General features: G+C 69.7%; 200 protein-coding genes, 2 rRNA genes and 2 pseudogenes (2 of these 204 only partly in view). 119 read left to right on the plus strand and 85 right to left on the minus strand.

The annotated features are described in order from the left end of the window. Positions 1-466: ribosomal RNA gene (locus AC1PK7_RS00735) — 23S ribosomal RNA — on the plus strand (it extends 2414 nt beyond the left edge of the window). A gap of 154 nt (positions 467-620) precedes the next feature. Beyond that, positions 621-735 (plus strand): 5S ribosomal RNA (gene rrf / locus AC1PK7_RS00740). Between the two features lie 189 nt (positions 736-924). Here the strand turns inward: rrf and AC1PK7_RS00745 are convergent. The 9 genes from AC1PK7_RS00745 to AC1PK7_RS00785 all read right to left on the minus strand — a co-directional run bounded on the left by AC1PK7_RS00745 (position 925) and on the right by AC1PK7_RS00785 (position 15592). Then, a complete protein-coding gene (locus tag AC1PK7_RS00745; RefSeq protein WP_481099533.1) occupies positions 925-2025 on the minus strand; it encodes an alginate lyase family protein in 1101 nt (366 codons plus the stop codon). A 368-nt stretch (positions 2026-2393) separates the two neighbouring features. Continuing rightward, positions 2394-3749, minus strand: coding sequence for a substrate-binding domain-containing protein (locus AC1PK7_RS00750; RefSeq protein ID WP_481099534.1), 1356 nt, complete (start codon positions 3747-3749; stop codon positions 2394-2396). Between the two features lie 153 nt (positions 3750-3902). Then, complete coding sequence (locus AC1PK7_RS00755; protein ID WP_420008503.1) at positions 3903-4778, minus strand: methylglyoxal synthase; 876 nt, start codon at positions 4776-4778, stop codon at positions 3903-3905. Between the two features lie 104 nt (positions 4779-4882). Further along, positions 4883-5938, minus strand: a complete 1056-nt coding sequence (locus AC1PK7_RS00760) for a glycoside hydrolase family 5 protein (protein WP_481099535.1) — start codon at positions 5936-5938, stop codon at positions 4883-4885. A 185-nt stretch (positions 5939-6123) separates the two neighbouring features. Then, on the minus strand, positions 6124-7176 hold the full coding sequence (locus AC1PK7_RS00765) for a glycoside hydrolase family 5 protein (RefSeq protein ID WP_481099536.1): 1053 nt from the start codon (positions 7174-7176) through the stop codon (positions 6124-6126). A gap of 273 nt (positions 7177-7449) precedes the next feature. After that, entirely contained in the window at positions 7450-8508 is a 1059-nt protein-coding gene (locus AC1PK7_RS00770) for a glycoside hydrolase family 5 protein (RefSeq protein WP_481099537.1), read from the minus strand. Between the two features lie 417 nt (positions 8509-8925). Continuing rightward, a complete protein-coding gene (locus tag AC1PK7_RS00775; RefSeq protein ID WP_371184000.1) occupies positions 8926-10416 on the minus strand; it encodes an FAD-dependent oxidoreductase in 1491 nt (496 codons plus the stop codon). 130 nt (positions 10417-10546) lie between these two features. After that, entirely contained in the window at positions 10547-15004 is a 4458-nt protein-coding gene (gene gltB, locus AC1PK7_RS00780) for a glutamate synthase large subunit (protein WP_481099538.1), read from the minus strand. Between the two features lie 192 nt (positions 15005-15196). After that, complete coding sequence (locus AC1PK7_RS00785; RefSeq protein WP_010342269.1) at positions 15197-15592, minus strand: I78 family peptidase inhibitor; 396 nt, start codon at positions 15590-15592, stop codon at positions 15197-15199. 220 nt (positions 15593-15812) lie between these two features. On the opposite strand from AC1PK7_RS00785, the gene AC1PK7_RS00790 reads away from it, so the two are divergent. Then, positions 15813-17111: a DNA topoisomerase IB gene (locus tag AC1PK7_RS00790; protein ID WP_481099539.1), complete on the plus strand. Its 1299-nt coding sequence runs from the start codon at positions 15813-15815 to the stop codon at positions 17109-17111. A gap of 45 nt (positions 17112-17156) precedes the next feature. Here AC1PK7_RS00790 and AC1PK7_RS00795 read toward each other — a convergent pair whose 3' ends face one another. Continuing rightward, positions 17157-17513, minus strand: a complete 357-nt coding sequence (locus AC1PK7_RS00795) for a hypothetical protein (RefSeq protein ID WP_010342267.1) — start codon at positions 17511-17513, stop codon at positions 17157-17159. Positions 17514-17652: 139 nt separating this feature from the next. Here AC1PK7_RS00795 and AC1PK7_RS00800 point away from each other — a divergent pair, with 139 nt between their 5' ends. Further along, positions 17653-17886, plus strand: coding sequence for a hypothetical protein (locus AC1PK7_RS00800; RefSeq protein WP_481099540.1), 234 nt, complete (start codon positions 17653-17655; stop codon positions 17884-17886). A 71-nt stretch (positions 17887-17957) separates the two neighbouring features. Next, the gene (locus AC1PK7_RS00805) at positions 17958-18992 is read left to right on the plus strand and encodes an SDR family oxidoreductase (RefSeq protein ID WP_481099541.1); all 1035 of its coding nucleotides are present in this window, start codon (positions 17958-17960) and stop codon (positions 18990-18992) included. 370 nt (positions 18993-19362) lie between these two features. Here AC1PK7_RS00805 and ligD read toward each other — a convergent pair whose 3' ends face one another. The 3 genes from ligD to AC1PK7_RS00820 all read right to left on the minus strand — a co-directional run bounded on the left by ligD (position 19363) and on the right by AC1PK7_RS00820 (position 24696). Then, positions 19363-22005: a DNA ligase D gene (ligD, locus tag AC1PK7_RS00810; protein ID WP_481099542.1), complete on the minus strand. Its 2643-nt coding sequence runs from the start codon at positions 22003-22005 to the stop codon at positions 19363-19365. Between the two features lie 19 nt (positions 22006-22024). After that, a complete protein-coding gene (locus AC1PK7_RS00815; protein ID WP_420008511.1) occupies positions 22025-22201 on the minus strand; it encodes a DUF3606 domain-containing protein in 177 nt (58 codons plus the stop codon). 167 nt (positions 22202-22368) lie between these two features. Beyond that, positions 22369-24696 (minus strand): TonB-dependent receptor, encoded by a 2328-nt coding sequence (locus AC1PK7_RS00820; protein WP_481100817.1) that lies wholly within the window; start codon positions 24694-24696, stop codon positions 22369-22371. Between the two features lie 614 nt (positions 24697-25310). On the opposite strand from AC1PK7_RS00820, the gene AC1PK7_RS00825 reads away from it, so the two are divergent. Together AC1PK7_RS00825 and AC1PK7_RS00830 are read left to right on the plus strand one after the other, a co-directional pair. After that, entirely contained in the window at positions 25311-25697 is a 387-nt protein-coding gene (locus tag AC1PK7_RS00825; RefSeq protein ID WP_481099543.1) for a BlaI/MecI/CopY family transcriptional regulator, read from the plus strand. 3 nt (positions 25698-25700) lie between these two features. Then, positions 25701-26633: pseudogene (locus AC1PK7_RS00830) on the plus strand (M56 family metallopeptidase); the annotation flags it as partial. A 1221-nt stretch (positions 26634-27854) separates the two neighbouring features. Here the strand turns inward: AC1PK7_RS00830 and AC1PK7_RS00835 are convergent. Both AC1PK7_RS00835 and AC1PK7_RS00840 read right to left on the minus strand, forming a co-directional pair. Further along, positions 27855-28961, minus strand: coding sequence for a ribonuclease H-like domain-containing protein (locus AC1PK7_RS00835; protein ID WP_481099544.1), 1107 nt, complete (start codon positions 28959-28961; stop codon positions 27855-27857). Further along, entirely contained in the window at positions 28958-31471 is a 2514-nt protein-coding gene (locus AC1PK7_RS00840) for a DEAD/DEAH box helicase (protein ID WP_481099545.1), read from the minus strand. Before AC1PK7_RS00840 ends, AC1PK7_RS00835 begins: the two co-directional genes overlap by 4 nt. A gap of 234 nt (positions 31472-31705) precedes the next feature. Here AC1PK7_RS00840 and trhA point away from each other — a divergent pair, with 234 nt between their 5' ends. Further along, entirely contained in the window at positions 31706-32368 is a 663-nt protein-coding gene (gene trhA, locus AC1PK7_RS00845) for a PAQR family membrane homeostasis protein TrhA (protein WP_481100818.1), read from the plus strand. A 64-nt stretch (positions 32369-32432) separates the two neighbouring features. After that, complete coding sequence (locus AC1PK7_RS00850) at positions 32433-32945, plus strand: hypothetical protein (RefSeq protein WP_481099546.1); 513 nt, start codon at positions 32433-32435, stop codon at positions 32943-32945. 184 nt (positions 32946-33129) lie between these two features. On the opposite strand, the gene AC1PK7_RS00855 is transcribed toward AC1PK7_RS00850, so the two are convergent. Continuing rightward, positions 33130-33687, minus strand: coding sequence for a lysozyme inhibitor LprI family protein (locus tag AC1PK7_RS00855; protein ID WP_481099547.1), 558 nt, complete (start codon positions 33685-33687; stop codon positions 33130-33132). Positions 33688-33784: 97 nt separating this feature from the next. Beyond that, on the minus strand, positions 33785-35608 hold the full coding sequence (locus AC1PK7_RS00860) for a family 43 glycosylhydrolase (protein WP_481099548.1): 1824 nt from the start codon (positions 35606-35608) through the stop codon (positions 33785-33787). A 157-nt stretch (positions 35609-35765) separates the two neighbouring features. Here AC1PK7_RS00860 and AC1PK7_RS00865 point away from each other — a divergent pair, with 157 nt between their 5' ends. From AC1PK7_RS00865 to AC1PK7_RS00890, 6 genes are all read left to right on the plus strand, one after another. Then, positions 35766-36674 (plus strand): DUF4424 family protein, encoded by a 909-nt coding sequence (locus tag AC1PK7_RS00865; protein ID WP_481099549.1) that lies wholly within the window; start codon positions 35766-35768, stop codon positions 36672-36674. 159 nt (positions 36675-36833) lie between these two features. Further along, complete coding sequence (locus AC1PK7_RS00870) at positions 36834-38228, plus strand: MFS transporter (protein ID WP_481099550.1); 1395 nt, start codon at positions 36834-36836, stop codon at positions 38226-38228. Positions 38229-38349: 121 nt separating this feature from the next. After that, entirely contained in the window at positions 38350-39165 is an 816-nt protein-coding gene (locus AC1PK7_RS00875) for an EcsC family protein (protein WP_481099551.1), read from the plus strand. Positions 39166-39269: 104 nt separating this feature from the next. Then, entirely contained in the window at positions 39270-40094 is an 825-nt protein-coding gene (locus AC1PK7_RS00880) for an NYN domain-containing protein (protein WP_481099552.1), read from the plus strand. A 73-nt stretch (positions 40095-40167) separates the two neighbouring features. Continuing rightward, positions 40168-40770, plus strand: coding sequence for a DUF938 domain-containing protein (locus AC1PK7_RS00885; RefSeq protein WP_481099553.1), 603 nt, complete (start codon positions 40168-40170; stop codon positions 40768-40770). A gap of 215 nt (positions 40771-40985) precedes the next feature. Next, positions 40986-41768, plus strand: coding sequence for a hypothetical protein (locus AC1PK7_RS00890; protein ID WP_420008521.1), 783 nt, complete (start codon positions 40986-40988; stop codon positions 41766-41768). Between the two features lie 300 nt (positions 41769-42068). On the opposite strand, the gene AC1PK7_RS00895 is transcribed toward AC1PK7_RS00890, so the two are convergent. Together AC1PK7_RS00895 and AC1PK7_RS00900 are read right to left on the minus strand one after the other, a co-directional pair. Then, the gene (locus AC1PK7_RS00895; protein WP_481099554.1) at positions 42069-42665 is read right to left on the minus strand and encodes a hypothetical protein; all 597 of its coding nucleotides are present in this window, start codon (positions 42663-42665) and stop codon (positions 42069-42071) included. 271 nt (positions 42666-42936) lie between these two features. Then, entirely contained in the window at positions 42937-46659 is a 3723-nt protein-coding gene (locus tag AC1PK7_RS00900; protein WP_481099555.1) for an indolepyruvate ferredoxin oxidoreductase family protein, read from the minus strand. Positions 46660-46849: 190 nt separating this feature from the next. Between AC1PK7_RS00900 and AC1PK7_RS00905 the strand changes: the two genes are divergently transcribed. Both AC1PK7_RS00905 and AC1PK7_RS00910 read left to right on the plus strand, forming a co-directional pair. Continuing rightward, the gene (locus AC1PK7_RS00905) at positions 46850-47461 is read left to right on the plus strand and encodes a tetratricopeptide repeat protein (RefSeq protein WP_481100819.1); all 612 of its coding nucleotides are present in this window, start codon (positions 46850-46852) and stop codon (positions 47459-47461) included. A 315-nt stretch (positions 47462-47776) separates the two neighbouring features. Continuing rightward, positions 47777-48691 carry an AEC family transporter gene (locus AC1PK7_RS00910; protein WP_481099556.1) on the plus strand — a complete coding sequence of 305 codons (915 nt, stop codon included), beginning with the start codon at positions 47777-47779 and terminating at the stop codon, positions 48689-48691. Between the two features lie 219 nt (positions 48692-48910). On the opposite strand, the gene AC1PK7_RS00915 is transcribed toward AC1PK7_RS00910, so the two are convergent. Then, positions 48911-50404 (minus strand): AAA family ATPase, encoded by a 1494-nt coding sequence (locus AC1PK7_RS00915; RefSeq protein ID WP_420008524.1) that lies wholly within the window; start codon positions 50402-50404, stop codon positions 48911-48913. Between the two features lie 142 nt (positions 50405-50546). On the opposite strand from AC1PK7_RS00915, the gene AC1PK7_RS00920 reads away from it, so the two are divergent. The 9 genes from AC1PK7_RS00920 (at position 50547) to AC1PK7_RS00960 (ending at position 59882) form a co-directional block, all read left to right on the plus strand. Then, positions 50547-51179, plus strand: coding sequence for a ParA family protein (locus AC1PK7_RS00920; protein WP_010340933.1), 633 nt, complete (start codon positions 50547-50549; stop codon positions 51177-51179). Between the two features lie 15 nt (positions 51180-51194). After that, positions 51195-51671, plus strand: coding sequence for a SixA phosphatase family protein (locus AC1PK7_RS00925; protein WP_010340932.1), 477 nt, complete (start codon positions 51195-51197; stop codon positions 51669-51671). Continuing rightward, on the plus strand, positions 51662-52282 hold the full coding sequence (locus AC1PK7_RS00930) for a YceI family protein (RefSeq protein WP_481099557.1): 621 nt from the start codon (positions 51662-51664) through the stop codon (positions 52280-52282). The genes AC1PK7_RS00925 and AC1PK7_RS00930 overlap by 10 nt, the downstream gene beginning before the upstream one ends. 11 nt (positions 52283-52293) lie before the next feature. After that, the gene (locus AC1PK7_RS00935; protein ID WP_481100820.1) at positions 52294-54288 is read left to right on the plus strand and encodes a phospholipase D family protein; all 1995 of its coding nucleotides are present in this window, start codon (positions 52294-52296) and stop codon (positions 54286-54288) included. 144 nt (positions 54289-54432) lie between these two features. Beyond that, entirely contained in the window at positions 54433-54852 is a 420-nt protein-coding gene (locus AC1PK7_RS00940) for a hotdog fold thioesterase (protein WP_481099558.1), read from the plus strand. 113 nt (positions 54853-54965) lie between these two features. Beyond that, entirely contained in the window at positions 54966-55760 is a 795-nt protein-coding gene (locus tag AC1PK7_RS00945; protein WP_019801786.1) for a lysophospholipid acyltransferase family protein, read from the plus strand. 67 nt (positions 55761-55827) lie between these two features. Then, complete coding sequence (locus tag AC1PK7_RS00950) at positions 55828-56820, plus strand: YheT family hydrolase (RefSeq protein ID WP_010340927.1); 993 nt, start codon at positions 55828-55830, stop codon at positions 56818-56820. 354 nt (positions 56821-57174) lie between these two features. Next, entirely contained in the window at positions 57175-59250 is a 2076-nt protein-coding gene (locus AC1PK7_RS00955; protein ID WP_481099559.1) for a tetratricopeptide repeat protein, read from the plus strand. A 20-nt stretch (positions 59251-59270) separates the two neighbouring features. Continuing rightward, positions 59271-59882 (plus strand): YbhB/YbcL family Raf kinase inhibitor-like protein, encoded by a 612-nt coding sequence (locus AC1PK7_RS00960; protein ID WP_481099560.1) that lies wholly within the window; start codon positions 59271-59273, stop codon positions 59880-59882. A 381-nt stretch (positions 59883-60263) separates the two neighbouring features. On the opposite strand, the gene AC1PK7_RS00965 is transcribed toward AC1PK7_RS00960, so the two are convergent. After that, positions 60264-61055, minus strand: a complete 792-nt coding sequence (locus AC1PK7_RS00965; RefSeq protein ID WP_010341074.1) for an undecaprenyl-diphosphate phosphatase — start codon at positions 61053-61055, stop codon at positions 60264-60266. A 226-nt stretch (positions 61056-61281) separates the two neighbouring features. On the opposite strand from AC1PK7_RS00965, the gene glnA reads away from it, so the two are divergent. From glnA to AC1PK7_RS01000, 7 genes are all read left to right on the plus strand, one after another. After that, positions 61282-62691 (plus strand): type I glutamate--ammonia ligase, encoded by a 1410-nt coding sequence (gene glnA / locus AC1PK7_RS00970; RefSeq protein ID WP_017908900.1) that lies wholly within the window; start codon positions 61282-61284, stop codon positions 62689-62691. Between the two features lie 325 nt (positions 62692-63016). Next, positions 63017-63355, plus strand: a complete 339-nt coding sequence (locus tag AC1PK7_RS00975) for a P-II family nitrogen regulator (RefSeq protein ID WP_010341076.1) — start codon at positions 63017-63019, stop codon at positions 63353-63355. Between the two features lie 19 nt (positions 63356-63374). Then, on the plus strand, positions 63375-64814 hold the full coding sequence (gene amt, locus AC1PK7_RS00980; RefSeq protein WP_481099561.1) for an ammonium transporter: 1440 nt from the start codon (positions 63375-63377) through the stop codon (positions 64812-64814). Positions 64815-65142: 328 nt separating this feature from the next. Beyond that, the gene (locus AC1PK7_RS00985) at positions 65143-66180 is read left to right on the plus strand and encodes a two-component system sensor histidine kinase NtrB (RefSeq protein WP_481099562.1); all 1038 of its coding nucleotides are present in this window, start codon (positions 65143-65145) and stop codon (positions 66178-66180) included. 10 nt (positions 66181-66190) lie between these two features. Next, positions 66191-67621, plus strand: coding sequence for a nitrogen regulation protein NR(I) (gene ntrC / locus AC1PK7_RS00990; RefSeq protein WP_481099563.1), 1431 nt, complete (start codon positions 66191-66193; stop codon positions 67619-67621). Between the two features lie 241 nt (positions 67622-67862). Beyond that, positions 67863-68444: a superoxide dismutase family protein gene (locus AC1PK7_RS00995; RefSeq protein WP_481099564.1), complete on the plus strand. Its 582-nt coding sequence runs from the start codon at positions 67863-67865 to the stop codon at positions 68442-68444. Between the two features lie 78 nt (positions 68445-68522). Continuing rightward, positions 68523-69149, plus strand: a complete 627-nt coding sequence (locus tag AC1PK7_RS01000) for a superoxide dismutase family protein (RefSeq protein ID WP_481099565.1) — start codon at positions 68523-68525, stop codon at positions 69147-69149. A gap of 161 nt (positions 69150-69310) precedes the next feature. On the opposite strand, the gene AC1PK7_RS01005 is transcribed toward AC1PK7_RS01000, so the two are convergent. Next, positions 69311-69877, minus strand: a complete 567-nt coding sequence (locus tag AC1PK7_RS01005) for an NADAR family protein (protein WP_481099566.1) — start codon at positions 69875-69877, stop codon at positions 69311-69313. A gap of 211 nt (positions 69878-70088) precedes the next feature. Then, on the minus strand, positions 70089-70976 hold the full coding sequence (locus tag AC1PK7_RS01010; RefSeq protein ID WP_481099567.1) for a hypothetical protein: 888 nt from the start codon (positions 70974-70976) through the stop codon (positions 70089-70091). A 105-nt stretch (positions 70977-71081) separates the two neighbouring features. Here AC1PK7_RS01010 and AC1PK7_RS01015 point away from each other — a divergent pair, with 105 nt between their 5' ends. Both AC1PK7_RS01015 and AC1PK7_RS01020 read left to right on the plus strand, forming a co-directional pair. After that, positions 71082-72362: an acetyl-CoA C-acetyltransferase gene (locus AC1PK7_RS01015; protein ID WP_026143786.1), complete on the plus strand. Its 1281-nt coding sequence runs from the start codon at positions 71082-71084 to the stop codon at positions 72360-72362. A gap of 157 nt (positions 72363-72519) precedes the next feature. Then, positions 72520-73089, plus strand: coding sequence for a hypothetical protein (locus AC1PK7_RS01020; protein ID WP_481099568.1), 570 nt, complete (start codon positions 72520-72522; stop codon positions 73087-73089). 317 nt (positions 73090-73406) lie between these two features. Here the strand turns inward: AC1PK7_RS01020 and AC1PK7_RS01025 are convergent, their stop codons facing one another. The 3 genes from AC1PK7_RS01025 to AC1PK7_RS01035 all read right to left on the minus strand — a co-directional run bounded on the left by AC1PK7_RS01025 (position 73407) and on the right by AC1PK7_RS01035 (position 76538). Then, a complete protein-coding gene (locus tag AC1PK7_RS01025) occupies positions 73407-74675 on the minus strand; it encodes a heme biosynthesis HemY N-terminal domain-containing protein (protein ID WP_481099569.1) in 1269 nt (422 codons plus the stop codon). Next, positions 74672-75652 carry a uroporphyrinogen-III C-methyltransferase gene (locus AC1PK7_RS01030; RefSeq protein ID WP_481099570.1) on the minus strand — a complete coding sequence of 327 codons (981 nt, stop codon included), beginning with the start codon at positions 75650-75652 and terminating at the stop codon, positions 74672-74674. The genes AC1PK7_RS01025 and AC1PK7_RS01030 overlap by 4 nt, the downstream gene beginning before the upstream one ends. A 112-nt stretch (positions 75653-75764) precedes the next feature. Next, positions 75765-76538, minus strand: coding sequence for a uroporphyrinogen-III synthase (locus tag AC1PK7_RS01035; RefSeq protein ID WP_481099571.1), 774 nt, complete (start codon positions 76536-76538; stop codon positions 75765-75767). Between the two features lie 42 nt (positions 76539-76580). Here AC1PK7_RS01035 and AC1PK7_RS01040 point away from each other — a divergent pair, with 42 nt between their 5' ends. The 5 genes from AC1PK7_RS01040 (at position 76581) to AC1PK7_RS01060 (ending at position 79655) form a co-directional block, all read left to right on the plus strand. Then, positions 76581-77051 (plus strand): YiiD C-terminal domain-containing protein, encoded by a 471-nt coding sequence (locus AC1PK7_RS01040; RefSeq protein WP_481099572.1) that lies wholly within the window; start codon positions 76581-76583, stop codon positions 77049-77051. Positions 77052-77096: 45 nt separating this feature from the next. Next, positions 77097-77516, plus strand: a complete 420-nt coding sequence (locus AC1PK7_RS01045; protein ID WP_481099573.1) for a hypothetical protein — start codon at positions 77097-77099, stop codon at positions 77514-77516. Positions 77517-77569: 53 nt separating this feature from the next. Further along, entirely contained in the window at positions 77570-78004 is a 435-nt protein-coding gene (locus AC1PK7_RS01050; RefSeq protein WP_420008541.1) for a rhodanese-like domain-containing protein, read from the plus strand. 88 nt (positions 78005-78092) lie between these two features. Further along, positions 78093-78611, plus strand: a complete 519-nt coding sequence (gene secB, locus AC1PK7_RS01055; protein WP_010340061.1) for a protein-export chaperone SecB — start codon at positions 78093-78095, stop codon at positions 78609-78611. An 18-nt stretch (positions 78612-78629) separates the two neighbouring features. Beyond that, on the plus strand, positions 78630-79655 hold the full coding sequence (locus tag AC1PK7_RS01060; RefSeq protein ID WP_017912148.1) for an NAD(P)H-dependent glycerol-3-phosphate dehydrogenase: 1026 nt from the start codon (positions 78630-78632) through the stop codon (positions 79653-79655). Between the two features lie 176 nt (positions 79656-79831). On the opposite strand, the gene AC1PK7_RS01065 is transcribed toward AC1PK7_RS01060, so the two are convergent. Continuing rightward, the gene (locus AC1PK7_RS01065) at positions 79832-80404 is read right to left on the minus strand and encodes an OmpO family porin (protein WP_010340063.1); all 573 of its coding nucleotides are present in this window, start codon (positions 80402-80404) and stop codon (positions 79832-79834) included. A 242-nt stretch (positions 80405-80646) separates the two neighbouring features. Next, positions 80647-81123: a TetR/AcrR family transcriptional regulator gene (locus tag AC1PK7_RS01070; RefSeq protein WP_481099574.1), complete on the minus strand. Its 477-nt coding sequence runs from the start codon at positions 81121-81123 to the stop codon at positions 80647-80649. Positions 81124-81337: 214 nt separating this feature from the next. Here AC1PK7_RS01070 and AC1PK7_RS01075 point away from each other — a divergent pair, with 214 nt between their 5' ends. Then, a complete protein-coding gene (locus tag AC1PK7_RS01075) occupies positions 81338-82027 on the plus strand; it encodes a DUF1349 domain-containing protein (RefSeq protein WP_481099575.1) in 690 nt (229 codons plus the stop codon). An 84-nt stretch (positions 82028-82111) separates the two neighbouring features. On the opposite strand, the gene trmL is transcribed toward AC1PK7_RS01075, so the two are convergent. Beyond that, on the minus strand, positions 82112-82591 hold the full coding sequence (trmL, locus tag AC1PK7_RS01080; protein WP_481099576.1) for a tRNA (uridine(34)/cytosine(34)/5-carboxymethylaminomethyluridine(34)-2'-O)-methyltransferase TrmL: 480 nt from the start codon (positions 82589-82591) through the stop codon (positions 82112-82114). A gap of 41 nt (positions 82592-82632) precedes the next feature. Then, positions 82633-83109 (minus strand): hypothetical protein, encoded by a 477-nt coding sequence (locus AC1PK7_RS01085; protein ID WP_481099577.1) that lies wholly within the window; start codon positions 83107-83109, stop codon positions 82633-82635. A gap of 411 nt (positions 83110-83520) precedes the next feature. Between AC1PK7_RS01085 and AC1PK7_RS01090 the strand changes: the two genes are divergently transcribed. From AC1PK7_RS01090 to AC1PK7_RS01115, 6 genes are all read left to right on the plus strand, one after another. After that, positions 83521-86394: a M16 family metallopeptidase gene (locus AC1PK7_RS01090; protein WP_481099578.1), complete on the plus strand. Its 2874-nt coding sequence runs from the start codon at positions 83521-83523 to the stop codon at positions 86392-86394. Between the two features lie 125 nt (positions 86395-86519). Continuing rightward, positions 86520-86837: a DUF4156 domain-containing protein gene (locus AC1PK7_RS01095; protein WP_019800624.1), complete on the plus strand. Its 318-nt coding sequence runs from the start codon at positions 86520-86522 to the stop codon at positions 86835-86837. 102 nt (positions 86838-86939) lie between these two features. After that, positions 86940-87956: a 3-oxoacyl-ACP synthase III gene (locus AC1PK7_RS01100; RefSeq protein WP_010340070.1), complete on the plus strand. Its 1017-nt coding sequence runs from the start codon at positions 86940-86942 to the stop codon at positions 87954-87956. A gap of 116 nt (positions 87957-88072) precedes the next feature. Next, complete coding sequence (locus tag AC1PK7_RS01105; protein WP_481099579.1) at positions 88073-89245, plus strand: Fic family protein; 1173 nt, start codon at positions 88073-88075, stop codon at positions 89243-89245. 88 nt (positions 89246-89333) lie between these two features. Then, positions 89334-90239 carry an alpha/beta fold hydrolase gene (locus tag AC1PK7_RS01110; RefSeq protein ID WP_481099580.1) on the plus strand — a complete coding sequence of 302 codons (906 nt, stop codon included), beginning with the start codon at positions 89334-89336 and terminating at the stop codon, positions 90237-90239. Positions 90240-90491: 252 nt separating this feature from the next. Further along, positions 90492-90971 (plus strand): hypothetical protein, encoded by a 480-nt coding sequence (locus AC1PK7_RS01115; RefSeq protein ID WP_481100821.1) that lies wholly within the window; start codon positions 90492-90494, stop codon positions 90969-90971. Positions 90972-91186: 215 nt separating this feature from the next. Here AC1PK7_RS01115 and AC1PK7_RS01120 read toward each other — a convergent pair whose 3' ends face one another. Next, complete coding sequence (locus AC1PK7_RS01120) at positions 91187-91561, minus strand: YkgJ family cysteine cluster protein (protein ID WP_010340074.1); 375 nt, start codon at positions 91559-91561, stop codon at positions 91187-91189. 149 nt (positions 91562-91710) lie between these two features. Between AC1PK7_RS01120 and oleC the strand changes: the two genes are divergently transcribed. From oleC to AC1PK7_RS01160, 8 genes are all read left to right on the plus strand, one after another. Continuing rightward, positions 91711-93372 carry an olefin beta-lactone synthetase gene (gene oleC / locus AC1PK7_RS01125; RefSeq protein ID WP_481099581.1) on the plus strand — a complete coding sequence of 554 codons (1662 nt, stop codon included), beginning with the start codon at positions 91711-91713 and terminating at the stop codon, positions 93370-93372. A 100-nt stretch (positions 93373-93472) separates the two neighbouring features. After that, a complete protein-coding gene (gene oleD, locus AC1PK7_RS01130) occupies positions 93473-94483 on the plus strand; it encodes a 2-alkyl-3-oxoalkanoate reductase (protein WP_481099582.1) in 1011 nt (336 codons plus the stop codon). A gap of 63 nt (positions 94484-94546) precedes the next feature. Next, a complete protein-coding gene (locus AC1PK7_RS01135; protein ID WP_003468167.1) occupies positions 94547-94705 on the plus strand; it encodes a DUF1328 domain-containing protein in 159 nt (52 codons plus the stop codon). Positions 94706-94881: 176 nt separating this feature from the next. Continuing rightward, positions 94882-96837 (plus strand): alpha/beta hydrolase family protein, encoded by a 1956-nt coding sequence (locus AC1PK7_RS01140; RefSeq protein ID WP_481099583.1) that lies wholly within the window; start codon positions 94882-94884, stop codon positions 96835-96837. Positions 96838-96916: 79 nt separating this feature from the next. Continuing rightward, the gene (locus AC1PK7_RS01145) at positions 96917-97558 is read left to right on the plus strand and encodes a ubiquinone biosynthesis accessory factor UbiJ (RefSeq protein WP_209245318.1); all 642 of its coding nucleotides are present in this window, start codon (positions 96917-96919) and stop codon (positions 97556-97558) included. Continuing rightward, positions 97555-99213 (plus strand): ubiquinone biosynthesis regulatory protein kinase UbiB, encoded by a 1659-nt coding sequence (ubiB, locus tag AC1PK7_RS01150; RefSeq protein WP_010340081.1) that lies wholly within the window; start codon positions 97555-97557, stop codon positions 99211-99213. The genes AC1PK7_RS01145 and ubiB overlap by 4 nt, the downstream gene beginning before the upstream one ends. Beyond that, positions 99198-99815 carry an O-methyltransferase gene (locus AC1PK7_RS01155; RefSeq protein ID WP_481099584.1) on the plus strand — a complete coding sequence of 206 codons (618 nt, stop codon included), beginning with the start codon at positions 99198-99200 and terminating at the stop codon, positions 99813-99815. The genes ubiB and AC1PK7_RS01155 overlap by 16 nt, the downstream gene beginning before the upstream one ends. 155 nt (positions 99816-99970) lie before the next feature. Continuing rightward, positions 99971-100756, plus strand: a complete 786-nt coding sequence (locus tag AC1PK7_RS01160; protein WP_481100822.1) for a pseudouridine synthase — start codon at positions 99971-99973, stop codon at positions 100754-100756. A gap of 94 nt (positions 100757-100850) precedes the next feature. Here AC1PK7_RS01160 and AC1PK7_RS01165 read toward each other — a convergent pair whose 3' ends face one another. Together AC1PK7_RS01165 and AC1PK7_RS01170 are read right to left on the minus strand one after the other, a co-directional pair. Further along, entirely contained in the window at positions 100851-101822 is a 972-nt protein-coding gene (locus tag AC1PK7_RS01165) for an IS110 family RNA-guided transposase (protein ID WP_481099585.1), read from the minus strand. Between the two features lie 328 nt (positions 101823-102150). Further along, entirely contained in the window at positions 102151-102675 is a 525-nt protein-coding gene (locus AC1PK7_RS01170; RefSeq protein WP_371184104.1) for a DUF2059 domain-containing protein, read from the minus strand. 161 nt (positions 102676-102836) lie between these two features. On the opposite strand from AC1PK7_RS01170, the gene arfB reads away from it, so the two are divergent. Both arfB and AC1PK7_RS01180 read left to right on the plus strand, forming a co-directional pair. After that, entirely contained in the window at positions 102837-103268 is a 432-nt protein-coding gene (gene arfB, locus AC1PK7_RS01175) for an alternative ribosome rescue aminoacyl-tRNA hydrolase ArfB (RefSeq protein ID WP_010340085.1), read from the plus strand. Positions 103269-103319: 51 nt separating this feature from the next. Further along, the gene (locus AC1PK7_RS01180) at positions 103320-103874 is read left to right on the plus strand and encodes a lysophospholipid acyltransferase family protein (RefSeq protein WP_160961425.1); all 555 of its coding nucleotides are present in this window, start codon (positions 103320-103322) and stop codon (positions 103872-103874) included. 370 nt (positions 103875-104244) lie between these two features. On the opposite strand, the gene AC1PK7_RS01185 is transcribed toward AC1PK7_RS01180, so the two are convergent. From AC1PK7_RS01185 to AC1PK7_RS01195, 3 genes are all read right to left on the minus strand, one after another. After that, positions 104245-107280, minus strand: a complete 3036-nt coding sequence (locus AC1PK7_RS01185; protein ID WP_481099586.1) for a TonB-dependent receptor domain-containing protein — start codon at positions 107278-107280, stop codon at positions 104245-104247. Between the two features lie 114 nt (positions 107281-107394). Beyond that, entirely contained in the window at positions 107395-108441 is a 1047-nt protein-coding gene (locus AC1PK7_RS01190) for a FecR family protein (RefSeq protein WP_481099587.1), read from the minus strand. Then, positions 108422-108994 carry an RNA polymerase sigma factor gene (locus AC1PK7_RS01195; protein WP_209030423.1) on the minus strand — a complete coding sequence of 191 codons (573 nt, stop codon included), beginning with the start codon at positions 108992-108994 and terminating at the stop codon, positions 108422-108424. Before AC1PK7_RS01195 ends, AC1PK7_RS01190 begins: the two co-directional genes overlap by 20 nt. A 351-nt stretch (positions 108995-109345) precedes the next feature. Between AC1PK7_RS01195 and AC1PK7_RS01200 the strand changes: the two are divergent. The 6 genes and pseudogenes from AC1PK7_RS01200 to lepB form a co-directional block, all read left to right on the plus strand. Continuing rightward, positions 109346-109867 (plus strand): annotated as a pseudogene (locus AC1PK7_RS01200) (cyanophycinase); the annotation flags it as partial. A 264-nt stretch (positions 109868-110131) separates the two neighbouring features. Next, a complete protein-coding gene (locus AC1PK7_RS01205; RefSeq protein WP_420010299.1) occupies positions 110132-111097 on the plus strand; it encodes an isoaspartyl peptidase/L-asparaginase family protein in 966 nt (321 codons plus the stop codon). A gap of 217 nt (positions 111098-111314) precedes the next feature. Then, positions 111315-113474: a peptidyl-dipeptidase Dcp gene (dcp, locus tag AC1PK7_RS01210; RefSeq protein WP_481099588.1), complete on the plus strand. Its 2160-nt coding sequence runs from the start codon at positions 111315-111317 to the stop codon at positions 113472-113474. A gap of 80 nt (positions 113475-113554) precedes the next feature. After that, positions 113555-114064 carry a hypothetical protein gene (locus AC1PK7_RS01215; RefSeq protein WP_481099589.1) on the plus strand — a complete coding sequence of 170 codons (510 nt, stop codon included), beginning with the start codon at positions 113555-113557 and terminating at the stop codon, positions 114062-114064. A 152-nt stretch (positions 114065-114216) separates the two neighbouring features. After that, positions 114217-114609 carry a hypothetical protein gene (locus AC1PK7_RS01220; protein WP_481099590.1) on the plus strand — a complete coding sequence of 131 codons (393 nt, stop codon included), beginning with the start codon at positions 114217-114219 and terminating at the stop codon, positions 114607-114609. A gap of 133 nt (positions 114610-114742) precedes the next feature. Further along, positions 114743-115372, plus strand: a complete 630-nt coding sequence (gene lepB, locus AC1PK7_RS01225; protein WP_481099591.1) for a signal peptidase I — start codon at positions 114743-114745, stop codon at positions 115370-115372. 125 nt (positions 115373-115497) lie between these two features. On the opposite strand, the gene AC1PK7_RS01230 is transcribed toward lepB, so the two are convergent. Together AC1PK7_RS01230 and AC1PK7_RS01235 are read right to left on the minus strand one after the other, a co-directional pair. Next, positions 115498-116427 (minus strand): oxidoreductase, encoded by a 930-nt coding sequence (locus AC1PK7_RS01230; RefSeq protein WP_481099592.1) that lies wholly within the window; start codon positions 116425-116427, stop codon positions 115498-115500. Next, on the minus strand, positions 116424-117476 hold the full coding sequence (locus AC1PK7_RS01235) for an MBL fold metallo-hydrolase (protein ID WP_481099593.1): 1053 nt from the start codon (positions 117474-117476) through the stop codon (positions 116424-116426). Before AC1PK7_RS01235 ends, AC1PK7_RS01230 begins: the two co-directional genes overlap by 4 nt. Before the next feature lie 92 nt (positions 117477-117568). Between AC1PK7_RS01235 and AC1PK7_RS01240 the strand changes: the two genes are divergently transcribed. Continuing rightward, positions 117569-118201, plus strand: a complete 633-nt coding sequence (locus tag AC1PK7_RS01240; protein ID WP_481099594.1) for a TetR/AcrR family transcriptional regulator — start codon at positions 117569-117571, stop codon at positions 118199-118201. Positions 118202-118234: 33 nt separating this feature from the next. On the opposite strand, the gene AC1PK7_RS01245 is transcribed toward AC1PK7_RS01240, so the two are convergent. The 4 genes from AC1PK7_RS01245 to AC1PK7_RS01260 form a co-directional block, all read right to left on the minus strand. Continuing rightward, complete coding sequence (locus AC1PK7_RS01245) at positions 118235-118585, minus strand: VOC family protein (RefSeq protein WP_481099595.1); 351 nt, start codon at positions 118583-118585, stop codon at positions 118235-118237. A 70-nt stretch (positions 118586-118655) separates the two neighbouring features. Next, a complete protein-coding gene (locus AC1PK7_RS01250; RefSeq protein ID WP_481099596.1) occupies positions 118656-119387 on the minus strand; it encodes a DUF6597 domain-containing transcriptional factor in 732 nt (243 codons plus the stop codon). A gap of 128 nt (positions 119388-119515) precedes the next feature. Then, entirely contained in the window at positions 119516-120778 is a 1263-nt protein-coding gene (locus AC1PK7_RS01255; protein ID WP_481099597.1) for a cation:proton antiporter, read from the minus strand. A gap of 192 nt (positions 120779-120970) precedes the next feature. Continuing rightward, positions 120971-121939 carry a LysR family transcriptional regulator gene (locus AC1PK7_RS01260; protein WP_481099598.1) on the minus strand — a complete coding sequence of 323 codons (969 nt, stop codon included), beginning with the start codon at positions 121937-121939 and terminating at the stop codon, positions 120971-120973. Between the two features lie 108 nt (positions 121940-122047). Between AC1PK7_RS01260 and aceB the strand changes: the two genes are divergently transcribed. The 4 genes from aceB to AC1PK7_RS01280 all read left to right on the plus strand — a co-directional run bounded on the left by aceB (position 122048) and on the right by AC1PK7_RS01280 (position 129070). Continuing rightward, on the plus strand, positions 122048-123688 hold the full coding sequence (gene aceB, locus AC1PK7_RS01265; protein ID WP_481099599.1) for a malate synthase A: 1641 nt from the start codon (positions 122048-122050) through the stop codon (positions 123686-123688). 139 nt (positions 123689-123827) lie between these two features. Next, positions 123828-125123, plus strand: coding sequence for an isocitrate lyase (aceA, locus tag AC1PK7_RS01270; RefSeq protein WP_010343745.1), 1296 nt, complete (start codon positions 123828-123830; stop codon positions 125121-125123). Positions 125124-125359: 236 nt separating this feature from the next. Then, the gene (locus AC1PK7_RS01275) at positions 125360-126403 is read left to right on the plus strand and encodes a GGDEF domain-containing protein (RefSeq protein ID WP_481099600.1); all 1044 of its coding nucleotides are present in this window, start codon (positions 125360-125362) and stop codon (positions 126401-126403) included. Positions 126404-126430: 27 nt separating this feature from the next. Then, positions 126431-129070, plus strand: a complete 2640-nt coding sequence (locus tag AC1PK7_RS01280; RefSeq protein WP_481099601.1) for a putative peptide modification system cyclase — start codon at positions 126431-126433, stop codon at positions 129068-129070. Here AC1PK7_RS01280 and AC1PK7_RS01285 read toward each other — a convergent pair. Beyond that, positions 129010-129351, minus strand: coding sequence for an NHLP-related RiPP peptide (locus AC1PK7_RS01285; protein WP_420008576.1), 342 nt, complete (start codon positions 129349-129351; stop codon positions 129010-129012). The genes AC1PK7_RS01280 and AC1PK7_RS01285 overlap by 61 nt on opposite strands. A gap of 104 nt (positions 129352-129455) precedes the next feature. On the opposite strand from AC1PK7_RS01285, the gene AC1PK7_RS01290 reads away from it, so the two are divergent. Next, positions 129456-130622 carry a putative peptide maturation dehydrogenase gene (locus AC1PK7_RS01290; protein ID WP_481099602.1) on the plus strand — a complete coding sequence of 389 codons (1167 nt, stop codon included), beginning with the start codon at positions 129456-129458 and terminating at the stop codon, positions 130620-130622. Between the two features lie 68 nt (positions 130623-130690). On the opposite strand, the gene AC1PK7_RS01295 is transcribed toward AC1PK7_RS01290, so the two are convergent. Both AC1PK7_RS01295 and AC1PK7_RS01300 read right to left on the minus strand, forming a co-directional pair. Continuing rightward, positions 130691-131185 (minus strand): cupin, encoded by a 495-nt coding sequence (locus AC1PK7_RS01295; RefSeq protein WP_481099603.1) that lies wholly within the window; start codon positions 131183-131185, stop codon positions 130691-130693. Positions 131186-131316: 131 nt separating this feature from the next. Further along, positions 131317-132939: a SulP family inorganic anion transporter gene (locus tag AC1PK7_RS01300; protein ID WP_481099604.1), complete on the minus strand. Its 1623-nt coding sequence runs from the start codon at positions 132937-132939 to the stop codon at positions 131317-131319. Between the two features lie 312 nt (positions 132940-133251). On the opposite strand from AC1PK7_RS01300, the gene AC1PK7_RS01305 reads away from it, so the two are divergent. The 4 genes from AC1PK7_RS01305 (at position 133252) to AC1PK7_RS01320 (ending at position 136174) form a co-directional block, all read left to right on the plus strand. After that, positions 133252-133683 carry a hypothetical protein gene (locus tag AC1PK7_RS01305; protein ID WP_010343738.1) on the plus strand — a complete coding sequence of 144 codons (432 nt, stop codon included), beginning with the start codon at positions 133252-133254 and terminating at the stop codon, positions 133681-133683. Between the two features lie 241 nt (positions 133684-133924). Continuing rightward, on the plus strand, positions 133925-134128 hold the full coding sequence (locus tag AC1PK7_RS01310) for a hypothetical protein (RefSeq protein ID WP_420008580.1): 204 nt from the start codon (positions 133925-133927) through the stop codon (positions 134126-134128). Positions 134129-134165: 37 nt separating this feature from the next. Then, positions 134166-135281 (plus strand): DUF3182 family protein, encoded by a 1116-nt coding sequence (locus AC1PK7_RS01315; protein ID WP_481099605.1) that lies wholly within the window; start codon positions 134166-134168, stop codon positions 135279-135281. Between the two features lie 2 nt (positions 135282-135283). Beyond that, on the plus strand, positions 135284-136174 hold the full coding sequence (locus tag AC1PK7_RS01320; protein ID WP_481099606.1) for an alpha/beta hydrolase family protein: 891 nt from the start codon (positions 135284-135286) through the stop codon (positions 136172-136174). Between the two features lie 253 nt (positions 136175-136427). Here the strand turns inward: AC1PK7_RS01320 and AC1PK7_RS01325 are convergent, their stop codons facing one another. Beyond that, positions 136428-136745: a hypothetical protein gene (locus tag AC1PK7_RS01325; protein ID WP_481099607.1), complete on the minus strand. Its 318-nt coding sequence runs from the start codon at positions 136743-136745 to the stop codon at positions 136428-136430. A gap of 324 nt (positions 136746-137069) precedes the next feature. Between AC1PK7_RS01325 and AC1PK7_RS01330 the strand changes: the two genes are divergently transcribed. The 8 genes from AC1PK7_RS01330 (at position 137070) to AC1PK7_RS01365 (ending at position 146785) form a co-directional block, all read left to right on the plus strand. Continuing rightward, positions 137070-137900, plus strand: coding sequence for a p-hydroxycinnamoyl CoA hydratase/lyase (locus tag AC1PK7_RS01330; RefSeq protein WP_010343733.1), 831 nt, complete (start codon positions 137070-137072; stop codon positions 137898-137900). An 81-nt stretch (positions 137901-137981) separates the two neighbouring features. After that, a complete protein-coding gene (locus tag AC1PK7_RS01335) occupies positions 137982-139847 on the plus strand; it encodes a feruloyl-CoA synthase (protein WP_481099608.1) in 1866 nt (621 codons plus the stop codon). A gap of 78 nt (positions 139848-139925) precedes the next feature. Next, entirely contained in the window at positions 139926-141332 is a 1407-nt protein-coding gene (locus tag AC1PK7_RS01340) for an alginate export family protein (protein ID WP_481099609.1), read from the plus strand. Positions 141333-141346: 14 nt separating this feature from the next. After that, complete coding sequence (locus AC1PK7_RS01345) at positions 141347-142669, plus strand: spinster family MFS transporter (RefSeq protein ID WP_481099610.1); 1323 nt, start codon at positions 141347-141349, stop codon at positions 142667-142669. A gap of 138 nt (positions 142670-142807) precedes the next feature. Continuing rightward, a complete protein-coding gene (locus tag AC1PK7_RS01350; protein WP_481100823.1) occupies positions 142808-143284 on the plus strand; it encodes a MarR family winged helix-turn-helix transcriptional regulator in 477 nt (158 codons plus the stop codon). Between the two features lie 178 nt (positions 143285-143462). Next, positions 143463-144482, plus strand: a complete 1020-nt coding sequence (locus tag AC1PK7_RS01355) for a SphA family protein (RefSeq protein ID WP_481099611.1) — start codon at positions 143463-143465, stop codon at positions 144480-144482. Between the two features lie 27 nt (positions 144483-144509). Then, the gene (locus tag AC1PK7_RS01360; RefSeq protein ID WP_481099612.1) at positions 144510-145277 is read left to right on the plus strand and encodes a coniferyl-alcohol dehydrogenase; all 768 of its coding nucleotides are present in this window, start codon (positions 144510-144512) and stop codon (positions 145275-145277) included. A 38-nt stretch (positions 145278-145315) separates the two neighbouring features. Continuing rightward, positions 145316-146785 carry a benzaldehyde dehydrogenase gene (locus AC1PK7_RS01365; protein ID WP_481099613.1) on the plus strand — a complete coding sequence of 490 codons (1470 nt, stop codon included), beginning with the start codon at positions 145316-145318 and terminating at the stop codon, positions 146783-146785. A gap of 291 nt (positions 146786-147076) precedes the next feature. On the opposite strand, the gene AC1PK7_RS01370 is transcribed toward AC1PK7_RS01365, so the two are convergent. Then, entirely contained in the window at positions 147077-147976 is a 900-nt protein-coding gene (locus tag AC1PK7_RS01370) for a helix-turn-helix domain-containing protein (RefSeq protein ID WP_420008589.1), read from the minus strand. Positions 147977-148069: 93 nt separating this feature from the next. Here AC1PK7_RS01370 and pobA point away from each other — a divergent pair, with 93 nt between their 5' ends. Both pobA and AC1PK7_RS01380 read left to right on the plus strand, forming a co-directional pair. Further along, entirely contained in the window at positions 148070-149248 is a 1179-nt protein-coding gene (gene pobA, locus AC1PK7_RS01375; protein ID WP_481099614.1) for a 4-hydroxybenzoate 3-monooxygenase, read from the plus strand. 447 nt (positions 149249-149695) lie between these two features. Then, entirely contained in the window at positions 149696-150184 is a 489-nt protein-coding gene (locus AC1PK7_RS01380) for a nuclear transport factor 2 family protein (RefSeq protein WP_420008592.1), read from the plus strand. 87 nt (positions 150185-150271) lie between these two features. Here the strand turns inward: AC1PK7_RS01380 and AC1PK7_RS01385 are convergent, their stop codons facing one another. Genes AC1PK7_RS01385 through AC1PK7_RS01395 form a run of 3 tightly spaced genes read right to left on the minus strand, consistent with a single transcriptional unit; the run spans position 150272 to position 153163 of the window. Next, a complete protein-coding gene (locus tag AC1PK7_RS01385) occupies positions 150272-151255 on the minus strand; it encodes a PDR/VanB family oxidoreductase (RefSeq protein WP_481099615.1) in 984 nt (327 codons plus the stop codon). A 52-nt stretch (positions 151256-151307) separates the two neighbouring features. After that, the gene (locus tag AC1PK7_RS01390; protein ID WP_481099616.1) at positions 151308-152057 is read right to left on the minus strand and encodes a GntR family transcriptional regulator; all 750 of its coding nucleotides are present in this window, start codon (positions 152055-152057) and stop codon (positions 151308-151310) included. A gap of 29 nt (positions 152058-152086) precedes the next feature. After that, positions 152087-153163: an aromatic ring-hydroxylating dioxygenase subunit alpha gene (locus tag AC1PK7_RS01395; RefSeq protein ID WP_209245259.1), complete on the minus strand. Its 1077-nt coding sequence runs from the start codon at positions 153161-153163 to the stop codon at positions 152087-152089. A 327-nt stretch (positions 153164-153490) separates the two neighbouring features. Between AC1PK7_RS01395 and AC1PK7_RS01400 the strand changes: the two genes are divergently transcribed. From AC1PK7_RS01400 to pcaC, 8 genes are all read left to right on the plus strand, one after another. Then, complete coding sequence (locus AC1PK7_RS01400; RefSeq protein ID WP_481099617.1) at positions 153491-154180, plus strand: 3-oxoacid CoA-transferase subunit A; 690 nt, start codon at positions 153491-153493, stop codon at positions 154178-154180. After that, positions 154168-154839 (plus strand): 3-oxoacid CoA-transferase subunit B, encoded by a 672-nt coding sequence (locus tag AC1PK7_RS01405; protein WP_481099618.1) that lies wholly within the window; start codon positions 154168-154170, stop codon positions 154837-154839. Before AC1PK7_RS01400 ends, AC1PK7_RS01405 begins: the two co-directional genes overlap by 13 nt. Further along, positions 154836-156044 carry a 3-oxoadipyl-CoA thiolase gene (gene pcaF, locus AC1PK7_RS01410; RefSeq protein WP_481099619.1) on the plus strand — a complete coding sequence of 403 codons (1209 nt, stop codon included), beginning with the start codon at positions 154836-154838 and terminating at the stop codon, positions 156042-156044. Before AC1PK7_RS01405 ends, pcaF begins: the two co-directional genes overlap by 4 nt. Before the next feature lie 86 nt (positions 156045-156130). Next, entirely contained in the window at positions 156131-156850 is a 720-nt protein-coding gene (pcaH, locus tag AC1PK7_RS01415) for a protocatechuate 3,4-dioxygenase subunit beta (protein WP_017908147.1), read from the plus strand. 4 nt (positions 156851-156854) lie between these two features. Further along, on the plus strand, positions 156855-157412 hold the full coding sequence (gene pcaG / locus AC1PK7_RS01420; RefSeq protein WP_481099620.1) for a protocatechuate 3,4-dioxygenase subunit alpha: 558 nt from the start codon (positions 156855-156857) through the stop codon (positions 157410-157412). 66 nt (positions 157413-157478) lie between these two features. Then, positions 157479-158831 (plus strand): 3-carboxy-cis,cis-muconate cycloisomerase, encoded by a 1353-nt coding sequence (locus AC1PK7_RS01425; RefSeq protein WP_481099621.1) that lies wholly within the window; start codon positions 157479-157481, stop codon positions 158829-158831. Positions 158832-158943: 112 nt separating this feature from the next. After that, complete coding sequence (gene pcaD / locus AC1PK7_RS01430) at positions 158944-159723, plus strand: 3-oxoadipate enol-lactonase (RefSeq protein WP_481099622.1); 780 nt, start codon at positions 158944-158946, stop codon at positions 159721-159723. A gap of 39 nt (positions 159724-159762) precedes the next feature. Beyond that, positions 159763-160155 (plus strand): 4-carboxymuconolactone decarboxylase, encoded by a 393-nt coding sequence (gene pcaC, locus AC1PK7_RS01435; RefSeq protein ID WP_019799518.1) that lies wholly within the window; start codon positions 159763-159765, stop codon positions 160153-160155. 16 nt (positions 160156-160171) lie between these two features. On the opposite strand, the gene AC1PK7_RS01440 is transcribed toward pcaC, so the two are convergent. Beyond that, positions 160172-160618: a winged helix-turn-helix transcriptional regulator gene (locus AC1PK7_RS01440; RefSeq protein ID WP_010343711.1), complete on the minus strand. Its 447-nt coding sequence runs from the start codon at positions 160616-160618 to the stop codon at positions 160172-160174. Positions 160619-160723: 105 nt separating this feature from the next. On the opposite strand from AC1PK7_RS01440, the gene AC1PK7_RS01445 reads away from it, so the two are divergent. After that, the gene (locus tag AC1PK7_RS01445) at positions 160724-162028 is read left to right on the plus strand and encodes an MFS transporter (RefSeq protein WP_481099623.1); all 1305 of its coding nucleotides are present in this window, start codon (positions 160724-160726) and stop codon (positions 162026-162028) included. Here the strand turns inward: AC1PK7_RS01445 and AC1PK7_RS01450 are convergent. The 3 genes from AC1PK7_RS01450 to AC1PK7_RS01460 form a co-directional block, all read right to left on the minus strand. After that, on the minus strand, positions 161922-162791 hold the full coding sequence (locus AC1PK7_RS01450; protein WP_209245249.1) for an IclR family transcriptional regulator domain-containing protein: 870 nt from the start codon (positions 162789-162791) through the stop codon (positions 161922-161924). The genes AC1PK7_RS01445 and AC1PK7_RS01450 overlap by 107 nt on opposite strands. Before the next feature lie 208 nt (positions 162792-162999). Continuing rightward, positions 163000-164037, minus strand: coding sequence for an NADP-dependent oxidoreductase (locus tag AC1PK7_RS01455; protein WP_481099624.1), 1038 nt, complete (start codon positions 164035-164037; stop codon positions 163000-163002). Then, positions 164034-164993: an aldo/keto reductase gene (locus AC1PK7_RS01460; protein WP_481099625.1), complete on the minus strand. Its 960-nt coding sequence runs from the start codon at positions 164991-164993 to the stop codon at positions 164034-164036. The genes AC1PK7_RS01455 and AC1PK7_RS01460 overlap by 4 nt, the downstream gene beginning before the upstream one ends. A gap of 174 nt (positions 164994-165167) precedes the next feature. Between AC1PK7_RS01460 and AC1PK7_RS01465 the strand changes: the two genes are divergently transcribed. Together AC1PK7_RS01465 and AC1PK7_RS01470 are read left to right on the plus strand one after the other, a co-directional pair. Then, the gene (locus tag AC1PK7_RS01465; protein WP_481099626.1) at positions 165168-166025 is read left to right on the plus strand and encodes a class I SAM-dependent methyltransferase; all 858 of its coding nucleotides are present in this window, start codon (positions 165168-165170) and stop codon (positions 166023-166025) included. 85 nt (positions 166026-166110) lie between these two features. Continuing rightward, complete coding sequence (locus AC1PK7_RS01470; protein WP_019800809.1) at positions 166111-166647, plus strand: pseudouridine synthase; 537 nt, start codon at positions 166111-166113, stop codon at positions 166645-166647. A 192-nt stretch (positions 166648-166839) separates the two neighbouring features. On the opposite strand, the gene AC1PK7_RS01475 is transcribed toward AC1PK7_RS01470, so the two are convergent. Beyond that, positions 166840-167250: a hypothetical protein gene (locus AC1PK7_RS01475; RefSeq protein WP_019800810.1), complete on the minus strand. Its 411-nt coding sequence runs from the start codon at positions 167248-167250 to the stop codon at positions 166840-166842. A 115-nt stretch (positions 167251-167365) separates the two neighbouring features. Next, a complete protein-coding gene (hrpB, locus tag AC1PK7_RS01480) occupies positions 167366-169996 on the minus strand; it encodes an ATP-dependent helicase HrpB (RefSeq protein WP_481099627.1) in 2631 nt (876 codons plus the stop codon). Between the two features lie 97 nt (positions 169997-170093). Between hrpB and AC1PK7_RS01485 the strand changes: the two genes are divergently transcribed. Beyond that, entirely contained in the window at positions 170094-170891 is a 798-nt protein-coding gene (locus AC1PK7_RS01485) for a TatD family hydrolase (protein WP_209245246.1), read from the plus strand. A 343-nt stretch (positions 170892-171234) separates the two neighbouring features. Here the strand turns inward: AC1PK7_RS01485 and AC1PK7_RS01490 are convergent, their stop codons facing one another. The 19 genes from AC1PK7_RS01490 to AC1PK7_RS01580 all read right to left on the minus strand — a co-directional run bounded on the left by AC1PK7_RS01490 (position 171235) and on the right by AC1PK7_RS01580 (position 188835). Continuing rightward, positions 171235-171738: a hypothetical protein gene (locus AC1PK7_RS01490; protein ID WP_010340560.1), complete on the minus strand. Its 504-nt coding sequence runs from the start codon at positions 171736-171738 to the stop codon at positions 171235-171237. Between the two features lie 182 nt (positions 171739-171920). After that, a complete protein-coding gene (panE, locus tag AC1PK7_RS01495; protein ID WP_481099628.1) occupies positions 171921-172865 on the minus strand; it encodes a 2-dehydropantoate 2-reductase in 945 nt (314 codons plus the stop codon). Positions 172866-173033: 168 nt separating this feature from the next. Continuing rightward, positions 173034-174065, minus strand: coding sequence for an OmpA family protein (locus tag AC1PK7_RS01500; protein ID WP_481099629.1), 1032 nt, complete (start codon positions 174063-174065; stop codon positions 173034-173036). Between the two features lie 129 nt (positions 174066-174194). Beyond that, complete coding sequence (locus AC1PK7_RS01505) at positions 174195-174713, minus strand: hypothetical protein (RefSeq protein WP_481099630.1); 519 nt, start codon at positions 174711-174713, stop codon at positions 174195-174197. A gap of 89 nt (positions 174714-174802) precedes the next feature. After that, positions 174803-175471 (minus strand): TadE family protein, encoded by a 669-nt coding sequence (locus AC1PK7_RS01510; protein WP_481099631.1) that lies wholly within the window; start codon positions 175469-175471, stop codon positions 174803-174805. Continuing rightward, on the minus strand, positions 175468-175854 hold the full coding sequence (locus tag AC1PK7_RS01515; protein WP_481099632.1) for a DUF192 domain-containing protein: 387 nt from the start codon (positions 175852-175854) through the stop codon (positions 175468-175470). The genes AC1PK7_RS01510 and AC1PK7_RS01515 overlap by 4 nt, the downstream gene beginning before the upstream one ends. Then, positions 175851-176741: a type II secretion system F family protein gene (locus AC1PK7_RS01520; protein ID WP_420008615.1), complete on the minus strand. Its 891-nt coding sequence runs from the start codon at positions 176739-176741 to the stop codon at positions 175851-175853. The genes AC1PK7_RS01515 and AC1PK7_RS01520 overlap by 4 nt, the downstream gene beginning before the upstream one ends. Beyond that, positions 176738-177586, minus strand: coding sequence for a type II secretion system F family protein (locus AC1PK7_RS01525; RefSeq protein ID WP_010340553.1), 849 nt, complete (start codon positions 177584-177586; stop codon positions 176738-176740). The genes AC1PK7_RS01520 and AC1PK7_RS01525 overlap by 4 nt, the downstream gene beginning before the upstream one ends. Beyond that, positions 177586-179310 carry a TadA family conjugal transfer-associated ATPase gene (locus tag AC1PK7_RS01530; RefSeq protein ID WP_481099633.1) on the minus strand — a complete coding sequence of 575 codons (1725 nt, stop codon included), beginning with the start codon at positions 179308-179310 and terminating at the stop codon, positions 177586-177588. The genes AC1PK7_RS01525 and AC1PK7_RS01530 overlap by 1 nt, the downstream gene beginning before the upstream one ends. 30 nt (positions 179311-179340) lie before the next feature. After that, complete coding sequence (locus AC1PK7_RS01535; protein ID WP_481099634.1) at positions 179341-180720, minus strand: type II and III secretion system protein family protein; 1380 nt, start codon at positions 180718-180720, stop codon at positions 179341-179343. 227 nt (positions 180721-180947) lie between these two features. Further along, positions 180948-181787, minus strand: coding sequence for a Flp pilus assembly protein CpaB (gene cpaB / locus AC1PK7_RS01540; protein WP_010340550.1), 840 nt, complete (start codon positions 181785-181787; stop codon positions 180948-180950). 42 nt (positions 181788-181829) lie between these two features. Next, the gene (locus tag AC1PK7_RS01545; RefSeq protein ID WP_010340549.1) at positions 181830-182024 is read right to left on the minus strand and encodes a hypothetical protein; all 195 of its coding nucleotides are present in this window, start codon (positions 182022-182024) and stop codon (positions 181830-181832) included. Next, a complete protein-coding gene (locus AC1PK7_RS01550) occupies positions 182021-182713 on the minus strand; it encodes a hypothetical protein (protein ID WP_481099635.1) in 693 nt (230 codons plus the stop codon). Before AC1PK7_RS01550 ends, AC1PK7_RS01545 begins: the two co-directional genes overlap by 4 nt. Next, entirely contained in the window at positions 182710-183540 is an 831-nt protein-coding gene (locus AC1PK7_RS01555) for a TadE family protein (protein ID WP_481099636.1), read from the minus strand. Before AC1PK7_RS01555 ends, AC1PK7_RS01550 begins: the two co-directional genes overlap by 4 nt. Positions 183541-183551: 11 nt before the next feature. Continuing rightward, entirely contained in the window at positions 183552-184346 is a 795-nt protein-coding gene (locus AC1PK7_RS01560; RefSeq protein WP_420008620.1) for a hypothetical protein, read from the minus strand. After that, positions 184343-185854, minus strand: coding sequence for a pilus assembly protein TadG-related protein (locus AC1PK7_RS01565; protein WP_481099637.1), 1512 nt, complete (start codon positions 185852-185854; stop codon positions 184343-184345). Before AC1PK7_RS01565 ends, AC1PK7_RS01560 begins: the two co-directional genes overlap by 4 nt. A 170-nt stretch (positions 185855-186024) precedes the next feature. Then, positions 186025-186303 (minus strand): hypothetical protein, encoded by a 279-nt coding sequence (locus AC1PK7_RS01570; protein ID WP_010340544.1) that lies wholly within the window; start codon positions 186301-186303, stop codon positions 186025-186027. A 695-nt stretch (positions 186304-186998) separates the two neighbouring features. Continuing rightward, positions 186999-187814, minus strand: coding sequence for an ABC transporter permease (locus AC1PK7_RS01575; protein ID WP_019799148.1), 816 nt, complete (start codon positions 187812-187814; stop codon positions 186999-187001). 19 nt (positions 187815-187833) lie between these two features. Then, on the minus strand, positions 187834-188835 hold the full coding sequence (locus tag AC1PK7_RS01580) for an ABC transporter ATP-binding protein (RefSeq protein WP_481099638.1): 1002 nt from the start codon (positions 188833-188835) through the stop codon (positions 187834-187836). 137 nt (positions 188836-188972) lie between these two features. Between AC1PK7_RS01580 and AC1PK7_RS01585 the strand changes: the two genes are divergently transcribed. From AC1PK7_RS01585 to AC1PK7_RS01615, 7 genes are all read left to right on the plus strand, one after another. Further along, positions 188973-189683 carry an FAD-binding oxidoreductase gene (locus tag AC1PK7_RS01585; RefSeq protein WP_481100824.1) on the plus strand — a complete coding sequence of 237 codons (711 nt, stop codon included), beginning with the start codon at positions 188973-188975 and terminating at the stop codon, positions 189681-189683. A gap of 738 nt (positions 189684-190421) precedes the next feature. Continuing rightward, positions 190422-191000, plus strand: a complete 579-nt coding sequence (locus tag AC1PK7_RS01590; RefSeq protein ID WP_481099639.1) for a hypothetical protein — start codon at positions 190422-190424, stop codon at positions 190998-191000. Continuing rightward, positions 190997-191197 carry a helix-turn-helix transcriptional regulator gene (locus AC1PK7_RS01595; protein ID WP_010340539.1) on the plus strand — a complete coding sequence of 67 codons (201 nt, stop codon included), beginning with the start codon at positions 190997-190999 and terminating at the stop codon, positions 191195-191197. Before AC1PK7_RS01590 ends, AC1PK7_RS01595 begins: the two co-directional genes overlap by 4 nt. Positions 191198-191287: 90 nt before the next feature. Then, positions 191288-192802 carry an alpha/beta hydrolase gene (locus AC1PK7_RS01600; RefSeq protein WP_420008624.1) on the plus strand — a complete coding sequence of 505 codons (1515 nt, stop codon included), beginning with the start codon at positions 191288-191290 and terminating at the stop codon, positions 192800-192802. Positions 192803-192833: 31 nt separating this feature from the next. Next, positions 192834-193580 carry an ABC transporter ATP-binding protein gene (locus AC1PK7_RS01605; RefSeq protein WP_010340635.1) on the plus strand — a complete coding sequence of 249 codons (747 nt, stop codon included), beginning with the start codon at positions 192834-192836 and terminating at the stop codon, positions 193578-193580. Continuing rightward, on the plus strand, positions 193577-194758 hold the full coding sequence (locus tag AC1PK7_RS01610; RefSeq protein ID WP_160946797.1) for an ABC transporter permease: 1182 nt from the start codon (positions 193577-193579) through the stop codon (positions 194756-194758). The genes AC1PK7_RS01605 and AC1PK7_RS01610 overlap by 4 nt, the downstream gene beginning before the upstream one ends. Before the next feature lie 143 nt (positions 194759-194901). Next, positions 194902-195843: a CPBP family intramembrane glutamic endopeptidase gene (locus tag AC1PK7_RS01615; RefSeq protein ID WP_481099640.1), complete on the plus strand. Its 942-nt coding sequence runs from the start codon at positions 194902-194904 to the stop codon at positions 195841-195843. A 74-nt stretch (positions 195844-195917) separates the two neighbouring features. Here AC1PK7_RS01615 and AC1PK7_RS01620 read toward each other — a convergent pair whose 3' ends face one another. Both AC1PK7_RS01620 and AC1PK7_RS01625 read right to left on the minus strand, forming a co-directional pair. Then, entirely contained in the window at positions 195918-196928 is a 1011-nt protein-coding gene (locus AC1PK7_RS01620; protein ID WP_371184247.1) for an energy transducer TonB, read from the minus strand. Between the two features lie 171 nt (positions 196929-197099). Continuing rightward, positions 197100-197708, minus strand: a complete 609-nt coding sequence (locus AC1PK7_RS01625; RefSeq protein WP_010340631.1) for a TIGR00645 family protein — start codon at positions 197706-197708, stop codon at positions 197100-197102. Positions 197709-197821: 113 nt separating this feature from the next. Between AC1PK7_RS01625 and AC1PK7_RS01630 the strand changes: the two genes are divergently transcribed. The 4 genes from AC1PK7_RS01630 (at position 197822) to AC1PK7_RS01645 (ending at position 203504) form a co-directional block, all read left to right on the plus strand. Next, entirely contained in the window at positions 197822-198511 is a 690-nt protein-coding gene (locus tag AC1PK7_RS01630; protein WP_153751779.1) for a glutathione binding-like protein, read from the plus strand. Between the two features lie 70 nt (positions 198512-198581). Beyond that, entirely contained in the window at positions 198582-200813 is a 2232-nt protein-coding gene (locus AC1PK7_RS01635; RefSeq protein ID WP_481099641.1) for a S9 family peptidase, read from the plus strand. A 52-nt stretch (positions 200814-200865) separates the two neighbouring features. Continuing rightward, on the plus strand, positions 200866-201450 hold the full coding sequence (locus AC1PK7_RS01640) for a cytochrome c oxidase assembly factor Coa1 family protein (protein ID WP_420008629.1): 585 nt from the start codon (positions 200866-200868) through the stop codon (positions 201448-201450). Between the two features lie 248 nt (positions 201451-201698). Next, positions 201699-203504: a DUF885 domain-containing protein gene (locus AC1PK7_RS01645; protein WP_481099642.1), complete on the plus strand. Its 1806-nt coding sequence runs from the start codon at positions 201699-201701 to the stop codon at positions 203502-203504. A 45-nt stretch (positions 203505-203549) separates the two neighbouring features. Here the strand turns inward: AC1PK7_RS01645 and AC1PK7_RS01650 are convergent, their stop codons facing one another. Further along, the gene (locus AC1PK7_RS01650; RefSeq protein WP_420008631.1) at positions 203550-203903 is read right to left on the minus strand and encodes a hypothetical protein; all 354 of its coding nucleotides are present in this window, start codon (positions 203901-203903) and stop codon (positions 203550-203552) included. A gap of 274 nt (positions 203904-204177) precedes the next feature. Then, on the minus strand, positions 204178-204636 hold the full coding sequence (locus tag AC1PK7_RS01655; RefSeq protein WP_481099643.1) for a hypothetical protein: 459 nt from the start codon (positions 204634-204636) through the stop codon (positions 204178-204180). Between the two features lie 172 nt (positions 204637-204808). Here AC1PK7_RS01655 and AC1PK7_RS01660 point away from each other — a divergent pair, with 172 nt between their 5' ends. After that, positions 204809-205057, plus strand: a complete 249-nt coding sequence (locus AC1PK7_RS01660; RefSeq protein WP_371184258.1) for a hypothetical protein — start codon at positions 204809-204811, stop codon at positions 205055-205057. A gap of 207 nt (positions 205058-205264) precedes the next feature. Further along, a complete protein-coding gene (gene hemB, locus AC1PK7_RS01665) occupies positions 205265-206257 on the plus strand; it encodes a porphobilinogen synthase (protein WP_481099644.1) in 993 nt (330 codons plus the stop codon). A gap of 132 nt (positions 206258-206389) precedes the next feature. On the opposite strand, the gene AC1PK7_RS01670 is transcribed toward hemB, so the two are convergent. Next, positions 206390-207382 (minus strand): NAD-dependent epimerase/dehydratase family protein, encoded by a 993-nt coding sequence (locus AC1PK7_RS01670; RefSeq protein ID WP_481099645.1) that lies wholly within the window; start codon positions 207380-207382, stop codon positions 206390-206392. 91 nt (positions 207383-207473) lie between these two features. Between AC1PK7_RS01670 and AC1PK7_RS01675 the strand changes: the two genes are divergently transcribed. Further along, positions 207474-208361 (plus strand): LysR family transcriptional regulator, encoded by an 888-nt coding sequence (locus AC1PK7_RS01675; RefSeq protein ID WP_481099646.1) that lies wholly within the window; start codon positions 207474-207476, stop codon positions 208359-208361. A gap of 113 nt (positions 208362-208474) precedes the next feature. Here AC1PK7_RS01675 and AC1PK7_RS01680 read toward each other — a convergent pair whose 3' ends face one another. Beyond that, complete coding sequence (locus tag AC1PK7_RS01680) at positions 208475-209230, minus strand: DNA/RNA non-specific endonuclease (RefSeq protein WP_481099647.1); 756 nt, start codon at positions 209228-209230, stop codon at positions 208475-208477. 204 nt (positions 209231-209434) lie between these two features. Here AC1PK7_RS01680 and AC1PK7_RS01685 point away from each other — a divergent pair, with 204 nt between their 5' ends. Next, the gene (locus AC1PK7_RS01685; protein WP_481099648.1) at positions 209435-211942 is read left to right on the plus strand and encodes a PepSY domain-containing protein; all 2508 of its coding nucleotides are present in this window, start codon (positions 209435-209437) and stop codon (positions 211940-211942) included. A 396-nt stretch (positions 211943-212338) separates the two neighbouring features. Here AC1PK7_RS01685 and AC1PK7_RS01690 read toward each other — a convergent pair whose 3' ends face one another. Continuing rightward, positions 212339-213229: a TolB family protein gene (locus tag AC1PK7_RS01690; RefSeq protein WP_481099649.1), complete on the minus strand. Its 891-nt coding sequence runs from the start codon at positions 213227-213229 to the stop codon at positions 212339-212341. A 52-nt stretch (positions 213230-213281) separates the two neighbouring features. On the opposite strand from AC1PK7_RS01690, the gene aroE reads away from it, so the two are divergent. The 8 genes from aroE to AC1PK7_RS01730 all read left to right on the plus strand — a co-directional run bounded on the left by aroE (position 213282) and on the right by AC1PK7_RS01730 (position 221987). Further along, complete coding sequence (gene aroE, locus AC1PK7_RS01695) at positions 213282-214130, plus strand: shikimate dehydrogenase (RefSeq protein WP_481099650.1); 849 nt, start codon at positions 213282-213284, stop codon at positions 214128-214130. Between the two features lie 49 nt (positions 214131-214179). After that, a complete protein-coding gene (locus AC1PK7_RS01700) occupies positions 214180-214506 on the plus strand; it encodes a hypothetical protein (protein WP_209245212.1) in 327 nt (108 codons plus the stop codon). Between the two features lie 63 nt (positions 214507-214569). After that, positions 214570-214902, plus strand: coding sequence for a hypothetical protein (locus AC1PK7_RS01705; protein WP_481099651.1), 333 nt, complete (start codon positions 214570-214572; stop codon positions 214900-214902). Positions 214903-214969: 67 nt separating this feature from the next. Beyond that, positions 214970-217099 (plus strand): ATP-dependent DNA helicase DinG, encoded by a 2130-nt coding sequence (dinG, locus tag AC1PK7_RS01710; protein WP_481099652.1) that lies wholly within the window; start codon positions 214970-214972, stop codon positions 217097-217099. Positions 217100-217233: 134 nt separating this feature from the next. Further along, positions 217234-217731: a hypothetical protein gene (locus AC1PK7_RS01715; RefSeq protein ID WP_481099653.1), complete on the plus strand. Its 498-nt coding sequence runs from the start codon at positions 217234-217236 to the stop codon at positions 217729-217731. 305 nt (positions 217732-218036) lie between these two features. After that, entirely contained in the window at positions 218037-219560 is a 1524-nt protein-coding gene (gene katB, locus AC1PK7_RS01720; RefSeq protein WP_481099654.1) for a catalase KatB, read from the plus strand. Between the two features lie 64 nt (positions 219561-219624). Then, on the plus strand, positions 219625-220182 hold the full coding sequence (locus AC1PK7_RS01725; RefSeq protein WP_481099655.1) for an ankyrin repeat domain-containing protein: 558 nt from the start codon (positions 219625-219627) through the stop codon (positions 220180-220182). Between the two features lie 233 nt (positions 220183-220415). After that, positions 220416-221987: an SDR family NAD(P)-dependent oxidoreductase gene (locus tag AC1PK7_RS01730; RefSeq protein ID WP_481099656.1), complete on the plus strand. Its 1572-nt coding sequence runs from the start codon at positions 220416-220418 to the stop codon at positions 221985-221987. Between the two features lie 55 nt (positions 221988-222042). Here the strand turns inward: AC1PK7_RS01730 and AC1PK7_RS01735 are convergent, their stop codons facing one another. Then, entirely contained in the window at positions 222043-222468 is a 426-nt protein-coding gene (locus AC1PK7_RS01735; protein ID WP_481099657.1) for a hypothetical protein, read from the minus strand. Between the two features lie 138 nt (positions 222469-222606). Beyond that, positions 222607-223074, minus strand: coding sequence for a metallophosphoesterase family protein (locus tag AC1PK7_RS01740; RefSeq protein ID WP_481099658.1), 468 nt, complete (start codon positions 223072-223074; stop codon positions 222607-222609). Positions 223075-223446: 372 nt separating this feature from the next. Between AC1PK7_RS01740 and tcuC the strand changes: the two genes are divergently transcribed. Further along, positions 223447-224754: a tricarballylate/proton symporter TcuC gene (gene tcuC, locus AC1PK7_RS01745; RefSeq protein WP_481099659.1), complete on the plus strand. Its 1308-nt coding sequence runs from the start codon at positions 223447-223449 to the stop codon at positions 224752-224754. A 68-nt stretch (positions 224755-224822) separates the two neighbouring features. Here the strand turns inward: tcuC and acpA are convergent, their stop codons facing one another. Continuing rightward, positions 224823-225624, minus strand: the 3' end of a protein-coding gene (acpA, locus tag AC1PK7_RS01750; protein WP_481099660.1) for an acid phosphatase. 911 nt of this gene lie beyond the right edge of the window; the window shows 802 of its 1713 coding nt (coding positions 912-1713); the start codon falls outside the window, past its right edge; the stop codon is at positions 224823-224825.

The raw sequence follows: 225624 nt of genomic DNA on the forward strand, positions 1-225624 counted from the left end.
GTACTCCGGGGATAACAGGCTGATACCGCCCAAGAGTTCATATCGACGGCGGTGTTTGGCACCTCGATGTCGGCTCATCACATCCTGGGGCTGTAGTCGGTCCCAAGGGTATGGCTGTTCGCCATTTAAAGTGGTACGCGAGCTGGGTTCAGAACGTCGTGAGACAGTTCGGTCCCTATCTGCCATGGGCGTTGGAGATTTGAGAGGGGCTGCTCCTAGTACGAGAGGACCGGAGTGGACGAACCTCTGGTGTTCCGGTTGTCACGCCAGTGGCATTGCCGGGTAGCTATGTTCGGAAGCGATAACCGCTGAAAGCATCTAAGCGGGAAGCGCGCCTCAAGATGAGATCTCCCGGGACACAAGTCCCCTAAAGGAACCATGTAGACTACGTGGTTGATAGGTCAGGTGTGTAAGTGCAGCAATGCATTGAGCTAACTGATACTAATGATCCGTGCGGCTTGACCATATAACCTCAAGATGCTTCCTCGAAGCATCCCTTAGCGCGACACACGTCGATCGCTCTCACTCGCTCGCTACATCACACCCCATGAGAGGCTGGCGCCCTGCCGTCCTCGGTCCAACAACCGAGAACACGCACGCGGCGACACTCCAACCGTCTCCCTGGTGAAATTAGCGCTGTGGAACCACCCGATCCCATCCCGAACTCGGAAGTGAAACGCAGCTGCGCCGATGGTAGTGTGGCTCAAGCCATGCGAGAGTAGGTCATCGCCAGGGGCTTTACCCCAAATCCCCGTCCGAAAGGACGGGGATTTTTTATTGCGCCTGGAAAAAACGACCCGACCCCGCGGCGACATGACACACGGGTGTTGCGCGCCTTACCCTCACCCCAACCCCTCTCCCGGGGGGAGAGGGGCTTGGTTCCCTGCCCCGCGGAAGAAGGGGCTAGGCAGGGCGGATACGGGGCTAGCGCTTCGAATCCGGCAAGGTGCTGATCGCCAGGCGCCAGGACGGCGTGCCGTGGCCGAGGTGTTGGGCCAGGCCGGCACAAGCAGGATCGTAGGCCGCCGCAAGCACCAGCAGCGGCACCGCGCTCTCGGCCGCGTATGGCGCGCCGATCACGTGGCCCGCTTCCCCGTTGGCAGAGCGGGCTTTGTCGAACGGCACCTGGCTGCCGACGAACTCGGCGTGGCTGCGGTCGCCGCGCACATACGGCAGCAGCCAGTCGACGCTGCGTGCCAGCGATGCGCCGTTCGGTGCGCGCCAGTGGTACAGATCCTCGCCGCGTTCGGAGAACAGCAGTGCCAGCGTCACCAGCGGACGCAGGTCGTAGACGTGATAGGACAGCGCATCGCGTTCGACGAAGTCGATGCTGCGGCCGTCGGGCAGCAGGTTGTCGGCGATCTGCTGGCGAAAGCCGGTGCGGGCGTAGTCCAGTAGCCGGGTATCGTCGAGCGCGGCGCCGATCATGCCCACGGTCTTCAGCCGGTGGCTGTGCCAGTTATTGGTGGCGGTCTTGCGCTTGAGGTCGCGCGAGCCGATTTCGGCATCGGCGATCTTGCGCATCCACGCGTCGATGGCGTGGCGTCGTGCGTCCGGCAGCGCCGGGCGCACGATGCGGTAAGCGAAGATCGCCGGTTCCAGCCCGGTCTCGTCGATCGGATTGCCGTTGGGCACATTGTGCGCGGCCCATTGCGCGAGCTGGTCGCCGGCGACCAGGGCGTCGGCGCGCTCGCCGTCCAGGGCGTAGCGCAGCGCCAGCGCCTGGATGCGCGGCATGTCGCCCAGGCTGGTCTCGGTCGCCGCCTTCACTGGATCGCCGCGCAGGCGGCCGCCGGTGCTCAGGGTGTCGAGCGGGTGCGCACCTTGTGTCCGCGCCGCATCGGCCAGCCGGGCCTGCGCCGCCTCGATCTCGCGCCAGGCTGCATCGGTTGAAGCCGATGCGTGCAACTGTTGCCATTGCGCTGCGGTCGGCCACAGCCGCTGCACCGCGGCGGCGGGCGTGCTGTGCGTCAACGCGAATCCGGCAAGCACTACGCCGAGAACGGCGTGCGATGGACGAGGCATGGCGATCTCCGGAAGCGCTGGCGAGGGTGTCGGGCGACTGTAGGCGCGAAGCGGTGAACGCCGGATGGCCTGAGTCCGGAGCATGGTCGCCAGCATGCGCTCGCCGGTGCGCGGATGACGACGGGTCGTATCGGCGCCAGCGCGGCGTCACGTGTGCGCGGCTGCCAATGCCTGACACGCTAACCTCCCATCTTCCGCCGGCGAGGGCGCTCCGTACCCTCACCCCAACCCCTCTCCCGACGGGAGAGGGGCTTTGGCCTTTCCTTCTCCTCTCGGGACCATGGCTTGCTTTTCGGGGAAAGGTTCCGAAGGGGATGAGCGGTCGAGCGACGTCGTACCTAACCGGCCGCAACCACGCTCGGACTGTCCTATCGCGCCCGATCCAGCAACCACACTTCGACGCGTTCGTTGCGTGCCTTGGCCGCCGCGTCCTCACCGCCGATCAGCGGACGCAGTGCGCCGAGACCGCGTACCCGTTCCACCGCGACACCGCGTTGCACCAGGTAGGCGGCGACCACGTCGGCGCGGTCGTTGCTGGCGATGGTCGGGTACAGCCGGTTGGCGCTGTCCGGTGTGGCGAAGCCGATCACCGCCAGGGCGCGGCCGTGCATCGCTGGCTGTTGCATGAAGGCGACCAGCCGGTCGAGATCCTGTGCGCTGCGCGCTTCGTACATGCCATTGAGCGACTGCAGGCTGAAACGCAACGTGGTGGTCAGGCGCCGGGCGCCGACGCTGGCCTGGACATAGGCGCCGTCCGTGCGGCCAGCGGCGGTGGCGCCATGCGGCGTGGCCGGATCGACGTCGATCGTCATGGCGATCGGGCCGAGTCGGCGCACCACCCGTTGCGCCTGCGGGCCGATCGCGTACAGCGCCAGGCTGCGGCCAAGCGCCGACATCATCTGGCCGCCGTACAGGCTGTAGCGCTGGACCAGCGGATAGTCCTCGCCGCGCACGGCGGCGTCGGTCGGGAGTACGGCGATACCGCCGTCGGCGATGGCCAGCGCGCGCGCCCCGGCCGGCACCGGCGTGGTCAGGCCGACGACCGCCAAGGCGTCGGGATGGCCGGCGACGGCGCGTGCCGCCTCGGCCAGGTCCGCGTGCAGGACGTTCCCCGGCGTGCGCAGCGCCGTCAGCGTCAGGCGTTCGCGCAGGAAGTCGTCGAGACCGCCGGGAATGGCACTGCGGTGCAATGCGATCGGCAGGTCCGTGCCGCCGAGTTGCGACCAGCGCGTCGTCCGGCCGCTGAGGATGTCGCGCAGTTGCGCGACACTCAGCGTGGCGATGGGGTTGTCTGCGGCGACCAGCACCCGTGCGCCATCCAGGGCGACGACGAACTGCTGGTCCGGCGATCCCAGGTCGCCGAGCTGCCAGGCGGCCTCGCGTTCGTGCGCATCGGGCTGGCGCGCCAGCATCGCCAGTTCGGCGTCGCCATGCACCAGGTCGGCGAAGCCGGCGGCCGCGCCGGTGCCCGTGATCTCCACCACCAGCGGCGCCTCGTCGCGGACCGCGGCGATCTCCAGCGTCGTCGCATCGACGCGATGCCGTTGCAGTTGTCGGTAGCCCATGCTCTGCAGCCAGGATTCCACCAGCGCCGGCATCAGGCGCGCGCCGAGGCTGTTGGAGCCGTGCACGCGCAGGCGTTCGGCCGGTTGTGCGGACGCGGCCGGTAACGCGCACAGCATCGCCGCGCCGAGCAGCAGCAGGCGCAGGGTGAAACGCAACATGGGATCCCCCCTGGGATCTGGACAGGCGCGGCAGTGTTGGCGATCGGCGTGACATCGCAGTGACTGTGCGCATGGTCACGCACGACACTGCCGCGTCGCGGCGTGTCCTGCAGACGGTCAACGCGCGACGCGATCGCGCGGGACCGTCGAACCTCAGGCCGATCCGAGCCGGCGTTCGGCGGCCTGCGCCCAGCGCGCGGCGATCGCCGGCGAGGTGATGCACACGGCGCTGTCGGTGACCGTGGTGACCGCGCGTTCCAGCAACTGGATGTCGGCCTCGTGCTGACGCGCGACGTGTGGATCCTCGAAGAAGATCGCGCGGTGGCAGCGCCGTTCCAGGACGCGATCGGCGATCTGCGCGTCGCCGCCCATCGGACCGCTCTGGTAGCGGTGCACCCAGTCCTGGCCCTGCGGCCAGCCGCGGCTCCAGGCCAGTTCGTTGAGCCGCTGCCCGGTGGTGCCGGTGGCCACGCGCTCGGCGAAGCGCGACAGCAGGTCGAAATGTTCGCTGGCGAAGGCCAGCATCTGCGGCTTCATCGCATCATGGGCGATCAGCGCCAGGGTCTGCCGCGGCAGCGCGTAGAGATCGTCGGCGCCGGGATCCGGTGGCAACGCGGCGTGGATGCGCTCCATCTCGACCCAGTCGCGGGCGCTGGCCACGGTGGAAATGAACGGCTTGCCGTGGATCACGCACTGGCGCTTGAGCGCGATCGCCTCGGGGAAGATCGAGGACGGGTCGACCGGATCGATCAGGTAGATGGCACCGTCCAGGGTCCGCTCGGCGCCTTCCAGGCCCACGACCTCGGCCACCAGCTTCATCAGTCCGCCCTCGCGGCCGAACGGGTAGCGCCTGAGGCCGGCATGGCCGGCCAGCAGGCCGGCACGAACGATCGCCTCGTGGGTACGGCCGACCGCGTGCAGGCCGAGCTGCAATTCGCGGATACCGGCTTCGCTGGCGCGCAGCCAGCGGAACAGCGCGGCATCCTTGCCCTGGTGGTGCAGTCGGTTGGCGGCCAGGCCCAGGCGCATGCGTCGATCCGTGCGGGAAAGGTGCGACAGTCTGCGCCCGATGGCGGTGTCGACTCAATCGCCGCGAGCGCCGGGCCGCCACTGCGGACCCGGCGTTGCCGCGGTCACTGCGTCACTTGCTGCGCACGCACCGCCAGTACGTCCATCTGCGGCTTGTCGGCGCCGCTCTTGTCCGGCTGCAGGTTGAACGCGTAGTCGCTGCGCCACCACGCGCCGCCGGCCCAGGCGGTCCAGCCCAGCCAGACGTCGCCGTTGTCGTGGACGTAGCCGAGCATGGTGTCCAGCGCGGCCAGGCAGGTGGGGTCGCTGCTGCCGCCGAACTCGCCGAGGAAGCCGCGATAGCCGTTGGCGCGCAGCCATTGGGTGAACGCTTGCAGGCGTTCCGCGCCGATGCTGGTGCTGACGCAGGCGGCGCTGGTGCCGGAGGAGTCGGCGTCCAGGTACTGGTGCACCTCGAACGCCAGGTTGCCGGCCGGGTCGTGGACCGTGAGCAACCCCTGTGCGTTGGACACGCCGTACCAGGTGCTGTTCCAGCTGTGCGCGCCGCTGAAGGCGGTGCCGGGCACCAGGATCAGGTTGCCGGCGCCGGTGCCGCGGATCGCGTCGATGGCCGCCTGCGCGATGGCGGCCCAGTCGCCGGAGGCGAGGCCGTTGGGCTCGTTCATCAGCCCGAACACCACGCTGCTGTCTTTGCCGAACACCAGCGCCAGGCGCCGCCACAGATCGGCCAGTGCCGCCGCCGGCACCGCGTCGCCGCCGATGCGCACGCCGTCGTACTTGGCGTAGTTGTGCACGTCGAGGATCAGTTGCAGGTCGTAGCGCTTGGCGCGTTCGACGGCGGTGCGCAGGGCGTCGAGTTGTGCCGCATCGAGCGGCCCGCCGGCCTGCGGCTGCAGCCGCTCCCACAGGAACGGCAGGCGCACGATGTTCATGCCCTGCACTGCGGTGTACGCATAGTCGGCGTCGGTGGGATACACATAGTCCTTGAACAGCACGCCCGGCTTTTTCGCCGAGTTGAATTCGGCGCCGGCAAGATTGATGCCGGCGTAGCGCAGCGTCTGTTGTGCGTGGGCGAACGGCGCGCAGGCGGCCAGGAGCAGGCACAGCGCGGCGCGCTGCCGCCACTGCGGGGAACGGGAAACACGGGTCATGCGTGGCATGGCGGATCCTTTCGTGGGGAAGAGCGGCAGGCGCCGCCGCGATGCGGCGTGCGCGGCCGTGCACAACGCTGCAACCGCCATGCCAGAGCGATCGTCGTCGTGGGAAATGTGCGACGCATTGCACGTCGCACGTCATGCGTTCGCGCGCGGCGCTGTGCGCGTTCGTCGCTCTGGCGGTGCCGCGCTCAGCGCGTGATGCGCTGCGCCCAGGGCGCGAGGATCGCCATCTGCGGACGGTCGTGGCCGTCGGCGTCGGGCTCCACATTGAACGGATAGTCGGCGCGCCACCAGGCGCCGCCTGCCCAATAGCTCCAGCCCAGCCACAGCGTCTGGTGCTGGGCGATGTCGGAGAGCATGCCATCGAGCGCGCGCCGGCACACCGGATTGTCGGCGGCGGCGAATTCGCCGAGGAAGCCGAGGTGGCCGGTCTCCTGCAACCATCCGGTGAACGCACGCAGGCGTTCGACGCCGATGTCGTCGCTGACGCAGACCGGGCTGGTGCCGCTGGAGTCGGCATCGAGGTATTGGTGCACTTCGATCGCCATGCGCTGCAGCGGGTCGTGCAGCGCGGCCAGCGCGCTGGCGTTCGAGGTGCCGCCCACCGGCGTGTACCAGCTATGCGCGCCGGTCCACAGCGCGCCCGGCACCAGGATCAGGTTGCTGGCGCCGGTGGCGCGGATCGCATCGACCGCGGCCTGCGCAGCGGCGGCCCACGCGGCCGGCGTGATGCCGTTGGGCTCGTTCATCAGCCCGAACACCACCGCATTGTCGCTGCCGTAGGCGCGCGCCAGACGCTGCCACAGGTCGACGAAGGCAGCGACCGGCAGGCCGGTGCTGCCGACGAGGCGGCCGTCGTAGCGCGCGTAGTTGTGGATGTCCACGATCACGTACATGCCCTGCGCCTTGGCCTGCTGCACGGCGTCGTCGAGCAACGCCAGTTGCGCGGCGTCCAGTGGCCCTTGCGGCTGCGGCTGCAGGCGTTCCCAGCGCACCGGCAGGCGCAGCAGGTTCATGCCCTTGCCGGCGAAATAGGTGTAGTCGCTGCTGCGCGGATAGGTGTAGTCGACACCGACGACACCGGGAATCTTCGACGGCGCGATCTCGGCGCCGGAGAGGTTGACGCCGGCAAGACGCAGCGCTTGCTGCGCGTGCAACGGGACGAGCGGAACGGACAGGTACAGCAGCAGCGCGGCACGCCAGGCGTGCCGCGACCGCCGCCGCAAGGTGCGCGCGATCATGCTGGATCTCCTTCGGCATCAGAGGGGGAACCCGGCCGATGGAAACAGGGCAGACCGGGCTGATGACAACGGTGTGCGGACACCGTAGTGCATTGGCCAGGTCAGGGCGATACGTCGCAGGCGCGCATGCATGGATCTGTGCGGCGATTGGCAGCGCGATCCGGTACTGGATCGCGCTGCATGCGCTGTGCCTGGCGCGCCGTCGCCGACGCTGCACGCCGAGGTGCGGGGATGCGCAAGGTGTTGCCGGCATGCGGCGCCGGCAACGGCGGCTCACTTCTTGCCGGTGATCTGGCGCGCGTACTTGGACAGGATCGGCATCTGCGGCTTCTCGCTGCCGTCCTTGCCGGGCTGCACGTTGAACGGATAGTCGGGCTTCCACCATGCGCCGGCCGCCCACCAGGTCCAGCCCAGGATCACGTCGTCGTTCTTCTGCATGTAGCTGAGCATGTTCTCCAGCGCCTCATTGCAGGTGGGCGTATTCGCGGTGGCGAACTCGCCGATGAAGCCGACCTTCTTGTTCTCGCGCAACCAGCTGACGAATCCGGCCAGCTTCTCGGCGCCGGCGGTGGCGCTGACGCACTCGCCCTTGGTGCCGCTGTTGTCGCGGTCCAGGTACTGGTGCGCTTCGAACGCCATGTGGTTGCGCGGATCCTTCAGCGGCTGCAGCGCGACCGCGTTGGGCGTGCCGTAGGCGGTGCTGCGCCAGCTGTGCGCGCCGGTGTAGGCGGTGCCCGGCACCAGAATCAGATTGTTGGCGCCGGCCTTGCGGATGGCGTCGATCGCCGCCTGCGCCGCGCTGGCCCAGTCGGTCGAGGACACCGCGTTGGGCTCGTTCATCAGCCCGAAGATGACGTTGTCGTCGCCCTTGAACTCTTTCGCCAGGCGCCGCCACAGATCGGCGAACACGTCGTCGGGGGCACCCTCGCTGCCGACCAGCGCGCCGTTGTACTTGGCGTAGTTGTGCGGATCCAGGATCAGGTACATGCGGTTGGCCTTGGCCTGCTCCACCGCCTTCTTCAACAGCGCCAGTTGCGCCGGGTCGAACTCGCCCTTGGCGGTGGGCTGCAGGCGTTCCCACAGGAACGGCAGGCGGATGGTGTTCATGCCCTTGCTGGCGAAGTAGCTGTAGTCGCTGGCGGTGGGGTAGGTGTAGTCCTTGTACAGCACGCCGGGCTTCTTGCCGGAGTTGAACTCGGCGCCGGACAGGTTGACGCCGGCGTACTTGAGCACGCTGCGGCCTTCGGCGGCAGCGTTGCAGGCGACGGTGGCGAGCAGCAGCGCCAGCGGCAGGGAACGCCAGCGCGGGGAACACGACGAGGAAAGCGACATGGGGGAGCTTCCTGGAGTGAAGGGGGAGCGCCGCCCGCTCGGGGGAGTGCGGGACGGCAGGCGCAAGCGTGCAAGGATCGCCCCCATGATCGCCAGCCTGGACGCACCCGTGTTAGCCGGGCATTCACCTGGAACAGACAGGCCGTGCGCGGACGCCAGCCGGCATCACTGCGCGCGCGTGGTGCAACTGGCAGTGGCGGCGTGATCGCGGTCGCGATGCCCGCCTGCCCGGGCGTGCAGCGATGGCAGAGCGGGGGTGTTCGTCACGACCAGCGACCCTGCGCGCAGCATGTTCCCGGCACGTGCTGGCGGAGTGGGGCCGAGGATGCCGCCTTCGGCCGCTTCCGCCGATCCCGCAAGGTTTGCCGTCGCCGTCGTCCCGAACGCCCGACTTCTGTCGAAGTCCGGGCGGGGAGCTCAGGCGGCTGCCTGGGTCGTCACCGGCAGGCGGTTGCCGATCCATTCGGCGATGCTGGCCGCGGCATCGCGGCCTTCGGCCACGGCGGTCACCACCAGGTCGGCGCCGCGCACGGCGTCGCCCCCGGCGAACAGCTTCGGGTTGGTGGTCTGGTACGGCAGGCGGCCGCTGCCGTCGGACTCGCCGCCGCCGGCGAGGATGCGGCCGTTGGCGGTGCCTTCCACGCCCTGCGCCGCCAGCCACTCCGGCACGCTCGGCGAGAAGCCGAAGGCGATGATCACCACGTCCGCGTCCAGCAGCGATTCGCTGCCTTCCACCGGCACCGCGGCCTGGCGCCCGCGCGCATCCGGCTCGCCCAGACGGGTCTGCACCACGCGCACGCCGACCAGGTTGCCGGCGGCATCGGCTTCCACCGCCAGCGGCTGGCGGTTGAACAGGAAGCGCACGCCTTCCTCGCGCGCATTGGCCACTTCGCGCGCCGAGCCGGGCATGTTGGCCTCGTCGCGGCGGTAGGCGCAGGTGACCTTGGCCGCACCGAGGCGGATCGCGCTGCGCACGCAATCCATGCCGGTGTCGCCGCCGCCGAGCACGACCACGCGCTTGCCGCTCAGGTCGGGCAGCGCGATCTTGTCTTCCCAGCCGGCGATCGGTCGGCCCCAGGGATCGTTGCCGCCGACGATGCGGCTGTTCTGCACCAGGAACGGCAGCGCCGGCAGCACGCCGGGCAGGTCCTGGCCGGGCAGGCCGCCGTCGGTGTAGCGGTAGGCGCCGGTGCCCAGGAACACCGCGTCGTACTCGCCGAGCAGCTGTTCCAGGCTCACGTCGCGGCCGATCTCCACGCCCAGGCGGAACTGCACGCCCATGCCTTCGAGCACCTCGCGGCGCTTGCCGATCACGCTCTTGTCCAGCTTGAAGCTGGGGATGCCGAACTGCAGCAGGCCGCCGATCTGCTCGTAGCGGTCGTACACCACCGCCTGGATGCCGGCGCGGGCCAGGCGGTCGGCGCAGCTGAGCCCGGCCGGACCGGCGCCGATCACCGCCACGCGCTTGCCGGTGGGTTCGACCTGGCTCAGGTCCGGGCGCCAGCCGTTGTTGAGCGCGGTATCGACGATGTACTTCTCGACCGCGCCGATGGTGACCGCGCCGAACTCCTCCAGCGTGCAGCTGCCTTCGCACAGGCGGTCCTGCGGGCACACCCGCCCGCACACTTCCGGCAGCGGATTGGTGCTGTGGCACAGCGCCGCGGCTTCCTCGATGCGGTTCTCCTGCACCAGTTGCAACCACTGCGGGATGGCGTTGTGCACCGGGCACTTCCAGCTGCAGTACGGGTTGCCGCAATCCAGGCAGCGCCCGGCCTGGTACTGCGCATCGGCCTTGTCGAACTTGCCGTACAGCTCGTTCCAGTCGCCGGAGGTACGCAGTTCCACCGGGATACGCTGCGGCATCTGCCGCGGCAGGTCGAGGAACTGGAAGGCGTGTTTGCGGCTCATAGGGGCGGGGATTCGGGATTGGGGATTGGGGATTCGAGAAAGCGGAGGACTGGCGTCGGATCCGATGCGGGATTGCTTTTACCAATCCCGAATCCCGACTCCCCAATCCCGTCGCTGCGGCGTGCCGCCATCAGGCGGCTCGGCGCAGCGACTCGGTCAACGACTCGATGCTCGCCGCCTTCGGTTTGACCAGCCAGAACTTGCCGACGTAGTCGCGGAACTCGTCGAGGATCTGCTGCGCCCAGATGCTGCCGGTCAGTTCGCGGTGGCGGCTGATCAGCTTGTGCAGGTGCTGGCGGTGGCTCTCGAAGCCTTCGGCGGAGATGCGGTGGATGTCGATCAGTTCGTGGTTGTAGCGGTCGACGAAGTCGCGGTCCACGTCGAGCACGTAGGCCAGGCCGCCGGTGAAGCCGGCGCCGAAGTTCAGGCCGACCTTGCCCAGCACCAGCACGATGCCGTCGGTCATGTACTCGCAGCAGTGGTCACCGGCGCCCTCGATCACCGCCAGCGCGCCGGAGTTGCGCACCGCGAAGCGCTCGCCGGCGCGGCCGGCGGCGTACAGCTCGCCGCCGGTGGCGCCGTACAGGCAGGTGTTGCCGATGATCGCGGTGCTGCGCGCCTCGAAGCGCGCGCCGCGCGGCGGGCGCACCACCAGGCGGCCGCCGGCCATGCCCTTGCCGACGTAGTCGTTGGCCTCGCCTTCCAGTTCCAGGTGCAGGCCGCCGGCGTTGAACGCGCCGAAACTCTGTCCGGCCGAGCCGCGGAAGCGCAGGGTCAGCGGCGCATCGGCCATGCCGTGGTTGCCGTGGACGCGGGCGATGGCGCCGGACAGGCGCGCGCCGATCGACCGGTCGGTGTTGTGGATCAGGAAGCGATGGTCGCCGCCGCGCTTGTGCGCGATGGCGTCGGCGAGCAGGCCGTCCATCTGCGTGGCCAGGCTGTCCGGCGATTCGTACAGGCGCTGCGCGGCGCAGTGGCCGCCGTCGTGGCGCACGTCCTTGAGCAGCCGCGACAGGTCCACGCGCACGCCTTCGCGCGGCGAGATGTCCAGTTGCTGCAGCAGTTCGGTACGGCCGACGATCTCGTCCAGCGAGCGCACGCCCAGGTACGACAGCCACTGCCGCACTTCCTCGGCCAGCAGCCGGAAGAAGTTCTCCACGCGCTCGGGCAGGCCGACGAAGTGGTTGGCGCGCAGGCGCTCGTCCTGGGTGGCCACGCCGGTGGCGCAGTTGTTGAGGTGGCAGATGCGCAGGTACTTGCAGCCGAGCACGATCATCGGCCCGGTGCCGAAGCCGAAGCTGTCCGCGCCCAGGATCGCCGCCTTGACCACGTCCAGGCCGGTCTTCAGGCCACCGTCGGTCTGCAGGATGGTGCGCGCGCGCAGGTCGTTGGCGACCAGCGCCTGGTGCGATTCGGCCACGCCCAGCTCCCACGGCACGCCGGCGTAGCGGATCGAACTGACCGGGCTGGCGCCGGTGCCGCCGTCGTGGCCGGACACGGTGATCAGGTCGGCGCCGGCCTTGACCACGCCGGCGGCGATGGTGCCCACGCCGGCATGGCTGACCAGCTTCACCGACACCAGCGCGCTCGGATTGACCTGCTTGAGGTCGTAGATCAGCTGCGCCAGGTCTTCGATCGAGTAGATGTCGTGGTGCGGCGGCGGCGAGATCAGGCCGATGCCCGGCTTGGCGTAGCGCAGCCGCGCGATCAGTTCGTTGACCTTGTGCCCGGGCAACTGGCCGCCTTCGCCGGGCTTGGCGCCCTGTGCGACCTTGATCTGCAGCACCTCGGCGTTGACCAGGTATTCGGGGGTGACGCCGAAGCGGCCGGACGCCACCTGCTTGATCTTGGAGCGCTTCTCGGTGCCGTAGCGCGCCGGGTCTTCGCCGCCTTCGCCGGAGTTGCTGCGCCCGCCGAGGCGGTTCATCGCGATCGCCAGCGCCTCGTGCGCCTCCGGCGACAGCGCGCCGAGGCTGATCGCGGCGGTGTCGAAGCGGCGCAGCAGGTCCTCGGCCGGGGCGACCTCGTCCAGCGGCGTCGGCGTGGCCGCGCGCTTGAGCTGCAGAAGGTCGCGCAGGGCGGAGGCCGGGCGCCCGTGCACCGCGGCGGCGTAGGCGTCCCAGTCGGCCTGCAGGCCGCTGCGGGTGGCGCGCTGCAGGGTCAGCACCACGTCCGGGTTGTACATGTGGTACTCGCCGCCGTGCACGTACTTGAGCAGGCCGCCCACTTCCGGCTTGAGCAGGTCGTTCCAGGCGCGCGCGGCGAGCTGCCGCGCCTCGGTGTCCAGCCGCGCCAGGCCGACGCCGCCGATGCGCGCGGCGGTGTCCGGGAAGCACAGCGCCACCACGTCCGGATCCAGCCCGACGATCTCGAACAGCTGCGCGCCGCGGTAGCTGGCGATGGTGCAGATGCCCATCTTGGAGATGATCTTGGACAGGCCCTTGTAGATGCCCTTGCGGTACTTGCGGCCGATCTGGGTCTGCTCGCCGCCGCTCTTGAGCAGCAGGATGCCGCGCCGGCCCAGGTCGAACAGGGTTTGGTAGGCCAGGTACGGATACACCGCGGTGGCGCCGAAGCCGAGCAGGCAGGCCATGTGGTGCGGATCGCGCGCGGTGCCGGTCTCGATGATCAGGTTGACGTCGCAGCGCAGGCCGGCCCGCGAGAGGTGGTGGTGCACCGCGCCGGTGGCCAGCAGCGCATGCGCCATCGGCCGTTCCGGCACCGGGTAGCGGTCGGTCAGCAGCAGCATGACCTTGCCGTCGCGCGCGGCCTGTTCGGCCTCGGCGCAGATGCGCTTGAGGCCGGCCTCCAGGCCTTCCTCGACGCTGTAGGACAGGTCGATCTGCGCGTTGCGGGTCTGGTACTGCGGCATCTTCAGCAACTGCCGCAGCTTGCGCTGGCTGAGCACCGGCGAGTTGAGAATGACGTGGTTCACCGTCTCCGGGCCGGCATGGAAGATGTTGGTCTCCTTGCCGAGCTGGGTGGTCAGCGACATCACGCAGTCTTCCCGCAGCGGGTCGATCGGCGGGTTGGTGACCTGCGCGAAGGCCTGGCGGAAGTAGTCGTACAGCGGCCGGGTGTGGCGGCTGAGCACCGCCATCGGGGTGTCGTCTCCCATCGAGCCGGTGGCTTCCTGCTCGGTCTCGGCCAGCGGCCGCAGCACCTGCTCCACTTCCTCGGTGCTGAGCTGGAACAGCTTGTGGTAACTGCGCAGGGTGCGCTCGTCGAACGGCTCCTCGACCAGCGAGGGGTCGATCAGTTCGGTCTGCAGGTAGGTCACGCCCTGCTGCAGCCACTGCTTGTACGGGGCGCGGCCGCGGTTGATGCGGTCGATGGCATCGGAATCGAGCAGGTCGCCGCGCTTGAGGTCGATGGCCATCATCTCGCCGGGGCCGAGCTTGCCCTTGCGGGTGACGCGCTCGGCAGGCAGTTCCCACACGCCGGCTTCGGAGGCCACCAGGAAGTGCCGATCGGAGGTTAGCATCCAACGCGCCGGGCGCAGGCCGTTGCGGTCGAGCATGCAGGCGGCGTAGCGGCCGTCGCAGGCGACGATGCCGGCCGGGCCGTCCCACGGCTCGGTGTTGAGGCCGTAGAACTCGTAGAACGCGGCCAGGTCGGCGTCCTTGAACTCCAGCGACTGCGTGGCCGGCGGCACCAGGATGCGCAGCGCCTGCAGCAGGTCCATGCCGCCGGCGACCAGCAGCTCGAGCATGTTGTCCAGGCTCTGCGAATCGGAGCCGTGCATGGAGATCACCGGGTCGAACTCGGCGATGTCGAAGCGCGGGGTCTTCCACACCTTGCTGCGCGCCTGCGCCCAGTGCCGGTTGCCCTCGATGGTGTTGATCTCGCCGTTGTGCGCGAGCAGGCGGAACGGATGCGCCAGCGGCCAGCGCGGCAGCGTGTTGGTGGAGAAGCGCTGGTGGAACACGATGGCGCTGGAGGCCAGGTCGTTGCGCTGCAGGTCCGGGTAGAAGGTGCTGAGCTTGTCCGGCAGCACCATGCCCTTGTAGCTGATGCCGTTGGGCGAGAGCGTGGTGACGTAGAAATCGGCGACCTCGCGCAGGCGCTGCTCGGCGCGGCGGCGCGCCAGGAACAGGGCCAGGGCGAAGGCGTCCTCGCCCTGCTCGGCGCCGGCGTCGACGAACACCTGCTCGATGCGCGGCAGGGTGTCCTTGGCCAGTTGCCCGCACACCGCATCGTCGGTGGGGGTAAGGCGCCAGCCGCATGGCTGCGCGCCGACCCGACGCAGTTCCTCTTCCAGCACCTGGCGGCAGCGCGTGGCGGCATCGGCATCGTCGCGCGGCAGGAACACGTTGCCGGCGGCGAAGCGCGCGCCGACGCTCAGGCCGGCCTCGCGCGCCAGCGCGCGCAGGAACGGCTCGGGTTTGCGGATCAGCAGGCCGCAGCCGTCGCCGGTGAGGCCGTCGGCGGCGACGCCGCCGCGGTGGGTCATGCGCGACAGCGCGGCGATGGCGGTATCCACCAGCGCCCGCGAAGGTTGGTCGTCGAGTTGCGCGACCATGCCGAAACCACAGGCATCGCGCTCGTCTTGGGGGTCGTAGAGCCCGTGGCGGTTGCGGGGGGCCATGTCTGCCTCTGAAAGCGATCCGAAGGAACGCGGCGACACTCGCCCCCGCTCTGTCCTGGAGCGCTTCTTGAGGTCACCGGAATCCCGACTAAAACATAGTTGGTGCGGTGCCGCAATACACCGTTACACCTGCAACTTCAGGGCTGGCGGCGGCGTTGCCGCCGCCGCCGCACCAGGGCCGCTGGCGGCGCCTCAGCCGCAGCGAACGCCGGTGATCTGGTTCTTTTCGTCGACCTCGATGTTCAGCCGTTCGCCGTTGAACTCCATGGTCACCGCCTGGTTCGGCTTGAGCACGCGGGCGGTCTTGGCGCCGGTATCGCTGCGCGCCTGGTCCAGCAGCGCCGGGGCGAAGGTCTGGCCGACCAGGCCCTGCGCCTGCGAGGCATCGCAGCTGCCCACCGGCGGCGCGTCCGGCGCGTTGGCCGGGTCCGGCGCGGCGGCCTGCTGCGCGGCGGCCTGGGCCTTGGCGCTCACCTGTTCCTGCTCGTCCGGCGGCGGCGCGCCGCAGGCGGCCAGGGCCAGCGCCAGGCAGGCCGTGCCGAGCAGGCCGGCACGCGTGGACGCACGGGAGGAAAGGAGGTTGCTCATCGGGGCTCCTATGGATGGAGGGAAGGACGCGTGAAGCATAGAACGTGCGTCGCGCTTTGAGGCCACCCAGGGCCACCGGCGGCGAACGGCGCCCCCGGCGCGCCGGCCACGGGGATCCGGCCTTGCGGCGCGACGCACGTTCCAACGCCGGCAGCATCGGCCATGGCGCGTTCGCCACTCGTTAAGCGCTGCAGCCGGCCGGCATCACGTGCCGTAGCCGTTGCGCTGCCGACAATCGAGGCTCGTGGAACCGGCGGCGCGGGCCGCGGTTCCGGCTTCCGGAGGTCCGATGTCCATCCAGTCCCGTTCCACCGCCGCCGCCGAGGCCGCGCGTGCCCGGCAGTCCCGCCAGGCCGCCAGCAGCGCCGGCCTGGTCTATGTCAGCGACCAGGAGCCGGGCATCGTCCGCCGCCGTGCCGGCAAGGGGTTCGGCTACCGCCTGCCCGACGGCAGCGCGGTGCGCGACGCCGCCACCCTGCAGCGCATCCGCCAACTGGCGATCCCGCCGGCCTATACCGAGGTGTGGATCTGCACGCGCGACAACGGCCATCTGCAGGCCACCGGCCGCGACGCGCGCCGGCGCAAGCAGTACCGCTACCACGCCGACTGGGCGCAGGTGCGCGGCGACGGCAAGTTCGAGCGCATCGTCGCATTCGGCCAGGCGCTGCCGCGGTTGCGCCGGCGCCTGCGCCGCGACATGGCGCTGCCCGGCTACCCGCGCGACAAGGTGCTGGCGATGGTGGTGGCGCTGATGGCCGAGACCCTGGTGCGCGTGGGCAACGCCGAATACGCGCGCAGCAACCGCTCCTACGGCCTGACCACGCTGCGCAACCGCCACCTGGCCTTCGTGAAGGGGGGCCGCGCGCGGCTGCAGTTCCGCGGCAAGGGCGGCCAGGAGCACGACATCGAGGTCGACGACGTGCACCTGGTCAAGCTGATCCGCGGCTGCCAGCAACTGCCCGGGCAGGCGCTGTTCCAGTACCGCGACGACGACGGCCAGCTGCAGCCGGTGGATTCGGGCGAGGTCAACGACTACCTGCGCGAGGCGATGGGTGAGAGCTTCACCGCCAAGGACTTCCGCACCTGGGGCGGCACCCGCGCCGCGCTGCAACGGCTGGCCGCGCTGCCGCTGCCCGACACCGGCGGCGAGCGCGCGCTGGCGCAGGCGCAGAACGCGGTGATCCGCGAGGTGGCCGAGGCGCTCGGCAACACCCCGGCGGTGTGCCGCAAGGCCTATATCGACCCGTGCGTGTTCGACGGTTGGCGCTGCGGCCGCCTGCACGGCCTGTGCGAGGGCGTGCGCGGCGAGCGGCAGTGGGATCTGATCACGCTGAAGTACCTGGGGCGGGCACGCACCGCGGCGCGCAAGGCGGCCAAGGCGGCCGGCCGTACCGCGGCCAAGGCGCCGCCCTTGCGCAAAGCCGCGCGGACCACGCGCAAGGGTGCGGCGGCAAGCACGCAGGGCAGTGGTCACCGCAGCAATCGCAAGGCCGCGCCCGCGGCGCGCAAGCGCGCCTGAGCGCCGCGCCGCCGCGGATGCGGCGGCACGGCCCCGCGGTGCGGATCAGCCGCAATACACGGTGGTGATGTTGTTGGTCGGGCCGACTTCGACGGTCAGGCGGTCGCCGCCGGTCTCGCGGGCGCCACGGTTGGCGCTGTCCACGCCGCTGGAGGTGGCGCCGTTGTCGGCGACGCTGCTCTTGACCACCTGCACCTTGAGGCTGTCGCTGTCGACGCGGGCGCGTTCGACGGTCATGCGCGAGGCGGCCAGGCCAACCGCGCCGCGGACCTTGTCGATATGGCACTGGCCGGAGATGACGCCGTCGATCGGCTGCACCTGCGCCACCTGGGTGGTGCTGCAGGCGCCGAGCAGCAGCACAGCGGCGAACGGGGCGAGGCGGGCAAGCGGGTGGCGGATCATGGGGCGTCTCCTTTGATCGATGGCGCGAGCCTGTCGCGGCGCATGTTTGCGCCGCATGAAGAGATCGCGCCGGCGGTTTCACCGGTCGTGGCCGCCGCCGGGGCCAGACTCGGGATTCCCCCAGCAACCGGAGCCGATCATGGCCATCTGCGATGTCTGTGGAAACGACTACGACCAGGCCTTCACCCTGACCCAGGGCGCGCGCAGCGGTACCTTCGATTCGTTCGAGTGCGCCATCCACGCCTTCGCCCCGCGGTGCAGCCACTGCGAGTGCCGCATCGTCGGCCACGGCGTGCAGGCCGGCGAGCGCATGTTCTGCTGCGCGCATTGCGCCCAGCACGCCGGCGTCAGCGGTCTCGCCGACCGCGCCTGAGCGACGCCCGTTCCTTCCCTTCGAGGAGGGTTGCGCGACCGCGTCCTCCTCCCGCATCCGGAGTATTGCCGATGGCCTCCCGCAAGCGTCCTGCCGCCACCAAGTCCGCCCCGTCCAAGCGCAGTAGCACCGTGGCGTCGTCCAGCGCCAAGACCGTGCAGCAGCAACGCGCGCTGCAGCGCGCGGTCGATGCCGGCGACGCCAAGCCCAAGCCCAAGCGCGCCAAGCCGGGTGACGCCGGCCAGGCCGGCCCGCGCAAGCAGCCGCAGCGCATGCCCAAGCAGCACCTGGCCAAGCCGGGCAACGAGCACGAGTTGGCGCTGCAACCGCGCTTCGAAGCGCCGGAGTACCTGGGCAGCGGCAAGCTGCGCGGCATGAGCGCGATCGTGACCGGTGCCGACTCGGGCATCGGCCGCGCAGTGGCGGTGCTGTTCGCGCGCGAGGGCGCGGATGTGGCGGTGCTGTACCTGGACGAGCACGAGGATGCGCAGGTCACCCGCCAGCACGTCGAGAACGAAGGCCGCCGCTGCATCACCATCGCCGGCGACGTGAAGGATCCAGCGTTCTGCGAGGACGCGGTGGCGCAGACCGTCAACACCTTCGGTGGGCTCGATGTGCTGGTCAACAACGCCGCTTTCCAGTTGCATTGCGATGCGCTGGAGGACCTGAGCGAGGAACATCTGCAGGAGACCTTGCAGACCAACATCGCCGGCTATTTCCACATGGCGCGCGCGGCGCTACCGCATCTCAAGCGTGGTTCGGCGATCGTCAACAGCGGTTCGGAGACCGGGCTGTTCGGCAGCAAGTCGCTGCTGGACTATTCGGCGACCAAGGGCGCGATCCATGCATTCACCATGGCCCTGGCCAGCCAGTTGCAGCCGCGCGGCATCCGCGTCAACGCGGTCGCGCCGGGGCCGGTGTGGACGCCGCTCAATCCGGCCGACAAGTCCGCCGAGGACGTGGCCGAGTTCGGCAAGCAGAACCCGATGGGGCGCCCGGCGCAGCCGGAGGAGCTGTCGCCGGCGTATGTGTTCCTGGCCTCGCCGATCACTGCCAGCTACATCAATGGCGCGATCCTGCCGGTGATGGGTGGGCCGACGGGGTAGTGGGTGAGTGGGTTGGCGGGTGAGTTGGCTGGCGGTCGGACCCTCACCCCAACCCCTCTCCCGAGGGGAGAGGGGCTTTTGACTCCCTTCTCCCATTGGGACCATGGCCCCCTTTTTTGGGGGAAGGTGCCCCGCAGGGGCGGATGAGGGTGCGGGACGCTCGTGTTCGATCTCAGCGCGTCGCTTCGCGCCGGACCCTCACCCCAACCCCTCTCCCGGTGGGAGAGGGGCTTTTGATCCCTTCTCCCCTCGGGAGAAGGTGCCCCGCAGGGGCGGATGAGGGTGCGGGTCGCTCGTGTTCAATCTCAGCGAGTCGCTTCGCGCCGGACCCTCACCCCCAACCCCTCTCCCGACGGGAGAGGGGCTTTGCTCACTCCGCTTCGGCCCAGCGCGCCAGGTTCTGCTTCAGCGCGTCGATGCCGGCCCACGGATCCTTGCGTCGCCGTTTCAGCTTGGCGGGGACGTCGCGCAGCTTGAAGGCGTCGGCGCGGTGCAGTTTGGACAGGTCGCTCCAGGCCAGCGGCATCGCCACCGGCGCGCCGGCGCGGGCGCGCAGCGAATACGACGCCACTGCGGTGGCGCCGCGGCCGTTGCGCAAATAGTCGACGAAGATGCGCTGGTTGCGCAGGCGCTTGCTGGCGGTGGCGAGGAAGCGCTCGGGTTGCGACTGCGCCAGTGCGTCGGCGAAGCCATGGGCGAAGCGCTTGGTCAGGTCCCAGTCGCAGCCCGGCGCCAGCGGCACCACCACGTGCAGGCCCTTGCCGCCGGACACGCGCAGGAACGACTCCAGCTCCAGCTGCGCGAGCAGCTTGCGGATGTCGGTGGCCGCGCGCTTGACCTCGGCGAAGGGCACGTCCGGGCCCGGGTCCAGGTCGAACACCACGCGGTCGGCACGCTCCGGGGACGCGGCATGCGCGCCCCACGGGTGGAACTCCAATGCGTTGAACTGCACCAGCTCCAGCAGCCCGGCGGCATCCTCGACCACCAGGTACTCGGCCTGGGTGCCGCTCTCTTCCTTCAACCGCACCGACGACACCAGTTCCAGTCCGGCGGTGTGGTGCTTCTGGAAGAAGCACGCGCGTTCGGCGCCGGCCGGGCAGCGGATGATCGACAGCGGGCGGCCGGCGATCTCCGGCAGCAGGTGGTCCATCACCGCGCTGTAGTAGTCCCACACCTCGCGCTTGGTCGCGCCGATGTCGGGGAAGACCACGCGGCCCGGGCTGGACAGCGTCGGCGGTGTGCGCGCGGTGCCCGTGGTCGCGACGTCGCGCTTGCTGCGCCGAGGACCGCTGGTCTTGGTTTCGCTCGACTTCGCAGCCTTCGTCACCTTGGTCGCCTTCGTTGTTTTGGCCGTTGCGTCTGCCTTGGCTTTCCTGGCCGCCGGCGTCACCCGCGCCGCCGCCGCGCGCGGTGCCGGTGCGTCGGCATCGCCCAGGTCGGCGATGTCCTTGTCCGGTCGCACCGCCTTCAACGAGGCCTGGCGCAGCAACTGCTGTCCGCCGATGCCGCGGTAGAACACCTCCACCACGAAGCGCGGCGCGAACCAGCGCGCGCTGCGCAGATCGGTCTCGGTGGTGGGCACGTGCACACTGGGCGTGGCGCTGCCGGCCTTGCCGATCAGCGCGGTCAGCTCGCGCAACAGGGCATCGGAGAAGCCGGAGCCGACCCGCCCGACGTACAGCCAGCCATGTTCGGCATCCGGCCGCGCCAGCAGCAACGAGCCGAAGCCGCTGCGGCTGCCCTTGGGCGCGGTGTAGCCGACCACCGCGAATTCGTCCGAGCGCAATTGCTTGGTCTTGCGCCAGTCGTCGCTGCGGCCGCCGTGGTAGCTGCGGTCGGCGCGCTTGGAGACGATGCCCTCGAAGTGCTGCGCGCCAGCGAGCTGGAACGCGGCGTCGCCGTCGCCGTCGATGTGCGAGCTGAAGGCCAGGTGCGTATCGGCGTCCTGCAGCAGCCGCTGCAGCAGCGCCTTGCGTTCGGACAGCGGTGCGGCGGCGATGTCGATGCCGTCCAGATGCAGCAGGTCGAACAGGGCCAACGCCAACTTGCCCTGGCGCTCGCCGGACAGCACCGCCTGCAGCAGGTTGAAGTCCTCCTTGGTCCCCTTGCCGGCGATCAGTTCGCCATCCAGCGCCGCCGAGCGCAGGCCCAGCGCGGCGATGGCATCGCGGATCTCGGGAATCTTGTCGGTCCATTCGATCGCGTTGCGCGACCACAGCCGCACCACGCCGTCGGCGACGGTGGCCAGGATCCGGTAGCCGTCCCACTTGATCTCGTGGATCCATTGCGCGCCCTGCGGCGGGGCATCGCCCAGCCGGGCCAGCTGCGGCGCGAACGGTCCGTCCGGCGCCGCCGCCGGCATCGCGCCCGGCAGCGCCTCGGCCAACTTGGCCCAGTTCGTCCGGCGGCCTTTGCGCACTGGCGCCACCGCCGTGACCTTGCGCTTGTCCGGTTTGCCGGCGCCGGCGCGTTTGATGTCCTGCGCCGGCGCCGCGGTGACATCGGCCAGCAGGTCGTCGGCCTCCAGGTCGCCGGCGAAGGCGTCGTCCTCCTTGAACAGCAGCCACTGCGGCTGCCGCGCCGGCTTGCCCGAGCGCACCAGGTGCCAGCCACCCTTGAGCTTGTCGCCGAACAGTTCGAAGCGTAGATGGCCCTTGGCCAGTTGCGCCTCCGGATCGTCCGCGCTGCTCCACACGCCGTGATCGAACTGGGCGACGTGGCCGCCGCCGTATTCGCCCTGCGGGATCTCGCCCTCGAACGTGGCGTAGTCGAGCGGATGGTCTTCCACCTCTACCGCCATGCGCTTGACCTTGGGGTCGTAGCTCGGCCCCTTCGGCACCGCCCAGCTCTTCAGCGCATCGCCGACCTGCAGTCGGAAATCGTAATGGCGGCGGCTGGCGTGGTGCAGCTGCACGACGAAGATCGGCCGCTGCCCCGACGGCACCGGCTTGCCCGGCTCCGGCTCGCGGGTCTTGTCGAAGCGGCGCTTGCGGCGGTAGTCGGCGAGGCTCATGGCGCGGGCCCGGCCCGCGTCACTTGCGCAGGTGCGCGCGGACCGCCGCGGCACTGCTGCCCACGGCTTGCACGGCGGCGCGCAGCGCGTCGGCGGACACGCCCAGCGCCTGCGTCCAGTAGCGCACTTCGTAGTCTTCGTGGAGGTTGATGCGGTCGCGATCGGGCGAACCGGTGTTGCGGGTGTCGTCGCTCATGCCGATGTCCTGCTGTCCAGAAGCCGCTGCGGTCGTGGGGCGCCGCGTGTGGCGGCGAGTGCCGACGGACGCGGCGTGCGTCGGCGAACCGGTGCGGAAACTTCTAGTCGCGCCGGCGTGGCATCGCCGTGAACGCCGTGTCTGCCCCATGCATGCGCGCCGCCCGCTCAGAACGCCAGTGAGGTACTGAACAACACCTGCCGCGGCGCGCTGCGCTGCAGCGTCTGGTAGTCGCCAGCGAACGCCGAGCCGGCGATGTTCGCGGTACCGATGTTGTGGCGATCGAGCAGGTTGCTCACGTCCAGGCGCAGTTCCAGGCCGGGCAGCGGGCTGTCCGCGCCAAGCGTGTAGGCCGTGTACGCGTTGACCTGCCAGAACGCCGGTACGCGCAGGTCGTTCTCGTAGGTGAAGGGCTGATGCAGGTACTCGGTGCTGGTGGCGCCGAAGCGCCAGTGGCGCACATGCGCCGACAGGTCGCTGACCAGCGACAGTTGCGGATAGCCGGGCTGCGCCTTGCCCTGGATCGGATAGACGTTGCCGTCGACGACCACGTCGCGGTCGTAGACCGAGCGCGCCAGCGCCACGCCCTGGTAGAACTGCAGGTGCGGGGTCAGGTCGGCGGTCACGCCCAGGTCGGCGCCGAAGGTGTGCATCTTCGGCATCACCTGCACGGTGTTGACCTGCGCGAACTGGGTGCCGACCGCGGCCGACAGCAAGCGGTGACGGATGTCGCCGTAGAACACGTCGGCGGTGACGGTGGCGCGGTCGAAGCGATGGGTGCCGCCGAGGGTGAGGTTCCAGTCCTGTTCCGGCTGCAGGTGGCGGGCGAGGCGGTCGAACGTGGCCTGGTCGGGGACGGTCCAGGCGGAGGCGGTGTAGCCGATGTTGCCGCGCTGGGCGACGCGGAAGCCGTTCATCGCGCTGCCCAGGTCGATGAAGCCGTCGGTCTGCGCGGTCGGGCTCCAGAACAGCGACAGGTGCGGCAGGAACGCGCTTTTGGCGCGCAGCGTGCCGGAGGCCGGCCGGTCCGGCGCATCGCCGACACCGCCACCGCTGGTGCGGAAATCCACCGCCTTGACGCCCAGGCCCAGTACCAGCGTGTCGCCCAGGGCGATGTCGTCGTGCACGTACACCTGGCGCGCGCGGGTCGTCCACTGCGAGCCGTTGTCGGTCTGGAACGCCGGGCCGTAGGTGTCCCACGGCCCGATGGTGCGCAGCGGCCGGCCTTGTCCCAGCAGCGGCTCGCTGTACCAGAAGGTCGCCGCGTCGGCGCTGGCGTGCTCCTGCCAGAGGCCGGCGCTGAGGGTGTGCCGGCCGAGCAGGTAGCTCAGGCTGAGCAGGGCGCCGCTGCGCTGCAGGTGCGGTGCCTGCACCTGCTCGGAGAACGGCGCGCCATTGGGCGAAGGCGTGGTCGGGTCGCTCAGCGTGGCGTGGGTGCGGCTGCGCGCGCTGTAGACCTGCACATGTCCGTTGAGCGCGTCGGAGATGCGGAAGTCGTGCGCGAGCGAGGCGATGCGGTCGTCGGTGACCTGACCGGTGTCGTACGGCAAGAGCCCGGCCAGCGTGCCGCAGCTGTAGACGCCGCAGGAGGCGCCGGCGTTCTGCGGCAGGGCGACGGCATAGGCCCTGGCGTAATCGGGATAGAAACTGTCGGCGCGCCAGCCGAGCTTGCCGAGCATGTCGAAGGACAGGTTGTTGTAGCCCCACATCGCCGCGTGGCTGGCCGACAGGAACACGGTGAACGTGCCCCAGGCCACGGCCTGCGTCGCCTTCAGGTCGCCGCGCAGGAAGCGCTGGGTGCCGCCACCCTGGTATTTGTCCGCACCCAGCCGCTGCAGGTCCACCTGCAGCTTCGGGCCGTTGGCGCCGAGCTGTCCGCTCTGCGCGGACACCGTGGTGACCTGGGTCGCGTCGCTGCCCACGCCCTGCTTGAGGCGCAGGCCGGGCATGTCCTTCGGTTCGCCCAGCCGATACTCCAGCGTGCCGCCGTTCGCGCTGCTGGAGAACACGCTCACTGGCGCCGCGCCGGGGCTGATGGTGATGGTGCCGATGGCATCCGGCACGCCGACGTTGACCACGCTGGTGCCGGTCAACGACAGGAAGCCGCTGTCGTTCAACGGCACGCCTTCGAAGGTGATGCCCATTTCGTTCATGCGGAACCCGCGCACGAACAGGCTGGTGGCGGAGACGTCCAGGCCCAGCCCGTCGGTGGCGGTGTAGCTGGCGCCCGGCACGGTCTTCAGCCGCGCCAGGCCGTTGCTGCCGGCGACGTCGGCGTCCATGTCGCCGGCATTGATGACGTAGCGGTTCGGGCCGACCACTTGCGTAGGCGCCACCGCCGCCGCATGCGGCGAGGCCACCACGTCCAGCGCGGACAACGTGGTCGGCGTGGTGTCGGCGTTGCCGCTGGCAGTCGCCTCCGCGGCGTGTGCCGAGGACGCGGCGAGGCAGGCGGTCAGCGTCGCGGACAACAACAACGGCGTGCACGCGCGCATGCGGCGATGCGGTGCGGGCGGCGGCAAGGCGGTGGCGCGGAGACGGGAGGAAGTCGCGTGCATGGTCGGATCCGGCGTGGAGTGGGAAGTGGTGGCGCAGGCGCGCACCCAGCGCTGGGCGGCGGCCTTGCGGCGACGCCCGGCTGGCTGTGCGTTTGCGATGGAAGGGCGCCGGCGGTGCGGCGCGGACCAGGGGACGTGGCGCGCGGCTTTGCGGCTGTTAGCTCCAATCGATGAAGGCGAACGGCGCATCCGCGCGACAGCGCGTGACCCGAGGTGGAGACAGCGGCGTGAAGCGATGCAGGGAATTCTTGCACCGCATGTGCGCTTGCACCATTGCGCGTTGGTACAGCGATGCGTGCCGCGCGTATGCGTTGCGATACCTGGGTATAGGGCATTCGTGACCCAGCGCGAAGAGGTCGGAGCGAGCGGACGTGAGGCGTGGACGAACCGACTACCCAGACATCCGCCAGCCTGCGATAAGCGCTGCCAGCCTCGCGGCCGGACACCATCGCCAGGCCTGCAGCCGCCTGTCGCCCATGACCTGCGACCTATTGACGACAGTTGTCGTCACGGGTAGCTTTGCCGACACTTGTAGTCATCGGAGTGGGCGGATGCGCCGCAAATCGATCGGGGACCAGGAACTGGCCCTGCTGCAGTACATCGCCGAGCACGGCGATACCAGCGTCGGCGAGGTCGCCGCCGGCTTCGGCGAGGCGCGCGGGCTGGCGCGTTCGACGGTGCTGACCATGATGGAGCGCCTGCGCGCCAAGTCCTATCTGCGCCGTCGCCAGGTGCAGGGCGTGTACCGCTATGCCGCCACCAGCGGCCAGGACGACGTGGTGCGCAGCGCGGTCGCCAGCTTCGTCGAGAAGACCCTGCAGGGCTCGGTCTCGCCGTTCGTGGCGTGGATGTCGCAGCGCGCCGAGGTCAGCGACGCGGAACTGGCGGAACTCGAGGCCCTGGTGGCCAAACTGCAATCGCAACGTCGGGAGGACTGAGCCATGCACAGCCTGTTGGGGACGGACGTGTTCGAGAGCCTGCTGTCGCGCCTGCTGGCGACCAGCGTGCAGACGCTGGTGCTGGTCGCGCTGATCTGGGCGCTGTGCCGCTGGCTGCCGGCCCTGCCGGCGGCCACGCGTTGCCGGCTGTGGTGGCTGGTCGCCGCGCAAAGCGTGCTCGGCCTGCTGTGGGCCGGCGCGGTGCAGTTGCCGGTACTGCCGGCAGCGCCGGCGCAGATGGCGACGGCACCGGCGGTCGTCGCCACGATGCCGGCGACCCCGGTACGCGCGGCAACATCGTCCGTGCAGGCCGCATCCGCGGCGCCCGCGCAACGCAACGTCAACGCGACTGCCGCTACCGCTGTCGCGCCGATCGCCTCGCCGCCGGCCGCGGCGGCCTGGCCCTGGGCGCAGGCGCTGGCCGCGTTGTGGCTGGCCGGCGTGCTGGTCTGCGCCGCGCACAGCGTGCTGGCCTACCGTCGCAGCCGCCAGCGCGCGCGCGCGGCGGCGCCGTGCACCGACGCCGCCCTGCTCGGCGCGTTGCGCCTGGCCGCCGAGGCGCATGGCCTGCGCGAGCCGCCGCAGTTGCGGCTGTGCGCGCACATCGATTCGCCGCAGCTGATCGGCCCGTGGCGGCCGGTGCTGCTGCTGCCGGCGCGGCGCATGGACAGCCTGCGCGCCGACGATCTGGACATGGCACTGACCCACGAACTGGTGCACCTGCAGCGCCGCGACCTGTGGTGGGGCCTGCTGCCGGCCGTGGCGCAGCACCTGTTCTTCTTCCATCCGCTGGTGCATCTGGCCAACCGCGAGTACGCCCTGGCCCGCGAGGCGGCCTGCGATGCGGCCGTGGTCGCCGGTCACGGCCATTGCCGTCACGACTACGCGCGGCTGCTGGTGCAGCTGGGCGTGGCGCCGCGGCCCAGCGCCGGCGTGGCCAGCGCCTCGCCGACCTTCCTGAGCCTGAAACGGAGATTGCAGATGCTGCAGACCACGTCCGCTTTTCCGCGCCTGGGCGCGGCCCTGATCCTGACCGCGGTGACCGTGCTCGGCGTGATGCCACTGCGCCTGGTGGCGCAGCCCGGTCATGCGGCGGCGAGCGCGGCGCCGACCCGGCCGGCGCGCACGCCGGCGCCCGACGTGGCGACCGACGTGGCGACCGACGTCGATGCCGGCACCGAAGCCGCGGCCGATGCGGCTGCCGCGGCCGCCGAGGCGGCGCAGACCGCCGCCGATGCTGCCGGCGATGCCGCCGCGCAGGCGGCCGACGTGGCCGATGCCGCGCGGGAACGTGGACGCGAGGCGGCGGCGGCTGCGGCCGAAGCTGCCGAAGCTGCCGAAGCGACCGACGCGGCGGACATGGGCGATGCCGCGCGTGCCGCCGACGTGCCCGCCGCGCCGCTGCCGCCGCGTGCGTCCAGGGCGGCCAGGGTGGCGGCAGCGACGCCCGCGCAGCCTGCACCGCCGCCGGTCGCGCCGCTGCCGCCGCCCGCGCCGCTCGCGCCGCCGGCACCGGCGGTCCCCGCTGCGCCGCCGGCCATCGGCTCGCGGATCAGCACGCGGTCGGTGCAGAAGATCCGCAACGGTCAACTCGAACAGTCGTATGTCCGGGTCAAGGGCAACCATTCGACGATGAGTGGCAGCAGCGACGAACTCGCCTCCATGAAGCGCGAGACCCAGGGCGATGGCCTGTGGTTCCGCCGCGGCGGCAAGCGCTATGTGGTGCACGATCCTGCGTTGCTGGCCCGCTTCGACGCGCTGTTCGAGCCGATCGGCAAGCTGGGCGCGCAGCAGGGCGAACTCGGCAAGCGCCAGGGTGCACTGGGCCGCGAGCAGGGCGAGCTGGGCCGGGAACAGGGCAAGCTGGCGCAGGAGGCCGCAGCGCGGGCGCTGGCGCGCATCGACATGGACGCCGTTGCTGCCAAGGCGCAGGCGAATGCACAGGCAGCGCTTGCGCAGCGCCAGGACGCGCTGTCGGCGAAGATGCGCGCGCTCGGCGAACAGCAGGCCGCGCTGGGCCGGCAGCAGGGCGAACTGGGGGCACGCCAGGGCGAATTGAGCGCGCAACTCGATCGCGAGGTCGACCGCCTGTTCGATGCGGCCATCGCCGCCGGCAGTGCGCAGCGGCTGGAGTGATCCGCCGGCCGCGTTCCGCGCCTATGCCGACGCGGCCGCCGCCAGCGCGCGCTCCTCGGCCTCGGCGGCGACCAGGCGCTGCAGCAGCAGCGCCAGCGTGACCACGTCCTGGTGGTTGTGCGCGGCGACGCGGCGCAGGTTGCGCGCGTTGCCGCCGCGCAGGTAGCCCAGCCACGCCGCCGGCGCTTCCGAGCCCGGCAGATCGTCCTCGCGCACTACCCGCAGCAACTGCCGCTCGATGGTGGCGAGCTTGCAGTTCTCCCAGGTGCCGCGGTAGCGGCGGCGGGTGGGATGCAGCAGGTCCACGTGGTCCAGCGCCGACAGCGGATCGGCGCAGCGCGCCAGCCGGTAGCGGGTCTTCAGCAGCGGCGCGTCGTAGCAGCGGCCGTTGTAGCTGGACAGCACGGTGCCCGGCCGCAGCCAGGCGCGGAACGCCTCCAGCATCGCCTTCTCCGCGCCCATCGTGGCCATCAGCAACTGGCGGATGCGCAGGCCCGGGCCATCGGCCGGATGCACGGTCCAGTCGGCCGCGCCGATCATGAAGGCGCGGGTGCCGGTGCCGCCGGCCAGGCCGGTGGTCTCGGTGTCGAAGAACAGCAGGTCGGTCGGTTCCACCGCATCCTCGCGGCGGGCGAAGGCCAGCGACAGCGCGCTGGCGGGCACCGGCTGCGGCAGGAACGCCTCGATCAGGTGCAGCCCGGGCGCGATCTCCACCCCGGGCAGGTGCCGGTCCGGCGCCGCTATCGGCCTGCGTGCGGCCGCCGCCGCGGCGGGCGCGACCGCGCGCTCGCGCAGGCCGAGCAGGCGCCGCAGGGCGGACACATCGGTGCCGCCGCGGTCGAACGGGGCGATGGCGATGGGCGGCGCCACCGCGGTGTCGGTGCCGCCGCTGCGCGGGGCAGCGGATGGCATGCGTGCGGCCGTCGGTGCCGGGTGCGATGCGACCTCGCGCGGCTGCGGCGCTGTCTGCCGCGGCGCGTGCGTAGGCGTCGTCGCCACAGCGTCCGTGCGCGACGCGCGAGGCGCGTCGGCTGCGGTGGGATTGCCGGAGGACGCCGGCGTGCGCTCGGCGCTGGCATCGCCGGCCTGCCGGCGCAGCGCGCGCAGGCGCTCCAGGCTGATGCTCATGCGCTCCACTCCGGCAGCGCGTCGGCATCAACGTCGGCGGCGAGCGTGGCCGCGTCGGGCGCATCCAGCGCCGCGTCGTCCTCGCCGTCGAGCAACAGGCGCAGCACGTGCAACGCCAGCGCCCGCGGCGTGGTCGCGCTTTCCTCCTGCGCCGCCAGCACCGGGCCGACGCAGGCCGGGCAGCCGGCCACGCAGTCGCAGCCCTGCACCAGTTCGCGCGCGCGCTGCACCAGTTCGGCCTGGCGCCGCCACAGCGGCTCGCTCAGGCCGACGCCGCCGGGGAAGTTGTCGTACAGGTACACGGTGGGCACGAACTGCTGCAGTTCGACGCTGGCCGGCTCGCCGCTGTCGCCGCCACGCAGCTGGCCGCGGCCCTTGGCGTCGGCCACCGCGAACCAGGCGCCGTCGCCGTCGCCCACCGCCTGCTGCAGGTCGCGCGCATCGGCCATCACCGCCACCGTGGCCACCACGTGCAACGCGTAGGCCGCGCCCAGGAAACCGTCCAGCGCGTCCTGCTTGCTGCCGAACGCCTTGAGCAGGGTGGCCTGCGGCAACTGCCACCACACCGCGGTGGTGTGCAGTTCCTGGTCGGGCAGGTTGACCGGGCCGTAGCCGATGTTCTCGTGGGTGTAGTAGCGGATCTTCTTGTAGCCGGCCACGCGCCGCACCACGTGCACCTCGCCGTGGTGCGCGTCGCCGCGCCCGGCTGCGCCGCCGTCGAAGCGGTCCAGCACCTTGAGCTTGGTGAAGTCGATGCTGTCGGTGTAGTAGTCGACGTGGGTGCGGGTGACGTAGGCCTTGCGCCCTTCCCAGTCCAGCTTCTCCACCTGGTAGGGCGTGCTCTGCACCATGTGGATGGCGCCCTCGTACAGGGTCAGCGCGGCGGCGGAATAGTCGACCTCGGCGATGATCTGCTGCTTGCCGTCGGTCTTGTCCACCACCACGAAGTTGCCGTCGGCCACCGAGCGCAGGCTCACCGCATTGGCCGGGTAGCTGTCGGCGATCCACTCCCAGCGGTCGCCTTCCTGGTGCACCACCTCGCTCTCGGCCAGCGCTTCCAGGAACACCGCCGGGTCCACCGGGCCGAACGCCTCGCCGGCGACGAAGGTCAGCTCGAACGCGGCGCAGCGGATGTGGTCGAACAGGATCAGCGGCTGGTCCGGGGCGATGCGCGCGTGCTCGGGCGAGGCGTCGGCGAAGAAGTCCGGATGCCGCACCACGTACTGATCCAGCGGCTGCGAGCTGGCCACCAGCACGCCCAGCGCCGGCTGCTGGCGGCGCCCGGCGCGGCCGAAACGCTGCCAGGTGGCGGCGACGCTGCCGGGGTAGCCGTTGAGCACCACCACGTCCAGCGCGCCGATGTCCACGCCCAGTTCCAGCGCCGAGGTGGAGACGATGCCGTCGATGCTGCCGGCGCGCATCGCCCGCTCGGCCTCGCGGCGCTCGCTGGGCAGGTAGCCGCCGCGGTAGGCGCGGATGCGCGGCGGCTTGCGCGGGTCGTGGTCGAAGATGTCCTTCAGGTACTTGGTCAGCACCTCCACCATCAGCCGGGTCTGCGCGAACACCAGGGTCTTGAGCCCGGACTTGATCGCGATGCGGGCGATGCGGTTGCTCTGCGAGCGCGCCGAAGCGCGCAGGCCCAGGTCGGCGTTGACCACCGGTGGGTTCCACAACAGCACGTGCTTGTCGCCGCTGGGCGCGCCGGAATCGGTGATCGCGTGCACGCGCTGCTCGATCAGCGCCTCGGCGTGCGCGCGCGGGTTGCCGATGGTCGCCGAGCACAGGATGAACTGCGGCGTGACGCCGTAGAACGCGCAGATGCGCTTGAGCCGGCGCAGCACGTTGGCGACGTGGCTGCCGAACACGCCGCGGTAGGTGTGGATCTCGTCGATCACCACGTAGCGCAGGTTCTCGAAGAACTGCGCCCACTTGGTGTGATGCGGCAGGATCGCCTGGTGCAGCATGTCCGGGTTGCTGACCACGATGTCGCCGTGCAGGCGGATCGCCTGGCGCGCATCGCCGGGGGTGTCGCCGTCGAAGGTGAAGGCCTTCACCCCGAGGTCGCCGGCGCGGTTGAGGTCCAGCAGCTCGGCCACCTGGTCCTGCGCCAGCGCCTTGGTCGGGAACAGGTACAGCGCCTTGGCCTGCACGGTCATCGCCGCGGCCACCACCGGCAGCGTGTAGCACAGCGACTTGCCCGAGGCGGTAGGGGTGACGATGGCCACGTGCTCGCCGCGCTGCGCCGCGTCCCAGGCCTCGGCCTGGTGGCTGTACAGCTGCGTGATGCCGCGTTCGCGCAATGCCGCGGCCAGCGCCGGTGGCACGTCGTCCGGGATCGGCGCGTAGCGGCCGGCCTGGCCGGGGATGGTGAAGCTGCCGGTGATGCGATCGTGATAACGCCGCTCCAGCCGCGCGCTGAGCAGGGCGCCATCGCGCGAGGGCACCCCGTCGGTGGTGGACAGGGCGCGCTCGGCGTCCTCGGTGCGCGGGGCTAGGGCGTGGGCGGGCATCGGCACGGCTCTCAAAGCGGAACAGGGAAGCGAAATCGCGTCTCAGGGTATGAGACGGGGCCCGCAGAGGCGAGGAGAGCAGATGAGCGGATTCAGGCGGGGCGGTTGCGGGTGCGTCGCCCATGTGGAGCAGCGCCATCGGCGCGCTGCTCCGGTGGCCTTGCACGCGTTGTCGTCCTCGACAGGTATCCTGTCGTCCCCCCCGGCACCGGCGGCCCCTGTCGCCCACTGTTCCTGTCCGTGTCCGCTTCCGCGCTTCCCCCGCACTACCGCACCGCTGCCGCCCGCCGCGCCGACCTGTTCGTCCATGCCGCCGGCCTGCTGCTGGCCGTGGTCGGCGGCGCGCTGCTGGTCTGGCGCGCCCATGCCAACGATGCGCTGATCCTGGCCACCAGCATCTACGCGCTGGGGCTGCTGACCATGTTCGCCTGCTCGGCGGCGTACAACTTCGCCCCGCCGCAGCGCCAGCCGGTGCTGCGCAAGCTCGACCACGCCGGCATCTTCGTGATGATCGCCGGTTCCTACACGCCGTTCTTCGTGCTGGCGCTGTCCGGCGCCTGGGTCTGGTCGATGACCCTGGCGGTGTGGGGCGTGGCGCTGTTCGGGGTGTTCGCCAAGCTGTTCCTGCCCGGCATCGCCAAGGGCTTCTGGGTGGCGATCTACCTGCTGCTGGGCTGGGCCGGGATGGCCGCGGTCAAGCCGATCGTGGCCGGGCTGGACACGCCGGTGCTGTGGCTGATCGCCGCCGGCGGCGCGATCTACACGGTGGGCGTGGCCTTCTACGTGCGCAAGTCGATGCTCTACAACCGCGCGATCTGGCATGCGCACGTGCTGGGCGGCGCGCTGGCGCACTGGTGCGCGATCTGGCTGTGCCTGCGCCCGCTGTCGCCGACGTGAACGGCGGTGGCGACGCGCTAGAGATGGCCGCGCCGCGTCCGTAAGCTCGGGCGCCATGGACAGCATGGACACAGCGGATTCGATCGGCCGGCGCCTGCGCGCGGTGCTGGCAATCGCATTGCTGGCGGCGTGCGCGCAGGTGCAGGCGCAACAGGCCGCGTCTGCGAACGATGCCGCTGCGACGCCCGCACCGTCCGTCGCGATGCCGCCGGCCACCGACGCTGCCAAAGACGACATCCAGACCCTGGGCGAAGTACGCGCGCTGCCGCCGGACGAGGGCGAGCCGCTGGACCTGTACCGCTTCAAGAATCCGGTGACCCCGCCGCCCAACCGCTTCGACAAGGACTGGCGTCCGCCGCCCTCGGTGGAACAGGTCAGCCAGAGCGGCGGCTACATCGCGCTGGGCGTCTACTACCTGGCCGGCAAGGCGGCCAAGGGCCTGCACGCGCTCACCGGCGGCCCCGACCAGGTCCAGGCCGCCGTCGCGCGACCGCCGCCGCAACTGAGCGAGGCCGAGCTGCAGCGCGCCATGAAGGTGTGCGCGGAACAGGGTGGGGGTTGCGCGGCGGGGCAGTGAGATGCGCGCCGTGCGCGCTGGCCGGCTCGGCCGCCTCAGCTGCCGGCGTCTTCGAATCGCAGGTCGTTGATGCCAAGTTCTGCGACGCTGCCGTCGAAGGTGCCTCCGCGGAGTTTCTCTCGAATCCGCATACCGGCTTTGCGCTCCGCGCAGTGCATGCCCTGTTGCGGAGGTCGCTTTGCCCTCAACGCCCGCCGCGCGTATAGCCTTCCAGTTGGTCGGCGCGGGAGCTGATCCGGCGCAGGGTGGCTTCGGCGCTTTGCAGACCCGCCTCCTGGCCGCGGGCGCCGAGCGCCCGGTCCAGGTTTGCGGCCTGGTCGTTGGACTGCTGCCAGGTGTATTGCGCATCCATCAGCCGGGAGCGGTCCATGCCGCTGAGGCGGTAGCGCAGCTTGTCGTAGGCGCGGTCCAGGCGTTCCTGCTGCACGCGCTGTTCGCGCTGGATGCAGCGGCGGTTCTCGTCCAGGCCCTGGGCCTGCTTGCGGCAGTCGTGGTAGGTGGCGGACAGGCCATCGCTCGGGGCACCGGCTTCGGCGCCGGCCGGCGGCGTCTGCTGCAGTTGCTGCTGCATCTGCTGGATCTGCTCGGCCTGCTGCTGCAGCAGGCGTTGCTGTTGCTGCAGTTGCGCGTCGCGCGGGTCCATCTGCTGCGCGGCGGCGTTGCCGCACACGCCAGCGACCACCGCGGCGATCAGCCATGCGCGCAGCCGGCGCTGGCCCTGGGTTCCCTGGTGCTGGTGCATCGTCCTTCTCCTTCGATCGGCAACCGATCCTGCCGCGCGCCGCTTCGCCGGTGCGCGGTCGAGGTGGCGCCAAGCATACGGGAAGGCCGTGATGGCTTCATGGCACGGCGATGGGTGCGCTCAGCGGGGAGACGCCGCGTTCGTCGAAAGCTTCGACGGCGAACACGTAGTCCTGGTCGACGTTGAGCGCGCGGAGTTCCAGGTCGGTGCCGCGGTCGGCGAACACCTGGTAGGTGAGGGTGAGGCGGTCGGCGCGCAGGCCCCAGCGCACGTTGTAGCCGACGGCGCCGGGTACCGCCTGCCAGTGCACGCGGGCGTTGCGGCGGTCGGCCTCGCGCTGCGCGACGACGCCGGTCGGCGCCGGTGGCGGGACGCCGTCGGCGTTGCCGAACACGCGCAGGTCGCTGATCGCCAGGTGCGCGGCGCCGACGTGACCGTGCAGGTAGCGGATGTAGCGGGTGCGCACCGGGGTGGGCAGTTGCAGGTAGGCGTTGGGCCGGTCGCGGCGGTCGGCACCGTCGCCGACCTCGGCCAGCGGCAGCCAGTGGCGGCCGTCGCGCGAGTGCTGCAGCCGGAACGCGGTGTAGATGTCCGGCGCATCGCCGTAGCGGCCGGCGCGGTAGTCGGCGAAGTTGACCTGCACGGCGCGAACGTTGCGTTGCCCGCCCAGGTCCACGGTGAGGGTCTCGCCGGGCGCGTTGCGCGCGGCGACCCAGTAGCTGCGCGGGTCCTCGTCGGTGGCGCGGTCGGCGGCGAAGCCGTCCAGGGTGGACGAGGCGCTGGCCGGCTTGCGGTAGGACAACAGCATCCAGCTGGTGAACAGCGCCTCCGGGTCGGCCACCGGGCCGTCCGGCATCCAGTGCGGGAAATCGCCGAAGCGGGTGGACACGCGCATCTGCCCGTCGTCGGCGAACGCGGCCGGGAACAGCACGATGCGCCGTTCGAAGGTCCAGTTGGCGCCGATCCAGGCGGTGCCGCTGTTCCACCAGTTGCCGTGCGCGTCCTGGAAGGTGGAACCGTGGCCGGCGCCCTGCATGAAACCGCCGGGCTTGTACGCCACCGGGTTGTAGGGTGCGTAGACGAACGGGCCGAGCGGGTGCTCGCCGACGTACACGCCGTTGGCGTAGGCGTTGTACTCGCTGCCCGGCGCGCCGTACTGCAGGTAGTAGCGGCCGCCGGTCTTGGTCATCCATGCGCCTTCCAGGAAGCTGCCGATCGGGCTGCCGTCCGGGAAGCGGGCGCCGCGGTGATCGGGGCCGAAGCGCTCCCAGCCGTGCTGCGCCGGGTCCAGCGCGAGCAGCGGCGTCGGCACGCCGCGGAAGGCGAAGCTCTGCGCACTGCGGTCCATGGCGATGCCGTACAGCGGGTAGCGGTCCGACGAGCCCCAGTACAGGTACCACTGGCCGTCGTCGTCGATGAACAGGTCCGGATCCCAGGGGCCGGGCGGCACGTCGCTGAGCGGGCGGCCCTTCATCTCGGTGCCGATCGGCTGGGCGCGCGGCAGCGTGGGCAGCAGCCGGGTCAGGAAGTCGAGCTGGCCGCTGGCCGGGTCGCGGGTCTGCAGCAGCGGGCGCGGTTCGAAGGCCGACTGCATGATCACCAGGCGGTCGCCGTCGGCGACCACCGCCGGCGCGACGATGCTCTCGAATGGCCAGCGGCTTGGCGTCACGAATTGCCAGTCGAGCAGGTTGGGGGAGCGCCAGTAGCCGTCGGCCAGGGTCTGGAACAGGTAGTAGGCATCGCCGAAGCGCACGAACACCGGGTCGGCACCGGTGCGGTAGGAAATGCCTTCGTTCAACTGCTCGAAGTTGTAGCGGTAGTCCAGGTCGATCGGGTTGGCGTAGCTGCGCGCGCCCGGCGCCTGCGCCGCGGCCAGCCCGGCGGACGCCAGCAGCGCCAGCGTTGCGAATGCTTTGAACATGGCGATGGCCTTCCCCCCGTGACGGCGGCGGCTACCGTAGCAAACGCGGTGGCGGGGCGCGATGCGGTTGGGCCCGCCGCCGCGGTTACCATGGCGCCGACCATTCGCCGCTGCCGCGCGGCGGCCGCTGTGACTTCTCTTGCCGATCGTCGACGCCATGATTGCCAACGCTTTGCCGCGCCGCCTGCTGCCCTCGCTGCTGTCGTGCTTGCTGTTCGCTGCCGCTGCTGCCTACGCCAACGACAGCAGCATCGGCGACGCCAATGGCTCCATTGAGCTGATCCGCCAGCCGGACATCCGCATGAGCAAGGAAGACCTGTTCATCAGCGAGGATCGGGTGCAGGTGGACTACGTGTTCACCAACACCAGCACGCGCGAGCTGCTGGTGCCGATCGCTTTCCCGATGCCGCCGATGTACTTCGGCATGGCCGACCACAGTGCGCTCACCGACTTCAAGCTGTGGGTGGACGGCAAGCCGGTGCGCACCGAGCGCCGGCTGGTGGCGAAGCTTGACGGCAGCGACATCTCGCGTGCCTGGGCGGCCAGCGGCTGGACGCCGGACGACTTGGCCGAGTACGTCGAGAGCGGCAACGTCCCGGCCGGCCGCAAGCCGCTGCCCGCGCGCTGGTTCGATGCGGACGGGCAGCCGCGCTTCACCCTCAGCGAATACTTCGTCTGGCAGCAGCGCTTTCCCGCCGGCGGCACGGTGGCGATCCGCCACAGCTACGTGCCCAGCGTCGCCACCGGCGTGCCGATGCCCGCCAGCGATCTGATCGGCGAGTACGCCAAGCCCACCTGCCTGGACGCCGCCACCCAGCAGCGCCTGCGCCGCCGCGCCGGCGCCAACGGCCTGCAGTGGAGCAACCTGCGCTACGTGCTGCGCACCGGCGCCAACTGGAAGGGGCCGATCCAGGACTTCCACCTGACCCTGAAGAAGCGCACCCCCGGCGACCTGCTCAGCCTGTGCTTCGACGGCGACCTGCAGCGCACCGATGCGCTCACTTTCGAGTTCCGCCAGCGTGATTTCATGCCCGACCGCGACCTGGACATTCTGTTCCTGCGCTGATCCGTTGCCGGCACCCGCCGTGTCCGGTCGCACCGAAGCCGACACCCGGCTGAACGCCGATGCGGCGCGATCGGCAGTTCTGGCTCGACGCGGTGGCGCGCGCGGCGGCGGATCGGGCAGCATGCGGCGGCGCGTTTCCTCCCCCCAGGACCCACCCGCATGCGCGATGTCGCCGTTGCCGCTTCCGATCCCGTCGCCCTGGTCGCGGCGCGCATGGAGCGCCTGCCGCCCACCCACACCCTGTGGCGCCTGGTGGCGCTGCTGGCGCTGGGCGGCTTCTTCGAACTGTACGACCTGTTCCAGACCGCCTACCTCAGCCCCGGCCTGCTGCGCGACGGCATCTTCGCCGAGGGTGCGGCGGGGGTATTCGGCATCGCCGACCAGGCCGCGTTCGCCTCGGCGACCTTCCTGGGCCTGTTCCTCGGCGCGAGCCTGCTCAGCCCGCTGGTCGATCGTGTCGGACGCCGCGCGGTGTTCTCCTTCGCGCTGCTCTGGTACAGCGTGGCGACCGTGGCGATGGGCCTGCAGCACAGCGCGCTGGGGGTGATCCTGTGGCGCGGCGTGGTCGGCATCGGCCTGGGCGTGGAACTGGTCACCATCGACACCTATCTGTCGGAAATGGTGCCGCGGCAGATGCGTGGCGCGGCGTTCGCGCTGGCGTTCTGCGTGCAGTTCCTGGCGGTGCCGGCGGTGGCGCTGAGCGCCTGGGCGCTGGTGCCGCACGCGCCGCTGGGCCTGAGCGGCTGGCGTTGGGTGGCACTGCTCAGCGGCGGCTTCGCGCTGGCGGTGTGGTGGCTGCGCAGTCGCCTGCCGGAGTCGCCGCGCTGGCTGGCGACGCAGGGCCGGCATGCGGAGGCCGACGCGGTGCTGCAGCGGCTGGAGGCGCGCTGTGCTGCCGACCTGGGGGGACCGTTGCCGGCGCCGGAGCCGCTACCTGTCTCCCTTGCGCCGCCGCCGCGCTTTTCCGCGCTATGGCAGCCCCCGTACCGGCGCCGCATGGCGATGCTGGTGACCTTCCATATCTTCCAGGCGATCGGTTTCTTCGGTTTCGGCAACTGGCTGCCGGCGCTGCTGGCGCGGCAAGGCGCCGACAGCGTGCACGGGCTCGGCTACGCCTTCGCCATCTCGCTGGCGTATCCCGTGGCGCCGCTGCTGCTGATGGGCGTGGCGCAGCGCTGGGAGAACAAGTGGCAGGTGGTGGCGTCGGCGCTGGGTGCGATGCTGTTCGGCCTGCTGTTCGCCTGGCAGAGCCAGCCGCTGCTGTTGATCGCCTGCGGCGCGGCGGTCACCTTCTGCAATGCCTGGATGAGCTTCGCCTACCACGGCTACCAGGCCGAATTGTTCCCCACTGCGCTGCGTGCCCGCGCGGTGGGGTTCTGCTATTCCTTCAGCCGCCTGTCTACCGCCGCCAGCAGCCTGCTGATCGGCATGCTGCTGGACCGCACCGGCCATCGCGGCGTGCTCGGCTTCATCGCCGCCAGCCTGCTGATTGCCGCCGGGGTGGTGGGCCGGTTCGGACCGCGCACCCGCCAGCGCGCGCTGGAGCGGATCTAGGGCTGGCCCTGGGCGAACGGGCGCGCCGACCGCTGAACGTCCCGCACCGGTCATCGGCTCTCGACACCATGCCACCGCCGCCCGGTGCATGCTGTCGGTTCCCTCGCCACGAGCTTCGGCCATGACCACGCTACTGCCCGTCCCCGTGATGGATGCCGCCGACCACCGCGACCTGGCCCAGGCGCGCGCCCTGCTGGAGCACCCCGGCCTGGCGGCGAAGATCGCCAATGCGGTGGGCGCGCCGATCGAGGCGCTGATCAACAAGCGCCTGCCGAAGATGCTGTCCTCACGCATCGATGCGGTCAGCCAGCGCGCGCTGCGGGTGGCGTTGCGCTCGGCGCTGCTGACCCTGCGTGGGCAGGCGCCGGAACGCGCACGGCCGCGCCTGCATGGCGCCGCGGTGGCGGCGACCGGCGCCGCCGGCGGCTTCTTCGGCCTGCCCGGGCTGGTGGTGGAACTGCCGCTGACCACCACGCTGATGCTGCGTTCGATCGCCGACATCGCCCGCGCCGAGGGCGAGCGCCTGGACGATCCGGCGACCGCCCTGGCCTGCCTGGAAGTGCTGGCGCATGGCGGCCGCAGCCAGCGCGACGACGGCAGCGAATCGGGCTACTTCGCGGTGCGTGCGGCGATGGCGCAGCAACTCAGCGCCGCCGCGCAGTACATCGCCGCGCATGGCCTGGGCAGCAAGGGCGCGCCGGTGCTGGTGTCGCTGCTGTCGCGCATCGCCGCCAAGTTCTCGGTGACGGTCAGCGAGAAGCTGGCGGCGCAGGCGGTGCCGCTGGTCGGCGCGGCCAGCGGCGCGCTGCTCAACACGGTGTTCATCGCCCACTTCCAGGCGATGGCGCGCGGCCACTTCACCGTGCGCCGGCTGGAACGCCGCTACGGCGAGGCCGCGGTGCGCCAGGCCTACGAGGCGCTGCCGGCAGGGCGATGAGTCATGGTGGTCGCCGCATTGCGCTGGCTGTGGGCAGCGCGCGCTGGCACAGTGGTGACCGCTTCCACGCTTCTCCCGATCTTTCCTTGTCGCAGGTGCACGCCATGAAAACCCGCCACCGTTCCGAAAGCGACGACGACCAGCCGCGGCTGGCGGTGCTGATCGATGCCGACAACGCGCAGCCGTCGGTGATCGAAGGCCTCCTGGCCGAAGTCGCCAAGTACGGCCTGGCCAGCGTCAAGCGCATCTATGGCGATTTCACCAGCACGCGCATGACCCAGTGGAAGCAGGCGCTGCTGAAGCACTCGATCAGCCCGGTGCAGCAGTTCGCGTACACCAGCGGCAAGAACGCCACCGACAGCTCGCTGATCATCGACGCGATGGACCTGCTCTATACCGGCCGCTTCGACGGCTTCTGCCTGGTCTCCAGCGACAGCGACTTCACCCGCCTGGCGCAGCGCCTGCGCGAGGAGGGGCCGACGGTGTACGGCTTCGGCGAGCGCAAGACCCCGGATGCGTTCGTGCAGGCCTGCGACAAGTTCATCTACACCGAAGTGCTGCGCAGCGAGGCCAGCGCCGCCGAACCGGCCAAGCCCGCCGCTGCGGCCGCCAAGCCGGCGGCCAAGGGCCGCAAGAAGCCGGCCGCGACGCCGGCCAAACCCGAGCCGACGCCCGCCGCCAACGAGACCAAGCAGGCGCCGCTGACCCTGCTGCGCCAAGCCATCGAGGAAGCCTCCGACGACCAGGGCTGGGCCGGGCTGGGCAGCGTCGGCAGCTATCTGAACAAGGTGCGCCCGGATTTCGATCCGCGCCTGTACGGGCACAAGAAGCTCAGCGACCTGCTGCGTCGGCTGTCGACGCATTTCGAACTGGAAGAGCGCGGCAACGAGGGCGGCGGCAAGCGCATCTTCGTGCGCTCGCGCGGATGAGCCGTCAGTCGCTGCCATTCGCGCTGGTGCGTGCCGTCGCGGCACGCAACGGCACACACAGGTGCACGACACGATGAGCGATCGACCCTACGCCCCGTCCTGCGACCGCAACCGCGATCCGATCCTGCGGGTGCTGCAGCGGCACTTCGCCGGTCGCCGCCATGTGCTGGAGATCGGCAGCGGCACCGGCCAGCACGCGGTGCATTTCGCCGCGGCGCTGCCGCATTTGAGTTGGCAATGCAGCGAGCGCGCCGAGCACCTGCCCGGCATCGCGCAGTGGCTGGCGGCGGCAGGCCTGCCGAACACGCCGCCGGCGCTGGCGCTGGACGTGCGCGAGGGGCCGTGGCCGCACACCGGCTACGATGCGGTGTTCACCTCCAATACCTTGCACATCATGGGCTGGGACGCGGTGCAGGCGTTCTTCGCCGGGGTCGGCCAACTGCTTGCCGCCAGCGCCGACGGCATGCTGGTGGTGTATGGGCCGTTCAATTACGGCGGCGCTTTCACCAGCGACAGCAATCGCGACTTCGATGCGTGGCTGAAGGCGCGCGACCCGGCCAGCGGCATCCGCGATGCCGAGGCGGTGGACGCGCTGGCGCAGGCGCAGGGCCTGACGTTGCAGGAAGACGTGGCGATGCCGGCCAACAACCGTTGCCTGGTCTGGCGCCGCGGCTAGGCGCGGCTGACCGCGACGACGATCTGAACCGGGTGCGCGATCGGCCCGACGGCGGCGCGTTGCGTCCAGGTGACGAAAGCGTGCCGTGCCCCTCATGACGGGTTCACCACTGTGCCACGGCGGATTCACCGCGCGCTTGCGACTGTGCGTCGACACCCGCCGCCGCCGAACGGGCCTGCGGCCGGTGCTTCCTTCCTTCGCCACGGAGCGTTCCCATGGACAACAACGACAAAGCCCGCGATCTCAATCGCGACCCGATCTCCGGCACCCCGGGTTCGCATCCGGTCGGAGTCGGTATCGGCGGCACCGCCGGCGGCGTGGCCGCGGGCGCACTGGCCGGCACCGTGTTCGGGCCGCTTGGCACCTTGATCGGCGCAGCGGTGGGCGTGGTCGCTGGCGCGGCTGCGGGCAAGGGCGTGGCCGAGCGCATCGATCCCACCGGCGAAGACGCCTACTGGCGCGAGGAATACCGCAACCGCGACTACGCCAAGGCCGATTACGACTACGATCGCGACTACGCCGCGGCCTACGGCCTGGGCCTGCAGGCCCGCGAGCAGTATCCCTCGCGCACGTGGGACGAACACGAGCGCGAACTGTCGCACGACTGGGGCACGCGCCGCGGCGACTCGCGCCTGGAGTGGGACGAGGCGAAGCTGGCCGCGCGCGATTCCTGGGAGCGCGCCGATGCCACCTACCGCACCTACGAGGACAGCGACCGCTACTACGCCGATCGCTTCGACACCGTGGACTACCGCGAGACCGACAGCAGCTACGACGACTACCGCCCGGCCTACCGCTACGGCGTGCAGGCGCGCAGCCGCTACCGCGACCGGGTCTGGGACGACCGCCTGGACACGGATCTGGAAAGCGGTTGGGAGCGCGCCAAGGATCGCTCGCGGCTGAGCTGGGCGCAGGCCAAGGCCGCCGTACGCGAAGCCTTCGATTCGGATCGCTACGATCGCCCGGGCCGCGGCAACCCGCCCGATCCGCGGGTCTGATTCGACGTTCGTTCCGTTGAGTGCCTTCGCTCGGGTTGCCGCCCGGCACTCGACCGAGTGACGTCTCCATACGACACAGCGGCCGCTCGCCTAGGGCCGCTGTGCCGTATACGGAGTGTGCGGAAGCAACCATGTGGGAGGGACTTCAGTCCCGATGCGCAAACCTTTCCGTCATCGACAGCATCGCGATCGACCGGCATCCATCTGCATGGTAGTGGTGCGCGGGAAGGCGCTGGCACAGGCTGCATAGCCACCGGGGACATGGCATGTCGCGGCTGAAGCCGCTCCTACAGGCTGGCGCTACGGTCCGTCCGACGTCGGCGAACTCTCCGCAGGTTGTTGCGCCGTCGATTGCAACGGATCGTCCGCCTGCGCATCCGCTTCGGCGTCTTCCTTCAACGCCGCATCCCACCATGCCGGGGCTGCCAGCGGTTCTTCTCCATAGCCGTTCATGCAACCTGTTCGTTGCTGCTCCAGGCGCTTGTAGTCCAGGGTGAGGCGTTGCACGTCCTGTTGCTCTGGCCACTCGGTGTAGGCGATGTAGCCCTCGTACTGGTTGCCATTGATGCAGGCGATATACGAGTCCGCCTGCAGCCCCACCGCCTGAAAGACCAACACCCGCGCTTCGCCGTTGCGATCGAGGCGGCCATGGAAGACCGTCCATTTGCCCGACGCGCAACTCGCGCCGGAGATCCCCATGTAGCTCAGGCACGGGATCGACCACACGTCCTGCAGGACGCGAATCCTCGCGCCCGAGAGCGGCCGATCGGGTCCCGCCACGACACGGATCGTGATGAACCGCGGCATGATCCAGGGGCCGGCGTGCTCCGCCAGCAGGTAGAACAGCAGGATGGCGCCCACCAGCGCCACGCATACGAGTTTGACCAAACGCTTCACGCGATGTTCCTTCGAGGGTGATGCGGTCGTGGATCGCTGGCGATCCACGCAACGCGCGGATGATGTCCAAGGCCGGCTGCCCTGGGCGATGCTGCCGTCCTGCGTGCTGCTGGAGTCGGGTCGCGGCTGCAGCCACCCCTGCAGCAGATGCACGGATGCCAGGGAACGCGGGAGGGCGGCAGGCGAGGCGCCGGCCGCGCCGCGTTCGGTCAGACGCCTTCGATGCTGCCACTGCGCCGCCGCTGCACGGCGACAAGCGTTCGTCCCCCGCTCAGGCCGCCTGCACGATATGCAGCGCCTTCGGATTGCGCCAGGTCGCCAGCAGCCGCGCTTCGCGCTGCTTGGCCTCGTGCAGATGCGCTTCCTTGACGTGGCCGTAGCCGCGGATGTGTTCCGGGATGCTGGCGATCTGCACCGCCAGCGCCAGGTTGTCGGCCTGCAGCCGCTGCAGCAGTTCGTCCACGGTGGCGAGGTAGTCGGCGATCAGTTGCCGTTCGCCGCGGCGCTCGGCGCTATAGCCGAACACGTCGAAGGCGCCACCGCGCAACCGGCGCAGCTTGGCCAGCCACTTGAACGCGGTGAACATCCACGGGCCGTATTCGCGCTTGCGCAGCCGGCCGTGTTCGTCCTTCTTCGCCAGCAGCGGCGGCGCCAGGTGGAAGCGCAGGCGGTAGTCGCCTTCGAATTGCGCCTGCAGCTGCTGCGCGAACGCGCCGCTGGTGTACAGCCGCGCCACTTCGTACTCGTCCTTGTAGGCCATCAGTTTGAACGCGTAGCGTGCCACCGCTTCGGTGAGCGCGGTCGAGGCCGGGGCCACGCGCTGCTCGGCGGCGCGCACGCGCTCCACCAGCGCGGTGTAGCGCGCGGCGTAGGCGGCGTCCTGGTAGTCGACCAGGAAGGCGTGGCGGCGCGCGACCAACTCGTGCAGCGAGCGCGACAGGCGGCTGTCGTCCAGCGGCGCGTGCCCGGCATCGCCGCTGTCGGCGGCAGCCGGCAATTCGCGCGCCGGACGCGGATTGGACGGATTGCGCGGAGCGGCGCTCGCGCCGGCCTCGTGGCCTTCCCACTCGCCCGGCGGCAGTTGCTGCAGGCCCAGCGCCTGGCGTTCGCCTTCGTCCGCAGCCGGATCGGCAAGACCCGCCGCGCGTCGCACCGCCGGCAGGTCCAGCGCCGCCAGGCGACCCCAGGCGAACGCCTGCTGGTTCATCGCCACCGCCGCGCCGTTGAGTTCGATCGCGCGCATCAGCGCCGCGTGCGACAGCGGCACCAGGCCCTGCTGCCAGGCGTAGCCGAGCATGAACAGGTTGCTGGCGATGGCGTCGCCGAGCAGCGCGGTGGCCAGTTGCGTGGCGTCGAGCAGCAGCGGATCGCGCCCGCCCAGCGCCAGGCGCACGCCGGCAATGATGTCGGCGGCCGGGAACTGCATGTCCGGATGCGTGGTGAACGTGCCGGGCATCGCCTCGTAGGTGTTCAGCACCACCTGCGAGCGGTCGCCGCGCACCTTGGACAGCGCCCAGTAATCGTTGACCACGACCATGTCGCAGCCCAGCACCAGGTCGGCTTCGCCGGCGGCGATGCGCACCGCGTGCAGGTCTTCCGGTTGCCGCGCGATGCGGATATGCGTGGTGACCGCGCCGCCCTTCTGCGCCAGGCCGGTCTGGTCGAGCACGCTGGCGCCCTTGCCCTCCAGATGCCCGGCCATGCCCAGCAGCGCGCCGATGGTGACCACGCCGGTGCCGCCGACGCCGGTGATGAGGATGTTCCAGGGCTGGCTAAGGTCGCTGCGGAAGTTCGGCGCCGGCAACTGCTCCAGCAGCGCCGCGGCCTCGGCCTTGCGGCCCTTGCGCGGCTGCCCGCCGTGCACGGTGACGAAGCTGGGGCAGAACCCGGACACGCAGGAGTAGTCCTTGTTGCAACTGGACTGGTCGATCTGGCGCTTGCGTCCGTATTCGGTCTCCTTCGGCAGCACCGACACGCAGAAGCTCTTCTCGCCGCAGTCGCCGCAGCCTTCGCAGACCAGCGAGTTGACCAGCACGCGCTTGGGCGGATCGGGCAGCTTGCCGCGCTTGCGCCGGCGCCGCTTCTCGGTGGCGCAGGTCTGGTCGTAGATCAGCACGCTGGTGCCCTTGACCTCGCGCAGCCGCCGCTGTACCGCGTCCAGCTCGCTGCGGTCGTGGAAGTCCACGTCGCTGGGGAACAGCTCGCGGCGCCGCGTCCACTTGCCGATGTCGTCGCTGACCAGGGCGATGGTGTGCACGCCCTCGGCGCGCATCTGCCGGGCGATGTCGGGCACGCTGAGGGTGCCGTCCACCGGCTGCCCGCCGGTCATCGCCACCGCGTCGTTGTAGAGGATCTTGTAGGTGATGTTGACGCCGGCGGCGATCGACTGGCGGATCGCCAGCGAGCCGCTGTGGAAATAGGTGCCGTCGCCCAGGTTCTGGAACACGTGCGGGGTGTCGGTGAACGGCGCCTGCCCGGCCCAGGTGACGCCTTCGCCGCCCATGTGGGTGAAGGTGTCGGTGGCGCGGTCCATCCACGTCACCATGTAGTGGCAGCCGATGCCGCCGAGCGCGCGCGAGCCCTCCGGCACCACCGTGGAGGTGTTGTGCGGGCAGCCGGAGCAGTAGTGCGGCACGCGCGGGAAGTTGGCGCGCGGCAGCGCCATTTCCGCTTCCTTGGCCTCCATCCAGCGCAGCCGCTGCTGGATCGAGTCGGTGTCGAGCGCGGCGGACTGCGGCAGGCGCAGGATGCGCTGGCCGATCACTCCGGCGATGGTGGCCGGGGTCAGTTCGCCGGTGGACGGCAGGATCCATTCGCCGGCCTCGTCGTACTTGCCGACGATGCTCGGGCGCGGGCCGGCGCTGGCCGGCCAGTTGTAGAACTGCTCCTTCATCTGCCGCTCGATGAAGGCCTTCTTCTCCTCCACCACGACGATGTCCTGCAGCCCGCGCGCGAACGCGGCGATGCCCAGCGGCTCCAGCGGCCAGGTCATGCCGACCTTGTACACGCGGATGCCGATGCGCGCGCAGGCGTCCGCGTCCAGGCCCAGGTATTCCAGCGCCTGCAGCACGTCCAGGTAGCTCTTGCCGGTGGTGACGATGCCCAGCCGCGCCTGCGGCGCGTCCATCACCGTGCGGTCGATGCCATTGGCGCGGGCGAAGGCCTGCGCCGCACGCACCGCATAACGATGCAGGCGCATTTCCTGGTCCAGCGGCGGATCCGGCCAGCGGATGTTGAGCCCGCCCGGCGGCAGCTCGAAATCCTCTGGCAGCACGATCTGCCGCGCGAACGGGTCCACCTGCACCGAGGCCGAGGATTCCACCGTCTCGGCGATGGTCTTGAAGCCGATCCAGCGCCCGGTGTAGCGGCTCATCGCCCAGCCGAGCAGGCCCATGTCGAGGATGTCCTGCACCCCGGCCGGGTTGAGCACCGGCATCATCGCGCTGACGAACTCGTCCTCCGAGCCGTGCGGCAGGGTCGAACTGCGGCAGGCGTGGTCGTCGGCGGCCAACGCCAGCACGCCGCCGTGGCGCGAGGTGCCGGCGGCATTGCCGTGCTTGAACACGTCGCCGCAGCGGTCCACGCCCGGGCCCTTGCCGTACCACATGGCGTACACGCCATCCACGCGCGCGCCGGGGAACAGGTTGGTCTGCTGCGTGCCCCAGACCATGGTCGCGCCCAGGTCCTCGTTGAGGCCAGGCTTGAACACCACGTTGGCCGCGTCCAGGTGCTTGCGCGCGCGCCACAGTTCCAGGTCGAACCCGCCCAGCGGGCTGCCGCGATAGCCGCTGACGAAACCGCCGGTGTTCAGCCCGGCGGCGCGGTCGCGCAGTTGCTGCATCAGCGGCAGCCGCACCAGCGCCTGCACGCCGGACAGGTAGATGCGGCCGTCGGTACGGGTGTACTTGTCTTCCAGCGTATAGCCGGTATCCACGCCGCCAGCGGCCGCTGCGGCGAGGGAGGACGACGGACGCGGATCGGCGATGCGGTTCATGGCTTGCCCGGAAATGGAAGGCTGGCGGGCGCGCAGCGCCTGCCGCGCGCGATCGTCCCGATTGTATCAGCGGCGATTTTTGCGCTCGTTCTCGTCCACGTCGGCCCCGCCGGGGTAGGATGGGACCCGGGTGAGGGGATCACTCCAGGGGATTGCAGCAGTGAAGGCATACACATACGCAGCGGCCGCGATGCTGGCCTGCATCGGGCTGGCCGCCGCGGCCAGCGTGCGGGCGCAGGCATTGCCGGCACCGAAAGAGTTCTATTTCGACGAAGACCGCAGCACCACGCGTCCGGTCACCGCCATCGCCGGCAGCGGCGAGGCCCTGGTCGATCGCCTGGCCAGCGCCGTGCAGCGCGACCCCGACGCCAACGAAGCGCGCGCGCAGTTGGCCGGCATCGCCATGGCCGGCGGCCGCCAGGAACTGGGCGAACAGCTGTACCAGGCCGCGTTGCACGGGCTGCCCGCCGGTGTGCAGCGGCGCCAGGTGCAGTGGAACTACGGCTGGGACCTGCTGCGTGCCGGCGACCCGGCGCGCGCGCTGGCGCAGTGGGGCGCGCTGGTCAACGGTCGCCCGGCCGCGCCGGACTGGCTGCCGCCGACCCTGGCGCTGGCGTTGTGGCGCTTGCAGCGCAAGGACGAGGCGGTGAAGTGGTATGCCGCGGCGGCGCGCACCTGGCCGGACAAATGGGGCGCCACGGCCGATTTCGCGGCCTTGCTGCCGACCTGGCGCGACGACGAGCGTGCCACTCTTGCCGAAGTGCAGGCCGCCTGGAAGGCCGCGCCGCCGGCCTGGCCCTGAGTCGGCGCGCAGCGCGCCTACCGCGGCAGGTAGGACGCACCTCGAGGCGTGCGTCGACGGCGCGCACGGGTGGCGCTGTCGCGTTCCCTGCCGTTCGACGCACAACGCGCGCGTGCGTCCCAATGCGTCGCGCCGCGGGTTATATCGCCCATGCAGGCGCTGCCGACGCGGTGCTTGTAGGCCGCCGTGCCCGCCGCGTGGCGGAGCGCGATCGCCATCTTGATGTGCATGCGCCGGCACGCGGCCGCGCCTCCATCGCGTCCACACAGCGCATGCGATGATGCGGGCCGATTCTCGTCGAGTTGCGTTGTCGCGATGGCCTTCGATGCCTTTGCCCTGATTCTGGCCATGCTGGCGCTCGGCAAGCTGTTCGCGCGCCTGCGCGTGCTGCCGGCCAACACCACCGAGGTGCTCAACGGGGTCGTGCTGTATCTGTGCCTGCCGGCCTCGGTGCTGATCTACGTGCCGCGCCTGCAGTTCAACCTGGAACTGCTCGGATTGATGCTGACGCCGTGGCTGCTGACCGGCGTGAGCGCGCTGGCGATGCTGGCCCTGCGCGGGCCGCTGCGGCTGCGCCGCGAGCAGCAGGCGGTGCTGCTGTTGTGCGTGGCACTGGGCAATTCCAGCTTCATCGGCTACCCGATGGTGCGCGCGCTGCTCGGCGAGGCGGCTTTGCCGTATGCGGTGGTCTACGACCAGTTCGGCACCTTCGTGCTGCTGTCCAGCTTCGGCCTGTATGTGCTGGCGCGCTACAGCGGCGAGGCGCCGCCATCGCCGCGGCAGACCCTGCTGCGGATGGCGCGCTTCCCGCCGCTGTGGGCGCTGCTGTTCGCGCTGACGCTGATGCCGGCGCAGCCGCCGGCGTGGATCGCCTCCGGCCTGCAGCACCTGGCCGACGCGATGCTGCCGCTGGTGATGCTGGCGGTGGGGTTCTCCATCCAGTTGCGCTTGCCGCGCGAGGAACTGGCGCCGCTGGCCGCCGGCCTGCTGTTGAAGCTGCTGGTGCTGCCGGCCCTGGCCTGGCCGCTGTCGTGGGCGCTGGGCCTGCGCGGGCAGGCGCTGCAGGCCAACGTGCTGGAATCGGCCATGCCGACCATGATCACCGCCGCCCTGCTGGCGATCTCGCATCGCCTGGCGCCGCGCCTGGCCGCGGCCCTGGTCGGCTACGGCATTCTGCTGTCGCTGGTGACCTTGCCGGTTTGGGCGTGGTTGTTGGGGGCGTTGCGGTAGCGGCGATGGCACGTCTCGCCGCAAGGTGTCGAGGCTAAAGGACGGCGCCTCGATCGGCATGGCGTGCGCGTCGTACCCTCATCCGCCCCTTCGGGGCACCTTCTCCCGACGGGAGAAGGGAGAAGCGTAAGCCCCTCTCCCCGCGGGAGAGGGGTTGGGGTGAGGGTCGGGGCGCAGCCTCGCACAGCGGCATTGCCCGGTGTCACCGCCCGCCCGCAACTAATCCGCCGGCACCGTCCGCCCGCTGGCCCAACTGCGCAGCGCCTGCACCTGCTCGGCCATCAGCACCGACAGCGGTCGGGTAGTGCGGATCTCCTGCATCAACAGCTCGGTATCCAGCGGCCGCTGTTCGGCATGCGCGGCATACAGTCCGGAGACGATCGCCTGCTCGATCTCGGCGCCGGAGAACCCGTCGGCGGCGGCAGCCAAGGCCGGCAGCGCGAACGCGTCCGCGTGCAGTTGCCGCCGGGTCAGGTGCAGGCGCAACAGCTCCACGCGCGCCTGCGGATCGGGCAGGTCGACGAAGAAGATCTCGTCGAAGCGGCCCTTGCGCAGCAGTTCCGCCGGCAGTTCGTGCACCTGGTTGGCCGTGGCGACGATGAACACCGCGGCGCTGCCGTCGGCATTGCCGCGTTCGGCCATCCAGGTCAGCAGCGTGCCGAGCACGCGCCGCGATACGCCGCCGTCCTCGCCGCCGCTGGCCAGGCCCTTCTCGATTTCGTCCATCCACAGCACGCACGGCGCCAGCTGTTCGACCGCGGCCAGCGCGTCGCGCAGGTTCTTCTCGGTCTCGCCGTGGTACTTGGCGTACAGCGCGCCCATGTCCAGGCGCAGCAGCGGCACGCCGAAGCCGGCGGCGGTGGCCTTGGCCAGCATCGACTTGCCGCAGCCCTGCACGCCGAGCAGCAACACGCCCTTGGGCGGGTCCAGCCCCGGCGGCGCGGTGCCGGCGAACACCGCGCGGCGCTGCGCGATCCATTGCTTGAGCCGGCGCGCGCCGGCCACGTCCTCGAAGCGCGTGGCGTCGTTGTCGTACTGCAGGTGGCCGCTGCGGTTGAGCAGTTCGAACTTGAGCTTGGCCAGTTGCGGCAGGTCGGATGCGGTGAGCGCGCCGTCGGCGTAGATCAGTTGCCGGGCGATGCGCCGCGCGTCGATCAGGCTGAGGCCGCGCAGGTTGCGCAGGATCTGCTTGACCGCCTCGCCGTCGACCTCCACCCGGCGTCCGCCGAATTCGCGCGCATAGCCCAGCGCTTCCTCCTGCACCATCTTCAGCAGCGCGTTGGCGTCGGGCAGGCGCGGATTGAAGCGCGTGGCCAGCGCCTCGAGTTCGGCCGGCAGTTCGATCCGCGTGCCGATCAGCACGAGTACGTGCGGCTGGCAGTGGCGGCGCTCGACGATATCGCGCAGCAGGCGCTGGTGGCTGGCATAGCCCAGGTACGGGGTGACGTCGAGCAGCAGGTAGATGCCGCGCTGATCGGCCTGCTTGATCGCCTGCAGCACCGCACTGGCGTCCGGCGGCCCGCTCGGCGGATCCTCGCGGTCCAGGTCGATGCGGCGCAGGCCCTCGGTGATCGACCAGCGGTGCAGGGCGCGCCAGACCTGCATCAAGGCCTGCCGGAACAGATCGACGATGCGCGCCTCCTCCTGCGTCTCGATCACGATCAGGGGCGTGTTGGCGCGGATCAGCGCGACCAGGTCCTGCAGTTCGCTCATGGCATCGGAAGCCGAAGGGGGCCGCCACGATAGCAAGCTCGGCGGCGGCCGGCGTGCTGCCGGCCGGCATGCTGCATGTTGACTACCGGCTGACGTAGGGCCGGTGTACGCTCCGGCTTCTTCCCCCGGAAGCGAGGCGTGCATGAAGACGATCCTGGTGGCCGGCTCCAAGGGCGGCGTGGGCAAGACCACGGTCGCCACGCACCTGGCCGCGTCCTACGCGCTGGCCGGCAAGCGCACGGTGCTGGCCGATGCCGATCCGCAGGGCTCGTCGACCCGCTGGGCCGAACGCCGCGCCGGCCTGGACAGCGCGGTGCTGCCGATCGACGCCAGCCGCAAGCGCAGCTGGCGCGCGGCGCTGCCCGACGACGCGCAGCGGGTGATCGTCGATGCCGCCGCCGGCGCCATGGCCGAGGATCTGGGCCACTTCCTCGACGAGGCCGACGCAGTGGTGGTGCCGGTGATGCCGTCGGCGCTGGACATCGAGGCCACCGTCGGCTTCCTCAACACCCTGGCCAAGGTGCCGCGGGTGCACCAGCGCAAGCTGCCGGTCGGGCTGGTGCTCAACCGCAGCAAGCCCTGGACCAACGCCACCCAGCAGGCGCTGCAGATGCTGGGCGAATGGCCCTACCCGGTGGTGGCGCAACTGCGCGACAGCCAGGCCTACGTGGTGCTGGTGGGGCTGGGCCGCAGCCTGTTCGATTACCACTCCGTCCAGGTCCGCGACCACCAGCAGGACTGGGAACCGTTGCTCAAGTGGCTCAAGAAGGCCTGACCGATGACCATCGTTTTGCGAGAAGTGATCCTGCTGCGCCATGCCCACGCCGAACCGGCCGATACCGGCCAGGCGGATTTCGACCGGCCGCTGTCCCCACACGGCCTGGCCGAGGCCGAGGCCGCCGGGCGCTGGCTGCTGGAGCAGCGGCTGGTGCCGGATCGGGTGCTGTGTTCGCCGGCGCGGCGCGCGCGCGAGACCCTGGAGGCGGTGCTGGAGCTGACCGGCTACGTCGAGCAGCGCCTGGAGCCGCGCATCTACGAGGCCACCTCGGGCACCCTGGCCGACCTGCTGGACGGCCACCGCGACGTCGAGCGGCTGTTGCTGGTCGGCCACAACCCGGGCTTGGAGCGGCTGGCGGCACTGATGCACAGCGGCCAGTCCGGCGACTACCGCGGCATGCCCACCGCCAGCGTCGCCGTGCTCGGGGTGCCGCACGACGCGGCGATCGAGCCGGGCGTGGCGCGGTTGACCGCGTTCTGGTGGCCCTGAGCGCGCTGCGCAGGTCCCTGCGGCGGGCGCTGTGCGCCGCGCTGCTGCCGTTGTGTCTGTGGTGCGCCAGCGCCTGTGCGCAGGTCACGCCCGCTTTGCTGGCGCCCGGCGAGTACGCGCTGGACCCGGCGCAGTCGCGCTTCGGGTTCGAGATCCGCACCCGCTTCGGCCAGCGCATCGAAGGCTTCTTCCCGCGCTACGAGGGCACCGTGCACGTGCTGCCCGATGGCCGCCATCAGGTGCACCTGCGCCTGTTCACCGCCTACGTGGAAATCCCCGGCAAGCCGCGCTACACCGGCTGGATGCGCGGCGAGGATTTCTTCGACGCGCCGCGCTACCCCACCGTGTCCTTCGACTCGCAGCCGTTCTCGCCGCAGGTGCTGGGCAAGGGCGGGCCGATCCCTGGCGTCCTGAGCATCCGCGGGATCAGCCACGCCGAGACGCTGACCGTCATGCCGGCCGCATGCACCCGCGCAGGCTATGATTGCGACGTCATCAGCCGCGGTACGGTATTGCGTGGACGTTACGGAATGGACAAGTGGGATCTGGCCTTGAGCGACCGGGTCACCTTCGTGCTGCGCGCACGCCTGACCGAGGCGTCCACTCGGTGACATCACGATGGATGCGGGTGCTGGTGGTGGTGGCGCTGCTGCTCGGCAGCGGCTGCGCGAGCCTGTCGCAGGCGCAGCACGGCCGTGCCGTGGCGATCGCCGAGGCCGCGCGCGACCGCCAGATCGACTGTACGCGCGGGGACCACTGCGCGCTGGCCTCGCCGCTGCGCGGGCTGGCCGGCAAGGCCTTCGCCCAGTCCGGCGACGGCGCGCCGCGCCACTACGCCACCATCCTCGACCACGGCGAAGAAGCGCTGGTGGCGCGGGTCAACCTGATCCGCAGCGCCAGCCGCAGCATCGACCTGCAGACCTACATCTTCGACAAGGACGACAGCGCGCGGCTGGTGATGGACGAGCTGCTGGCCGCGGCGCGGCGCGGCGTGCAGGTGCGGGTACTGATCGACCAACTCTCGGCGATCTCCGACTTGCAGATCCTCGGCGCCCTGGCCGGCGCGCACGAGAACTTCTCGCTGCGCATCTACAACCCCACCTTCGGCCTGGCCAAGCCCAACTATTTCCATTACGCCGCCAGCGTGCTGTGCTGCTTCCGCCGCTTCAACCAGCGCATGCACAACAAGCTGCTGGTGATCGACGATGCGATCGGCGTGGTCGGCGGGCGCAACTACCAGGACGACTATTTCGACTGGGACGCCGAGTACAACTTCCGCGACCGCGACGTGCTGGTGGCCGGTCCCGTGGCGCGGTCGATGGCCGCCAACTTCGACGCCTACTGGGCGGCGCGGCGCAGCGTGCCGGTGGCGCGGCTCAACGACGTCGGCAAGCTGCTGCTGCGCGAGGGCGTGCCGGCGATGCCGCCGGCGCAGTTCCTGCGCCCGGAGCGGGTGCAGCGGGTCAGCGAGGAGGCGGCCGATCCGGCCTTCGTGGAGAACGCCTTCGTGCTGCCGGCGCTGCCGGTCAAGCATGTGGACTACGTCGCCGACCTGCCGCAGAAGCACCGCCGCGAACACGGCCCCAAGGCCATCTCCACCGCGCCCAAGCTCGACCGGCTGATCGCCGACGCGCGCGAGGAGATCATCCTGCAGACGCCGTACCTGGTGCTGTCGGACCCGGCGCAGGAGATCTTCCGCGACCTGCGCAAGCGCACCCCGCCGCCGCGGGTGGTGGTGGCCACCAACAGCCTGGCGGCCACCGACAACCCGGTGGTGTACGCGCTGTCCTACAAGTACAAGCGCCGCAACCTGCGCGAGCTCGGCTTCGACATCTACGAATACAAGCCGTTCCCGCTGGATGCGCCGGTGGACTACGCCAACCTGCTGCCGGCGCCGCTGCAGGGCGAGTTGCCGTCCGCGGCGGCCAGCGACGACAACCAGGGCGATTCCGGCAGCGGACGCAACGCGCTGCTGGGCGGCAGCGCCGCCGGGCGCAGTTCGCTGCTCGGCAGCGGCAGTGGCGGGCCGTCCGGCAACCGCGCCGACGGCAGCCAGGTCGCGCGCCGCGTGCTGCGCACCGAGACCCGCCCGTCCTACCTGAGCCGGCGCATCGCCAACCGGCCGTTGCCGGTGACCCGCGAGGGCGCGCGCATGGGCCTGCACGCCAAGTCGCTGGTGGTGGACCGCCGCGTCGGCGTGATCGGCACCCACAACTTCGACCCGCGCAGCGAGACCTACAACACCGAGGGCGCGGTGATCGTCGACGATCCGGCGTTCGCGCAGGCGCTGGCGGCCAGCATCGGCCGCGACATCGAGCCGGAGAACTCCTGGGTGGTGGCGCCGCGGGTCAAGCCGCCGGTGCTGTCGGGCCTGAACTACAGCATGGGCAAGGTCTCCGAGGCGCTGCCGGTTCTGGATTTCTGGCCCTGGCGCTACGCCACCGACTACGAATTCCAGCCCGGCCCCGGCTGCCCGGCGCCGCTGACCCGGCGCGACCCCGGCTTCCACCGCTGCTACAGCGCGGTCGGCGACTTCCCCGAGGTCAACGTCGGCCCGAAGTGGCTGCTGGTGCGGATGTTGACCGCGTTCGGCTCGGGCTTGGTGCCGATTCTTTGAGGGGCGGGGATTCGGGATTGGGGATTCGGGATTGGCAAAAGCGGGTCCCTGCGACCGGATGCTTCGCGCAGGCGCGATAATGTCCGCCGCGGAGATGCCGCTCTTGCCAATCCCCAATCCCGAATCCCCAATCCCGGCCCCCAAATGTCCTTTCGCGAACCTGCCGATCTCGCTGTCCTCAACACCGATTGCCGCGACACCCTGATCGCGCACCTGGGCATCGTCTTCACCGAGGCCGGGCCGGACTGGCTGCGGGCGACGATGCCGGTGGACGCGCGCACGCGGCAGCCGTACGGGCTGCTGCACGGCGGTGCATCGGTGGTGCTGGCCGAGACCCTGGGCAGCACCGCCGGCAACCTGTGCGTGGGGCCGGGGCGGATCTGCGTGGGCCTGGAAATCAATGCCAACCACCTGCGCGCCGCGCGCAGCGGCACGGTCACCGGCACCGCGCGGCCGCTGCACGTGGGCCGGACCACGCAGGTGTGGGAGATCCACATCGAGGACGCGGCCGGCAAGCCGGTGTGCGTGTCGCGGCTGACCCTGGCGGTGGTCGACCGCGGCTGAGTCCGGCTCCGGGCTGAACCCTGCGTCGGCAGGCGCTGCCGTGGCGCCGGCGGCGGCGTCTTCGGGGTGACACAATTCTCCGCTAGGCCCCCGCTTCCGGTACCCTTGTTCAGATGAGCGAGTTCTCCCCACCCGCCATGCGCCAATACGGTGGGGCGCTGCGCTGGGTTCGTTACGGCTACCGCGTGCCGCTGCTGGCGTTGCACGTGCTGTTGTCGCTGCCGTTCCTGCTGGTGTGCATGGCGCTGTCGCCCGGCCGCGCCGGCACCGAATCCTTCGGCGACCGCATGGTCTGCTGGTGGTCGACCTGGCTGCTGCGCATCTTCGGCCTGCGCGTGCGCCGCATCGGCGCGCCCTTGCCCAACCCGGTGCTGTTCGTCGCCAACCACGTCAGCTGGATCGACATCGTGATGCTGCACAGCCAGCGCATGATGGGCTTCGTCGCCAAGCGCGAGATCGCCGGCTGGCCGCTGGTCGGCTGGCTGGCCGCGCGCGGGCAGACCATCTTCCACCAGCGCGGCAGCACCGAGTCGCTGGGCGGGGTATTGCAGGCGATGCTGGAGCGGCTGCGCTCCGGCTGCTCGGTCGGCGTGTTCCCGGAAGGGCGCACCCGCAGCGGCCAGGACGTGGGGCCGTTCCACGCGCGCATCTTCCAGGCCGCGGTCGAGGCCGAGGTAGCGGTGCAGCCGGTGGCGCTGCGCTACGGCGCCGGCGGCTCGGCGCAGCAGATCGTCGCGTTCGGCCCGCACGAGAGTTTCTTCGCCAACTTCCTGCGCCTGCTCGGCGAGCCGGGGCGGGTGGCCGAGGTGCATTTCCTGGAGCCGATCCGGCTGCAGGACGTGGAAGGGCGCCGACGCATTGCCGAGATCTCCCGCGCGCGCATCGTCACGGCGATGGCACAACCCTGAACAGCGGGACACTGCCCCTGCCGCGCTTGACCGATTACTCCAGTCGACAGGCGCAAGCTCGCTCTCCATGAACGCGACCGATTACTCCCCCCCACGCTGGCTGCGCAACCCGCACGTCCAATCGGTACTGGGTTCCAGCCTGCTGCGCGTGCGCCGTGGCGAACAGTTGCTCGCCGCCAGCGGCGCCACCACTACCTCGCACATCCTCGACGGCGGCGACGGCGTGCGCCTGCAGGGCTGGCTCAGCGTGCCGGCCGGCGAAGCGCCGCGCGGCACCGTGCTGCTGCTGCACGGCTGGGAAGGCAGCGCCGACTCCAGCTACATGCGCCTGACCGCGGCGAAGATGCTGGCGCTGGGCTACCAGGTGTTCCGGCTCAACTTCCGCGACCACGGCGGCACCCACCACCTCAACGTGGACCTGTTCCACTCCGAACGCCTGGACGAGGTGGTCAACGCCGCCTGCGACCTGTGGCGGCGCTTCCCGGCGCCGACCCTGCTCGCGGCAGGCTACTCGCTGGGTGGCAATTTCGCCCTGCGCCTGGCGCTGCGCGCGCCGGCGGCGGGGCTGCCGCTGCAGCACGTGGCCGCGGTGTGCCCGCTGCTGGACCCGGCCACCACCATGCAGCGGATCGAGAACGGCCCGCAGTTCTACGACTGGTACTTCCGTCGCAAGTGGCGCGAGTCGCTGCTGCGCAAGCGCGAGCTGTTCCCCGACCGCCACGGCTACGACGACGCCACCCTGGCGCTGGACATGCGCGGGCTGATGGCCTGGCTGGCCGAGCGCCACGCCGGCTTCGCCAGCCTGGACGCCTACTTCGACAGCTACTGCATCGCCGGCGAGCGCCTGCTCGGCCTGCGCGTGCCGGCCGACATCCTGATGGCCGAGGACGATCCGGTGATTCCGCTGGACGACTTCCGCAGCTGGCGCCTGCCCGACATCGCCCGGCTGGAGATCGCCCGTTGGGGCGGCCATTGCGGCTTCATCGAGAACGCGCGCGGCGACGGCTTCGCCGAACGCTGGGTGGCCGAACGGCTGACCGAGGGGTTGGTGGAGGCCTGACGGGCGGTGCCGTGCAGGCCGTCGGGCGACTTCGCCCGCGCCGGCAGGCGGTCAGCGGAGTGGGCGCGCACCGCAATTCCCGCATGCGTCACGCGTCGGCGCCCCTTCCTCCGTTCCCGCATCACCAGCGCCGCCACTACGTAGCGCTGCGCGGCGCACCGGGTTATCTGCGCAGTCCGGCATGTTCGGCAAACCTCGCCGCCGCGTCGCCTCAGTCCACCCGTAGCGTGGCGACACGGCCGTTCCCAGCGAGGCCAGACGCCGCCCGCCGTGCCCGCCGACTGGCCCCAGCCGCCAGTCCAGGGCGGCCCGATGCTGCCGCTACAATGCGGGTTTGCCCCGAGCCGGAACTCCATGCACGAGCCCATTCTCGACGCCCTGCGCCGCCAGGACACCGCCGACGCGCTGCGTCTCGCCCAGACCTGGGCCGCCGAGGCCGCCGACGACCCGCAGGCCTTCCGCTGGTTGGCGCTGGCGCAGCAGCAGCACGGCGAGACCGCCGCCGCCCTGGACAGCATCGGCCGCGCGATCGCACTGGCGCCGGAGGACGCCAGCCTGCACCTGCTGCACGCCGGCATGCTGGTCAGCGCCAACGACCTGGCCCAGGCCGAGGACGCCCTGGCGCAGACCGCCGCGCTGGATCCCAACGAATTCCTCGCCTACGTGATGCGCGCGCACCTGGCGCTGGGCCGCGGTGACCTGGACGAAGTGGAGCGGCTCAGCCGCACCGCCGCGCGCCTGCAGCCGGAGCATCCGCAACTGCTCGGCGTGGACGGCATGCTGGCGCTGCGCCGCGGCGACGCCGACCGCGCGCTGGCGCTGCTCGCGCGCGCCAGCAACGCGCTGCCGGACGATCCGCGCCTGCTCTACGCGCTGGGTTTCGCCTATCTGGACAAGCAGCACTTCGCCTTCGCCGAGACCGCGTTCCGCCGCGTCGCCGCGCTCACCCCGGGCACCGGCGCGGCGATGATGGCGCTGGTCGCGCAGTTGGCCTACCGCCAGGGCCGCCTGGACGACGCCATCACCGCGCTGGAGACGGTGCTGGCCGATCCGGCCGGCGACACCGCCAACATGCGCCGGCTGGCCGGCGAATACGCCCTGCAGGCCGATCGCCCGGCCGAGGCACTGGACCACCTGCGCCGCACCCTGGCGGTGGCCCCGGCCGACCGCCGCACCCTGCACGCGGCGCTGATCGCCTGGCAGCGCCTGGGCACGATCGACGACGCCCGCGCCACCCTGGAAGCGGCGCTGGCCACCACCACCGACGCCCACGACCTGTGGCTGGCGCGGCTGGCGCTGGAGCCGGTGGGCGGCCCCGAGGCGCGGGCGCTGATCGCGCGCTGGCAGGCGGCGATGCCGGCGCACGTGCCGGCGCTGGAAGCGCAGCTGCGGGTGCACGACATGGCTGGCGAGCGCGACCAGGGCGAGGCCGTGGCGCAGCGCATCGTGGCGCTGGAACCGGGTCGGCTGAGCGGCGAGGAACGCCTGGTCGAGGCGCTGCTGGAGCGCGGCGAGCACGATGCCGCCATTGCCCACGTGCACGGCCTGATGCAGCGCATGCCCGAACGCGACCGCACCGTGGTGCGGCCCTGGCTGGCGGCGGTGCAGGATGCGGCCGGGCGCCCGGAAGACGCACTGGCGACCTGGGTGGCCTTCCAGGAGGAACAGTTGCCGCACCGCCTGCCGCTGCCGCCGCTGGGCCAGGCCCCGGCGCAGTGGCCGCCGCTGGGCACTGTCGACCCGCAGAACCAGGCCCGCCCGCTGTTCGTCTGGGGCCCCCCGGGCAGCGGCGTGGAGCGGGTGATCGCGGTGATCGACGCGGCCAGCCCGGTGCTGCGCGGCGACCGCTTCGGCCAGCAGCCGCCGACCGACGGCCTGCAGCGTTTCCGCAGCGTCGGGGAACTGGACAGCGGCGCCCTGGACGGTGCGGCGCTGGTCGCCGAGTGGCGCGCGCAACTGCCGGCGCGCGGCGTCGGCGACGGCAACATCGTCGACTGGCTGCTGTGGTGGGACAACGCGCTGCTGCGCGCGCTGCGCCCGCACCTGCCGGAAGGGCGGCTGCTGATCGTGTTGCGCGACCCGCGCGACATGCTGCTGGACTGGCTGGCCAATGGCGCCCCGGCGCCGCTGGGCCTGGCCTCGCCGGAGACCGGTGCGCAGTGGCTGGCGGCGGTGCTGGCGCAGGTCGCCGACCTGCACGCGCAGGATCTGTATCCGCACCACCTGGTGCGCCTGGACGGGACCGAGCACGATCCGGCCGGCGTGGCGGCGGCGCTGGAGCAGGCGTTCGGCGTGGCGTTCCCGACCATCGCCACGGTCGGCCCGCCGCGCTTGGTCGCCGGCCACTGGCGCGCCTACGCCGCCCCGCTGTCCGCGGCCTTCGCGCTGCTGACGCCGGTCGCGGTCCGCCTTGGCTACCCTGAAACCTGATTCCCCAAGGAGATTCACGCATGCGTCTTCGCAGTGACAGCATCCAGCCGGGTCAGCCCATCGCCGCGACCTACGCGATGGGCCAGAGCGACGGCTTCGGCGGCAACCGCAACCCCCACCTGGCCTGGGACGCGGTGCCGGCCGGCACCCAGTCCTTCGTGCTGCTGTGCGTCGATCCGGACGTGCCGACCGTGGCCGAGATGGTCGGCCGCGACGACGTGCAGATCCCGGTCGAACAACCGCGCACCGAATTCGTGCATTGGGTGGCAGTGGACCTGCCGGCCGCCCTGCGCGAGATCGCCGAGGGCAGCGCCAGCGACGGCGTGGTGGCCAAGGGCAAGCAGCAACCGCCCGGCCTGGATGGCGCGCGGCAGGGGCTGAACAGCTACACCGACTGGTTCGCCGGCGACGCGGCGATGGGCGGCGACTACCACGGCTACGACGGCCCGTATCCGCCGGCCAACGACCTGCGCGTGCACCGCTACTTCTTCCGCCTGTTCGCGCTGGATGTGGCGCATCTGGACGTGCCGGCACGCTTCACCGCCGCCGATGCCTTGCGCGCCATGCAGGGCCACGTGCTGGCCGAAGCCAGCCTGCACGGCACCTACAGCCTCAACCCAGCGGTGAAGTAAGCCACAAAGTCCCTCTCCCCTCGGGAGAGGGGTTGGGGTGAGGGTCGGGGCGCGAAGCGCCTCGCTAATCCTGTCATTGCGAGGCTTCGCCCGCACCCTCATCCGCCCCTGCGGGGCACCTTCTCCCGGGGGGAGAAGGGAAGAGCCAGAGCCCCTCTCCCGTCGGGAGAGGGGTTGGGGTGAGGGTCGGGGCGCGCAGCGCCTCGCCGATCTGCCATTGCGAGGCTTCGCTCGTACCCTCATCCGCCCCTGCGGGGCACCTTCCCCCGAAAAGGGGGCCGTGGTCCCGATGGGAGAAGGAAGGAGCCGAAGCCCCTCTCCCACCGGGAGAGGGGTTGGGGTGAGGGTACGGAGCGCGCAGCGCCTCGCCCACTCAACCCCTCACGCCGCCGGCAACCACAGCAGCAGCGCCGCGCCCAGCACGATGCGGTACACCGCGAAGGCGGTGAAGCGGTGCGACTTGATGTAGCCCAGCAGCCACTTCACCACCACGAAGCCGGTGACCATCGAGGCGACGAAGGCCAGCGCCACGTCGCCCCAGTTCTCGCTGCCCAGGCCGCCGTCCTTGTACAGCTCCAGGAACGAGTAGGCGCTGGCCGCGAACATGGTCGGAATGCCGACCAGGAAGGCGAACTCGGCCGCGGCCGAGCGCTTGCTCAGGCCCAGCAGCATCGCCAGGAAGATCGTCGCCGCCGACCGCGAGGTGCCGGGGAACACGCCGGCCACCACCTGGGCCAGGCCGACCGCGATGGCCACCGTCCAGGTCACCGTCTCGCGCTCGGGCAGGCGCGCGGCGAAGTACTCGGCCACCAGCATCCACACGCCGCCGATCACCAGCGCCCACGCCACCGGTTGCACGCTGTCGGGCAACTGCCAGCCGGCCTTGCGCACCACCAGGCCGACCACCGCGGTGACCAGGAAAGCCGCGCCCAGCTTGAATGCGTAGTCGCGGTTGGCGCGGTCGCCCAGGCCGGTGGCCAGGTCCCACAGGCGCTGCCGGAACACCAGGGTGGTCGCCAGGATCGCGCCGGCCTGGATCACGATGTTGAAGAAGTCGGAACGGTGGCCGAGCCAGCGCTCGGCGATCAACAGGTGCCCGGTGCTGGAGATGGGCAGGAATTCGGTCAGGCCTTCGATGATGCCCAGCAGCAGGGCCGACAACAGATCGCTCATGGAGGAGAGGGTCGCGTTTTTGGGGGAGGGGAAGCTGCGCAAGGATAGAGCATCCTCCATGCGCACAAATTTGGTGCGTTCAGGTGTGAATGCACCACAAAAGTGCAGTGCATTTGCATCGTTCGCGTGCACGCTTCAGCAGAATCAAGGGCTTGTGAGTGCCACACGCTTGGCATGGCGATTGCTGATACTCGCCCACGCCCTTCACAACCCGAGGTTGCATCGAATGTCTGCGGAAACTATTGAGAAGCTGGTCAAGGACAACAAGATCGAGTTCGTCGACCTGCGCTTCGTCGACATGCGCGGCGTGCAGCAGCACGTCACCTTCCCGGTCAGCATCATTGAGCCGGCGCTGTTCGAGGAAGGCAAGATGTTCGACGGCAGCTCGATCGCCGGCTGGAAGGGCATCAACGAGTCGGACATGGTCCTGCTGCCCGACGCCGACACCGCCTTCGTCGATCCGTTCATGGCCGATCCGACCCTGGTGCTGACCTGCGACATCCTCGATCCGGCCACCATGCAGAGCTATGGCCGCGACCCGCGCGGCGTGGCCAAGCGCGCCGAGGCCTACCTGAAGTCCAGCGGCATCGCCGACCAGGCGTTCTTCGGCCCGGAGCCGGAATTCTTCATCTTCGACGGCGTGCGCTTCGGCAACGAGATGGGCCACACCTTCTTCAAGATCGATTCGGAAGAGGCGGCCTGGAGCAGCGGCAGCAAGATCGAAGGCGGCAACAGCGGCTACCGTCCGGCGGTCAAGGGCGGCTACTTCCCGGTGCCGCCGACCGACTCGCTGCAGGACCTGCGCGCCGAGATGTGCAAGACCCTGGAGCAGGTCGGCATCGAAGTCGAAGTGCACCACCACGAAGTGGCCACCGCCGGCCAGTGCGAGATCGGCACCAAGTTCAACTCGCTGGTGAAGAAGGCCGACGAGCTGATGATGATGAAGTACATCATCAAGAACGTCGCCTACCGCAACGGCAAGACCGCGACCTTCATGCCCAAGCCGATCGTCGGCGACAACGGCTCGGGCATGCACGTGCACCAGTCGCTGGCCAAGGGCGGCACCAACCTGTTCTCCGGCGACGGCTACGGCGGCCTGTCGCAGATGGCGCTGTGGTACATCGGCGGCATCTTCAAGCACGCCAAGGCGATCAACGCCTTCACCAACTCCGGCACCAACAGCTACAAGCGTCTGGTCCCGGGCTTCGAGGCGCCGGTGATGCTGGCCTACTCGGCGCGCAACCGTTCGGCCTCGTGCCGCATTCCGTGGGTGTCCAACCCGAAGGCGCGCCGCATCGAGATCCGCTTCCCGGATCCGCTGCAGTCCGGCTACCTGACCTTCGCCGCACTGATGATGGCCGGCCTGGACGGCATCAAGAACCAGATCGACCCGGGCGCGCCCAGCGACAAGGACCTGTACGACCTGCCGCCGGAAGAGGAGAAGCAGATCCCGCAGGTGTGCTCCAGCCTCGACCAGGCGCTGGAAGCGCTGGACGCCGACCGCGAGTTCCTCAAGGCCGGCGGCGTGTTCACCGACGACTTCATCGATGGCTACATCGCGCTGAAGATGCAGGAAGTGACCAAGTTCCGCGCGGCCACGCACCCGCTGGAATACCAGCTTTACTACGCCAACTGAGTTCCACGCGCGGCGATGGCGAAGGCTTCCCCTCCCTCCTTCGCCATCGCCGCCACCTGCCCGGCTGGGGAGCCGTGCAGGTGGTCCGCGCCCACCATCGCGTCATCGAGTGTCCAGGGGATGGACCGCGCAACAGAGCGCTTGCGTGCCGTGGGCCACGTTCCCTCCCACGTCGCCGTCGCCGCCGCACTTTGGGTGCGGTGGGCCACGGCGTGATCCACGGAACGCATCGCGCAGCAGCACCCGCGCCGTTCGCGGCGCGGTCGATGGGCCCAGTGCCGGTCGGCCTTCGGCGGCCGGTTCCTTCCACCAACGGGGTATGCGCATGAAACTGATCACCGCCATCATCCGGCCATTCAAGCTCGACGAGGTCCGCGAGGCCTTGTCGCAGGCTGGGGTGTCCGGCATCACCGTCACCGAGGTCAAGGGCTTCGGTCGGCAGAAGGGCCACACCGAGTTGTATCGCGGTGCCGAGTACGTCGTCGACTTCCTGCCCAAGATCAAGATCGAGACCGTGGTGACCGACGAGCGTCTGGATGCCGTGGTCGAGGCGATCCAGGGCGCGGCCGGCACTGGCAAGATCGGCGACGGCAAGATCTTCGTCACCGCCATCGAGCAGGTCGTCCGCATCCGTACCGGCGAAATCGGCGCCGATGCGCTCTAACCCCACCTTGGAGCCCTTCATGAAGACAGGTCTGTTCGCCGGGTGGAAGGCCCGGTTCTACGCGGTATGCATGCTGATGCTGGTCAGCGCGATGGCGGTCGGCATTCCCGGCAAGGCGTTCGCCCAGGCCGAAACCACCCCGGCGCCGACGCCGGACGTGGTCACCGAACAACTGACGCCGCCGCCGGCACCGGCCGCCGCGCCGGCCGCAGCCACGCCGGCGCCGGTGGTGGACAAGGGCGACGTCGCCTGGATGCTCACCTCCACGCTGCTGGTGCTGCTGATGGTGGTGCCCGGCCTGGCGCTGTTCTACGGCGGCATGGTCCGCGCCAAGAACGTGCTGTCGGTGCTGATCCAGGTCGGCGTGGTGTTCTCGCTGATCGCGGTGCTGTGGGTGGTGTACGGCTACAGCCTGGCATTCGCCGACGGCGGTCCGTTCATCGGCACGCTGCACAAGGCGCTGCTGGCGGGCGTCGACACCACCACGCTGGCCGACACCTTCTCCAAGGGCTTCAAGCTGCCGGAGTACGTGTTCGTCGCCTTCCAGCTGACCTTCGCCGGCATCACCGGTGCGCTGATCGTCGGCGCCTTCGCCGAGCGGGTGAAGTTCGCCGCGGTGCTGCTGTTCGTGGTCATCTGGTTCACCTTCGGCTACCTGCCGCTGGCGCACATGGTGTGGTCGGCCCCGGGCTTCCTGTTCGGCAAGGGCGCGCTTGACTTCGCCGGCGGCACCGTGGTCCACATCAACGCCGGCGTGGCCGGTCTGGTCGGTTCGTACTTCGTCGGCAAGCGCCTGGGCTTCGGCCACACCGCGCTGAAGCCGCACAACGTGACCCTGACCTTCGTCGGCGCCTCGCTGCTGTGGGTAGGCTGGTTCGGCTTCAACGCCGGCTCGGCGCTGGAAGCCAACGCCACCGCCGCACTGGCCTTCCTCAACACCCTGCTGGCCACCGCCGCGGCGGTGCTGGCCTGGTCGCTGACGGAGAAGGTGATCAAGGGCAAGTCCTCGGCGCTGGGCGTGGCCTCGGGCATGGTCGCCGGCCTGGTCGGCATCACCCCGGCCGCCGGCACCGTGGGGCCGTTCGGTGCCATCGCCATCGGCGTGGCCGCCGGCGTGATCTGCGTGTGGGGCGTGACCGGGCTGAAGAAGCTGCTCAATGCCGACGACACCCTGGACGTGTTCGGCGTGCACGGCGTCGGCGGCATCGTCGGTGCGATCCTCACCGGCGTGTTCACCGACAAGGCGCTGGGCGGCATGGGCTACGCCGAGGGCGTGACCATGGGCCACCAGGTGCTGGTGCAGGCCGAAGGCGTGCTGATCACCGTCGGCTGGATCGGCGTGGTCTCGGTGGTCGGCTTCCTGATCGCCAAGCTGGTGATCGGCCTGCGTGTGTCGGAAGACGCCGAGCGCGAGGGGCTGGACATCACCTCGCATGGCGAATCGGCCTACGAGTCCTGAGCGTCGCCGGCCCGCGACGGCGGTCGCGGGCCTTGTCGCGGTGCGTGGGGCCGGCACTGGTGGCCGGTCCACGCGATCGCGGCCTTCGCCGGCGCTTCCTGGGGGGAAGCGCCGGCCATTCTCAAAAGATCGAGGTATTCCGCGTGGCCATTCGCCTCGCCACACCCCCGGCTTTCCGCAAGATTCCTGGTTGCGTCGTGATGCAAGGCCGGGTGGCACCACCCACTGGTTGGCAGGCGGCCGCGCGCCGTGCCATCCGCAAGGGCAGGGGCCGCGCCATGCGCCGCTCGCCCGTGCCGCCCGCCTGGCTTTGCACTACATTGGTGCAATGGCCATGAATACCACGCCGCCCCCGCTTTCCGCCCTTGGCACCCCGGTGGTCTGGGCCGATACCGACGGCCGCCTGCGCGGCGCCAACCCCGCCTTCGCGCGCTGGCTCGGGGTCAGCGTGCGGCGCCTGCTCGACCAGCCGCTGGCCTCGCTGGAAGTGCAGGGCGACGCGCTGGCCCGGTTCCTGCGCAACGACGAGCGCGACGTGCTGCGCCTGCACCGCATGGCCCTGGCCGTGCCCGGCGAACCCCCGCGCTTCGCCGAGGGGTGGCTGTCGCGGCTGGACGACGGCGGCTGGCTGCTGGAAGCGCACCCGGTCGACGAATTTCCCACGCCGGACCCGGCGCAGGCCCTGCCGAACGCGCTCAGCGCGGCGCTCAAGGGCCTGGCCCACGAACTGCGCAATCCGCTGGCCGGGCTCAAGGGCGCTGCCCAGCTGTTGGCGCGGCGCGCCCAGCACCGCGACGAGGACGAACGCGAGCTGATCGAGCTGATCGGCGCGGAGATCGAGCGCCTCAACAGCCTGCTCGACCAGTTGCTGTCGCCGGCGCCGGCACGCCCGCACGCCATGCTCAACATCCACGCGGTGCTGGAGCGGGTGCTGCGCCTGGCCGAGAACGAAGGCGGCTGGTCGGTGCGCCTGCAACGCGACTACGACCCCAGCATCCCCGAATTCCTCGGCGATGCCGACCGCCTCACCCAGGCGGTGTGGAACCTGGTGCGCAACGCGATCCAGGCCGGCGCCGCGCAGGTCACCCTGCGCACCCGCGTCGAGCACGGCCAGCGCATCCGCGACCGCGTGCACGCGCGCGGCCTGCGCCTGGAGATCGTCGACGACGGCCGCGGCGTGCCTGAGGAACTGGCCGAGCACCTGTTCCTGCCGCTGGTCAGCGGCCGTGCCGAAGGCAGCGGCCTGGGCCTGGCGCTGGCGCAGCAGGTGGCGCGCGAGCATGCCGGCTCGCTGACCTACCGATCCCGCCCCGGCCACACCGTGTTCACCCTGCTGCTGCCGCAGAGCGCAGCGGACACCGATTAGGAGCACCGCGATGACCGACGCCCTGCAAGGAACGCAACGGATCTGGGTGGTCGACGACGACCGTTCGGTGCGTTTCGTGTTGTCCACCGCACTGCGCGACGCCGGCTACAGCGTCGACGGCTTCGACAGCGCCGCCGCCGCGCTGCAGGCGCTGGCGCAGCGGCCCATGCCCGACCTGCTGTTCACCGACGTGCGCATGCCCGGCGACGACGGTCTGGTGCTGCTGGACAAGCTCAAGGCCGCGCACCCGCAACTGCCGGTGATCGTGATGTCGGCCTACACCGACGTGGCCAGCACCGCCGGCGCGTTCCGCGGCGGCGCCCACGAGTTCCTGTCCAAGCCGTTCGACCTGGACGATGCGGTGGCGCTGGCCGCACGCGCGCTGCCCGATCCCGGCAGCGCCATCGCCGCGGCACCGGCAGTGGCCCCGGCCGGGCAGGGCAGCACCGAACTGATCGGCGACACCCCGGCGATGCGCGCGCTGTTCCGCGCCATCGGCCGGCTGGCGCAGGCGCCGCTGTCGGTGCTGATCAACGGCGAGACCGGCACCGGCAAGGAACTGGTGGCGCACGCGCTGCACACCGAGTCGCCGCGCGCGCGCAAGCCGTTCGTGGCGCTCAACACCGCCGCGATCCCGGCCGAACTGCTGGAGAGCGAACTGTTCGGCCACGAGGCCGGCGCCTTCACCGGCGCGCAGCGCCGCCACATCGGCCGCTTCGAGCAGGCCGACGGCGGCACCCTGTTCCTCGACGAGATCGGCGACATGCCGCTGCCGCTGCAGACCCGACTGCTGCGCGTGCTGGCCGAGAACGAATTCTTCCGCGTCGGCGGCCGTGAACTGATCCGCGTCGACGTGCGGGTGATCGCCGCTACCCACCAGGACTTGGAAGCGCTGGTCGAACAGGGCCGCTTCCGCGCCGACCTGTTGCACCGCCTGGACGTGGTGCGGCTGCAGTTGCCGCCGCTGCGCGAGCGCCGCGCCGACGTGCCGCAGCTGGCCGAGAACTTCCTGGCGATGGCCGCGCGCAAGCTCGACACCCCGGCCAAGCGGCTGGCGCCGGCGGCGCTGGACGCCTTGCGCGCCTATCCCTGGCCGGGCAACGTGCGCGAACTGGAGAACGTGTGCTGGCGCCTGGCCGCGCTGGCGCCAGCGGAAATCATCGATGCCGGCGATGTCGAGGCCGCCCTGTTGCGTGGCGGCCGCCGCGAGCGCAGCGGCGACGGCGGCGAGTGGGACACGCAACTGTCGGCCTGGGCGCAGCAGCGCCTGTCCGACGGCGCCGAGGGCCTGCATGCCGAGGCCCGCGAACGCTTCGACAAGGCGCTGCTGGAAGTGGCGCTGCGCTTTACCCAGGGCCGCCGCGCCGAAGCCGCCGCCCGCCTGGGCGTGGGCCGCAACACCGTCACCCGCAAGCTGGGGCCCGGGCGGCGGCGGCGCTGAGGGGCGGGGATTGGGGATTGGGGATTCGCAACGGCGAGGCCCCACGTCCGGGCGGGTGTCGCCCGCTGCATGCGGCGCGTGCTGCGGCATGGTGCACGGGCCATCGCGCCGAACCGCGTGGCGCTACGCTCCTGCGAATCCCCAATCCCCAATCCCGCCCGACTAGACTGCACGCCGTGCGCCTTCATGAGGTCTGCACGGCTGCCCCTCTAGTTTCGCCCTGCCACAGGAGTCGATGTCGATGCGTTATGGATTGCCCCTCGCCGCGAGTGCCTTGTTGATGCTGGCCGCGTGCAGCAGCGCGCCGCCCAAGGCCCCGCCGCCACCGCCGCCGCCCAAGGCCCCGCCGCTGGCCAGCGCCGGCACCGTGCAGCAGGCGCAGGCCGTGCTGGCGCCGGCCTCCGGCAGCCTGGTCAGCGGCAAGCTGTCCCTGGTCGCCGCGCCCGGCGGCGTGCGCATCACCGGCACGCTCGGCGGTCTGCAGCCCAACCGCAGCTTCGCCTTCCATGTGCACGAGCGCGGCGATTGCAGCGCGGCCGACGCCAGCAGCGCCGGCGGCCATTTCAATCCGCTCGGCGCGCCACATGGCCGCGCCGGCAACGGTCCGCACCACGCCGGCGACATGGACAATCTCAACGCCAATGCCGACGGCACCGCGCAGATCGACGTGCTGCTGCACGGCGTGGTGCTCGGCGGCGGTGCGGCCAACGACATCGTCGGCCGCGCGCTGGTCGCGCATGCCGACCCGGACGACTACCGCAGCCAGCCGGCCGGCAACGCCGGCGCGCGCGTGGCGTGCGGCGTGATCCGTCCGCTGCGCTGACCTCGCATCGCTACTTCCGCCCGGGTCCGCCTGGGAGGTCCGTCCGCATTCCGCGGCTCTGCAACGAAGGAGAACCCCATGCGTCGTACCCTTCCCAGTCTGCTGTTCCTGGCCACCACCCTGGCGCTGAGCGCCTGCAAGCGCGAAGAACCCGCCGCCACGCCGGCGGCGACCCCCGAACCTGCCGCCGCCCCGGCCGCGAGCGCGCCGCCGGCAGCCGCTAACGCCACCGGCAGCGCCAGCGCGGCGCTCAGCCCGACCCAGGGCAACGAAGTGGCCGGCGAGGTCAAGTTCACCACCATCGACGGCGCGGTGCACGTCACCGGCACCATCACCGGGCTCAAGCCCAACAGCGAGCACGGCTTCCACATCCACGAGTTCGGCGATTGCAGCGCACCCGACGGCAGCAGCGCCGGCGGCCACTTCAACCCGGCCAAGACCGAGCACGGCCAGGTCGGCAGCGATCCGCACCACGGCGGCGACATGCCCAACCTCAAGGCCGACGCCGAGGGTAAGGCGACCATCGATGCGGCGGTGTCCAACAACGTCAACATCGGCAAGGGCGACGGCTTCGACATCCTCAACCACGCGGTGATCGTCCACGCCGACCCCGACGACTACAAGAGCCAGCCCACCGGCAATGCCGGCGGCCGCCTGGCCTGCGGCGTGATCAAGGGCGACGCGGCGGCCGCGCCGGCGCAGTAAGCGCGCGCTGGATGGCGTTCCCATGGCGGCGTCCGCGTTGCGGGCGCCGCCGTCTTCCGCTTCCTGGATGTGGACGTGCCTGATCGGCGCTGATATCCGGCAAGCGACTTGATCGCGCCAAGTCGCGGCTGGACGCCGCAGAGCAGCGGCGTGTGTCGCGGTCAGTGGTGATGCGCTTCCGCCAGTTGCCGGCGGACCTCCATCAGGGCGAAGCCCAGCAGGTTCTCGCCCTGCCACGTCGTGGGATCGGTCGCGCGCGGGTCGTCTGCCGCCAGGCCGATGCCCCAGATCCGGTCGACCGGACTGGCTTCGACCAGCACCCTGTCGCCGGTTCCGAGCAGGAAGGTTTTCAGTGCTGCATGCTGCCCGAATTTGCCCAGGTTGCCCGCGATGACCAACTGCATGCGGGCGTCGCGCCAAGTGGATTCATCGAAACCCTGGATCTCCCGCCCGATCGCCTTGACCTCGCCCGGGTGCGCTGCGGCCAGAATGCGGGCACAGGCGGCGTGATCGCCGAATAGCCGCGCCTTGCCGGCCATCATGTAATGCTCGGCGGTGGGGTAGGTCACCGAATCGAGCACGAAGGGCGCCTCGAACCATTGGCTGAAACAACTGCGGTCGATGGCGCCGGGCTGTTTCGGCGTATGCCCCCAGAAGTGTACGAACTTGAGGGGTTCGCCCGCCTGCTGACGTGCGCACAGCGCTTCCACGGTCAATACGGTGTGCATGGATGTCCCCGCTGGAAATCAAGCTTGTCTGCGCCGCTGCAACCCCGCGGTGCCTGGACAGTGTGCGGATGCTGCGACACCCCGTTGCGGCCGCCTGTTGCCGCGTCACCCGGCATCGCGTTCTCTCTGCAACGGGCGTCTGCCGGGAGGTTATCGCTGGCCCGCTTGCTCCGGTCGGGCGGTGACACGCCACCGGAGGTGCCGACGCAGCTCAGGCCGCCAGCAATGCCTGCTTGGCGTCCTGCCCGCTCTCGCAATGCACGTACAGCACCGGCAAGCCGTGGGCCTCCAGCACCGCGGCCAGTTGCCGCTGGCGCGCCAGGTACTGCTCGTAGACCCGCTGCAGGCGTTCGCAGTCCTGGCGGTCGTAGGCGTAGTGCGCGCACCAGCTGGCCGGGTCGAACAGCGCCATGCGCACCTCGCCTTCGCGGTAGCGCAGCAGCGGCTCGGGCGGGGACTGCAGCCATTCTTCCTGGTCCGGCGCCAGCAGCGCGGTCTCGATCAGCGGCCACAGCGGCGCCAGGCCCTGGTTGTCGTACTGCATCGACATCATCGCCGCTAGGTCGTTGCCGGTCAGGTAGCGGGCGTGCTCGATCTGCGCGCCGAAGCCCTGCTGTGCCAGCAGCGCGGTGTCCGCTTGCGCCATGCCCTGTGCCAGCAACACGTCCTCCAGCGCTTCGGCCACGGCCTGCACGGTGTCGGCTGGGCCGCTGAGCAGGAACGGCACCACCCGCAACGCGCCGCCGCGCAGGCCGGGGTCGGCCTGGAACGGCAGCGGCACGCTGCCGTCGGCATCGGTGCCAAAGGCCAGCAACCGCGGGCCTTCGGTGCGGCCGGGCGCGCGGGCGGCGAGTTCCTCCAGGCGCCGGTGCAGCGGCCAGCCCGGACGCAGGGCTTCGGCCGGATCGAAATGCGCGCCGGCCAGGCTCAGTTCCAGTTCGCGCACCGCCGGCACCAGTTGCGCCAGGTCGCGGCCGACCTTCTCGGCCAGTTCGGCGGCCTGCGCATGCGGCAGCGCCGGATGCGCCGGTTCGCGCCCGGAGGACAGTTCGAGGGCGATCACCCCGTGGGCGTGGCGGTTGGCGGAGGCTTGGGTCATGGGATTGGCGGTTGGCCCGTCGCGGGCGCATAGCTACACTCGCTTCATTATGCCTGCGCTACCGTGCAGGCCATGTCCCCGACTCCCCTCGCGCGAGGTAATCCCATGCCAGCAGCCCGTCCCGTCGCCATTCTCGGCGGCGTCCGCATTCCGTTTTGCCGGCAGAACACGGCGTATGCGGATGTCGGGAACCTCGGCATGTCGGTGCGCACGCTGGGCGCGCTGGTCGAGCGTTACGGGCTGCACGGGCAGCAGCTGGGCGAAGTGGCGATGGGCGCGGTGATCAAGCATTCCAGCGACTGGAACCTGGGCCGCGAGGCGGCGCTGTCCTCCGGACTGTCGCCGCTGACCCCGGGCATCACCCTGCAGCGCGCCTGCGGCACCAGCCTGGACAGCATCATCACCGTCGCCAACAAGATCGCGCTGGGGCAGATTGAATCGGGCATCGGCGGCGGCTCGGACACCACCTCCGAAGTGCCGATCGTCTACGGCAAGAAGCTGCGCGCGCGGCTGCTGGCGGCCAACCGTGCCAAGAGCACCGGCGACAAGCTGCGCGCCCTGACCCGCGGCTTCAAGTTCGCCGAGCTCAAGCCCGAGTTCCCGGGCGTGGCCGAGCCACGCACCGGCAAGAGCATGGGCGACCACTGCGAGGACATGGCCAAGCAGTGGAACATCTCGCGCGATTCGCAGGACGCCTGGGCGGTGTCCTCGCACCACAAGCTGGCCGCCGCCTACGAGCGCGGCTTCTTCGCCGACCTGATCGCGCCGTTCCGCGGTGTGGAGCGCGACAACATCCTGCGCGCGGATACCTCGCTGGAGAAGCTGGCCACGCTGAAGCCGGCCTTCGACAAGGTCAGCGGCCGCGGCACCCTGACCGCGGCCAACTCGACCCCGCTGACCGACGGCGCCGCCGCGGTGCTGCTGGCCTCGGAAGAATGGGCGCAGGCGCATGGCCATGTGCCGATGGCCTATCTGCGCGATGCGCAGGTGTCGGCGGTGGATTTCGTGCACGGCGAAGGCCTGCTGATGGCGCCGACCGTGGCCGTGCCGGAGATGCTCAAGCGCCATGGCCTGCGCCTGCAGGACTTCGACATCTACGAGATCCACGAGGCCTTCGCCGCACAGGTGCTGTGCACGCTGCGCGCGTGGGAGAGCGAGGACTACTGCCGCACCCGGCTCGGCCTGGACGCGCCGCTGGGGCAGATCGATCCGGCCAAGATCAATCCGGTGGGCTCGTCGCTGGCCACCGGCCATCCGTTCGCCGCGACCGGCGCACGCATCGTCGCCACCGTCGCCAAGCAACTGGTCGAACGCGGCGGTGGCCGCGCGCTGATCTCGATCTGCACCGCCGGCGGCATGGGCGTGGTGGCGATCGTCGAGCGCTGAGCGTCACCCGCGCGCGGGCTCGCGTGCCGGCGCGCGCCGCGCCACCGCCTTCGGTCCTGCCGCGCCGCCCCGGCATTGACCGCGCTGCATCCGCGCTACCATGCCCGCCGATTCGCCTGCGCCACGCGGGCGACACGGCGCGCAGGGGGCGCAGGCCATGACCGAGCAGGGCAGTTTCAATCCGTACCAGGCGCCAAGCGTCGCCAGCCCGTCCAGCCTGCCGCCGCCGTTGCCGGGCGAAACGTTGTGGCGCGATGGCACGGATTTGCTGTGCCTGCGCGATGCGCCGTTTCCGCCGCACTGCGTGAAGTGCGGGGCGGCGCTGCGCAACGACGAACTCAAAAAGCGCACCTTCTACTGGCACGCGCCGGGCTGGTACGCGCTGATCCTGGTGAGCATCCTGGTCTATGCGATCGCGGCGCTGGTCGCTCGCAAGCGCAGCAGCCATGTGCTCGGGATGTGCGCGGAGCATCGGCGTCGGCGCAACCGTTACATCCTGTTGATCGCGGGTGCCTTCCTGGTTGGTCCCCTGCTGGGATTCGCCATCGGCGGTGAGAGCGGGTTCTGGCTGGGAGGCGCGGTGTTTCTGGTCATGCTGATCTGGGGCATGTTCGGCGCGCGCATCCTGGTGCCGCGGCGCATGGACGAGCGTTACGCGCGCTACAAGGGCCTGGCACCCGAGTTCCTGGCGCGCCTGCCGGCGCTGCCGTCGGCTCTGAGACACTGAGTGGACGGACGCGGCCGGCCCAGCTTCGGAGTCGATGACCGGCGAGCGGCTGGCCTCAACACACGACGCGCCCCATGCGTTCTGCTGTGCTCCTGGGGTCTTTGCTGATCGGCCCACGAGCGATGCGCGTGCGCTGCCGCGTCCGGAAGCATCCATGACGCGCTTTCGCCGCGGATCAGCGTGCCCGGCCTGGTCTTGTAGGCTCGGCCATCTCCAACAACACCGGGATGAATCCCGTAGGAGCGGCTTCAGCCGCGACGGGGCGTCCCAAGGAATGCCCCGTCGCGGCTGAAGCCGCTCCTACGGAGCGATCGGACTCAGCCCTCCAGCCGCGGGAACCCGTGCTCGTCGCGATGCTCCGTGCTGCCCGACTCCGGCGCGATCGAGGATACCGGCGCCACCGGCTCCGGCAGCGGCTGGGCCGGCTCGCCACGCTGCACGCGCAGTGCATTGGCGTAGCAGCGCTGCGCCGCGAGCATGTCGCCGGCGTCGGCATAGCCGTCGCCGAAGATCTCCCAGGCCTCGGCGCCGGCGCCGAGCGCCAGCGCACGGTGCAGGAATTCCTCCGCCTGCGGCCACTGCTGCTGGTGCCGGGCCAGGCGCGCCAGGGTCAACAGCAGTGCCGGGCTGTCCGGATGCGCCTGCAGCCAGCGCTGCGCGCTGGCGCGGCGCGAATCGTATTTCTCCACCGGCAGCCGTCCGTACAGCGCGGCCAGGCCTTCGTCCCAGCGCGTGTCCAGCGCCTGCTCCAGGCTGCGCAGCGCCGCATCGTCCCAGCGCAGTGCCGCCGCGCGCACCGCATAGGCGGCGACCACCGCCGGCTCGCTGCGCAGCGACTTGGGCAGGCTTTCCCAGCGTTCGGCCAGGGCATTGGCATCGGTCGCCTGGTCCAGCGACGCCGCGGCCAGCCGCGTCTCCAGCGTGGCGATCGCCTCCAGCGGCAAGGCCTGCTGCTGGCGGATCGCGCCGAGCTGGCCGTAGGCCTCGCCGGCGCGGCCGATACGGGTCAGTGCTTCGGTGCGCAGCAGCAGCCCGCGCGGCGGCAGCGGCTGTGCCGCGGCCACGTCCAGCGCGTTGATCGCATCCACCGGGCGCTGCTGCTCCAGGTGCAGTTCGGCCTGCAGCAGCGCATGCGCGGCGGCATCGCGTTCGGCCAGGCGGCGCAGGTGGCGCTCGGTTGCCTCGCGGTCGCCGCGCGCATCGGCCGCGCGCACCGCGGCGATCATGGCGATGGCGCTGACCTCGGGATCCTCCGCGGCGGCGTTGAGTTGTTTCTCGGCCCGCGTCCACTGGCCGGCATGGGCGGCGGCCAGGCCGTCGAGCAGGCGCGCGCGCGACTGCTTGCGGCGGCGCCGGCCCCAGGCACGGAACGGAAAACTCAGCACGTTCCACACCAGCCACAGCGCCAGGAACGCGATCACCAGCAGCAACGAGGCCTGCGGCAGCGAGGCGATGTAGTCGGTGCCGCCGACGCGCACGATCACCTCGCCCAACTGGCGCACCGGATCCTGCCCCAGCCATTGCGCACCTATCACGCCCAGCGCGATGACGATCAACAGCACGATCAGGGAACGTAGGGATTTCATGACGGGCTCCTTGCGTCGCGCATCGCGCGCAACTGTTGCAGGGTGGTTCCGAGTTCGGGAATGGTCGGGCGCAGATCGGCATTGGCCAGGGTGCGCAGCGCGGCGCGGCGTTCGCGCAGTTGCGGCGACTCCGGCCACAGCCGCGACAGCCAGCGCCCGGCGCCGGCCAGCGCGCTGCGATAACCGCGCGTGTCGCCGCGCTCCAGGGCCGCGCGCGCCAGAGTCAGGTCGAGCTGCAGCGCATCGTGGGCGGCCACGCGTTCCGAGCCGGCGGCCAGGACGCCGCCCTGCGAGGGGCGGATCTTCACCAGCGGCGCCAGCAGGCGCTGCCACAGCGGCTGCTGCGCACTCTCCGGCAATTGCGTCGGCAGCTTGTCCAGGCTGGCGGCGAAGGCATCCAACTGCGCCGCCAGGCGCGCCTGCGGCCCGTCGCCCAGTGCGTCCAGCGCGGTGCGTTCCTGCAGCAGCGCCTGGCGCAGATTGAGGAATTGCGGATCGTCGATACCGTCCAGCACGCTGCTGGCCAGTGCATAGGCGCGGCGCGCACCGACCGCGTCGCCGGTCAGCAGCAGGCGCTGCTGGCCCTGGTTGAGCAGCAGTTCGACCTCGTCCAGGCGCAGTGCCTGCGCGCCGTGGCGGTTGGAGTCGGCCAGCTTGGCGACATTGGCCTCCAGCAGCGCGCTGCGCTGGCTCAGCCCGAGCATTTCGTCGCGCAGCACACGGTTGGTGCTGGCCGCGTCCTGCAGCCGCTGCGCAGTGGCGCGCTGGTCGCGGCGCAGGCTGTCCTGGGCCTGCTGCAAGGCCTGCAGTTGCTGCTGCAGGTCCGACTGCTGGGCCAGTTCGCGCGCGCTGCGCGCCTGCCACCAGTCCCAGCCACGCCAGCCGGCGAACGCCAGCGCGGCAAGCGTGGCGAATACCAGCAGCAACCAGATCCAGCGTGTGGAACGGCGAGGCGTGATCGGGATTTCGTCGGTCATCGGCAGCGTCCTGGAGAGCCGTCGCCCGTCGCGAGCAAGGCGGGGGTCGGCGCGGCACCGCCGAGCATGGCGTGAGCGGCAGTGCGGCCGCAACCCGGGCGCTGGCCCGCGTTCAGCGAGGTGGCGAACGCGTCACGATCGCCACCGCGGCGGCCACCAATTGCTGCGGCATCGGTCCGGCCGCCTGCGCCACGTCGACGAAGCCAAGGTCCGCGGCCAGGGTCGCCAGGCGCGCGCTGGCCGCGACCACCGGACGCGCGCGCCAGGCCTGCGCCAACGCTTCGGGCAGCTGCGCCAGCAGCTGTTGCAGCGCTTCGCCACTGCTCAAGGCCAGCACCCCGGGCGGTGCCGCACGCAGGCGGGCCAGGTCGGCCGGGCGCAACCGCACCGGTTCGCGGACATACACGTCGGCGCGCCGCAGCGGCGTGCCGCGCGCCTGCAGGTGTGCGGCGATCAGGCCGCGCCCGCCGGGGGCGGTGACCAGGCCCACCGGCATCTCGGGCGCAGCCAGCTCCGGCAGCGCCAGCAGCCCGTCGCTGTCCATGCGCGTCGGCGTCGCCACCTCGGCGATGCCGTGTTCGCGCAAGGCGCGCGCCGTGCCTGCGCCCACCGCCAGCCAGCACTGGCCGGGGCGTGCGGTCAGCGGCTGCAGCGCCGCGGCTGCGCGCACCGCCGCCGGGCTGCTGACGATGACCCGCGGCGCATCCAGCGCCGCGGCCAGCGCCGCGCGGGTGGCGGGATCGGCGCGCGGCTGCAGCCGCCATGGCGACACCGCCAGCACCCGCCCGCCGCAGCGCGCCGCGGCGCGCCGCAGCGGCGCGTGCTCGCCCTGCGGGCGCAGCGAGATCAGGGTCCAGGCCGGGGCGGCGGTTGCATGCGCGCTCATGCCAGGCATTATGCGAGCCCCCACCGGCAGCACAATCGCACCATGGCAGCGGATCATTCCTTTGAGGCGTTCCTGCAGCAGTTGCAGCGGCAGTTCCAGGCCATGCCGCCGGTGGCGGCACTGCAGGTCGCCGTGCAGGACTATGCCGAGCAGCGCCTGCAGCTGGTCGCACCGCTGGCGGCCAACCTCAACGACAAGGGCAACGCCTTCGGCGGCAGCCTGGGATCGGTGATGACCCTGGCCGGCTGGGGGCTGGTCAACTGCGAACTGCACCGCGCCGGCCTGCAGGCCGACGTCTATGTCGCCGACAGCCAGGTGCGCTACCTGTCGCCGCTGTACGCCGATCTGCATGCCCAGGCCGCTGCCGACGCGGAGGGCGACTGGGACGTGTTCGTGAACACCTTCCGCCAGCGCGGCCGCGCCCGCATCGGCATCCAGGCCCAGGTCGGTGCGCCTGGCGCGGCCGCGGCGGCGACCTTGAGCGGTCGCTTCGTAGCCATCGCCAAGGGGTAGGATGCGCGGATCGCGCATCCCGCGCGCCGCCACCTGGACGCTGCCATGCCTTCGATGTTCCGCGCGCTCGCGCTGCTGTTGCTGCTGGGCTGGACCGGTGCGGCCGCGGCCGGCAGCGGCGCGCAGCAGCGCAAGCTCGACGACCTGCAGACCGCCTATGCCGCCGCGGTGCGCTGGAGCGAGTTCGAAACCGCCTGGCAGGCGGTGGATCCAACCTACCGCCAGGCGCATCCGCTGACCGACCTGCAATTAGAGCGCTACCGGCAGATCCAGGTCTCCTCCTACAAGGTCGGCGCCGCCGCGGTCGGCGACGGCGAGGCGCTGCGCGAGATCGAGCTGGGCGTGATCAACCGCAATACCCAGGCCGAGCGCATCGTCCGCTACCGCGAGCGTTGGCGCTGGGACCCGGCGGCCAAGACCTGGTGGCTGCAGGACGGCCTGCCGGACCTGTGGAACGGCCAGTAGCGCGGTCGCCGAGCTGTGCGACAATCGGCGCCCGCTTCCCGCCCCTGAGTCCCGTGAACTTCGAAGAACTGCTGGCCTTCGCCGGCCGCAACCCGATGCTGGCCCTGGCCCTGGTGGGCCTCACCATCGCCCTGATCGTCACCGAAGTGGCGCGCCTGTTCCGTGGCTACAAGAGCCTGCGGCCGGCCGAGCTGACCCGCCTGATCAACGCCGGCAACGCGGTGGTGGTCGACCTGTCGGCCTCGGCCGATTTCGAGAAGGGCCACATCGCCGGCAGCCGCAACGCCACCGCCAGCCAGTTCGGCCCCGAGCACAAGCTGGTGGCCAACGCCAAGGCGCAGCCGGTGGTGCTGGTCTGCCGCACCGGCACCACCGCCGACGGCGCCGCCAAGCAGTTGAAGAAGGCCGGCTTCGAGCAGGTCTTCGTGCTGGAGGGCGGCATCGCCGCCTGGCAGCAGGCCGAGCTGCCGCTGGTCAAGGGCCGCTGAGACACCCCGTCCGGCCGGCCCTGGAGGGTCGCGGCCGGCGTGTGATAATCCCGTTTCTTTCTGTTACCGAATCCACCGGAGTCAAGCAATGTCCGACCTCACCAACAACGGCGCCGCGGCGCCGGCCGACGCCGCGGCCGGTCCCGCCTTCACCATCGAGAAGATCTACGTCAAGGACGTGTCCTTCGAGTCCCCCAACGCGCCGTCGGTGTTCAACGACAACGCGCAGCCGGAACTGCAGCTCAACCTCAACCAGCGCGTGCAGCAGCTGAACGAGCAGGCCTTCGAAGTCGTGCTGGCCGTGACCCTGACCTGCAACGCCGGCGGCAAGACCGCCTACGTCGCCGAAGTGCAGCAGGCCGGCGTGTTCGGCCTGGTCGGCCTGGACCCGCAGGCGGTGGACGTGCTGCTCGGCACCCAGTGCCCGAGCATCCTGTTCCCGTACGTGCGTTCGCTGGTCAGCGACCTGATCCAGGCCGGCGGCTTCCCGCCGTTCTTCCTGCAGCCGATCAACTTCGAGGCCCTGTACGCCGAGACCCTGCGCCAGCGCGCGCAGCAGGGCGAGGGCCAGTCGCTGGCCGATTCGGAGCCGGCCGGCAACGCCTGAGCGCGTTCGCCGTTGCGCATGCGCGATAACGCCAAGAAGAAGATCGCCGTCCTCGGCGCCGGCTCCTGGGGCACGGCGCTGGCGTCGCTGACCGCACGGCACGGGTATCCGACCGTGCTGTGGGGTCGCGACGCCGTGGTCGCCGAGGCCATCGGGCAGCGCCACGAAAACCCGCGCTATTTGCCGGGAATCGCGCTGCCGGAGGGCCTGCAGGCCACCACCGACCTGGCGGCGGCCATCGACGGCGCCGACTGGATCCTGGTGGTGGTGCCGTCGCATGCGTTCACCGATACCCTGCAGCAACTGGCGCCGCTGCGCCCGGCGCAGGCCGGCGTGGCCTGGGCGACCAAGGGCTTCGAGCCCGGGTCCGGGCGGTTCCTGCACGAGGTGGCGCAGGAGATCCTCGGCGAGGACGTCCCGCTGGCGGTGGTCACCGGCCCGTCCTTCGCCAAGGAAGTGGCCCTGGACCTGCCGACTGCGGTGACCGTGCACGGCGATGCCGCGTTCGCGCAGCAGGTCGCCGACGCCATGCACGGCCCGACCTTCCGCGCCTATACCGGCGACGACATGGTCGGCGCCGAGCTGGGCGGGGCGATGAAGAACGTGCTGGCAGTGGCCACCGGCGTGGCCGACGGCATGGAGCTGGGCCTCAACGCCCGCGCCGGCCTGATCACCCGCGGCCTCAACGAGATGCTGCGGCTGGCCGCGGCGATCGGCGCCAAGCCGGAAACCCTGATGGGCCTGGCCGGGCTCGGCGACCTGGTGCTCACCTGTACCGGCGACCTGTCGCGCAACCGCCGGCTGGGTCTGGCGCTGGGTCGCGGGCAGCCGCTGCAGGAAGCGGTGCGCGCGATCGGCCAGGTGGTCGAGTCGGTGCAGACCGCCGACGAGGTGATGCGCCAGGCCGAGCGCCACGGCATCGACCTGCCGATCTCCAACGCGGTGCGTGCGGTCCTGCACGGCGAACTGACCCCGGCGGTGGGACTGCAACAGTTGCTGGCGCGCGAGCAGAAGCCCGAGTACCCGACCACGCTGTTCAGTTGATCCGGCCCGTTGCCGGACACGAAAACGCCCGGCCTGGCCGGGCGTTTTCGTGTCCGCGCGTCGGCGTGTCATCGACCATGGCCGGATCGACAGGCAAAAAAAAGCCCGGTCGTGGGACCGGGCTTTCCGAACCGCGCGCGGCGGGAGAGAACGACGCGCGCAGTGCTAGGCAACGCTTACCAGCTGAAGCGCGGGCCGACGAACCATTCCTTGTCGCCGTGGCGGTCCATCTTCAGGTCGGCGCTCAGGCCCCAGTTCTGGTTCAGCTTGGCCTGCGCGCCCAGACGGCCGTAGAACTGGCCTTCCGGATTGATGCCGTCCTTCTTCGCGTAGTCCTCGTAGCCGCCCAGCGCATAGACTTCCAGGTACGGGTTGAACGCGGTGCGGATACCCGCTTCGGCGCTCCAGCCGTTGAACTTGGTGCCGTATTCCGGGTCGAAACGGTTGTAGGCCACGCGGGTCACCAGGTCGGTGCTGGTCGCGATCTCGTGGTTGTAACCGGCGCCGATGCGCCACTGGTCGACGCGCACGTCGCCGAAGTCGGTCTTCTGGCGGTTGAAGTCGCCGAACACGCTGAAGTTCGGGTGGAACGCGTAGGAACCCTTGACAGCCCAGCCGTCGGCATCGCCGCCGCTGGCGTCGGTCTTGACGTAGCCGCCCTCGACATAGTTGTAGGAAAGGCCTTCGGCAGCCGAAGCGGCGAACGGCAGGGTGGCCAGGAGGCCGAGAGCAAGCAGAGAGGTCTTCATAATCGGGTACCTTCGTTATTAGGTTTGTCGGCGCTGAGGCGTGGGGCCGTTCGCTGCCGATATGTAAATTATCCGTTAGTGACCCGAACTCGCCCTGAATCCCGAACTGACTAGTCCATAAATTAAACGCCGTGTTCAGGCGTTTGCGACGCATTGTTGTGATGCGCGCCGTTGCATTTCAGCAACAGGAATTTCAGGACCGTCAGCACAGGTGGCGATGCCCAGCGCACCCGGTCGGCACGCTACAGCGCGGCGAGCGTCTCGATCGCCGCGCGGACGCGCTGCCTGTCCATGGGCACGACCGAGCGGTGGATCGTCGCGCCTTCGATGAAGGCATCGATGGCGGCGGATGCGGCGATGGAGAAATGCGTTTCCAGCGCGGCCCGGCTCCTGGCCATCCACTGCTGCATGATCGCGGTCAGCGCCGGGTGCCGGCGGGCGAAGGCATACAGTTCGTAGCTCAGCAGCAGCACTCGCGGCGACGCCGTTCCCTCGGCGAAGATGATGTTCACCACCGCGTCCAAGGCCTGCGCGTGGTTCTGCGCGGCGCGGATTTCGGCGGCGAAGTCGGTGGACACCTCCTGGGAAAACCGGGTGAACGCCGCCACCAGCAGCTCGTGCATCGAACCGAAGTAATAGGTGGTGGCGCTCAGCGGAACACCGGCCTCCGCAGCCACCTTGCGGAAGGTGGTGCCGGCGACGCCGTGGTCCAGGATCACCCGCAGCGCGGCCTGCTCGATCGCTTCCTTCCGATGCGGATCCTGGCGCCAGGTCCTGCCGCTCATGCCTGTCCAACGCTGTCTCGACCAAGGCCGATGATCGCAGGTCGCGGTTGACGCCTCAATTGGTACGGATGTACAAATTCGCCGATGAGGTCGACGAAGGCCATCGCCGCGATGGCGCCTCGCAACCAACGACGTGAGGAGCGGCGCGATGGCCAATGGCGGAGAGCGGGACGTGGATATCGGGCGCCGGGCGACCGTGGGCGGGCTCGCCGCTGGTGGCGTGGTGCTGGCCACCGGGGTGCACGCCGCCGCGCCCGCCGGCTGGGAGGCCGGCACCTGGCTCAATGCGCCAAAGGTCCATCGGATCCTGCCGGGCGGCGTGCTCGACGTGGTCACCGACAAGGGCAGCGATTTCTGGCGCGAAACCCATTACGGGTTCACCCGCGACAGCGGGCATTTCCTCGGCATCGCCGCACCCGCGCGCTTCACCTGCCAATTGCGCGTGCGCGGCAAGTTCGAGCAGCTCTACGATCAGGCCGGCCTCATGGTGCGGGTCGACGAGCGTCGCTGGGTCAAGGCCGGCATCGAACTGAGCGACGGGCGGCCGATGCTCAGCAGCGTATTGACCGACGGTCGTTCGGACTGGGCCACCGGCCCGTACGAAGCGGACGCGTCGGATTTCTGGATGCGTGCCACCGTGGACAAGGGCGTGCTGCGCCTGCAGGTCTCGCGCGACGGCAAGTACTGGCCGTTGGTGCGGCTGTGCCCGTTTCCGGTTGCGCCCTCCTACCTCGTCGGCCCGATGACGTGCACGCCGGAGCGCGAGGGCTTGAACGTCCGCTTCTCCGATTGGCGGCTGGGGCCGCCGCTGGGCAAGGACCTGCACGATCTGTCCTGACGCCTGCAGTGCCGCAGCGCAGGCCGGATTGGCGATACAGCGATAGAGCCTCGATGGCGTTGCCAGGCGCTGCGCGCCACGCGCTCACTCGGCGCCGGGAAAGCCCAGTTGTCGCCACGCCTCGAACACCACCACCGCGACCGCGTTGGACAGGTTGAGGCTGCGGTTGTGCGGCTGCATCGGCAGGCGCAGGCGCTGCGCGTCGGGCACCTGTTCCAGCACGGTGTCCGGCAGGCCGCGGGTTTCCGGGCCGAACAGGAAGGCGTCGCCGTCGGCGAAGACGGGCGTGTCGTAGCGGGTGCTGCTGCGGGTGCTGAGGGCGAACAGGCGGCGCGGCGCGATGGCCTGCAGGGCCGCTTCCAGCGATGCGTGGACCTGCAGTCGAGCGTATTCGTGATAGTCCAGGCCGGCGCGCTTGAGCTGACGGTCGCCGAGGTCGAAGCCCAGCGGCTCGATCAGGTGCAGTTGCGCGCCGGTATTGGCGCAGAGCCGTATGACGTTGCCCGTGTTGGGCGGAATCTCGGGCTGGTACAGCAGAACGTGCAGCGTTGGGGTCGCGATCATCGGCGCAGTGTACGCGCCGGCGCGGAGGCCTTGCTGCCGATTCAGCGGATCAGGCCGACCGCCATGTCCTGGCTCAGCTTCTGCAGGCTCGGCTGCAGCTGCAGCATCGCGCTATCCAGCGTCTCGCCGACCACGTCGCCGATCGCCAGCATGCTGCCCATGTCCGCATCCGGACGCACCTGCACGGTGGCCAGGGTGACCACGTGCTGGCCGGCGGCCTGCGCGAGGTCGCGTTTGGCGACCTGCTCGGCCGACGGGCGCACCTGCACCACGGCCAGGGTGGTGATGCCGCTGGACAGTTCGGCGTCGCGCTGGGCGATCTGCTCGGCGGAGGGGCGCACCTGCACGGCGGCCAGGGTGGCGATGCCGCTGGTTTGTTCGATGTTGCGCTGGGCGATCTGCTCGGCCGACGGGCGCACCTGCACGGCATCGAGGGTGGTGATCTGCGTGGCGGCGAAGGACGGCGCGGCGAACAGGGCGGCGATGGCGGCGGTCAGGAGCAGGGTGGTGGTCTTCATGGTGGGCCTCGTTGGTGTATTTGATCAGTGGTGTGGTAGTAATGTAGTACACCTAATCAGGGGTTGCAAGGGATTTTTTGCTTCTTGCAGTATCATTAAGCTTGCATTCACTTACTTGCGGTGTCTTTCGCGTTCGAGGATGTGTAAGCAGGCCGCGTGCCAACTCCAAGTTGCTGTATTTGCAAGGGAATTTGTTCTGGCAAAGTGTCCGCGGGCGGACACCCGGGCGCTCGCGTACGCCGGACACGGACACGCGGCGCCGTCCGCGGCGGCAGCCGACCCGATGGGGGCGCGGTTGCGACACCTTTGAAAAGGACGTCAGCGACAACGGCGGACTGCGCGCCGTGCGGTACGCCCGGTACGATCGGCGTTCACCGGCTGTTTCACTGGCCCCAAGGAAGAAGGATCCGCATGACTGTCTCGACACGCCCGCGTGGCGCCCTGCTGGCCGTTGCCCTGTCCGCCGCGCTCGGCGCACTGAGCTACGCGCCGCCTTCGACGGCGGCCAAGCCCGCCGCCGCCACGTCGGTGGATATCGCCTACGAACAATTCACCCTGCCCAATGGGCTGCGGGTGGTGGTGCACACCGATCGCAAGGCGCCGATCGTGGCGGTCAACCTCTGGTACCACGTGGGCGCCAAGGACGAGCCGGCCGGGCGTACCGGGTTCGCGCATCTGTTCGAGCACCTGATGTTCCAGGGCAGCGAAAACCACCACGGCGAGTTCTTCGAGCCCTTCAAGCAGGTCGGCGTCACCGACCAGAACGGCACCACCAACAGCGACCGCACCAATTACTTCGAGACCGTGCCGACCACTGCGCTGGACATGGCGCTGTGGATGGAGTCGGACCGCATGGGCCACCTGCTCGGCGCCATCGACCAGGCCGCGCTGGACGAACAGCGCGGGGTGGTGCAGAACGAGAAGCGCCAGGGCGAGAACCAGCCGTACGGCCAGGCCTGGAGCCGGCTGAGTCGCGCGCTGTACCCGGCCGGCCACCCGTACCACCACACCGTCATCGGCTCGATGAACGACCTCAATGCGGCCTCGCTGGCCGACGTGAAGCAGTGGTTCCGCACCTGGTACGGACCCAACAACGCGGTGCTGGTGCTGGCCGGCGACATCGACGTGGCCACGGCCAAGGAGAAGGTGACGCGCTACTTCGGCGACATCCCGGCCGGCCCGACCATGGCCCAGCCCAAGGTCGACGTGGCCCAGCGCAGCCAGTCCAGCCGCGAGACCATGACCGACAAGGTGCCGCAGACGCGGATCTATCGTGTCTGGAACGTGGCGCAGACCGGCACCGAGGATGTCGATCGCCTGCAACTGCTGGCGCAGGTGCTGGGCGGCGCCAAGTCCTCGCGGCTGGACCGGCGCCTGGTCCACCAGGACAAGCTGGTCGACCAGATCAGCGCCTCGGTCTGGGCGTCGCAGCTCGGCTCCGGCTTCGGCATCATCGCCATGGTCAAGCAGGGCGTGGACCCGGCCAGGGTCGAGGCGGCGATCGACGAGGAAGTGCGCCGGCTGCTGGACAAGGGGCCGGACAAGGCCGAATTGGCGCGCGCCAAGACCGCCTTCCGCGCCGGCTTCATCCGCGGCGTCGAACGCATCGGCGGCTTCGGCGGCAAGGCCGACGTGCTGGCCGAGTGCGCGGTGTATACCGGCGACCCCGGCTGCTTCCGTACCTCCCTGGCGACCATCGCCTCCACCCGTCCGCGCGATCTCACCACGGTCGGCCGCAAATGGCTGGGCAAGGGCGACTACACCTTGCTGGTGCAGCCGGGCGAGCGCGTGGCGCTGGCCGAGGAGCCGACCGTGCAGCCGGCGCCGCTGAATCCGCCGCCGGTCGATCCCAAATACAGTGCGTTGCCCAGCGTGGTCGACCGCAGTGCCGGCCCGCCCAAGACAACCCAGTTCCCGCAGCTGAAGTTCCCGGCGCTGCAGCGCGCCACGCTGAAGAACGGCAGCACGGTGATCCTGGCCGAGCGCCACGACGTGCCGGTGGTGCAGTTCAGCTACGAATTCAAGGGCGGGTACAGCGCCGACCAGGGACGCAAGCCGGGCACGGCCAGTTTCGCCATGGGCATGCTCGACGAGGGCGCCGGCGACCGCGATGCGTTGGCGTTCGCCGATGCGGCCGAGGCCCTGGGCGCGTCGCTGTCCGCTGGCGCCTCGCTGGACGGCAGCAATGCCTATCTGTCGGCGCTGAAGGAGAATCTGGCGCCGTCGCTGGCGCTGTATGCGGACATGCTGCGGCGGCCGCGCTTCGCGCCGAACGAGATCGAGCGGATCCGCGCCAGCTGGATCGCCGGTATCCGCCAGGAGAAGGCCCAGCCCAACGGCGTGGCGATGCGGGTGCTGCCGCCGCTGCTGTACGGCGCCGGCCATCCGTACGCGATCCCGTTCAGCGGCACCGGCACCGAGCCGGCGATCGCGGCGCTGCAGCGCGAGGACCTGGTCGACTTCCACCGCGACTGGGTACGCCCGGAGAACGCCACCCTGATCGTGGTCGGCGATACCACCCTGGGCGAGATCGTGCCGCTGCTGGACGCGCAGTTCGGCGACTGGAAGGGCGAGGGGGCGACGCCGTCGGTGCCGGTCCCGGCCACGGTGGCAAGGCCGGGCAAGCCGCGCGTGTACCTGATCGATCAGCCCGGCGCGGTGCAGGCCAACCTGTTCGCCTCGGAGCTGGTGCCGCCGACCACCGACCCCGCCGCGGTCCGCTTCGACATGGCCAACGGCGTGATCGGTGGCGACTTCACCTCGCGCCTGAACATGAACCTGCGCGAGAACAAGCATTGGTCCTACGGCGCGCGCAGCGGCGCGGCCAGCGCGCTCGGCCAGCGGCCGTGGACCGCCTCGGCGCCGGTGCAGATCGACAAGACCGCCCCGGCGCTGCAGGAGATGTCCAGGGAGATCAGCGCCTTCGCCAATGGCAAGGCGCCGCCGACGGCGGAGGAGGTGGCGCGGATCCGCAACATCCAGACCCTGAGCCTGCCCGGCGCCTACGAGACCGCCAGCTCGGTGATGGGCGCGATCGGCGGCATCGTCCGCTACGGCCGCCCCGACGACTACGTGTTCAAGCGCAAGGCCGAGATCGAGGCGATGACCCCGGCGCAGGTGCGCGAGGCGGCGTCGATGCTCGACCCCAACAGCCTGACCTGGGTGGTGGTGGGCGACCTCAAGCAGATCGAGGCGCCGGTGCGCGCGCTGAAGCTGGGCGAGGTCACGGTGATCGATGCCGATGGGGTGCCGCAGGGCGGGGTGGCGAAGCCGACAGGACGCTGATCCGGGTGGGCGCGCGTCGGCAATGGCCGGCGCGCGCTGCTCGTGGACGCTGGGGGGCCGATCGTGTCATGGCCGATTCAGCGTTTTGCGGCACAATCCGGATTCACCCGCCAATGGCCCACTCCATGCGTCTACCGATCGCCCTCGCCTTGCTCGCCACGCTCGCCGGCTGCACCTGGGTGCCGATGGCGCCGGAAGGCAAGGGGGTACGGGTGCTGCCCCCGGGGCAGGCCGCCAGCGGCTGCGAGAAGCGCGGCGAGGTGGTGGTGTCGGTGAAGAGCAGCGTCGGCTTCTACCAGCGCAACCCGCTGCGGGTGCGCGAGGAACTGGAAACCCTGGCCCGCAACGAGGCCCCCGGCGTGGGCGCCAACACCGTGCAGGCGATGGGTGACCCGGTCGACGGCGACCAGCGCTTCACCGCCTACCAGTGCGGCGGCCGCTGAACCGCTCAGACCATACGCTTTCCGCGGATTTGTTAAAGATGCGGTAAACCCCCGCAACCGCTAGAATTGGCGCCCCCTCGCCTGACCCTGGCGTACACCTCGATGCTCTTCAACAACGTCTCCATCGCGGGACTGGCGCACATCGATGCGCCGCACACGCTCACCTCCAAGCAGATCAACGAGCGCCTGCAGCCGACCTACGACCGGCTCGGGATTCGCGCCGACGTGCTCGGCGACATCGCCGGCATCCACGCGCGGCGCATGTGGGATCAGGACATGCAGGCCTCCGACGCGGCGACGCTGGCGGCGCGCAAGGCGATGAGCGATGCCGGCATCGAGGCCGGGCAGATCGGGCTGCTGGTCAACACCTCGGTCAGCCGCGACTACCTGGAGCCGTCCACCGCCAGCATCGTCTCGGGCAACCTGGGCGTGAGCGAGCAGTGCATGACCTTCGACGTCGCCAACGCCTGCCTGGCCTTCATCAACGGCATGGACATCGCGGCGCGGATGATCGAGCGCGGCGAGATCGACTACGCGCTGGTGGTCGACGGCGAAACCGCCAACCTGGTGTACGAGAAGACCCTGGAGCGGATGACCTCGCCGGACGTGACCGCCGACGAGTTCCGCGACGAGCTGGCCGCGCTGACCCTGGGCTGCGGCGCCGCGGCCATGGTGATGGCCCGCGCCGAACTGGTGCCGGACGCGCCGCGCTACCGCGGCGGCGTGACCCGCTCGGCGACGCAGTGGAACACCCTGTGCCGGGGCAACCTGGACCGGATGGTCACCGATACCCGCATGTTGCTGATCGAAGGCATCAAGCTGGCGCAGAAGACCTTCGCCGCCGCGCGCCAGGCGCTGGGCTGGGCGGTGGACGAACTGGACCAGTACGTCATCCACCAGGTCAGCCAGCCGCACACCCAGGCCTTCATCAAGAACTTCGGCATCGACCCGAAGAAGGTGATGACCATCTTCGGCGAACACGGCAACATCGGCCCGGCCAGCGTGCCGATCGTGCTGAGCAAGCTGCGCGAGCTGGGCCGCCTGAAGAAGGGCGACCGGATCGCCCTGATGGGCATCGGCTCGGGCCTGAACTGCTCGATGGCCGAGGTGGTCTGGTAAGCGGCAGCGCCGGAGAGGCGCGCAATTTTCCTTGCGCGCCGTATTTGGGTGTTTAGAAAGAAATTTGTTAGATTTCTTTCCTAAGAGCCGTCTCCGGCCACGGCAAGGATTGCCCGATGTCGCTTCGACGCTATACCGGACATTACGTCCCCGGATCGCTGGCCGGCAGCCGCTACCAGGCGTTCGTCCCTGACCCGCTGCCGCCCGAGCCGCCGCTGCAGTTGGCGGCGCCGCCGCTGATCGCGCGCAAGGAACAGGCCGACCAGGCGCTGGGCCGGCTGGATGGCATCACCCTGATGCTGCCGGACCCGGAACTGTTCCTCTATCACTACGTGCGCAAGGAAGCAGTCCTGTCCTCGCAGATCGAGGGCACGCAGTCGTCGCTGTCCGATCTGCTGCTGTTCGAGCTGGACGAGGCGCCGGGCGTTCCTCTGGACGACGTGGAGGAAGTCTCCAACTACGTCGCCGCGTTGAACCACGGGCTGCGGCGCTTGCGCCAGGACGACTTCCCGCTGTCGCTGCGGCTGATCCGCGAAATGCACGCGCTGCTGCTGCAAGGCGGGCGTGGCGCCGGCAAACGTCCGGGCGAATTCCGTTCTGGCCAGGTCTGGATCGGCGGCGCCTCGCCAGCGTTGGCGCGTTTCGTGCCGCCGCCGCCGGAAGCGCTGGATGCGGCGCTGGCCGCCTTCGAGCGCTTTCTGCATGCGCCGGGCCACGACGTCTCGCCGCTGGTCAAGGCGGCTCTGGCACATGTGCAGTTCGAAACCATCCATCCCTTCAGCGACGGCAACGGCAGGCTGGGCCGGCTGTTGATTGCGTTGATCCTGTGCAACGAAGGGGTGCTGCGCGCGCCCAGCCTGTATCTGAGTCTGTTCTTCAAGCGCCATCGCGCACGCTACTACGAGCGCCTCAACGCGGTACGCACCGAGGGCGACTGGGAGGGCTGGCTGGACTTCTTTCTTGAGGGCGTGGCGGACACGGCGCAACAGGCGGTGTCCACCGCGCAGCGCCTGCTGGCGCTGTTGGCGGTCGACCGCGCACGCATTGCCAGGTTGGGAACGCGTGCGGGCAATGTCGGCCTGGTGTTCGAGCAGTTCGCCCGTCGTGTGCTGCTGGGCGTGCCGCAGGTCCAGCCGCATCTGCCGCTCAGCGCGCCGACGATCCGTGCCGCCATCCGCACCCTGCAGGATCTGGACATCGTCAACGAACTCACCGGGCAGCAGCGGCACCGCGTGTTCGCCTATCAGGCTTATCTGGACATCCTCAGCGAGGGTGCGCAGCCGCTATGAGTCCCCTGGTGCCCGACGCCGACGGCAAGGCACCATGCGCGGCGGCGGCGCCGTCTTCTTCCTTCTCCACATCGCATCGGTCCCTCGCATGAACTACCCCGGCTACCCCTTCACCCCGCAGCGCTTCCAGGTCCGCCCGGGGCTGCACATGTCCTATCTCGACGAAGGCCCGCGCGAGGGCGAGGTGGTGCTGATGCTGCACGGCAACCCGTCGTGGAGCTATCTGTGGCGCACGCTGGTGAGCGGGTTGTCGGACCGCTATCGCTGCATCGTGCCCGACCACATCGGCATGGGCCTGTCGGACAAGCCGGACGATGCGCCGGGCGCGCAGCCCGGTTACGAGTACACCCTGCAATCGCGCGTGGACGACCTGGATGCGCTGCTGCGGCATCTGCGCATCGACGGGCCGGTGACGCTGGCGGTGCACGACTGGGGCGGCATGATCGGCTTCGGCTGGGCGCTGCCGCATCACGCGCAGGTGCGGCGCCTGGTCATCACCAATACCGCGGCGTTCCCGCTGCCGGCGGCCAAGCCGATGCCGTGGCAGATCGCGATGGGCCGGCATTGGCGCATGGGCGAGTGGTTCATCCGCACCTTCAACGCGTTCTCCTCGGGCGCGTCGTGGCTGGGCGTGTCGCGGCGCATGCCCGCCGATGTGCGCCGCGCCTACGTGGCGCCGTACGACAGCTGGGCCAATCGCATCTCCACCATCCGCTTCATGCAGGACATCCCGCTGTCGCCGGCGGACAAGGCCTGGTCGCTGCTGGCGCGGGCCGAGCAGGCGCTGCCGTCGTTCGCCGACCGCCCGGCCTTCATCGGCTGGGGCCTGCGCGACATCTGCTTCGACCATCATTTCCTGGAGGGCTTCCGCCGCGCGCTGCCGCAGGCGGAGGTGATGGCCTTCGAGGACGCCAACCATTACGTGCTGGAAGACAAGCACGAGGTGCTGGTGCCGGCGATCCGCCGCTTCCTGGACGCGCATCCGCTGTCCTGAACACGCACGCGCGCACGCGATGCGGCGTGCCGTTTTCGCTGTATCGGCGCGCATGCCACGAGCAGGGCATGGCCATGCGGTGATGTGGGAGGGGCGTCGCCGCTGCGCCTTGGATCGTCTACACCGGCGCACGCAAACTGTTACCGATTGCCGTGATGCAATAGTGCTGGCTAGGTACAGTCGCCGCCGACGTGCGCGTCGCGCGGAAGCGGACGCTGCACGCAATCGGACAGGAGACAGAGAGTGAAAGCGATGGCGATGGCGATGCTGCTGACCGCGATGAGCGTGCCCGGCGCGCATGCGGAAGACCTGACGACGTCCGCGGACGGCAAGACGCTGACGGTGGGATTCGGCCAGCCTACCTGGAAGCAGGTACTGCACTACCGCAAGCTGTACGACAAGAAGCCGTTTCCCGATGCGGAGATCTATTACTACAGCAACGGCATGTACAAGATCATCTCGCAGGGCGAGAACCACTACGGCGTGTACGTGCTGCAGGGCAGCTTCGACGACCAGACCTATACGATCCGCTTCATCTCGCTGCCGTCCGAGGACTGGGGCAACAAGACCGCTTTCCATCAATTGACCTTCATTCGCGGCGAGGACAAGAACGTCTTCATCCAGAACGCGATCGTCGACACCGGCGAGGCCATCGCCCAGCAGAACGGCACCTACACGCTGGAAAAGAACGCCGTGACCAATCCGGTGCCGACTGCCTGGAAGCATCGCTGAGTCGATGCGGACGCGGCGTGCGTTACGCCGCTCGTCGAATGCCACCAGGCTAGGCATTTGCATAGCTTCTCGTATCTTCGTAGGAGCGGCTCTTGTCCCCTTTTGTGGGATCAGCCGCGACAGGCGTCACCGGTAAATCCGATCGCGACTGATCCCACAAAAAGGGAACAAGATCCGCCCCTACGGCCTCCCTGCCGCGCTGGTAGCGCCGCCGCTCAGGCGTCCGGCAGATTACGTTCGACCACCCCGTCCCAGTCGGCTGCGGTCAGCAGCGGCAGCCCATGCGCCAGGCGCGATTTGTCGCATTGCGCGCTGCGTTCGCCGAATTCCAGCGAGGCCGGCACCGCCGCGCACACAGACGGCCGCCGCTCGTGGATGCTGCAGCGGCTGTAGCGGCCGATGTCGGCGTCCAGGGCGATGCAGCGCGGCTGCGCCTGCGAGGTGCCGCGCATCACCCGCTCATGGGTGCGCAGCGGCTCGGTCAGCTCGAATGGGACCCTGCCACCCAGTGCGGGATCGGCTTCGCTCCAGTGGAAACTGACGCGGAAGTAGGCGCAGCAGGCGCCGCAGGTGAGGCAGGGATGGGACATGGCGGCCGGGCCTTGCGCGGCGAACAGCGGTGGGGGGCGCGGCATTCTGACCGAACCGCGGCACGCTGCAAGCACGCCGGCATTCAGCCGTGGCCGCGGGCGACGGGAGGTCGTCGGCCATAGCCCGGCGCTTCGGCGATAATCGACCCATGACCACGACCTGCAACATCGCGGCCACGCTGCCGCGGCTGGCGCGCGAGCGCCCGGACCAGATCGCCATGCGCTGCCCCGGCCGGCCCGGTGCCGGCGGCATGGCCGCCTACGACGTGACCCTGAGCTACGCGCAGCTGGACGCGCGCAGCGATGCCATCGCCGCCGGCCTGGGCGGCTATGGCATCGGCCGCGGCACCCGCACCGTGGTGATGGTGCGGCCATCGCCGGAGTTCTTCCTGCTGATGTTCGCGCTGTTCAAGGCCGGTGCGGTGCCGGTGCTGGTCGATCCGGGCATCGACCGGCGCGCGCTCAAGCAATGCCTGGACGAGGCGCAGCCGGAGGCCTTCATCGGCATTCCACTGGCGCAGCTGGCGCGGCGTCTGCTCGGCTGGGCGCGCTCGGCGAAACGGATCGTCACCGTCGGCCGGCGCTGGGCCTGGGGCGGGACCACGCTGGCGCGGATCGAGCGCGCCGGCCAGGGCGCCGGCAGCCAGCTGGCCGACACGGACGCGGACGACGTCGCCGCGATCCTGTTCACCAGCGGCTCCACCGGCGTGCCCAAGGGCGTGGTCTACCGGCACCGCCATTTCGTCGGCCAGATCGAGCTGATGCGCAATGCCTTCGACATGCTGCCCGGCGGGATCGACCTGCCGACCTTCCCGCCGTTCGCGCTGTTCGACCCGGCGCTGGGGCTGACCTCGGTGATCCCGGACATGGATCCGACGCGTCCGGCCAAGGTCGATCCGCGCAAGCTGCACGATGCGATGCAGCGCTTCGGCGTGACCCAGCTGTTCGGCTCGCCAGCGTTGATGCGGGTGCTGGCCGACTACGGCAAGCCCCTGACCAACGTGCGCTGCGCCACCTCGGCCGGCGCGCCGGTGCCGCCGGACGTGGTGGCGCGGATCCGCAGTCTGCTGCCGGAGGACGGACGCTTCTGGACGCCGTATGGCGCCACCGAATGCCTGCCGGTGGCGGTGATCGAGGGCCGCGAGCTGGAGGACACGCGCGCGGCCACCGAGAACGGCGCCGGTACCTGCGTCGGCACGGTGGTGCCGCCCAACGAGGTGCGCATCATCGCCATCGACGACGCCGCGATTCCCGAGTGGAGCGGCGTGCGCGAAGTCCCGGTGGGCACGGTCGGCGAGATCACCGTGGCCGGCCCGACCGCCACCGACACCTATTTCAACCGCGACGCGGCCACGCGCCTGGCCAAGATCCGCGAACGCCTGGACGATGGCAGCGAACGCATCGTGCACCGCATGGGCGATGTCGGCTATTTCGATGCGCAGGGTCGCCTTTGGTTCTGCGGGCGCAAGACCCAGCGCGTGGAAACGGCGCAGGGGCCGCTGTACACCGAACAGGTGGAGCCGATCTTCAACGCACTGCCGGGCATCGGCCGCACCGCCCTGGTCGGCATCGGCGAGCCGGGGCAGCAACGCCCGGTGCTGTGCTACGAGTTGGACAGCATGGCCTGGATGGCGAGCCAACTGGAACTGGACGAACTGCTCGCGCAACTGCGCGCCACCGCCGCTGCGCATCCGCACACGGCCGGCATCGTCGACTTCCTTGGCCATCCGGGGTTCCCGGTCGACATCCGCCACAACGCCAAGATCGGCCGCGAGAAGCTGGCGCTGTGGGCTGCGGAACAGCGCAAATGACACCGCGCGGCGTGGGGACCGGCGCGCCTGCGCAGCCGGGCGACGTTGGCGCAGCGCGTGGCCGGCCGCAGAATGGCCGCCCTGACAATGGAGGGTGGCGATGAAGATCGTGGTGACGGGCGGTGGTGGGTTCCTGGGCCAGGCGCTGTGCCGCGGGCTGGTCGCGCGCGGGCATCAGGTGGTCAGCTACAACCGTGGCCACTACCCGGAACTGCAGGCGCTGGGCGTGGCGCAGGTGCGGGGCGACCTGGTCGACGCGCAGGCGCTGCAGCATGCGTTGGCCGGGGCCGATGCGGTATTCCACAACGCCGCCAAGGCCGGCGCCTGGGGCAGCTACGACAGCTACTACCAGCCCAACGTGGTCGGCACCGAGAACGTGCTGGCCGCCTGCCGCGCGCAAGGCGTCGGACGCCTGGTCTACACCTCCACGCCGAGCGTGACCCACCGCGCCACCCACCCGGTCGAAGGCCTGGGCGCGGACCAGGTGCCTTACGGCGAGGATTTCCAGGCGCCGTATGCGGCGACCAAGGCGATCGCCGAGCGCATGGTGCTGGCCGCCAACGACGCGCAACTGGCGGTGGTGGCGCTGCGCCCGCGGCTGATTTGGGGGCCGGGCGACAACCAGATCCTGCCCAAGCTGGTGGCGCGCGCGCAGGCCGGGCGCGTGCGCCTGGTCGGCGGCGGCGACAACAAGGTCGATTCCACCTACATCGACAACGCCGCGCAGGCGCACTTCGATGCCTTCGAGCACCTGGCGGTGGGCGCGCCCTGCGCCGGCAAGGCCTACTTCATCTCCAACGGCGAGCCGTTGCCGATGCGCGAGCTGCTCAACAAGCTGCTGGCCGCCGTCGGTGCGCCGGCGGTGACCAAGACGCTCTCGTTCAAGGCCGCGTACCGCATCGGTGCTGCCTGCGAAACCCTGTGGCCGCTGCTGCGCCTGCGCGGCGAGCCGCCGTTGACGCGGTTCCTCGCCGAGCAGCTGTGCACCCCGCACTGGTACAGCATGGAGCCGGCGCGGCGCGACTTCGGCTACGTGCCGCAGGTGACGATCGAGCAGGGCCTGCAGCGGCTTGCGTCCTCATGGCGCCACGACATGCCCGTCACTCCTTGACGACCCGCGGTTTCCGAAGATGATGCCGCGCCGATTCGGCACGACAACCTTCTGGACATTGCCATGCTGCATTACGCCATCATCTTCTTCGTGATCGCCATCATCGCCGCCGTGCTCGGTTTCAGCGGCATCGCCGGCGCGGCGACCAACATCGCCTGGATCCTGTTCGTGGTGTTCCTGATCCTGGCGGTGATCTCGATGTTCCGCCGCGGCAAGGTGTAGTCCGCCGCGACAATCGAACCTCGATGCTTGCCCGCGGCGCCCTGCGTCGCGGGCAAGTCGTTTCTGGGCCCCGCGCCGCGAGGGCCTGCCGCCCGCAAGCAGCGCGGCGGGGTCGGGCTGGACGTTTCGCCCGGCGCTTGCCACCATCTTCCGCTCAGGGGACAGGGGCGGATCGAATGCGAGCGTGGATTGTGTGGGCAGGCCTTGCGCTTGCGGGGAGCGCGTGCGCGCAGGTGGCGCCGGTGGACCTGGCGCCGTATCTACAGCGCGACCAGTTCGACCGGGTCAAGATCTCCCCGAACGGCGCCTATTACACGGTAATCGCGCCCCTCGAGGACCGCACCGTGCTGGCGGTGATCCGGCGCAGCGACAAGCAGATCTCGGCCAAGATCATGGGCCAGGCCGATTCGGTGGTGCACGATTACTGGTGGGCCAGCGACGAGCGCATCGTGGTGTCGATGGCAGAGCGTCTGGGCGCACTGGACCGCCCGGTGGCGATCGGCCAACTGCATGCCATCGACGCCGACGGCAAGAATGCGCGCTTGCTCGCCAGCCCCTACGGGCTCAACGACAGCGTCAACGGCGTCACCTACAAGGCCGGCCTGGACCCGTCGGTGTTCATGCTCGATACCTTGCCGGACGACCCGCGCGCGGTGCTGGTATCGGTGGTGGAGCAGACCAATGACCCCACCGTGCATGTGGACAGGCTCGACATCTACAACCACCGGCGCACGCCGGTGGCACGCGCCCCGGTGGCGCGTGCGGACTTCGTCACCGACCATGGCGGCCACGTGCGCTTCGCGCAGGGTGCCGAGACCGGCAGCAACGCCAACAAGCTTTTCTACCGCAACGACGACGCCAGTCCCTGGAAGCTGATCAACGACGAGGCCAGCAGCGGACATCGCAGCTTCCCGCTCGGCTTTTCCGCGGACGACAAGATCGCCTACCTGCAGGTGGAGCAGGCCGAGGGGCCCGATGCGGTGGTGGCATGGGATCCGCAGAACGACCGCGCCACGCCGCTGCTGCGCGATGCGAAGGTCAATCCCTACCAGGTGCTGCGCGACCTGGACGGCCGTACGCCGATCGGCGTGTCGTTCATGAGCGACCGCGTGCACAACCGCTTCTTCGACGAGACCGCGCCGACGGCACGGCTGTACCGCGCGCTGGAGCAGGCCTTCAACGGCGATGCGGTGTTCATCACCTCCGCCACTGCCGATCGGCGCCTGCTGATGCTCTATGTGTGGAGCGATCGCAACAACGGCGATTATTTTCTGTTCGACACCGCCGACAAATCGGCCAAGCGGGTCTTCAGCCGGCGCGAATGGTTCGTGCCGGAGCGAATGCCGTCGACCCGCGAGGTGGCGTTCAAGGCTCGGGACGGCATGGCCCTGCATGGCTATCTCACCCTGCCGCTGCAGGCACCGGCCGGCAAGCCGCTGCCGATGGTGTTGCTGCCGCATGGCGGGCCGTTCGGCCTCTTCGATGGCTGGGAGTTCGACGACGATGCGCAGGTGCTGGCCGCGGCCGGCTATGCGGTGTTGCGGGTGAACTACCGCGGCTCCGGCAATTACGGCCGCGCCTATACCCAGGCCGGCGCGCGGGAGTGGGGCGGGCGCATGCAGGACGATCTCACCGATGCCACCCACTGGGCGATCGACCAAGGCATCGCCGACGGTGCGCGCATCTGCATCTACGGCGCCAGCTACGGCGCCTATGCCGCGCTGATGGGCGCGGCGAAGGAGCCGGACCTGTACCGCTGCGCGGCGGGCTACGTCGGCGTCTATGACCTGGAGACGATGTACCGCGACCAGGCCAGGTACGCGCGCTGGACCAAGGCCTGGGCCGGCGACTGGCTGGGCGAACGCGACAGCCTAGCGGCGCGCTCTCCGGTCAATCTGGCCGCGCGCATCCGCGTGCCGGTGTTCCTGGCGGCCGGCGGCAAGGACGAGCGTGCGCCGATCGAACACACCGAGCGCATGGAGAAGGCGTTGAAGAAGGCTGGGGTGCCGGTGGAGTCGTTGTATTTCCCCAACGAGGGCCACGGCTTCTATACCGAGCCGCACCGGCGCGCCTACTACACGCAGTTGCTGGCGTTCCTGAGCAAGAACCTGGGCGGCGCGCAGGCGCAGTAGCGGCGCGCGGCGCAGCGGGCGGGCCATCTGTCTCGCCCCGCGCACGGCCTGGCGACGTGTCTGCCGCTAGAATGCGGGGATGCCTGGATCCCCCCTCGATGCTCTCAAGCCCCTGGCCGGCCGCGCGCTGGAAGCGGCGCTCAATCGCGCGCTGGCGCTGGACCCGGAAACCGGCGAGGCCCTGCGCGACCTCGATGGCCAGCGCGTGGCGCTGACCCTGGAGGCGCCGGCACTGGCCCTGCAGATCCGCGTCGACGGCACGCAGCTGCGGGTTGGGCCGGTGGATCCGGCGCAGGAGCCGGAGCTGGCGGTGCGCAGCACCCTCGGCGGCCTGCTCGCGCAGTTGCCGTTCCTGGCCCAGGCGCGGCGCACCGGCGGCCCCGGCGGGCGGGTGCGGGTTTCCGGCGATGCCGAACTGGCGCGTCGCCTGCAGCAGCTGGCCACGCGCTTCGACCCGGACTGGCAGCGGCCGTTCGTGCAGGTGTTCGGCGAGGTGCTCGGCGTGCAGGTGGCCAATACCGCGCGCTCGGCCCTGCAGCAGGCCCGGCGCAGTGCGCAGGACCTGGCGCAGAGCGCGGCCGAGTATGTGACCGAGGAGTCGCGCGACGTGGTCGCGCGCGCCGAGCTGGAGGCCTTCTACGACGACGTCGACGTGCTGCGCGACGACATCGAACGCCTGGCCGCGCGCGTGGCGCGGCTGCAGCCGGAGCGCGGCGCATGAAGGCGATGTTCCGCGCCAGCCGCATCGGCCGGGTGATCCTGCGCTACCGCCTGGACGACCTACTCGACGGCACCCCGGCAGAACGCTGGTTGCGCCTGGCCAAGCCGTTCGTGCCGCGCGCCAGCCCCGACATCGCCGCGCAGTCGCGCGGCGCCCGGCTCCGTCTGGCGCTGCAGGACCTGGGGCCGATCTTCGTCAAGTTCGGGCAGATCCTCTCCACCCGCCGCGACCTGATGCCGCCGGACGTGGCCGAGGAACTGACCCTGCTGCAGGACCGGGTGCGCCCGTTCGACGGTGAGGCGGCGCGGCGCATCGTCGAGCAGGCGCTGGGCCGGCCGATTGCGGTGGCCTTCGCCAGCTTCGACACCGAGCCGCTGGCCTCTGCCTCGATCGCGCAGGTGCACGCGGCGACGCTGCACGACGGCCGCGAAGTGGTGGTCAAGGTGCTGCGCCCGGACATCGAGCGGCAGATCGATGCCGACATCGCCTTGCTGAAATCGGCCGCCGCGCTGGTCGAGCGCACCCATCCGCGCGCCGACAAGATCCGCCCGCGCGAGGTGGTGGCCGAGATCGAGACCACTCTGGCCGCGGAGCTGGACCTGCAGCGCGAGGGCGCCAACGCCAGCGTGCTGCGCCGCTTCTGGCTGCATTCGGACGACCTGTACGTGCCGGAGGTGATCTGGACCCACACCGCCGAGCGCGCGCTGACCCTGGAGCGGGTGCGCGGCATCCCCTCCGACGACATCGCCTCGCTGGACGCCGCGGGCATCGACCGCCGCGCGCTGGCGGCCAAGGGCGTGCGGGTGTTCTACACCCAGGTGTTCCGCGACAACTTCTTCCACGCCGATGCGCACGCCGGCAACATCTGGGTCGACAGCGACCCGGCGCGCCGCGACAACCCGCGTTTCATCGCGCTGGACTTCGGCATCATGGGCCAGCTCTCGCAGGAAGATCAGTACTACCTGGCCGAGAACTTCATGGCCATCTTCAACAAGGACTACCGGCGCATGGCCGAGCTGCACGTGGAGGCCGGCTGGATGCCCGCCAACGTGCGCATCGACGAGCTGGAGGCGGCGGCGCGCTCGGTGTGCGAGCCGTACTTCACCCGGCCGCTGTCGCAGATCTCGCTGGCCGAGGTGCTGATCAAGCTCTTCCGCGTGGCCCAGCGCTACCAGCTGACCCTGCAGCCGCAGCTGATCCTGCTGCAGAAGACCCTGCTCAACATCGAAGGCGTCGGCCGCCAGCTCGACCCGGAACTGGACATCTGGGCGGTGGCGCGGCCGGTGCTCGAACGCATCCTGATCGAGCGCTACAGCCCGCAGCGGGCGCTGCACGAACTGCGCAAGCGCCTGCCGGAGATCATGACCCACGCGCCGGACATGCCGCGGCTGATCCACGGCTGGCTGCGCCAGCAGGTCGAGGGCCGGCACGAGCTGTCGATGCGCTCGCGCGACCTGTTCGAACTCAACCTGCTGGTGCGGCGCATGCAGCGGCGGGTGGTCGCGGCGATCGCCGGCGTCGGCCTGCTCACCGTGGCCACGCTGCTGTACGCGCTCGACGCCGGCGGGCCGCAGTTGGGCGGCGTGTCGCTGTGGGCCTGGATCAGCGGCGGCGCCGGCACGGCGGCTCTGCTGTCGGCGTGGTGGCGGCGTTGAGCGCGACCGTGCTCGACCGCGCGCGCCTGCAGGCGGTGCGCGATGCGCTCGGCGCGGAAGGTCCGCGCCACGATGCCGGCCAGGCCGAGCGTGCGCAGCGCCTGCTCAACATCACCCCGGAAACCGGCGAACTGCTGGCGGTCCTGGTGCGCGCCACGGGTGCGCAGCGGGTGCTGGAGATCGGCACGTCCAATGGCTATTCCACCCTGTGGCTGGCCGAGGCCGCGGCGGCGCTGGGTGGCCGCGTGACCACGCTGGACTACGCCGCGCACAAGATCGCGCTGGCGCAACGCAACTTCGCCCACGCCGGCGTGGAGGGCTGTGTCGACCTGGTCCACGCCGATGCCGGCGCCTGGCTGGCCGATGCGGCGTCGGCCACGTTCGACCTGGTGTTCCTGGACGCCGAGCGCGCGCTGTATTGCGACTGGTGGCCGCAACTGCGCCGGGTGCTGCGGCCGGGTGGGCTGCTGGTGGTGGACAATGCGCTGTCGCATGCGGCGGAGATGGCGCCGTTCGCCGCGCTGCTGCAGGCCGATGCCGCGTTCACCTGCACCACGTTGCCGGTCGGCAACGGCGAACTGCTGGCGGTCAAGGACGCGTAGCGTCGGCGTTGGCAGATGCGTCTGCGGGTGACGGTGGACATACGCCACAGCGACACGTCATCCAGGCGCGGCATCCCGGTCGCGGATCCGCTGCGATGCAGGCATCTCCGTGCCGGATCGTGCCGACGCATCGCGCGTCTGGACGCAGCCAGGCGATGCGCATTGTGGCGCGCCGATGCGGCACGGATAATCCGCAGGTGAATACCGCCGAAGCCCCTTTGCAGATCCTTTACCAGGACGCGCTGCTCGCCGTGGTCGACAAGCCCGCCCGGCTGATGGTCCACGACAGCAAGCTCGCCCGCGGCGAGGACGACTTCCTCGCCGACCGCCTGCGTGCGCAGCTGGGCCGGCCGATCTTCCTGGTGCACCGGCTCGATCGCGCCACCAGCGGCTGCCTGCTGCTGGCCTTCGACCGCGACACCGCCAGTGCGCTGGGTAAGGCGCTGATGGGGGGCGAGGTGGACAAGGACTACCTGGCGATCTGCCGCGGCTGGCCGGCCGAAGACCGTTTCGACGTCGACCACGACCTCGACGGCGGCCCCGGCAAGCCGCTGAAGAAACCAGCGCAGACCCGCTTCGCGCGCCTGGCCTGCGGCGAACTGCCAGTGCCCTCGGGCGAGTTCGCCACCTCGCGTTATGCGCTGCTGCGCTGCAGTCCGGTGACGGGGCGCTTCCGGCAGATCCGCCGCCATCTCAAGCATCTTTCGCATCACCTGATCGGCGACACCAGCCACGGCGATGGCCGCCACAACCGCATCTTCCGCATGCAGGGCGTGCACCGCATGCTGCTGCACGCCGAACGCCTGGCGTTTCCGCATCCGGACGGACGCCGGATCGCGGTGACCGCGCCGCTGGATGCGGAGTTCGTGCGCGCGTTCGGATTGTTCGGGTGGGATACGGCGCCCTGGCGGGTGGATGCCGCCGGCAGTACGGCCGAATAAGGGCAGGCGGCGCGCCGCATGGCCGGTGTGGCAGCGGCGACGTCGGGGCACCACGAGTAACGACGGAAGCCTCCTGTAGATACCGTCTTCCCCTCTAACAGGCAAGGGCCTTTTGAGGGAGGAAGGGCGTGCGGGATTTGAGCACGCCGTAGGCGATATGCAGCAGCTTGCGCATGGCGGCGCAGATGATCTGCTTGTTGGCCTTGCCGCGTTCGCGCAGGCGTTGTTTGAGCGCGCGCACGACCGGGTTGTGGGTCATGGCGACCAAGGCCGGCAGGAACAGGCCGGCGCGCAGGCGTGGGGAGTCGGTGCGGGAGATGCAGACCTGGCCCTGGCGCTTACCCGACTCCTGCAGCCGTGGATTCAACCCGGCAAAGGCAGTCACCGCCGAGGCGTGAGAGAAGCGCTCCACGTTGCCAAGCTCCGCCAGCAACAACGCTGCGCTCCTGTGGGCAATCCCGTCGATGCTGACCAGCAGCTCGCGCTGCCCGCGCAGGGTCGGATCCTGGTCGATTTGGTCGTCAATGGCCCGTTCGATCTGGGCGATGCTCGCCTGGAGCTGACTGATGATCTCCAGCAGCGAGTCGCGCACCACCGGCGCGGCAACATCCAGGCGATTGCGCTCCATCTGCAGCATCTGCAGCAGGTCGTCCCGGCGGCGCACCAGCGCCTTGAGATGCTTGAGGGCCGGCGGATCGGGCTGCCACGGCCGCAATTGCGACGCATGGCGCAGGCCATAGCTGGCGATCAGCTTGGCGTCGCTCCGGTCGGTCTTGACCCGAGTCAGCTGGCTGCGCGCATACAGCGCCGTCTGCGCCGGGTTGAGGACACACACCCGGTAGCCCAAGGCGTGCACGAACTCGGCCAGCGCCTCGTGGTAGGTGCCGGTGGCTTCCATCACGATCCAGCTGTCCGCCTGCGCGTGGGTCTGCAGCCACGTGCGTAGGGTCTGGAACCCCGTGGGATCGTTCGCAAGCTTGGCTTTGGTGCGGTACTTGCCGTTGGCCAGATCGATGGCCAGATCGAAACTGTGTTTGGCGACGTCGATACCGACGACTGGGGACATGGGGAATTCCTCCATCGTAGGGTGAACACGATCACCGCTGCGCCCGGTCCTGCCTTGTGGATGCGAGTTCACGCCAGCGGCGGACTCTGGATACCGTACGGACACCGATGGGCCAGCATGCGCAATGCGGGAGCCAATCTACAATGCAAGCTCGTGGCTTTAGGAGCGACTGGGCTTCCCGCACTGCTCCGATGATCAGTCGGAAGACATAACGCCGCGGGGGCCTCATGTCCAGATACAAGGAGCGGCTTCAGCCGCGACCGGGCTTCATCGGTAACGCCCGGTCGCGGCTGAAGCCGCTCCTACGACGCGCAAGGCCAGCGCTGTGTTACTTGGCCGGCGGCGCGTTGACCGTCTGTTCCAGGTCCTTCTGCAGGTCGGCGAACAGCGGGGTCATCTTCTGCTGGATCGCGCCCATCAGGTTCTGCATCAGCTGCGGGGTCTTGTCGAGCAGGCTCTGGCCGGCCGGGCTCTCGTAGAACTCGGCCATCGCCAGCACGTCCTGCTTGGAGAAGGTCTGCTTGTACAGGTTGACGTAAAGCGGACGCATCTCCTGCCAGGACAGCGCCTTGCGCACCGTGGCCTGGGTGCGCTCCTGGATCTGCTGCAGCTTCTGCTGCTGGGCGGCGTCGAGCGGGTGCTGCGCGGTGAGCTGGGCGAACTGCTGGCGCTGCATCGCCTCGATCTGCGGCAGCATGGTGTCGAGCATGTTCTGCGCGCGCGAGGCCGACAGCAGGCGGTTGACGTCGGCATCGGTGGGCGGCTCGGCCAGCGCCGGGAGGGCGGCCAGGGCCAGCAGCAGGGCCAGCAGCAGGCGCTGCGGCCAACGGAAGAAGCGCGGAGTCGGGGACATGGAGCATCCTGCAGAACGATGACCGGCGGCCAGAATACGGCAATCGCCGCGCCGCCGCCGGCTGCGCGGACGCGCGACCGGCCGGCGTCCGCTCCCTGGCTTGTTCAGGCGGCGCCGACGCGGAAACCGGGCGGTCCGGCGAATACCCTACAATCCGCGCCATGGGTAACGGGGCCATCCACATCTCAAGCAGCCTGACGATTCCGGAGGACGAAATCGTCGAGCGCTTCGTGCGTGCCAGCGGCGCCGGCGGGCAGAACGTCAACAAGGTCGCCACCGCGGTCGAGTTGCGCTTCGACCTGGCCGGCTCGCCGTCGTTGCCGGAGCCGCTGCGCGCGCGGCTGCTGGCGCGGCGCGATCGGCGCATCACCGCCGAGGGCGTGCTGGTGATCGATGCGCAGCGCTTCCGTACCCAGGACCGCAACCGCGACGATGCGCGCCAGCGCCTGGCCGAGTTCATCGCCGCCGGGCTGTCGGTGCCGAAGCGGCGCATCGCCACCAAACCCTCGCACGGCGCCAAGTTGCGACGCCTGGACGCCAAGCGCGAGCGCAGCCAGATCAAACGCGGCCGGTCGCCCGGCCGCTGGGAGTGACTTTTGACCGAACGCGATTACCGCCTGCCCGCAGCGCCGCCGAACATGCCGATGGTCAAGCCCAGCCGCTTCATGCGCTGGCTCGGCCGCACCGCCCTGCGGGTGACCGGTTGGCGGGTCGTGGGCGAGTTCCCCAACGTGCCGAAGCTGGTGATGATCGTGGCGCCGCATTCGTCCAACTGGGACGGGTTCCTGGGCTTCGCGGTCAAGTTCGCGGTCGGCTTCGAGGTGCGGGTGCTGGGCAAGACCCAGTTGTTCTGGTGGCCGCTGGGACCGCTGCTGCGCAAGCTCGGCGGCATCCCGCTGGACCGCAAGTCGCCGCGCGGGGTGGTGGAACAGGCGGTGGCGCTGATCCGCGGCGCCGAGCGCATGTGGTACGTGATCACGCCGGAGGGCACGCGCAAGCGCGTGGAGAAGTGGAAGACCGGCTTCTGGAAGATCGCCCACGGCGCGCAGGTGCCGATTTTCCCGGTGTATTTCGACTACCCCAGCCGCACCGTCGGCCTCGGCGAGGTGGTGTGGACCAGCGAGGACATGCAGGCCGACATCGCCGCGATCCGAGAATGGTACCGGCCTTGGCGCGGCAAGCATCGCGATACGTTGTGACGGGCAGCGGCGGCTGACGGCGGCGCGCATCCGCCGTTTTATCCAGCGGCACCAACCGATGCCGTAGGAGCGGCTTCAGCCGCGACCGGGACATCGGGAAAAGCGCCGGTCGCGGCTGAAGCCGCTCCTACGGTGCATGGGTCGGATGTCGTTGTGGGAGGGACTTCAGTCCCGACGCGGGAAGGTGCCGAGTGGTTTTGGGCTTCACTCGTCGCGGCTGCAGCCGCTCCCATATGTGCGGTGCCAGTATCGCTGGAGGGCTGCACTGTGGGAGGGACTTTTAGTCCCGACGACGGACGGTATCAGCCGACCATTCGCTTTCGCTCGTCGCGGTTGACGCCGCTCCCACATGCAGGCTTCGCTCCCGGCGCTACAACGCGCTGCCGCCGAACTTCTGCGTGTACTGCAGGTACACGCTGCGGCCCACGGTGTCGAACCAGGACACGTCGTAGTACGGATACGCCGTATAGGTGCGGTCGTGCGGCGGCATCGTGTCGAACAGGTTGGTCACCGTCAGCGACAGCTGCGCGTGGTCGGTGAAGCGGTACTGCAGCGAGGCGTTGTAGCGGTAGGTGGCGCCGATCCACGGGCTGTCGCCGCTGTCCGGGTCGTAGACCTGGTCGTAGGAATCGGAACTCGGCAGGCGGCCCAGACGCTCGCCGTGCAGCGTCGCGGTCCAGGCGTTGCGCTCCCACGACACGCTGGCGCTGGCCTTGGTGCGCGGGATGTCATAGCCGCTGTTGACCGCGAACTCGTCCACCATCGCTTCGCCGGCGTACACCTGGATGTCGTGGCGGCGCACCCAGGTGTAGTTGCCGCTCAGGCGGAAGGTGCCGATGCCGGTGTCGAGGCGGTACTGCGCGCTCAGGTCGATGCCGTTGGTGCGTTCGCGGGCGATGTTGATCGGGTTGACGTAGACCCCGTACAGGCGCCCGTCGGCGCTGCGGGTGACCCGCGCCAGCGCCTGCTGGCAGGTGGTGGAGGTGGCCTGCAGTACGCCGAGCCGACAGTCGGCCTCGTCGCGCAGCACCTGGTCCACGCGCAGGTCCTGCACCTGGTCGCGCATGTCGATGTCGAAGTAGTCCAGCGACAGGTCCAGGTCCGCCAGCGGCGACCACACCAGGCCGGCGGTCCACGAGGTGCTGTTCTCCGGGTTCAGCGCGCGGTTGCCGCTGCGGCCGCGGATCAGCGCTTCCTCGTTGTAGCTGCAGTCCTGGATCGCCACGCCCGGTTCCTCGCTGGCGCAGCGGTAGTAGTCCACGCCGGTGGTCTCGTCGTTGCCCGGGCCGGCATACACATAGTGCAGGTCGGGCGCGCGGAACGCGGTGCCGTAGGAGCCGCGCACCAGCAGCGACTGCACCGGCCGCCACTCCAGGCCGCCGCTGTAGGTGAACTTGCCCAGCGAGCGCCCGGCGAAGCGGTACTGGTCGTAGCGCCCGGCCAGGCTCAGCGACACCGTCGACAGCACGGGCAGGCGCAGTTCGCTGGCCAGCGCCCAGCGGTTGCGGCTGCCGTGGCCGTCGGAGTCCTTCCAGCTGTAGTAGTAGTACTGCGTGGCCAGCGGATCCGGGCGCAGGTTGTAGCTCTGGTTGCCGAACTCGGCGGTCGCGGACATGCCGGCATCGCCGCCGGGCAGCGCGAACAGCGCGGTGTTGGTGGCGGTGAAGGCGAGGGTGTCGGTGCGCGAGCGCGGCTGGTACACCGTGCGCTGGGCGATGCTGTCGTACTCGGCGCGGCGCAGCGGCGTGTACAGGCGCTGCGGGTCGGCGTCGAAGATCGGCAACCCCGAGTCGTCGTCCACGCCCAACTGCGGGCCGAGGAACAGCGCGTTGGCGCGCGCGGCGACGATCTGCGGCCAGCTGATGGTGGCCTGGTATTGCGAGTGGCTGAGGCTGGTCTCGTAGTCCCAGTCCGCACCCAGGTGGCCCTTGAACCCGGTGGTGACGCTGAAGGTCTTCTGCCGGGTGCGGATGGTGCCGGCATTGAGGCCGCCCATCTCCTCCGGGCTGAACTGACGTCCCCAGGCTTCCACCTGGCCGCTGGCCTGGTTGTAGAAATAGCCTTCCTCGTTGCCGTCCGGGGCCATGTAGCCCCACTGGGTCACGTCGCGGAACAGCGACAGCTCGTGATAGCCCAGCTGCACGTCGGCGAACCACTCGCTGCCGTTGTCGAAGGTGTAGCGCAGCGAGGCGTAGCCGTTGAGGCCGCGGCGCTTGTTGGTGATGGTGCCGTAGCCGATCGAGGCGCTGCTGCCGCAGAACGCGCCATAGCCCGGGCGCGTGGCGTAGCCGGTGCTGCCGCCGTTGAGCGCGGACACCGCCGCGCAGGTGTCCGCACCCGGATCGAGATAGTTGTCGTCATAGTCGGTGCGCAGGAAGGTGCGCCGCGGCACCTGCGCGCGTGCGGTGGGACCGTCCAGGGTGCTGTCCTGGCGGCTGCGCTGGTAGGCCCACAGCGGCGTCTGCGACACCAGCTCGGCGCCGAACACCGCATCGAAGTTGCCGCGCGACCAGCCGCTGCTGAGGCTGAGGTTGAAGCTCTCGCCGCCGCCGCGGGTGGTGTCGCCGAAACGGTAGTCCAGCGTGGTGCCGTCGGCGTGCTTCTTGAGGATGAAGTTGACCACGCCGGAGATCGCGTCCGAGCCATAGATCGCCGAGGCGCTGCCGGTCAGGATCTCGATGCGGTCGATCATGCCCAGCGGGATGTTGGAGATGTCGGTGAAGTTGCTGCGGCCCTTGAACGGCATCGGGAAGTCGGCGATGCGGCGGCCGTTGACCAGCACCAGGGTGTGGTTGGGGCCGAGTCCGCGCAGGTCCACCTGCTGCGCGCCGGGCGAGAAGTCCGCACCGCTGGCCGACTGCGGGCTCTGCGTCTCGCCGCCGTTCTGGGTCATCGCGCGCAGCACGTCCGGCACCGAGGTGAAGCCGTTGGCCTTGATCTGCTCGGCGCTGATCACGCTGATCGGCGCCGGGCCTTCCACCTGCGTGCGCGGGATGCGCGAACCGGTGACGCGCAGGGTCTCCAGTTGCGCCACCGGGGCGTCGGCCGTCGCGGCCGGCGCTGGCGCGGCGGCACGGGCCGGCTGCGTGCGCGCCGGCGCCGGCTCCTGGCGCCGCACCAGCCACGCGCCAGAGGGGTCGCGCTGGGCGACGAAGCCGCTGCCGCGCAGCACCTGCTGCAACGCCTGCGCGGTGTCCAACTGGCCATGCGCGCCGCCGCTGCGGGCCTGGCCGAGCTGGTCGGCGCGGTAGAGCAGCTGCGCGCCCGATTGCCGCGCCAGCGTGTCCAGCGCCGCACGCAGCGGGCCGGCGGGGATGTCCACCGTGCCGGTGGCGGCCACGGCAGCGGGTTGCGCCTGCGCCGCACAGGCGCTCGCACAGGCCATGCTCAGCAGCAGGGCACGCATCGGATACCGCATCGAGTTTTCTCCCCAAACGGGCGCGGAGCGCGCCTCCGTAGCTCCAGGACGAACGAGACCGGCAAATCCCCCCGCCATCGCGCCTGGCCGGCGCGCGGCGGCTCACCGGCTGTGCAACAGCACCGTGTCGCCGCGGCGTTCGGCGCGGATCGGGAACCCCTGTTCGAGCAGGCGCACGAAGGCGTCGACATTGGACCAGCGCACGTTGCCGCCGACCCGCAACGCCGCGGCGCCGGCATCGGCGACCTGCAGCTTGACCGTGTTGTAGCGGTTGAACTCGGCCACCGCCGCCTGCAGCGGGGTGTCGTCGAAACTCAGGTAGCCGCTGCGCCAGTCCAGCACGCGCTCGGCCTCGGTCAGCGCCACCCGCCGCACCAACACCCCGTGCGGGCCGGCCTGGGCGATGCTGCCGGCGTGCAGCAGCAGCGGCGGCGCCTGCGGTGCGCCGGCCGATTCCAGCCGCACCGTGCCTTCGGTGACCACCACGCGCAGCGCGTCGGCCTCGCGGCGCACCGCGAAGCGCGTGCCCACCGCCACCACCCGGCGCGCGCCGCTGTCGACCACGAACGGCCGGGCCGGATCCTTGCTCACCGCGAAGAACGCTTCGCCGCGCTGCAGGTCGATGCGCCGCTGCGCGCGCGATAGCGCCACCGCGATGCGGCTGTCGCTGCTCAGCGTGGCCTGCGAACCATCGGCCAGGGCCACCGGGCGCAACTGGCCGGTGACGCTGGCATAGGCGGTGGGGACCGGTTCGACCGCATGGCGCCAGAGCAGGGACAGCACCGCGACTCCCAGCACTGCCGCGGCCAGTGCGGCCGGCCAGCGCCGTCGCGGCCGTGCGCGCGGACGCGGGGCGAAGCGCAGGCCGCGCAGATCCGGTGCGGCCGAGGCCGCCGGCGCAACCACGCGGCCGCCCAGGCCCTGCCAGCGGCCGCGTTCGGGCACCTGCCCGTCGCGCTGGCCTGCGCCCAGCGCCTGCAGGCGCCCGCTCTCCTGCCAGGCGGCCTGCAGGCGCAGGAACGCCACCCGGTGCGCGGTGGCCGCGGCCAGCCACGCATCCAGGCGCGCCTGCCGTGCGTCGGTCCAGTCGCCGCGGTCGCGCCGCGCCAGCCAGGCCGCCGCACGCGCCTCAATCCACCTGCTGTCCATCGCGTGCCCGCGCCTGCAACGGCCTCGCCGGCGCCGCTGCGCCCTCGTCGCCATGGAAATGATCGGCCAGCAGGCGCATGCCGCGGGCCACCTGCTTCTCCACGCTCTTCTCGCTGATTCCCAGGCGCACGGCCACCTCCTTCTGCGGCAGTTCCTCGACCCGCCGCAGCCAGACCACGCTGCGGCAGCGGTCCGGCAACCGGTCGAAGGCCGCCGCCAGCCGACCCAGCACCTGCCGTCCGCCGCACCAGCGTTCCGGCGACAGCTCGTCTATCAGGACGTGCATCGACTCCAGATCCCCCACCGCCTCGATCGACACCACCCGGTTGCGGCGCAGCCGGTCGGTCATCAGGTGCCGCGCGGTGGCGAACAGGAACGACTTGGGCAGGCTCGGCCGCGCCTTGCCGGCGGCCTCGTAGACGCGCACGTAGATCTCCTGGCGCAGGTCGTGCCATTCCTCGCGATGCGGCCAGCAGCGCCGCAGGTAGCCGCTGAGCGCCTGCTCGTGGACCAGGATTTCTTGGACGAACCAATCGTCGAGGGAAGCGGACATGGATCCCACATTAGCCGATCGCCGGCGCGTGCGGGCAAGTGCCGCGCGCGCCGACGTGGGAGGGTGAGCCGGCGGGGGGAAACCGTGCCGCCGTTCGTCCCCTCTCAGCAACGAGCCGCACGCTCGCCTGCCCGCCCCGTTCCCGAGGAGATCCGCATGACCCGTTCCGTCGGCCTGTTCCGGCCCTGGCTCTCGCTGCTGCTGGGCCTGTGCCTGGCCACGCCCGCCGTCGCGCGCGATTACCGCCAGTACCTGGTCGGCGATCCGGCCGCGCCCACGCCCGGCCCGGTGTCGCCCGGCCTGCTGCTGATGGGCGGCGGCGACCGCAACTACGACGCGCTGCGCTGGTTCATGGCCAAGGCCGGGCACGGCCACGTGGTGGTGCTGCGCGCCTCGCAGGCGGGCGAGGTGGGCGAGGAGTTCTACCGCAAGGTCGGCGGCGTGGCCTCGGTGGAGACCTTCGTGTTCAGCGGCCGCGGCGCCTCCAGCGACCCGGCGTTGCTGCGCGCGCTGGCCCGCGCCGACGGCATCTTCATCGCCGGCGGCGACCAGTCGCGCTATGTGCGTTACTGGAAGAACACGCCGGTGGCCGACGCGCTGGACGCGCACGTGCGCGCCGGCAAGCCGCTGGGCGGCACCAGCGCCGGCCTGGCGATGCTGGGCGAGTACCTGTACGGCTCCATGGACGGCGGCAGCATCACCAGCCCGGCGGCGCTGGCCGATCCGCTGGGGCCGGCGGTCACCCTCGAGACCTACTTCCTGCACCTGGATCTGCTCAAGCGGGTCATCACCGACACCCACTTCCGCGAACGCGACCGCCTCGGCCGCCTGTTCGCGTTCCGCGCCAAGGCGGCCACGCTGGCGCCCAAGGGGGAACCGCTGATCGGCCTGGGCGTGGACGAGAGCGCCGCGGTGGCGGTGGAAGGCGACGGCACCGCGCGCGTCTATGCCACCGATCCGCAGGCCGTGGCCACCGTGGTCGCCGGGCCGTTGCAACCGCCCACCCCGGCCGGGCAGCCACTGCAGGCCGCGCGCATCGAGACGGTCGGCGTCGGCCCCGGCTCCACCCTGCACCTGCCCGACGGCCGCGTCGAGGCGCCGGTCTTTCACCGCTACTACGCGGTGCAGGACGGGCGCATGCGCGAGATTCCCGCCACCACGCTGGTGATCCATGGCGGTGCCGGCGTCGAGCGCGCCAGCAGCAGCGCCGCCGATCTGGCCGAGGCGCGCGCGGCGATGGAAAAGGCGCTGCGCACCGGGCAGGCGCTGCTGGCACAGGGCAAACCGGCAGTGGATGCGGTGGCCGCGGCGATCGCGGTGTTGGAGGATTCGCCGCAGTTCAACGCCGGCAAGGGCGCGGTGTTCACCCACGATGGCCGCAACGAACTGGACGCGGCGATCATGGACGGGCGCACCGGCAAGGCCGGCGCGGTGGCCGGCGTGCACCGGGTCAAGAACCCGATCGAGCTGGCGCGTGCGGTGATGGACCAGTCCGAGCACGTGATGCTGGTCGGCGATGGCGCCGAGGTCTTCGCAAAGCAGCACGGCATCGCCCTGGTCGATCCGTCCTACTTCCGCACCGAGAAGCGCTGGCAGCAATTGCAGCAGGCGCTGAAGGAAGAGGCCAACAAGCAGGCGCACGCCGACCTGGAGACCGCCAAGCACTTCGGCACGGTCGGCGCGCTGGCGCTGGACCTGCAGGGCAACCTGGCCGCCGGCACCTCCACCGGCGGCATGACCAACAAGCGCTACGGCCGCGTCGGCGACTCGCCGATCATCGGCGCCGGCACCTTCGCCGACAGCCGCTGCGCGGTGTCCGGCACAGGCTGGGGCGAGTTCTACATCCGCGCGGTGGCCGCCTACGACATCTGTGCGCGGGTGAAGTACGCCGGGCAGAGCCTGGCCCAGGCCGCCGACGCGGTGATCGACCAGCAGATCCCCAAGGCCGGCGGCGACGGCGGCGCCATCGCGCTGGGCGCCGACGGCAGCGTCGCCTTCCCGTTCAACACCGAGGGCATGTACCGCGGCTGGATCGGCGCCGACGGCGTGCCGCACGTGGCCATCTTCAAGGACGAGGCGTTGCCGCTGCCCGGCGGGCAGTGAGCCCCGCGCGCCGGCGCGCCTGCGCGGTGCGCCGGCTGGCCTGGGAGTCGCGTTGCGGGCCCCGCGCTGGTGGCGCCGGCGCCCGGCCCGTGCCCGGCGATCTGTACGCCGGCTGGCTGCCGCGCCGGGCCGAGCCAATGGCACATGCCGCTGCCATGCAAACCCGGTAACGTGGGCGGCTGTCTTGGCCCCAAGGTCCTCCCAGGAGTTCCACCTCATGTCGCGTAACGTCGTTCTGGCCGCTGCCATCAGCCTGGCGCTGGCCGCCTGTTCCGGTAAGGAGTCCACCCCCGTGCCCGCCGCCCCCGCTGCTCCGGCCGCCGCGCAGCCCGCCGCCGCCACCAACCCGCTGCTTACCCCCAGCACGCTGCCGTTCCAGGCGCCGCCGTTCGACAAGATCAAGGACAGCGACTACCTGCCGGCGTTCGAAGAAGGCATGAAGCAGCACCTGGCCGAGATCCGCAAGATCGCCGACAACCCGGAGCCGGCCACCTTCGCCAACACCCTGGAGGCGATGGAGCGCAGCGGCGAGACCCTGACCCGCGTGTCGCGCATCTTCTTCGGCCTGGTCCAGGCCGACACCAACGATGCCCGCCAGAAGATCCAGGAAGAGATCGCGCCCAAGCTGGCTGCGCACCAGGACGAGATCAGCTTGGATCCCAAGCTGTTCGCGCGCATCAAGAGCCTGTACGACCAGCGCGACACGCTGACCCTCGACCCGGAGCAGAAGCGCCTGGTCGAGTACGAATACCAGGAGTTCGTGCGTGCCGGCGCGCAGCTGTCCGACGCCGACAAGGCCACCCTGCGCAAGCTCAACGTCGAAGAGACCACCCTGGCCACGCAGTTCCACACCAAGCTGGTCGCGGCCACCGCCGCTGGCGCCGTGGTGGTGGACGACAAGGCCAAGCTCGACGGCATGTCCGACGGCGACATCGCCTCGGCCGCGCAGGACGCCACCGCGCGCAAGCTCGACGGCAAGTATCTGCTGGCCCTGCAGAACACCACCCAGCAGCCGGTGCTGGCGTCGCTGAAGGACCGCGACCTGCGTCAGCAGGTGATGGCCGCTTCGCAGTCGCGCGCGGAGAAGGGTGATGCCAACGACACCCGCCAGACCGTGCAGCGCCTGGCCCAGCTGCGCGCGCAGAAGGCCAAGCTGCTCGGCTTCGACAGCTACGCCGCCTACAGCCTCAGCGACCAGATGGCCAAGACCCCGGACGCGGCGCTGAAGCTGCTCACCGACACCGTGCCTGCCGCCACCGCCAAGGCGCGCAGCGAAGCGGCCGAGATGCAGAAGGTGATCGACGCGCAGAAGGGCGGCTTCAAGCTCACCGCCGCCGACTGGGACTTCTACGCCGAGCAGGTGCGCAAGGCCAAGTACGACCTCGACGAAGCGCAGATCAAGCCGTACTTCGAACTGGACAACGTGCTGCAGAACGGCGTCTTCTACGCCGCCAACCAGCTCTACGGCCTCACCTTCAAGGAACGCACCGACATCCCCACCTACCACGACGGGATGAAGGTCTATGAAGTGTTCGACAAGGACGGCAAGTCGCTGGCGCTGTTCTACACCGACTACTTCAAGCGCGACAGCAAGTCCGGCGGCGCCTGGATGGACGAGTTCGTCGGCCAGAACGGCCTGACCGGCACCAAGCCGGTGGTCTACAACGTCTGCAACTTCACCAAGCCCGCCCCGGGCCAGCCGGCGCTGCTGAGCTTCGACGACGTCACCACCATGTTCCACGAGTTCGGCCATGCGCTGCACGGCATGTTCTCCAACGTGAAGTACCCGACCCTGGCCGGCACCTCCACCTCGCGCGACTTCGTCGAGTTCCCCTCGCAGTTCAACGAGCACTGGGCGTCGGATCCGAAGGTGTTCACGCACTACGCCAAGCACTACCAGACCGGCGAGGCGATGCCGGCCGACCTGGTGGAGAAGATCAAGAAGTCGCGCACCTTCAACCAGGGCTACGCCACCACCGAGTACCTGTCGGCGGCGCTGCTCGACCTGTCCTGGCACACCCTGCCGGCCGACGCGCCGCTGCAGGACGTGGACAAGTACGAGGCCGACTCGCTGAAGAAGTACAAGGTGGACCTGGCCGAAGTGCCGCCGCGCTACCGCACCACCTATTTCGACCACATCTGGGGCGGCGGCTACTCGGCCGGCTACTACGCCTACTTCTGGTCGGAAGTGCTCGACGACGACGCGTTCCAGTGGTTCAAGGAGCACGGCGGCCTGACCCGCGCCAACGGCGACATCTTCCGCGACAAGATCCTCTCGCGCGGCAACACCGTCGACCTGGCCACCCTGTACCGCGACTTCCGCGGCAAGGACCCCAGCGTCGAGCCGCTGCTGGAAAACCGTGGTCTGAAGAACTGATCGGCGCTGCGCCGATCGGGTGTGTGGAGAACGGAATGGCCTTGCGGCCATCCCGTTTTTTGTTGGCGAAGGAGAGGGACATGAAGGGAAACTGGATTGTCGGCATGGTGATGCTGGGCGCCTGTTTTGCGGCGTCTGCCGCAGGACGGCTGGACATCCGGCTGGAACACGCGCAAGCAGCCAGCAACAGCACGGGGGCAGCGGTCATCACGATTACCCTGATCAATGCGGGCGATCAGCCGATCGCGGTGCCGGATGCCTATATCCCCGAGGTGAGTCGTGACGGGCGACTGCAAGCGAATCTGTTCCGAGTGCTGCAGGAAGATGGAAGTCCGGTGGACTACCTTGGCATTCACGTGAGGCAGCTCCCGGGTTCGGTGCCTGATGTGATTCTGCCTCCGGGCAAGTCGAAATCCGCAACGGTGGATCTGTCCCGGAGCTACCGGATCGTGCCTGGACGCCGCTACTTGGTGGTTGTGCAGCCGTTGTTGCGGTATCGCGAACTTCCGGCGACCACCGCCGCGAATGTTTCCGATCAGGTCGGTTCCCTCAAGCCCGCCACATCCAACCGCATCGAGGTCACGCCGTAGGCATCTGCCGAGGCGTGACCGCCGTTCTTTTGTTCGCACGCTGGCGCGCGCTGCGGTCTGGGAAAGTACGCTCGAACCGCCAAGGTGGCGCGTCTCGACAGATGCGGCATGATTGCGGCTGATTCATCCAGCTGATGCATGGGAGTCGAAACATGATGGTGGGTCTGGCGCTTCTGATGAGCGTAGCAGCGGGTTCGGCGCATTTCGGCGCATCGAGACCGCAGAGCTTTTCCAATGTCTGCTGGTCCGAGGATGGCGGAGATTTGCTGGGGACGACGATCTGGATCCTGCCCGCCGTCGATGGCACCCGGCTGTTGATCCAGCGCTACGAGGGCGGGCCGTTGACCCCGTCCTTGTTCTCGACGCATGCCGAAGACGAAACGCTCGTGGTGTATTCGGAGCGGAGCGAGCCGCTTTATGTAGTGCGTCGCGACGGGAAAGGCGCGCGGATCACCTATCTCAATGGCGAACAAGGGAGTGAGGGCGGAAACGAGGAGCGTCTGCCTCCCGTCGTCAAAGTGGGTGAGTTTCCGGACTGCAAGTAGTTGCCGTCTTCATGGTGTCGGCATGCGTCTGTGCCGGGCGACGCCATGCCTTTCGTCACTGGCTCCCCGAGCCGCCAAGCGCGCACTGTCGCGACGACACACCCCGTGCCGCCTCGTTCACCCCAGGTGCCCCATGACCCACGCCGATCCGCATGCCACCCGCCTGCAGCGCGCCGCGCGCTGGACCCGCAAGGAACTGCTGCCGATGGTGGTGATGCTGTTGCTGCTCACCGCCGCGCGGTCGTCCTTCGCCAATCACTACGTGGTGCCCTCCGGCTCGATGCAGCCGACGCTGCAGCCCGGCGATCGCGTTGCCGTGGACATGAGCGCCTACGGGCTGCGCGTGCCGTTCACCGAGTACCGCTTGCTCGAACGCGACCGACCGCAGCGCGGTGACGTGGCGGTGTTCGATTCGCCGCACGACGGCACCCGCCTGATCAAGCGCGTGGTGGCGGTGGCGGGCGACCGTGTGGATGTGCGCGATGGTCATCTCTCCATCAACGGTCAGCCGCTGCAGGTGGACGCCGCAGGCGATCAGGAGCGGTTCGGCGCGCGCATCGCCCGACTCGACCTGGACGCGGGTGGCGGCCCGGACCTGCACGATGTGCGGGTGCCGCCGGGCAAGCTGCTGGTCATGGGCGATCATCGCGGCGACAGTTTCGATGGCCGCTATTTCGGCTTCGTCGATGCCGACAGCGTCTATGGCAAGGCGCTGGCGGTGTTCTATCGTTGCGGCGAGGGATTCGAGTGGGCGCGGCTGTAGAGCGCGGCTAACGACGAGGGAACATGCTCCGTAGGAGCGGCTTCAGCCGCGACGGGCATTCCCGGTAACGCCTGTCGCGGCTGAAGCCGCTCCTACGGAGGCAACCTGCTGGTGCCGCGGTGCAGTCAGAACGCCACGCCGGCCAGCGTGCACGCCACCTCCCACAACCGTGCGGCCACCTGCGGATCGCGCGCCTGCCGGGCGATCCTGGCCGGTGCCGGGTCGCCTTTCAGTTCGAACGGGCCGTCCGGTCCGTAGTACGCGCCACCCCGCACCTGCGGCGATGTCGCGGCATAGAGCGTAGGGAGTGCGCCGGCCGCGGCGGAATGGCTGATCAACGGGGCCAGCCATTTGGTCGCCGTGCCCACCACGCTGCGGCGGCCGTCTGCGTCCGGGCCATTGGCGACCAGCGCGGTCTGCGCGATGCCGGGATGCGCGGCGACTGCACACAGGCCCCACCCGCGCGCGTCGCTGCGCCGCTGCAATTCCAGCGAGAACATCAGCATCGCCAGCTTGGATTGCCCATAGGCCTTCCACGGCCGGTAGGGACGTTCGCACTGCAGGTCGTCGAAGTCGATGCGGCCTTGGCGGTGCGCCAGGCTCGACAGGTTCACCACGCGTGCGGCCGGCGCAGCGCGCAGCAGCGGCAGCAGCCGCGCGGTCAGCGCGAAGTGGCCGATGTAGTTGCTGCCGAACTGCAGTTCCAGGCCGTCGGCCGTGGTCTGCCGCTGCGGCGGCGCCATCACGCCGGCGTTGTTGATCAGCACATCCAGCCGCGGGAAGCGCGCCGCGATGCGCTCGGCGAAGGCGGCCACCGACGCGAGCTGCGCCAGGTCCAGCGCCTCCACGCGCACGTCGGCCGCCGGATGCGCGGCGAGGATGGCCTGCCGCGCGCTCTCGCCCTTGCCCGCGTTGCGCGCGGCGAGCACCACGCTGGCGCCCGCGCCGGCCAGGGCCAGCGCGGTCTCGTAGCCTAGGCCGCCAGGGCTGGCACCGGTGACGATGGCGATCTTGTCGCGCTGCGACGGCAGGTCGGACAGTGTCCAGCGGCTCACAGCGACACCCCCTGCGCCAGTGCGCGCCACCAGCGCTCGCCGTGCGCAGGCTGCGCCAAGTCGACACGCTCGCCCATGCGCGGCGTGGCCAGCGCCACGCCAGCAGCGTCGGCCAGTGCCGCGAGGCGTTCGAAGGGTTCGTGCCAGGCGTGCATGGCCAGGTCGAAGGTGCCGTTGTGGATCGGCAGCAGCGTGCGTCCACCGATGTCCAGATGCGCCTGCAGGGTCTGCTCCGGCTGCATGTGCACGTGCGGCCAATCGACATCGTAGGCGCCGTTTTCGATCAGGCTCACATCGAACGGGCCCAGCCGCTCGCCGATCGCCTTGAAGCCGTCGGAGTAGCCGCCGTCGCCGCTGAAGAACAGCTTCAGGTCGGGCGTCTCAATCGCCCACGAGCACCACAGCCGGCGCCCGCGGTCGAACATGCCGCGGCCGGAGAAATGCTGCGCCGGCGTCGCGGTCAGCGTCACCCCGTCCACCGTGGTCGACTGCCACCAATCCAGTTGCCGCACCTTGTCCGCGGCCACGCCCCAGCGCCGCAGCAGGTCGCCCACGCCCAGCGGGGTCACGAACGTCCCGACGCGCTCGGCCAGGCGGCGGATGCTGGTGCGGTCCAGGTGATCGTAGTGATCGTGCGAGAGGATCACCCCGGCGATCGGCGGCAACGCGTCCAGCGCGATCGGCGGGGCGTGGAAGCGGCGCGGGCCGGCGAACGGAAACGGCGAGGCGCGTTCGGAGAACACCGGGTCGGTCAGCCACAAACGCTCGCGCAGCTTGAGCAGCACGGTGGAATGGCCGAGCCGGTACAGGCTGTGGTCTGGCGCCGCCAGCAACTGCGCGGCGGTCAACGGCAGCACCGGCAGCGGCTGCGCGGGCACCGCCTCGGCCGACTTGCGGGTCAGCAGATGCCACAGGATCCGCAGGGTCCCGGCCAGGCCGGGCGCGCCGCTGGTGCCCGGGGTGGCGTTGCGGAAGCGGCCGTGGCGGTACTGCGGCGACGCCAGATGCGCAGGCGGAACAGGGGACAGCGAGGAAGCGGACGCGGACATGGCAGCAATCCTTGGAAGACGAGCGCGAGAATTACACTACACAGTGTAGTTTCCTTTTCGTGAAAGTAAACCGGTCGGTGTAACATCCGCCCATGGCTTCTCCTTCCACGCCCGTTCCGGCACGGCTGACCGAGCGCAAGCGCCAGGCGATCCTGGAGGCGGCGATCGCCGAGTTCCATGGCCATGGCTTCGAGGCCACCAGCATGGACCGCGTCGCGGCCAGCGCCGGCGTATCCAAGCGCACCGTCTACAACCATTTCCCCAGCAAGGACGCGCTGTTCGACGAGATCCTGGTGCAGCTCTGGCAACGCAGCCTGGAGACGGTCGGCGTGCCCTACGACCCGCAGCAGCCGCTGCGCGCGCAACTGCTGCAGTTGCTGCAGCAGAAGCTGCAGATGTTCGACGACTCCGCCTTCCTGGGCCTGTCGCGAATGGCGATGGTCGAGGGCCTGCGCGCGCCCGAGCGTGCGCGCGACCTGGTCGCGCGCCTGGGCAGCAAGGAGGAGGGCACCCTGGTGTGGTTGCGCGCGGCCCTGGCCGATGGGCGGCTCAAGCCGCTGCAGCCCGAGTTCGCCGCGCAGCAGTTGCATGCGCTGATCAAGGGCTTCGCGTTCTGGCCACAGCTGAGCATGGGCCAGCCGCCGCTCAGCCCCGCGCAACAGGCCGAGGTCGCCGCGTCGGCGGCCGACATGTTCCTCGGGCATTACGCGCGCGATCCGGACTAGCGCGGCCGCATCGTCGCGCGTGCGCAGCGGCCATCAGCCCTCGCACCACACCGCCAGTTCGTAGCCGTCGCGGTCGGCGAAGTGGAAGCGGCGTCCGCCAGGGAAGGCGAACACCGGGCGCACGATGCGGCCGCCGGCGGCCTCGATGCGCGCCTGGGTGGCGGCGAGATCGTGGGAGTACAGCACCACCAGCGCGCCGCCGGGCTGCGGCGTACCGTGGAAGAAGCCGCCGCTCAGGCGGCCGTCGCGGAACTCGCAGTAGTCCGGGCCGTAGTCCTGGAAGCTCCAGTCGAAGGCCTGGCCATAGAAGGCCTTGGCCGCATCGATCGAGGCGACGGCGAATTCCAGGTAGTCGATGCGGTGATGCTGTTCGGCGCGGGACATGGGCGGCTCCTGTGGACGAGTCGCCAGTATCCCGCGCCGCGGCGGCGCCGGCTTGGCGAAAACGGCCAACTCAGCGCGCGTGCCGCTGCACCAGCTCGCGCGGGCTGACCCCGGTCAGTTGCCGGCTGTCGCGCACCAGGTGCGGCGCGTCGCCGTAGCCGGCCTCGAGGGCGGCCGCGGTCAGGTTGGGATGCTGGCGGACCAGGCCCAGGAAGCGTTGCAGGCGCAGGATGCGCTCCAGGGTCTTGGCGCCATAGCCGAACGCGTCGTGGCTGCGTCGCCGCAGCGTGCGCTCGCTGATGCCCAGCGCGGCGGTCAATGCGGCCAGTCGCGGCGGTGTGCTGCCGGCGAGTTGCGCGAACAGCCAGGCCATCGCGCGGTCGGGCTGCAGCGGCCGGCTGGCGCACAGCGCGTGCAAGGCCGCCAGCGGATCGGCGGCATCCTCCAGCCGCGCCTGCCAGTCGCGGCCGCGCATGCCCCACAGCGCGTCCAGCGGCACGCGCTGGTCGGCGACGGCATGCAGCGGCACGCCGAGCAGGCTGGCGCCGGCCCCGGCCGCCAGCCGTATGCCGGTCAACACGCTGCCCGGCGCCAACGTGGCGTCGCTGGCGCGGCGGTCCGGCCCGGCCACGAACAGCGCGCGGCCGTCCCAGATCAGGTCGACGCAGCCGTCGGGCAGCACCTGCGTCGCAGCGGTGTCGGCCTCGCCCTGGCGGAACCGCCAACTGCAGCGCAGGCGGTCGCGCAGTGCCGGTGGCGGGCCAACTTCGACGTAGTGCGATGGCGTCTGCGCCGCGCTCATCGCGCAACGCCGCGGCGCGCATGTGCCGGGGCGCCGAGGCATGTGGCGCGTCGCATCGCTGCGCAGCGTGCACATGCGGTCCAGGGAAACGTGTTCGCCATCGCCATCGCCATCGCCATCGCCATCACTCAGCGCCTGCGACCCGCGGCGTGCAGCCGTTCGGTCGTCGAGGCGGCGGAAGGGCGCTGGAACCAGGCCACCATGGGAGAGGCCATCAGCGTGGTCAACAGGGTCATGCCGAACAACAGCGTGAACAGGTCGGGGCCGATGAGGCCGCTGTCCAGGCCGATCTTGATCACCACCAGTTCCATCAACCCACGCGCGTTCATCAACGAGCCGACGGTCAGGCTGTCGCGCCAATCGTGGCCGCTCAAGCGCGCGCCCAGGGTGCAGCCGACCAGCTTGCCGGTCACGGCCACGCCGACAACCACGGCGAAGCCGACGAAGCCGGCGCCGGCGAAGGCGGTGGGGCTGGTGGCCTGGCCTGCCACTGCGAACAGCACCGGCATCAGCAATGCGATGGCCAACGGTTCGATGCGCTCGCCCAGATGCTCGAGGAGGCGGTCGTCGCGGGGCAGGCACACGCCGAACAGGAACGCGCCGAAGATCGCGTGCAGACCGATCCATTCGGCAGCCGCCGCACAGCCGAGCAGACCGATCAGTACCCAGGCCAGTGCCGTCGGCGCGTAGCGCCCGTCATGCGCACGCGGTCGCAGCAGGCGCGCGTAGACTGGGCGCAGCACGCCGAAGGTGATCGCGATCAGCGCCAATGCACCCAGGACGGTCGCACCGACGCCGCCATGCACATTGCCGCCGGTCAGTGTGAGCACCACGGCCAGGAAGATCCACACGGTCGCGTCGTCGATCACCGCCGCACCCAACGCCAGGCGTCCGGCCGGAGTGCGGGTCATGTTGCGGTCCTTGAGGATGCGCGCCAACACCGGGAAGGCGGTGACCGACATCGCCGCCGCAATGAAAAGCGAGAACGGCCAGAAGCCGATGCCCGGCGGGGCGAACTGCGGAAACAGCCAGGCGCCGGCCGCCAGCCCCAACAGCAGCGGCAGCACGATGCCGGACACGCCGACCGCCAACGACGCCCGGACCTGCGCCTTGGTGCCTTCCGGTGCGCGCAGCTCCACACCCACCACGAACATGAACAGCGCGACGCCGACGTTCGCCAGCCCCGACAGGGGCGGCAGGCTTGCCGGCGCGAACACCAGGCCGTGCCAATGAGGCAGCCACACACCGAAGGCGATCGGGCCAAGCAGCAGGCCGGCCGCCATCTCGCCGATCACCGGCGGCTGGCCGACCCGTTGCAGCAGCATTCCGCACAGGCGGGCGGCGCCGAGGATCAGCGCCAACTGGATCAGCAACAGCGTCGTGGGGTTCATTGCGCTTCCTTCCTGGGGTCGGAGCGGATGCCGAGGGCGCCATGCGCCCGGTGGTCCCCAGCGAGCGCAACGTGCCGCCAGTGTATGTCAGTGTGAGAGCGGCATCTGCCGGGGGAGGCGATCGGGGGCTGCCGCATTGGGGGGGCGGAGCGCGACGCGCCATGGCCGGGAACGCGCCTGCTGCCACGACGCTCACCGCTCCGACGGCCCGCTCTCGTCGTAGCCGCGCGGGGTGAACAGGTCCGGCTGGATGAGTTCGATGAAGGCGCGCGCCTGCGGCGACAGGTACTTGCCCTTGCGCACCACCACGCCGTAGCTGCGCGCCGGGAAGTAATCGCCCAGGGCGCGGGTGGCCAGGCGCGCGCGGTCGGCGTCGGTGAGGCAGATCGAACTGACGATGGACACGCCCATGCCCATCGCCACGTACTGCTTGATCACCTCCCAGCCGCCGACCTCCAGCGCCACGGTGTAGGGCACGCGCGCCTGCTGGAACACCAGGTCGACCAGGCGGTAGGTGACCTGGCGCCGCGGCGGCAGGATCAGCGGGTAGGGCGACAGGTCTTCCAGGGTCAGCCTGGGCTTGCGGGCCAGTGGGTGGTCGTGCGGGGCGATCAGCAACTGTTCGAAGCGGTACACCGGGGCGTAGCTGAGGTCGGCGGGGACGTCGAGCATGGAGCCGACCGCCAGGTCCACCGCGTCCTCGCGCAGCAGGTCGGTGCCGTCGGCGCTGATCGCGTTGTGCAGGGTCAGCCGCACCTGCGGGTGGCGGGCGCGGAAGGCTTCCACGATCTTCGGCAGCAGATAGAGGATGGTGGAACTGTTGGCGGCGACGTTGAGCTCGCCGGCGTCCAGTCCCCGCGCCTTCTCGCGGAAGTCGGCCTCCAGCCGGTCCAGGCTCTCCACCAGCGGCTGCGCCATCTCGTACAGCAACTGGCCCTCGCGGCTGGGCACCAGGCGGCGGCCGCTGCGCTCGAACAGCACCACCCCCAGCTCCCGCTCCAGCGCCTGCAACTGCAGGGTCACCGCCGGCTGGCTGACGAACAAAGCCTCCGCGGCCCGCGACACCGCGCCCAGGCGCACCGTCTGGCAGAACGCGCGCAGCGGTTTGAGCCGGTCGGATTTGTAAGGAAATCGCGGGGTTGCAGCGTTGCCCGTGGCCATGACGTGACAGTTATAAGTCTTACTTATATAAAGCATTGACAAAACTGCTTTGTCAAATACATGGCCTGGCAGCACGGTGGAGCCCCGGAAACATCGAGGAATCCCCACATGTCCGCCCCCGCTTTCGCTGTCGCTCCCGACCCCACGCGTTCCACGCCGGGCATCGCCCTGACCACCTCGCTGGCCGGCCAGGACGCCCTGCTGCCGCCGCCGCTGCTGGCCCTGCTGGTGTCGCTGCACCGGGCGATCGAGCCCGAGCGGCAGGCGCGGCTGGCGGCGCGTCGCGAGCGCCAGGCCTTCTTCGACGCCGGCGGCCTGCCGGACTTCCGCGACGACACCCGGGCGATCCGCGAGGGCGACTGGCAGGTGGCGCCGCTGCCCGAGGCGCTGCAGGACCGCCGGGTCGAGATCACCGGCCCGACCGATCCGAAGATGGTCATCAATGCGCTGAACTCCGGCGCCAAGGTGTACATGGCCGACTTCGAGGACTCGACCGCGCCGACCTGGCGCAACCTGGTCGCCGGCCAGCGCGCGCTGGCCGAGGCGGTGGCCGGGACGCTGACCTTCACCGCGCCGGCCGCGCGCGACGGCAGCCCGGGCAAGCGCTATGCGCTGCGACCCTATGAGGAACAGGCCGTGCTGATCGTGCGCCCGCGCGGCTGGCACCTGGACGAGAAGCACGTGCTGGTCGATGGCCAGCCACTGGCCGGCGGCCTGTTCGATGCGGCGCTGTTCGCCTTCCACAACGGACGCGCGCTGCAGGCCAAGGACCGCGGCCCGTACCTGTACCTGCCCAAGCTGCAGTCGATGGAGGAAGCGGCGCTGTGGGAAACCGCGCTGGCCCACATCGAGGACATGCTCGGCCTGCCGCAAGGCCAGATCAAGGTCACCGTGCTGATCGAGACGCTGCCGGCGGTGTTCGAGATGGACGAGATCCTGCACGCGCTGCGCGGGCGCATCGTCGGCCTGAACTGCGGCCGCTGGGACTACATCTTCTCCTACCTGAAGACCTTCCGCCGGCATCCGGACCGGGTGCTGCCCGAGCGCGGCCAGGTGACCATGACCCAGCCGTTCCTGAAGGCCTATTCGGAATTGCTGATCCGCACCTGTCACCGTCGTGGCGCGCATGCGATGGGCGGCATGGCCGCGCAGATCCCGATCAGCCACGACGAGGCGGCCAACGAACAGGCGATGGCGCGGGTGCGCGCGGACAAGCTGCGCGAGGTCACCGCCGGCCACGACGGCACCTGGGTGGCGCACCCGGCGCTGATCCCGATCGCCCGTGCGGTGTTCGACGAACACATGCGCACGCCGAACCAACATGCGGTGCGCCGCGAGGACGTGCAGGCCGACCGCGACACGCTGATCGCCCCGTCCACCGGCACGATCACCCGCGCCGGCTTCGAGGGCAACATCGAAGTGTGCGTGCGCTACCTGGCGGCGTGGCTCGACGGCAACGGCTGCGTGCCGATCCACCACCTGATGGAGGACGCCGCCACCGCCGAGATCAGCCGCAGCCAGCTGTGGCAGTGGCTGCACGTGGGCGGCCTGCACCTGGACGACGGCACCGCCATCGACTTCGCCCTGTTCGACGCCTGCCTGCGGCAGTTGCCGGCACGGCTGGGCGAGCGAGCGCTGCTGCCGGGCGGGGCGCGGGTGGACGAGGCCATCACGCTGCTGGACCGGCTGACGCGCGACGAAGAACTGGCCGACTTCCTGACCTTGCCGGCCTATCAGTTGATTGATTGAACGCGGGGATTGGGGAGTCGGGATTGGGGATTCGTGAAAGCGATGTCTCTGTCTCTGACCTCTCCCGTGCCTGCCAAGCCTATATCCGACCACCGCCCCACGTTTCATCGCTGCATCCATTTTTCGAGGAGAACGCCAGATGAGCACCACGTTGCAGACCGCCGAACAGATCCAGCGCGACTGGGATACCGATCCGCGCTGGGCCGGGATCACCCGCAACTACACCGCCGCCGACGTGGTGCGCCTGCGCGGCACGGTGCACGTGGAGCATTCGCTGGCCCGGCTCGGTGCCGAGAAGCTGTGGAAGTACCTGCACGAGAAGGATTTCGTCAACGCGCTGGGCGCGCTGACCGGCAACCAGGCGATGCAGCAGGTCAAGGCCGGGCTCAACGCCATCTACCTGTCCGGCTGGCAGGTCGCCGCCGACGCCAACTTGGCCGGGCAGATGTACCCGGACCAGTCGCTGTACCCGGCCGACTCGGTGCCGGCGGTGGTCAAGCGCATCAACAACACCCTGTTGCGTGCGGACCAGTTGCACCACGCCGAAGGCAAGGACGAGATCGACTTCCTGCAGCCGATCGTGGCCGACGCCGAGGCCGGCTTCGGCGGCGTGCTCAACGCCTTCGAACTGATGAAGGCGATGATCGAGGCCGGCGCGGCCGGCGTGCATTTCGAGGACCAGTTGGCCTCGGTGAAGAAGTGCGGGCACATGGGCGGCAAGGTGCTGGTGCCGACCCGCGAGGCGATCGAGAAGTTGAACGCCGCGCGCCTGGCCGCCGACGTGATGGGCGTGCCGACCCTGCTGGTGGCGCGCACCGATGCCGAGGCCGCCGACCTGGTGACCAGCGACATCGACCCGAACGACCGCCCGTTCACCACCGGCGAGCGCACCGTCGAAGGCTTCTTCCGCACCCGCAAGGGCCTGGACCAGGCGATCAGCCGCGGCCTGGCCTACGCGCCCTACGCAGACCTGATCTGGTGCGAGACCGGCAAGCCGGACCTGGAGTTCGCGCGCAAGTTCGCCGAGGCCATCCATGCCAAGTTCCCCGGCAAGCTGCTGGCCTACAACTGCTCGCCCAGCTTCAACTGGAAGAAGAACCTGGACGACGCCACCATCGCCAAGTTCCAGCGCGAGATCGCCAGCTACGGCTACAAGTTCCAGTTCATCACCCTGGCCGGCTTCCACGCGCTGAACTACTCGATGTTCAACCTGGCGCACGGTTACGCGCGCCGGCAGATGAGCGCCTTCGTCGAACTGCAGGAGGCCGAGTTCGCCGCCGCCGACCGCGGCTTCACCGCGGTCAAGCACCAGCGCGAGGTCGGCACCGGCTACTTCGATGCGGTGACCCAGGCGATCCAGCAGGGCCAGTCCTCGACCACCGCGCTGACCGGCTCGACCGAGGAAGAGCAGTTCCATGGCGAGAAGGCGGCCTGACCTGCAGCCAGGTGCCGATCGATCGCCCCTCCCTGGCAGGAGGTGGGAAGCCCGGGTTCGCCCGGGCTTTTTTTAAGCGCGGGTGCCGATGGCGCGGCGACCATGTCTACCGCGTGCGACAGCTTGCTGTAGCGTCTCCTGGCGGGGCGAGATTGGCTGTGAAATGTATCGTGAGCGCCATGTGTAGGTGATATGCTCACCGGACAGGGGCCAGCGACGTCAGATTAGGGGGCCGGATGAGCTGCGACAGCGCCGCATCCACCGCACGCGGCACAATTTCCACTGCTGCGGTCGCTCCGAAGCCGAACGAGCTGGCGGTGCTGACCGCCGCGGAATTGCGCCTGTTTTCCGAATTCGGCCGCGCCCGCACGGTGCGCGCCGGCGACGTGCTGTTCCGCCGCGGCGACGGTGGCAGCGCCATGTTCGTGATCACCAGCGGCGTGATCGATCTGGATTTCGGCGAGGACCTGGTGGTCAAGCACCTGGGCCACGGTGAGTTCTTCGGCGAACTGGGCCTGCTGATCGGCAACCACATGCGCAGCGCCGACGCGCTGGCCGCCAGCGATGGCGCGCTGGTGGAACTGGACCACGACGATTTCCAGCGCCTGGTCGAGCGCGACCCGGGCGTGGTCGCCTACTTCCTGCGCCGTACCATCGTGCGCGTGGTGATGAACGAGCAGACCCTGATCCGTCAGCTGCGCCGGCGCAACCGCGACCTGGAAGCGGCGCTGGACAACCTTTACGCCACCACCCACCAGCTGACCCAGACCGAAGAGCTGGTGCGCACAGACGAACTCACCGGCCTGCACAACCGCCGCGGGCTGATCCTGCGCCTGCAGGAGTGCCGCCGCGACGGCCGCTCGCCCGGCCCGGGCCTGCTGCTGATCGACTGCGACCGCTTCAAGCACATCAACGACGCGCACGGCCACCTGGTCGGCGACCGCGTGCTGCAGAACGTCGCCAACATCCTGCGCTCGGTGGCCGGGCCGGACGACATCGCCTGCCGCCTGGGCGGCGACGAGTTCTGCCTGCTGGTGGCCGCCGGCAACGTCGAGGACCTGCGCCGCATCGGCGAGTTCGTGCTCGCCACCGTGCAGAACCTGCTGGGCGTGCCGCACCCGGCGCCGCACATCTGCCCGGTCAGCATCGGCATCAGCCGCGTCGATCCGCACTCGGACTGGAACGACTGGTACGCCAACGCCGATGCGGCGCTGTACGAGGCCAAGCGCCAGGGCGGCAACCGCCTGTACTGGCACGATCTCGCCTCCGCCCCCTGCTGAGCCACCGCGTCCCGCCGAGCCGCCGCCATGACCGACGCCATCGCACCGCCGCCCGAGGTTCCGCAGCTGCGCACCCTGCTGCTGACCGACCTGTGCGACTCGGTGGCGCTGGTGGAAAAACTCGGTGACGCCAACGCGGCCGAGCTGTTCAAGCGGCACGACTCGCTGGTGCTGGAACTGCAGCAGCGTTGGCGCGGGCGCCTGATCGACCGTTCCGACGGCCTGCTGCTGTTGTTCGAACGGCCGATCGACGGCCTCGGCTTCGCCCTGGACTACAGCCGCGGCCTGCGCGAACTGGGCACGCAGCGCAAGCTCGACCTGAAGGTGCGCGCCGGCCTGCACGTGGGCGAAGTGCTGACCTGGCGCAACAGCGATGCCGCCGTGCAGGTGGGCGCCAAGCCGCTGGAAGTGGAAGGCCTGGCCAAGCCGACCGCCGCGCGGCTGATGACCCTGGCGCGGCCCGGGCAGATCCTGCTGTCGGCGGTGGCCGAGTCCTTGACCCACCGCGCCGCGCGCGAGCTGGGCGAACGCGGCGAGCGCCTGCTGTGGAAATCGCACGGCCGCTGGCGCTTCAAGGGCGTGCCGACCCCGCTGGAGATCTACGAAGTCGGCGAGATCGGCCACACCCCGCTGCGCGCGCCCAAGCCCACGCCCAAGGCCTGGCGCGATATCCCGCTGTGGCGCCGGCCGGCGGCGCTGGCGGCGGAGGCCGCGCTGATCGCCGCGTTCGCGGTCGGCATCTGGTTCGTCACCCGCCCGCAGCCGGCCATCGCCTTCGCCGAACGCGACTGGGTGGTGGTGGGGGATTTGCGGAATCTGACGGGCGATCAGGTACTCGACGAATCGCTGGATCAGGCATTCCGGATCAGCCTCGAGCAGTCGCGTTATGTGAATCTGCTGAGCGATCTCAAGGTGCGGGATACCTTGGCGAGGATGAAGCGTAGTCCCAACAGCCGCGTAGATCGGGCAGTCGCATCGGAAATCGCATTGCGCGACGGTGCGCGCGCAGTGATATTGCCGACCGTCGCTGAAGTCGGTGGGCGCATCCAGGTCACTGCCGAATTGATCGACCCGGTGACGCAGGCGACGGTCTATACCGAATCCAGGACCGGACGCGGGCTGGAGTCGGTATTGGCGTCGGTGGACGCCGTCAGTGGGCAGCTGCGGCGCGAACTCGGAGAGGCGATGCAGTCCGTGGAGCAGGCATCCAAGCCACTTCCACAGGTCACCACGTCCAACCTCGATGCATTGCGCGCCTATGCACTCGGTGTGGAAGCCACGGCCGCCGGCAAGTGGAAGCAGGCGGAGCAGAATTTCCAGGCGGCGATCGACCTGGACCCGCAGTTCTCGCTCGCCTATCTGGGAATCGCACGCGTGCTGGCGGCGACATCCGATCGTGCGGCTGCGCTGCCATATCTGTCGCGTGCCAAGCAATTCTCAGATCGGCTGCCTGCACGCGATCGGCTGTACCTCAGCGCCTGGACGGATGAACTGAAGGATAGCCCTGCAGCGCTTAGTGGATGGCAGCAGCTGTCGCGCCTATATCCAGACAATTTTTCTGGTCATGGCAACGCGTTCTGGCATTTGTTCCAGGCCAATCGCTTCGAGGAGGCGCTACCGCACGCGGTCGCGGCAGATGCCCAGCAGGATCCGTATCAATCGGTGGCGATCGACGATATCGGCCGCGTCTATCTCGTAAAAGGGCAGTTGGCTCAGGCCAAGACGCAGTTCACGCAATTCGCGCTGAAAGGCAAGAGCGGCCCGGCGCGCAGGCTGGCCAACGTGCTGGCGCTGCAGAGCAACTACCGTGAAGCGGAAGCGCAGCTCCGTGCCATTCCGCGGAGTGGTTACCCCGACGACGATCTTGTGCCTCGTCTGGATCTGATCACGACGAAGGTTGATCAAGGGGACTGGACTGCGGTGACAACGGAAGTGCGCGAGGCAGTGGAAGCCAGCCGTGCGGCCAACGATTTTACCCAGGCACAGTTCGGGTTCGTGGACCTATCGCTTCAAGCGTTGACGCAGAAAGCTGCGGACGTGCTGCCACGGCTAAGGAAGTGGCAGGATGGCCAGCTGCAACTGCTGGCGAAAGCGGCTTCTGGTCAACCATATGCTGCTGATCGTGCAGTCTTGATCCTTGCGGCAGCGCATCTGGCCCAACGCCTGGGGAACGATAGTCTGTCCTCGCGCGCGTTGAAGGCGACCGCGCCTTGGGCGGAAGCGACCGCAGATCCCGTACTCGTCAAGTTGGCGAAGATCGTGCGGGCAGGCCAGTATCGCCTCAGTGGTGACACCTCGAAGGCGCTTGAGTTGCTGGCTCCGCGCGATGACGATCTATTGCAGGGGCGAGTGGCCCTGTACCTTGCCTTGCAGGCAGCGGGCGATAACCGTCAGGCACTTGAGCAGGCCGAGTGGATCGGCAGCCATCGTGGACTTGCCTATGGAGAGGCATCGGCAGCGCAGTCATTGCAAAGCTTGAATGTCGCCGATACGCGACTGGCTGAGCGCTGGGCTGCCGAAACCCTGTCGCGCCTGGACAGGGTTCCGGATGCAACGCGGAGGATGCAGGCGCTGCGTGCCGCGTGGCCGAGCGTCGCCATGCCGCCTTACTTGAGAGAAACGCTCGAAGCGACCTTGCCTGCTTCGAAACAGAAGATGACGTGGTGATTGCCATCCACGGTCAGATGGCTGACCAATTCCGCACGCGCCTGTGCGATTTCTTCCTTCGAGGCGAGTTGCTGCGAGGTCATGCAATAGAACGGAGCGCCCTCCTTGGGCGGGCTCGCATCATTGGTCAGTGCTTGCGCCGCCGGGGCATAGCCCAGGCTGGCAAGTGCTGCAGCCGGATTCTGTTGGAACGTCGCACGGAAGGCATCGTCCGTGCTCAGCAACTCGAGCAGGCGGTCGGCGATATCGGCGGGCAGAGGATCATGGCGGGTGGCATTCATGACAGGATTGGTCTCCATAGAGGGGTGGGATGGGGGCCACAAAAGGAATTGCGGCAACTCACTCTATCGGCATCATCGTCGCCTAATTGAACGGATTTCCAGATATGCGTGTGCGTCGCTGCTTTCATCTGTTCCTGGAGCCGCGCGACGTTGGCCGGTTCGATCTGGCCTCCTTGCTCGCAGGGGGCAATGGTGTACGGCGGGAGAGGCGCTGGATTGCCTTGGCTCCCCATCTGGACGTCGAACTGGAGGTGGACGCCAGCGAGCGGGAGTTGCTGGGCTCGCTGTGTGCAGTCGAATGGACCGAAGCAAGCGCGTTGCCCGAGCAGGCGATCCGACTGATCGAGACCGGCCTATTGGTGCGCGAGGATGACATCGCGCAAGATGGCTTCGCCGGACGCGATGCCGCCATGCGGACCACTTACTGGTGGGGACCCGCGGCCTTGTCGCACAGATTCGGTCGCTGGCAGGGGAGCGACAGCGTGGCGTCGATGGAAGCCAACGGGCTGACGACGGCCGTTGGCTTATGTGAAAAACTCGGGCCGCCGCCGTCCGAAGTAGGACCGCGCAGTGTGCCCGAACTGCGCTTGCCCTTGCCGCGCCAGGCCGAAGATGACTTCGACGCCTTGCTTGCGCGCCGTGCAACGTGCCGAAATTTCGACACGGCCCGGGCACTGCCGCTAGCGGCGTTTTCGCAGCTACTGCAGCGCGTCTTCGGCGCGCGTGCCAGGATCGAGGCGAACGACGCGGCGGCCTTCCTGAAGAAGAACGCGCCCTCCGCCGGAGGTCTACATGCGACCGAGTGCTATGTGTTGATCCAACGGGTGGAGGGGCTCGCGCCAGGCTTGTACCACTACCATCCAGTCGAGCATGCACTTGAGCCGCTGCCTCCACCAGCGATGGCGCTTGATGATTTGGCACGTACCGCGGTTGCCGGTCAATACTGGTTTGCGGACGCGCCGGTGTTGGTGATGATGGTGCCGCGCTACGCCCGGATATTCTGGAAATACCGCCATCATCCCAAGGCTTACCGGGCTTTGTTGCTTGATGTAGGTCATCTATCGCAACTGTTGTATCTATGTGCCACGCAGGCCGGATGGGGCGCCTTTGTCACTTCAGCAATTAACGAGGTGGACATCGAGCAAGCGCTCGGACTGGATGCACTGCATGAAAGCCCATTGGCAGTGTGTGGCTTTGGTTGGCGTGCACCCGTGCTTGCTACTGCCGAGTTTGATCCGAATGGTGACGTCTGGCAGGCGAACCTCTCATAGATTGTCGCGGGCAGCGTGTCTTCCACATCTTCCTGCTCCTTGCATGGTCGTCCGGCGGCTCGGATGCGTCACGGCGTTCGCCAGCACGTCAGTAAGGGGCCGTCCCTCCCGAGCAGCGGATCGCTCTGCGGAAACGGCACGTTGGCGATCCGTTGCAGCATCTCGGCCGTAGGCGCCTCCCGGCAGATATCCCAGTCCTGCCCGTCGGGATAGGCGCCGACGACCAGGAAGTCGGCGCTAGCCGACAACCGGCAATGGCCGGTGCCGGCCGGCAATAGCAGCGCATCGCCGGCCGCGAGCGCGACCTCGATGCCGTCCGGGCCGCCGAGCAGGACGCGGGCGCTGCCGCGGGCGACGCCGAGCATTTCGTGCGCGGTGGAATGGTAATGGTGATAGTCGTAGATGCCGTCGCGCCATTGCGGCGGCCAGCCGTGCGCGGCAAAGCGGCGTTCGAAGCCGTCGGCGTCGATGGCACCCACGCACTGCCGGTAGTGCAGCACCGGCAGGAACGGGTGGTTGGGTACCCAACCGTGTGGCGGCAGTTGCCAGTGGTCCAGTGACATCGGCGGATCTCCTGCATGGCCGTTAGCAGTTCGATGCTAATCGGCCGATGTCGTCGCCGTGTCGGTACGCGGGACGGCGCGCGGCGCGACCGCGCGCTGCGCCGTGCCGACACGATCATCCCGGTCGGGCCTCAATGCTGGGGAACGCTTTCCACATCGTCGCGCTGGTGCCTGCCAAGCCGCCCGACCATCGCTGCACTGTCCTGATTCAGCCCCAGCACGTGGACTTGCGCACTGTGGCGGCGGAATTTCATCACCACCTGGTCCAGCGCGCCGATGGCGCTGATGTCCCAGACGTGCGCGTGGCTCAGGTCCAGGGTGACCCGCGCCGGCGCATGGGCGAAGTCGAAGGCGCCGGCGAAGCTGCCGGCCGAGGCGAAGAACAGTTGGCCGCGGATGCGGTAGGTGTGGCCACCGTCCGCGTCCTCGCTGCGCTCGATCTGCAGCATGCGCCCGACCTTGCGCGCGAAGAACAGCGCCGACAGCAGCACGCCGGTGAGGACGCCGCGTGCCAGATCGTGGGTTGCCACTGTCACCGCGACGGTGCCGAGCATCACCACGCTGGAACTGGTCGGGTGGGTGCGCAACTGCGCCAGCGAGCGCCAGCTGAACGTGCCCACCGAGACCATGATCATCACCGCCACCAGCGCGGCCATCGGGATCTGCCGCACCCAGGCGCCGGCGAACACGACCAGCAGCAACAGCACGCTGCCGGCCACCAGCGCGGACAGGCGCCCGCGCCCGCCGGACTTCACGTTGATCACCGACTGCCCGATCATCGCGCAGCCGGCCATGCCGCCGAACAGGCCGCTGACGATGTTGGCCACGCCCTGGCCAACGCACTCGCTGTTCTTGTCGCTGGGCGTGTCGGTCATGTCGTCGACGATCTGCGCGGTCATCATCGACTCGAGCAGGCCGACCACCGCCATCGTCGCCGATACCGGGAACACAATCCGCAGCGTCTCCAGCGTCCACGGCACCGCCGGCAGCAGCAGGCTGGGCAGGCGATCGGGCAGCTGCCCCTTGTCGCCGACGGTGGGCACGTGGATGCCGAAGTACAGCGCCATCCCGGTCAGCAGCACGATCGCCACCAGCGGCGGCGGTACCGCCAGGCCGCGCGTCCAGCGGTGCCCGAGCAGCAGCGCCGCGGCGCCGCCCACGGCCACCGGCAGCAGCGTCCATGGCGCCATGCTGCCCGCGGTCAAGGCTGCACCCAGCACCAGCAGCCACAGGCCGATGCCGGGAAAGCTGCGCCGCGACAGCCAGGGCAGGCCGTAGATCAGCAGCAGGCCAAGCGCCACCAGCGGATACACCGGCACCGGTACGCCGATCAGCTCGGGCAGTTGCGCCATGAAGATCAGGATTGCCAGCGCGTTGACGAAGCCGGTGATCACCGAGCGCGAGACGAAGCGCATCAATGCGCCGAGCTTGAACAGCCCGGCCAGGATCTGCAGCACGCCGGTCAGCAGCGTGGCCGCCAGCAGATAGGGCACGCCGTGCTCTTTGACCAGGCCGATCATCAGCAGCGCCATCGCGCCGGTGGCGGCGGAAATCATGCCGGGGCGCCCGCCGGCGAATGCGATGGTCACGCAGATGCAGAAGGCGGCATAGAGGCCGATCTTGGGGTCGACCCCGGCGATGATCGAGAACGCGATCGCCTCGGGAATCAGCGCCAATGCGACGACCAGGCCGGCGAGCACGTCGCCACGGAGATTGCCGCACCAGGACTGGCGCAGGGAAGAAGAAAACTTCAAGGTAAACGCTCCTGACACCGCCCTGCAGGGCAGTGCTCGCTAGATGCAAGGGAAAACCAGCAACCTTCGGCCTGCCGTCGAGGGCGGGCCGATGCGTGTCGCGGGTGTCAGGGTGGCGTCATGGAAGAGCGTGGTGAGCGGGCGCGCGCCAGCCGGGCGCGGTGCGCAAGTATACGCGATGCCCGTGCCTGGACGCAGCCGCGCCGCGCGCCGTGTGACTGCACGCACGTCGCTGCCGCCGCACGACTCACGTTGCGCTCACTTTCGCCGCGCAGAATGTCCGGATCGCAACGCCGTATCGTGGAGTCGGCCATGCAGGATCTTCGCATCGATCATGTGGATGGCGCCTTGTCCGCCCTGGACCAGGCCGACCCGCAGTACAAGGCCGCGCTGTGGCAATGGGCGTGCCTGGAAATGCTGCACGAAACGCTCAGCGCCATGCACCAGCTCTCGCACCGCGCCGGCGTGGCCGAACTGGTCGCCGACGCCTGGCTGGCCCCGGTCGACGTCATCGCGCCGGAGCAGCCGTTCATGGAGCGCGCCGCGCTGGCCGATCCCCGTGTGCAGGCATTCGCACTGGCGCTGAACGCGGCGGCGTCGCGGCAGTCGCGCGCGGAACTGTGGCGCAGCGGCTATGCCAGTGCGGTGCAGGCCACCTTGCAGGGCATGCAGGCGCTGGCCGGCAAGCACCGGATCGATGCGCGATTGCCCGCGCACCACGCCGCGGCGACGGCTGCCGCCTGAGCGCGACGCCGGGCGCGGCTTGCGCCCGCTGCCGCGCGTTCTGGCGATCCTGATGGCGCGGCCCGTTTCCTGTTCGCACTGACGTGCTGCGCGCGCTGCGTCGGCTTCGTCGCAAACGCCAGGCGCATCGCCAGCCGGCGATGCGGTTGTCCGGGTGCAGCCGATGCTTGTACTCCCGCGATGACACACGCACCACATCGCGTTCACCCGCGTGCGACAGCCCGCGCGACAGCCTTGGCCAATGCGCCACGACGACCGCCAGTCTGCGGCTTCCCCTCCAGCGTCCGCGCCGCCGCCGCCGCGCGCCCGGGATGCCAGCGGCACGCCCGAGGCCTCGGCCTGGTGGAAGCAACTATGTGCCAGCCGCTGGCTGCGCGTGGTCGTGTCGCTCGTGGTGATCGCCCTTGCCATGGCAGCGCTGCTGCGCTGGTACGGCCATGGCTGAAACGCCGTGTCTTCCCCATTCGCACGGAGCGCCCGCCATGGCCCGGTTCGCTGCGCATGCCAATGTCCGCGCCTACCGCGTACGCGATGCGGCGTCCGGAGGCCACGAGGCCGCCACGCATGCCTGGGTGGTCGCCGAGGTCGCGCGGCTGATGTGCCTGCCGGTGCACGACGCACGTCTGGCCGCCGGATCGGATGCGTTCGGGTCGGGTGCGTTCTACGTGCCCGACGAAACCCTGACGGAAGCGCAGGCCGCGCAACTCGGCGTGCACGGCGAGGCCGATCTGCTGGGCGGCGTGGTGCCACATGCCTTCGTCGCCACCAAGGCGATCAGCCATCCGCTGGTCGATGGCGATGCGCAGGCGCCGGCAGGATGGCAGCCGGACCTCGGCGTGGCCCTGGCGGCCGCGACGCTGCCGGGCTACACCGCCTTCAGCGCTGCGGATGCCCGGCGCGCGTTCGCGCGCCTGTGCGACGGTGGCCAGGTGCGCCTGAAGCCGTGCCACGGCGTGGGCGGCCTGGGGCAGGTCCTGCTGCACGATGTGGCGGCGCTGGACGCGGCGCTGTCGGCCTTGCCCGTCCATGAATTGCACCGGCATGGCGTGGTGCTGGAACGGCACCTGCAGCAACCGACCACCTTCAGTGTCGGCGAAACGCACTGCGCCGGCATCACCATCGCCTACTGCGGCACGCAGTCGGTCACCCGCGACGGCAGCGGCCGCGAGGCGTACGGCGGCTCGGAACTGCACGTGATCCGCGGCACCCTCGACACGCTGCTGGCACAGCCGTTGCCGCCGCGCCAGCGCATCGCCGTGCTGAAGGCGCACGACTACGATCGGCTGGTGGCCGCGGCCTATCCGGGCTTCTATGCGTCGCGGCGCAACTACGATGTGATCGAAGGCCTGCTCCCCGACGGCAGTGTCGCCTGCGGCGTGCTCGAGCAGTCCTGGCGCGTCGGCGGCGCCACGCCGGCGGAACTGGCCGCGGTCGCCGCGTTCCAGCAGTCGCCGACGCTGCAGCGCGTGATCGCCGCCACCGTCGAGCGCTACGGCGCGCATCCGCCGCCGCCGCCCGGGGCGCAGGTCTACTACGTCGGCGAGGAGCCACGCACCGGCCTGCTGACCAAGTACCGCTACATGCGCAGCGTGACCTGACCATGGAAGCCGAACTGTCCAGCATCGCCATCGCGGTCGACGGCGCGGCGCTCAGCGGCACCTTGCTGACGCCGACCAGCCGCCTGCCCGGCGTGCTGTTCGTGCACGGCTGGGGCGGCAACCAGCACCACAACCTGGTGCGCGCGCGCGAGGCGGCGGGTCTGGGTTGCGTGTGCCTGACCTTCGACCTGCGCGGCCACGAGGGCTTGGCGGCGATGCGCGAGACGGTGACGCGCGCGCAGAACCTGGACGACATCAAGGCCGCCTACGATCGCCTGGCGGCGTCGCCGCAGGTGGATCCGGAGGCGATCGCGGTGGTGGGGCTCAGCTACGGCGGTTACCTGGCCGCGTTGCTGACGCTGGAACGGCCGGTGGAGTGGCTGGCCCTGCGCTCGCCGGCGCTGTACAAGGACGCGCACTGGGACGGACCGAAAGTCGCCCTGAACCGCGATCCGGACCTGATGCCGTACCGCAACCGCGTGGTGACGCCGGCGGACAACCGCGCTCTGGCGGCCTGCCAGCGCTATCGTGGCGATGTGCTGCTGGTGGAGGCCGAGCGCGACGTGATCGTGCCCGGGCAGGTGCTGCGCAACTACGCGGCAGCGTTCTCCAACGCGCGTTCGCTGACCACGCGCACGATCGCCGGCGCCGATCATGCGCTGACCGAAAAGGCGCACCAGGCCGCGTACACGCGCTACCTGATCGACTGGCTGACCGACATGGTGATCGGGCGTCGCGTGGCCCTGGCCAGCAACGTGGTCGAACAGCGCAAGCAGCGGCTCAAGCACAGCGAGGGCGAGTCCGCGACGGCGCCGGGCAAGGGGTCGAACGCATTCCATGGGCGCCTGGAGGCGAAGGAGCGCAGCGCGTCGTCGCCCACGTCGTCGCGTTGAACCATGTAGCGTGGGGGAGCGCACGACAGCAAACCGGCGGCGCAGGCCGCTGTGTGTCATGCACGCGATGGTGTGCTGTCCTGTTTGTCGCTGCTACGCCGGCACGCGGCGCCTTGTGGGCGCCTTCAGTAACGACCGAAGCCTCGTCGTAGGAGCGGCTTCAGCCGCGACAGGCATTCTCGGTAACGCCCGTCGCGGCTGAAGCCGCTCCTACGCGGGCAACGACGAGATGCCCCGCTGCGCGAGGTGCTCCTCAGTGACAACGCCCCGAATGCGCCAGATGCTGCCACGCATGCCGCACCAGCCAGCGCGCCTCGTCCCACGGCACCGACAGCATCGGCGCGCACTGGTGATAGGCGTCCTGCAGCACTCGGTACAGTTGCGCCTCGCTGGCGCGCGGGTAGGCCAGATAGACGTCGTAGCCGATCTTCAGCAACTGCGCATAGTCGGCGAAACCCTGGCGGCCGAGACGGCCCTCGGCATGGGCCTGCTGCCAGTACGCCATTTCGGCGTCCAGATCGATGCTGACGCGAGCGTGGGTCGGTTGGTCAAGCGCGGAGACGGTGTGCATCACATCACCCCGGTGTCGACGGAACCCCTGTGGCCTGGATGCTAACCCGGGACTGAACGTGCACCGTGAGCATTGCGTTCGCTGGGCGTGAAGCCTCGCGGCGCTGCGTCGGCGGATCTAACGTCCTTGGATGGCCTGCTCCCTTCACGCGTCCAAGGAATCCATCGCGGTTGCTGTCACGCCGCCCATGGGCGTGCCGCCATGCTCCCGCCACAGCGCCGCCCGCCATGCTGCAGTGCAGCTTGCGCCGAAATAATGATGATCTATAACTATTATCAGTCCTAAGTGATCCGCTCCTCCCCCTACCCCCATGCAGGCCTATCCATGAGCAGCTACCAAGACCGCTGGCAGACCGTCCAGGTCGAGATCGACGCAGGCATCGCCTGGGTCACCCTGAATCGTCCGGACAAGCGCAACGCGATGAGTCCCACCCTCAATCGCGAGATGATCGACGTGCTGGAAACGCTGGAACTGGACAGCGACGCCGAGGTGCTGGTGCTGACCGGCGCCGGCGAATCCTGGTCGGCCGGCATGGACCTGAAGGAGTACTTCCGCGAGACCGACGGCAAGGAAGAGATCGTGCAGGAGCGCATGCGCCGCGACTGCTCGCAGTGGCAGTGGCGCCTGCTGCGCTTCTACAGCAAGCCGACCATCGCCGCGGTCAACGGCTGGTGCTTCGGCGGCGCGTTCTCGCCGCTGGTGGCCTGCGACCTGGCCATCGCCGCCGACGAGGCGGTGTTCGGGCTGTCGGAGATCAACTGGGGCATCCCGCCGGGCAATCTGGTCAGCAAGGCGGTCGCCGACACCATGGGCCACCGCAACGCCATGCTCTACATCATGACCGGGCGTACCTTCACCGGCACCGAGGCGGCGCAGATGGGCCTGGTCAACGCCAGCGTGCCGCGCGCGCAGTTGCGCGCCGAAGTGACCAAGCTGGCGCAGGAACTGCAGCAGAAGAACCCGGTGGTGCTGCGCTTCGCCAAGCACGGCTTCAAGCGCTGCCGCGAGCTGACCTGGGAGCAGAACGAGGACTACCTGTACGCCAAGGTCGACCAGTCCAATCACCGCGACCCCGAGAAGGGCCGGCAACAAGGCCTGAAGCAATTCCTGGACGACAAAACCATCAAGCCCGGTCTGCAGACCTACAAGCGCTGACCCGTCGCGTCGCTTGCGGCCCGCAGGGGCCGCGGCGGCGCTGCCGCACGCCGTGCCGTCTCTCTCCTCCGGATGGTTCCGATGAATGCCGCTGAGTCCGTTGCCACCGCCGTGCGCTATCGTCCTGTCGGACTGAGCCACGCCGATACCGAGGTCCACCGCGATGCCGACGGCGTGCTGCGCCTGCGCGCGCGCGAACCGCTGGCGCCGCTGCCCAGGCACCTGCTGCAGCGCCTGCAGCACTGGGCGCTGCACACCCCCGATGCGACCTTCGTGGCGCAGCGCGACGAAGATGGGCAGTGGCGGCGGCTGAGCTATGCGCAGATGCTCGAGCGCACCCGCCGCATCGCTGCGCACCTGCTGGACATGGGCCTGTCGGCGCAACGGCCGCTGGCGATCCTGTCGGGCAACGATCTGGAACACCTGCAGCTCGCGTTCGCGGCGATGTATGCCGGCATCCCGTACTGCCCGGTGTCGCCGGGCTATGCGTTGCTGTCGCGCGATTTCGCCAAGCTGCGGCATGTGGCCGAGGTGCTGCGCCCGGGGCTGCTGTTCGCCAGCGACGGCGACGCATTCGCCCCGGCGATCGCTGCCGTGTTCCCCACCGATGTACCGGCAGTGTGCGTGCGCGGCACCCTGCGCGATCGCGCCTGCCTGCGCTTCGAGGAACTGCTGGCGCCGCGCGCGCTGGACGCCGCCGATGCCGCCTTCGCCGCTTGCGGCCCGGACAGCATCGCCAAGTTCCTGTTCACCTCCGGCTCCACCCTGCTGCCCAAGGCAGTGATCACCACCCAGCGCATGCTGTGCGCGAACCAGCAGATGCTGCTGCAGACCTTCCCGGTGCTCGGCGAGACGCCCGTGCTGGTCGACTGGCTGCCGTGGAACCACACCTTCGGCGGTAGCCACAACATCGGCATCGCCCTGTACAACGGTGGCAGCTTCTATCTGGACGACGGCAAGCCGACCCCGGCGCTGTTCCAGCAGACCCTGCGCAACCTGCGCGAGATCGCGCCCACCGTGTACCTGAGCGTGCCACGCGGCTGGGAGCAGCTGGCGCAGGCGCTGGAACAGGATGCGGCGCTGCGCGAGACCTTCCTGTCGCGCATGCGCATGTTCTTCTTCGCCGCCGCGGCGCTGTCGCAGGAGGTTTGGGACCGCCTGGAACGCATCGCCGAGGCGCATTGCGGCGAGCGCATCCGCATGCTCGCCGGCCTGGGCATGACCGAATGCGCGCCGTCGTGCACCTTCACCCATGGCACCAGCAACACGCCCGGCGACGTCGGCGTGCCGGCGCCGGGCTGCGAGGTCAAGCTGGTGCCGGTCGGCGACAAGCTGGAAGCGCGCTTCCGCGGGCCGCACGTGATGCCCGGTTACTGGAACGCACCGCAGCAGACCGCCGAAGCCTTCGACGAGGAAGGGTTCTACCGCTCGGGCGATGCGCTCAAGCCGATCGACCCGCAGCATCCCGAGCGCGGCCTGTTGTTCGACGGGCGCCTGGCCGAGGACTTCAAGCTGTCCTCCGGCGTGTTCGTCAGCGTCGGCCCGCTGCGCACGCGCGTGCTGATGGAAGGCGCCGCCTACGTGCAGGACGTGGTGGTGACCGGCGCCGACCGCGACGCCATCGGCCTGCTGCTGTTCCCGCGGCTGGACGCGCTGCAGGCGCTGTCGGGGCTGCCGGCGCAGGCCGAGGCGGCGCAGGTGCTGCAGGCGCCGCACGTACGCGACTGGTTGCAGCGCCTGCTCGACACGCTCAACCGCGGCGCCACCGGCAGCGCCAGCCATGTCGCGTGCGCGGCGTGGCTGGAACAGCTGCCGAGCCTGGAGGCCGGCGAAATCACCGACAAGGGGTCGATCAACCAGCGCAACGTGCTGCGCGCGCGGGCGGCGCTGGTCGAACAGCTCTACGCCGGCACCGCACCGGGCGCGGTGGCGGCGCCGCCGTCATGACCGAACCGCTCGGCCGCGCGACCGGATAGCGGATCGCGCTCCTTCGCACCACTGGCTTCGAGACTTGGGAGGGAATCGATGACTGTGCCTCATGCGCGCGCACGCCGTGCGCCCCGTACCGTGTGCCTGGCAATGTTGTGCAGCGTCGGCTGCGCCCAGGCCGATGCCGAAAACAACGGCCCGCAGGGCAAGCTGCTGGCCGATCAGGAAGACTATTCGGCGCTGGCGGCGCGTCCGCGCCAGGGCTGGGAGAAATGGAAATACATCCCCGTCGGCGATGGCTGGCTCAGCCTCGGCGGCGAGAGCCGCACGCTGTACGACTATCGCGAGCACGCCGGCTTCGGCCGCTTCGCCACCGATCCGCACGGCTATGCGCAGCAGCGCCTACGCTTGTGGGCCGACTACCGGCCGTCGGCGTATCTGCGCCTGTTCGGCGAACTCGCCGACAGCCGTGTCGCCGGCCTGCAGACGCGGCCGGTGCAGGCCACCGATCGCAACCCGCTGGACCTGGCGCAGGGTTTCGTCGAACTGTCCGACGGGCAGAAGGAGCCGGCCTGGCGCCTGCGCGCCGGCCGCCAGCAGATCGCCTACGGCTGGCAGCGCCTGCTCGATCCGCGCGACCCGGCCAATTCGCGCATGCCGTTCGATGCGGTGCGGCTGCTGACCCGGCAGCCGCGCTGGAGCGGCGGCCTGCTGTGGGGGCGCCCGGTGCTGACCCGTACCGGCAGTTTCGACGACCGCACCAACCGCGACCAGCGCCTGTGGGGCGCCCACGCCGAAGTGCCGCTATCGCCCAGCCAGCCGAAGGCGGCACTGCTGGAGACGCTGTACCTGGACACCGTGCAGGACGGGCGCCGCTATGGCGGGGTGGTCGGCGAGGAGCATCGGCACACGCTGTCCACGCGCCTGAGCGGCGCGGTGCAGGGCTGGGACTACGACCTGGAACTGATCGGCCAGCGCGGCCATTTCGCCGGCCAGCGCGTACGCGCCTGGCAGGGCACGCTGTTCGGCGGCTACACCTTCGCCAAGACCACGTGGGCCCCGCGCCTGGGCTGGCGCATGGAGGTCTCGTCCGGCGACCGCGATCCGCGCGACGGCGAACTGAACACTTTCAACGGCCTGTACGCGCGTGCCTCGGTGTTCGACGGCAGCATGATCAGCAGCAACGAGCGTGCGGTGGGCCCGGAACTGGTGCTGCGCCCCAGCGAGCGGCTGTGGATCGACATGTACGTGCTCAAGCTGCAGCGGCAGAGCCTGCACGACGGCGTGTACGCGGCCGGCTGGCGGGTGCTGCAGCCGGGCGACGCCAACGATGCGCGCGACATCGGCACGCGCTCGGTGCTGTGGGTGAAGTACCGCTTCAACGCCTTCGCCAGCCTGGACGTGTACGCCCACTACACCCAGGCCGGGCCGTTCCTGCGCGAGGGCGCGGTGCGCGGCCGCGACTACTTCTACATCGCCCCCTTCCTGACCCTGCGCTTCTGAGCCGGAGCCTTCCCATGCGCGATCCGCTGCCATCGTCTGCGCCGTACCGCCCGCTGTATGCGTGGTACGTCACCATCGTGCTGTTGCTGGCCTACACGCTGTCGTTCGTCGACCGGCAGATCCTCGGTCTGCTGGTGCAGCCGATCAAACGCGACCTTCAGCTGTCCGACTCGGCCTTCAGTCTGGTCCACGGCTTCGCCTTCGCGGTGTTCTACACGCTGATCGGGGTGATGCTGGGCCGCGTCGCCGACCGCCGCAACCGCCGCAACCTGATCGTGCTGGGCGTGGTGGTGTGGATCGCAGCCACCGCGGCCGGCGCCTACGTCACCAGCTTCTTCACCCTGTTCCTGGCGCGGGTGTTCGTCGGCGTCGGCGAGGCCTCGCTGTCGCCGGCGGCGTACTCGATGCTGGCCGACTACTTCCCACCGGAAAAGCGCGCGCGGGCGATGAGCGTGTACACCTCCGGCGTCTACATCGGCTCGGCGGCGGCGTTCATCGTCGGCGGCCTGGTGATCGCGGCCACCAGCAAGGAGAGCACGGTGGTGTTGCCGCTGCTGGGCAGCTTCCGGCCCTGGCAGGCGGCCTTCATCCTGGTCGCGCTGCCCGGCCTGGCGGTGATCGCGCTGATGGCCACGGTGCGCGAACCGGCGCGGCGCGAGCAGGCCGCGGCGGTGCCCAGCGTGCGCCCGGACCTGAGCCACCTGCGCGACAACGCGCGGGTGTACGTGTCGCTGTTCCTGGCCAACGGCGTGATCGCGATGATCACCTTCGGCATCACCGCCTGGTTGCCGGCCACCTTCATCCGCCGCTGGCAGTGGACCCCGGGCGAGATCGGCCCGGCCTACGGCATCATCATCCTCACCTTCGGCATCGCCGGCATGCTGTTCAGCGGTTTCCTCGCCGACCGCCTGGCCGCGCGCGGCAGCCGCGATGCGGCGCTGAAGATCTCGCTGGTCGGGGCGGTGCTGCTGGTGGTCAGCAACGCGTTGTTCGCGATCGCGCCGGGGCCGTGGCTGGCGCTGGCAGCAGTCGCGCTGACCACGTTCGTGCTGGGCATGCCGGTGGCGCTGGCACCGGCGATCCTGCAGGCGGTCACGCCGAACCGGCTGCGCGGCCAGGTCACCTCGATCTACCTGCTGCTGGTCAACCTGATCGGACTGGGCCTGGGGCCGTACCTGGTGGCGCTGGGCACCGACCACGTGCTCGCCGACGAGCGCCAGGTCGGGCTGTCGCTGGGCGTGGTGTGCATGGGTGCGGCGCTGCTCGGCGCGCTGTGCCTGTGGACCGCCGCCGCGCCGTACCGGGCGCTTCTGCGCCGCGTGGACGCGGCGTTGTGACCATGCGCGGCCATGCCCCTACAATGCAATGGCGACGGCACCGCCGGCCGGCGCCGACGGATGCGTACGCAGCCGCCGTGACCTGGCCGCAGGACGCCCCATGCAGGAAGCGCTGTGAGTTCGAAACCGAGTCCCGAGATGTTCAACAGCACGCCGCCCGCCGATCCGCACACGGCGGACAGCGTGGACCAGCGACGCCTGACCAGCCTGATCGGCTACCGCATCACCCGCACCGAACTGCAGGTGCGGCGGCTGTTCCAGGACTGCGTGCGCGCTTTCGAGCTGAAGCCGGTGGAGTATTCGCTGCTGGTGCTGGTGGACGCCAATCCGGGCATCAACCAACGGCAACTGGGCGAAGTGCTGAGCGTGTCGCCGCCGAACCTGGCGATCGTGGTCGCGCGACTGGTGAAGCGCAAGCTGCTGCGGCAGGTCCGCGGGCGCCAGGATCGGCGCATGCAGCACCTGCATCTGACCACCGCCGGCACGGCGCTGCTGGCGCAGGCCGAAGCCGAAGTGGTGCGCATGGAGCAGCAGCTAAGCACCGCGCTTGGCGCGACCTCGGCACGCGCGCTGCTGCAGGCACTGGACCGGCTGGACGCGCTCGAGCGTCTGTAGCGGTCCCCGGCGGCGCGGCTGGCCTGTGCCGTCCGTCGTTCTTCCTTGGTGATTCCCGACCCGCCGCCAGCGTCCCGCTGACGGCCTGCGTCGCCGCGCGGCCGCGCTCTGCGCGCGGCGGCGCCTGTCCGCGTTCCTTTCCCCCCGCACCCCGCCGTTCTCCTTTCGCTTGGAGTGCTTGCCTGTGACCCGTGTCTGCCACCGTACTCCCTCGTCGCCGCGTACCCGCCCGCGCGTGTCGCTGCTCGCCTTGCTGACCATTGCCTGCGCCGCCCCGGCGGCCGCGCAATCGGTACCGCAGAGCGCCACCCTGCCGACCGGCATCAACACCGGCGGCACCAGTTTCTTCGACGGTTTCAGCAAACCGAACCCGGGCTGGACGGCGATCCAGTACCTGCGCCGCTACGACTTCGATGCGATCAAGGACGCGCACGGCGACGACGTGCCGGTGTTTCGCGATCCGCACATCGGCTCCTCGGTATGGGTCACCCAGGTGGCCTACCTCAGCGACTACAAGCTGTTCGGCGGTTCCCTCGGCATCACCGCGCTGGCCGCGCTGGTCGACCTGGACACGTCGTTCGCCTACGACAGCCCGGTGCGGCTGCGCGACAACGGCGTCGGCCTGGGCGACCTGACCATCGGCCCGTACCTGCAGATGGCGCCGGTGATCCGCGATGGCCGGCCGGTGTTCTCGCAGCGCTTCGAACTGGATGCGCTGGCGCCGATCGGCAAGTTCGACCGCAACCGCGACGTCAACCAGGGGTCAGGCTACTGGTCGGTGCTGCCGAGTTGGGCCTTCAGCATCCTGCCGACGCCGCGCTGGGAGATCAGCGTGCGGCTGAACTACATCTACAACTTCCGCGCCGACAAGGCCTCCAACGTGCCGCAGGGCGATGGCTTCGTGTTCCGCAACGGCCAGGCCGGCGACGCCGCCTGGCTCAACTTCGCCAGCTCGCTGGAAGTGGTCAAGGACCTGCACCTGGGCATCAACGGCTACTACCTCAAACAGTTGCGCGACAACCGCACCAATGGCGAGCGCGTGGCCGACAGCAAGCAGACCCAGTTCTATCTCGGCCCCGGCCTGTCGTGGCGGATCGACCAGAAGAACATCTTCAACGCCAACTTCTACATGCCGGTGGAGGTCAAGAACGCGCCCTCCGGCCACAACGTCAACGTCCAGTACATCCACGTCTTCTGATCAACTCCGCAACGGACACGCGCTGCCATGAACCTGCACAACAAGACCCTCCTCGTCACCGGCGTGGCCTCCGGCATCGGCGCCGAGGTCGCGCGCCTGGCGCGCTTCCACGGCGCCACGGTGATCGGCATCGACCGCCAGCCGGTCAACATGACCCTGCACGGCTTCCACCAGGCCGATCTCGGCGACCCGGCCTCGATCGATGCGCTGGTGGCGCAGTTGCCCGAGCGCATCGATGCGCTGGCCAACATCGCCGGCGTGCCCGGCACCGCGCCGGTGGACGTGGTGGCCAAGGTCAACTACCTGGGCCTGCGCCATCTCAGCCAGGCGCTGCTGCCGCGCATCGTGCCCGGCGGTAGCATCATCAACATCGCCTCCATTCTCGGCGCGGAGTGGCCGCAGCGGCTGGACCTGCACAAGCAACTGGCCGCCACCGGCAGCTACGCGGCCGGCAGCGACTGGCTGGCGGCGCATCCGGTGCCGCAGGACACCTGCTACCAGTACTTCAAGGAAGCGCTGATCGTGTGGACGCTGCTGCGTTCGCGCGACTGGTTCGCCGACCATTCGGTGCGCGTCAACAGCGTCGCGCCGGGCCCGGTGTTCACGCCGATCCTGGGCGATTTCGTCACCATGCTCGGGCCCGAGCGGGTCCAGGCCGACGCCGGCAAGATGAAGCGCCCGGCCTATGCCGACGAAGTGGCCGAAGCGGTGGTGTTCCTGGCCTCCGATGCGGCGCGCTGGATCAACGGCGTCAATCTGCCGGTGGACGGCGGACTGGCCGCCACGTCGATCTGAGCACGCCCCTGCCCATCCTTTCCACGAGAGTAGACATCATGCACAGCACCGAACCCCTGGCCGCCGCGTCCACCTGGAGCGAGCGCATCTTCAATGGCGAGTGGATCGCCGCCCAGGGCGGCGTCCTCGAGGTGATCGAACCCGGCAGTGGCAAGGCGCTGCACCGCGTCGGCCAGGCCAATGCGGCCGACGTGGCCACGGCGGTGGCGCAGGCCCGCGACGCGCAACGCGCCTGGGCGGCCACGCCGCCGCGCGAGCGTGCGGCGGTGTTCCATCGCGCCGCGCAGGTGCTGCAGCAGCATGCGGCCGCGGCCGCGGCGCTGATCGCGCGCGAGACCGGCGGCATCCTGCCCAAGGGCGAGCACGAAGTGCGCGAGGCGATCGTGCTGCTGCAGCAGGCCGCGGCGATGCCGCTGCAGGCGCAGGGCCAGGTGCTGCCGACCGCGCCGGGCCGACTGAGCCTAGCGCGGCGCCTGCCGCTGGGCGTGGTCGGGGTGATCTCGCCGTTCAACTTCCCGCTGGTGCTGTCGTTGCGTTCGGTGGCGCCGGCGCTGGCGGTGGGCAATGCGGTGGTGCTCAAGCCCGATCCGCGCACGCCGTACGCCGGCGGTTTCGTCATCGCCGAGGTGCTGCAGCAGGCCGGCCTGCCGAAGGGCCTGCTGCACGTGCTGCCGGGCGGCGCGGATGCCGGCCAGGCGCTGGTCGAGGCGCCGGGCGTGCCGATGATCGCGTTCACCGGGTCCACCGCCGCCGGCCGCCGCATCGGTGAGCTGGCCGGCAAGCACCTGAAGAAGACCGCGCTGGAGCTGGGCGGCAAGAATTCGCTGATCGTGCTCGACGATGCCGACCTGGACAAGGCGGTGTCGGCGATCGCCTTCGGCGCGTACTTCCACCAGGGCCAGATCTGCATGGCCACCGGCCGCGTGCTGGTCCAGCGCAGCATCGCCGCCGAACTGACCCGGCGCCTGGCCGAGAAGGCGCGGCACCTGCCGGTCGGCGACCCGGCCACCGCCCATGTCGCGCTCGGCCCGATCATCGACCAGCGCCAGTTGCAGCACGTCAAGGACGTGGTCGATGCCTCGGTGGCGGCCGGCGCCGTGGTCGAGGCCGGCGGCACGCACGAGGGCCTGTTCTACGCACCCACGGTGCTGTCGAACGTGCGGCCGGGCATGCCGGCGTTCGAGGAGGAAGTGTTCGGCCCGGTCGCCAACGTGATCGCTTTCGACAGCGACGACGAAGCGGTGGCGCTGGCCAACCAGACCGAATACGGCCTGTCGGCCGGCATCCTGTCGGCCTCGGTCGGCCGCGCGATGGCACTGGGCGAACGCCTGCACACCGGCCTGCTGCACATCAACGACCAGACCGTGGCCGACGAAGTCACCAATCCCTTCGGCGGCACCGGCGCCTCCGGCAACGGCACCAGCATGGGCGGCCCGGCCGACTGGGGCCAGTACACGCACTGGCAGTGGGTGACGATCCAGGACAGCGCGCCGCAGTATCCGTTCTGAGGACAAGTCGCCGGGCGCCACATCGGCGCCCGGTGCTGCGTGTGGATGCATTGCTCGCAGGAGCGATGTCTGCTCGGTGGCCTGCGGGTTGAGCTACGCGCGGCCAATACGGCGTCGGCCCTGCATTGTGGGAGGGACTTCAGTCCCGACGCCTCTGCGGCGACTTGCCATTGCCGCTGCGTGCGTCGCGGCTGAAGCCGCTCCTACACCGGACGACGCCGCCATCTCCCAGTAAATCCTTGTAGGAGCGGCTTCAGCCGCGACCGAGCCATCCCGACGAACCCCACGCGCTCACCCCTGCGCCCGCTGCCGGAACTGCATCGGCGAGCACCCGGCATGCCGGCGGAAGCAGCGGCTGAAATACGCCGCATCCGCATAGCCCAGCACTTCGGCGAGTTGCTGCACGGTCAGCGTGGTGTAGACCAGGCTGCGTCGCGCCTCGAGCATGATCCGGCGCTGCAGCAGTTCCAGCGCCGAGGCGCCGGCCAGGCGTCGGCACAGCGCGTTGAGATGGCTGCGGCTCAGTCCGAGCCGGTCGGCATAGCGCGCCAGCGGCCAGTGTTCGCGGTAATGCGCGTCGATCAACGCGGTGTAGGCGCGCACGTGGCGCGCGCCGCGGTCGGCGTCGTGCGGATCGGCGTGGGCCTGCGCCAGTGCGCCGCGTGCCGCCCACAGCAGGGCCTGCGTTGCCAGCGCCTGCAGCATCGGCTCGCGGCCGGGGCGGCGCTGCGCGTGTTCGACGGCGATGGCAGTGAAGCAGGCGTCGAGCATCGGTTGCTGGTCGCCCGCGGGCAGGCACACCGGCTGCGCCAGCGCCTCGTCCAGGCTCGGCCACTGCGCCGCCAGGCGCTGCCGCAGCGGTGCCGACACGGTCACGATGTGGCCGCGCACGTTGCGCTGGAAGCGGAAGCCGTGCACGCACAGCGGCGGCAACAGCAGCAGACACGGTCCGCGCAGGCGCTGCTGCGTTCCGTCCAAGTGAAGGCCGGCGCTGCCGCGCTGCAGATACAGCAGTTGCAGCAGGTCGTCGTGGCGGTGCGGGCGGATGTGCCAGTCGTGCAGGCGGCTGCGTGCGGCGATGGATTCCCAGTGCAACAGGTCCGGTGTCTCGCGATCGCCGGTCTCGCCGTACAGGCGGAAGGCCGGGACCGTGACCGGCGATGCGGCAGCGGCGGAAGCGGTGCGGGGCATCGGCGAAAAGTACCGGAATCGGTCGCAATGATCCATGTCCCTGGCGCGCCGCAGCCGGAACACTGTGCGTCGGTCCCATCCTGCGGAGGACGCATGCGTACCCAGGTCGCCATCGTCGGCGCCGGTCCGGCCGGACTGCTGCTCGGGCAGTTGCTGCACGGCCACGGCATCGACACCGTCATCGTCGAGCGGCAGACGCCCGAGCACGTGCTGTCGCGCATTCGCGCCGGCGTGCTGGAGCAGGGTACCGCCGACCTGCTGTGCGCCGCCGGTGCCGGCGCGCGCATGCAGCGCGAAGGCATCGTCCACCATGGCTTCGAGCTGGCACTGGAACAGCGCCGCGAACGCATCGAGCTGAGCGCGGTGACCGGTGGCCGTGCGGTCACCGTCTACGGCCAGACCGAAGTGACCCGCGACCTGATGGACGCACGTCGTGCCGCCGGCGCCACCACGCTCTATTCCGTCGAGGACGTGCAACTGCACGACATCGGCGGGCCGCAGCCGTGGCTGAGCTTCGTGCAGGAGGGCGTCATGCAACGCCTGGATTGCGACTATGTGGTCGGCTGCGACGGCTTCCACGGGGTCAGCCGCCGCGCGATCCCGGCCGAGGTGCTGCGCGTGTACGAACGGGTCTATCCGTTCGGCTGGCTGGGCGTGCTGGCCGACACCCCGCCGGTGGCCGACGAACTGATCTATGCGCGCAACGCACGCGGCTTCGCCCTGTGCAGCATGCGCTCGCCCACCCGCACCCGTTACTACGTGCAGGTGCCGGCGGACGAGCGGGTGGAGGACTGGTCGGACGATCGCTTCTGGGACGAACTGCGCCGGCGCCTGCCCGACGACGTGGCGCAGGCGCTGGTCACCGGCCCGTCGCTGGAGAAGAGCATCGCGCCGCTGCGCAGCTACGTCGCCGAGCCGATGCAGTACGGGCGCCTGTTCCTGGCCGGCGATGCCGCGCACATCGTGCCGCCGACCGGCGCCAAGGGCCTGAACCTGGCCGCCGGCGATGTCGGCCTGCTCGCGCACCTGTTCGCGCAGGCGCAGCAGGAGCGCAGCGATGCGCCGCTGCAGCGCTATTCGGAACTGGCGCTGCAACGCGTGTGGAAGGCCGAGCGCTTCTCCTGGTGGATGACCACGATGCTGCATCGCTTCCCGGACGAGGACGCGTTCAGCCGCCGCCTGCACGATGCGGAACTGGACTATCTGCTTGGGAGCGCCGCCGGTCGCGCGACCATTGCCGAGAATTACGCGGGACTGCCGTTGGCGGTTTAGAGCGGGGATTGGTGAGTCGGGATTGGGGATTGGCAAAGTCGCGTCCCAGTTCCCCTGCGCACGTCGATCGTGTCCTTCTCGGCTTTCTTCCAATCTCGAATTCCGAATCCCCACCCTCGACAGGAGAGTCGTCGATCATTGTGATCGATGATGGCGATCAGGCGCGCCGATGGATGATCGTGCAGAGCGCCAACACATCGCGGCGCCATGCACTGCATGCACACCTTCAGGTGCGTGTTGCCGCGCCATTTCTGATATCGAGGTAACTGTGGCGATTCTCCCAGACCAGGAAAAAAGCCGGTAAATCCGCCGGTTTTTCGCGATTTGCTGGATTGCACAAGGGCTGCACGTTGCTACGCTGCAGCCGTGCCGGTTCCCTCGTTGCCGCGCATCGCGGCAGCGCGGCGTCATCGCGCATTCCCCTGTTCCCCCATCGGAGCGTCTTCCATGAAGATCCGTTTTCAGGCCTGTCTGCTGGCGCTGCTGCTTGCGCTTCCCGCCGCGTCCGCGTTCGCACAGACCGCGGTCACTGCCAATCCCAACCACGAGCAGCTGCTGCACGGCGAGGACTGGCGCACCACCGCCAACAAGCGCCTGGTCTACGACTTCTGGCGCATCGTGTTCGAAGCCGGGCACACCGAATATGCGCCGATGTACATGGCCAAGGACTACATCCAGCACAACCCCAACGTGGCCAATGGCCGCGATGCGTTCCTGGCGTTCCTGACCTCCTTCGTCAAGCCGACGCCGATCCAGCCGCGCGTGCAGTTGCCCCTGGTCGCGATCCTGGCCGAGGGCGACTACGTGACCCTGGTGTCGGTGCGCACGCTGCCCGATCCCAAGGACGCCAGCAAGACCTACACCACCACCTGGTTCGACATGTTCCGCATCCAGAACGGCAAGATCCAGGAGCATTGGGACGCGGCGACCAAGTGAGGTCGCGTCGCGCGCGTTGATCGCTGGCAGGCGTCGTCCACCCGGGTGGACGGCGCCTGCGCGCTGAGAGGGGGATGCGCGCAGGCGTCAGAACGCGTCGGCGCGGTAGCCCGTGTCGATGCTGACGCTGCCGCCGAGCGCACGCGAGACGCAGGCGCACAGCTTGCGGTTGCTGTGGCGCTGTTCGTCGCTGAGGAACACGTCGCGGTGGTCCAGCGGGGCGGCCGCATCCAGCACTTCGACCACGCACAGGCCGCATTCGCCGCGGCGACAGTCGGCCATGACTTCCACGCCGGCCGCGCTCAGCGCGTCCAGCAGCGATTCGTTCTCGGCCACCTGCACGGTCTTGCCCAGCGCCGGCACCTGCACCACGAACGGCTGCGCCGGCGCGTTGCCGCTGTTGCCGAAGGTCTCGAAGTGCAGGCGCGCGCGGGCGCGGCCGTCGTCGCGCCAGCGTTGCCGCAGTTCGTCCAGCAGCGGCAGCGGGCCGCAGGCGTAGACGTCGGCGTTGCGCGGCCATTGTGCGATTTGTGCGGCCAGTTCGAGCTGGCCCAGGTGTTCCGGGCAGAACAGCTGCAGGCGCTCGCCCAGCAGTTCCTGCAGACGCTCCAGATAGGCCATGCTGGCGCGGCTGCGGCCGGCGTAGAGCACCTGGAACGGAATGCGCCCGCGTGCCAGCCGCTGCGCCATGCCCAGGATCGGGGTGATGCCGATGCCGCCGGCGACCAGCACGATGTGCTCGGCGGTCTCGTCCAGGGCGAAATGGTTGTTGGGCGAGGAAATCTCCAGTTGGTCGCCCGGCGCCAGCGCCCACATCGCGCGCGAACCGCCGCGACTGTCGGGCACCGCGCGCACCGCGATGCGGTAGTGGCCATCGGCGGCAGGCTCGCCGACCAGCGAGTAGGAGCGTTCGTGCCAGGCCTCGCCGATGCGCACGCGCACGTCGAGATGGCTGCCCACGGTGAACGGGCGGCTGGCGGGGCCCGGATCGAGCACGATCTCGCGCACGTCCTGGCACGGCGTGGCGACGGCGACGACGCGGGCGGTGGTCCACTGGGTGTCTTTGCGCATGGCGGGGTCCGGCAGGCGGGAAGGGGAGGCGGGAAGGCGGCGTACGCCGCAATCAGGCGGGCGGACGGCGCCGCAGCAGGCGGCTGCCGGGAATCTGTCCCAGTGCGTTCTGGTCGTGCAGGGCGTGATGCGCGTTGCGCTGCGCCAGCCGCGCGTGTTCGCGCATCAAGGCTTCGGCGCGTGCGCCTTCGCGGCGCACGATCGCATCCAGCACCTGGCGGTGCTGGTCCTGCGCGATCGACAGCACGGTGGCGGCCTGGCCGCGCTCGAGCACGAAGCTGCTGGGCGAGGCGAACGGCAGTTGCGCGACGCGCGCGAACTCGCGCGAGAGCAGCGCACTGCCGGCCATCTCGAACAGCAAGGCGTGCCACTGCGCGTTGCAGTCCACATAGCGGGCAAAGGCATCCTCGCTCAGCGGTCGCGTCGCCAGGACGGCGTCGATCTGCGCCAGCAACGCCTGCGCGCGCGCCAGCAAGGCCGGCTCGGCACCGCGCTCGGCGGCGCGGCGCGCGGCCAGGCCTTCCAGGGTGCCGCGCAGTTCGATGGCGTCGTCCACATCGGCCTCGTCGAACGCCTGCACCGCGTATCCGCCGCCACGCAGCGGCTGCACCAGGCCTTCCTCGGCCAGCCGCTGCAGCGCGGCGCGCACCGGCGTGCGCGAGACGCCCAGGCGGTCCACCAGAGCGACCTCGGACAGGCGCTCGCCGGCCGGCAGGCCGCCGGCCAGGATCAGCTCGCGCACTTCCAGCAGGGCGCGGGTGGTCTGGGCGGCACTGGAGCGGAACGGATGCGCGGCGGACATGGCGGTGGCTCCGGGATCCTGGCGGCGGTTCATCCGACCATGCGCAGCTGCAGGTCCTGGTTGCGCTGCTCGGCGGCGACCATGCGTTCGATCAGCCGCCGCGCCCACATGCCGCCGGCGTCGACGTTGAGGTTGTAGAACACATGGTCCGGATGCGCGTCGATGGCGCGTTGTTGCGCTTCCAGCACCAGCTCGTCCTCGCCGAACACGCCGGTGACGCCGTCGCGCAGGCGCGTGGTGATCGATTGCTCGTGCAGCGAGTGGTTGCGCACGAACGCCCAGAAGTAGTGACAGGTACGGTCGGTTTCCGGGGTGATGGTGTTGAGCACGTAGCCGTTGACCCCGCGCGAGCGATCGCCCTGCGGCGCACCGCTGCCGGCCACCGCCACGCCGACGTCGATGGCGATGGTGCAGGGCGCCTCGAAGCGAATGATCTGCCAGCGGTCGACCTTGCCGCGGTAGCCGTGCGCGTGTTCGATCTGCCAGGCCCAGAACGGCGGCGGGTCGATGTCCAGCATCCAGCGCGACACCACCGTGCTGCGTTCGCCGTGGACCACGTCGAACGGCGCCTCGGCGACCTCGTCCTGGCCGATGCTGGAGCCGTGCACGAAGGTCTCGTGGGTCAGGTCCATCAGGTTGTCCAGCACCAGCCGGTAGTCGCACTTGACGTGGATGGTGCGGCCGTCGCCGGCCCAGGCCGGGTCGTCGTTCCAGTGCAGGTCCGGCACCAGTGCGGGGTCGGCCAGCGCCGCATCGCCCGGCCATACCCAGACGTAGCGGTGACGTTCCACGGTGGGGAAGCGGCGCACGCAGGCGGACGGATTGATGGTGTCCTGCGAGGGCATGTGCACGCAGCGCCCGTTCGCGTCGTAGACCAGGCCGTGGTAGCCGCAAACCACGTCGTCGCCGCGCAGCCGGCCCATCGACAGCGGCACCAGCCGATGCCAGCAGGCGTCCTCGAGCGCGGCGACGCGGCCGCTGCTGGTGCGGTACAGCACGATGTCCAGATTGCACACCTTGCGCGGCAGCAGCGCGTGCTTGACCTCGTGATCCCAGGCGATGGCGTACCAAGCATTGAGCGGAAATGCCGGAGCGGACGACTGCATGGCGGCGACCTCGATTGTGTATACAACAGGCTGGGGAAGATCCTTGCGTGTTGCGGGCCGATGGCGAATGCGTAATGCCATCGCGCCGTCGCCCGATGCGGGGCGACGATGGAATGTATACAACAGGGCGGGACCGGCACGCCGTTGCCATGGCGTTAAATTGTTCGTTTATCGAACTGAGCATCCGATAATCGGATTGACCGCCCGCCGGAGCGGGCCTAACGTGGCCTCCCGAAGCGACCTGGAGGAGGATGTCGTGGCAGACCCCGTAATGCGCCTGCGCCCCTGTGCGCTGCGCCCCTGGCCGGCGACGGCGGAGCGGCGCCGATGATCGACAAGACCCTGGACTCGTGCGCTGCGGCGGTGGCCGACATCCACGATGGCGCCACAGTGATGATCGGCGGCTTCGGCACCGCGGGCATGCCCGATGCGCTGATCGATGCGCTGATCGCGCAGGGCGCGCGCGAACTGACCATCGTCAACAACAATGCCGGCAACGGCGAGACCGGTCTGGCCGCGCTGATCAAGCACAAGCGCGTACGCAAGATCGTGTGCTCGTTCCCGCGGCAGAGCGACTCGCAGCACTTCGACGCGGCCTACCGCGCCGGCGAGCTGGAACTGGAACTGGTGCCGCAGGGCAACCTGGCCGCACGCATCCATGCCGCCGGCAACGGCCTGGGCGCGATCTTCACCCCGACCGGCTACGGCACCGAGCTGGCCGCCGGCAAGGAGACCCGCGAGATCGACGGCCGCCAATACGTGCTGGAGTATCCGATCCGCGCCGATTTCGCGCTGATCAAGGCGCACCACGGCGACCGCTGGGGCAACCTGGTGTACCGCAAGACCGCGCGCAACTTCGGCCCGCTGATGGCGATGGCCGCGACCTGCGCGATCGTGCAGGTGGAAAAGGTGGTGGAGCTAGGCGCGCTGGATCCGGAAGCGGTGGTGACCCCGGGCATCTTCGTGCAACGGCTGGTGGCGGTGCGCACCGCGCAGGAGGACGCATGCACGCATTGAACGGGCGCGGCATCGACCGCAACGCGCTGGCCGCACGGGTGGCGCGCGACATCCCCGAGGGCGCCTACGTCAACCTGGGCATCGGCCAGCCGACCGCGGTGGCCAACTTCCTGCCGGCGGACAAGGAGATCTTCCTGCACAGCGAGAACGGCCTGCTCGGCATGGGGCCGGCGCCGCCGCCGGGGCAGGAGGACCTGGACCTGATCAACGCCGGCAAGCAGCCGGTGACGCTGTTGACCGGCGGCTGCTATTTCCACCACGCCGACTCGTTCGCGATGATGCGCAGCGGACGCCTGGACGTGTGCGTGCTCGGCGCGTTCCAGGTGTCGGTGCATGGCGACCTGGCCAACTGGAACACCGGCGCGGCCGATGCGATCCCCGCGGTCGGCGGTGCGATGGATCTGGCGATCGGCGCCAAGCAGGTCTACGTGATGATGGAACTGCTGACCAAGCGCGGCGAACCCAAGCTGGTCGACGCGTGCAGCTATCCGTTGACCGGGCTGCGCTGCGTGTCGCGGGTGTACACCGACCTGGGCGTGTTCGCGCTGGGGCCGGACGGCGCGCGCGTGCTCGAACTGGTCCCGGGCGTGAGCCTGGACGACCTGCGCCAGGCCACCGGGCTGGCGCTGACCCTGGCCGATTCCACGGAGGCGGCATGACCGAGGCCTACATCATCGACGGCGTCCGCACGCCGATCGGCCGCTACGGCGGCGCCCTGGCCGGGGTGCGCGCGGACGACCTCGGTGCGGTGCCGCTGCAGGCGCTGCTGGCGCGGCAGCCGCAGCTGGATCCGGCGCAACTCGACGACGTCTACCTGGGCTGTGCCAACCAGGCCGGCGAGGACAACCGCAACGTCGCGCGCATGAGCCTGCTGCTGGCGGGCCTGCCGTTCGGCGTGCCGGGCAGCACGGTCAACCGCCTGTGCGGTTCCGGCCTGGATGCCATCGGCACCGTCGCACGCGGCATCCGCGCCGGCGAGCTGGGTTTGGCGATTGCCGGCGGCGTCGAGTCGATGTCGCGCGCGCCGTGGGTGATGGGCAAGGCCGACAGCGCCTTCGCCCGCAACCAGCAGCTCGAAGACACCACCATGGGCTGGCGCTTCGTCAATCCGAAGCTGCAGCAACTGTATGGCGTGGAGCTGATGGGCGAGACCGCCGAGAACGTGGCCGCACGCTACGGCATCTCGCGCGAGGACCAGGATGCCTTCGCCCTGCGTAGCCAGCAGCGCACCGCCGCTGCGCAGGCCGCCGGCTTCTTCGACGGCGAGATCGTGCCGGTGACCGCGCCGGGCAGGAAGCGCGGCGAGACCGTCGAGGTCGGTGTCGACGAGCATCCGCGCGCCGACACCACCCTCGAGGCGCTGGCCAGGCTCAAGCCGATCTTCCGCCAGCCCGGCACCGTCACCGCCGGCAATGCCTCGGGCATCAACGATGGCGCCGCCGCGCTGCTGCTGGCCAGCGACGCGCAGGTGCAGGCGCTGGGCCTGACCCCGCGCGCACGCGTGCTGGGCTTCGCCAGTGCCGGCGTGGAGCCGGCCTACATGGGCATCGGCCCGGTGCCGGCCACGCGCAAGCTGCTGGCGCGGCTGGGGCTGTCCATCGGCGACTTCGATGCGATCGAACTCAACGAGGCGTTTGCCGCGCAGGGCCTGGCCTGTCTGCGCGAACTCGGCGTCGCCGACGATGCCGCGCACGTCAATGCCAACGGCGGCGCGATCGCGCTCGGTCATCCGCTGGGCATGAGCGGTGCGCGCCTCGCCCTGACCCTGCTGCGCCAGCTCGAGGCCAGCGGTGGCCGCCGCGGCCTGGCGACCATGTGCATCGGCGTCGGCCAGGGGGTGGCGCTGGCGATCGAGCGGCTGTAGCCGCTCGCCCCATCGACGCTGCGCCCCGCACGCCTGCATCATCCTTCCAGCCAACCGGCTCCGCGTGGAGCCAGCGAGACCGCACGATGCGCGACGACACCCCCATCGATCCCCTGCTCGGCTATCGGCGCCCGTACCCCGGGACGCAGCCGGCCTATTTGCACCCGCCCTACGCCTCCACCGGCGCACGCGGCCCGACCCGCGACCCGATCGCGATCCCGCTGACCCTGTCCGAAGCCACCGGCCCGACCCTGGACCGCACCACCCTCGGCGAACACGCCGCCGATCTCACCGCCGGTTTCCCCGGCGCGCCGCTGGGCGAGCGCATCATCGTCAGCGGGCGCCTGCTCGACGAGAACGGCAAGCCGGTGCGCAACAGCGTGGTCGAGGTGTGGCAGTGCAACGCCGCCGGCCGCTACCTGCACGCCGGCGATCAGCACGACGCACCGCTGGATCCCAACTTCACCGGTACCGGCCAGGTGCTGACCGACGACCACGGCCGCTACCGCTTCACCACCATCAAGCCCGGCGCCTATCCGTGGCGCAACCACTACAACGCCTGGCGCCCGGCGCACATCCATTTCTCGCTGCACGGCGACGGCATCGGCCAGCGCCTGGTCACGCAGATGTATTTCCCTGGCGACCCGCTGCTGGCGTTCGACCCGATCTTCAACTGCGTGGAGGACCCCAAGGCGCGCGAGCGCATGGTCTCCGCGTTCGACTGGGAGACCACCGCCAACGAGTTCGCGCTGGGCTACCGTTTCGACATCGTCCTGCGCGGACGCAAGCAGACCCCTTGGGAGTGAGGCGATGAGTTTCCAGGCAACCCCTTCGCAGACGGTCGGCCCCTACTACCGCATCGGGCTGGAGCCGCTGTACCGCACCGAGATCGCGCCGGCGCAGGCGCAGGGCACCCACGTGGAGATCGTCGGCAGCGTCTTCGACGGCAACGGCGTGCCGGTCGGCGATGCGCTGCTGGAGATCTGGCAGGCCGATGCCGCCGGCATCTACGACCATGCCGCCGATCCGCGCCGCGGCGAACACGATCCCGCCTTCCACGGCTGGGGCCGGGTACCGACCGACGCGCAGGGCCGCTTCGCGTTTCGCACGATCAAGCCCGGGCGCGTCGCCGGGCCCAAGGGCCTGCAGGCGCCGCACCTGGTGGTGCTGGTGTTCATGCGCGGCCTGCTGCGCGCCGCGCCGACACGGCTGTACTTCGGCGACGACGACCTGGACGGCGACGCGATCCTGGCGCAGGTGCCGGCCGAGCGCCGCGCCACCCTGATCGCGCAACCGCAGGCGCCCAATCGCTACCAGTGGGACGTGCGCATGCAGGGCGAGCACGAGACCGTATTCTTCCGCTACTGAGCGCGGCGACATCCCGCACAGGCCGCAGCGGTTACGCTGCATGATCTCTCCACCGCCTACGAACCGATGAGCGTCTCCGAGTCCCTGTTGCGTCCGCTGTTCGGCGATCCGGCCGTCGATGCGCTGTTCGACGACCGCGCGCGCCTGCAGGCCATGCTCGACGTGGAAGCAGCGCTGGCACGCGCGCAGGCACGCTGCGGCGTGATCCCGGCCGACGCAGCGGCGCCGATCGCCGCCGCCTGCGATGCCGCGCGCTACGACCTGCCTGCGCTCGCCGCCGCCACCGCGCTGGCCGGCAATCCGGCCATTCCCTTGGTCAAGGCGCTCACCGCGCAGGTCGCCGCCGCCGATGAAGACGCCGCGCGCTGGGTGCACTGGGGTGCGACCAGCCAGGACATCATCGACAGCGGCGCGGTGCTGCAACTGCGCGCCGCGCTCGACCACGTGGAAGCGCAACTGGACGCGCTGTGCACGGCGGTGGCGGCGTTGGCGCAGCGCGAGCGCGACACCGGCCTGCCCGGGCGCACCTTGTTGCAGCAGGCGGTGCCGGTGACCTTCGGATTGAAGGCCGCAGGCTGGCTGGACGCGCTGCAGCGCAGCCGCCGGCGCCTGCAGGCGCTGCGCGAGGATGCCCTGGTGCTGCAGTTCGGCGGTGCCGCCGGCACCCTGGCCGCGCTGCAGTCGCAGGGCCTGGCGGTAGCCGAGGCGCTGGCGGCGGAGTTGCGCCTGCCGTTGCCGGCGCTGCCCTGGCATGCGGCGCGCGACCGGATCGGCGAGATCGGCGCGGCGTTCGCGCTGCTCGCCGGCAGCCTCGGCAAGATCGGCCGCGACGTTGCCCTGCTGATGCAGTCGGAAGTGGCCGAGGCGTTCGAGCCGGCGGCGGCGGGCAAGGGCGGCTCCTCGGCGATGCCGCACAAGCGCAATCCGGTCGGCTGCGTGGTCGCGATCGCCGCGGCCACGCGCGCGCCCGGCCTGCTCGCGACCCTGTTCGCGGCGTTGCCGCAGGAACACGAGCGCGCGGTCGGCGGTTGGCATGCCGAATGGGAGACCCTGCCGGAACTGGTGCGTCTGAGCGCCGGCAGCCTGGCGCAGGTGCGGGTGCTGGCCGAGGGCCTGGAACTGGACCGTGCGCGCATGGCCGCGCATCTGGACAGCCACGGCGGCCTGCTCTACGCCGAGGCGGTGGCGGTGACCCTGGCTGCGCACCTGGGCAAGGCCGCCGCGCACGCGTTGGTGGAAACGGCGGTACGTCGTGCGCTGGCCACGCAGCAGCATTTGCGCGTGGTGCTGGCCGAGGAACCGCAGGTGACCGCGGTGCTGGCGTCGGCGCAACTGGATGCGCTGTTCGCCAGCGACAGCTGGCGCGGCATGGCCGTGGTGTGGATCGAGCGCGTGCTCGCCGCGCAGGCGCGCGGGTGAGGCGCAGCGCCGTGCCGGCCTGCCGCAGCGTGGGCGGCACGTTCTAGACTTGCGGCTGCCGTCCGGTTCCCCGCCGCGACGGCCCCTTCCACTTTCCCTGCGAGCGCCGCCCATGCCCATCCTCGACCTGCCCACGCATCGTCTGCATTACCGCATCGACGGCAGCGAAGGCCGTCCGTGGCTGACCCTGTGCAACTCGCTCGGCACCGACCTGCACATGTGGGACGCGCAGATCGCCGCGCTGTCGCCGCACTTCCGCGTGCTGCGCTACGACCGTCGCGGCCATGGCGCGTCCACCACCCCGCCGGCGCCCTATGCCATCGCCGACCTCGGCGGCGACGTGGTGGCGCTCTGGGATGCGCTGTCGATCGAGCGCAGCCATTTCTGCGGCCTGTCGATCGGTGGGCTGACCGGACAGTGGCTGGGCCTGCACGCGGGCGAGCGCCTGCTCAGCCTCGCCCTGTGCGCCACCGCGGCTAAAATCGGCAGCGCCGAGAGCTGGCAGGCGCGCATCGAGCAAGTGCGCGCCGAGGGCCTGGCGCCGCTGTGCGACGGCACCCGCACGCGCTGGTTCACCGCGGCCTTCGCCGAGGCGCAGCCGGCCACCGTCGAGGCGATCCTGGACAGCTTCCGCGCCACCGATGCGCAGGCCTACATCGGCTGCTGCCAGGCGCTGGCCGAGGCCGACTTCCGCGCGCGCCTGGGCGAGATCCGCGTGCCGGTGCTGGCCGTGGCCGGGCACGACGATCCGGTGTGTCCGCCGGCCGATCTGCAGGCCATCGCCGCGCAGGTGGCGCAGGGCGAGGATGCCGAGGTGCACGGCCGCCACCTGTGCAACGTCGAGTCGCCGCACGCCTTCAACGATGCGCTGCTGCGCTTCCTGCTGCAGTAGCCAGTACCCGTTTTTCCCCACGTTTCAGGAGTCGCCCCGATGCACGAAAACGAACGCTACGCCGCCGGCCTGCAGGTGCGCCGCGCGGTGCTCGGCGATGCCCACGTCGACCGCTCGCTGGCCGCACGCACGCCGTTCACCGAGGAATTCCAGGAGTTCATCACCCGCACCGCCTGGGGCACGGTGTGGACCCGCGAGGGCCTGCCGCGGCACACGCGCTCGCTGCTGACCCTGGCGATGATGGTGGCGCGCGGCCACGACGAAGAGTTCAAGCTGCACGTGCGCGCCGCACGCAACAACGGCGTCAGCGCCGACGAGATCAAGGAAGTGCTGCTGCAGGCCGCGATCTATTGCGGCGTGCCCGCGGCCAACCACGCCTTCGCCCTGGCCGCGCCGATCCTGGCCGAGCAGGCTGCCGAAGGCGGCGCATAGCGCGCGCCGCGCGCGCTCAGCGCACCTTACGCACTTCGGTGACCGCCGGGCTCAGCCGCGTGCCATCGGCGGCGCGCGGCTGCATGCGCGCGACCGGCTTGCCGCTGCGCGTGTCGATCAGCACCGAATGGCGCTCGCCGTGGTCGAACAGATGCCGTTCGCCCCACTGCCGCAGCGCCAGCACCACCGCGAACAGGTCCTCGCCCTTGGCGCTCAGCGCGTACTCGCGATAGGCGCTGCCGTCCGACGCCTCGCGCGTCTCCAGGATGCCGGCCTCGACCAGCTTGCGCAGCCGGTCGGCCAGGATGTTGCGGGCCATGCCCAGGCTGCGCTGGAAGTCGCCGAAGCGGCGCACCCCATCGAAGGCATCGCGCACGATCAGCAGCGACCAGCGGTCGCCGATCAGGTCGGCGCTGCGCGCCACCGGGCAGGGCGACGCGGGCAGGGCAGGGCGGGACGGCATCGGCGTTTCCGGTCGGCGCTCGGCGGCAGTGGTTGCATTTTAAAACCTATCGGCCTAGCCTGAAACAAGTTTCGTTTTGAAACTGGAATGGGCGAATCTTCGATCATGCACTCCGTCACCGCCGTGCACTCCATGCCGCGTCGTCTGGTCTGGCTGTTCGCCATTGCCAGCGGCCTGAGCGTGGCCAACGTCTATTACGCGCAGCCGCTGCTGGATGCGCTGGCAGCGGATTTCCGCATCGGCCCGGCAGCGGTGGGCGGCGTGGTCAGCGCCGCCCAGGTCGGCTGCGCGCTGGCCCTGCTGTTGCTGGTGCCGCTGGGCGACCTGGTGGAGCGTCGGCGTCTGATGGCAGTGCAGGCGCTGGGATTGGTCGCGGCGCTGGTCGCGGTGAGCGTGGCGCGGTCGGCGCCGGTGTTGCTGGCCGGCATGCTCGCCGTCGGCATGCTGGGCACGGCGATGACCCAGGGCTTGATCGCCTATGCCGCCAGCGCCGCGGCGCCGCAGGAGCAGGGGCGGGTGGTCGGCGCGGCGCAGGGCGGTGTGTTCATCGGCCTGTTGCTGGCGCGGGTGTTCGCCGGCGCCGTCAGCGACCTGGCAGGCTGGCGCGGGGTGTATGCGGGTGCCGCGGTGCTGATGCTGGCACTCGCGTTGCCGCTGTGGCGCTGGTTGCCGGCGCTGCCGGTGCCGCCGCAGCCACTGCGCTATCTGCGCCTGATCGCATCCATGCTGACGCTGCTGCGGCAGGAGCGTGTGTTGCAGGTGCGCGGCGTGCTGGCGCTGTTGATGTTCGCGGCGTTCAACATCTTCTGGAGCGCGCTGGTGCTGCCATTGCGCGCACCGCCGTACGCGTTCTCGCACACCGCCATCGGCGCCTTCGGTCTGGCCGGCGCGGTCGGTGCGCTGGCGGCCGCGCGGGCCGGACGCTGGGCCGACCGCGGCCATGCCCAGCGCACCAGCGCCGCGGCGCTGGTGGTGTTGGTGCTGGCCTGGTGGCCGCTGTCGTGGCTGCCGCACTCGCTGGCCGCGCTGCTGCTCGGCATCGTCCTGCTCGACCTGGCCGGGCAGGCCGTGCACGTCACCAGCCAGAGCATGATCCTGCGCGGCCGGCCGCACGCGCATGGCCGGCTGATCGGCCTGTACATGCTGTTCTACGCGGTGGGCAGCGGACTGGGCGCGATCGGCACGACCGCGACCTATGCCCAGGCGGGTTGGACCGGCGTGTGCCGCCTGGGGGCGGCGGTCAGCCTGCTGGCGCTGCTGTTCTGGTGGGCGACGCGGCGGCTCGGCGCGGCGCCCGCGGCGCTCAGTCCAGCACCCGGCTCAGGCGCTGTGCCGCCTGCCGCAGTGCCGGCAACACCGTGCTCTGCAGGCTGCCCAGGGTCATCCGTGCCACCGAGCTGCCGACATTGAGCGCGGCGACCACGCGGTCCTGGCGGTTGCGTACCGGCACCGCCACCGAGCGCAGGCCGATCTCCAGTTCCTGGTCGACGACCGCATAGCCGTCGCGCTGCACGCGCTCGAGCAGGGCCTGGAACTGCGCGCGGTCGGTGACGGTGCGCTCGGTGCGCGGGCGCAGCGGATTGCGCTCCAGGTAGCTGTTCAAGGTGTCGCCCGGCTGCGCCGCCAGCAGCACCCGGCCCATCGAGGTGCAGTAGGCCGGCAGGCGGCTGCCGGCGCGCAGGCCGATCGACATGATGCGCACGGTTTCCGCACGTGCCACATACAGCAGGTCGTCGCCGTCGAGCACGCCCAGCGAGCAGGATTCGTGCAGGTCGTCGCGCAGCGCATCCAGCACCGGCTGCGCCGCCACCGACAGCGCGGCGGTGGACAGATAACCGCTGCCGATGCCCAGCGCGCGCGGCAGCAGCACGTAGCCGCGGCCGTGGGTGCCGGCGTAGCCGAGCTTCTCCAGCGTGTACAGCACGCGCCGCACCGCCGCGCGCGGGATGCCGGTGTCGGCGCTGAGTTGGGCCATGCTGACGTCACGGCTGTGCTGGCCGAAGGCGCTGAGCACGGCCAGGCCGCGCGCCAGCGAGGTCATGAAGTTCGGATCGCCTTCGCATTCGCCGATGCGCCGCATCAGCTCCGCGGCCAGGCCGCGCTCGGGCGGGGTGGGAGCGGTAGCGGCACGCGCGGTGCGGCGTGCGCGAGGAGGACGCGGGGAATCGGACATGGAAGCGGCGGCGGCGGCGATGCGTCCGATGGTAGTGGTTGCATCAGTGGGCGTCGATGCCGCGATGTGCGCGAGCATCGTCATCCACCAAGTAGCGGATGAACATCCACGATTCTTGTAGGAGCGGCTTCAGCCGCGACCCGGCGCTCCCGGGAACGCCCGGTCGCGGCTGAAGCCGCTCCTACGAGGGTTCGAGCTTCGGCCGGCCTCAGTCGCCCAGCCGCACCACCAGCTTGCCGAAGTTGCCGCCGCTCAGCATGTCGATGAAGGCCTGCGGCGCATTCTCCAGGCCGTCGACGACGTGTTCGCGGTAGCGCACGCGGTCATCGGCCAGCCAGGCGCCCATCTCGCGCAGGAACTCCGGATACAGTTTGACGAAGTCGCCGACGATGAAGCCGCGCAGGGTCAGGCGCTGGCGCAGCACCTGGCCCATCAGCGCCGGCAACCGATCCGGCCCCGGCGGCAGCGCGCCGTTGGCGTTGTAGGTGGCGATGGTGCCGCACACCGGCACGCGGGCGAAGTCGTTGAGCAGCGGCAGCACCGCGTCGAACACGTGGCCGCCGACATTCTCGAAGTACACATCGATGCCGTCGGTCGCGGCGGCGCGCAACTGCTCGGCGAAGTCCTTGGCGCGGTGGTCCAGGGCCACATCCACGCCCAGTTCCTCGCGCAAATAGCGGCATTTTTCCACGCCACCGGCGATGGCGATTACCTTCGCCCCGCGCAGTTTGGCGATCTGGGCCACGGTGGCGCCGACCGGGCCGGTGGCCGCGGCGACCGCCACGGTCTCGCCCGGCTGCGGCTTGCCGATTTCGTGCAGGCCGGCATAGGCGGTGAAGCCGGGCATGCCGTACACGCCGAGCGCGGTGCTCGGCGGCAGCGGCGAGTTGGGATCGAGCTTGCGCCGCAGGCTGGCGCCGTCGACGACCAGATGGGTCTGCCAGCCGCCGTTCTGCACCAGCACCAGATCGCCCGGCGCGTGGTCGGGGGAGTTGGATTGCAGCACCTCGGCCACGGTGCTGCCGACCATGGTCTCGCCCAGTTGCACCGGCGGCGCGTAGGAGGGCGCATCGCTCATGCGCCCGCGCATGTACGGGTCCAGCGATAGCCAGCGATTGCGCAGCAGTACCTGGCCGGGGCCCGGCGCTTCGAGTGACGCCTGTTCGGTGCGGAAGTTGTCGGTGCCCGGCGCGCCCTGCGGGCGCAAGGCGAGCACGATGCGGGTGGTCTGGGTGGGGGCGGTCATGCGGTTTCCTCACTTGCGGTATTCAATTGCGCGATGTCCTCGGCCGACAGCTGCAGGCGCGCCGCAGCGAGCAGGTCCTGCAGTTGCTCCAGGCTGGTCGCGCTGGCGATCGGCGCGACGATGCCGGGCCGCGCCATCAGCCAGGCCAGCGCCACCTGCGTGGGCGTGGCGGCATGCTTGCCGGCGATGTCGTCGAGTGCGGCGAGGATGCGCAGGCCGCGCGCATTGAGATAGCGCGCGACCACGCTGGCGCCGCGCGCCTGGCTCTTGCCGGCGTCTTCGGCGCGGCGGTACTTGCCGCTGAGGAAGCCGCTGGCCAGCGCGTAGTAGCACAGCACGCCCAGGCCCTGTTCGCGCACCAGCGGTTCCAGTTCGGCCTCGTAACCGGCGCGGTCGTAGAGGTTGTATTCCGGCTGCAGCGTCTCGTAGCGCGGCAGGCCGTACTGTGCGGAGACGTTCAGGGCTTCGCGCAGTCGCGCGGCGCCGTAGTTGGAGGCGCCGATCGCGCGCACCTTGCCCTGTTCGATCAAGCGCCCGAACGCTGCCAGCGTCGCTTCCAGCGGCACGGAGTCGTCGTCTTCGTGTGCCTGGTACAGATCAATGACGTCGGTCTGCAGGCGCTGCAGCGAGTCCTCCGCGGCGGCGGCGATGTTGTCGGCCGACAGGCCCGGGCGTTCGGCCCACTTGCCGACCTTGGTCGCGATCAGCACCTTGTCGCGCTTGCCGCTGCGCTTGAGCCACTGCCCGATCAGCGTTTCCGATTCGCCGCCGTGGTTGCCGGTGACCCAGGCCGAGTAGATGTCGGCGGTGTCGATGAGATTGCAGCCGGCCTCGACGAAGGCATCGAGCAGGGCGAAGGAGGTCTTGGCGTCGGCGCTCCAGCCGAACACGTTGCCGCCGAACGCCAGCGGTGCCGCATGCAGGCCGGAGCGGCCGAGTTCGCGCGTGTGCAGCATGGAAAACGTTCCACTGTGGGGGGAGGCGACAGGATAGTCGCCATGGGTTGGGCGGTCGTCAAATGCTCGCGAAAACATCGTTCTGTAGACGTGATTCGCGCTAACGGAAGCGCAACATTCGTCGGTATCGAGCCGCGTGCTAGGCTCGCGCCACCTCTCTTGCGGATGCCTGCCATGACGCTTCGAACCTCGCTCGCCTGCGCCTGCACCCTGGCCGTCGCCACTGCCTTGCTCGCTCCAGCGGCGCAGGCGATCAAGCCCGCCGATACCGCGACGCTGCCGGCGCCGGACGCCGCGTTGCAGACGGCGATCGACGGCAACTGGCGCGACCGCGCCAACGTCGCCCGCGACGCCTACCGTCATCCCGGCCAGACCCTGGCGTTCTTCGGCATCAAGCCGACCCAGACGGTGATCGAGGTCACTCCGGGCAGCGGCTGGTATTCCGAGATCCTGGCGCCGTACCTGCGCGAGCGCGGGCAGTACATCGCCGCGGTGGTCGATCCGGCGGCCGTGCCGGAAGGCCGCGGCCGCGATTACCAGCAGAAGGCGCGCGCCGGCCTGGAGCAGAAGTTCGCCGCGGCGCCGGCGCAGTACGACCACGCGCGCATCGTCGCCTATGCGCCGAACGCACCGGTGTTCGGCCCGCCCGGCTCGGCCGACCTGGTGCTGACCTTCCGCAACGTGCACAACTGGCGCATGGCTGGCCAGGCCGAGGGCATGTTCAAGGGCTTCTACAACGTGCTCAAGCCCGGTGGCGTGCTCGGCGTGGTCGAGCACCGTGCGAAGGCCGACGTGCCGGCCGACGACAAGAGCGGCTATGTCGGCCAGGCGCAGGTGATCGCCATGGCCGAGGCGGCCGGCTTCAAGCTGGCCGGCAAGAGCGAGGTCAACGCCAATCCGCGCGACACCAAGGATTATCCGGGCGGTGTGTGGACGCTGCCGCCGAGCAACCAGCACGAGGCCGCCGACGACGCCAAGTACCAGGCGATCGGCGAGAGCGACCGGATGACCCTGAAGTTCGTCAAGCGCTGAGCCGGCGCACCGGCGACGCGGCGCGGACGCATGGGACAATGCCTGCGCCGCGCCGTGCGGCGCAGGCCCGCCGCCGTTCCCGCCGATGCTGATCGCTTTCAACAAGCCCTTCAACGTGCTGTGCCAGTTCACCGACCGCAGCACGCCGCCGCGGCGCACCCTGGCCGAGTTTGGCCTGCCCGCCGACGTGTACGCGGCCGGACGCCTGGACTACGACAGCGAGGGCCTGCTGCTGCTGACCGACGATGGCGCATTGGCGCACCGTCTTACCGATCCGCGGCACAAGCAGCCCAAGACCTACTGGGTGCAGGTGGAAGGCGCGCCGCAACCGGAACAACTGCAGCGCCTGCGCGACGGTGTGCTGTTGAACGATGGGCCGACCGCGCGGGCAGAGGTGACGTTGCTGGAGGCGGCGCCCTCGCTATGGCCGCGCGATCCGCCGGTGCGCTTCCGCAAGAGCGTGCCCGATGCCTGGCTGCAGGTGGTGTTGCGCGAAGGCCGCAACCGCCAGGTGCGGCGGATGACCGCCGCGGTCGGCCTGCCGACGCTGCGCCTGGTGCGCGCGGCGATGGGCGCGCACCGCCTGGACGGACTGGCACCGGGCGCGTGGCGCGCGCTGTAATGCGTGCGTTGCCGCGCGACGCGTAGGAGCGGCTTCAGCCGCGACCGAGGCGTTACCGATGCTTTTCGGTCGCGGCTGAAGCCGCTCCTACACTAGAGGCGCATGGCTGCAGCGAATCCATAAAAAAGCGACCGGGATCTCTCCCGATCGCTGCGTATGGCACTGCGACGACCGTCAGGCCGCGCGCGCAGTTCACTCTTCGGTGGCGTCCTGCGCGGCCGCGGTGCGGCGCGTGCCACGGGTGCTGGCGGCGCTGCGGCGCGCACCGACATTGCCGCGCTTGTTGGCCGCTTCGATGCGCTGGGCATTGCCTTCGATCGGCGCACCCTTGTCGCGCTGGCGCTTGCGGTAGATGGCGTAACCCAGCAGGCCCACGCCCACCGCGGCGGCGGCGATTGCCACGGCCGGGTTGCGGCGCACTGCAGTGCGCGCGACCTTGGTGCCGGTCTTCACCGCACCCAGCGCAGCGCCCGCCTTGAGCGCACCCACCGCCTTGCCCGACTGCAGCCACTTGTTCGCCTGCGGGCCGAAGTGCTTGAGGCTGTCGCCGGCGTGGCTGGCGAGATCCAGGGCGCGGTCGGTGATGATGGTCAGCTTGCTCATGGGCGTCCCCTACTGGCAGGAATGAAGGGCTGCAGTGTCGCCCGCATTCCGTATACGGGGCGTTAGCGCAGCGCCGTGGATTCGTCTGCCCGCTGAATGCGGTGCGCCTGACCCGCTAGGTGCCGCGCGGCTTGGCGCGGTGGCTGGCGGTGGCGGTCCACGGGTCGTCCGGCCACGGGTGGCGCGGGTAGCGACCCTTCATTTCCTTCTTCACTTCCGGATAGGTGCTGGACCAGAAATTGCGCAGGTCCTGGGTGACCTGCAGCGGCCGCCCGCCGGGCGAGAGCAGGTGCAGCAGCAACGGCACGCGGCCGTCGGCGATGCGCGGGGTGTCGGCCAGGCCGAACAGTTCCTGCAGCTTGACCGCCAGCACCGGCGGCTGCGGCTGCCCGGCATGGTCCAGGCTGTAGTCGATGCGCCGTTCCATGCCCGAGGGCACCGCGATGCGCACCGGGGCATGGCGGTCGATGGCCTGGCGCCGGTCCCACGGCAGCCGTGCCTTCAGTGCCTCGCCCAGTTCGTCCTCGCTCAGCGCGTCGAGCCGGGTCTTGCCGGCGAAGGCCGGACGCAGCCAGTCGTCGAGGCTGTCCAGCAACGCGGCATCGCCCAGGTCCGGCAGGTCCAGTTCCGGCATCCACTGGCGCAGCCCGGCCACCCGCGCGCGCCACTGCGTCAGACCCTCGCTCCAGGGCAGCGCCTGCAGTCCCAGCTCGCGCACCGCCTCGGTCAGCGCCGCGGCCGCCTGTGCCGGTGCTACGCGGCCGGCGGGGCGACTGTCGAGCACGATGCGGTCGAAGCGGGTCTCGCGCAGCGCACTCAGTGCGCGCCGCTCGGCATCCCAGCGCACCACGTCCTCCTGCGCGAAGCGCTGCGGGAACTGCGCGCGCAGGTAGCGCTCGTCCACCGGCGCGGCGCGCAGCAGCAGCGCGTCCTTGGCCTCGTGGCGCAGCTCGGTGACGACCAGCCACGGTTCGCCGCGCAGGTCGCTGTTGTCGAACAGGCGCGCGCTGCGGCCGTTGGACAGCAGGTAGCGCAGCGGATCGCTGGGATGGCGGGTGCCGATGCGGTCGGGAAAGGCGTGCGCCAGCAGATCGCCGAGTTCGTGCGCCTCCACGCTGTCCGGCGCGGCGGCGTCGCTGCGCAGGCGCCGCCGCCACTGCTTGGCCGCCGCGTCGATCGCCGCCAGCGCGCCGCGGTTGGCGTCGTGCGGCACGCGGCCGCGGCGGAACGCGGCCAGGGCGCGCCAGCGCGCGGCCAGTGCGTCGCCGCCCTGGCGCAGCGGATCGCGCGCTTCGATCAGCGCGGCGAGGTCGCAGGCCAGCGCCTGCGCGCGCGCATTGCCCGCGGCCAGCAGCATCGCCGCCAGACGCGGATGCGTGCCCAGCGCGAGCATGCGTCGGCCACTGGCGGTGATAGTCCCGTTCGCGCCGAGTGCGCCCAGCCGCTGCAGCAACTCGCGGGCGGCGGCCAGCGCGCCGGGCGGCGGCGGATCGACGAAGCGCAGCCCATCGCTGCCCCAAGCGGCCAGTTCCAGCGCCAGCCCGGCCAGTTCCACCTGCAGGATCTCGGCGCGGCGTTGCGCCTCCAGGCGCTGCGACTGCGGCCACAGTCGGTAGGCCCAGCCGCTGGCGACGCGGCCGGCGCGGCCGGCGCGCTGGTCGGCCGAGGCCTGCGCGATGGCGGCCACGTCCAGTCGCGAGAAGCCGCTGTTGGGATCGTAGTGCGGCTCGCGCGCCAGCCCGGCGTCGATCACCACGCGCACCCCGGGCAGCGTCACCGAAGACTCGGCGACGTTGGTCGCCAGCACCACGCGCCGCCGCCCCTGCGGATCGGGCTGCAACACCTTGGTCTGCTGCTCCACCGGCAACTCGCCGTGCAGCGGCAAGACCTCGACCCCGCTCCCTTCTCCCTGCGGGAGAAGGTGGCGCGCAGCGCCGGATGAGGGTGCGCCAGAGGCGGTGCCGGCTGGGGTAGCGACGGGGTCTGTGCCCGCCGAAGTTACGCGCGGGCTTATATCCGCACCACCCCCAACCCCCGCCGCCTCCAGCGCCGCCTGCACCCGCCCGATCTCGCGCTGCCCGGGCAGGAACACCAGCACATCGCCCGGATGCTGCTGCAGCGCATGCTCCACCGCACGCCGGGCCTGCGCTTCCAGCGATTCCTCGCGTCGCGCCGGGAAGTGCGCGATTTCCACCGGGAAGCTGCGCCCGGCGCTGGACAGTCGCGGGGCGTCGAGGAACTGCGCCAGGCGCTCGCCGTCCAGGGTGGCCGACATCACCACGATGCGCAGGTCCTCGCGCACCTGCGCCTGCACGTCCAGGGCCAGCGCCAGGCCCAGGTCCGCGGCCAGGTGGCGCTCGTGGAACTCGTCGAACAGCAACGCGCCGACCCCGTCGAGCATCGGGTCGTCCTGCAGCATGCGGGTCAGGATGCCCTCGGTGACCACCTCGATGCGGGTGCGTGCGGACACCTTGTTCTCGAAGCGGATGCGGTAGCCCACCGTCTCACCCGGCGCTTCGCCGCGCTGCCGGGCCATGAAGGTGGCGGCACTGCGCGCGGCGACCCGGCGCGGTTCCAGCATCACGATGCGCCGGCCCTGCAGCCAGGGCGCGTCGAGCAGCGCCGGCGGCACCTGGGTGGTCTTGCCGGCGCCGGGCGGGGCTTCCAGCACCAGGCGCGGATGGGCGGCGAGGCTGTCGCGGAGTTGCGGCAGCAGTGGATCGATCGGAAACACGGCGGACGTCATCGGCAAAGGATACGTGGCCGCCGCGCCGCCGTGGAGCGGCGGCAGGCGCGTGGCCCGTACAATTGGCTGCTGTCCCGGCTGATTCCCGCGCAACCGCATGACCCTGATCGACATCGGCGCCAACCTCACCCACGAGTCCTTCGATCGCGACCGCGACGCGGTGCTGCAGCGCGCCCGCGCCGCCGGCGTCGCGCAGTTGGTGGTCACCGGCGCCAGCCGCGAGCACTCGCCGCTGGCGCTGCAACTGGCGCAGCAGCATCCGGGCCTGCTGTACGCCACCGCCGGCGTGCATCCGCACCACGCGGTGGAATACACCGCCGAATGCGACGCCGAACTGCGCGCGCTGCATGCGCATGCCGAAGTGGTGGCGGTGGGCGAATGCGGCCTGGACTACTTCCGCGACTTCTCGCCACGGCCGGCGCAGCACCGCGCGTTCGAGCGGCAGCTGCAACTGGCGGTGGACACCGGCAAGCCGCTGTTCCTGCACCAGCGCGACGCCCATGCCGACTTCATGGCGCTGATGCGCCAGTTCGATGGCAAGCTCGGGCCGGCAGTGGTGCATTGCTTTACCGGCAGCCGCGAGGAACTGTTCGACTACCTGGACCGCGACTGGTACATCGGCATCACCGGCTGGCTGTGCGACGAGCGCCGCGGCGCGCACCTGCGCGAGCTGGTGAAGCACATCCCCGCCGAGCGGCTGATGATCGAGACCGATGCACCGTACCTGCTGCCGCGCACGCTCAAGCCGACGCCGAAGGACCGCCGCAACGAACCGGCGTTCCTGGCGCACATCGTCGAGGAACTGGCACGCGACCGTGGCGAAGACGTGGCGACGGTCGCCGCCGCCAGCACCGCCGCCGCGCGGACGTTTTTCCGTTTGCCGATGCCGGGCTGAGTACGTTGGCGCGGCGGGTTTCGTGTTTGGGGATTCGTGATTGGGGATTGGGGATTCGTAAAGGCGCGCTTGGCTGTACGCGTCTTTTGTAGGAGCGGCTTCAGCCGCGACCAGTCAACCGGTCGCGGCCGATGGTGCGGTGGCCATGCCGATCCTCTGCGCGACCGTGCTGGCCGATGCGCCGGTGGAGATCCTGGAGGGCGTGGGTTGGCGTCTTCTTGTGGAAGGGACTTCAGTCCCGACGCCTGACGGTGTCAGTCGGCGTTGGGCTTCATCCGTCGCGGCTGAAGCCGCTCCTACGTGGGCAACGTGAGTCGGCCTGCCCGGGTGGTGCCCACCCGCCTCAATCGACCTGCGCGTCCTCGCGCTTGGCTTCGGCCATGGCTTCCGGCTCCAGTTCCTCGGCACTGCGGTTGAGCTTGACGAACACGCCCCAGGCGACCAGCAGCAGCGCCGCGCACAGGCCCACGGCAGATGCGTAGGGCAGCTTGGACGGATCGTCGTGCATCAGTTCGAAGATCGACACCAGGGTCTCGATCGCCAGGGCGATGACGATGACCACGAAGAACCGCGACAGGTAGCGACGCACCCGGGTCGGTCCACTGACCTTGACGTCGCGCTGCACCTCTTCCTCGTAGATGGTCTGGCCCAGTTCCAGGGTCACCAGCGCCACGGTGAGCAGGCCGATCGCTTCCAGCACCACGTTGAAGCGGTCGCGCACCACCAGCTCGCCGCCCGGCGTCAGGCCGTGCCATAGCTCGAGCACGGCCATGCAGATCAGTCCGGCTGCGCACAGCAGGAACAGCAGGATGATGAGGAAATGCCCGCCGCGGAACAGTTTTTCCATGCGCGTGACCGTCGCTCGCCCCCTGTGTGGTGGGCGAGCATAGGCGCCAGGCGCGTCAGCGGCGCGCGAAGATGCAGCGCCGCCCTCGGGACGGCGCGGGTACGGCATTGCCCGGAGCACCGTGGCTGGCGTGCGCAGGGCAGGAGCGCGTTGCGCGCAGCACCGGCGTCCCGCGGCAAACCTCAGCGCGCGGGCAGACCGGCCTGGTAGGCCTGCAGGTGGCAGTACGCGGCCATCAGCAGCGGTGCTTCATGCCCGGCGGTACGGGCGCGGACCAGCATGTCGCCGACGATCTGCTGCGCCTCCACCTGCTGCCCGGCTTCCAGGTCGCGCAGCATCGACGCCTTCATCGGCGAACCTGGCTGGGTCAGCAGCTGCAGCGCGCTGGCTTGCGCCGCCTCCGGCACCGGTTCGCCGGCCGCCGCGGCCACCGCCGTGCATTCGGCATACAGGCCGCGCACCAGCGTCACCCCATCGTCGCTGGCGACGATGCGCCCGATCGGCGCACGCATCAGGCAGGTGGCCGCAGCCAGTGCGGTGAGGAAGGTGTACTTGATCCATTGCTCCTGCGCGATCCGCGGCGTGGCCAGATGGTCCACGTCGGCTTGCGCGCAGGCCTCGGCCAGGGCGCGCACGCGCGCGCTGTCGGCGCCGCGGCCGTCGCGCTCGCCGAAGGTCAGCGAGGCCGGCTTGGCCAGGTGCTGGATCGCGCCGTCGGCATCCAGCACCGCGCTGATGAAGCACAGCCCGCCGACGATCCGCTCCGCACCGAAGCGCGCATCCAGCGCCGGATAGTGGCGCAGGCCATTGAGGATCGGCAGCACGCTGGTGCCCTCGTGGACCGCCGGTGCCACCGCCTCCAGCGCGCTCTGCAGGTCGTAGGCCTTGCAACTGAGCAACACCAGATCGAACGGCCGCGCCTGCGCGGCGCCGGGCAGCGTGTCGGCGGTGAGCGTGCTCACCGCGATCGCCGCGTCGCCGCGCGGGCTGCGGATGCGCAGGCCGTCGCGCTGCAGGCGTGCGGCCCGCGGCGGCCGCACCAGGAAGCTGACATCGACGCCGGCCTGGGCCAGGCGTCCACCGAAGTAACCGCCGGTTGCGCCGGCGCCGAGAATCAGGATACGCATGAGACGTGGATCGCCATGGAGTGGGAGGCGTCCGACTGCGGGAACGCATGCCGGCAAACGAGCGCGCGTGCGGTCCTGTCGACGATGCGGCGCAATCGGTCATGCCGTTGCGCCGCACCACGACCCGCTCGCATCAGGGTGACCGCATGCAGCGGTACCCGGTGCGGCTCAGCTCTTCTTCACCAGCTCGACGCGACGGTTCTGCGACTTGCCTTGCTCGGTCGCATTGTCTGCCACCGGGTCGGCATCGCCGAAGCCGGCCGCGGTCAGGCGCGACGCGTCGATACCCTGCGCGACGAGCGCGGCGACCACCGCCTTGGCGCGTCCTTCCGACAGCGTCTTGTTGTGCGCGGCATCGCCGGTGCCGTCGGTATAGCCGTTGACGGCCAGCTTCAGCGCGGCGTCCTGCTTGAGCAACTGCACGACCTGCGCGATCTGCGGCTGCGAGTCGGGCAGGATGTCGGTCTTGTCGGTGGCGAAGTTGACGTGCAAGGCCACCTTGCCGGTCTTGTCGATCTGCGTCTTCAGTTCGCTGGCCGGCAGCAGGCTGGCGGTGACCTGCAGCGGCTTGGTCTCGGCGATCAGCAGGCCGCCGCCGAACTGGTAGCTGCACAGGTGGATCCAGATGTCGCGGTCGGCGCGATGCACCACGAAGACCTGCGCCGGATTGTTCCAGATGTCGCCAAGGCCGCTGTTGTACTTGGTGGCGAAATCGCGCGGCCACTCCTTGATCTTCTGCGTCGCCGCCTCGGGAATCCGGCCGTCGAAGATCTTCTTGCCGCCGAGTGCGGTCACCACGGCCTCGATGTTGCGGGACAGTTCCAGGTCGGAGAAGGTCTTGCCTTGCGCCGCATCGATGTGCGCCGACCAGACCTTGCCCTCGACCGGCTGCAGCCGATCGCCGGTCCAGAACGGCACCTGGTCGAAGTCCGCGACGTCCGGCGTGCTGCCGGTGACGTAGCCGGTGGGCAGTGCGATGTACGGGAAATCTCCCAGTGCGACGTCGGACACCGGCAAGCTGGCCGGATCGAATGCCGTGCTGGCGGTAGCGTGCTGCGTGGACGCGTCCTGCGTGGCGTTGGCGGTTGCCGCGGGGGGCGCCGCCTGATCGTCGGGATGCGCGGGCTGCTCATGCTTCTTGCAGGCGCTCAGGCTTGCGATGGCGGCCAGGGCCAACGTCGCCGCTACTGCTCTTTTCACGGAGATACTCCTTGTCGGGGGACGAACCAATCTAGTGTAACGGCGCGATCGGCCGATCTTGCTGCAGAACCATGAATCCGCGTCGACCGGGAGTGGGCGACGTGCGCATGGATTGCAGGTGACGCGGGATCAGTGCGCGAGGTCGGGCGGCTGGAACAAGGCATCCGGCTGCGGGCCATAGTCGACGCGTTGGATGTCCCAGTGCTGTTGCTGTTCCAGTCCGGTCTTGCCGCGATAGGCGAGCACCAGGCCAGTCTCGCGGTCCAGCCACATCGTGCCTTGCCGGGTTCTGCCCGGCCCATCCGGATTGGGCAGGCGGTACCGCCATTGCACCGCGTCGCGGCCGGCGCGCAGGCCGCTGTCGCCACGCTGGCAGTCGGCGAACATGCCAAGTCCCGCGCAGGGTTGCTCTGGATCGAAGCGTAGCGGCCAGCGCATGCCGGGAACGGGCATGGCACCCCCTTGCTGGCCAACGATCCAGCCGGTGGGCGCACCCTTTGCCAGGATCAGCGCATACGACCGACCGCTGGCGTCCTGGAACTGGATCCGCAACGCGTCGTCGCGAAAGAACACCGTCGCCGGCTGCACCGCACCGCGCGGCTGGATCCGGCTCAGGCCGCCAAGTTCGTTGGTGCTGACCTGCGCCACGCCGGAGAACGCGGCGTCCTCGGCGCACGCCGAGCCGACAACGCTCTGGCACAGCAGCGCAACGCACGCCAGTAGCGCGAGACGGGGCATCACTTGTCGAGGTTGCCTTGCGTATAGATCGGCGACTGCATGCGCACGATCGCATAGCTCTCGATGGGCAGGCGCCCGGTGAGCGGCTGCAGGGGAGAGGCTTCGAACGTACCTGCTTTCAGGTACTGCGATTTCCCGCCCAGCACCCAGCCGACGAAGGGGACCACCAGTGGCGCGTCGTAGACCACCTTGATCTTGAGGATGTTGGCGTCCTGCACATTGACGCCGCTGCTGCCGATCGCATCGCTGCGATAGGCGAGCGTGTCGTTCGGCAATGCGTACTGGCCGTTGTACTGACGTTCGCGGAAGTTGCTCCACGCGGCCCGCGTGGGATTGATCACGGTGATGCGGCCGTGCAAGGTGAGATCGGCGAATGCCTTGGCGTATGCCACTTCGAGCGCAGCCTGGCCGGTGTCGTGTGCGTACAGCGGCATCATGCCCTTGGCGAAGCCCTTGCGCATCTCCATGCGGTCCACTCCGCTCACTGCACCCGCGCGCGCCGCCATCAGCGCGGCGTAATCGAGCGTGGATTTCATGCGGTACAGCAGCACTGCCTGGATGACGGCGAGCAACAGGAACAGCAGCACCGGCGTGATGATCACCAGTTCCACCATGGATTGACCGCGCATCGACGCGCGGCTGCGGAGGGTGCGGACGCGTGCTTTCATGAGCGAGCTCCCGGAGAGGAAGGCGCCGGCGCGGTGGCGCGCCAGTGCCAGTGTTCGCCGCGTTGCGGTTGCAGGCGGCCCAGCGCACCGCCATGGAACTCGATGGTGGTCGCGGCACGGCGGCACATCGCCGTGCGATACGGCCTGAGGTTCTCGCGCCACTCCAGCACCACATCGTCGCGGCCCAGGAACACCAGATCCAGCGGGTAGCCCATGCCGATGGTATGCACGCTGGCGCAGGGGCGGATCAGCAAGGCCTCCGAGCCATCCGTGGCCAGTGCCGGGCGCGCCAGCAGGCCACGCGCACGCGACCACCAGGTATCGGCCGCCCACACCTGCGGGATCGGGGCGCCGGCGCTGCGCTCGATGCATCCACGCTTCACAGGATCCCCTCCTGCAGCATCTTCAAGTAGATGAAGTAAGCGAGAAACAGGAAGATCAGCGGGAAGAAGAACATCACCAGCGGCAGCATCATCTTCACCGGTGCTTCCAGCGCCAGCTTCTCGGCGCGCAGGAAGCGTTCCTCGCGGCGCTGGTTGGCCTGCGCGCGCAAGGTGTCGCTGAGATTGGCGCCGACCTTGTCGGCCTGGATCAGCGCACTGGTGAAGCTGGTGATCTGCGCGATGTCCATGCGCTCGGCCATGCGCCGCAGCGCCTCGGCGCGGGGCAGGCCGGCGCGCAGATCGCGCAGCATGCGCGAGAACTCCTGCGACAGCGCGCCGGCCGGTCCCTTGGCGACCGCCTGCTCGATGCCGCCGGTGACGTTCAGGCCGGCCTCGACGGACATGGTGATGAAGTCCAGATAGACCGGCAGGTCGCGCACCACGGTCTTCTGCCGCGCCTTGCGCCGCTCGCCCAGCCATAGTGCGGGATACAGCCAGCCCAGCACGCCGCCGAATAGCAGGCACATCAGGCCCGAACCGATGCCCAGGTGGCCGAGCATGCCGGTGCACAGCAGGAAGAAGGCGATCACCACCAGCGCGCTGGCCATGCGCAGGCCGTAGAACTCTTCCGGCGTCAGCGTGTAGTCCTGGCCGGCGGCCTGCAACTGGCGGTGGGTCTGTTCCAGTTGCGCCACGCTCAGGCGCGGCGCGATGCGCCGGGTCAGCACCGTCACCAGCGGCCACATCAGTTGCATCAGCCGCGGCAGCGGGTCGTAGTAGGTGCGGTCCTCCAGCTCGACTTCGCGGATCACCCCGCGCGTGCCGATGACCACCAGGGCGACGGCGCCGGCAGCCAGAAGAGCGACGAGGGCGAGCATCCAGGTCATACGTCGATCGTCATGATCTTCTTGCAGAGACGGTAGCCAAGGTATTCCATGACCAGGCAGATGGTGATCACCACCCAGCCGTGCCAGCTATGGAACATCGGCTGCATGGTTTCGCTGTACATCACGCTGAGGTAGCCGATCAGGAACACCGGCAGCATCGCCATGACGATGCCCTGCAGGCGGCCCTGCGCGGTCAGCGACTTCACCTTCTTCTCCATGGTCAGGCGTCGGCGCAGCGTCTCTGCCAGGGTCGCCAGGGTCTCGGCCAGATTGCCGCCGACCTCACGCGAAATATTCACCGCCGAGACGAACAGCTCCGCATCGGTGATGGGCACGCGCTTGCTGAAGTTCTCCATCGCCTCTTCGGCGCGCAGCCCCATGTGTTGTTCGCGCAGCACCAGCGCCAGTTCCTGCGCCAGCGGCGGTTGGCCGTCGTGGACCAGCACTTCCATCGCCGGCGCAAAGCCGACGCCGGCGCGCAGGCTGCTGGATAGCATCTGCAGCGCGTCGGGAAGCTGCTCCTGGATCTTCTCCAGCCGACGCTTGCGCAGGAACGCGTAGACCTTGCGCGGGGCGAAGATCAGGAAGATACCGATCAGCACCGCGATGACCAGGCTGCCGGTCAGCATCCACACCAACAGCGGGATGACCACCATCACCACGGCACTGATCATGTAGACCTGTGCCGGATCCAGGAACAGGAACATGTCCGCCAGGTTCATGCGGGCCTGGTCCATGAAGCTTTCGCGGTAGCGCTTCAGGAACTGCTCGCTGGAGCGCGCGATCAGCAGGATGGCCATCGCGGTTCCGGCAAACACCAGCAGGGCGATCAGCCACAGGCCCATCAGCGCGCGCCTCCCTGGTTGCGGAAGATGCCCAGATCCACCGACACGCCGCGCTCGGCGAGCTCTTCGTAGAACTCGGGTACCGCGCCAGTCGCCACGAAGTTGCCAGCGACCTTGCCGTCGGGGCCATGGTAGGTGGTGGGCTTGAACAGGAACAGGTCCTGCATCTGGATGGTGCCGCTTTCGATGCCGGTGATCTCGGTGATGTGGCTGACCTTGCGCGAGCCGCAGGGATAGCGGCGCTGGTGCACGATCAGGTTGACCGCCGACGCGATCTGCTCGCGCACGACCGTCATCGGCAGCTCCATGCCGGCCATCATCACCATCACCTCCAGGCGCGAGAGCGTCTCGCGCGGGTTATTGGCGTGCGCGGTGGTCAGCGAGCCTTCGTGGCCGGTGTTCATCGCCTGCAGCATGTCCAGACATTCGCCGCCGCGGCATTCGCCGACCACGATGCGGTCCGGGCGCATGCGCAGCGCGTTCTTGACCAGGTCGCGGATGGTGATCTGGCCCTTGCCTTCCATGTTGGGCGGGCGGGCTTCCAGCGCCACCAGGTTGGGTTGGACCAGTTTCAGTTCCGCTGCATCCTCGATGGTGACCACGCGGTCGCCGTCCGGGATGAAGTTGGACAGGATGTTCAGCAGGGTGGTCTTGCCCGAGCCGGTACCGCCGGACACCACGATGTTGCGGCGCTCGCGCACGGCCATGATCAGGAAGTCCAGCATCGGCTGGTTCAACGAGCCGAATTTGAGCAGGTCCTCGCCCATCAGCCGGCGCGTGGCGAACTTGCGGATGCTGATGCTCGGTCCGCGCAAGGCCACCGGCGGGATCACCGCGTTGACGCGGGAGCCGTCCTTCAGGCGCGCATCGACCAGCGGCGAACTTTCGTCGATACGCCGCCCCAGGGGCGTAACGATGCGTTCGATCGCGGCCAGGCAGGCACGTTCGTTGGAGAACACCACCTCGGACTTCTGGATGCGCCCGGCACGCTCGATGAAGATGTCGTCGTGCGAGTTGACCATGATTTCGGTGACGGTCGGATCGTCGATCAGGTCTTCCAGCGGCCCCAGTCCGATCGCCTCGTCCAGTACCTGCTTGGCCAGCCTGCGCGGGCTGATGTCCGCCGGCAGATCGCTGAACTCGCGCTTGAGGATGTCGTCGATCAGGTTGATGGTGCTGTCGCGCAGCGCGCTGTCGTCCATGCTGCGTACGTCCATGCGCCGCAGGTCCATCTGCCGCACCAGCGCCATATGCAGCTTGGTGCGCCAGGTGGCGATGTCCGACGGCGGCGGGCCAGCCACCACCATGTCTGTCGCGGCGGGCGCCGCCGCCTGGCGGTCGGGCGTGGCCTCGGTGGTTGCCGCGGGCGCGTCCGTGGCCCTGACCGCCGCGCCGTCGTTGGCGGCAGGCGTCTGCCGGACGATGCGTGCATCGTCGCCGCTGACCTTCAGCATGTACTGGCCGATGCGGATCTCGTCCTTGCCGTCGATCGGCCCCTGCTTGGCCAGCACCACCTTGCCGTTGAGCGTGATCGGCTCGCGCCCGCCCAGGGGCAGGATGAAGACGCCGTCGTCCTCGCGCAGCAGGGTGGCGTGCTTGCCGGCGATGTTCCAGCCCTGCAGCATCACCAGGTTGGCATCGGCGCGGCCGATGCCGCACTCGCGGTGCATGCACTTGACCTGGCGCGTGTCGCCTCCTGGCGTATTGATCAGCACTGTGAACATGGCGGTGAACCTTGCGCTTCGTGGGGTGGATTACTTGATCAACTTGTCTTGGCGGGGGCTGATTTCGTCCTGCAACTCCTTCTCGATCCCCTGGGCGCGCTGCAGATCCTGCAGGTTCTCCGGCGAGGTCGGGCTGACGATGCGCGGGGTCACGAAGATCACCAGTTCGGTCTTGTTGCCGCGGAAGCCGTCGGAGCGGAACAGCTTGCCCAGGATCGGGATGTCGCCCAGCAGCGGCAGCTTGTCCACGGCCTTGGATGCCTCCCGATCGAGCAGCCCGGAGATGACGATGGTCTGGCCGGCATTGACGTTCAGTTCGGTCTCGACGCGGCGCGTCAGGAAGCCGGGCACACCCTGCACCGACACCGACGGATCGATCCGGCTGACCTCGGCCATGATCGAGGTATTCACCTGATTGGTCGAGTTGACCGAGGGGTTGATGTTCAGGCGGATGCCGTATTCCTTGTACTCGATCTGGGTCTGGCCGAGGATCGACGGCACCACGATCGGCACTTCGCCACCGACCAGGAAGGTCGCGTTGCTGCCGCTCTTGGCGCTCAGCTTGGGCTGCGCCAGCACCCAGGCCTTGCCGCGGCTCATCAGCAGGTTGATCTTCGAGGCGATCGTGGTGGCGATGCCGAAGTAACCCTGCGGCCCGGGCAGCTTGGTGGGCAGCTGATCCTTGATGTCCTGGAAGGTCTGGTTGTCCTGCGGCAGCACGCGGAAATAATTATTGGTGGTCACGTCGCGGATCAGGCCGCCGATCGGACCGTCGATGGTGCTGTCCCAGCGGATGCCCAGGTCCTCCACGGCGTTCTTGTTGAACTCCATGATCGACACGTCCATCTGCACCATCGGCCGCATGCCCACCGGGTCGGCGCCGGCGAAGTTCAGCACCTGCGGATAGATCTTCTGCAAGGCCTGGATCTTCGCCGTGGTGGCGGCATCCACGTCGTTGCCCGAGATCACCACATTGGAGCCGATGGCCCGCACGGTGACGCCCGGCGTATTGCCCAGCAGTTCGCGCACGGTCTCGGCCGCGCCTTCGGACTTGCTGCCACCGACCGTCACGTTGACGTCGCGCTGGCTGCCGTCGGCCATCCACAGATGGACGTTGGTCTCGCCGGGCTTGGTGCCGATCATGACCAGTTCGGACTTGCCGACCGAGAAGACGCTCAGGACCTCGCCGTCGCCGACCGCGATGCGGCGCAGCGTACCGGGGACCCGCCGCACCACGGCTTCGCCGGCGTAGATGCTTTGCGACGGCTGGATCAACGGGGCGACCGAGGGCTTCTTGTCGCCGGCCAACGCGACGCCGCCACCGCCCGACGAAGCGTTGCCGTTGCCCAGTTCCTGGATCTGCGATTCCACCGTCTGCTTGAGCTGGTCGACCTGGCGTCCTTGCGCCATCAGTCGCGCCTGTTCTGCCGACGGGGCATCCGCCGCCTGCCCGGTCGCCGGCGGCGCTGCTGGCGTGGTCGCCGGCGCGCGCGCGGCAGGCCGTGATGCCGCAGCAGTGGTGGCGGCCTGTTGTGCCGATGCGTTCCATCCCCCGATGCCCGCCAGCAGCAAGCCGGCCAACCATGGCGCCGATGTCCCAGCCTTGCTCCTGCGACGGCGTGTTGCTTGCGTCATGCTTAACCCTTTCCGCCAATGATGAACTCTACGCGGCTGCTTCCGCTGCCTGTGTTTGCCGGATCGCCCGATCCCAGCGATCGCAACAACTGACTCTCGCTCATGCCCGTCGCCGCGCCGGGCGAGGTGTCCTGCACTTCGCGCAGCAGCACGCGCACCGCGCCCACCTTGGAGGCGACGGCGAGCTGCTTGGCCTGATACTGGTCCAGCTCCAGGGTGACGCTGGAGAAGCCGGTGGACGTACTGGATTCCTCGCCTTCCTTCGGCGCCGTCTCGCCGATGCGGCTGCCGGCCGCCAGCACCTTGATCTTCTGCAGCAGCGGGAACACCTGCGCGCCCGATGCCTGGCTGCCTGCGGCGCCATTGCTGCCGGTGGAGGCGTCCTTGACGAAGAAGATGTCGATCAGGTCGCCCGGCGCGATCATGCCCGAGATCGAATTGTTCTCGTCCACGCTCATCGTGTAGGCGACCTTGCCCTTGGGAATCAACCGCGAGAACTGGTCGTACAGCGGAACCAGGGCGCTGGCGCTCAACGGCGCGCCGCCCCGTGCCGGTGCACGCAATATCCTGCCTTCGAACTGGGCGTGGTTGTCGGGCGTGACCGCGTCGGCCGGCGCGAACTCGGCCGGGATCGTGCGCAGGGCCAGATCGCTGCCCTGCAGGATGGCTCCCTGCGGCAGATCGTTTACCGGCACGGCGACGTCGACCATCGGCCGGTTGTCCTGGGTGCGTTCGGCGACGGTGGTGCGGATGTAGCTCACCGCGATGAAGGCGGCCAGGCCGGCCATGACCACCGCGACCAGGATGAAAAGGACGTTCTTGCTGAGTTTGGGTTTCTGCATTGAAGAGGCGCCGTCGGGCAGGTCATCGCGAGGGAAGAGGGATCACCCCACCAGCACGTCGGACGCCGAGATGGCGTAGACGAAGGCGGCATAGAGATCTTTCAGAGCTGTCACCACGTCGGTGATCACGTCGGGCTTGGCGATCAGCACGATCACCAGCGCCATCACCACCACGGTGTACTCGATCGTGGACTGGCCGCGCTGCAGGCGCTGGCAGGACAGGGCGTGCGCGTTCATTCGACCACCGCCACGATCACGGTGCCGGTCTGCCCGCGGCTCGAGGTCACGGTGACGCGATCGTCCTGCCGGATGAACCGGGAGACGCAGTGCGGACTGCTTGCGGTGCAGGTCGACGAGGAGTCGTCGCGCGCATAGCCTTGCCCGGCAAAGTAACGCGCGTAGTACTGCTGGTTCTGCAGCGGTGTGTAGCGGTTGAGCATGCTCAGCGTCCTGACATGACGCGGCGTGTCCATGTAGACGATGTCCTCGGCGACCTGTGTCTCGGGCAGCCGGCCGAAGCCCTTGCCGACGCCGTCGGCGGGAAGATCCTTCTTGGGAACTTCCATGATGCCGATCTGGCCCTGCGTGCGATTGGCATCGCCACTCAGTTCCACGGTGATGTAGTAGCCGTCCCTGGTCATGTGCCCAAGCACGGTCTTGTTGCCCATTGGCGTGGTCACGACGGCGTTGCCCCACTCCTTCCGATAGAACTGCTCGACCTGCTTCGGCGATTCGGCAACACGGAAGCGACTGGCCCGCATGGCGATGCCGTTGTAGAGCATGTGCTCGGACACGATCTCGCCCGAGGCCTGCTCGGGGACCGGGACTTCCGGCCAGTCCAGCGCATGCGCCTGCTGCGCCGCGACCGTCGACAAGAGCGCGCCAAGCCCGCCAGCGAGCATGCGGTGGGAAACGCGCGGACTCATGGCTTGCCCGGCTTGACCGGGTAGTTGGCGAGCTTGTCTGCAGGCACGACATCCGGCTCGATCGCGCCCAGCTCGAGATCGCCGAGAGAGCCGACCATGGGCAGGATCGGGGTCAAAGGCTTCAGCACGTCGAAGACCCCGTCCAGCCCCTCGAAGTAGGAGACCGGCGCCAGGGGACGCACCGTGGCGATCACACTACGCGCACCGCTGCGCGGACCGGAGGCATTCCAGGCATCGGTCAGCAGCGTCTGGTGACGCTTGTCGGCCAGATCGAGGTTGTCCAACGGCTCGAGAAAGTGCGCGGGTCGACCATCCGCGGTCTTCAGGTCGCGATAGTTCAACGTCACTTCCGCCGTGACATAGCCGCTCTTGTTGGGTGGGAAGGCATTGTCGAAATAGTTCTTCGGTAGCAACTGGGCCGCCTCGTCGACGTAGCCGGGAGAGCCCTTGTTCGCTGTACGCGTGATCGACAGGTCGCGTTTTTCCAGCAGCTTCTGGTTCGAGAAGGTATTGAGCATCTGATCGGCGAACGCACCGCTGCTGGCGCCGGATGTGCGGCTGGTGATCGGTGCGTCGGCGTCGGCAAAGTTGCGGTCGAGCGCCTTGCCTTGCAGCGCGGCGCGGCTGGCCGGCTGATAGTTCTTGGCCACGCTCGCTTCCCAGGCGGCGTTGCGTGCCGCTTGCATCGCCATCTGTTTGCCGTGCCCCAACTTGGCGACAACCGGGATCAGCAGGAACAGCGGCACCAGCACAGCGGCACAGACCGCCAGCTCCACCATCCCCTGTCCGCGCATCCTGCGCGCTGGTGCAAAGAGCGTCGTCTTCATGCCGTGTCCTCCTAGTTTTCTTCCTTCTCACCCGCCACGTTGGAAGGAACCAGACCGCTGCCGAGGCTGAACGACTTGACCTGCAGCACGCAGCCGTTGCCGCCCTGCAGCGGCTTGGCCTCCAGCGGAATGGCCTGCAGGTAGGCGCCGGCGCCATCGATCGTGCAGCCGGCCGCATCGCCTGGCGACTCGGAAAAGCCCCACTTGCTGCCGCCCGACCACATGCACACGTCCTGCTTGCCGTTCTCCCAGCGCGTGCAGGGCTGCCCCTTGACCTGGGCGTCGCCAGCGAGCTTCCAGCCGATGGCCTGGATGGTCTGCCGTTCCTGCGTGCGCGTGCTGCTGTCGATCGGCAGATACATGCCGTTGGTGTCCTGGATGGTGTCCTTGTCCGTGTGCTCCTCGAGCTTGACCATGCAGGCGCCCTGCGCGCTGTCGCCATCGGCGCCGAGGGTCCAGCTGACCTGATGCGCGAACTGCCGATGCGCGTCGATCATGATCTCGACCTCGCCGGTTCCCAGCTTGGCTTCGTCCTGCGGCGAAAGCGCACGCGTGGGCATGCCGGAGCCACGGCAGGCTTCCAGCTTCGCCTGGTAGTTCTTGCGCTCCAGGTTTTCGCCTCCCATGCGCGACTCCCAGGTCAGGACGACATGGAGGGCGGGCAGCGACTTGACCCCGCTTTCCGAGGAGGAATCCCCGCCGTTACCGCCCTCGGTCGCGTCGTGCGACTGGCAGCCGGCGGTGAACGCCAGCGAGGCCATGCAAGCAAGCGCCAGCGCGCGGGATCGGTTGGTCAATAACATCATGGAGCGGCCACCAGGAGTGTTCGGTCGGAAATGGGGGTTTGCACCAGGCGCGCCTGCCAATACGGACTGAACAGGCTGCCTTTTTCGAACTTGCTGTCGCCTCTGCCCCACACCGAGCGCCGGAAGGCGCTGAGTTCGTAGGGACGATTGAAGTAGACCTGCGCACTGGCCATCGCGCGCAATTGCTCGCCGCGCGCCTGATCCTTCAGCTGCATCCGTCCACTGCCGATCTTCAGCGCCGAGCTGGTGCGCGCCTTGTCGACCCGGGTGCCGACTTCGACGGTGTAGATCGGCCCGGCATTGGCGCCCTCGGGCTGCTGCGAGTAGGCGTCCTTGACGTCCCGATAGCGAGGGCTGATGCCGTAACGATAGCTGTTGATGAAAGCCTGGTTGCGTTTGAAGTCCGGGAGGACGGCTGGGTCGCCTTCGATGAATGCGCCGGCGATGTCGCTGCGCTTGGTGCCGTTGTAGGCCCGATAGGTGCGATTGTTTTCGTAGGGCGACTGCCATCCCCGCCCGTTGTTCATCCCGGGAAAGAAATTGGGTTTGCGATTGTTGACCGCCTGGGTGCCCGCCCAGCCGATCGGAATCTTGAGGGTGGTGACAAGCAGCGGAAGCTTGAGTTGGAAGGTGTCCACGGCCGACCACCGGTCGTACTCGACCATGTCGGTGCCGCCATTGTTGTTGAAGATGCCGAACGCCGTGCCGTCGCGTGCGCGCGTGAACGTATCGCGCGACGCCATCACCACATTGCGGTAGCGCTCGCCGCCCTTGTTGGTGCTGGTCAAGCCGCGGCGTTCGCCTGGGGTATAGCTTTCCAGCTGATTGCCTGCGGAAAGCACGTTCTTGGCCAGAACGCCTTTGCCGACCACGGTCAGATCGGCATCGGGCACATTGTCCTTGACGACCTTGCTGGCCATGGCGAAGACGTTGGCCTCCGACGTGAGGTCGCCCACCGCCGCCTCGGCGGCCAGCGCGTAGGGATGGTCGAGTGCTTGATCCAATATACCGATGGTGGTGTCCGCCGCCCGCAGAAAAGTTTGGCGAAATATCTTGAGCGTCCTGTTGATCACCGTCATCGCGCGATCGACGCCGATCAGGACTTGACCAAGGGCCGGCACCCAGAACAGCAAGACTTCCGCGACCTCTACGACCTTCTCGAAGTGCACCGACGATGAGTGCACCATGGTCAACCAGGAGTTCAGACTGACGATCTGCGCGACCGCCACCTCGTTGGCGACGCGTCCACGATTCAGATACGCCGCGAAATTGCGCGCGCGCGCCTGCTCGACGGCGATGCTGTACGCCGCGGCATCGGCGGCGTTGGTGAGTTCGACCTTCTTGCCGACCACCTGTCCGGTGTTGAAGGTCACCAGCAAGCCGACGCATAGCACCATCAGGAATACCAGCACCATCGGCATGGCCTGCCCCTGCATCCTGGAGCGGACACAGGTCGGCCCTGAGGCGACCGTCGTGGTCGAGGGATTGGCGGCGGCGATGATCACCATGCGGCTTCCTTCGGGCAACACCACGCCGAGGGCACGACGCGTGCGTCGGACCCGGCGGGTTCCATGGATTGGGAGCTAGCTAACGCGCAGAATTCCGGACAAGACGTCTGCCGACACGATCGACGGCAGGCCACCATCTGCCCGCCTCGGGGCAGATGGTGGCAATGGCATTACTTGTTGCCGTTGTAGGCGGCCATGCCCTTGTCTTTGTCGGCCTGCGACTGCGCCTTGCCGGCGTTGGTGCCAGCGCGGTTGATCATCTGGCTGGCATCCTGCTTGCCGGACAGTTCCTGCGCCATACCGGCGACCTGGCTGCGGACGGTGCCGCCGAAGAACGTGAACACGCCAATCGCCGCGATCGCGATCAGGGCCACGATGATGATGTACTCGGTCATGCCCTGGCCGTGCTGCTTGCGGCCGAAGCGGATGGGCTTGCGTTGGATCTTCATCTGATTCCTCTCCTTGGCTCGATCGCCCAATTACCGGCAACACACAAGCGTGCCAGCGGCAACGTGTGGCGACATGGGTTCATTAAGTGAAGTCGTTCACGGAGACGAAGCTGGTCTCCGGCCCGCGCTTTACGTCCAGTAAAGAGATGGTGTGTAGCGGACGTGTGCACTGTAGCGTCGGGATATTGCCGTTACAAGAAAACTTGCGTTAATAAATTGGCGCTTAACAGGATTCGCATCACACTATAGAGTCAAACTTTGGACGCGTGCGTTCCCGTACGGAATATGCAATTGTGAATTCGGTGCACTCGCGCCGTGCGCTTCGTCAGATTCGACTGTGACGCATAGCGGATATGCCGGTGCCTGACACCGGCTGCAATCTGCGACGCGGCGTGTATCGCGCTGTACATATGGCGGCTGAGGCCGCGGTGCGCTCAGCTCCCGGCGAGGGGCGACGGCTGCTAGTGCCGTGCTTGCCGATGCGAGGGCGAGGGTAGGTCTCTTGCGTCTACGTCTTCGTCCACTAGGTGCTCGTAGCAAATAGCGAGCGCTTGTGCACTGTGTCGCTGCCACGCCGTGTCGGCGCGGCCTTTCAGGCGATGCGAGACGTTGCCGCTTGTCACGACGACGCTGGCGGCGTCGTACTTGGGGCGGCGTAAGCCGCCTGGAGGGTAGGGCTGAGGGACGCTGGCGCGTCAGCTCCGCAACCCCACCCCACGCCGCAGCAGCCACAGCGCCAGCGCCGCCAGCACGGCGACGAAGCCCAGCATCAGGCTGTAGGCCACCCACACCGGCACGTCGCTGCTGCCGAGCAGGCCGTAGCGGAAGGCGTTGACCATGTAGAAGATCGGGTTGGCGTGGGTGGCGGCCTCGGCCCAGCCGGGCAGCAGCTTGACCGAATAGAACACGCCGCCCAGGTAGGTCAGCGGGGTCAGGATGAAGGTCGGCACGATCGCCACGTCGTCGAACTTCTTCGCGTAGACCGCGTTGATGAAGCCGGCCAGGGAGAAGATGGTCGCACCCAGCAGCACCGTGGTCAGGGTCACCAGCGGGTGCGGGATCCGCACCGGGGTGAAGAACATGGCGATGATCAGCACGATCACGCCGACCATCAGCCCGCGCAGCACCGCGCCGGCGACGTAGCCCCACAGGATCACCCAGTTGGGCATGGGGCTGACCAGCAGTTCCTCGACGTGGCGGCCGAACTTGGCGCCGAAGAAGCTGGAGCTGATGTTGCCGTAGCTGTTCTGGATCACGCTCATCATCACCAGGCCGGGGACGATGAACTGCATGTAGCTGTAACCGCCCATGTCGCCCACGCGCGAGCCGATCAGGCCGCCGAAGATCAGGAAGTACAGGGTCATGGTGATCGCCGGCGGCACCAGGGTCTGGCCCCAGATGCGCAGGATGCGCTTGACCTCGCGGCGCACGATGGTGCCCAGCGCGACCCAGTTGCGCTGGGCGGGCGTGGCGTCGGAAACGGGGAGGGTGGAATCGGTCGGAGTGGTCATGGTCGTCGCCGTGGGGGCATCAGGGAGTGGCGGACGGCGTGGCCGCGCCGGTCGTGGCCGCAGCGGCATCGCGGTGTTCGCCGGTGAGGCGCACGAACAGTTCCTCCAGGCGATTGCTCTTGGTGCGCATGGAGCGCACGCGGATGCCGGCGTCGCCCAGTGCGGCGAACACGCGGTTGAGGTCCATCGCCCGCGGCATGTCCAGGTCCAGGGTGTGCGCGTCCTGGGCGAGCAGGGTGGTGCCCTCGATCGCCGGCAGCTGCGCCGGCAGTTCGCCGTCGATGTCCAGCAGGAAGCCTTCCACGTCCAGCTTGGCCAGCAGGGCGCGCATCGGGCCCTGCTCGACGATGCGGCCGCGGTCGATGATCGCCAGGTTGCGGCACAGGCTCTCCGCTTCCTCCAGGTAGTGCGTGGTGAGGATGATGGTGGTGCCGGCGGCGTTGATCTCGCGCAGCACGCGCCACATGTCGCGGCGGATCTCGATGTCCACGCCGGCGGTGGGTTCGTCCAGGATCAGCAGGCGCGGCCGGGTCATCATCGCGCGGGCGATCATCAGCCGCCGCTTCATGCCGCCGGACAGGGTGCGGCTCATCACCTGGGCCTTCTCCCACAGGTGCGCGCGCTTGAGTTCCACTTCGGCCAGGCGCTCGGCTTCGGCGCGCGGCATGCCGTAGAAGCCGGCGTAGTTGACCAGGATGTCGAAGGGCTTTTCGAACAGGTTGAAGTTGATTTCCTGCGGCACCAGACCGATCAGGCGCATCGCCGCGCTGCGCTGGCTGCTCAGGTCGGTGCCGAACACCTCGACCTGGCCGGCGCTGAGGTTGACCAGCGAGCTGATGATGCCGATCAGGGTGGACTTGCCGGCGCCGTTGGGGCCGAGCAGGGCGAAGAAGTCGCCGGGCAGCACGTCCAGCGACACGCCATGCAGGGCCTGCACGCCGTTGTCGTAGGTCTTGCGCAGGTCGCGCACGCGCAGCGCGGGCGCCGGGGTCTGGGAAGAAAGAGCGGATGCGGGAGTCAAGGCGGGCCTTCGCGCCGCATCGACGGCGCAGGAGAAGTGCAGCCGCTATTATAGAAGACCTCGCGGGCTCGCCCCCGGCCACAGACTGTTGCATCTCCGTGCCTGCCCAATTCCCGTTGAAACTGGTCGACCGCCACATGCTGGCCCCGGCCGTCGGCCACTACCGCTTCGTCCGCGACGATGGCCAACCGCTGCCGTTCGTGCCGGGCCAGTTCGTGCAGGTGCACTTCCACTATGCCGATGGCACGGCCACCAAGCGCAGCTATTCGCTGGCCACCCGCCACGATCCGGCGCAGCCGGCCGATGCCACGGTCGAGATCGCGGTCAGCTTCGTCGCGGGCGGTGCGGCCACCGCGCTGTTCGAAGGCCTGGAGATCGGCGGGCAGGTCTGCGCCAGCGGCCCGTACGGCCGCTTCTGCCTGCAGCCCGGCGACAGCAACCGTCGCTATCTGCTGATCGCCACCGGTACCGGCGTCACCCCCTACCGTTCGATGCTGCCGCTGCTGGAAGCAGCGATGGCCGAGCGCGGCGTGGAGGTGGTGTTGCTGCTGGGCGCGCGTACGCCGGCCGAGTTGCTGTACGGCGACGAATTCCGTGCTTTCGCCGATGCGCATCCCGGTTTCCGTTTCGTGCCGTGCTTCTCGCGCGAGCTGCCGGAGGCGCCCCATGCCGACGTGCGGCATGGCTACGTGCAGCAGTTCCTCGCCGAGTTCGCGCCGCAGGCCGACGGCGACATCGCCTACCTGTGCGGCAATCCGAACATGGTCGACGCCTGCTTCGACGCGCTGAAGGAGGCCGGCATGCCGGTGCCGCACATCCGCCGCGAGAAATACGTCAGCAGCAAGTAACGGCCGCTGTCGGCACCGGGGTCGTCCGTAGGAGCGGCTTCAGCCGCGACCGCCTCACCTTCTCCGCCCAGGGTGAAGCTGCGTGCTCCCGAAGCGTCGAGCGCGCTTCGCGCCCTTACCCTCACCCCAACCCCGAGGGGCTCGTTACGCTGGCTTGCCGGTGTTTTCGTGTCGTTCGGACCAGGCGTCAGCATAGGGGTGCCCGTTGGCGCTGGACATCCCGCGTAGGAGCGGCTTCAGCCGCGACCGCTACACCTGCGGTCCGTCCAGGGCGAAGCTGCGTGTTTCCGAAGTGTCGAGCGCGCTTCGCGCCCTTACCCTCACCCCAACCCCTCTCCCGGCGGGAGAGGGGCTCGTTACGCTGGCTTGCCGGTGTTTTCGTGTCGTTCGGACCAGGCGTCAGCATAGGGGTGCCCGTTGGCGCTGGACATCCCGCGTAGGAGCGGCTTCAGCCGCGACCGCTACACCTGCGGTCCGTCCAGGGCGAAGCTGCGTGTTTCCGAAGTGTCGAGCGCGCTTCGCGCCCTTACCCTCACCCCAACCCCTCTGCCGGTGGGAGAGGGGCTCGCTACGTTGGCTTGCCGGTGATTTCGTTTTATCTGTAAAGGACGCTTGACAGTCGACCTTGGCGCGCGCATTCTGCTGTCAAGCGTGCTTGACAGGGGAAGGGTCGGCACGCCACGTGGCGCCGCCGTAACGGGCGGCCGGAGCGGGTCGAACTGAGATTGGGGACAGGGCATGGGCAACTGCAGGCGCAACGCGATCGTGGTGCTGTGCGTGAGTCTGGCGCTGCTGGCGGCGGGGGCCTGGCTGCCGCTCGGCGGCAGCGACTATCTGCGTGGGGTATGCATGGGCGTCGGCATCGGCGGCCTGTTCATGGCGCTGCTGCTGTGGTGGTCGCGGGGCAGTCTGGCCGACAGCGCGCCGCGGGCGCTGGCGCGGCGTTACTACCGCGAGTTCTTCCCGCCGATGGGCGCCTACGTGGTGGTGATGCTGTTCTGGAAGCGCCTGCTCGACAGCGTGGACGTGCTGTGGCTGCGCGTGGTGGTCGCACTGCTGCCGGCGCTGATGCTGGCGCTGGTGATCCGGGCGGTGGCGCGCTTCGTGCGCGACTCCGACGAATTGCAGCGACGCATCGAGCTGGAGTCCATCGCCATCGCCGCCGGGCTGACCTGCGGCGTCTACATGGCGGCCGGGTTCCTGCAGGCGGCGCAGGTCATCGCGCTGTCGGCCTCGAGCGCGATGCTGTGGGTGTTTCCTGCGCTGTGCATGACCTATGGGGTGGTCAAGGTCGCGAACGCGCGCCGCTACCAATGAACAGCCGCATCCGCGAACTGCGCGAGGCGCACGGCTGGTCGCAGGGCGAACTGGGCGAGCGGCTGGGCGTGTCGCGGCAGACCATCAATGCGCTGGAGACCGGCAAGTACGATCCGAGCCTGCCGCTGGCGTTCCGTATCGCGCGGCTGTTCGCGCACAGCATCGAGCAGGTGTTCCTGTTCGATGAGGCCGAGTAAGCGCGCACTCCGTTTCATGCCCCACCGGGCACCGACGACGCCATGTTCCGGCATGGCATTCTGCAAGCCATGAACTCAAGGATGCGAACCATGCGACACCCCTCCCGGCCGTTCGCCATCGCGGCGGCCACCCTCTTGCTCGCCGCCTGCCAGGCGGCCCAGGCACCGGCGCCGCAGACGTCCGAGCGCAGCTACGGCGCGCTGCGCTTCCACCCGTGCACGCTGACCAATCCGGTGGCCTCTAACAACGTGCCGGCACAGTGCGCGCGAATGGCGGTGGCGGAGAATCCGGCGGCGCCGAACGGCCGCAAGATCGAACTCAACATCGCCTGGCTGCCGATCACCGGCGAGGGCGGCAGCGACCCGGATCCGGTGTTCTTCCTCGCCGGCGGTCCCGGCCAGGCCGCCACCCAGGTCGCCAGCATCGTCGACATGGCGCTGCGCGAGACCCGCAAGCGCCGCGACGTGTTCCTGATCGACCAGCGCGGCACCGGCCAGTCCAATCCGCTGAGTTGCCTGGGGCCGGACGGCAAGGAGATGCCGCTGGCCGATCCGGCGCGCGCGCCCACCGCGAACGAACTGGTCGACTACGCCCGGCGCTGCGCGCAGTCGCTGCAGGGCCGCGCCGATCCGCGCTACTACACCACCACCCAGGCGATCGGCGATCTGGATGCGGTGCGCGCCGCACTGGGCGTGGACAAGGTCAACCTGATCGGCGGCTCCTACGGCACCCGCGTCGCCCAGCAGTACGCGCGTCGCTATGCGCCGCACGTGCGCAGCGTGGTCATCGATGGCGTGGCGCCGAACGATCTGGTGGTCGGCGGCGAATTCGCCACGACCTTCGAGGATGCGATCGCGCTGCAGGCCGAGCAGTGCAAGGCCGACCCGGCCTGCGCCAAGCGCTTTCCCACCGATACCCGCACGCAGTTGCGCGCGGTGGTGGAGCGGCTGCGGCAGGCGCCGGTGGAGGTGGACTACCGCGATCCGGCCAGCGGCGAGAGTCGCCACGACCGGGTCACCGCCGACACCGTCACCAGCCTGGCGTTCTCGTTCTCCTACGCGCCGCAGACCGCGTCGCTGCTGCCGCTGGTGCTGGACGAGGCCGCCAACGGCCGCTACGGGCCGCTGATGTCGCTGGCGCGGATGATGGGCGGGCAATTGGACGGGCAGATGAACCGCGGCATGCAGTGGTCGGTGATCTGCGCCGAGGATGCCGACCGCTACCGCGCGCCGCAGACCCACGACACGCTGCTCGGCCCGGAGGTGGCGCAGATGTTCTTCGCACCGTGCCCGGTATGGCCCACCGGCACCCGCCCGGCCGACTTCACCGCGCCGTTCGCCTCCAGCCTGCCGGTGCTGCTGACCTCCGGCCAGCTGGATCCGGTGACGCCGCCGCGCTACGCCGAGCGCGTGCTGAAGGGCCTGCCCAACGGCCGTCACCTGGTGGTGCGTGGCCAGGGCCACGGCACCATGACCCTGGGCTGCATGCCCAAGCTGCTCGGCCAGTTCTTCGAGACCGCCGATGCCAAGCACCTCGATGCCACCTGCCTGGACGCGATGAGCGGCGTGCCGGCCTTCACTTCATTCAACGGATGGGAACCATGAGCTGCGCAGCGTTCGACAGGGAGGGGCAGGCATGATCGTCGCCGACAACCTGCACAAGGCATTCAAGACCCGCGCCGGCGCCGTGCAGGCCGTGCAAGGGGTCAGCTTCCAGGCCGCCGACGGCCAGATCACCGGCCTGCTCGGTCCCAACGGCGCCGGCAAGACCACCACCTTGCGCATGCTCTACACGCTGATGGCGCCGGACCAGGGCCAGGTGCGCGTGGACGGCGTCGACGTGGGCCAGGATCCGATGGCGGTGCGGCGCGCGCTGGGCGTGCTGCCGGATGCGCGCGGCGTGTACAAGCGGCTGACCGCGCGCGAGAACATTGCCTATTTCGGCGAGCTGCACGGGCTGTCGGCGGCGCGCATCGCCGAGCGCACCCGGCTGCTGTCGACGGCGCTGGACATGGACGACATCCTCGACCGCCAGACCGAAGGCTTCAGCCAGGGTCAGCGCACCAAGACCGCGATCGCCCGCGCGCTGGTCCACGACCCGCGCAACGTGATCCTGGACGAACCCACCAACGGCCTGGACGTGATGACCACGCGCGCATTGCGCGGGTTCCTGCGCGAACTGCGCGAGGAAGGGCGCTGCGTGATCTTCTCCAGCCACATCATGCAGGAGGTGGCGGCGCTGTGCGATCGCATCGTCATCATCGCCAAGGGCACGGTGGTGGCCGCCGGCACCGCCGACGAACTGCGCGCCCTGACCGGCGAATCCAACCTGGAAGACGCCTTCGTCAAGGCGATCGGCAGCGACGAGGGACTGCACGCATGAGCCTGCTCCGCACTGTATTCACCGTGATGCGCAAGGAATTGCGCGACCTCTCGCGCGACCGCCGCACCCTGGCGCTGGCCTTGCTGCTTGGGCCGCTGCTGTATCCGGCGCTGATCCTGGGCATGGGCGCGTTGGCCGAGAGCCGCGTGCGCACCCAGATCGACAAGCCGCTGGACATTCCGGTGATCGGCCGCGAACGCGCGCCGAACCTGGTCGCCTTCCTCGCCGCGCAGGGCCTGAACGCGGTCGCGCCGCCGAAGGACCTGACCGGCGCGATCCGCAGCCAGGACGTGGACCTGGCGCTGAAGATCGACGAGGACTACGCCAACGCCTGGCACGAAGGACGCCCGGCGCTGGTGGAGATCATCAAGGACAGCACCCGCCGCGACGCCGACATCCCGACCCAGCGGGTGCAGGCCGCGCTGAGCATGTACGGCCAGCAGGTCGGGGCCTTGCGCCTGCTGGCGCGCGGCATCGATTCGCAGGTGTCGCGGCCGCTGGATGTGGCGCTGCAGGACCTGGCCACGCCCGAAGCCAAGCGCGGTGCGTTGCTGGCGATGCTGCTGCCGGTGCTGCTGACCATCACCTCGTTCATCGGCGGCGCCTACCTGATCCTCGACGCCACCGCCGGCGAACGCGAGCGGCAATCGCTGGAGCCGCTGCTGGCCACGCCGGCCTCGCGCAGCGCCATCGTCAGCGGCAAGATCGCCGCGGCCTGCGTGGTCGGCCTGGTGTCGCTGTTGCTGACCCTGCTCGCGTTCAAGCTCAGCGCGCAGGTGGCCAGCGGCATCGGCCGCCAGCTCAACGTCAGCTTCGTGGCGATGCTGCAGATGCTGTTCGTACTGCTGCCGATGCTGTTCATCGGCACTTCGCTGCTGACCTACCTGGCGGCCTCGGCCAAGAGCATGAAGGAGGCGCAGAGCCACATGACCTGGCTGATGCTGCTGCCGATGCTGCCCGGCTACGCCTTGATGGTGTATCCGCTGAAGACCACGCTGTGGCAGTTCGCGGTGCCGTTCCTGGCGCAGAACCAGATGCTGATGAAGATCATCCGCCGCGAAACGATCGATCCGCAGATCTGGGCGGTGTATCTGCTCACCGGCTTCGGCCTGGCCGCGGTGCTGTGGCTGGCGGCGGTGCGCCGCTACCGGCAGGAACAGTTGGCGATCTCGGCGTGAGCCGCCGGCAGCGCGCGGACCCTGTCCGCGCGCTGCGCTCCATCGCCGCGGAGCCGCGCAGGGACTGCGGGCGTGATGCACACTCCCTGCGCGCACGGCGGATGCGTCCGCCTTCCTGAAGAATTCTCCGCAGCGAGCCTTGCATGTCTCCAGATCCACACGATGCCTCGTCACTGACAGCTGCCGGCGATGCCCGCCTGCTGGTGCTGGGCGATGCGCGCATCCTGCAGCCGGGGATGCTGCGCTGGCTGCGGGCGGTGGCCTGGGCGATCGCCTTGCTGGCGCTGACGATCGTCGTGGCGACGGCGGTGCCGCTGCTGTGCGGCAGGCTCCTTGCGCCGGGGGCGGGTGGTCCGCTTGCCTCGTTCGCCACTGCAGTGACGGCCGCCATCCTCTATGCCGTGGCGGTGCGCCTGGGCGAACGGCGCTGGCCGGCGGAACTGGCCTGGCGCGCGGCGCCCTCGCAGTTGGCCGGCGGCCTGCTGCTGGGCGCGGCGATGTTCGCCGCGGTGATGGCGCTGATGGCGGCATTGGGCGTGTACGCGATCCGCTGGACCGGACCGGCGCCGCTGTGGGGGCCGCTCGGCAAGGCGCTGCAGGCCGGCGTGGTGGAAGAACTGATGCTGCGCGCGATCCTGCTGCGCCTACTGTGGCGCGCGTTCGGTCCCTGGCTGGCGTTCGCGCTGTCGGCGGCGCTGTTCGGGCTGGCCCACCTCGGCAATCCGAACGCCAGCGTGTTCGCCGCGCTGTGCATCGCGGTGGAGGCCGGGATCATGCTGGGCGCGTTCTACGTGCTCACCGGCCGGCTCTGGGTCTCCATCGGCGTGCACGCGGCCTGGAACTTCACCCAGGGCTATCTGTTCGGCGCGGCAGTGTCGGGCACCGACATGGGACCGGCGATCGCGCGCAGCACGGTGCAGGCGGGCGTGCCGGATTGGCTGAGCGGCGGCGCGTTCGGGCCGGAGGCCTCGCTGCCGGGGCTGCTGGTGTGCACGGTGGTGGGTGCGATCGCGACCTGGGTGGCCTGGCGCAAGGGGCGCTTTGGCACCCCTGCGCGCGGCGCGGGCAGTACGCCCGCGGCCTGAGCGCTTTCGCTCGGCGCGGCCGTCGGCGATGCAGCGCGCCCGGCAGCCGCCGGACACGCGTCAGCTGCGGCGGCTCAGCCGCCGGGATTGAACGCCAGCGTGCGGCGGGTGGTGATCGGCGCGCTGACCGGTTCGAAGCGCCAGCGCTTGGTCGCGTTCAGCGCCTCGCGGTCGAACACCCGCGGTGGCGTGGAGCGCAGCACGCGTGCGTTGGTGACCGCGCCGTCGGTGCCGACGGTGATCTCCACCAGCACTTCGCCGGCGGTACCCGAGCGCAGCGCTTCGGGCGGATAGCGCGGGGCCGGGGTGCTGATCGGGCGCAGGGTCTGTGCCGTGGCGGCGGATGCCGGTGCGGCCGCGGGCGTCGCCGCCGGGGCCGGCGTTGGTTGCGCGGTGGCGGCGGGCGTGGCGGGGCGGGCGGCGGCCTGGCGTTCGGCTTCCTGGCGTGCGCTCTCGCGGCGCGCGGCTTCCTGTTGCGCGGCGATCTGCTGCGCCGCCTGCGCCTCGCTGGCCTGCTGCTGCGCCTGCTTCTGCTGCTCGGCGGCCAGCTTGGCCTTCTGCTCGGCGTCCTTCTTGGCCTTGTCGGTCTCGTCCTGGCTGCGCTGGGCCACCGTCTCCATGCCCTTGCTCACGCCCTGCTTGAGCCGCGGGAGCGCCGGCGCCTGCGGATCCATCTTCTCGATCAGGCCGATCAGGCGCTGCGCTTCCGGGAAATCCTCACGGTTGATGCTCTGTTCGGCGGCGATCAGCGTGTACGGCATCAGGTCGGTCAGCGCGCTCTTGACCCCGGCGTCGTCGGGTTGCTTGTCGCGCAGCGCCAGGTAGTACTCGACCGCGTTGTTGCCGGCCGGCGCATACATGCGGTTCTCGCGCAGCGCCTGGCTGGCCGAGTCGTGCAACTGTTCGGTGCCCATCGACTGCACCTTGGCCGACACCGGCGGCGGTGCCGGCGCGTTGGCCGCGGCGGTGGCCGGTGCGGTGGTGGGTGGCGCGGTCTCGTCCTGCTTGGAGCAGGCCGCCAGCGCAGCCAGCAAGAGAACGGGCGCGACGCGGCGCGCCTTGGCGAGTGTGGTGAGTTGCGACATGCGTCCCCCTGAATCCCCGGTGTTGGCAATCAACGATGCGATGGCGGTGCGTTCGCGGTGCTGCGGCCCCCAAGCCGCCAGCGCACCCCATCGGTCAATCTAGCATCCGCGGCCGCCGCGTGTGTGGCAGCCGCAGCGCTGCGGCAAAAAGCGTGACGCTGCGCGCGTCGTTCAGTGCGCCGGCCGCGCCGGCGCGGATCCGGACATGATCCGGTCGGTCCAGGCGATGCCGATCGCCGACAGGATGAAGATGCCATGGATGATGGTCTGCCACAGCACGCCGGTGGCGGTCAGCGTCGCGCAGCTCTTCAGGTCCACCGTGCCCACGGCGCTGGCCAACTGGTCCGGCGAGCACATCGGCATGCCGCCGAGCGCGCCGACCGCGATGAAGGTCTTGAGCAGGTGGATCGAGGAGATGCCGATGATCGACAGCGCCAGCTTGACCTTGAGCACGCTGGCGTTGACGTGGCTCAGCCACTCCGGCTGGTCCGGGTGGCCTTCCAGGCCCAGCCGCGACACGAAGGTCTCGTAGCCGCCGACGATCACCATCACCAGCAGGTTGGAGATCATCACCACGTCGATCAGGCCGAGCACGATCAGCATGATCTGCTGCTCGCCCAGGCGCGGCGCCTCGTGGATCAGATGCCACAGTTCCTTGCCGAACAGGAACACGTAGACGCCCTGGGCCACGATCAGCCCCAGGTAGAGCGGCAACTGCAGCCAGCGCGAGGCGAAGATCAGGTTGGACAGGGGATGCAGGCGGGGCCGCTCGGGAGTCATGGCGTTGTCTGGAATGCTGCGTTGCGGGAGCGGCCAGGGTACCCGGCCGGCGATGACGCTGCCAAGCCGGGGGCCGCCGCTACACTCGGGATCCCCTGTCCAGGAACGCCCCCATGATCGATCTGTACTACTGGCCCACCCCCAACGGCCACAAGGTCACCCTGTTCCTCGAGGAAGCCGGGCTGGACTACACGCTCAAGCCGGTCAACATCGGCGCCGGCGAGCAGTTCGCGCCCGAATTCCTGGCGATCTCGCCCAACAACAAGATGCCGGCCATCGTCGACCACGCCCCTGCCGACGGCGGCGCGCCGCAGAGCGTGTTCGAGTCCGGCGCGATCCTGCTGTACCTGGCCGAGAAGACCGGCCGCTTCCTGCCGGCCGACCCGCGCGGGCGCGTGCTCGCGCTGGAATGGCTGTTCTGGCAGATGGCCGGGCTCGGCCCGATGACCGGGCAGATGGGCCACTTCAACGTCTACGCGCCGGAGAAGATCGGCTATGCGATCGAGCGCTACGGCAACGAGGTGCGGCGCCTGCATGGCGTGCTGGACAAGCGCCTGGCGCACAGTGCCTACCTGGCCGGCGACGACTACGGCATCGCCGACATGGCCAGCTACCCGTGGATCGAGGTGTACAACGGCCTGACCCCCGACTACGCCGCCTTCCCGCACCTCAAGCGCTGGCACGAGGCCATCGCCGCGCGTCCGGCCACCCAGCGCGCCTACGCCCTGAAGGAGCAGGTGAACCCGAACGCGGGCAAGCCGCTCAGCGACGCCGAGCGCAAGCACCTGTTCGGGCAGCGCTGAGCCGGCGCGCTTCTCAAATCCCGGGCGCACGCGCATCATCCGTGCGCTCGGTGCTCCATCAGGAACCTTCATGCGCTCTCTGTTCGCCGCTCTCGCCCTCATGCTCGCCACGCCCATCGTTCCCGCCCACGCCGAGAAACTGACCCTGGAGGCCATCACCGGCAGCAAGCCGCTGTCCGGGCCGACCCTGATGAAGCCCAAGGTGGCGCCGGACGGCTCGCGGGTGACCTTCCTGCGTGGCAAGGACAGCGACCGCAACCAGCTGGACCTGTGGGAATACGACATCGCCAGCGGCCAGACCCGCATGCTGGTGGATTCCAAGCTGGTGCTGCCCGGCACCGAGACCCTGAGCGACGAGGAGAAGGCGCGCCGCGAGCGCCAGCGCATCGCCGCCTACACCGGCATCGTCGAGTACCAGTGGTCGCCGGACGCGCATGCGCTGCTGTTCCCGCTCGGCGGCGAACTGTACCTGTACGACCTGCAGAAGACCGGCAGCGCCGCGGTGCGCAAGCTCACCCACGGCGAAGGTTTCGTCACCGATCCGAAGATCTCGCCCAAGGGCGGCTACGTCAGCTTCGTGCGCGGACGCAACCTGTGGGTGATCGACCTGACCAGCGGCCAGCAGCATCAGCTCACCCACGACGGCAGCGAGACCATCGGCAACGGCGTGGCCGAGTTCGTCGCCGACGAAGAGATGGACCGCCACACCGGCTACTGGTGGGCGCCGGACGACTCGGCGATCGCCTTCGCGCGCATCGACGAAACCGAGGTGCCGGTGCAGAAGCGCCCGGAGGTCTACGCCGACCACACCGAGGTGGTGGAGCAGCGCTATCCGCAGGCCGGCCAGCCCAACGTCAAGATCCAGCTCGGCACGATCGCGCCGCGCGCCGGCGCGCAGCCGCAGTGGATCGACCTGGGCAAGAACCCGGACATCTACCTGGCGCGGGTGGACTGGCGCGATCCGCAACGGCTGACCTTCCAGCGCCAGTCGCGCGACCAGAAGCGCCTGGAGCTGATCGAGGCGACCCTGGCCACCGGCAAGCAGCGCGTGCTGATCACCGAGACCAGCCCGACCTGGGTGCCGCTCACCTACGATCTGCACTTTCTCAAGGATGGGCGCTTCGTCTGGGGCTCGGAGCGCAGCGGCTACGAACACCTGTACCTGGCCTCGGAAGACGGCCGCACGCTGCGCCCGCTGACCCAGGGCGAGTGGATGGTGGACGAACTGCTGGCGGTGGACGAGGCGGCCGGCAAGGTCTATTTCTCCGCGACCAAGGAGTCGCCGACCCAGACCCAGCTGTACGCGGTGCCGCTGGCCGGCGGCGCCATCGAAAAGCTGTCCAAGCCCAACGGCACGCATGCCGCCAGCTTCGCCAAGAACGCCAGTGTGTATGTCGACAGTTGGTCCAACACCACCACGCCGCCGCAGATCGAGCTGTTCCGCGCCAACGGCGAAAAGATCGCCACCCTGCTGGTCAACGACCTGGCCGATCCGCAGCATCCCTACGCCGCCTACCGCGAGGCGCAGCGTCCGGTCGAGTTCGGCACCCTGACCGCCGCCGACGGCAAGACCCAACTGCACTACCGGCTGATGAAGCCGGCCGGCTTCGATCCGGGCAAACGCTATCCGGTGGTGGTCTACGTGTACGGCGGCCCGGCCGCGCAGACCGTGGTCGATGGCTGGCCCGGCCGTGGCGATGCGCTGTTCGACCAGTACCTGGCCCAGCATGGCTACGTGGTGTTCTCGCTCGACAATCGCGGCACGCCGCGCCGCGGCCGCGATTTCGGCGGCGCGCTGTACCAGCACCAGGGCACCGTGGAAGTGGACGACCAGTTGCGCGGCGTGGCCTGGCTGAAGGCGCAGCCGTGGGTGGATGCGGCGCGTATCGGCGTGTACGGCTGGTCCAACGGCGGCTACATGACCCTGATGCTGCTGGCCAAGCACAGCGAGGCCTATGCCTGCGGTGCCGCCGGCGCGCCGGTGACCGATTGGGGCCTGTACGACAGCCACTACACCGAGCGCTACATGAACCTGCCCAAGGCCAATCCCGACGGTTACCGCGACAGCCGCGTGGCCGCGCACCTGGACGGGCTGACCTCGCAACTGCTGTTGCTGCACGGCATGGCCGACGACAACGTGCTGTTCACCAATTCCACCTCGCTGATGAGCGAACTGCAGAAGCGCGGCAAGCTGTTCGAGCTGATGACCTATCCGGGCGCCAAGCACGGCCTGTCCGGCAGCAACGCGCTGCATCGCTATCGCACCACCGAGGCGTTCCTGGCGCGCTGCCTGAAGCCCTGAGTGGACCGCCGCGCTTCCCTCTCTCCGCTTCCGCATGACAAGGAGTGACGCCATGTCGAGTCCGCCGCCGCTGCCCGGCACGTCCGATCCCACCTCCGCCACGGCACAGCCGCCGGCCAAGCGCGGCTGGTGGGCGCGGCACTGGAAATGGGCGGTGCCGCTGATCGTGCTGGTGCTCGGCGCCCTGCTGCTGGCGTCGATCGCGGTGTTCGCGCTCGGCCTCGCGCGTATCACCAAGTCCTCCGAGCCGTACCGGGTCGGCGTGATGGCCGCGCAACACGATCCGCGCGTGGCGGCCGCGCTGGGCGCGCCGATCAAGGACGGCATCATGCCCAGCGGCAACATCAGCACCAGCGGCGCCGGCAGTGGCAATGCCGCCCTGAGCGTGTCGCTGCACGGCACGCGCGCCAACGGCACCCTGTACATCGAAGCCGAGCGCCATGCGGGCGAGTGGCACTACACCACCCTGCAGGTATTGCCGGATGCGGGTGAAGCAATCCCGCTGCTCGATGCGCTCGGGCAGGACGCCGACAGCGACGACGAGGAGGCGGACGGAATGGCGGTCGAGGCGCCGCCGGTGCCCGCAACAGACGTCGACGACAGCGCCACGCCGGCCGAGGCCGACGCGACGAAGTAAGCAGCGGCGAACGATCTGCCGCCCACCGCGTCGCGTGATGCGTGGGTGGCGCCATGGGGCGCGCGATCGCACCGCCCATGTCCTGTCATCATGCGCCTGTGCTGACGGCACAGCATGTGCGCGACCGCGGCGGCGTAGTCTTCACCCGCATGCTGCGCCGCGGCGTGGCGGCGGCCATGACCTCCGGCAGATGGCCGAGCCGGCACGCGCCGCGTACGGTCCTGACATCATTCTGTCGGAGCTGCGCCATGAAGCCACGTGTCCTCGCCATCGCCCTGACCCTGGCGCTGGCGGCACCTTCGCCGTTCCCTGCGTTGGCGGCAGCGGCCGCACCGGCGGCCGCGTCGGCCAAGCACGCGCCCGCTTGGGTGGAGCGCAGCAATGCCTTCGCGCAGATCCTGCTGCAGGCGCAGGCGCCGTTCCAGGCCGAGGAGGTGAGCTTCTTCGGCGTGCCGGGATTCGACGACCAGGTGTCCGATTTCGGTCCCGACAACGCGCGGCGCTTCCGCGAGGCCACCAGTGCCGCGCGCCGCACGCTGCAGGAAAAACTGCAGGTGGAGCGCGATCCCAACGTGCGCCAGGACCTGGCGATCCTGATCCATGCCGCCGACCAGTCCATCGAGGGCAGCACGCTCAACGAGCGCTTTCTGCTGCCATGGACCGACGCGCCGCAGCACGTGTTCGGCGGTATCAACAACCTGTTGTCCGAGCAGGTACCGGCGGCGCGCCGCGCCAAGGCGCTGCTGCGGTTGCAGCGCTACGTCGGCTTGGCGCCGGGCAGCACCTCGACGCTGCAACTGGCGCGGCAACGCTACGAAGAGAAGCGCGCCGACGGCAACCTCCTGCAGCCGACCAGGCGCGAGGTCGAACAGGCCTTGAGCAACGTCGATACCTACGCCAAGGGCATTCGTTCGCTGTTCGCCGAGTACAAGATCACCGGCGCGGAGGCGGCGCTGGCGGCGATGGACAAGCAGTTCCAGGACTACGCCACCTGGACCCGTACGGTGGTGTTGCCGCAGGCACGCGAGGATGCGCGCCTGCCGCCCGAGCTGTATGCGTTCCAGCTCAAGCAGGTCGGCATCGACATCTCTCCGCAGGTGCTGATGCAGCGCGCGCAGCTGGAATTCATGGAAACCCGCGCGGCGATGCAGCAACTGGCGCCGCTGGTGGCCGCGGCCAAGGGCCTGCGCGGCGACGATGCCCGCGACTACCGCACCGTGCTGCGCGCGCTCAAGCGCGACGCCATCCCCGACGACAAACTCGAGGCGCACTACCGCAGCGTCATCGACCGCATCGATCCGATCATCCGCCAGCAGCGCATCGTCGACGTGCCGCAGCGGCCGATGCAGATGCGCCTGGGCTCGCCGGCCGAAAGCGCCGCGCAACCGGCGCCGCATTTCCGCCCGGCGCCGTTGGTCGGCAACACCGGCGAGCAGGGCACCTTCGTGCTGCCGCTGGGCAATCCGGACAGCGCCGGCAAGGGCGAGCACTACGACGATTTCAACTTCGGCGCGGCGGCATGGACGTTGAGCGCGCACGAGGGTCGGCCCGGCCACGAATTGCAGTTCACCGCCATGGTCGAGCGCGGCGTGTCGCTGGCGCGCAGCCTGTTCGCGTTCAATTCGGTCAACGTCGAAGGCTGGGCGCTGTACGCCGAGGCCGAGATGGTGCCGTACGAGCCGCTAGACGGGCAGTTGATCGCCCTGCAGTTCCGCCTGCTGCGCGCGGCGCGGGCCATGCTCGACCCGATGCTCAACCTCGGCCTGATCGACCGCGAGCGCGCCCGCCTGGTGCTGGAGAACGACGTCGGCCTGTCGCCGGCGATGGCGCGGCAGGAACTGGACCGCTACATGGTGCGCGCGCCCGGCCAGGCCGGCAGCTACTTCTACGGCTACAGCCGCATCCTGGAACTGCGCATGCGCACCGAACTGGCGCTGGGCACCAGGTTCGACCGGTTGAAGTTCAACAACTTCCTGCTCGACCAGGGGCTGCTGCCCCCGGATCAATTGGCCGCGGCGGTGGACGAGGAGTTCGTGCCGTCACAGCACAACTGACGGCTGGCTTGCCGCTGCGCGGAAGCGCAGCGGCACCGAAACGACTCAATGTGAGTAAGGCACGTTTTCGGGCCGCTGCCGTCCCGTCCAGTCGCTGGCCTTGCCACCGCCTACCTGGCAGATGCTCTGGCGTTCGTACCATGCTTTGTACGCAATCAGGGACCACCCTTTGCAGTACTTGGTGCTGACGACCGTGGGGTAGGGGCAATAGGGCGGAATCGGCGCCCACCCGCTGCCGGAACCTACAGGTTTCCAATGTCGGTTGGGCGATTTGCAGCCTTGCGTACAGAACACGAACGGATCGTTGGAGCGGCAAGACAAATCTTCGTAGACCTGTTGTGCGCTAGCGGCACCCTGCATCCCCAGGAACGCAACCAGAATCCAGATCAGCTTCTTCATCACCCTTCCCTCTGTCGAAAGCGGTCCATTCCAGACGTTCGGACCAAACGTGTCGGTGCATGGCGGGCGGCATCCCGAACCCGGACCCTCGAACGGGTCGCCCCCGATTCTGCCCGCAAATAGCTTAGCAAGGGTTTCAGCGGCGGAGAGTGCACGTCGTGGGGCCAACCCTTTGGTCAGGGGGCCGCACGATGCGTTTCGAAGGAGAAGTGTGTGCGCCAGAGCCGGCGCATCGACAGGGCAGGTCAGTGGCCCCTGACCGACCTGACTCGATTCAGCGGCCGGGCGGCGACGCAGGCTGCGGGACGGCCGGCGCCGGCGCCCCCGGCGGCACCCAGATCGCCATGCCGGCGGCGCGCTTCTGCGTGGTGGGGATGCCGATGCCCAGGCCGCCGCCGACGTGGCCGCCGTAGCTGCCCGCGCCGACCGACAGGCCGCCGCCGGAGCGCTGCGAGCCCACGCCCATCAGCACCACGCCGTTGGCGCCGAGCTTGGCCGCGTCGCGCTTGAGCCGGTCCACCGCTGCGTCGGTCTGGCCCTGGGTGCCGAAGCCGGCCGCGCTGGAGGCTTCCAACTGGGCGATATCCATCGCTCCCGGCGGCGGCGCGGAGTAGATCTGCACCAGCGCCGGATCGATCGGCGGCCGTGCCGCCCCGACCATCACCTTCGAGGAACTGGCGCAGCCGGCCAGGCTCAGCAGCAGCGCCAGCGGCAACAACGGTCGGATCTTCATGGCCTTGCCCCCGTAGTCGGATCTCACGCGATCATAGGCGGGCCGGGTGAATCGCGCCGAACCCGCCGCTGTCGCACCCTGGCAGGGCCGCCGTGATCCCCATGCCAAGAGTTGGGTTGCCTGGCCTGCGCCGCGCGCTATGGTGCAGGCTCACATTCGCACGGAGGCCGGCATGGGCCTGATCAGTCTGCTGTGGGGCATCGTGGCGTTGCTGTGGATGATCCTGGCCTTCATCCCGCTGCTCGGCTGGGGCAACTGGTTCCTGATCCCGTTCGCCGCGGTCGGCGCGCTGATCGCCGCGATCGGCCTGCTGTTCACCGCCGCGCCCAATCGCGGCCGCGCCAAGACCGGCCTGCTGCTCAACGCGCTGGTGATCGTGGTCGGGGTGATCCGGCTGAGCCTGGGCGGCGGCGTGATCTGAGCCGCGTGCCGGGCGACCGGCATGCTGTGTTGCAGCATCCTGCGCTGCGTGCCGCACCGGCGGGAGTAACATGCGCAGCCGATGGCGGCCCGCGCGCGGGCTGCCCTGCGTTCACGCCGGTGCCGGCGGCGCGGCTGCGGTGCCTTGGCGGCATCGGCCGTGCGACCGGCGCGGCCTCCCAACATCCGCCCACCCAGGAGCCTGCACGTGGCCCATCCCCACTATCGTCCCCGGCGCATGCGCCGCGATGCCTTTTCGCGCCGCCTGATGCGCGAGCACACCCTGACCGTCGATGACCTGATCTGGCCGGTGTTCGTGCACGACGTGCCCGGGCGCACGCCGATCGCCTCCATGCCCGGCGTGGAGCGGCTGTCGATCGAGGAACTGCTGAAGGAGGCCGAGGCCGCGCTGGAACTGGGCATCCCGGTGATCGACCTGTTCCCGGTGATCGACCCGGCCGGCAAGTCGCTGGACGCGGCCGAGGCCTGGAATCCGGACGGCCTGGCGCAGCGCGCGGTGCGCGCGCTGAAGACGCGCTTCCCGGAACTGGGGGTGATGACCGACGTGGCGCTGGATCCGTACACCAGCCACGGCCAGGACGGCATCATCGACGACCGCGGCTACGTGCTCAACGACATCACCGTCGAGGCGCTGGTGCAGCAGTCGCTGTCGCATGCGCAGGCCGGCGTGGACATCGTCTCGCCCTCGGACATGATGGACGGGCGTATCGGCGCGATCCGCCGCGCGCTGGATGCCGACGAGCACCTGCACGTGCGCATCATGGCCTACTCGGCCAAGTACGCCTCGGCGTTCTACGGCCCGTTCCGCGAGGCGGTGGGCAGCGCCGGCAACCTCGGCAAGGCCGACAAGACCACCTACCAGATGGACCCGGCCAACGGCGACGAGGCCTTGCGCGAGATCGCCCTGGACCTGGAAGAGGGCGCGGACATGGTGATGGTCAAGCCCGGCATGCCCTACCTGGACGTGGTGCGGCGGGTGAAGGACGCATTCCGCGTGCCGACCTTCGCCTACCAGGTCAGCGGCGAGTACGCGATGCTCAAGGCGGCGATCGGCAACGGCTGGCTGGACGAGCGCGCCTGCGTGCTGGAGTCGTTGATGGCGTTCAAGCGCGCCGGCGCCGACGGCGTGCTGACCTACTTCGCGCCGCAGGTGGCGCGCTGGCTGCGCGAGGCGCGCTGAGCCGGCATCTGTCTGTGCAAGCGGCTGCAGCGCACGTCCGATAACGTGGTCGGCGTGCTGTAGGAGCGGCTTCAGCCGCGACCGGGCGTTCCCGTCGAAGCCCGGTCGCGGCTGAAGCCGCTCCTACGCGCGTCAGGCCGAGTGGGAGCCCGGCAGACAGCCCAGTCCCTGCAGCGTCGCCTCCACCGCCACATCCAGCGGTGTGTGCGGTTCTTCGCCCAGCAGTTCCAGCAACCGCGCGTTGCGCATGCGCAGCGGGTGCCGCCACAGCGGGCGCATCTCGTGCAGTTCGCGCGCCAGTGGCCAGAACGGCACGGCCAGGGTCAGCAGCGGCCACGGGAAACGGCGCGTGCGTGGTGGTGCCAGGCCATGGCGCTGCGCGACCCGCGCGATCGCCGCGGCCATCTGCGTGCCATCGGCGTCCCAGTGCCCGTCCATGTGCAGGCGGGCGAAGGCCGGCAGGCGCGTACGCTGTTGCAGCAGCGCCAGCATGGTCCGCGCGACGTCCGGCACATAGGCCCACTGGTGGCCAACGCCCGGATCGCCCGGCAGGGTCACCGTCGCAACCGGTCGCCCGGGCCGCACCAGCCCCTGCGCGAACCAACTGTTGCCCACGCGCGGGCCGAAGAAGTCGCCGGCGCGCACCACGATCGCCCGCGCGCCCTGGGCGGTCGCCGCCTGCAGGCGCCGCTCCAGTTCCACCCGGATCGCGCCCTTGCGTGTGACCGGGGCCTGCGGCGCGTCTTCGTCCGGCGCCGGATAGGCGTTCGGGCCGTAGTTGTAGACCGTGCCCGGCAGGACCACGGTGGCGCGCTCGGCGATCGCTGCGGCCACGGTGTTGTCGATCATCGGCAGCACCAGCTCCGACCAGCGCCGGTAACCGGGCGGGTTCACCGCATGCACGATCACCGCGCAACCCCGGGCCGCCTGCAGCACGTCCGCGCGTTGCAGCGCATCGCCGCGGAGCCAGTGGATGCCGTCGCGCTCCGCGCTGGGGTGGGCGAGGCCGCGCTGCAGGGCGCGCACCTGCCAGCCGGCGTCGCGCAACTGCCGCGCCAGTTCGCCGCCGATGCCGCCGCTGGCGCCCAGCACCAGGGCCGTGGAAGAGGAAGAGGAAGAGGACATGACAGCGCTCCGTTGGGGTCGGCGGTCAGTGTCGGTGCCGGTGCCGCTGAAGAAAATTGGCGAATACTGCGGACCAGCTATACATTTCTGTATGGACAACGCGATCGGCTGGGAACTCTACCGGTCCTTCCTGGCGGTGCTGGAGGAGGGGTCGCTGTCGGCGGCGGCACGTGCGCTGGGGCTGACCCAGCCCACCGTCGGCCGTCACGTGGCGGCGCTGGAACAGGCGCTGGCGGTGCCGCTGTTCGTGCGTTCGCAGACCGGCCTGCTGCCGACCGATGCCGCGCTGGCCTTGCGCGGGCATGCGCAGGCGATGGGCAGCCTGGCCGCCTCGCTGCAGCGCGCGGCGGGCCGCCACGGCGATGCGGTACGCGGCACGGTGCGTATCGCCGCCAGCGAGGTGATCGGTGCGGAACTGCTGCCGCCGGTGCTGGCGGCCCTGCGTCGCGCGCATCCGCAGCTGCGGCTGGAACTGGTACTGAGCAACCGGGTGCAGGACCTGCTGCATCGCGAGGCCGACGTGGCGGTACGCATGACCCGGCCCACGCAGGACGTGCTGATCGCGCGTCATGTCGGCGAGGTGGCGGTGGCGCTGTTCGCGCACCAGGACTACGTGGAACGCCGCGGCCTGCCCCAGACGCTGGAGGAACTGCCGCAGCATGCGCTGATCGGCTTCGATGCGGAGACGCCGTTCCTGCGCGCGGCGCGCAGTGCTTTGCCGGCATGGCGGCGCGAGGCGTTCGCGTTGCGTGCCGACAGCGACCTGGCGCAACTGGCGCTGTTGCGTGCCGGCTGCGGCATCGGCTTCTGCCAGGTCGCGCTGGCGCGACGCACGCCGGCGCTGGTGCCGGTGCTGCCGCAGCAGGTGCGCGTGGGCCTGGACAGCTGGATCGTGATGCACCAGGACGTACGCGGCAGCGCCGCCTGCAGCGCGGTGTTCGCGGCCCTGGTCGAGGCGATGACGGCGCACACCGCCTGACGGGCGCACGCGGTGGTCGTGGCGGCCGGCGCCACGCGCATCCGGCCGCCCAACCCGGGCAGGGTGTCAGAACGCTTTTACCAATCCCGAATCTCCACTCCCGAATCTCCGCCTCACGGCAACGTCAGCGCGATCGGATTGGCCTTCATGCTGGCGCTGATCGCCGGGAACGGATCCACGCCGGACATGGTGATGACGTCGTTGATCGACACCACGTCGCAGTTGATGGTGCTGTCGTTGACGCACATGTAGGCGGCCGCGCCGTTGTCCGGCTCGTACACCGCCTTCCACACGTAGTCCGGGACCTGCACGTTGTCGGCGCCGATGCTGCTGCGCGTGCCGCTGTCGAAGGCCGGGCCGGTGACCACGTAGACCTCGCCGCGCTGCTTGGCCAGCTGGCGCACCTGCTCCTCGATCCGCGCCCACTCGCCGGTGTTGAGCTTGTGGTCCTGCGGGACCACGTTGGCCATCGAGAAGGTTTCCTTCTCCGAGTTGGTGGTCGAAGCGTCGCCGGCCGGGGTCATGTGGCCGCGGTCGTAGCCGGAGTTGGTGTAGTCCGAGGTGTGCGAGCGGTCGGCGGCGGGGATGCCGGTCTCGTCGTGGAAGGAGCCGACGCGGCCGATCGATTCGGCACCGGCGACCTGCTGGTCGGTGATGTGCTCGGCCGAATACAGCGGACCCTTGGTCACGCCCGAGGCCATCAGCACGTATTCGGTATGGCAGACCTCGGTGGTGCGGCTGGTGATCGACGCATCGAGCGTCGGCGCCTTGCCGCCGGCGTAGAGCGTGGGGCAGCTGGTGGCGGCGCTGGCCGCCTGGGCGGCGAACAGCGCAAGCAGGGCAAGACAACCGCGCAGGGAGACGGACATTGCAGGAACCTCGGGGGTGGTCGATGGAGGTGAAGAAACTGGCCACGTTCGATGTCCGTCAGGTGACCGCTGGATGTGCTGCCAATGGCAACTGCGTCGCGGGTCACGCTTGGCGGTAGACGCCGCGCGGCGACGGAGCAATCGCATGCGATAAGCGTTCTCATTTACAATGCGCGACCGCCCCCCGTCCCGCACCGCGCCGCCGTGATCAAGTCGCTGTTGTTCCAGTTGCATTGGCTGCTCGGCATCAGCGCCGGTCTGGTGCTGTCGGTGATGGGGCTGAGCGGGGCCACGCTCGCCTTCGAGGACGAGATCGTGCGCCTGGCCAATCCGCCGCTGGCGGCCATCGCCGCCCGCCATGCCGCCGGCGAGCAGCCCTTGCCGCTGGCCGAGCTGGCGCGGCGCCTGGACCTGGACGGCGCGCACCGCAGCAACCGCCTGTTGATCGATCCCACCGGCACGCGCCCGTCCGCGGTGCGCCTGCCGGGCCGCGACGGCGGCCGCCTGTATTTCGATCCCTACACCGGCGCGGTGCTGCCGGCGCCGCGCCTGGACGGCTTCTTCTCCTTCGTCGAAGACCTGCACCGGCGCCTGGCCGCCGGCGAGCGCGGCAAGGCGGTCACCGGGGCTTGCGCCTTCGTGCTGATCTTCTTCTGCCTGTCCGGCCTGTATCTGCGCTGGCCGCGGCGCTGGTGGAGTTGGCGCGCCTGGTGGGCGGTGGAGTGGAACCGGCAGGGCCGCAGCTTCCTGTGGAGCCTGCACTCGGTGATCGGCACCTGGTGCCTGCTGGTGTACCTGCTGATCGCCGCGACCGGGCTGTACTGGTCCTACGACTGGTACCGGCAGGGGCTGGTGGCGATGCTCGGCGGCGATGCCGCGCCCAAGGAGAAAGAGGGCGGTCGCGGCGGCAAACCACCCGCAGTGGACTACGCGCGGCTGCAGGCGGCTCTGGCGACCGTGCCGGCGGCGCAGCGCGCTTACCTGGACCTGCGTCTGCCCGGTCGCAGCGGCCAGCCGATCGTGGCCCGCTACCTGCCGCCCGATCCGGCGCACGACCGTGCCTACGACAGCGTGGAGGTCGATCCGGCCAGCGGCCGCGTCCTGCGCCACCTGGAGTATCGGCAGCAACCGCTGGGCCGGCGCCTGCTGACCAGCATGTTCGCGCTGCACAGCGGCAGCTTCTTCGGCCTGCCCGGGCGCGTGGCGATGCTGCTGGCGAGCCTGTGCATGTCGCTGTTCTTCGTCACCGGCTGGATGCTGTACCTGGATCGCCGACGCAAGAAGCGCGCCTTGCGCGCGGCGCGGCGCGCGCTGCCGGGATTGGTCGGCGATGCCGCCGGCGCCTGGCTGGTGGGCTTCGCCAGCCAGAGCGGCCTGGCCGAGCGCCTGGCCTGGCAGACCGCCGCGCACCTGCAGGCCGCCGGCCTTGCGGTGGAGGTGCGTTCGCTGGCGCAGCTGGAGCTGGCGCACCTGCGCGGCGCGCAGCGCGTGCTGTTCGTGGTCAGCACCTTCGGCGACGGCGAACCGCCGGACGCGGCGCGCGGTTTCGTCCGACGTGTGCTGCGCCAGGCGCAGGCCTTGCCGGAGCTGCGCTACGCGATGCTCGGCCTGGGCGACCGGCAGTATCCGCAGTTCTGCGGCTTCTCTCGCGAGGTGCAGCGCTGGCTGGAGGCGCAGGGCGCGCAGGCGCTGTTCCCGCCACTGGAAGTGGACAATGCCGACCCGCAGGCGCTGGCGCAGTGGCAATGGCAACTGTCCGCGCTCACCGGCGTGGCGGCGTCGGCACCGGTGCTGCAGGCGCCGGAACCGCTGGACTGGCGCCTGGCCGGCCGCGTCCTGCTCAATCCCGGCAGCGTCGGCGCGCCGGTGTGGCGCATCGATCTGGTGCCGCCGCCGCAGGCGCACTGGCATGCCGGCGACATCCTGGAAGTGCAGCCCTGCCACGCCGCCGACGCGATCCGCGCCTGGCTCGCCGCGCAGGCGCTGGACGCCGAGCGGACAGTGCAGGCCGATGGCGTGCGGCAGCCGCTGTGGCAGGCGCTGGCATCGCGCGCGCTGACGCCGCCGGCGCCGGGCGACGACCTGCAGGCCTGGGTGGACGCGCTGCCGAATCTGCCGTTGCGCGAATACTCGATCGCTTCGGTGCCGGCCGACGGCCTGCTGCACCTGGTCGTGCGCCTGACCCTGCGCGACGACGGCAGCCCCGGGCTCGGCGCCGGCTGGCTGTGCCAGCACGCACCGCTGGGCGCGGTATTGCGCGCACAGGTGCGCGCCAACCCGGGGTTTCGCCGGCATGGCGCTGCGCCGATGCTGTTGATCGGCAACGGCACCGGCATCGCCGGCCTGCGCAGCCTGCTGCGCGAGGCCGAGCAGGCCGGTGTGCAGGGGCACTGGTTGCTGTTCGGCGAGCGCAACGCCGCGCACGATGCGCTGTTCGGCGACGAACTGCAGGCGTGGCAGGCCGCCGGCCATCTGCAGCGCCTCGATCTGCTGTTCTCGCGCGACCAGGCGCACAAGCGCTACGTGCAGGACGGGCTGCGCGAATCCGCCGACGCGGTCCGCGACTGGGTCGCGCGCGGCGCCACCGTGTACGTCTGCGGCAGCCTCGCCGGCATGGCGCGTGGCGTGGATACGGCGTTGCGCGAGATCCTGGGCGAGGATGCGCTGGATGCGCTCAGCGCCGAGGGGCGCTACCGGCGCGACGTGTATTGAGGCGATGCGCCGATCGCAGCGCGATCAGGGGCTTTTGCCTGCCTTGATCGTCGCTGATGAGGACGGTGGGAGCCATTTCAGGGAGCTTCTGATCCGGTGAAATGCACGCACGTAGGAGCGGCTTCAGCCGCGACGCGTTGTTGTTGGCGGCGCTGTTCGCTCGCGACAAGCGAATAGGGCGATGCGTCCAGCTGCCATGCGTCGGGACTGAAGTCCCTCCCACAACGGCCCTTTCTTACGCCGCTCGCCCGCCGGCATGGCAGCAGCCCGGGCATCCCGGAAAACGCCCGGGCGTGGTCGCCGGACGGGGGGGCTGCCGCCACGTACTCCTTGGGCGAACCTGTGCGACTGCGCTCGACCAATTGCCACCGTGCGTCGCGCCGTCGCGCAACCCGCTTACCTGCAGTCGCCGCTACCGGTGGCGGCCGGTGCCTTGATCCGGTACAGATCGCGCTTGCCGGCCCTGGGCGCGCGGGCGCTGCCGGACAGCAACAGTTCGCTGGGCTTGGACGCATCCAGCACGGCGCCAGCGGTGTGGCCGTCGCGACTGTTGAACGACAGCGGTAGCGGCTGTGGGTCCGCGTAGCGGCCGCCTGCGCATTGCGCCAGCAGCACCTGGCTGCTCGCACTGCCGTGCGCACGCGCGAACAGCAGCGCGCGGCCGTCGCCCAGCCACGCCGCATCGGTGTCGTCGTCGGCGCTGTTGACTTCGGCCAGCGCCTGCGGCGCGGTGAAGGTCTGACCCTGCAGGCGCGCCACGAACAGGTCCAGGCCGCCGGCGCCGCCATGGCCGTCGCTGGCGAACAGCAGCCGCGTGCCGTCCAGCGACAGGGCCGGCGCACGCTCGTTGCCCGGCGAATTCACCGCCGTGCCCAGGTTCTGCGGCGCACCGTAGCCGCCGTCGGCCAGCACCGGCGCGCGGTACAGGTCGCTGCCGCCGTGGCCACCGGGACGATCGGAGGCGAAGTACAGCCAGTGTCCGTCGGCGCTGAAGAACGGGTCGCTGTCCAGGTTCGGCGAGTTGAGCGGCGCCGGCAGCGGCTGCGGGTCGCTCCAGCGGCCGTCGCGCAGCCGCGCCTGCCAGAGATCGCCGCCGCCGGGCCCGCCGGCGCGGTCGGGACTGGCCCAGACGATGCGCTGGCCGTCTGCCGATACGCTGGCGCGGGTCTCGTCGGCAGCGGTGGACACCACGCCCATGCCCTCGATGCCGAATTCGGAAAGCGCGAACGCACACGGCGCGCAGAGTAAACTCGCGGCCAGCGCGAGCGGCAGGGCAGGGGTCCGCATGAGGGATTCCATGGAATGTCGCCGCCAGTCTAAAACAACCAACGAGCGCTCCATGCCCAACTCCCGTTTTGCCGTGTTCGGCCATCCCGTCGCCCATTCGCTGTCGCCGCGCATCCACGCCGCCTTCGCCAAGCAGACCGGCATCGCCCTGCAATACGAGGCGATCGACGTCCAGGCCGACGGGTTCTCCGCGGCGCTGGCCTCTTTCGCCGCCGACGGCGGTGTCGGCGCCAACGTGACCCTGCCGCTGAAGGAAGCCGCGTTCGCGCTCAGCCTGGTGCACAGCGCACGCGCGCAGTCGGCCGGTGCGGTCAACACGCTCAGCTACCGCGATGGCCAGTGGCACGGCGACAACACCGACGGCGCCGGCCTGGTGCGCGACCTGACCGACCGCAACGGCCTGGACCTGCGCGGCCGCCGCGCGCTGCTGCTGGGCGCCGGCGGCGCCGCGCGCGGTGTGGCGCCGGCGCTGCTGGAGGCCGGCGTGCAGCAACTGGTGGTGGTCAACCGCGCGCCGGAACGCGCCGATGCGCTGGTCGATGCGCTGGGCGAGCCGGCACGCGCGATCTCGCGCTACTGGGAAGACCTGCGCGAGCTGGGCGATTTCGAACTGATCGTCAACGCAACCACCATCGGCCGCGACCCGGCCGCCAGCTTCACCCTGCCGCTGTCGCTGATCAACAGCATGACCCTGGCGGTGGACCTGAACTACGGCGAGGTGGCGATCGCGTTCCTGGCCTGGGCGCGTGCGGCGCGCTGCCGCGACACCGTGGACGGCCTGGGCATGCTGGTGGAACAGGCCGCAGAGAGCTTCGAGGCATGGCATGGCGTGCGCCCGGACACCGATCCGGTGTATGCCGCGCTGCGCGAGCGCGATGCGGTCCTGGTCAGCGCCGACTGACGCCTGCGTCTTCATCGAGAGGAACGACTGCGTGGACACTGGACTTGCGATGCAAATGTTGACGACCCTGCTGTTCCAGCTGCCGGTCGTGGTGGTGTACGTGGTGGGCATGGCGCTGCTGGCCACGCGGCGACCTGGCCGCCCACGCACGCTGGGCCTGTGCGGGTTGAGCCTCATGCTGGTGGTGATGCTGCTGGGCACGGCGCTGTCGATGTTGCCGATGTGGCTGATGTCGCGTGGCGCCAGCCTGTCCCAGTTCACCATGTGGCTGGGCGTGCTGCGCGCGGTCCTCAGCCTGATGTTGACGGTGGGCGTGCTGCTGGTGGTCCTGGCGCTGCGCTTCGCCCTGCCGCCCCGCGTGGCGCCGCCGCACTGACCGACGCCACCGGATTCGAGGGAGGACGCGATGCTGGCAATGGGGCTGCACCCGCTTCTGGACATGAGCGTGCTGACCGGCGCGCTCGGCCTGCTGGCGCGCCTGTTGCTGCCGCTGATCGCCCTGCTGATGCTCCCGCGGCTGGCGCCGGGCCAAGCGCGCACCCTGGCGCGGCTCGGGCTGACGGTGTTGCTGATGGACGCGATCCTGCCGCGGCTGTTGAACGCGATCCTGGGCTCGGTGGCGCTGCTGTCTCCGCAGTTCCGCGGCGTCCATCCGGACGCTTCCGCGCTGGTGCATCTGCTGGACGATGCGCTGTACGTGGCCGGCCTGGCGTTGCTGCTGCGCGCGCTGTGGCTGGCGTTGCCGCGCAAGGCCGCGCCGCCGCTGCCATAACGCGGCACGCCGCACCGTTCAGTTCCCGCGTTTCAGTCCCTGCGACGGGACGTGAGAAAATGCCGGGATGACCGATTCCGCTTCGCCGTCGACGCCGCCCGCGTCCGGCCCGTCCCCGCGTCAGCTCACCGAACCGGTCAAGCTGGCGATCCGCGATGCCTACGCCAAGCTGCAGGCCAATACGCCGGGCTTCCGCGTGCGCCGTGCGCAGAGCCAGATGATCGGCGTGGTCTCGCGCGCGCTGGGCACCTCCGGCGGCGTCGGCGTGGCCGAGGCACCGACCGGCGTCGGCAAGAGCCTGGGCTATCTGACCGCCGGCGTGCCGATCGCCCTGGCCAGCAAGAAGAAGCTGGTGATCAGCACCGGCACGGTGGCGTTGCAGTCGCAGCTGGTCGAGCGCGACATCCCGGCCTTCCTCAAGGCCACCGGGCTGGAGGCCACGGTGGCGCTGGCCAAGGGCCGCACCCGCTACCTGTGCACGCGCAACGTCGCCGAGCTGCATGGCGAGGCCGCGCAGGACAGCATGTTCGAGGACGAGGCGCCGCTGTACGACCGTCCGCTGAGCCCGGCCGAGGCCGAGCAGGCGCGGGCGCTGGCCAAGGCCTACGCCGACCGGACCTGGAACGGCGACCTGGATGCCGCGCCGGAGCCGGTGCCGCCGTCGCTGCGCGCGCGCATCACCACCAATGCGGCCGGCTGCGCCGGGCGGCGCTGTTCGTTCGCGGTGCAGTGTCCGGTGCTGAAGGCGCGCAGCGAGGTTCGCGACGCGCAGATCGTGGTCACCAACCATGCCCTGCTGCTGTCGGCGCTGTCGCTGGGCGACAGCGACAACGGCCAGCCGCTGATCGCGCCGCCGTCGGACATGCTGCTGGTGCTCGACGAAGGCCACCACATCGCGGGCGTGGCCATCGACCAGGGCGCGGCGAACCTGCCGCTGGACGAGATGGCGCGGCGCACCGGCCGCCTGCAGGCGCTGGTCGGCGCCGCCTACCGGCTTGCCGACAAGGACAGCATCGGCAACCAGTTGCCCAACGAGGCGGTCGAACTCGCCGCGCGGGTGGCCAAGGGCCTGAAGGCATTCCGCGCCGAGATCGAACGGGTGTGGGTGCCGGAGCCGGGCCAGGACGAACCGATGTGGCGCGCGCCCAATGGCCGCCTGCCCGAGGACTGGAAGCCGCTGATCGATGCGCAGGCGCAGGACACCGGGGCGCTGCTGAACTGGGTGCAGGCCGCGCACCAGATGGCGGCCAAGTCCAAGCAGGAGGACGCGGCCAAGGAGCGCCTGCAGCGCAACCTGGGCATGGCTCTGGAGATGGTCGAGCAGCAGTACGCGCTGTGGCTGGGCTGGCGCCGCGAGGACCAGGACGGGCAGCCGCCGATGGCGCGCTGGATCACCGCCTCGCGCGATGCCGATCTGATCTGCCATTGCTCGCCGGTGTCGGCCGCGCAGGTGCTGCGCTCGCTGCTGTGGAGCGAGGTGGACGCGGCGGTGCTGACCTCGGCCACGCTCACCGGCGGCGGCGATTTCCAGGCGCTGGCGATCGACAACGGCCTGCCCGCGCATGCGGAGATGGTGTCGCTGTCCTCGCCGTTCGATCTGCCCAACCAGGCCGAACTGATCGTGCCGGCGTTCCCGGTGGCGCCGGACGACCGCGAGGGCCATCCGCGCGAAGTGGCGCGCTACCTGGTGCGCGAACTGGACTGGGGCAAGGGCTCGATCGTGCTGTTCACCTCGCGCTGGAAGATGCTCAAGGTGGCCGACCTGCTGCCGATCGCGCAGCGCAACCGCGTGCTGGTGCAGGGCGAGGGCTCCAAGTCGCAAATGATCGGCGAGCACATGCGCCGCATCGCCGCCGGCGAAGGCTCGGTGCTGTTCGGCCTCAATTCCTTCGGCGAGGGCCTGGACCTGCCGGGCGAGGCTTGCACCACGGTGGTCATCACCCAGGTGCCGTTCGCGGTGCCGACCGATCCGCAGACCGCCACGCTCGGTGAATGGTTCGAGAGCCGCGGCCTCAACGCCTTCAACCTGATCGCGGTGCCGCACGCGCTGCGCACCCTGACCCAGTTCGCCGGCCGCCTGATCCGCACCGCCGACGACCACGGCCGTGTGATCATTCTCGATTCGCGGCTGCTGACCAAGCGCTACGGCAAGCGCATCATCGATGCATTGCCGCCGTTCAAGCGGGTGATCGGCTAGCGGATGTGACGTCCGTTGGGCTGCCGATGTGACGCCGTGCGCCAAGCCGGCATCGCATGGGCGGGAACCCGTCTGCACGCGGACAGGCCGCACGCACTGGTCTAGTATCGCGGGCGACAGGGGGAAACATCATCATGCGAATCGCCACACGCTGGGCGTTCGGAGCGGCGTTGTGCGTGCTGACCAGCATCGCCGCGGCGGGTCCGACCGGCGCACTGACGCAAGACGCTGCCACGGCAGCGCCGGCCAATCCGGCCTATCGCACGCAACTGCTGCAGTTGATCAGCGACGACGCGCAGGCACGCGCCGATCTCAAGCGGGACTACTCGCCGCAGCGGCTGCAGCACGACACCGTATCGCTGCGCGCGTATGCACGCGAGGTGCGCATGGCGCAGAAGCAAAGCCAGGAGCGCCTGACCGATCTGATCCGGCGCCAGGGCTTTCCCGATACGCAGGCGGTCGGCGCCGAGACGGCGCACGCGGTGTTCCTGATCGCCCAGCGCATCAACGAGCCTGGCTTTCGCGCCGACTTCCAGCGCGGCATCGATGCGGCCGTGCAGCGCGCCGCCTACAGCCAAGCCGATCAGGCACTGTTCGCCGATCGCAGCCGCGCGCTGAGCGCCAAGCGCTAGCGTCCGCCATCGCGGCGATACGCGCGGTGCATCGCGCCGCGGTGCGCTTGCGACCGCATCGCCAGGCATCGCCGCTGCTGATGGCACGCGCGCGCGTCTACATTTTGCGGCCGATCTGCAACTGCATCGTCGTCGAGTGACGTTGCGACGACGCTGCAGCTGCAACGGATTGCGCGCTCTACCAATGGTCGCGATCACAGTGCGCGGGTGCGATTGGCCGCGTCGATGGCATCGATCGCAAGGAACGAATGTTCTGCGCGCCGGACTGCCGCCATGCTGCAGCTCCCTTCACGCGAGCCGACGCCATGCGCCCTGGATCCCTGTTGTTGCTTGTCCTGTTGTCGCCTTCCCTGATCCTGTCGGCCAGCGCCGCACAGTCCACGCTCACCCGCGACAACGGTGCGCCGGTGGGCGACAACCAGAACTCGCAGACCGCTGGGCCCAACGGCCCGACGCTGCTGCAGGACGTGCAACTGATCCAGAAGCTGCAGCGTTTCGACCGCGAGCGCATTCCCGAGCGTGTGGTGCACGCGCGCGGCACCGGGGTGCATGGCGAGTTCACCGCCACCGCCGACATCTCCGACCTGAGCAAGGCCAAGGTGTTCGCGCCGGGTACGACCACGCCGGTGTTCGTGCGCTTCTCCTCGGTGGTGCACGGCAACCACTCGCCGGAGACGCTGCGCGACCCACACGGCTTCGCCACCAAGTTCTACACCAGCGAAGGCAATTGGGACCTGGTCGGCAACAACTTCCCGACCTTCTTCATCCGCGATGCGATCAAGTTCCCGGACATGGTGCATGCGTTCAAGCCGGACCCGCGCACCAATCTCGACGACGATGCGCGCCGCTTCGACTTCTTCTCGCACGTGCCCGAGGCGACCCGCACGCTGACCCTGCTGTATTCCAACGAAGGCACGCCGGCCGGCTACCGCTTCATGGACGGCAACGGCGTGCATGCCTACAAGCTGGTCAACGCGCAGGGCCAGGTGCACTACGTCAAGTTCCACTGGAAGAGCCTGCAGGGCCTCAAGAACCTGGATCCGCAGCAGGTGGTGGCGGTGCAGGGCAAGGACTACAGCCACCTGACCAACGACCTGGTCGGCGCGATCAAGCGCGGCGACTATCCGAAGTGGGATCTGTACATCCAGGTGCTCGCGCCCGAGGATCTGGCCAAGTTCGACTTCGATCCGCTGGATGCCACCAAGATCTGGCCGGGTGTGCCCGAGCGCAAGATCGGGCAGATGGTGCTGAACAAGAACGTGGACAACTTCTTCCAGGAGACCGAGCAGGTGGCGATGGCGCCGGCCAATCTGGTGCCGGGCATCGAGCCGTCGGAAGACCGCCTGCTGCAGGGGCGCATCTTCTCCTACGCTGACACGCAGCTCTACCGCGTCGGCACCAATGGCCTGAGCCTGCCGGTGAACCGGCCGCGCGTGGCGGTCAACAACGGCAACCAGGACGGCGCAATGAACGCCGGCAGCACCAGCAGCGGCGTGAACTACGAGCCGAGCCGGCTCAGCCCGCGGCCGCAGGATCCGGATACGCGCTACAGCCAGTTGCCGCTGTCCGGCACCACCCAGCAGGCCAGGATCGCGCGCGAGCAGAACTTCAAGCAGGCCGGCGAGCTGTTTCGCAGCTACAGCAAGAAGGAGCAGCAGGACCTGATCCAGAGCTTCGGCGAATCGCTGGCCGGCACCGACGACGCGAGCAAGCACATCATGCTCTCGTTCCTGTACAAGGCCGACCCGGCCTACGGCAGCGGCGTGGCGCGGGTGGCCAAGGGCGACCTGGCGCGGGTCAAGCAACTGGCCGCGCAGTTGCAGGATTGATGCGTCTCACGCGCGGCCCGGCGGCGGCATCGCCGCGCCGCGCACTTTCTTGCGGAGACTCCTTATGCGTCGTTTTGTGCTCTTCCTTCTTGGCCTTGCGGTCAGCGCCACGGCGGTCGCTGCACCGGCCGCGCCTGCGGCGCCCGATCCGGCGGCGGTGCAGGCGCAGTTGCGTACCTATTTCTTCGATGCCGCGCGGCAGGGCCGCCAGGACATGCTGGCCGAGTTCATCCGCGCCCATTACGACCTCGATACCCGTGATGACAAGGGTTACACCGCGCTGATCCTTGCCGCCTACCACGGCCAGCAGGCGGCGGTGGAGCAGTTGCTGCGCGCCGGTGCCGATCCCTGCGCGCAGGACAAGCGCGGCAACACCGCGCTGATGGGCGCGATCTTCAAGGGCGAGCTGAGCATCGCCAAACGGCTGATGCAGGCCGATTGCGCGCCGGACCAACGCAACAACGCCGGGCAGACCGCGGCGATGTACGCGGCGCTGTTCCAGCGCACCGAGGTGCTGAAGGAACTCGCCGCCAAGGGCGCCGACCTGCAGGCCAGGGATGCGCAGGGCAACGACGTGGCCAAGCTGCAGCGCGGCGAATTCGCGACCGCACCGGCACGCTGAGCGGTCCGGTCCGCCTCCGGGGCGGGGTGTCGGGCACGGCGATCGCAGCGCGCGTGGATCGCGGGCCGCAGATCGGCGAAAATGCCGGGGTGGCCGGTCCCTCCGGCCCGCCGTGGCCCGAGCCGCCGCTATCCGCCGCCGCGGTGGAAGCTGCGCCACAGGGTCGCGTGCTGCCCTGTCGGCGTCGTGCCGGCGCTCTGCCGCGGCTCGCCGTCGCCCACCCCGGATCTGTCTTGAACGCCACTGCCCCTGTTTCGCCCGACGACCTGCCCCTGGCCGAGCGCCTGCGCATTGCCCTGGACCTGCTCAAGGCCATCGCCGCCGACCGGCGCGTGCTCGATACCCTGCCCGAAGCCGAGCGGGTGCGCCTGCTGCAGGTGGTCGCCCAGGTCTTCAACCCCGAGCCCAAGGCGCGGCGCAAGCTGCTCAAGGAACAGGCGCGCGAGCGCCACCAGGAGAAGGTGCGCAAGGCCGAGGAACTGCTGGCGCAGACCGGCATCCGCGCGCTGCGGCGCAAGCCGGTGTTCAGCACGCCCAACTATTTCCCGCCGCACACGCCCGAAGCGCTGATCCACGCGCAGGCTGCGGCGGCCGAGCCGGCAGCGCACTCGCCCGAGCTGCGCCACTGCTACGTGTGCAAGCAGAAGTACACCGAGCTGCATCACTTCTACGACCAGATGTGCCCGCCCTGCGCCGAGTTGAACTACTTCAAGCGCACCGAGACCGCGGACCTGCGCGGGCGCGTGGCGCTGCTCACCGGCGGCCGGGTCAAGATCGGCTACCAGGCCGGGCTCAAGCTGCTGCGCGCCGGCGCCGAGTTGATCGTAACCACGCGCTTCCCGCGCGACTCGGCGGCGCGCTACGCGCAGGAGCCGGATTTCGCCGAGTGGGGCCACCGCCTGCAGGTATACGGGCTGGACCTGCGCCACACGCCCAGCGTCGAGGCGTTCTGCAGCGAACTGCTGGCGACCCGCACGCGCCTGGATTTCATCGTCAACAACGCCTGCCAGACCGTACGCCGGCCGCCGCAGTTCTATGCGCACATGCTGGCCGGCGAGACCGCCGCGCTGCACGACCTGCCCGAGCACGTGCGCCGGCTGGTGGGCCAGTACGAAGGCCTGCGCGGCCCCGATCTGCTGCCGGCCGGGGGAAACACGCTGCCGGCCGGGGCGGGCCAAGGGCGCAGCGGTGCCGACGGCCTGCTGCGCGCCGCGGAACTGTCGCAGGTGCCGCTGCTGGCCGACGACCTGCTCGCCCAGCAGCACCTGTTCCCGGAAGGGCGCCTGGACCAGGACCTGCAGCAGGTGGACCTGCGCGGGCGCAACTCCTGGCGCCTGCTGCTGGACGAAGTGTCCTCGGTGGAACTGCTGGAGACGCAACTGGTCAACGCGGTCGCGCCGTTCGTCCTCAACGCGCGGCTCAAGCCGCTGATGCTGCGCACGCCCGAGCGCGACAAGCACATCGTCAACGTGTCGGCGATGGAGGGGCAGTTCTACCGCAACTTCAAGACCACCCGGCATCCGCACACCAACATGGCCAAGGCCGCGTTGAACATGATGACCCGCACCTCGGCGGCCGATTACCAGAACGACGGCATCCACATGAACAGCGTGGACACCGGCTGGGTCACCGACGAGGATCCGGCCGAGATCGCCGCGCGCAAGGTGCAGGAAGAGCGCTTCCATCCGCCGCTGGACATCGTCGACGGCGCCGCGCGCATCGTCGATCCGATCATCCACGGCTTCAACACCGGCGAGCACGTGTGGGGCCAGTTCCTCAAGGACTACGCGCCGACCGATTGGTGAGGCGGCGCGCCGCCGTCGCAACGGTGCGCGACGTGTATTCGCGCCCGCGCGCGGCCTAGCCGCGCGTGCGGTCCGCGGCCGTCGCGGCAGCAGTCTCGTCTTTCTCGCGGCCCCAGAACTCCACCATGATGGTCATCATGGTCCACACGATCAGCGTCGGCTGCACCTTGTCCGGCAGCAGTGCCTGGCCCTTGAGCATCACGTCGATCACCTTCGGCAGCGCCAGCACCATCAGCAGGGTGTAGATCGCGTACGCCACCCGGTGCCGGCTGCTGGAAATGAACAGGATCGAGGTGACCAGGCTGGCGAGCACGCCCAGGACCACACCGAACTGCCAGGCGTTGAGGCGTTCGGTGCCGGTGAGCACCAGGCCCAGGACGGCACCGAAGAACATGTTCAGGCCGTTGAGATTGGCCTGGTACTCGTCCTTGGTCATGCGGCCGAGGCCGACCTTGCCGAACACGTTCCATCCCTTGCGCATGCTTGCTCCCCTTCGCGCTGTCGCATCCTGGCGCCGCCACGCCCATCCGCTGGCCGCACGCCTCCCCGCGCCCACTGTAGCGAAGATCGCGCGCGTCCGCCGCCTGTCCGCCGCACGCGGGGGATGCGGGTGCTTGCGCTAGCCCAGGGTCTGCAATTCGCCGCGCGGGCCGTCTGGTGTCAGGTACAGATGCCCGATGCCGATCGGCAGGCGGAAGCGGCGCGGCCCGGCGCTGCCGGGATTGAGATAGAGCACGCCGTCGCGGGTCTGCAGCGACGGCATGTGCGAGTGGCCGCTGATCACCACGTCCACGCCGTCGGCGACGTGGTCCAGTGTCTTCAGGTCGTGGCGCACGTGCAGGCGCACGCCGTCGATGTCCAGGTCCAGGGTCTCGGGCAGTGCCTGCGCCCACGGCGCGGTATCGATGTTGCCGCGGATCGCGTGCAGCGGCGCCAGCGCCCGCAGCGCCTCCAGCACCTCCGCTTTGCCGATGTCGCCGGCATGCACGATTCCGGCACAGCCGCGCAGCGCCTCCAGTGCCTCGGGCCGCAGCAGGCCATGGGTGTCGGCGATCACGCCGAGATGCAGCGGTTGAACGGGACGCATCGGAGGTGCTTCCAGGGGCATGACCAGCGTGCAGCCTACCGATTTGGGAGTGGTGTCGTCGTCGCCATATGCGTGCGCGCCAGATTCGGCGGAGCTGGCCGCGCCAGGCATCGTGCGCGGATGTGCAAGTTGGATCAACGCCTGCACCGGCACCTGGGCGCATCGCCGGCGCGCCGCAGTGCATCCCGGCGTTGCAACAGCGAGTGTCCAGGAGCCGCGCCCTCGGACCGCCATGCATTAACCCGCACGTAGCGGCGCGCCGCTCCTGGCGGCATGCGCACGCGTCGTGTTGTACCGTTGCCACGCGCGCCGCCGCCGATGTCGCACAACATCGCAAGGCGGCGCCGTTTCTTCTTCAGCAGACTTCGACCGATGACCGCTCCCGCACCATCCCCAGCCGCCGCCGATGCCGCGCCGCACGGCGCCGCCGCCGTGTTCCGCGTGGTCACCGGCAACTTCCTCGAGATGTACGACTTCATGGTCTATGGCTTCTATGCCACGGCCATCGGCCATGCGTTCTTCCCGGCGAAAAGCGCGTTCGCCTCGCTGATGCTGTCGCTGGCCACGTTCGGCGCCGGTTTCCTGATGCGGCCGATCGGCGCGCTGGTGCTGGGCGGTTATATCGACCGGCACGGCCGCCGCAAGGGCCTGATCCTGACCTTGGGGCTGATGTCGGCGGGCGTGCTGCTGATCGCCTTCGTCCCCGGCTACGGCACCATCGGCGTGCTGGCGCCGGTGCTGGTGCTGCTTGGCCGCCTGCTGCAGGGCTTTTCCGCCGGCGCCGAGCTGGGCGGCGTGTCGGTGTATCTGGCCGAGATCGCCACGCCGGGCCGGCGCGGCTTCTACGTGGCCTGGCAGTCGGCCAGCCAGCAGGTGGCGGTGGTGTTCGCCGCCGCGCTCGGCGTCGCCCTGCATGCGCTGCTGTCCGACAGCGTGATGGACAGTTGGGGCTGGCGCGTGCCGTTCGCCATCGGCAGCCTGATCGTGCCGCTGATCTTCCTGATCCGCCGCTCGCTGCAGGAAACCCCGGAGTTCGCCGCGCGGCAGGCGCCGGACCTGGCCGACATCGCGCGTTCGCTGCGCGCCAATGTCGGCTTGATCCTGGCCGGCGTGGGCATGGTGATGATGACCACCGTGTCGTTCTACCTGATCACCGCCTACATGCCGACCTATGGCCGTGCCGAGCTGCACCTGAGCGAGTTGGACAGCCTGGTGGTGACTGGCTGCATCGGTCTGTCCAACTTCGTGTGGTTGCCGGTGATGGGCGCGCTGAGCGACCGCATCGGGCGCAAGCCGCTGCTGGTGTTCGCCAGCGTGGCGATGCTGCTGACGGTGTGGCCGGCGCTGCAGTGGCTGGTCGATGCGCCCTCGTTCGGGCGGCTGCTGCTGGTCGGCGAGTGGCTGTCGCTGCTGTACGGCGCCTACAACGGCGCGATGGTGGTGGCGCTGACCGAGGTGATGCCCGCCGAGGTGCGTACCACCGGCTTCTCGCTGGCCTACAGCCTGGCCACCGCCACGATGGGCGGCTTCACCCCGGCGGTGTCCACCTGGCTGATCCACACCACGCACAGCCGCGCGGCGCCGGCGCTGTGGCTGTCGCTGGCGGCACTGATCGGCCTGGTCTGCACCTGGCTGCTGTTCCGTCGCCAGCGCAGCGAAGGCACCTTCCAGGCCGCCTGAGCGCGGCATTGCGTGGAGGCAGGGCAGGGCGGCGGCAGTCCACCGCGCCCTGCGCAACGCGCGCCGGTCTAACCCAGATCCAGCGCGGCGGTGAGGTCGCCCGGTACCACGCCGCTGGCGGCGTGCATCGCGCGTTCGCGTTCGACCAGGCCCGGCAACGGCTCCAGGCCGAAGCGGCGGGTGATGAAGCGCAGGATCGAGCCGGTGTCGTAGACGCTGTGGTCGACGTGGCCGCGCCTGGCGTGCGGCGACACCACCAGCGCCGGGATGCGCGAACCCGGACCCCAGCGGTCGGCCTTGGGTGGGGCCACGTGATCCCACCAGCCGCCGTTCTCGTCGAAGGTGATGAACACGACGGTCTTCTCCCACAGCGGGCTGGTGCGCAGCGCCTCCACCACCATCGCGATGTGGCGATCGCCGGCGGCCACGTCGGAATAGCCGGCGTGCATGTTGAGGTTGCCCTGCGGCTTGTAGAACGTCACTGGCGGCAGCGTGCCGGCCTGCACGTCGGCGAGGAATCGGTTCTGCGGGGCGCTGTCGCCCAGGCCGCCGTCGCGCAGGCGGCGCGCCCGTGCCGGCGTGCCGGGGGCGAGGTTGGCGAAGTAGTTGAACGGCTGGTGGTGGATCTGGAAGTTGGGGCTGCCCGGGAACTCGCTGGTGTCGCCGGTGTCGCCCTTGCCCTGCACCGCCAGCGCCCAGCCACCGGCGTACCAGGCCCAGTCCACGCCCTTGGCGTCGAGCGCATCGCCGATATGGCGGTGGGTCTGCGCCGGCAACGTGTTGGGACTGTTCGGGTCGGCGTAGTCCGGGCGCGTCGGATCCTGGCTGGTGCTGGGCTGGAACGGCGGGCTCAGGGTGTTGATCGCCCAG

This window comes from Xanthomonas sp. NCPPB 3174, from assembly GCF_056725205.1.

Coding starts and splice junctions, on each gene's coding strand:
- AC1PK7_RS01075 (WP_481099575.1), top strand. CDS start 81,338: ATGGCCAATGGCGGAGAGCGGGACGTGGATATCGGGCGCCGGGCGACC.
- AC1PK7_RS01110 (WP_481099580.1), top strand. CDS start 89,334: ATGAACTACCCCGGCTACCCCTTCACCCCGCAGCGCTTCCAGGTCCGC.
- AC1PK7_RS01035 (WP_481099571.1), bottom strand. CDS start 76,538: ATGAGCGCGCATGCAACCGCCGCCCCGGCCTGGACCCTGATCTCGCTG.
- aceB (WP_481099599.1), top strand. CDS start 122,048: ATGTCCGCCCCCGCTTTCGCTGTCGCTCCCGACCCCACGCGTTCCACG.
- AC1PK7_RS00965 (WP_010341074.1), bottom strand. CDS start 61,055: ATGAGCGATCTGTTGTCGGCCCTGCTGCTGGGCATCATCGAAGGCCTG.
- AC1PK7_RS01010 (WP_481099567.1), bottom strand. CDS start 70,976: ATGACCCAAGCCTCCGCCAACCGCCACGCCCACGGGGTGATCGCCCTC.
- AC1PK7_RS01185 (WP_481099586.1), bottom strand. CDS start 107,280: ATGCGTGCCCTGCTGCTGAGCATGGCCTGTGCGAGCGCCTGTGCGGCG.
- AC1PK7_RS01160 (WP_481100822.1), top strand. CDS start 99,971: ATGCGCATTGTGGCGCGCCGATGCGGCACGGATAATCCGCAGGTGAAT.
- AC1PK7_RS01615 (WP_481099640.1), top strand. CDS start 194,902: ATGTCTCCAGATCCACACGATGCCTCGTCACTGACAGCTGCCGGCGAT.
- ntrC (WP_481099563.1), top strand. CDS start 66,191: ATGACCGACGCCCTGCAAGGAACGCAACGGATCTGGGTGGTCGACGAC.
- aceA (WP_010343745.1), top strand. CDS start 123,828: ATGAGCACCACGTTGCAGACCGCCGAACAGATCCAGCGCGACTGGGAT.
- AC1PK7_RS01400 (WP_481099617.1), top strand. CDS start 153,491: ATGATCGACAAGACCCTGGACTCGTGCGCTGCGGCGGTGGCCGACATC.
- AC1PK7_RS00760 (WP_481099535.1), bottom strand. CDS start 5,938: ATGCCACGCATGACCCGTGTTTCCCGTTCCCCGCAGTGGCGGCAGCGC.
- AC1PK7_RS01630 (WP_153751779.1), top strand. CDS start 197,822: ATGATCGATCTGTACTACTGGCCCACCCCCAACGGCCACAAGGTCACC.
- AC1PK7_RS01625 (WP_010340631.1), bottom strand. CDS start 197,708: ATGACTCCCGAGCGGCCCCGCCTGCATCCCCTGTCCAACCTGATCTTC.
- AC1PK7_RS01635 (WP_481099641.1), top strand. CDS start 198,582: ATGCGCTCTCTGTTCGCCGCTCTCGCCCTCATGCTCGCCACGCCCATC.
- AC1PK7_RS01215 (WP_481099589.1), top strand. CDS start 113,555: ATGAAGGGAAACTGGATTGTCGGCATGGTGATGCTGGGCGCCTGTTTT.
- AC1PK7_RS00865 (WP_481099549.1), top strand. CDS start 35,766: ATGATTGCCAACGCTTTGCCGCGCCGCCTGCTGCCCTCGCTGCTGTCG.
- arfB (WP_010340085.1), top strand. CDS start 102,837: ATGGGTAACGGGGCCATCCACATCTCAAGCAGCCTGACGATTCCGGAG.
- AC1PK7_RS01395 (WP_209245259.1), bottom strand. CDS start 153,163: ATGCAGTCGTCCGCTCCGGCATTTCCGCTCAATGCTTGGTACGCCATC.
- oleC (WP_481099581.1), top strand. CDS start 91,711: ATGACCACGACCTGCAACATCGCGGCCACGCTGCCGCGGCTGGCGCGC.
- AC1PK7_RS00765 (WP_481099536.1), bottom strand. CDS start 7,176: ATGATCGCGCGCACCTTGCGGCGGCGGTCGCGGCACGCCTGGCGTGCC.
- AC1PK7_RS00950 (WP_010340927.1), top strand. CDS start 55,828: ATGAACGCGACCGATTACTCCCCCCCACGCTGGCTGCGCAACCCGCAC.
- AC1PK7_RS01550 (WP_481099635.1), bottom strand. CDS start 182,713: ATGAGTCCGCGCGTTTCCCACCGCATGCTCGCTGGCGGGCTTGGCGCG.
- AC1PK7_RS01350 (WP_481100823.1), top strand. CDS start 142,808: ATGTTCAACAGCACGCCGCCCGCCGATCCGCACACGGCGGACAGCGTG.
- AC1PK7_RS01595 (WP_010340539.1), top strand. CDS start 190,997: ATGAACAGCCGCATCCGCGAACTGCGCGAGGCGCACGGCTGGTCGCAG.
- AC1PK7_RS01255 (WP_481099597.1), bottom strand. CDS start 120,778: ATGAACCCCACGACGCTGTTGCTGATCCAGTTGGCGCTGATCCTCGGC.
- AC1PK7_RS00805 (WP_481099541.1), top strand. CDS start 17,958: ATGGCCTCCCGCAAGCGTCCTGCCGCCACCAAGTCCGCCCCGTCCAAG.
- AC1PK7_RS01535 (WP_481099634.1), bottom strand. CDS start 180,720: ATGGCGCAAGGACGCCAGGTCGACCAGCTCAAGCAGACGGTGGAATCG.
- pcaF (WP_481099619.1), top strand. CDS start 154,836: ATGACCGAGGCCTACATCATCGACGGCGTCCGCACGCCGATCGGCCGC.
- glnA (WP_017908900.1), top strand. CDS start 61,282: ATGTCTGCGGAAACTATTGAGAAGCTGGTCAAGGACAACAAGATCGAG.
- AC1PK7_RS00825 (WP_481099543.1), top strand. CDS start 25,311: ATGCGCCGCAAATCGATCGGGGACCAGGAACTGGCCCTGCTGCAGTAC.
- AC1PK7_RS00835 (WP_481099544.1), bottom strand. CDS start 28,961: ATGAGCATCAGCCTGGAGCGCCTGCGCGCGCTGCGCCGGCAGGCCGGC.
- AC1PK7_RS01390 (WP_481099616.1), bottom strand. CDS start 152,057: ATGTCCGCCGCGCATCCGTTCCGCTCCAGTGCCGCCCAGACCACCCGC.
- AC1PK7_RS00800 (WP_481099540.1), top strand. CDS start 17,653: ATGGCCATCTGCGATGTCTGTGGAAACGACTACGACCAGGCCTTCACC.
- AC1PK7_RS00745 (WP_481099533.1), bottom strand. CDS start 2,025: ATGCCTCGTCCATCGCACGCCGTTCTCGGCGTAGTGCTTGCCGGATTC.
- AC1PK7_RS01245 (WP_481099595.1), bottom strand. CDS start 118,585: ATGTCCCGCGCCGAACAGCATCACCGCATCGACTACCTGGAATTCGCC.
- AC1PK7_RS01510 (WP_481099631.1), bottom strand. CDS start 175,471: ATGAAAGCACGCGTCCGCACCCTCCGCAGCCGCGCGTCGATGCGCGGT.
- AC1PK7_RS00885 (WP_481099553.1), top strand. CDS start 40,168: ATGAGCGATCGACCCTACGCCCCGTCCTGCGACCGCAACCGCGATCCG.
- AC1PK7_RS01310 (WP_420008580.1), top strand. CDS start 133,925: ATGCGCCACGACGACCGCCAGTCTGCGGCTTCCCCTCCAGCGTCCGCG.
- AC1PK7_RS01305 (WP_010343738.1), top strand. CDS start 133,252: ATGCAGGATCTTCGCATCGATCATGTGGATGGCGCCTTGTCCGCCCTG.
- AC1PK7_RS01530 (WP_481099633.1), bottom strand. CDS start 179,310: ATGTTCACAGTGCTGATCAATACGCCAGGAGGCGACACGCGCCAGGTC.
- AC1PK7_RS01320 (WP_481099606.1), top strand. CDS start 135,284: ATGGAAGCCGAACTGTCCAGCATCGCCATCGCGGTCGACGGCGCGGCG.
- AC1PK7_RS01345 (WP_481099610.1), top strand. CDS start 141,347: ATGCGCGATCCGCTGCCATCGTCTGCGCCGTACCGCCCGCTGTATGCG.
- AC1PK7_RS00985 (WP_481099562.1), top strand. CDS start 65,143: ATGGCCATGAATACCACGCCGCCCCCGCTTTCCGCCCTTGGCACCCCG.
- ligD (WP_481099542.1), bottom strand. CDS start 22,005: ATGAGCCTCGCCGACTACCGCCGCAAGCGCCGCTTCGACAAGACCCGC.
- AC1PK7_RS01060 (WP_017912148.1), top strand. CDS start 78,630: ATGCGCGATAACGCCAAGAAGAAGATCGCCGTCCTCGGCGCCGGCTCC.
- AC1PK7_RS00915 (WP_420008524.1), bottom strand. CDS start 50,404: ATGAGCGAACTGCAGGACCTGGTCGCGCTGATCCGCGCCAACACGCCC.
- AC1PK7_RS01290 (WP_481099602.1), top strand. CDS start 129,456: ATGCGTGTGCGTCGCTGCTTTCATCTGTTCCTGGAGCCGCGCGACGTT.
- AC1PK7_RS00750 (WP_481099534.1), bottom strand. CDS start 3,749: ATGTTGCGTTTCACCCTGCGCCTGCTGCTGCTCGGCGCGGCGATGCTG.
- AC1PK7_RS00880 (WP_481099552.1), top strand. CDS start 39,270: ATGAAAACCCGCCACCGTTCCGAAAGCGACGACGACCAGCCGCGGCTG.
- AC1PK7_RS01085 (WP_481099577.1), bottom strand. CDS start 83,109: ATGAAGACCACCACCCTGCTCCTGACCGCCGCCATCGCCGCCCTGTTC.
- AC1PK7_RS00770 (WP_481099537.1), bottom strand. CDS start 8,508: ATGTCGCTTTCCTCGTCGTGTTCCCCGCGCTGGCGTTCCCTGCCGCTG.
- AC1PK7_RS01295 (WP_481099603.1), bottom strand. CDS start 131,185: ATGTCACTGGACCACTGGCAACTGCCGCCACACGGTTGGGTACCCAAC.
- AC1PK7_RS01190 (WP_481099587.1), bottom strand. CDS start 108,441: ATGGACAGCAGGTGGATTGAGGCGCGTGCGGCGGCCTGGCTGGCGCGG.
- AC1PK7_RS01235 (WP_481099593.1), bottom strand. CDS start 117,476: ATGTCCGCGTCCGCTTCCTCGCTGTCCCCTGTTCCGCCTGCGCATCTG.
- AC1PK7_RS01090 (WP_481099578.1), top strand. CDS start 83,521: ATGACTGTCTCGACACGCCCGCGTGGCGCCCTGCTGGCCGTTGCCCTG.
- AC1PK7_RS00955 (WP_481099559.1), top strand. CDS start 57,175: ATGCACGAGCCCATTCTCGACGCCCTGCGCCGCCAGGACACCGCCGAC.
- AC1PK7_RS01555 (WP_481099636.1), bottom strand. CDS start 183,540: ATGAAGACGACGCTCTTTGCACCAGCGCGCAGGATGCGCGGACAGGGG.
- cpaB (WP_010340550.1), bottom strand. CDS start 181,787: ATGCAGAAACCCAAACTCAGCAAGAACGTCCTTTTCATCCTGGTCGCG.
- AC1PK7_RS01570 (WP_010340544.1), bottom strand. CDS start 186,303: ATGAAGATCCAACGCAAGCCCATCCGCTTCGGCCGCAAGCAGCACGGC.
- AC1PK7_RS01605 (WP_010340635.1), top strand. CDS start 192,834: ATGATCGTCGCCGACAACCTGCACAAGGCATTCAAGACCCGCGCCGGC.
- AC1PK7_RS01195 (WP_209030423.1), bottom strand. CDS start 108,994: ATGTCCGCTTCCCTCGACGATTGGTTCGTCCAAGAAATCCTGGTCCAC.
- AC1PK7_RS00905 (WP_481100819.1), top strand. CDS start 46,850: ATGCTGGCCTGCATCGGGCTGGCCGCCGCGGCCAGCGTGCGGGCGCAG.
- AC1PK7_RS01360 (WP_481099612.1), top strand. CDS start 144,510: ATGAACCTGCACAACAAGACCCTCCTCGTCACCGGCGTGGCCTCCGGC.
- AC1PK7_RS01455 (WP_481099624.1), bottom strand. CDS start 164,037: ATGACCGCCCCCACCCAGACCACCCGCATCGTGCTCGCCTTGCGCCCG.
- AC1PK7_RS01370 (WP_420008589.1), bottom strand. CDS start 147,976: ATGCCCCGCACCGCTTCCGCCGCTGCCGCATCGCCGGTCACGGTCCCG.
- ubiB (WP_010340081.1), top strand. CDS start 97,555: ATGAAGGCGATGTTCCGCGCCAGCCGCATCGGCCGGGTGATCCTGCGC.
- AC1PK7_RS00855 (WP_481099547.1), bottom strand. CDS start 33,687: ATGCACCAGCACCAGGGAACCCAGGGCCAGCGCCGGCTGCGCGCATGG.
- AC1PK7_RS01220 (WP_481099590.1), top strand. CDS start 114,217: ATGATGGTGGGTCTGGCGCTTCTGATGAGCGTAGCAGCGGGTTCGGCG.
- trmL (WP_481099576.1), bottom strand. CDS start 82,591: ATGATCGCGACCCCAACGCTGCACGTTCTGCTGTACCAGCCCGAGATT.
- dinG (WP_481099652.1), top strand. CDS start 214,970: ATGACCGATTCCGCTTCGCCGTCGACGCCGCCCGCGTCCGGCCCGTCC.
- AC1PK7_RS01670 (WP_481099645.1), bottom strand. CDS start 207,382: ATGTCCTCTTCCTCTTCCTCTTCCACGGCCCTGGTGCTGGGCGCCAGC.
- pcaH (WP_017908147.1), top strand. CDS start 156,131: ATGCGCGACGACACCCCCATCGATCCCCTGCTCGGCTATCGGCGCCCG.
- AC1PK7_RS00870 (WP_481099550.1), top strand. CDS start 36,834: ATGCGCGATGTCGCCGTTGCCGCTTCCGATCCCGTCGCCCTGGTCGCG.
- AC1PK7_RS01610 (WP_160946797.1), top strand. CDS start 193,577: ATGAGCCTGCTCCGCACTGTATTCACCGTGATGCGCAAGGAATTGCGC.
- AC1PK7_RS01405 (WP_481099618.1), top strand. CDS start 154,168: ATGCACGCATTGAACGGGCGCGGCATCGACCGCAACGCGCTGGCCGCA.
- AC1PK7_RS01105 (WP_481099579.1), top strand. CDS start 88,073: ATGTCGCTTCGACGCTATACCGGACATTACGTCCCCGGATCGCTGGCC.
- AC1PK7_RS01240 (WP_481099594.1), top strand. CDS start 117,569: ATGGCTTCTCCTTCCACGCCCGTTCCGGCACGGCTGACCGAGCGCAAG.
- AC1PK7_RS00795 (WP_010342267.1), bottom strand. CDS start 17,513: ATGATCCGCCACCCGCTTGCCCGCCTCGCCCCGTTCGCCGCTGTGCTG.
- AC1PK7_RS00755 (WP_420008503.1), bottom strand. CDS start 4,778: ATGCGCCTGGGCCTGGCCGCCAACCGACTGCACCACCAGGGCAAGGAT.
- AC1PK7_RS00910 (WP_481099556.1), top strand. CDS start 47,777: ATGGCCTTCGATGCCTTTGCCCTGATTCTGGCCATGCTGGCGCTCGGC.
- AC1PK7_RS01590 (WP_481099639.1), top strand. CDS start 190,422: ATGGGCAACTGCAGGCGCAACGCGATCGTGGTGCTGTGCGTGAGTCTG.
- AC1PK7_RS01385 (WP_481099615.1), bottom strand. CDS start 151,255: ATGCGCAAAGACACCCAGTGGACCACCGCCCGCGTCGTCGCCGTCGCC.
- AC1PK7_RS01030 (WP_481099570.1), bottom strand. CDS start 75,652: ATGACCGACGAAATCCCGATCACGCCTCGCCGTTCCACACGCTGGATC.
- AC1PK7_RS01680 (WP_481099647.1), bottom strand. CDS start 209,230: ATGTCCGTCTCCCTGCGCGGTTGTCTTGCCCTGCTTGCGCTGTTCGCC.
- AC1PK7_RS01740 (WP_481099658.1), bottom strand. CDS start 223,074: ATGCGTCCCGTTCAACCGCTGCATCTCGGCGTGATCGCCGACACCCAT.
- pcaD (WP_481099622.1), top strand. CDS start 158,944: ATGCCCATCCTCGACCTGCCCACGCATCGTCTGCATTACCGCATCGAC.
- AC1PK7_RS01705 (WP_481099651.1), top strand. CDS start 214,570: ATGAGCGTGCTGACCGGCGCGCTCGGCCTGCTGGCGCGCCTGTTGCTG.
- AC1PK7_RS00920 (WP_010340933.1), top strand. CDS start 50,547: ATGAAGACGATCCTGGTGGCCGGCTCCAAGGGCGGCGTGGGCAAGACC.
- AC1PK7_RS01025 (WP_481099569.1), bottom strand. CDS start 74,675: ATGAAATCCCTACGTTCCCTGATCGTGCTGTTGATCGTCATCGCGCTG.
- hrpB (WP_481099627.1), bottom strand. CDS start 169,996: ATGACGTCCGCCGTGTTTCCGATCGATCCACTGCTGCCGCAACTCCGC.
- katB (WP_481099654.1), top strand. CDS start 218,037: ATGCGCCCTGGATCCCTGTTGTTGCTTGTCCTGTTGTCGCCTTCCCTG.
- AC1PK7_RS01140 (WP_481099583.1), top strand. CDS start 94,882: ATGCGAGCGTGGATTGTGTGGGCAGGCCTTGCGCTTGCGGGGAGCGCG.
- AC1PK7_RS01100 (WP_010340070.1), top strand. CDS start 86,940: ATGCTCTTCAACAACGTCTCCATCGCGGGACTGGCGCACATCGATGCG.
- AC1PK7_RS01095 (WP_019800624.1), top strand. CDS start 86,520: ATGCGTCTACCGATCGCCCTCGCCTTGCTCGCCACGCTCGCCGGCTGC.
- AC1PK7_RS01575 (WP_019799148.1), bottom strand. CDS start 187,814: ATGACCACTCCGACCGATTCCACCCTCCCCGTTTCCGACGCCACGCCC.
- AC1PK7_RS01330 (WP_010343733.1), top strand. CDS start 137,070: ATGAGCAGCTACCAAGACCGCTGGCAGACCGTCCAGGTCGAGATCGAC.
- AC1PK7_RS00975 (WP_010341076.1), top strand. CDS start 63,017: ATGAAACTGATCACCGCCATCATCCGGCCATTCAAGCTCGACGAGGTC.
- AC1PK7_RS00840 (WP_481099545.1), bottom strand. CDS start 31,471: ATGCCCGCCCACGCCCTAGCCCCGCGCACCGAGGACGCCGAGCGCGCC.
- AC1PK7_RS01380 (WP_420008592.1), top strand. CDS start 149,696: ATGAAGATCCGTTTTCAGGCCTGTCTGCTGGCGCTGCTGCTTGCGCTT.
- AC1PK7_RS01045 (WP_481099573.1), top strand. CDS start 77,097: ATGCCTTCGATGTTCCGCGCGCTCGCGCTGCTGTTGCTGCTGGGCTGG.
- AC1PK7_RS01285 (WP_420008576.1), bottom strand. CDS start 129,351: ATGAATGCCACCCGCCATGATCCTCTGCCCGCCGATATCGCCGACCGC.
- AC1PK7_RS01365 (WP_481099613.1), top strand. CDS start 145,316: ATGCACAGCACCGAACCCCTGGCCGCCGCGTCCACCTGGAGCGAGCGC.
- oleD (WP_481099582.1), top strand. CDS start 93,473: ATGAAGATCGTGGTGACGGGCGGTGGTGGGTTCCTGGGCCAGGCGCTG.
- dcp (WP_481099588.1), top strand. CDS start 111,315: ATGTCGCGTAACGTCGTTCTGGCCGCTGCCATCAGCCTGGCGCTGGCC.
- amt (WP_481099561.1), top strand. CDS start 63,375: ATGAAGACAGGTCTGTTCGCCGGGTGGAAGGCCCGGTTCTACGCGGTA.
- aroE (WP_481099650.1), top strand. CDS start 213,282: ATGCCCAACTCCCGTTTTGCCGTGTTCGGCCATCCCGTCGCCCATTCG.
- AC1PK7_RS01600 (WP_420008624.1), top strand. CDS start 191,288: ATGCGACACCCCTCCCGGCCGTTCGCCATCGCGGCGGCCACCCTCTTG.
- gltB (WP_481099538.1), bottom strand. CDS start 15,004: ATGGCCCCCCGCAACCGCCACGGGCTCTACGACCCCCAAGACGAGCGC.
- pcaG (WP_481099620.1), top strand. CDS start 156,855: ATGAGTTTCCAGGCAACCCCTTCGCAGACGGTCGGCCCCTACTACCGC.
- AC1PK7_RS01655 (WP_481099643.1), bottom strand. CDS start 204,636: ATGAAGATCCGACCGTTGTTGCCGCTGGCGCTGCTGCTGAGCCTGGCC.
- pcaC (WP_019799518.1), top strand. CDS start 159,763: ATGCACGAAAACGAACGCTACGCCGCCGGCCTGCAGGTGCGCCGCGCG.
- AC1PK7_RS01315 (WP_481099605.1), top strand. CDS start 134,166: ATGGCCCGGTTCGCTGCGCATGCCAATGTCCGCGCCTACCGCGTACGC.
- panE (WP_481099628.1), bottom strand. CDS start 172,865: ATGCGTATCCTGATTCTCGGCGCCGGCGCAACCGGCGGTTACTTCGGT.
- AC1PK7_RS00815 (WP_420008511.1), bottom strand. CDS start 22,201: ATGAGCGACGACACCCGCAACACCGGTTCGCCCGATCGCGACCGCATC.
- AC1PK7_RS01725 (WP_481099655.1), top strand. CDS start 219,625: ATGCGTCGTTTTGTGCTCTTCCTTCTTGGCCTTGCGGTCAGCGCCACG.
- AC1PK7_RS01170 (WP_371184104.1), bottom strand. CDS start 102,675: ATGTCCCCGACTCCGCGCTTCTTCCGTTGGCCGCAGCGCCTGCTGCTG.
- AC1PK7_RS01120 (WP_010340074.1), bottom strand. CDS start 91,561: ATGTCCCATCCCTGCCTCACCTGCGGCGCCTGCTGCGCCTACTTCCGC.
- AC1PK7_RS00995 (WP_481099564.1), top strand. CDS start 67,863: ATGCGTTATGGATTGCCCCTCGCCGCGAGTGCCTTGTTGATGCTGGCC.
- AC1PK7_RS01490 (WP_010340560.1), bottom strand. CDS start 171,738: ATGGAAAAACTGTTCCGCGGCGGGCATTTCCTCATCATCCTGCTGTTC.
- AC1PK7_RS00935 (WP_481100820.1), top strand. CDS start 52,294: ATGCGGGTGCTGGTGGTGGTGGCGCTGCTGCTCGGCAGCGGCTGCGCG.
- AC1PK7_RS00900 (WP_481099555.1), bottom strand. CDS start 46,659: ATGAACCGCATCGCCGATCCGCGTCCGTCGTCCTCCCTCGCCGCAGCG.
- AC1PK7_RS01735 (WP_481099657.1), bottom strand. CDS start 222,468: ATGCGCAAGGGATGGAACGTGTTCGGCAAGGTCGGCCTCGGCCGCATG.
- AC1PK7_RS01005 (WP_481099566.1), bottom strand. CDS start 69,877: ATGCACACCGTATTGACCGTGGAAGCGCTGTGCGCACGTCAGCAGGCG.
- AC1PK7_RS01180 (WP_160961425.1), top strand. CDS start 103,320: ATGGTCAAGCCCAGCCGCTTCATGCGCTGGCTCGGCCGCACCGCCCTG.
- AC1PK7_RS01485 (WP_209245246.1), top strand. CDS start 170,094: ATGACCCTGATCGACATCGGCGCCAACCTCACCCACGAGTCCTTCGAT.
- AC1PK7_RS00960 (WP_481099560.1), top strand. CDS start 59,271: ATGCGTCTTCGCAGTGACAGCATCCAGCCGGGTCAGCCCATCGCCGCG.
- AC1PK7_RS01335 (WP_481099608.1), top strand. CDS start 137,982: ATGAATGCCGCTGAGTCCGTTGCCACCGCCGTGCGCTATCGTCCTGTC.
- AC1PK7_RS00890 (WP_420008521.1), top strand. CDS start 40,986: ATGGACAACAACGACAAAGCCCGCGATCTCAATCGCGACCCGATCTCC.
- AC1PK7_RS01440 (WP_010343711.1), bottom strand. CDS start 160,618: ATGCCGTCCCGCCCTGCCCTGCCCGCGTCGCCCTGCCCGGTGGCGCGC.
- AC1PK7_RS01645 (WP_481099642.1), top strand. CDS start 201,699: ATGAAGCCACGTGTCCTCGCCATCGCCCTGACCCTGGCGCTGGCGGCA.
- AC1PK7_RS01145 (WP_209245318.1), top strand. CDS start 96,917: ATGCCTGGATCCCCCCTCGATGCTCTCAAGCCCCTGGCCGGCCGCGCG.
- AC1PK7_RS01700 (WP_209245212.1), top strand. CDS start 214,180: ATGCAAATGTTGACGACCCTGCTGTTCCAGCTGCCGGTCGTGGTGGTG.
- AC1PK7_RS01115 (WP_481100821.1), top strand. CDS start 90,492: ATGGCGATGGCGATGCTGCTGACCGCGATGAGCGTGCCCGGCGCGCAT.
- AC1PK7_RS00860 (WP_481099548.1), bottom strand. CDS start 35,608: ATGTTCAAAGCATTCGCAACGCTGGCGCTGCTGGCGTCCGCCGGGCTG.
- AC1PK7_RS01690 (WP_481099649.1), bottom strand. CDS start 213,229: ATGCGGACCCCTGCCCTGCCGCTCGCGCTGGCCGCGAGTTTACTCTGC.
- AC1PK7_RS00785 (WP_010342269.1), bottom strand. CDS start 15,592: ATGAGCAACCTCCTTTCCTCCCGTGCGTCCACGCGTGCCGGCCTGCTC.
- AC1PK7_RS01205 (WP_420010299.1), top strand. CDS start 110,132: ATGCGCGAGATTCCCGCCACCACGCTGGTGATCCATGGCGGTGCCGGC.
- AC1PK7_RS01465 (WP_481099626.1), top strand. CDS start 165,168: ATGACGCTTCGAACCTCGCTCGCCTGCGCCTGCACCCTGGCCGTCGCC.
- AC1PK7_RS00940 (WP_481099558.1), top strand. CDS start 54,433: ATGTCCTTTCGCGAACCTGCCGATCTCGCTGTCCTCAACACCGATTGC.
- AC1PK7_RS01585 (WP_481100824.1), top strand. CDS start 188,973: ATGCTGGCCCCGGCCGTCGGCCACTACCGCTTCGTCCGCGACGATGGC.
- AC1PK7_RS01650 (WP_420008631.1), bottom strand. CDS start 203,903: ATGAAGAAGCTGATCTGGATTCTGGTTGCGTTCCTGGGGATGCAGGGT.
- AC1PK7_RS01475 (WP_019800810.1), bottom strand. CDS start 167,250: ATGAGCAAGCTGACCATCATCACCGACCGCGCCCTGGATCTCGCCAGC.
- AC1PK7_RS01675 (WP_481099646.1), top strand. CDS start 207,474: ATGGACAACGCGATCGGCTGGGAACTCTACCGGTCCTTCCTGGCGGTG.
- AC1PK7_RS01545 (WP_010340549.1), bottom strand. CDS start 182,024: ATGAACGCGCACGCCCTGTCCTGCCAGCGCCTGCAGCGCGGCCAGTCC.
- AC1PK7_RS00875 (WP_481099551.1), top strand. CDS start 38,350: ATGACCACGCTACTGCCCGTCCCCGTGATGGATGCCGCCGACCACCGC.
- AC1PK7_RS00820 (WP_481100817.1), bottom strand. CDS start 24,696: ATGCGCGCGTGCACGCCGTTGTTGTTGTCCGCGACGCTGACCGCCTGC.
- AC1PK7_RS01640 (WP_420008629.1), top strand. CDS start 200,866: ATGTCGAGTCCGCCGCCGCTGCCCGGCACGTCCGATCCCACCTCCGCC.
- AC1PK7_RS01250 (WP_481099596.1), bottom strand. CDS start 119,387: ATGAGCGCGGCGCAGACGCCATCGCACTACGTCGAAGTTGGCCCGCCA.
- AC1PK7_RS01020 (WP_481099568.1), top strand. CDS start 72,520: ATGACCGAGCAGGGCAGTTTCAATCCGTACCAGGCGCCAAGCGTCGCC.
- AC1PK7_RS01165 (WP_481099585.1), bottom strand. CDS start 101,822: ATGTCCCCAGTCGTCGGTATCGACGTCGCCAAACACAGTTTCGATCTG.
- AC1PK7_RS01620 (WP_371184247.1), bottom strand. CDS start 196,928: ATGTCGCAACTCACCACACTCGCCAAGGCGCGCCGCGTCGCGCCCGTT.
- AC1PK7_RS00945 (WP_019801786.1), top strand. CDS start 54,966: ATGAGCGAGTTCTCCCCACCCGCCATGCGCCAATACGGTGGGGCGCTG.
- AC1PK7_RS01450 (WP_209245249.1), bottom strand. CDS start 162,791: ATGTCCGATTCCCCGCGTCCTCCTCGCGCACGCCGCACCGCGCGTGCC.
- AC1PK7_RS01560 (WP_420008620.1), bottom strand. CDS start 184,346: ATGATGTTATTGACCAACCGATCCCGCGCGCTGGCGCTTGCTTGCATG.
- secB (WP_010340061.1), top strand. CDS start 78,093: ATGTCCGACCTCACCAACAACGGCGCCGCGGCGCCGGCCGACGCCGCG.
- AC1PK7_RS01135 (WP_003468167.1), top strand. CDS start 94,547: ATGCTGCATTACGCCATCATCTTCTTCGTGATCGCCATCATCGCCGCC.
- AC1PK7_RS01520 (WP_420008615.1), bottom strand. CDS start 176,741: ATGACCTGGATGCTCGCCCTCGTCGCTCTTCTGGCTGCCGGCGCCGTC.
- AC1PK7_RS01565 (WP_481099637.1), bottom strand. CDS start 185,854: ATGGTGATCATCGCCGCCGCCAATCCCTCGACCACGACGGTCGCCTCA.
- AC1PK7_RS01425 (WP_481099621.1), top strand. CDS start 157,479: ATGAGCGTCTCCGAGTCCCTGTTGCGTCCGCTGTTCGGCGATCCGGCC.
- AC1PK7_RS01525 (WP_010340553.1), bottom strand. CDS start 177,586: ATGGGCCTGTGGCTGATCGCCCTGCTGGTGTTTGCCGGAACCGCGATG.
- AC1PK7_RS01445 (WP_481099623.1), top strand. CDS start 160,724: ATGCACTCCGTCACCGCCGTGCACTCCATGCCGCGTCGTCTGGTCTGG.
- AC1PK7_RS01660 (WP_371184258.1), top strand. CDS start 204,809: ATGGGCCTGATCAGTCTGCTGTGGGGCATCGTGGCGTTGCTGTGGATG.
- AC1PK7_RS01715 (WP_481099653.1), top strand. CDS start 217,234: ATGCGAATCGCCACACGCTGGGCGTTCGGAGCGGCGTTGTGCGTGCTG.
- AC1PK7_RS01275 (WP_481099600.1), top strand. CDS start 125,360: ATGAGCTGCGACAGCGCCGCATCCACCGCACGCGGCACAATTTCCACT.
- AC1PK7_RS01260 (WP_481099598.1), bottom strand. CDS start 121,939: ATGGCCACGGGCAACGCTGCAACCCCGCGATTTCCTTACAAATCCGAC.
- AC1PK7_RS01065 (WP_010340063.1), bottom strand. CDS start 80,404: ATGAAGACCTCTCTGCTTGCTCTCGGCCTCCTGGCCACCCTGCCGTTC.
- tcuC (WP_481099659.1), top strand. CDS start 223,447: ATGACCGCTCCCGCACCATCCCCAGCCGCCGCCGATGCCGCGCCGCAC.
- AC1PK7_RS01280 (WP_481099601.1), top strand. CDS start 126,431: ATGACCGACGCCATCGCACCGCCGCCCGAGGTTCCGCAGCTGCGCACC.
- AC1PK7_RS01015 (WP_026143786.1), top strand. CDS start 71,082: ATGCCAGCAGCCCGTCCCGTCGCCATTCTCGGCGGCGTCCGCATTCCG.
- AC1PK7_RS01325 (WP_481099607.1), bottom strand. CDS start 136,745: ATGCACACCGTCTCCGCGCTTGACCAACCGACCCACGCTCGCGTCAGC.
- AC1PK7_RS01340 (WP_481099609.1), top strand. CDS start 139,926: ATGACTGTGCCTCATGCGCGCGCACGCCGTGCGCCCCGTACCGTGTGC.
- AC1PK7_RS01000 (WP_481099565.1), top strand. CDS start 68,523: ATGCGTCGTACCCTTCCCAGTCTGCTGTTCCTGGCCACCACCCTGGCG.
- AC1PK7_RS01040 (WP_481099572.1), top strand. CDS start 76,581: ATGGCAGCGGATCATTCCTTTGAGGCGTTCCTGCAGCAGTTGCAGCGG.
- AC1PK7_RS00775 (WP_371184000.1), bottom strand. CDS start 10,416: ATGAGCCGCAAACACGCCTTCCAGTTCCTCGACCTGCCGCGGCAGATG.
- AC1PK7_RS01460 (WP_481099625.1), bottom strand. CDS start 164,993: ATGCTGCACACGCGCGAACTCGGCCGCTCCGGCCTGCATGCGGCACCG.
- pobA (WP_481099614.1), top strand. CDS start 148,070: ATGCGTACCCAGGTCGCCATCGTCGGCGCCGGTCCGGCCGGACTGCTG.
- lepB (WP_481099591.1), top strand. CDS start 114,743: ATGACCCACGCCGATCCGCATGCCACCCGCCTGCAGCGCGCCGCGCGC.
- AC1PK7_RS01470 (WP_019800809.1), top strand. CDS start 166,111: ATGCTGATCGCTTTCAACAAGCCCTTCAACGTGCTGTGCCAGTTCACC.
- AC1PK7_RS00850 (WP_481099546.1), top strand. CDS start 32,433: ATGGACACAGCGGATTCGATCGGCCGGCGCCTGCGCGCGGTGCTGGCA.